Annotated in this window: 217 protein-coding genes, 1 tRNA gene and 1 pseudogene (1 of these 219 cut by a window edge); 101 read left to right on the plus strand and 118 right to left on the minus strand. The window is 69.0% G+C overall.

Annotation, left to right across the window (positions count from 1 at the left end; all coding sequences use genetic code 11):
• Positions 1-340: 340 nt before the first annotated feature.
• From AMK34_RS39650 to AMK34_RS39665, 4 genes are all read right to left on the minus strand, one after another.
• On the minus strand, positions 341-1,585 hold the full coding sequence (locus tag AMK34_RS39650) for a low temperature requirement protein A (RefSeq protein WP_073848992.1): 1,245 nt from the start codon (positions 1,583-1,585) through the stop codon (positions 341-343).
• A gap of 454 nt (positions 1,586-2,039) precedes the next feature.
• Positions 2,040-3,512 (minus strand): MFS transporter, encoded by a 1,473-nt coding sequence (locus tag AMK34_RS39655; RefSeq protein WP_038510095.1) that lies wholly within the window; start codon positions 3,510-3,512, stop codon positions 2,040-2,042.
• Entirely contained in the window at positions 3,512-7,096 is a 3,585-nt protein-coding gene (dnaE, locus tag AMK34_RS39660; RefSeq protein ID WP_038510093.1) for a DNA polymerase III subunit alpha, read from the minus strand. Before dnaE ends, AMK34_RS39655 begins: the two co-directional genes overlap by 1 nt.
• Before the next feature lie 203 nt (positions 7,097-7,299).
• Positions 7,300-8,382, minus strand: a complete 1,083-nt coding sequence (locus AMK34_RS39665) for a plasmid pRiA4b ORF-3 family protein (protein ID WP_241832967.1) — start codon at positions 8,380-8,382, stop codon at positions 7,300-7,302.
• 131 nt (positions 8,383-8,513) lie between these two features.
• Here AMK34_RS39665 and AMK34_RS39675 point away from each other — a divergent pair, with 131 nt between their 5' ends.
• The 7 genes from AMK34_RS39675 (at position 8,514) to AMK34_RS39700 (ending at position 15,457) form a co-directional block, all read left to right on the plus strand.
• On the plus strand, positions 8,514-8,915 hold the full coding sequence (locus AMK34_RS39675) for a nitroreductase/quinone reductase family protein (RefSeq protein ID WP_038510089.1): 402 nt from the start codon (positions 8,514-8,516) through the stop codon (positions 8,913-8,915).
• Positions 8,916-8,984: 69 nt separating this feature from the next.
• On the plus strand, positions 8,985-9,125 hold the full coding sequence (locus AMK34_RS43340) for a hypothetical protein (protein ID WP_167551709.1): 141 nt from the start codon (positions 8,985-8,987) through the stop codon (positions 9,123-9,125).
• Positions 9,126-9,223: 98 nt separating this feature from the next.
• Positions 9,224-9,895, plus strand: coding sequence for a FadR/GntR family transcriptional regulator (locus AMK34_RS39680; RefSeq protein ID WP_038510086.1), 672 nt, complete (start codon positions 9,224-9,226; stop codon positions 9,893-9,895).
• Between the two features lie 4 nt (positions 9,896-9,899).
• Positions 9,900-11,339, plus strand: a complete 1,440-nt coding sequence (locus AMK34_RS39685) for an amino acid permease (protein WP_073848995.1) — start codon at positions 9,900-9,902, stop codon at positions 11,337-11,339.
• On the plus strand, positions 11,336-12,289 hold the full coding sequence (locus AMK34_RS39690; RefSeq protein ID WP_073848996.1) for an asparaginase: 954 nt from the start codon (positions 11,336-11,338) through the stop codon (positions 12,287-12,289). The genes AMK34_RS39685 and AMK34_RS39690 overlap by 4 nt, the downstream gene beginning before the upstream one ends.
• Before the next feature lie 10 nt (positions 12,290-12,299).
• The gene (gene aspA, locus AMK34_RS39695) at positions 12,300-13,688 is read left to right on the plus strand and encodes an aspartate ammonia-lyase (protein ID WP_037342417.1); all 1,389 of its coding nucleotides are present in this window, start codon (positions 12,300-12,302) and stop codon (positions 13,686-13,688) included.
• A 146-nt stretch (positions 13,689-13,834) separates the two neighbouring features.
• Positions 13,835-15,457: a CocE/NonD family hydrolase gene (locus AMK34_RS39700; protein ID WP_073848997.1), complete on the plus strand. Its 1,623-nt coding sequence runs from the start codon at positions 13,835-13,837 to the stop codon at positions 15,455-15,457.
• A gap of 11 nt (positions 15,458-15,468) precedes the next feature.
• Here AMK34_RS39700 and AMK34_RS39705 read toward each other — a convergent pair whose 3' ends face one another.
• From AMK34_RS39705 to AMK34_RS39715, 3 genes are read right to left on the minus strand one after another with little or no spacing between them, the layout of a single operon-like run.
• Positions 15,469-15,927, minus strand: a complete 459-nt coding sequence (locus tag AMK34_RS39705) for a hypothetical protein (RefSeq protein ID WP_038510071.1) — start codon at positions 15,925-15,927, stop codon at positions 15,469-15,471.
• Positions 15,924-16,682 carry a metallophosphoesterase gene (locus AMK34_RS39710; RefSeq protein ID WP_038510068.1) on the minus strand — a complete coding sequence of 253 codons (759 nt, stop codon included), beginning with the start codon at positions 16,680-16,682 and terminating at the stop codon, positions 15,924-15,926. Before AMK34_RS39710 ends, AMK34_RS39705 begins: the two co-directional genes overlap by 4 nt.
• A 4-nt stretch (positions 16,683-16,686) precedes the next feature.
• Entirely contained in the window at positions 16,687-17,316 is a 630-nt protein-coding gene (locus AMK34_RS39715; protein ID WP_073848998.1) for a GntR family transcriptional regulator, read from the minus strand.
• 46 nt (positions 17,317-17,362) lie between these two features.
• On the opposite strand from AMK34_RS39715, the gene AMK34_RS39720 reads away from it, so the two are divergent.
• A complete protein-coding gene (locus AMK34_RS39720; RefSeq protein ID WP_073848999.1) occupies positions 17,363-18,541 on the plus strand; it encodes an aminotransferase class V-fold PLP-dependent enzyme in 1,179 nt (392 codons plus the stop codon).
• Here AMK34_RS39720 and AMK34_RS39725 read toward each other — a convergent pair.
• The gene (locus AMK34_RS39725; RefSeq protein WP_073849000.1) at positions 18,538-19,029 is read right to left on the minus strand and encodes a DUF1453 domain-containing protein; all 492 of its coding nucleotides are present in this window, start codon (positions 19,027-19,029) and stop codon (positions 18,538-18,540) included. The two genes, AMK34_RS39720 and AMK34_RS39725, sit on opposite strands and share 4 nt — an antisense overlap.
• Positions 19,030-19,092: 63 nt before the next feature.
• On the opposite strand from AMK34_RS39725, the gene AMK34_RS39730 reads away from it, so the two are divergent.
• Genes AMK34_RS39730 through AMK34_RS39740 form a run of 3 tightly spaced genes read left to right on the plus strand, consistent with a single transcriptional unit; the run spans position 19,093 to position 21,655 of the window.
• The gene (locus tag AMK34_RS39730) at positions 19,093-19,701 is read left to right on the plus strand and encodes a TetR/AcrR family transcriptional regulator (RefSeq protein ID WP_073849001.1); all 609 of its coding nucleotides are present in this window, start codon (positions 19,093-19,095) and stop codon (positions 19,699-19,701) included.
• Positions 19,698-21,194: an AMP-binding protein gene (locus tag AMK34_RS39735; RefSeq protein ID WP_073849002.1), complete on the plus strand. Its 1,497-nt coding sequence runs from the start codon at positions 19,698-19,700 to the stop codon at positions 21,192-21,194. The genes AMK34_RS39730 and AMK34_RS39735 overlap by 4 nt, the downstream gene beginning before the upstream one ends.
• A gap of 41 nt (positions 21,195-21,235) precedes the next feature.
• Complete coding sequence (locus AMK34_RS39740; RefSeq protein WP_073849172.1) at positions 21,236-21,655, plus strand: cupin domain-containing protein; 420 nt, start codon at positions 21,236-21,238, stop codon at positions 21,653-21,655.
• Here the strand turns inward: AMK34_RS39740 and AMK34_RS39745 are convergent.
• Positions 21,652-22,170, minus strand: coding sequence for a MarR family winged helix-turn-helix transcriptional regulator (locus AMK34_RS39745; RefSeq protein WP_073849003.1), 519 nt, complete (start codon positions 22,168-22,170; stop codon positions 21,652-21,654). The genes AMK34_RS39740 and AMK34_RS39745 overlap by 4 nt on opposite strands.
• A 14-nt stretch (positions 22,171-22,184) precedes the next feature.
• On the opposite strand from AMK34_RS39745, the gene AMK34_RS39750 reads away from it, so the two are divergent.
• Together AMK34_RS39750 and AMK34_RS39755 are read left to right on the plus strand one after the other, a co-directional pair.
• A complete protein-coding gene (locus AMK34_RS39750) occupies positions 22,185-22,688 on the plus strand; it encodes a carboxymuconolactone decarboxylase family protein (RefSeq protein ID WP_073849004.1) in 504 nt (167 codons plus the stop codon).
• A 352-nt stretch (positions 22,689-23,040) separates the two neighbouring features.
• Positions 23,041-23,787 (plus strand): SdrD B-like domain-containing protein, encoded by a 747-nt coding sequence (locus AMK34_RS39755; RefSeq protein ID WP_073849005.1) that lies wholly within the window; start codon positions 23,041-23,043, stop codon positions 23,785-23,787.
• A gap of 45 nt (positions 23,788-23,832) precedes the next feature.
• Here the strand turns inward: AMK34_RS39755 and AMK34_RS39760 are convergent.
• The 3 genes from AMK34_RS39760 to AMK34_RS39770 all read right to left on the minus strand — a co-directional run bounded on the left by AMK34_RS39760 (position 23,833) and on the right by AMK34_RS39770 (position 24,912).
• Positions 23,833-23,904 (minus strand) — tRNA-Val (locus AMK34_RS39760).
• 38 nt (positions 23,905-23,942) lie between these two features.
• Positions 23,943-24,404 carry a peroxiredoxin gene (locus AMK34_RS39765; RefSeq protein WP_016336116.1) on the minus strand — a complete coding sequence of 154 codons (462 nt, stop codon included), beginning with the start codon at positions 24,402-24,404 and terminating at the stop codon, positions 23,943-23,945.
• Between the two features lie 76 nt (positions 24,405-24,480).
• Positions 24,481-24,912, minus strand: coding sequence for a DUF3052 domain-containing protein (locus AMK34_RS39770; protein ID WP_016336117.1), 432 nt, complete (start codon positions 24,910-24,912; stop codon positions 24,481-24,483).
• 402 nt (positions 24,913-25,314) lie between these two features.
• Here AMK34_RS39770 and aceE point away from each other — a divergent pair, with 402 nt between their 5' ends.
• Entirely contained in the window at positions 25,315-28,110 is a 2,796-nt protein-coding gene (gene aceE / locus AMK34_RS39775) for a pyruvate dehydrogenase (acetyl-transferring), homodimeric type (protein WP_038510048.1), read from the plus strand.
• A gap of 116 nt (positions 28,111-28,226) precedes the next feature.
• Positions 28,227-29,438 (plus strand): alpha-hydroxy acid oxidase, encoded by a 1,212-nt coding sequence (locus AMK34_RS39780; RefSeq protein ID WP_073849006.1) that lies wholly within the window; start codon positions 28,227-28,229, stop codon positions 29,436-29,438.
• Here the strand turns inward: AMK34_RS39780 and AMK34_RS39785 are convergent.
• Positions 29,435-30,073, minus strand: a complete 639-nt coding sequence (locus tag AMK34_RS39785; RefSeq protein ID WP_073849007.1) for a nicotinamide mononucleotide transporter family protein — start codon at positions 30,071-30,073, stop codon at positions 29,435-29,437. The two genes, AMK34_RS39780 and AMK34_RS39785, sit on opposite strands and share 4 nt — an antisense overlap.
• Before the next feature lie 202 nt (positions 30,074-30,275).
• Positions 30,276-31,013 carry a mechanosensitive ion channel family protein gene (locus AMK34_RS39790; RefSeq protein ID WP_038522777.1) on the minus strand — a complete coding sequence of 246 codons (738 nt, stop codon included), beginning with the start codon at positions 31,011-31,013 and terminating at the stop codon, positions 30,276-30,278.
• Positions 31,014-31,345: 332 nt separating this feature from the next.
• Between AMK34_RS39790 and AMK34_RS39795 the strand changes: the two genes are divergently transcribed.
• The 5 genes from AMK34_RS39795 (at position 31,346) to AMK34_RS39815 (ending at position 36,584) form a co-directional block, all read left to right on the plus strand.
• The gene (locus AMK34_RS39795; RefSeq protein WP_073849008.1) at positions 31,346-32,560 is read left to right on the plus strand and encodes a PucR family transcriptional regulator; all 1,215 of its coding nucleotides are present in this window, start codon (positions 31,346-31,348) and stop codon (positions 32,558-32,560) included.
• 512 nt (positions 32,561-33,072) lie between these two features.
• Complete coding sequence (locus tag AMK34_RS39800) at positions 33,073-33,999, plus strand: ACP S-malonyltransferase (RefSeq protein ID WP_274534468.1); 927 nt, start codon at positions 33,073-33,075, stop codon at positions 33,997-33,999.
• Positions 33,996-34,979 (plus strand): beta-ketoacyl-ACP synthase III, encoded by a 984-nt coding sequence (locus AMK34_RS39805; protein ID WP_038510037.1) that lies wholly within the window; start codon positions 33,996-33,998, stop codon positions 34,977-34,979. Before AMK34_RS39800 ends, AMK34_RS39805 begins: the two co-directional genes overlap by 4 nt.
• Before the next feature lie 68 nt (positions 34,980-35,047).
• Entirely contained in the window at positions 35,048-35,293 is a 246-nt protein-coding gene (locus AMK34_RS39810) for an acyl carrier protein (RefSeq protein WP_004559006.1), read from the plus strand.
• Positions 35,294-35,333: 40 nt separating this feature from the next.
• Positions 35,334-36,584, plus strand: a complete 1,251-nt coding sequence (locus AMK34_RS39815) for a beta-ketoacyl-[acyl-carrier-protein] synthase family protein (RefSeq protein WP_038510035.1) — start codon at positions 35,334-35,336, stop codon at positions 36,582-36,584.
• Positions 36,585-36,651: 67 nt separating this feature from the next.
• Here the strand turns inward: AMK34_RS39815 and AMK34_RS39820 are convergent, their stop codons facing one another.
• The 4 genes from AMK34_RS39820 to AMK34_RS39835 all read right to left on the minus strand — a co-directional run bounded on the left by AMK34_RS39820 (position 36,652) and on the right by AMK34_RS39835 (position 42,001).
• A complete protein-coding gene (locus tag AMK34_RS39820) occupies positions 36,652-39,012 on the minus strand; it encodes a cation-translocating P-type ATPase (RefSeq protein WP_198941850.1) in 2,361 nt (786 codons plus the stop codon).
• Between the two features lie 64 nt (positions 39,013-39,076).
• Positions 39,077-39,670 carry a hypothetical protein gene (locus AMK34_RS39825; protein WP_038510033.1) on the minus strand — a complete coding sequence of 198 codons (594 nt, stop codon included), beginning with the start codon at positions 39,668-39,670 and terminating at the stop codon, positions 39,077-39,079.
• Positions 39,671-39,712: 42 nt separating this feature from the next.
• Positions 39,713-40,216, minus strand: coding sequence for a DUF3145 domain-containing protein (locus AMK34_RS39830; protein ID WP_143202765.1), 504 nt, complete (start codon positions 40,214-40,216; stop codon positions 39,713-39,715).
• A 312-nt stretch (positions 40,217-40,528) separates the two neighbouring features.
• Positions 40,529-42,001 (minus strand): S8 family peptidase, encoded by a 1,473-nt coding sequence (locus AMK34_RS39835; RefSeq protein WP_073849010.1) that lies wholly within the window; start codon positions 41,999-42,001, stop codon positions 40,529-40,531.
• A 193-nt stretch (positions 42,002-42,194) separates the two neighbouring features.
• Here AMK34_RS39835 and AMK34_RS39840 point away from each other — a divergent pair, with 193 nt between their 5' ends.
• Positions 42,195-43,646, plus strand: coding sequence for a hypothetical protein (locus AMK34_RS39840; RefSeq protein ID WP_073849175.1), 1,452 nt, complete (start codon positions 42,195-42,197; stop codon positions 43,644-43,646).
• On the opposite strand, the gene AMK34_RS39845 is transcribed toward AMK34_RS39840, so the two are convergent.
• Positions 43,643-45,016 (minus strand): dihydrolipoyl dehydrogenase family protein, encoded by a 1,374-nt coding sequence (locus tag AMK34_RS39845; protein ID WP_073849011.1) that lies wholly within the window; start codon positions 45,014-45,016, stop codon positions 43,643-43,645. The genes AMK34_RS39840 and AMK34_RS39845 overlap by 4 nt on opposite strands.
• Positions 45,017-45,172: 156 nt before the next feature.
• Between AMK34_RS39845 and AMK34_RS39850 the strand changes: the two genes are divergently transcribed.
• The gene (locus tag AMK34_RS39850) at positions 45,173-45,877 is read left to right on the plus strand and encodes an Lsr2 dimerization domain-containing protein (RefSeq protein WP_073849012.1); all 705 of its coding nucleotides are present in this window, start codon (positions 45,173-45,175) and stop codon (positions 45,875-45,877) included.
• 55 nt (positions 45,878-45,932) lie between these two features.
• On the opposite strand, the gene AMK34_RS39855 is transcribed toward AMK34_RS39850, so the two are convergent.
• From AMK34_RS39855 to AMK34_RS39875, 5 genes are all read right to left on the minus strand, one after another.
• Entirely contained in the window at positions 45,933-46,661 is a 729-nt protein-coding gene (locus tag AMK34_RS39855) for a lipoate--protein ligase family protein (protein ID WP_038510023.1), read from the minus strand.
• Entirely contained in the window at positions 46,658-48,043 is a 1,386-nt protein-coding gene (locus tag AMK34_RS39860) for an NAD(P)(+) transhydrogenase (Re/Si-specific) subunit beta (protein ID WP_073849013.1), read from the minus strand. The genes AMK34_RS39855 and AMK34_RS39860 overlap by 4 nt, the downstream gene beginning before the upstream one ends.
• Positions 48,040-48,339, minus strand: a complete 300-nt coding sequence (locus AMK34_RS39865; RefSeq protein WP_016336134.1) for an NAD(P) transhydrogenase subunit alpha — start codon at positions 48,337-48,339, stop codon at positions 48,040-48,042. Before AMK34_RS39865 ends, AMK34_RS39860 begins: the two co-directional genes overlap by 4 nt.
• The gene (locus AMK34_RS39870; protein ID WP_073849014.1) at positions 48,339-49,445 is read right to left on the minus strand and encodes a Re/Si-specific NAD(P)(+) transhydrogenase subunit alpha; all 1,107 of its coding nucleotides are present in this window, start codon (positions 49,443-49,445) and stop codon (positions 48,339-48,341) included. The genes AMK34_RS39865 and AMK34_RS39870 overlap by 1 nt, the downstream gene beginning before the upstream one ends.
• 180 nt (positions 49,446-49,625) lie before the next feature.
• Positions 49,626-50,282 (minus strand): TetR family transcriptional regulator, encoded by a 657-nt coding sequence (locus AMK34_RS39875; RefSeq protein ID WP_016336136.1) that lies wholly within the window; start codon positions 50,280-50,282, stop codon positions 49,626-49,628.
• A gap of 89 nt (positions 50,283-50,371) precedes the next feature.
• On the opposite strand from AMK34_RS39875, the gene AMK34_RS39880 reads away from it, so the two are divergent.
• The 5 genes from AMK34_RS39880 (at position 50,372) to AMK34_RS39900 (ending at position 55,350) form a co-directional block, all read left to right on the plus strand.
• Positions 50,372-51,463 (plus strand): ferredoxin reductase, encoded by a 1,092-nt coding sequence (locus tag AMK34_RS39880; protein ID WP_073849015.1) that lies wholly within the window; start codon positions 50,372-50,374, stop codon positions 51,461-51,463.
• Between the two features lie 13 nt (positions 51,464-51,476).
• Positions 51,477-52,592 (plus strand): fatty acid desaturase family protein, encoded by a 1,116-nt coding sequence (locus AMK34_RS39885; RefSeq protein WP_038510013.1) that lies wholly within the window; start codon positions 51,477-51,479, stop codon positions 52,590-52,592.
• 10 nt (positions 52,593-52,602) lie between these two features.
• The gene (locus AMK34_RS39890) at positions 52,603-52,806 is read left to right on the plus strand and encodes a hypothetical protein (RefSeq protein ID WP_038510010.1); all 204 of its coding nucleotides are present in this window, start codon (positions 52,603-52,605) and stop codon (positions 52,804-52,806) included.
• A gap of 628 nt (positions 52,807-53,434) precedes the next feature.
• Positions 53,435-54,697 carry a sensor histidine kinase gene (locus AMK34_RS39895; RefSeq protein ID WP_073849016.1) on the plus strand — a complete coding sequence of 421 codons (1,263 nt, stop codon included), beginning with the start codon at positions 53,435-53,437 and terminating at the stop codon, positions 54,695-54,697.
• Between the two features lie 8 nt (positions 54,698-54,705).
• Positions 54,706-55,350, plus strand: a complete 645-nt coding sequence (locus AMK34_RS39900; RefSeq protein WP_037342386.1) for a response regulator transcription factor — start codon at positions 54,706-54,708, stop codon at positions 55,348-55,350.
• Here the strand turns inward: AMK34_RS39900 and AMK34_RS39905 are convergent.
• Complete coding sequence (locus AMK34_RS39905) at positions 55,347-55,877, minus strand: GNAT family N-acetyltransferase (RefSeq protein WP_073849017.1); 531 nt, start codon at positions 55,875-55,877, stop codon at positions 55,347-55,349. The genes AMK34_RS39900 and AMK34_RS39905 overlap by 4 nt on opposite strands.
• A gap of 31 nt (positions 55,878-55,908) precedes the next feature.
• Between AMK34_RS39905 and AMK34_RS39910 the strand changes: the two genes are divergently transcribed.
• Genes AMK34_RS39910 through AMK34_RS39920 form a run of 3 tightly spaced genes read left to right on the plus strand, consistent with a single transcriptional unit; the run spans position 55,909 to position 57,708 of the window.
• The gene (locus AMK34_RS39910; protein WP_073849018.1) at positions 55,909-56,472 is read left to right on the plus strand and encodes a helix-turn-helix domain-containing protein; all 564 of its coding nucleotides are present in this window, start codon (positions 55,909-55,911) and stop codon (positions 56,470-56,472) included.
• Between the two features lie 10 nt (positions 56,473-56,482).
• A complete protein-coding gene (locus AMK34_RS39915) occupies positions 56,483-57,292 on the plus strand; it encodes a DUF3626 domain-containing protein (protein ID WP_198941851.1) in 810 nt (269 codons plus the stop codon).
• A 5-nt stretch (positions 57,293-57,297) separates the two neighbouring features.
• Positions 57,298-57,708, plus strand: coding sequence for a secondary thiamine-phosphate synthase enzyme YjbQ (locus tag AMK34_RS39920; protein ID WP_037342383.1), 411 nt, complete (start codon positions 57,298-57,300; stop codon positions 57,706-57,708).
• Here the strand turns inward: AMK34_RS39920 and AMK34_RS39925 are convergent.
• Positions 57,646-58,644, minus strand: a complete 999-nt coding sequence (locus AMK34_RS39925; protein WP_073849019.1) for a hypothetical protein — start codon at positions 58,642-58,644, stop codon at positions 57,646-57,648. The two genes, AMK34_RS39920 and AMK34_RS39925, sit on opposite strands and share 63 nt — an antisense overlap.
• 127 nt (positions 58,645-58,771) lie before the next feature.
• Here AMK34_RS39925 and AMK34_RS39930 point away from each other — a divergent pair, with 127 nt between their 5' ends.
• The 4 genes from AMK34_RS39930 to AMK34_RS39945 all read left to right on the plus strand — a co-directional run bounded on the left by AMK34_RS39930 (position 58,772) and on the right by AMK34_RS39945 (position 63,491).
• On the plus strand, positions 58,772-59,458 hold the full coding sequence (locus AMK34_RS39930; protein ID WP_083650143.1) for an HAD hydrolase-like protein: 687 nt from the start codon (positions 58,772-58,774) through the stop codon (positions 59,456-59,458).
• A 9-nt stretch (positions 59,459-59,467) separates the two neighbouring features.
• A complete protein-coding gene (locus AMK34_RS39935; protein WP_073849020.1) occupies positions 59,468-60,397 on the plus strand; it encodes a hypothetical protein in 930 nt (309 codons plus the stop codon).
• Complete coding sequence (locus AMK34_RS39940; RefSeq protein WP_073849021.1) at positions 60,394-61,245, plus strand: hypothetical protein; 852 nt, start codon at positions 60,394-60,396, stop codon at positions 61,243-61,245. The genes AMK34_RS39935 and AMK34_RS39940 overlap by 4 nt, the downstream gene beginning before the upstream one ends.
• A 71-nt stretch (positions 61,246-61,316) precedes the next feature.
• Entirely contained in the window at positions 61,317-63,491 is a 2,175-nt protein-coding gene (locus AMK34_RS39945) for a bifunctional lysylphosphatidylglycerol flippase/synthetase MprF (protein ID WP_143202766.1), read from the plus strand.
• Here the strand turns inward: AMK34_RS39945 and AMK34_RS39950 are convergent.
• Positions 63,428-64,354, minus strand: a complete 927-nt coding sequence (locus tag AMK34_RS39950) for a hypothetical protein (protein WP_073849022.1) — start codon at positions 64,352-64,354, stop codon at positions 63,428-63,430. The two genes, AMK34_RS39945 and AMK34_RS39950, sit on opposite strands and share 64 nt — an antisense overlap.
• The gene (locus AMK34_RS39955) at positions 64,354-66,102 is read right to left on the minus strand and encodes a proline--tRNA ligase (RefSeq protein ID WP_038509996.1); all 1,749 of its coding nucleotides are present in this window, start codon (positions 66,100-66,102) and stop codon (positions 64,354-64,356) included. Before AMK34_RS39955 ends, AMK34_RS39950 begins: the two co-directional genes overlap by 1 nt.
• Positions 66,103-66,228: 126 nt before the next feature.
• Here AMK34_RS39955 and AMK34_RS39960 point away from each other — a divergent pair, with 126 nt between their 5' ends.
• Together AMK34_RS39960 and AMK34_RS39965 are read left to right on the plus strand one after the other, a co-directional pair.
• Positions 66,229-66,585, plus strand: coding sequence for a VOC family protein (locus AMK34_RS39960; protein ID WP_038509994.1), 357 nt, complete (start codon positions 66,229-66,231; stop codon positions 66,583-66,585).
• A gap of 28 nt (positions 66,586-66,613) precedes the next feature.
• Positions 66,614-67,519 (plus strand): 2-hydroxyacid dehydrogenase, encoded by a 906-nt coding sequence (locus AMK34_RS39965; RefSeq protein WP_073849023.1) that lies wholly within the window; start codon positions 66,614-66,616, stop codon positions 67,517-67,519.
• Between the two features lie 544 nt (positions 67,520-68,063).
• On the opposite strand, the gene AMK34_RS39970 is transcribed toward AMK34_RS39965, so the two are convergent.
• Both AMK34_RS39970 and AMK34_RS39975 read right to left on the minus strand, forming a co-directional pair.
• The gene (locus tag AMK34_RS39970; RefSeq protein ID WP_038509987.1) at positions 68,064-68,999 is read right to left on the minus strand and encodes a hypothetical protein; all 936 of its coding nucleotides are present in this window, start codon (positions 68,997-68,999) and stop codon (positions 68,064-68,066) included.
• 73 nt (positions 69,000-69,072) lie between these two features.
• The gene (locus tag AMK34_RS39975; RefSeq protein ID WP_073849024.1) at positions 69,073-70,041 is read right to left on the minus strand and encodes a GNAT family N-acetyltransferase; all 969 of its coding nucleotides are present in this window, start codon (positions 70,039-70,041) and stop codon (positions 69,073-69,075) included.
• Positions 70,042-70,100: 59 nt separating this feature from the next.
• Here AMK34_RS39975 and yaaA point away from each other — a divergent pair, with 59 nt between their 5' ends.
• Positions 70,101-70,856, plus strand: a complete 756-nt coding sequence (gene yaaA, locus AMK34_RS39980) for a peroxide stress protein YaaA (protein ID WP_073849177.1) — start codon at positions 70,101-70,103, stop codon at positions 70,854-70,856.
• A gap of 87 nt (positions 70,857-70,943) precedes the next feature.
• Positions 70,944-72,395 (plus strand): trypsin-like serine protease, encoded by a 1,452-nt coding sequence (locus AMK34_RS39985; protein WP_073849025.1) that lies wholly within the window; start codon positions 70,944-70,946, stop codon positions 72,393-72,395.
• A gap of 60 nt (positions 72,396-72,455) precedes the next feature.
• Here AMK34_RS39985 and AMK34_RS39990 read toward each other — a convergent pair whose 3' ends face one another.
• From AMK34_RS39990 to AMK34_RS40000, 3 genes are all read right to left on the minus strand, one after another.
• Positions 72,456-73,979, minus strand: coding sequence for a phytoene desaturase family protein (locus AMK34_RS39990; RefSeq protein WP_073849026.1), 1,524 nt, complete (start codon positions 73,977-73,979; stop codon positions 72,456-72,458).
• A 72-nt stretch (positions 73,980-74,051) separates the two neighbouring features.
• Entirely contained in the window at positions 74,052-75,599 is a 1,548-nt protein-coding gene (locus AMK34_RS39995) for a S8 family serine peptidase (RefSeq protein ID WP_038509980.1), read from the minus strand.
• Positions 75,599-76,762 (minus strand): S8 family peptidase, encoded by a 1,164-nt coding sequence (locus AMK34_RS40000; RefSeq protein WP_038509979.1) that lies wholly within the window; start codon positions 76,760-76,762, stop codon positions 75,599-75,601. The genes AMK34_RS39995 and AMK34_RS40000 overlap by 1 nt, the downstream gene beginning before the upstream one ends.
• 270 nt (positions 76,763-77,032) lie before the next feature.
• On the opposite strand from AMK34_RS40000, the gene AMK34_RS40005 reads away from it, so the two are divergent.
• The 4 genes from AMK34_RS40005 (at position 77,033) to AMK34_RS40020 (ending at position 84,296) form a co-directional block, all read left to right on the plus strand.
• The gene (locus tag AMK34_RS40005; protein WP_073849027.1) at positions 77,033-79,897 is read left to right on the plus strand and encodes an ATP-binding protein; all 2,865 of its coding nucleotides are present in this window, start codon (positions 77,033-77,035) and stop codon (positions 79,895-79,897) included.
• Between the two features lie 282 nt (positions 79,898-80,179).
• On the plus strand, positions 80,180-81,121 hold the full coding sequence (locus AMK34_RS40010) for a serine protein kinase RIO (protein WP_037342368.1): 942 nt from the start codon (positions 80,180-80,182) through the stop codon (positions 81,119-81,121).
• Between the two features lie 345 nt (positions 81,122-81,466).
• A complete protein-coding gene (locus AMK34_RS40015) occupies positions 81,467-82,966 on the plus strand; it encodes a DEAD/DEAH box helicase (RefSeq protein WP_038509977.1) in 1,500 nt (499 codons plus the stop codon).
• A 142-nt stretch (positions 82,967-83,108) separates the two neighbouring features.
• Positions 83,109-84,296 (plus strand): 8-amino-7-oxononanoate synthase, encoded by a 1,188-nt coding sequence (locus tag AMK34_RS40020; protein WP_073849028.1) that lies wholly within the window; start codon positions 83,109-83,111, stop codon positions 84,294-84,296.
• Here the strand turns inward: AMK34_RS40020 and AMK34_RS40025 are convergent.
• The gene (locus AMK34_RS40025; RefSeq protein ID WP_073849029.1) at positions 84,262-84,744 is read right to left on the minus strand and encodes a GNAT family N-acetyltransferase; all 483 of its coding nucleotides are present in this window, start codon (positions 84,742-84,744) and stop codon (positions 84,262-84,264) included. The two genes, AMK34_RS40020 and AMK34_RS40025, sit on opposite strands and share 35 nt — an antisense overlap.
• Before the next feature lie 33 nt (positions 84,745-84,777).
• Positions 84,778-85,611: a S1 family peptidase gene (locus AMK34_RS40030; protein ID WP_038522754.1), complete on the minus strand. Its 834-nt coding sequence runs from the start codon at positions 85,609-85,611 to the stop codon at positions 84,778-84,780.
• A 353-nt stretch (positions 85,612-85,964) separates the two neighbouring features.
• Between AMK34_RS40030 and AMK34_RS44000 the strand changes: the two genes are divergently transcribed.
• From AMK34_RS44000 to AMK34_RS40040, 3 genes are all read left to right on the plus strand, one after another.
• Positions 85,965-86,234 carry a hypothetical protein gene (locus tag AMK34_RS44000; RefSeq protein WP_443111222.1) on the plus strand — a complete coding sequence of 90 codons (270 nt, stop codon included), beginning with the start codon at positions 85,965-85,967 and terminating at the stop codon, positions 86,232-86,234.
• 115 nt (positions 86,235-86,349) lie between these two features.
• Positions 86,350-86,463, plus strand: a complete 114-nt coding sequence (locus AMK34_RS44005) for a M15 family metallopeptidase (protein ID WP_443111223.1) — start codon at positions 86,350-86,352, stop codon at positions 86,461-86,463.
• 76 nt (positions 86,464-86,539) lie between these two features.
• Positions 86,540-87,934, plus strand: a complete 1,395-nt coding sequence (locus AMK34_RS40040; RefSeq protein WP_038509968.1) for a mycothione reductase — start codon at positions 86,540-86,542, stop codon at positions 87,932-87,934.
• A 77-nt stretch (positions 87,935-88,011) separates the two neighbouring features.
• Here AMK34_RS40040 and AMK34_RS40045 read toward each other — a convergent pair whose 3' ends face one another.
• The gene (locus AMK34_RS40045) at positions 88,012-88,524 is read right to left on the minus strand and encodes a hypothetical protein (protein ID WP_241832969.1); all 513 of its coding nucleotides are present in this window, start codon (positions 88,522-88,524) and stop codon (positions 88,012-88,014) included.
• 55 nt (positions 88,525-88,579) lie between these two features.
• Positions 88,580-89,827: a CynX/NimT family MFS transporter gene (locus AMK34_RS40050; protein ID WP_073849030.1), complete on the minus strand. Its 1,248-nt coding sequence runs from the start codon at positions 89,825-89,827 to the stop codon at positions 88,580-88,582.
• 48 nt (positions 89,828-89,875) lie between these two features.
• Between AMK34_RS40050 and AMK34_RS40055 the strand changes: the two genes are divergently transcribed.
• The gene (locus AMK34_RS40055; RefSeq protein ID WP_038509965.1) at positions 89,876-90,565 is read left to right on the plus strand and encodes a FadR/GntR family transcriptional regulator; all 690 of its coding nucleotides are present in this window, start codon (positions 89,876-89,878) and stop codon (positions 90,563-90,565) included.
• Positions 90,566-90,643: 78 nt separating this feature from the next.
• Here AMK34_RS40055 and map read toward each other — a convergent pair whose 3' ends face one another.
• The 6 genes from map to dxr all read right to left on the minus strand — a co-directional run bounded on the left by map (position 90,644) and on the right by dxr (position 98,110).
• Positions 90,644-91,501, minus strand: coding sequence for a type I methionyl aminopeptidase (gene map / locus AMK34_RS40060; protein WP_038509962.1), 858 nt, complete (start codon positions 91,499-91,501; stop codon positions 90,644-90,646).
• A gap of 23 nt (positions 91,502-91,524) precedes the next feature.
• Positions 91,525-93,330 carry a penicillin-binding transpeptidase domain-containing protein gene (locus tag AMK34_RS40065; RefSeq protein ID WP_073849031.1) on the minus strand — a complete coding sequence of 602 codons (1,806 nt, stop codon included), beginning with the start codon at positions 93,328-93,330 and terminating at the stop codon, positions 91,525-91,527.
• Positions 93,331-93,380: 50 nt separating this feature from the next.
• On the minus strand, positions 93,381-94,235 hold the full coding sequence (locus AMK34_RS40070; RefSeq protein WP_038509958.1) for a GNAT family N-acetyltransferase: 855 nt from the start codon (positions 94,233-94,235) through the stop codon (positions 93,381-93,383).
• A 154-nt stretch (positions 94,236-94,389) separates the two neighbouring features.
• Entirely contained in the window at positions 94,390-95,541 is a 1,152-nt protein-coding gene (gene ispG, locus AMK34_RS40075) for a flavodoxin-dependent (E)-4-hydroxy-3-methylbut-2-enyl-diphosphate synthase (RefSeq protein WP_073849032.1), read from the minus strand.
• Between the two features lie 118 nt (positions 95,542-95,659).
• The gene (locus AMK34_RS40080) at positions 95,660-96,901 is read right to left on the minus strand and encodes a M50 family metallopeptidase (protein WP_073849033.1); all 1,242 of its coding nucleotides are present in this window, start codon (positions 96,899-96,901) and stop codon (positions 95,660-95,662) included.
• A 3-nt stretch (positions 96,902-96,904) separates the two neighbouring features.
• The gene (dxr, locus tag AMK34_RS40085) at positions 96,905-98,110 is read right to left on the minus strand and encodes a 1-deoxy-D-xylulose-5-phosphate reductoisomerase (protein WP_038509954.1); all 1,206 of its coding nucleotides are present in this window, start codon (positions 98,108-98,110) and stop codon (positions 96,905-96,907) included.
• Between the two features lie 95 nt (positions 98,111-98,205).
• Here dxr and AMK34_RS40090 point away from each other — a divergent pair, with 95 nt between their 5' ends.
• The gene (locus tag AMK34_RS40090; RefSeq protein ID WP_037342353.1) at positions 98,206-98,475 is read left to right on the plus strand and encodes a DUF2631 domain-containing protein; all 270 of its coding nucleotides are present in this window, start codon (positions 98,206-98,208) and stop codon (positions 98,473-98,475) included.
• Positions 98,476-98,487: 12 nt separating this feature from the next.
• Here AMK34_RS40090 and AMK34_RS40095 read toward each other — a convergent pair whose 3' ends face one another.
• Positions 98,488-99,090, minus strand: coding sequence for a hypothetical protein (locus AMK34_RS40095; RefSeq protein ID WP_073849034.1), 603 nt, complete (start codon positions 99,088-99,090; stop codon positions 98,488-98,490).
• Between the two features lie 124 nt (positions 99,091-99,214).
• Between AMK34_RS40095 and AMK34_RS40100 the strand changes: the two genes are divergently transcribed.
• The gene (locus AMK34_RS40100) at positions 99,215-99,889 is read left to right on the plus strand and encodes a peptidylprolyl isomerase (RefSeq protein ID WP_073849035.1); all 675 of its coding nucleotides are present in this window, start codon (positions 99,215-99,217) and stop codon (positions 99,887-99,889) included.
• Positions 99,890-99,931: 42 nt separating this feature from the next.
• On the opposite strand, the gene AMK34_RS40105 is transcribed toward AMK34_RS40100, so the two are convergent.
• Together AMK34_RS40105 and AMK34_RS40110 are read right to left on the minus strand one after the other, a co-directional pair.
• Positions 99,932-100,225: a hypothetical protein gene (locus tag AMK34_RS40105; protein ID WP_051972397.1), complete on the minus strand. Its 294-nt coding sequence runs from the start codon at positions 100,223-100,225 to the stop codon at positions 99,932-99,934.
• The gene (locus AMK34_RS40110; RefSeq protein WP_143202767.1) at positions 100,222-100,506 is read right to left on the minus strand and encodes a hypothetical protein; all 285 of its coding nucleotides are present in this window, start codon (positions 100,504-100,506) and stop codon (positions 100,222-100,224) included. The genes AMK34_RS40105 and AMK34_RS40110 overlap by 4 nt, the downstream gene beginning before the upstream one ends.
• Positions 100,507-101,068: 562 nt before the next feature.
• Between AMK34_RS40110 and AMK34_RS40115 the strand changes: the two genes are divergently transcribed.
• From AMK34_RS40115 to pdxR, 3 genes are all read left to right on the plus strand, one after another.
• Positions 101,069-102,157: an acyltransferase family protein gene (locus tag AMK34_RS40115; protein ID WP_073849037.1), complete on the plus strand. Its 1,089-nt coding sequence runs from the start codon at positions 101,069-101,071 to the stop codon at positions 102,155-102,157.
• 143 nt (positions 102,158-102,300) lie between these two features.
• The gene (gene metH, locus AMK34_RS40120; RefSeq protein ID WP_073849038.1) at positions 102,301-105,909 is read left to right on the plus strand and encodes a methionine synthase; all 3,609 of its coding nucleotides are present in this window, start codon (positions 102,301-102,303) and stop codon (positions 105,907-105,909) included.
• Between the two features lie 12 nt (positions 105,910-105,921).
• Entirely contained in the window at positions 105,922-107,358 is a 1,437-nt protein-coding gene (pdxR, locus tag AMK34_RS40125) for a MocR-like pyridoxine biosynthesis transcription factor PdxR (RefSeq protein ID WP_038509940.1), read from the plus strand.
• 54 nt (positions 107,359-107,412) lie between these two features.
• Here the strand turns inward: pdxR and AMK34_RS40130 are convergent, their stop codons facing one another.
• Positions 107,413-108,141 carry an alpha/beta fold hydrolase gene (locus tag AMK34_RS40130; protein WP_038509937.1) on the minus strand — a complete coding sequence of 243 codons (729 nt, stop codon included), beginning with the start codon at positions 108,139-108,141 and terminating at the stop codon, positions 107,413-107,415.
• 48 nt (positions 108,142-108,189) lie between these two features.
• On the opposite strand from AMK34_RS40130, the gene AMK34_RS40135 reads away from it, so the two are divergent.
• Positions 108,190-109,440: a cytochrome P450 gene (locus AMK34_RS40135; protein WP_073849039.1), complete on the plus strand. Its 1,251-nt coding sequence runs from the start codon at positions 108,190-108,192 to the stop codon at positions 109,438-109,440.
• Between the two features lie 52 nt (positions 109,441-109,492).
• On the opposite strand, the gene AMK34_RS40140 is transcribed toward AMK34_RS40135, so the two are convergent.
• Entirely contained in the window at positions 109,493-110,950 is a 1,458-nt protein-coding gene (locus AMK34_RS40140) for an MFS transporter (protein ID WP_037342345.1), read from the minus strand.
• 86 nt (positions 110,951-111,036) lie between these two features.
• Between AMK34_RS40140 and AMK34_RS40145 the strand changes: the two genes are divergently transcribed.
• On the plus strand, positions 111,037-111,423 hold the full coding sequence (locus AMK34_RS40145; protein WP_073849040.1) for a MarR family winged helix-turn-helix transcriptional regulator: 387 nt from the start codon (positions 111,037-111,039) through the stop codon (positions 111,421-111,423).
• A 50-nt stretch (positions 111,424-111,473) separates the two neighbouring features.
• Here AMK34_RS40145 and AMK34_RS40150 read toward each other — a convergent pair whose 3' ends face one another.
• Positions 111,474-112,370: an LLM class flavin-dependent oxidoreductase gene (locus AMK34_RS40150; protein WP_073849179.1), complete on the minus strand. Its 897-nt coding sequence runs from the start codon at positions 112,368-112,370 to the stop codon at positions 111,474-111,476.
• 108 nt (positions 112,371-112,478) lie between these two features.
• Between AMK34_RS40150 and AMK34_RS40155 the strand changes: the two genes are divergently transcribed.
• The 5 genes from AMK34_RS40155 to AMK34_RS40175 all read left to right on the plus strand — a co-directional run bounded on the left by AMK34_RS40155 (position 112,479) and on the right by AMK34_RS40175 (position 116,216).
• The gene (locus AMK34_RS40155; protein ID WP_073849180.1) at positions 112,479-112,907 is read left to right on the plus strand and encodes a hypothetical protein; all 429 of its coding nucleotides are present in this window, start codon (positions 112,479-112,481) and stop codon (positions 112,905-112,907) included.
• On the plus strand, positions 112,901-113,116 hold the full coding sequence (locus AMK34_RS40160; RefSeq protein ID WP_037342341.1) for a helix-turn-helix transcriptional regulator: 216 nt from the start codon (positions 112,901-112,903) through the stop codon (positions 113,114-113,116). The genes AMK34_RS40155 and AMK34_RS40160 overlap by 7 nt, the downstream gene beginning before the upstream one ends.
• Positions 113,117-113,130: 14 nt before the next feature.
• Entirely contained in the window at positions 113,131-114,093 is a 963-nt protein-coding gene (locus AMK34_RS40165) for an NAD(P)-dependent alcohol dehydrogenase (RefSeq protein WP_073849041.1), read from the plus strand.
• Between the two features lie 83 nt (positions 114,094-114,176).
• The gene (locus tag AMK34_RS40170) at positions 114,177-115,712 is read left to right on the plus strand and encodes an alkaline phosphatase D family protein (RefSeq protein WP_073849042.1); all 1,536 of its coding nucleotides are present in this window, start codon (positions 114,177-114,179) and stop codon (positions 115,710-115,712) included.
• Positions 115,713-115,874: 162 nt separating this feature from the next.
• Positions 115,875-116,216, plus strand: a complete 342-nt coding sequence (locus AMK34_RS40175; protein ID WP_073849043.1) for a hypothetical protein — start codon at positions 115,875-115,877, stop codon at positions 116,214-116,216.
• 37 nt (positions 116,217-116,253) lie between these two features.
• Here AMK34_RS40175 and AMK34_RS40180 read toward each other — a convergent pair whose 3' ends face one another.
• Positions 116,254-117,117: an alpha/beta fold hydrolase gene (locus tag AMK34_RS40180; protein ID WP_073849044.1), complete on the minus strand. Its 864-nt coding sequence runs from the start codon at positions 117,115-117,117 to the stop codon at positions 116,254-116,256.
• Between the two features lie 29 nt (positions 117,118-117,146).
• On the minus strand, positions 117,147-117,971 hold the full coding sequence (locus AMK34_RS40185) for a GAF and ANTAR domain-containing protein (RefSeq protein WP_063777627.1): 825 nt from the start codon (positions 117,969-117,971) through the stop codon (positions 117,147-117,149).
• A 340-nt stretch (positions 117,972-118,311) separates the two neighbouring features.
• Here AMK34_RS40185 and AMK34_RS40190 point away from each other — a divergent pair, with 340 nt between their 5' ends.
• The gene (locus tag AMK34_RS40190; RefSeq protein ID WP_073849045.1) at positions 118,312-119,745 is read left to right on the plus strand and encodes a PP2C family protein-serine/threonine phosphatase; all 1,434 of its coding nucleotides are present in this window, start codon (positions 118,312-118,314) and stop codon (positions 119,743-119,745) included.
• A gap of 6 nt (positions 119,746-119,751) precedes the next feature.
• Here the strand turns inward: AMK34_RS40190 and AMK34_RS40195 are convergent, their stop codons facing one another.
• The 6 genes from AMK34_RS40195 to AMK34_RS40220 all read right to left on the minus strand — a co-directional run bounded on the left by AMK34_RS40195 (position 119,752) and on the right by AMK34_RS40220 (position 126,139).
• Positions 119,752-120,306 carry an isochorismatase family protein gene (locus tag AMK34_RS40195; protein ID WP_073849046.1) on the minus strand — a complete coding sequence of 185 codons (555 nt, stop codon included), beginning with the start codon at positions 120,304-120,306 and terminating at the stop codon, positions 119,752-119,754.
• A 67-nt stretch (positions 120,307-120,373) separates the two neighbouring features.
• Positions 120,374-121,201 (minus strand): poly(ethylene terephthalate) hydrolase family protein, encoded by an 828-nt coding sequence (locus tag AMK34_RS40200; protein ID WP_038522741.1) that lies wholly within the window; start codon positions 121,199-121,201, stop codon positions 120,374-120,376.
• A 138-nt stretch (positions 121,202-121,339) separates the two neighbouring features.
• Positions 121,340-121,891, minus strand: coding sequence for a hypothetical protein (locus tag AMK34_RS40205; protein WP_143202769.1), 552 nt, complete (start codon positions 121,889-121,891; stop codon positions 121,340-121,342).
• An 80-nt stretch (positions 121,892-121,971) separates the two neighbouring features.
• The gene (locus tag AMK34_RS40210; RefSeq protein ID WP_073849047.1) at positions 121,972-123,153 is read right to left on the minus strand and encodes a cysteine desulfurase-like protein; all 1,182 of its coding nucleotides are present in this window, start codon (positions 123,151-123,153) and stop codon (positions 121,972-121,974) included.
• An 80-nt stretch (positions 123,154-123,233) separates the two neighbouring features.
• Positions 123,234-125,219 carry a WD40/YVTN/BNR-like repeat-containing protein gene (locus AMK34_RS40215; RefSeq protein ID WP_073849048.1) on the minus strand — a complete coding sequence of 662 codons (1,986 nt, stop codon included), beginning with the start codon at positions 125,217-125,219 and terminating at the stop codon, positions 123,234-123,236.
• 116 nt (positions 125,220-125,335) lie between these two features.
• Positions 125,336-126,139: a sulfite exporter TauE/SafE family protein gene (locus AMK34_RS40220; protein WP_073849049.1), complete on the minus strand. Its 804-nt coding sequence runs from the start codon at positions 126,137-126,139 to the stop codon at positions 125,336-125,338.
• A gap of 91 nt (positions 126,140-126,230) precedes the next feature.
• Here AMK34_RS40220 and AMK34_RS40225 point away from each other — a divergent pair, with 91 nt between their 5' ends.
• A complete protein-coding gene (locus AMK34_RS40225) occupies positions 126,231-127,004 on the plus strand; it encodes an AraC family transcriptional regulator (RefSeq protein WP_038509915.1) in 774 nt (257 codons plus the stop codon).
• 143 nt (positions 127,005-127,147) lie between these two features.
• On the opposite strand, the gene AMK34_RS40230 is transcribed toward AMK34_RS40225, so the two are convergent.
• Entirely contained in the window at positions 127,148-127,963 is an 816-nt protein-coding gene (locus tag AMK34_RS40230; RefSeq protein WP_083650150.1) for a DUF1206 domain-containing protein, read from the minus strand.
• A gap of 92 nt (positions 127,964-128,055) precedes the next feature.
• Complete coding sequence (locus AMK34_RS40235) at positions 128,056-128,466, minus strand: hypothetical protein (protein WP_073849051.1); 411 nt, start codon at positions 128,464-128,466, stop codon at positions 128,056-128,058.
• A gap of 112 nt (positions 128,467-128,578) precedes the next feature.
• Between AMK34_RS40235 and AMK34_RS40240 the strand changes: the two genes are divergently transcribed.
• A complete protein-coding gene (locus AMK34_RS40240; RefSeq protein WP_073849052.1) occupies positions 128,579-129,154 on the plus strand; it encodes a dihydrofolate reductase family protein in 576 nt (191 codons plus the stop codon).
• Positions 129,155-129,186: 32 nt separating this feature from the next.
• Here AMK34_RS40240 and AMK34_RS40245 read toward each other — a convergent pair whose 3' ends face one another.
• Positions 129,187-129,480 (minus strand): hypothetical protein, encoded by a 294-nt coding sequence (locus AMK34_RS40245; protein ID WP_051972394.1) that lies wholly within the window; start codon positions 129,478-129,480, stop codon positions 129,187-129,189.
• A 32-nt stretch (positions 129,481-129,512) separates the two neighbouring features.
• On the minus strand, positions 129,513-130,619 hold the full coding sequence (gene rlmN / locus AMK34_RS40250; protein WP_038509905.1) for a 23S rRNA (adenine(2503)-C(2))-methyltransferase RlmN: 1,107 nt from the start codon (positions 130,617-130,619) through the stop codon (positions 129,513-129,515).
• 219 nt (positions 130,620-130,838) lie between these two features.
• Between rlmN and AMK34_RS43820 the strand changes: the two genes are divergently transcribed.
• The 5 genes from AMK34_RS43820 to AMK34_RS40270 all read left to right on the plus strand — a co-directional run bounded on the left by AMK34_RS43820 (position 130,839) and on the right by AMK34_RS40270 (position 135,594).
• Complete coding sequence (locus AMK34_RS43820) at positions 130,839-130,973, plus strand: hypothetical protein (RefSeq protein ID WP_257485210.1); 135 nt, start codon at positions 130,839-130,841, stop codon at positions 130,971-130,973.
• An 87-nt stretch (positions 130,974-131,060) separates the two neighbouring features.
• Positions 131,061-133,229: a YcaO-like family protein gene (locus tag AMK34_RS40255; RefSeq protein ID WP_073849053.1), complete on the plus strand. Its 2,169-nt coding sequence runs from the start codon at positions 131,061-131,063 to the stop codon at positions 133,227-133,229.
• Positions 133,229-134,437 (plus strand): MDR family MFS transporter, encoded by a 1,209-nt coding sequence (locus tag AMK34_RS40260; RefSeq protein WP_038509901.1) that lies wholly within the window; start codon positions 133,229-133,231, stop codon positions 134,435-134,437. Before AMK34_RS40255 ends, AMK34_RS40260 begins: the two co-directional genes overlap by 1 nt.
• Positions 134,427-134,894, plus strand: coding sequence for a GNAT family N-acetyltransferase (locus AMK34_RS40265; RefSeq protein ID WP_073849054.1), 468 nt, complete (start codon positions 134,427-134,429; stop codon positions 134,892-134,894). The genes AMK34_RS40260 and AMK34_RS40265 overlap by 11 nt, the downstream gene beginning before the upstream one ends.
• Before the next feature lie 88 nt (positions 134,895-134,982).
• Positions 134,983-135,594, plus strand: coding sequence for a PadR family transcriptional regulator (locus tag AMK34_RS40270; protein WP_038522736.1), 612 nt, complete (start codon positions 134,983-134,985; stop codon positions 135,592-135,594).
• On the opposite strand, the gene AMK34_RS40275 is transcribed toward AMK34_RS40270, so the two are convergent.
• Positions 135,540-136,379 (minus strand): class I SAM-dependent methyltransferase, encoded by an 840-nt coding sequence (locus AMK34_RS40275; RefSeq protein ID WP_073849055.1) that lies wholly within the window; start codon positions 136,377-136,379, stop codon positions 135,540-135,542. The two genes, AMK34_RS40270 and AMK34_RS40275, sit on opposite strands and share 55 nt — an antisense overlap.
• Positions 136,380-136,494: 115 nt before the next feature.
• Between AMK34_RS40275 and AMK34_RS40280 the strand changes: the two genes are divergently transcribed.
• Positions 136,495-137,340, plus strand: coding sequence for a VOC family protein (locus tag AMK34_RS40280; RefSeq protein ID WP_038509894.1), 846 nt, complete (start codon positions 136,495-136,497; stop codon positions 137,338-137,340).
• A 12-nt stretch (positions 137,341-137,352) separates the two neighbouring features.
• On the opposite strand, the gene AMK34_RS40285 is transcribed toward AMK34_RS40280, so the two are convergent.
• The 5 genes from AMK34_RS40285 to rpsB form a co-directional block, all read right to left on the minus strand.
• Positions 137,353-138,249, minus strand: a complete 897-nt coding sequence (locus tag AMK34_RS40285) for a phosphatidate cytidylyltransferase (protein ID WP_037342324.1) — start codon at positions 138,247-138,249, stop codon at positions 137,353-137,355.
• Positions 138,249-138,806: a ribosome recycling factor gene (gene frr, locus AMK34_RS40290; protein ID WP_038509892.1), complete on the minus strand. Its 558-nt coding sequence runs from the start codon at positions 138,804-138,806 to the stop codon at positions 138,249-138,251. The genes AMK34_RS40285 and frr overlap by 1 nt, the downstream gene beginning before the upstream one ends.
• Positions 138,807-138,857: 51 nt before the next feature.
• Positions 138,858-139,601, minus strand: coding sequence for a UMP kinase (gene pyrH, locus AMK34_RS40295; RefSeq protein WP_005154669.1), 744 nt, complete (start codon positions 139,599-139,601; stop codon positions 138,858-138,860).
• A gap of 93 nt (positions 139,602-139,694) precedes the next feature.
• Positions 139,695-140,519: a translation elongation factor Ts gene (gene tsf, locus AMK34_RS40300; RefSeq protein ID WP_038509890.1), complete on the minus strand. Its 825-nt coding sequence runs from the start codon at positions 140,517-140,519 to the stop codon at positions 139,695-139,697.
• A gap of 92 nt (positions 140,520-140,611) precedes the next feature.
• Positions 140,612-141,484, minus strand: a complete 873-nt coding sequence (gene rpsB / locus AMK34_RS40305; RefSeq protein WP_007032886.1) for a 30S ribosomal protein S2 — start codon at positions 141,482-141,484, stop codon at positions 140,612-140,614.
• Positions 141,485-141,866: 382 nt separating this feature from the next.
• On the opposite strand from rpsB, the gene AMK34_RS40310 reads away from it, so the two are divergent.
• Entirely contained in the window at positions 141,867-142,472 is a 606-nt protein-coding gene (locus AMK34_RS40310; protein ID WP_073849056.1) for a murein hydrolase activator EnvC family protein, read from the plus strand.
• 232 nt (positions 142,473-142,704) lie between these two features.
• On the opposite strand, the gene AMK34_RS40315 is transcribed toward AMK34_RS40310, so the two are convergent.
• The 18 genes from AMK34_RS40315 to AMK34_RS40400 form a co-directional block, all read right to left on the minus strand.
• Positions 142,705-143,640 carry a FliA/WhiG family RNA polymerase sigma factor gene (locus AMK34_RS40315; RefSeq protein ID WP_038509885.1) on the minus strand — a complete coding sequence of 312 codons (936 nt, stop codon included), beginning with the start codon at positions 143,638-143,640 and terminating at the stop codon, positions 142,705-142,707.
• 20 nt (positions 143,641-143,660) lie between these two features.
• The gene (locus tag AMK34_RS40320; RefSeq protein ID WP_073849182.1) at positions 143,661-144,656 is read right to left on the minus strand and encodes a tyrosine recombinase XerC; all 996 of its coding nucleotides are present in this window, start codon (positions 144,654-144,656) and stop codon (positions 143,661-143,663) included.
• 105 nt (positions 144,657-144,761) lie between these two features.
• Positions 144,762-145,901 (minus strand): DNA-processing protein DprA, encoded by a 1,140-nt coding sequence (gene dprA, locus AMK34_RS40325; RefSeq protein ID WP_073849057.1) that lies wholly within the window; start codon positions 145,899-145,901, stop codon positions 144,762-144,764.
• Positions 145,898-147,409, minus strand: a complete 1,512-nt coding sequence (locus AMK34_RS40330) for a YifB family Mg chelatase-like AAA ATPase (RefSeq protein ID WP_073849058.1) — start codon at positions 147,407-147,409, stop codon at positions 145,898-145,900. The genes dprA and AMK34_RS40330 overlap by 4 nt, the downstream gene beginning before the upstream one ends.
• Complete coding sequence (locus tag AMK34_RS40335; protein WP_038509877.1) at positions 147,410-147,796, minus strand: YraN family protein; 387 nt, start codon at positions 147,794-147,796, stop codon at positions 147,410-147,412.
• A 243-nt stretch (positions 147,797-148,039) separates the two neighbouring features.
• Positions 148,040-148,363, minus strand: a complete 324-nt coding sequence (locus AMK34_RS40340; RefSeq protein WP_003096226.1) for a DUF2469 domain-containing protein — start codon at positions 148,361-148,363, stop codon at positions 148,040-148,042.
• Positions 148,360-149,139 (minus strand): ribonuclease HII, encoded by a 780-nt coding sequence (locus AMK34_RS40345; protein WP_073849059.1) that lies wholly within the window; start codon positions 149,137-149,139, stop codon positions 148,360-148,362. Before AMK34_RS40345 ends, AMK34_RS40340 begins: the two co-directional genes overlap by 4 nt.
• Before the next feature lie 58 nt (positions 149,140-149,197).
• Positions 149,198-150,127: a signal peptidase I gene (gene lepB, locus AMK34_RS40350; protein ID WP_038509871.1), complete on the minus strand. Its 930-nt coding sequence runs from the start codon at positions 150,125-150,127 to the stop codon at positions 149,198-149,200.
• A gap of 31 nt (positions 150,128-150,158) precedes the next feature.
• Positions 150,159-150,527, minus strand: coding sequence for a 50S ribosomal protein L19 (rplS, locus tag AMK34_RS40355; RefSeq protein ID WP_005154717.1), 369 nt, complete (start codon positions 150,525-150,527; stop codon positions 150,159-150,161).
• Positions 150,528-150,687: 160 nt separating this feature from the next.
• The gene (gene trmD / locus AMK34_RS40360; RefSeq protein WP_038509867.1) at positions 150,688-151,452 is read right to left on the minus strand and encodes a tRNA (guanosine(37)-N1)-methyltransferase TrmD; all 765 of its coding nucleotides are present in this window, start codon (positions 151,450-151,452) and stop codon (positions 150,688-150,690) included.
• Positions 151,452-151,964, minus strand: coding sequence for a ribosome maturation factor RimM (rimM, locus tag AMK34_RS40365; protein ID WP_037342315.1), 513 nt, complete (start codon positions 151,962-151,964; stop codon positions 151,452-151,454). The genes trmD and rimM overlap by 1 nt, the downstream gene beginning before the upstream one ends.
• A gap of 16 nt (positions 151,965-151,980) precedes the next feature.
• Entirely contained in the window at positions 151,981-152,220 is a 240-nt protein-coding gene (locus tag AMK34_RS40370) for an RNA-binding protein (protein WP_003103110.1), read from the minus strand.
• Positions 152,217-152,663: a 30S ribosomal protein S16 gene (gene rpsP, locus AMK34_RS40375; RefSeq protein WP_005154724.1), complete on the minus strand. Its 447-nt coding sequence runs from the start codon at positions 152,661-152,663 to the stop codon at positions 152,217-152,219. The genes AMK34_RS40370 and rpsP overlap by 4 nt, the downstream gene beginning before the upstream one ends.
• A gap of 157 nt (positions 152,664-152,820) precedes the next feature.
• Positions 152,821-153,639, minus strand: coding sequence for a CPBP family intramembrane glutamic endopeptidase (locus AMK34_RS40380; RefSeq protein ID WP_073849060.1), 819 nt, complete (start codon positions 153,637-153,639; stop codon positions 152,821-152,823).
• Between the two features lie 57 nt (positions 153,640-153,696).
• Positions 153,697-154,446 carry a CPBP family intramembrane glutamic endopeptidase gene (locus tag AMK34_RS40385; protein ID WP_081975901.1) on the minus strand — a complete coding sequence of 250 codons (750 nt, stop codon included), beginning with the start codon at positions 154,444-154,446 and terminating at the stop codon, positions 153,697-153,699.
• Between the two features lie 45 nt (positions 154,447-154,491).
• Positions 154,492-155,565 carry an amidohydrolase family protein gene (locus tag AMK34_RS40390; protein WP_073849061.1) on the minus strand — a complete coding sequence of 358 codons (1,074 nt, stop codon included), beginning with the start codon at positions 155,563-155,565 and terminating at the stop codon, positions 154,492-154,494.
• Positions 155,566-155,568: 3 nt separating this feature from the next.
• Entirely contained in the window at positions 155,569-157,107 is a 1,539-nt protein-coding gene (ffh, locus tag AMK34_RS40395; protein ID WP_038509855.1) for a signal recognition particle protein, read from the minus strand.
• Positions 157,108-157,214: 107 nt separating this feature from the next.
• Complete coding sequence (locus AMK34_RS40400) at positions 157,215-158,096, minus strand: hypothetical protein (protein WP_241832970.1); 882 nt, start codon at positions 158,094-158,096, stop codon at positions 157,215-157,217.
• A gap of 211 nt (positions 158,097-158,307) precedes the next feature.
• Between AMK34_RS40400 and AMK34_RS40405 the strand changes: the two genes are divergently transcribed.
• Genes AMK34_RS40405 through AMK34_RS40420 form a run of 4 tightly spaced genes read left to right on the plus strand, consistent with a single transcriptional unit; the run spans position 158,308 to position 163,305 of the window.
• Positions 158,308-160,632: a HAMP domain-containing protein gene (locus tag AMK34_RS40405; protein ID WP_073849062.1), complete on the plus strand. Its 2,325-nt coding sequence runs from the start codon at positions 158,308-158,310 to the stop codon at positions 160,630-160,632.
• Positions 160,629-161,810, plus strand: coding sequence for a poly-gamma-glutamate synthase PgsB (pgsB, locus tag AMK34_RS40410; RefSeq protein WP_038509851.1), 1,182 nt, complete (start codon positions 160,629-160,631; stop codon positions 161,808-161,810). Before AMK34_RS40405 ends, pgsB begins: the two co-directional genes overlap by 4 nt.
• Complete coding sequence (locus tag AMK34_RS40415) at positions 161,810-162,292, plus strand: poly-gamma-glutamate biosynthesis protein PgsC/CapC (protein ID WP_038509849.1); 483 nt, start codon at positions 161,810-161,812, stop codon at positions 162,290-162,292. Before pgsB ends, AMK34_RS40415 begins: the two co-directional genes overlap by 1 nt.
• Positions 162,293-162,300: 8 nt before the next feature.
• Complete coding sequence (locus AMK34_RS40420; RefSeq protein WP_073849063.1) at positions 162,301-163,305, plus strand: NlpC/P60 family protein; 1,005 nt, start codon at positions 162,301-162,303, stop codon at positions 163,303-163,305.
• Positions 163,306-163,551: 246 nt separating this feature from the next.
• Here AMK34_RS40420 and ku read toward each other — a convergent pair whose 3' ends face one another.
• From ku to AMK34_RS40445, 5 genes are all read right to left on the minus strand, one after another.
• Positions 163,552-164,391 carry a non-homologous end joining protein Ku gene (ku, locus tag AMK34_RS40425; protein ID WP_073849064.1) on the minus strand — a complete coding sequence of 280 codons (840 nt, stop codon included), beginning with the start codon at positions 164,389-164,391 and terminating at the stop codon, positions 163,552-163,554.
• A 50-nt stretch (positions 164,392-164,441) separates the two neighbouring features.
• Positions 164,442-164,813 (minus strand): hypothetical protein, encoded by a 372-nt coding sequence (locus AMK34_RS40430; protein WP_038509843.1) that lies wholly within the window; start codon positions 164,811-164,813, stop codon positions 164,442-164,444.
• 86 nt (positions 164,814-164,899) lie between these two features.
• Positions 164,900-167,215, minus strand: a complete 2,316-nt coding sequence (locus AMK34_RS40435; RefSeq protein WP_073849065.1) for a [protein-PII] uridylyltransferase — start codon at positions 167,213-167,215, stop codon at positions 164,900-164,902.
• Between the two features lie 9 nt (positions 167,216-167,224).
• A complete protein-coding gene (locus tag AMK34_RS40440; protein ID WP_038509839.1) occupies positions 167,225-167,563 on the minus strand; it encodes a P-II family nitrogen regulator in 339 nt (112 codons plus the stop codon).
• Complete coding sequence (locus AMK34_RS40445; protein WP_051972393.1) at positions 167,560-168,954, minus strand: ammonium transporter; 1,395 nt, start codon at positions 168,952-168,954, stop codon at positions 167,560-167,562. The genes AMK34_RS40440 and AMK34_RS40445 overlap by 4 nt, the downstream gene beginning before the upstream one ends.
• Before the next feature lie 175 nt (positions 168,955-169,129).
• On the opposite strand from AMK34_RS40445, the gene AMK34_RS40450 reads away from it, so the two are divergent.
• Positions 169,130-169,990 (plus strand): putative RNA methyltransferase, encoded by an 861-nt coding sequence (locus tag AMK34_RS40450; RefSeq protein WP_073849066.1) that lies wholly within the window; start codon positions 169,130-169,132, stop codon positions 169,988-169,990.
• Positions 169,990-170,604 carry a (2Fe-2S)-binding protein gene (locus AMK34_RS40455; protein WP_073849067.1) on the plus strand — a complete coding sequence of 205 codons (615 nt, stop codon included), beginning with the start codon at positions 169,990-169,992 and terminating at the stop codon, positions 170,602-170,604. Before AMK34_RS40450 ends, AMK34_RS40455 begins: the two co-directional genes overlap by 1 nt.
• Positions 170,605-170,812: 208 nt before the next feature.
• On the opposite strand, the gene AMK34_RS40460 is transcribed toward AMK34_RS40455, so the two are convergent.
• Entirely contained in the window at positions 170,813-171,112 is a 300-nt protein-coding gene (locus AMK34_RS40460; RefSeq protein WP_228694901.1) for a helix-turn-helix domain-containing protein, read from the minus strand.
• A gap of 348 nt (positions 171,113-171,460) precedes the next feature.
• Between AMK34_RS40460 and AMK34_RS43075 the strand changes: the two genes are divergently transcribed.
• From AMK34_RS43075 to AMK34_RS43345, 8 genes are read left to right on the plus strand one after another with little or no spacing between them, the layout of a single operon-like run.
• Entirely contained in the window at positions 171,461-172,273 is an 813-nt protein-coding gene (locus tag AMK34_RS43075; RefSeq protein WP_073849069.1) for a hypothetical protein, read from the plus strand.
• Positions 172,257-173,600 (plus strand): hypothetical protein, encoded by a 1,344-nt coding sequence (locus AMK34_RS40470; protein ID WP_073849184.1) that lies wholly within the window; start codon positions 172,257-172,259, stop codon positions 173,598-173,600. The genes AMK34_RS43075 and AMK34_RS40470 overlap by 17 nt, the downstream gene beginning before the upstream one ends.
• Positions 173,597-174,061 carry a hypothetical protein gene (locus AMK34_RS40475; protein WP_038509828.1) on the plus strand — a complete coding sequence of 155 codons (465 nt, stop codon included), beginning with the start codon at positions 173,597-173,599 and terminating at the stop codon, positions 174,059-174,061. Before AMK34_RS40470 ends, AMK34_RS40475 begins: the two co-directional genes overlap by 4 nt.
• Complete coding sequence (locus tag AMK34_RS40480; protein WP_073849185.1) at positions 174,058-175,428, plus strand: hypothetical protein; 1,371 nt, start codon at positions 174,058-174,060, stop codon at positions 175,426-175,428. Before AMK34_RS40475 ends, AMK34_RS40480 begins: the two co-directional genes overlap by 4 nt.
• 24 nt (positions 175,429-175,452) lie before the next feature.
• Positions 175,453-176,634, plus strand: coding sequence for a hypothetical protein (locus tag AMK34_RS40485; RefSeq protein WP_073849070.1), 1,182 nt, complete (start codon positions 175,453-175,455; stop codon positions 176,632-176,634).
• A 54-nt stretch (positions 176,635-176,688) separates the two neighbouring features.
• The gene (locus AMK34_RS40490; protein ID WP_073849071.1) at positions 176,689-177,978 is read left to right on the plus strand and encodes an O-acetylhomoserine aminocarboxypropyltransferase/cysteine synthase family protein; all 1,290 of its coding nucleotides are present in this window, start codon (positions 176,689-176,691) and stop codon (positions 177,976-177,978) included.
• The gene (locus AMK34_RS40495) at positions 177,975-178,451 is read left to right on the plus strand and encodes a CoA-binding protein (protein ID WP_038509822.1); all 477 of its coding nucleotides are present in this window, start codon (positions 177,975-177,977) and stop codon (positions 178,449-178,451) included. The genes AMK34_RS40490 and AMK34_RS40495 overlap by 4 nt, the downstream gene beginning before the upstream one ends.
• Before the next feature lie 35 nt (positions 178,452-178,486).
• Positions 178,487-178,663 (plus strand): hypothetical protein, encoded by a 177-nt coding sequence (locus AMK34_RS43345; RefSeq protein WP_198941853.1) that lies wholly within the window; start codon positions 178,487-178,489, stop codon positions 178,661-178,663.
• Here AMK34_RS43345 and alc read toward each other — a convergent pair.
• Both alc and allB read right to left on the minus strand, forming a co-directional pair.
• Positions 178,654-179,670, minus strand: a complete 1,017-nt coding sequence (gene alc, locus AMK34_RS40500; RefSeq protein WP_073849072.1) for an allantoicase — start codon at positions 179,668-179,670, stop codon at positions 178,654-178,656. The two genes, AMK34_RS43345 and alc, sit on opposite strands and share 10 nt — an antisense overlap.
• A gap of 1 nt (position 179,671) precedes the next feature.
• Positions 179,672-181,000, minus strand: a complete 1,329-nt coding sequence (allB, locus tag AMK34_RS40505) for an allantoinase AllB (protein ID WP_073849073.1) — start codon at positions 180,998-181,000, stop codon at positions 179,672-179,674.
• A gap of 105 nt (positions 181,001-181,105) precedes the next feature.
• Here allB and AMK34_RS40510 point away from each other — a divergent pair, with 105 nt between their 5' ends.
• Genes AMK34_RS40510 through pucL form a run of 4 tightly spaced genes read left to right on the plus strand, consistent with a single transcriptional unit; the run spans position 181,106 to position 183,331 of the window.
• A complete protein-coding gene (locus tag AMK34_RS40510) occupies positions 181,106-181,582 on the plus strand; it encodes a helix-turn-helix domain-containing protein (protein ID WP_038509817.1) in 477 nt (158 codons plus the stop codon).
• A gap of 58 nt (positions 181,583-181,640) precedes the next feature.
• Positions 181,641-182,132 (plus strand): 2-oxo-4-hydroxy-4-carboxy-5-ureidoimidazoline decarboxylase, encoded by a 492-nt coding sequence (uraD, locus tag AMK34_RS40515; protein ID WP_073849074.1) that lies wholly within the window; start codon positions 181,641-181,643, stop codon positions 182,130-182,132.
• Positions 182,129-182,446, plus strand: a complete 318-nt coding sequence (gene uraH / locus AMK34_RS40520; RefSeq protein ID WP_073849075.1) for a hydroxyisourate hydrolase — start codon at positions 182,129-182,131, stop codon at positions 182,444-182,446. The genes uraD and uraH overlap by 4 nt, the downstream gene beginning before the upstream one ends.
• A 6-nt stretch (positions 182,447-182,452) precedes the next feature.
• A complete protein-coding gene (gene pucL, locus AMK34_RS40525) occupies positions 182,453-183,331 on the plus strand; it encodes a factor-independent urate hydroxylase (RefSeq protein ID WP_037342290.1) in 879 nt (292 codons plus the stop codon).
• Here the strand turns inward: pucL and AMK34_RS40530 are convergent.
• On the minus strand, positions 183,328-184,833 hold the full coding sequence (locus AMK34_RS40530; RefSeq protein ID WP_073849076.1) for an alpha/beta hydrolase: 1,506 nt from the start codon (positions 184,831-184,833) through the stop codon (positions 183,328-183,330). The two genes, pucL and AMK34_RS40530, sit on opposite strands and share 4 nt — an antisense overlap.
• Positions 184,834-184,981: 148 nt before the next feature.
• Between AMK34_RS40530 and AMK34_RS40535 the strand changes: the two genes are divergently transcribed.
• Together AMK34_RS40535 and AMK34_RS40540 are read left to right on the plus strand one after the other, a co-directional pair.
• The gene (locus tag AMK34_RS40535) at positions 184,982-185,557 is read left to right on the plus strand and encodes a TetR/AcrR family transcriptional regulator (RefSeq protein ID WP_443111224.1); all 576 of its coding nucleotides are present in this window, start codon (positions 184,982-184,984) and stop codon (positions 185,555-185,557) included.
• A gap of 102 nt (positions 185,558-185,659) precedes the next feature.
• Positions 185,660-186,349: a hypothetical protein gene (locus AMK34_RS40540; protein WP_073849077.1), complete on the plus strand. Its 690-nt coding sequence runs from the start codon at positions 185,660-185,662 to the stop codon at positions 186,347-186,349.
• Between the two features lie 59 nt (positions 186,350-186,408).
• Here AMK34_RS40540 and AMK34_RS40545 read toward each other — a convergent pair whose 3' ends face one another.
• The 7 genes from AMK34_RS40545 to AMK34_RS40575 form a co-directional block, all read right to left on the minus strand.
• Positions 186,409-186,780, minus strand: coding sequence for an allophanate hydrolase-related protein (locus tag AMK34_RS40545; RefSeq protein WP_073849078.1), 372 nt, complete (start codon positions 186,778-186,780; stop codon positions 186,409-186,411).
• Positions 186,771-188,213, minus strand: coding sequence for an NCS2 family permease (locus AMK34_RS40550; protein WP_016336262.1), 1,443 nt, complete (start codon positions 188,211-188,213; stop codon positions 186,771-186,773). The genes AMK34_RS40545 and AMK34_RS40550 overlap by 10 nt, the downstream gene beginning before the upstream one ends.
• A gap of 33 nt (positions 188,214-188,246) precedes the next feature.
• Positions 188,247-188,741 carry a nucleoside deaminase gene (locus AMK34_RS40555; RefSeq protein ID WP_083650148.1) on the minus strand — a complete coding sequence of 165 codons (495 nt, stop codon included), beginning with the start codon at positions 188,739-188,741 and terminating at the stop codon, positions 188,247-188,249.
• A gap of 209 nt (positions 188,742-188,950) precedes the next feature.
• A complete protein-coding gene (gene pucD / locus AMK34_RS40560; protein ID WP_073849079.1) occupies positions 188,951-191,230 on the minus strand; it encodes a xanthine dehydrogenase subunit D in 2,280 nt (759 codons plus the stop codon).
• Positions 191,227-192,576, minus strand: coding sequence for an 8-oxoguanine deaminase (locus tag AMK34_RS40565; RefSeq protein WP_073849080.1), 1,350 nt, complete (start codon positions 192,574-192,576; stop codon positions 191,227-191,229). The genes pucD and AMK34_RS40565 overlap by 4 nt, the downstream gene beginning before the upstream one ends.
• Positions 192,573-193,043 (minus strand): (2Fe-2S)-binding protein, encoded by a 471-nt coding sequence (locus tag AMK34_RS40570; protein ID WP_037342278.1) that lies wholly within the window; start codon positions 193,041-193,043, stop codon positions 192,573-192,575. The genes AMK34_RS40565 and AMK34_RS40570 overlap by 4 nt, the downstream gene beginning before the upstream one ends.
• On the minus strand, positions 193,034-193,903 hold the full coding sequence (locus AMK34_RS40575) for an FAD binding domain-containing protein (RefSeq protein ID WP_038509803.1): 870 nt from the start codon (positions 193,901-193,903) through the stop codon (positions 193,034-193,036). The genes AMK34_RS40570 and AMK34_RS40575 overlap by 10 nt, the downstream gene beginning before the upstream one ends.
• 136 nt (positions 193,904-194,039) lie before the next feature.
• Between AMK34_RS40575 and AMK34_RS40580 the strand changes: the two genes are divergently transcribed.
• From AMK34_RS40580 to AMK34_RS43680, 6 genes and pseudogenes are all read left to right on the plus strand, one after another.
• Positions 194,040-195,461 carry a PucR family transcriptional regulator gene (locus AMK34_RS40580; RefSeq protein WP_073849081.1) on the plus strand — a complete coding sequence of 474 codons (1,422 nt, stop codon included), beginning with the start codon at positions 194,040-194,042 and terminating at the stop codon, positions 195,459-195,461.
• A gap of 1 nt (position 195,462) precedes the next feature.
• Entirely contained in the window at positions 195,463-195,945 is a 483-nt protein-coding gene (locus AMK34_RS40585; RefSeq protein ID WP_073849082.1) for a MarR family winged helix-turn-helix transcriptional regulator, read from the plus strand.
• 36 nt (positions 195,946-195,981) lie between these two features.
• Entirely contained in the window at positions 195,982-196,587 is a 606-nt protein-coding gene (locus AMK34_RS40590; protein WP_038509797.1) for a DsbA family protein, read from the plus strand.
• A gap of 9 nt (positions 196,588-196,596) precedes the next feature.
• On the plus strand, positions 196,597-197,070 hold the full coding sequence (locus AMK34_RS40595; RefSeq protein WP_073849083.1) for a GNAT family N-acetyltransferase: 474 nt from the start codon (positions 196,597-196,599) through the stop codon (positions 197,068-197,070).
• Between the two features lie 148 nt (positions 197,071-197,218).
• Entirely contained in the window at positions 197,219-198,472 is a 1,254-nt protein-coding gene (locus tag AMK34_RS40600) for an HNH endonuclease signature motif containing protein (protein WP_073849084.1), read from the plus strand.
• Between the two features lie 502 nt (positions 198,473-198,974).
• Positions 198,975-199,194: pseudogene (locus AMK34_RS43680) on the plus strand (ABC transporter ATP-binding protein); the annotation flags it as partial.
• Here AMK34_RS43680 and AMK34_RS40605 read toward each other — a convergent pair.
• Positions 199,173-200,369 (minus strand): DUF6986 family protein, encoded by a 1,197-nt coding sequence (locus tag AMK34_RS40605; RefSeq protein ID WP_073849085.1) that lies wholly within the window; start codon positions 200,367-200,369, stop codon positions 199,173-199,175. The pseudogene AMK34_RS43680 and the gene AMK34_RS40605 overlap by 22 nt on opposite strands.
• A gap of 4 nt (positions 200,370-200,373) precedes the next feature.
• Positions 200,374-201,951 (minus strand): malate synthase A, encoded by a 1,578-nt coding sequence (gene aceB / locus AMK34_RS40610; protein ID WP_073849086.1) that lies wholly within the window; start codon positions 201,949-201,951, stop codon positions 200,374-200,376.
• A 103-nt stretch (positions 201,952-202,054) separates the two neighbouring features.
• Between aceB and AMK34_RS40615 the strand changes: the two genes are divergently transcribed.
• The gene (locus tag AMK34_RS40615; protein WP_038509785.1) at positions 202,055-202,831 is read left to right on the plus strand and encodes an IclR family transcriptional regulator; all 777 of its coding nucleotides are present in this window, start codon (positions 202,055-202,057) and stop codon (positions 202,829-202,831) included.
• Here the strand turns inward: AMK34_RS40615 and AMK34_RS40620 are convergent.
• Positions 202,821-203,552, minus strand: a complete 732-nt coding sequence (locus tag AMK34_RS40620) for a TetR/AcrR family transcriptional regulator (protein ID WP_038522715.1) — start codon at positions 203,550-203,552, stop codon at positions 202,821-202,823. The two genes, AMK34_RS40615 and AMK34_RS40620, sit on opposite strands and share 11 nt — an antisense overlap.
• Before the next feature lie 107 nt (positions 203,553-203,659).
• Here AMK34_RS40620 and AMK34_RS40625 point away from each other — a divergent pair, with 107 nt between their 5' ends.
• Positions 203,660-205,156 (plus strand): MFS transporter, encoded by a 1,497-nt coding sequence (locus AMK34_RS40625; protein WP_073849087.1) that lies wholly within the window; start codon positions 203,660-203,662, stop codon positions 205,154-205,156.
• Between the two features lie 63 nt (positions 205,157-205,219).
• Here the strand turns inward: AMK34_RS40625 and ftsY are convergent, their stop codons facing one another.
• Entirely contained in the window at positions 205,220-206,524 is a 1,305-nt protein-coding gene (ftsY, locus tag AMK34_RS40630) for a signal recognition particle-docking protein FtsY (protein ID WP_073849088.1), read from the minus strand.
• Between the two features lie 152 nt (positions 206,525-206,676).
• Here ftsY and AMK34_RS40635 point away from each other — a divergent pair, with 152 nt between their 5' ends.
• The 3 genes from AMK34_RS40635 (at position 206,677) to AMK34_RS40645 (ending at position 210,072) form a co-directional block, all read left to right on the plus strand.
• Positions 206,677-207,885 carry an anhydro-N-acetylmuramic acid kinase gene (locus AMK34_RS40635; protein WP_073849089.1) on the plus strand — a complete coding sequence of 403 codons (1,209 nt, stop codon included), beginning with the start codon at positions 206,677-206,679 and terminating at the stop codon, positions 207,883-207,885.
• Positions 207,886-207,894: 9 nt separating this feature from the next.
• Positions 207,895-209,478: a sodium:solute symporter gene (locus AMK34_RS40640; RefSeq protein ID WP_073849090.1), complete on the plus strand. Its 1,584-nt coding sequence runs from the start codon at positions 207,895-207,897 to the stop codon at positions 209,476-209,478.
• 90 nt (positions 209,479-209,568) lie between these two features.
• On the plus strand, positions 209,569-210,072 hold the full coding sequence (locus AMK34_RS40645; RefSeq protein ID WP_073849091.1) for a DUF3455 domain-containing protein: 504 nt from the start codon (positions 209,569-209,571) through the stop codon (positions 210,070-210,072).
• A gap of 3 nt (positions 210,073-210,075) precedes the next feature.
• On the opposite strand, the gene smc is transcribed toward AMK34_RS40645, so the two are convergent.
• The 9 genes from smc to kdpF all read right to left on the minus strand — a co-directional run bounded on the left by smc (position 210,076) and on the right by kdpF (position 222,771).
• Complete coding sequence (smc, locus tag AMK34_RS40650; protein ID WP_073849092.1) at positions 210,076-213,675, minus strand: chromosome segregation protein SMC; 3,600 nt, start codon at positions 213,673-213,675, stop codon at positions 210,076-210,078.
• Positions 213,676-213,763: 88 nt separating this feature from the next.
• On the minus strand, positions 213,764-214,051 hold the full coding sequence (locus AMK34_RS40655) for an acylphosphatase (RefSeq protein WP_073849093.1): 288 nt from the start codon (positions 214,049-214,051) through the stop codon (positions 213,764-213,766).
• 253 nt (positions 214,052-214,304) lie between these two features.
• Positions 214,305-214,862 (minus strand): hypothetical protein, encoded by a 558-nt coding sequence (locus AMK34_RS40660; protein ID WP_198941855.1) that lies wholly within the window; start codon positions 214,860-214,862, stop codon positions 214,305-214,307.
• 142 nt (positions 214,863-215,004) lie between these two features.
• Positions 215,005-215,706, minus strand: a complete 702-nt coding sequence (locus AMK34_RS40665) for a response regulator (protein ID WP_037342241.1) — start codon at positions 215,704-215,706, stop codon at positions 215,005-215,007.
• Positions 215,703-218,288 carry a sensor histidine kinase gene (locus AMK34_RS40670; protein WP_051972392.1) on the minus strand — a complete coding sequence of 862 codons (2,586 nt, stop codon included), beginning with the start codon at positions 218,286-218,288 and terminating at the stop codon, positions 215,703-215,705. Before AMK34_RS40670 ends, AMK34_RS40665 begins: the two co-directional genes overlap by 4 nt.
• Before the next feature lie 5 nt (positions 218,289-218,293).
• On the minus strand, positions 218,294-218,905 hold the full coding sequence (locus tag AMK34_RS40675; protein ID WP_073849094.1) for a potassium-transporting ATPase subunit C: 612 nt from the start codon (positions 218,903-218,905) through the stop codon (positions 218,294-218,296).
• A 4-nt stretch (positions 218,906-218,909) separates the two neighbouring features.
• Complete coding sequence (gene kdpB / locus AMK34_RS40680; protein ID WP_073849095.1) at positions 218,910-221,003, minus strand: potassium-transporting ATPase subunit KdpB; 2,094 nt, start codon at positions 221,001-221,003, stop codon at positions 218,910-218,912.
• Complete coding sequence (kdpA, locus tag AMK34_RS40685; protein ID WP_038509763.1) at positions 221,000-222,670, minus strand: potassium-transporting ATPase subunit KdpA; 1,671 nt, start codon at positions 222,668-222,670, stop codon at positions 221,000-221,002. The genes kdpB and kdpA overlap by 4 nt, the downstream gene beginning before the upstream one ends.
• Positions 222,670-222,771, minus strand: coding sequence for a K(+)-transporting ATPase subunit F (gene kdpF / locus AMK34_RS40690; protein WP_007031325.1), 102 nt, complete (start codon positions 222,769-222,771; stop codon positions 222,670-222,672). The genes kdpA and kdpF overlap by 1 nt, the downstream gene beginning before the upstream one ends.
• A 344-nt stretch (positions 222,772-223,115) precedes the next feature.
• On the opposite strand from kdpF, the gene asnB reads away from it, so the two are divergent.
• Positions 223,116-224,948, plus strand: a complete 1,833-nt coding sequence (gene asnB, locus AMK34_RS40695; RefSeq protein ID WP_073849096.1) for an asparagine synthase (glutamine-hydrolyzing) — start codon at positions 223,116-223,118, stop codon at positions 224,946-224,948.
• A gap of 20 nt (positions 224,949-224,968) precedes the next feature.
• Here asnB and AMK34_RS40700 read toward each other — a convergent pair whose 3' ends face one another.
• The 4 genes from AMK34_RS40700 to AMK34_RS40715 are packed head-to-tail and all read right to left on the minus strand — an operon-like array spanning position 224,969 to position 227,956.
• Positions 224,969-225,889 carry an ABC transporter permease subunit gene (locus tag AMK34_RS40700; RefSeq protein WP_073849097.1) on the minus strand — a complete coding sequence of 307 codons (921 nt, stop codon included), beginning with the start codon at positions 225,887-225,889 and terminating at the stop codon, positions 224,969-224,971.
• 13 nt (positions 225,890-225,902) lie between these two features.
• Positions 225,903-226,691, minus strand: a complete 789-nt coding sequence (locus tag AMK34_RS40705) for an ABC transporter permease (RefSeq protein ID WP_073849098.1) — start codon at positions 226,689-226,691, stop codon at positions 225,903-225,905.
• 9 nt (positions 226,692-226,700) lie between these two features.
• Complete coding sequence (locus AMK34_RS40710) at positions 226,701-227,564, minus strand: ABC transporter ATP-binding protein (RefSeq protein WP_037342231.1); 864 nt, start codon at positions 227,562-227,564, stop codon at positions 226,701-226,703.
• A complete protein-coding gene (locus tag AMK34_RS40715; RefSeq protein ID WP_016336295.1) occupies positions 227,561-227,956 on the minus strand; it encodes a GntR family transcriptional regulator in 396 nt (131 codons plus the stop codon). Before AMK34_RS40715 ends, AMK34_RS40710 begins: the two co-directional genes overlap by 4 nt.
• 416 nt (positions 227,957-228,372) lie before the next feature.
• Here AMK34_RS40715 and AMK34_RS40720 point away from each other — a divergent pair, with 416 nt between their 5' ends.
• Positions 228,373-230,686, plus strand: partial view of an AfsR/SARP family transcriptional regulator gene (locus AMK34_RS40720; RefSeq protein WP_073849099.1) — the 5' portion only. The gene runs 665 nt beyond the window's last position; the window shows 2,314 of its 2,979 coding nt (coding positions 1-2,314); the start codon lies at positions 228,373-228,375; its stop codon lies off the right edge, out of view.

Below are 230,686 nucleotides of genomic sequence, written 5' to 3' on the forward strand. Positions count from 1 at the left end.
TTTGATCGAGGCAATTTAATGCTCTCAAAGGAACCTCAAACGAGGTTCAAATATAAGCTCTACTGGCTTAGTTCACTAGCACACTGTTGAGTTCTCAAGCAACACACCCCGAATCGCACCACCATCACAGCGGCCTTATCCGAAGCAGTCATTTCTTGGCTTTTGTTCGGAGCACACCCTAGCACCTGCTCGAAACTGCCGTTTCAGCGGGGGTAGAGTTACCTCTCCGGTTCGGGACCACCCACTCTACCACCATCCGGTGGGAGCTTGGTTCGTGTTCCCGGCGGCCGCTCGGTTTCCCTGGCGACGAAGAGAACATTACACGGCCCGAAACCGGCGTTTACAGGGGGGTCCCTTTTTTCGCGCCGACGCTCTGACCTGCGTCGATCTGGTTCTCCCCCGGTACCGGCTCGCCGTGGGTCGCGACGACGGTCAGCACGACGAGGGCGGCGGCGAGCCCCGCGGTGATGTGGATGGGCGCCGGCGTGAAGGACGCGGCGAGTACGAGCACCGCGGTCACCGGGAAGCCGATCGCGATCGGACGGCATTCGTTGGTGGGTCCGATGTGCATGAGCCAGACACTCAACAGGTAGATCGCGACGGGCACGGTCGTCGCCATGGCGGCAGGCAGGGAGGCGACGTGCCCGGTGTGGGTGTCATAGTCGACCGCAACTTCGAGGCCGGCACCGAGCGCGGCCGCCGAGGCGAAGATCAGGTAGTGCCCGTAGCCCCAGCTCGCGACGGTGAACAGGCTCTTCGCCTTCTCCAGCCGGGCGTGGCCCGGCTGGTCGAAGTACAGCCACCACAACGAGAAGACCAGCACGAGCCCGGCGGCGGCGAGCGAGATCAGGCTGCCGGTGTGCTCGCCCTCGTCCAGCCCTTCCTTGACCGCGGTGGTCGCGCCGAGGATGGATTCACCCAGCACGATGATCGTGAACAGGCCGTAGCGCTCGGCGATGTGATGCGGGTGCCAGCCCGTCCAGCGCTTGCGTTCGGCGATCACCGGGACCGCGAGTTCCGCCAGCAGAAGCAGGAAGAACGACGGCAGCGCCAGCGACTCCGGGAGGCCGAGGCGGACGACCCACAAGATCTGGACGATCGTGATGCCGATGGCGTACCGCAGCGCGGCCGGGCGGCATTCCGGATCGGTCCGCGCGGCACGCAGCCACTGCACGACCATCGCGAGCCGCATCAAGACGTAGCCGGCGACGACGATCTTGAAGTCACCAACGAAGGCGGACGAGACACCGGCGGCGACGGTCAGTCCTCCTGCGATCTGCACCAGCGTCACCAGCCGGTACAGGACGTCGTCGGTGTCGAACGACGACGCGAACCAGCTGAAGTTCAGCCAGCCCCACCAGATCGCGAAGAACACCATCCCGAAGCTGAGCACCCCGTGCCCGATGTGGTTCTCGGCGATCGCGTGGTGCAGACCGGCGGCGGCCTGCGCGACGGCGACCACGAAACACAGGTCGAACAACAGCTCCAGCGGGGTCGCGACCCGGTGCCCTTCACCGGAATCGCGCATGGTCATCGGCCGGTACCAGACCCGCAGCCGATTCCGCCGAACAGAACTCTCCGCCATCGTGCTCCTCGCAATCTCGATCTGCGGAGATCTTCGCAGCCGGATGCGGATGACACACGCGGAGAAACGCGCGGTGGGTGGGTCCGGGCCGGGTGCACCTCCCCAGGCGACCCGGCACGGACCCACCCGCGCGAATGCCTCACCGCGACCCGGCTCGCCAGTGGTGCTGAGCCGGCCGCCGCCGAACGGTCCCCCGCGGACGCCGACGGCTGTCCACCGGCTCGTGACCGTAGGTGTCCATTCCTGAGAACTCCGGACTCACCACGATCGCTCCGGCCGATCGATCCATCCCCGATCGATCGACAGAAATACCACTGTCGGTAGCCGAGTCACAGCGGTGAAGGCTCCGTTAGGTGTACCCGGTTGCTCTGAGTAGCACCAGAGGATGACAGCCTCCGTCACTCGGATGGAGCATCCGATCTTGCCGAACGTAGTCGTCGGCCCGTGCGAAGACTCAACCGCGTTGACTGTCGGCGGCTGCCCGCTCGGCTTCCTCCCGCTCAGTGAGCGAGCGCCGCTTCCTGCGCGCACGGAGTTCGATCACGGCGAGTAAGAGCGCCGAACTCGTCAACGCGGCGGCGCACAGCATCGCCGCGGTCAGCGCCGACGGATAGCCGCCGTTCGCGCCGAGCACCGCGTGGAAGACCGAGGCCAGCACGACGGTGCCGATCGCGGTGCCGATCCGTTGCCCGGTCTGCAACGCTCCTCCGGCCACCCCGGCCATCGACGTCGGGACGCATTCCAGCGTGAGCGTGGTGTTGGGCGAGATGACCATGCCGCCACCGACACCGGCGACGAGCAACGGCAACGCGAACCACCAGCCGGCCGCGGCTCCGGGATCCTGACCGGCGAGGACGGCGACCGTGACCATCCCGGCGATGACCATGACCAGTCCCGCGACGGTGAGCTTGCGGCCCCACTTCGGCACCAGCCTGCCCGCGATCGCCGCCGATACGGCCGAGCCGAGGGCGAAGGAGGTGACGGCGAGCCCGGATTGCAGTGGCGTGTAGCCGAGTCCTTGCTGGAAGAAGATGGCGAAGACCAGCCACATCCCGGTGAATCCGCTGAAGTACAGCGCGCCGACGGCGGCCCCCGAGGCGTATCCCGGGGTGCTGGTGAACAGCCGGGTGTCGAGCAGCGGCGGGCGACCACGCCGCACCATCGAGCGTTCCCAGCGCACGAACGCGAAGCCGAAGACGACCGCGACGACGAACAGCCACCACAGGCCGCCGAGCCCGCCCTGTTCGGATTCGATCAACGGGAGCAGCACCCCGAGCACGGCGACACCCAGCAGCATGATGCCGACGAAGTCGATCTCACCCCGCAGGCTTCTCGCCGGGGCCTCGGCCTTCGGCAGCCATCTCAAGGCCAGCGCGAACGCCAGGATCCCGATCGGCACGTTCACGTAGAAGACCCAGCGCCAGCCTTCCGGGTCACCGAAGACGGCGAGGATCACGCCGCCGAGCACCGGCCCGACCGCGGTCGAGATCCCTACGGTGGCGCCGAACATGCCGAACGCACGGCCGCGTTCGGCGCCGCGGAACAGGTCCTGGATCATCCCGCTGTTCTGCGGCGTCATCATGCCCGAGGCGAAACCCTGCAGGAGCCGCGCGATGATCAGCGTCGTCTCGTTCGGCGCCGCGCCGGCGAACGTGCTGGTCAGCACGAACGCGGCGAGCGCGAACAGGAACATGCGGCGACGTCCGAGCGCGTCGCCGAGCCTGCCGCCGGACACCAGCACCAGCCCGAAGGCCAGCGCGTAACCCGAAACCACCCACTGGATCCCGCCGCTCGACGCGCCGAGGTCCTTCTGGATCGACGGCAGTGCCGTGTTGACGATGCTGACGTCGAGCAGCCCCATGAACCCGGCGGCGAGGGAGACGGCGAGCGCCTTCCAGCGCCGGGGATCGGGTTCGTAGGTGGTCATCAGGTGCTGGCGGCGATCCCGGGGATGCCCTTGAGCTCACCGATCAGCATCGACGTCACCTTGACCGGATAGTCGTAGAGCGCGAAGACCGTCTGGTTCTTGCCGACCAGCTTGAGGTGCACCGGGGTCTCGCCCTTGTGCGCCAGCAAGGTCTGCTTCAGTTCGCTGACCACCGACTGGTCGATCTTCTCCGCCGCGGCCAGCAGGACCAGCGGCAGATCGTCGTCGCCGTTGCCGACCTCGGACAGGTCGAGTGGGACGAGACCACCGCCGAAGATGGACATCTTGTCCTCGCGCCAGTTCACCCGGCCCTTGACCAGGACCGCGTTGTCCTCGATGAGGTCGGCGGAGAACATCGCGTAGGACTTCGGGAAATACAGCACCTCGAGCGAGGCGTCCATGTCCTCGATGGTGCAGATCGCCCAGGGCTCGCCCTTCTTGTTGACCCGGCGTTCCAGCGAGGTGATCAGCCCGGAGACGACCAGCTCACCTTCCTTCGGCGGGTCGGCGAGGATCGCGGCGATCGGCCTCGGCGCGTGTTTGCGCAGGATGCGTTCGGCGCCGTCCAGCGGATGCGCGGAGACGTACAGGCCGAGCATCTCCCGTTCGTAGGCCAGGAGCTGCTTGCGCGGGTACTCCTCCTCGCCGAACTTCAGATGCGCGAGCGGTGAAGAGGACGCCGCGGCTTCCGCGTCGTCGTCCCCGCCGAACCCGAAGAGGTCGAACTGGCCCATCGCCTCCTGGCGCTTGAGCGGGACCACGGCTTCGACCGCGTCCTCGTGGACCTGGATCATCGAAAGCCGCGTGTTGCCGAGCGAGTCGAACCCGCCCGCCTTGATCAGCGATTCGATGACCCGCTTGTTGCAGGCCACCAGCTCCGACTTGTCGAGGAAATCGGTGAAGGAGGAGTACTTCCCCTTCTCCTCGCGGGTCTTGATGATCGACTCGACGACGTTCGCGCCGACGTTGCGGACGGCACCCATGCCGAAGCGGATGTCCTCCCCGACGGCCGCGAACCTCAGCGCCGACTCGTTGACGTCCGGCGGGAGCACCTTGATCCCGAGGCGGCGGCACTCCGAGAGGTAGACCGCGGACTTGTCCTTGTTGTCACCCACCGAGGTGAGCAGCGCGGCCATGTACTCCGGCGTGAAGTTCGCCTTGAGGTACGCGGTCCAGTAGGAGATCAGGCCGTACGCGGCCGCGTGGCTCTTGTTGAACGCGTAACCGGCGAACGGGAGGATCGTGTCCCAGAGCGCCTTGATCGCCTCGGAGGAGAAGCCGCCGGGAACCAGCTCGCTCGACTTCATGCCCTCTTCGAAGCCGACGAACTCCTTCTCGAGGACCTCCGCCTTCTTCTTACCCATGGCGCGGCGGAGCACGTCCGCGCGGCCCATGGAGTACCCGGCCACCTTCTGGCCGATGTGCATGATCTGCTCCTGATAGACGATCAGGCCGTAGGTGTCGGCCAGGATCTCCTTCAGGGGCTCTTCGAGCTCGGGGTGGATCGGTTTGACCTTTTGCCGCGCGTTCTTGCGGTCGGCGTAGTCGTTGTGCGCGTTCATGCCCATCGGGCCGGGGCGGTACAGCGCGCCCACCGCCACGATGTCGTCGAACACCGTCGGCTGCATCCGGCGGAGCAGGTCACGCATCGGCCCGCCGTCCAGCTGGAACACGCCGAGCGTGTCACCGCGGGAGAGCAGCTTGTACGTCTCCGGGTCTTCGACGCCGAGGGTGTCGAGGTCGATGTCGATCCCGCGGTTGGTCTTGATGTTGTCGATCGCGTCACCGATGACGGTGAGGTTCCGCAGGCCGAGGAAGTCCATCTTCAGCAGGCCGATGGCCTCGCACGACGGGTAGTCCCAGCCGGTGATGATCGAACCGTCGTCACGCTGCCACAGCGGGATGGCGTCGGTCAGCGGGTCGCACGACATGATGACCGCACAGGCGTGGACGCCGGCGTTGCGGATCAGGCCTTCGAGGCCGCGGGCGGTCTCGAAGATCGTCTTGCACTCTTCGTCGGTCTCGACGAGGGCACGGACCTCGGCCGCTTCGCCGTAGCGCTCGTGCTTCGAGTCGACGATGCCCGAGAGCGGGATGTCCTTCGCCATGATCGGCGGCGGGAGCGCCTTCGAGATCCGGTCCGCGATCGCGTACCCCGGCTGGCCGAAGTGGACGCGGGCGGAGTCCTTGATGGCCGCCTTGGTCTTAATGGTGCCGAAGGTGATGACCTGCGCGACCTTGTCGACGCCGTACTTCTCGGTGGCGTAGCGGATCATCTCGCCGCGACGGCGGTCGTCGAAGTCGATGTCGATATCGGGCATCGAGACACGCTCGGGGTTCAGGAACCGCTCGAACAGCAGCTTCTGCGGGATCGGGTCCAGGTTGGTGATACCGAGGACGTACGCGACCAGCGAACCGGCGGCGGAACCACGGCCGGGGCCGACGCGGATGCCGACCTTGCGGGCGTAGTTGATGAGGTCGGCGACGATGAGGAAGTAGGCGGGGAAGCCCTTCCCGATGATGACGTCGAGCTCGATCTCGATGCGCTCGTTGTAGTACGGGTCCGGCACGCCGTCCGGGTACCGCCACTTGAGGCCGCGCGCGACCTCTTCCCGCAGCCAGGTGCCCTGGTCGTAGCCCTCGGGGACCTCGAAGAACGGCAGGCGGTCCTTGTGCGTGTACACGTCCTTGTAGGACTCGACGCGCTCGGCGATCAGCAGCGTCGAGTCGGCGGCGCCGGGGACCTCCTTGTCCCAGTACTCCCGCATGTCGGCGGCCGACTTCAGGTAGTAGCCGTCACCGTCGAACTTGAAGCGGTTCGGGTCGTTCAGCGTCTTGCCCGCCTGCACGCACAGCAGCGCGGAGTGGGTGTCGGCCTGGTCCTTGGTGACGTAGTGCGAGTCGTTGGTGGCCAGCGGTTTGAGGTCGAGCAGCTTCCCGACCTCGAGCAGGCCTTCACGGACCGACCGCTCGATCGGCAGCCCGTGGTCCATCAGCTCGAGGAAGAAGTTGTCGGCGCCGAAGATGTCCTTGTAGTCCGACGCCGCCTGGATCGCCTCGGTGCGCTGCCCCAGCCGGAGCCGCGTCTGCACCTCGCCCGAGGGGCAGCCGGTGGTCGCGATGATGCCGTGGTGGTTCTCCGCGATCAACTCACGGTCCATCCGGGGCTTGCGGTAGTAGCCCTGCATGCTCGCCAGGGAGGAGAGCTTGAACAGGTTGCGCAGGCCGGTGGAATTCTCGGCGAGCATCGTCATGTGGGTGTAGGCACCACCACCGGAGACGTCACCGCCCTCACCGAACTCGTCGGCGCCGCGCTGGTTCGACTGGCCCCAGAAGACCGGCTTCTTGTGGAAGCGGCTCTCCGGCGCGATGTAGGCCTCGATGCCGATGATCGGCTTGAGGTCGTGTTTGACCGCCTGCTGGTAGAACTCGTCCGCGCCGTACATGTTGCCGTGGTCGGTCATGCCGACCGCGGGCATGCCCAGGCGCGCCGCCTCCTTGAACAAGGGGGCGATCTTCGCCGCACCGTCGAGCATCGAGTACTCGGTGTGCACATGCAGGTGGACGAAGGAATCGTTCGACACCAGCGAAAACCTCCCCTAGGCAGACGGATCCCTGGCTGCTTGACGCGGGCCGGTCCTCCCACCTTATGCGCCGAGGTTCTACGGCGCCCTACGGGGTTGGACGGCCTTCGCGCGCTGCCGAGTCTGCTCGTTCGGCGAGATCAAATCCAGCTGCCTCGCCGGAGCGATCACCACTCGAATGGGCGCGAAGCCTGCCTCGCCGGTCAGCTCAGCCGGGCCAGCCGTTGGTTGACCACCTCCCTGTCGAACCACTCCGGATCGAACCCGGCACCGAGTTCCTCGATCAGTTCCTCGTTGTCTTCGTCGTACGGATCGCGCAACGCCTCCAGCAACATTTCGTAACTCCCCTGGTCCTCGCATTCCGGCGGAGGCGCGGCGCGTTCGCCGCCGAGGCAGCTCGGCGCGTCGGGGAGACCGACCAGCCGCTCGACGCGGATCCAGTGCCTCCAGCTCTCCGCCTCGTACACGAGCCGGTGGCCTGGCGAAGTGACGACCTGGCCGAGTGTCACTTCGTCGTCGAAACGATCGCCATCACAGCTCTGCGCGTCGACGCTGAAGCCTCCGTACGGGGTCTCGAACCGGTGATACTCCCGTTCGTCACGGTCGAACGCGGCCGCGAGGATCCGGTGCAGTCCGGCGAGGGCGACGTCGGAGCGGACTTCGACCCTTCGCCAGATCGCGTCGTCCAGCTCGGCCAGGCCGACCGCCAGCCACAGCCCCGTGGCCGGCCCGGGCGAGGGCAGGACGAGCGGCAGCGGATCGGCCGACGGTATGCGCGGCAGCGGATCGTAGCCGGGAAGGCCGAGCCACCGGCGCAGCTGGGCCGCCCGCTCGGGCAGATCGGGCCTCGGACCTCGCCCCACCTTCAAGAGGTCGGGGATCCTCTCCCGAATCCAGGCGACGCTGTCCGCTTTGACGTTCAGCGCCGCTTCGACCTGGCTTCGGAACTCCTCGGGGGTCAGCGGTGCCTCGACCACCTCGAAGCCGTTGCGGAGCACCGCCAGGGCGTCCTCGGGGACGGGATGGAGCTCGATCACGTCGACCTCGCGACCGTTCACCACCACTTCGACGCCCACCGTGCGTTTGCCCGCGGTCAGTGTGGCGGCCAGGACCACCAGGTCCTGATCCGCCTGGCCTTGGACGACACAGCCGGACAGCTCGATCGGCCCGTGGAGCAGCTTCGGCCAGCGCTCCACCCTGGACACGTCCAGGGGCGCACGCGTCGGATGGGAGCGCTGGTGCTTCGGTCGTTTGGCGGGCTTGCGGCCGCGGCTGACGGGGGACACGGGACGAGTATCGCCATCGGCACCGACAGTTTCGGGGTCGTGAGCTGCGCCGATCGGAAAATGCTTGCCGACCTGGGCGTGGATGTGCAGACTGACCAGCCGCCAAGATCAACCGAACGCCCGGAGAGTTGATGATCGACCTGCAGGCCATGAACGAGCGCGTGATCGCGGAGTTCCGCGCGAACGGCCGCCACGGCGACGGTCTCCCGACCTTGCTGCTCACCACCACCGGTGCCCGCACCGGGCGACGGCACGTGACGCCGATGCTGTTCCTGGCCGACGACGACCGCTACATCGTCTTCGCCGCCAACGGGGGCGCGCCCGGGCATCCGGACTGGTACCGCAACCTGGTCTCGGAGCCGTCCGTCGACGTCGAGGCGGATGGAGAGGCCTTCGCCGCTCACGCGATCGAGGTCACCGGAGCGGCGCGGGACCGTCTGTTCGCGAAGCAGGCGAAGGCGTTCCCGAGGCTGGCCGAGCACCAGTCGAAGACCACGCGGCCGTTCCCGGTGATCGCGCTCAGCCGCGTATGACGTCCAGTGGGTCGTGAGTGGCGTTTCGGGTTCTAACCCGAAACGCCACTCACGACCAACGTGACCCCTGTGACGCTGGCCACCTCAACGCTGGAATCCGGTGTCACCACGGAACTCCGCGTCTACGAAGGTGCCCAGCACGGCTTCCCATTCTCGGGCGGATACACCCTCGACGAGGACCTCGCAGGCTGGATCGAGGCGCTCGGCTGATCGCTTGACAAAGCGTTGGACCGACCGCACGATCTCGTCTCATGAACCTGTCTGACAGCCAGACAGCCGGACACGGTGGTCCACGACGCGTCAGCGCGATGGAGGCCGTTCTGGCCCATCTCCGCGGCGCCATCGAGCGTGGCGAGTACCCCGTCGGCCAGAAACTGCCGTCGGAATCCGCGCTCGGCAAGGAGTTCGAAGTCAGCCGCTCGGTCGTCCGCGAAGCCTTGCGGGGACTGCAGGCACTGGGCCTCACCGTGTCCAAAACGGGCAAAGGGACCTTCGTGACCGCCACCGGGCCGGTCGAGAACCCCACCTTCGGGACCTACTCGGCCCGCGACCTGTTCGAGGTCCGGCGGCACGTGGAGATCCCCGTCGCCGGATACGCGGCCGTGCGCCGCAGCACCGACGACCTGGACCTGCTCGGCCACCTCGTCGAGCGCATGGATCTCGAAACCGACAACACCGCGTGGGTGGCGCTGGACTCTCTCTTCCACATCACCATCGCGCAGGCCTCCGGCAATCCGGTGTTCGGCAAGGTCATCGAAGAGATCCGGGACGCACTGGCTCGCCAGTCGTCCTTTCTCAACCAATTGGGGGACCGTCGGACCCGCTCGAACACCGAGCACCGTGAGATCGTCACCGCCATCGCCTCCGGATCCGAAGCGGACGCCGTCGCGGCGATGACCTCCCATCTCGAACACGTCGAGAACGCGCTGACCACCATCGTGCGGCCGAGCCTCACGACGCACCAGAACAAGGACGACTGACACCGTGACCGAACAGACCCTCAGCGCGGACGGCAAAGCCGCGCCGGTGCCGGCCGATGCCGGTGACGCCGGCTACGACAAGGCGCTGAAACCCCGCCACGTCAACATGATCGCGATCGGCGGCGCCATCGGCACCGGCCTGTTCCTCGGCGCGGGCGGACGGCTCGCGCAGGCGGGCCCGGCCCTCGCGATCGTGTACGCGGTCTGCGGCCTTTTCGCGTTCTTCGTGGTGCGCTCGCTCGGCGAGCTCATCCTGTACCGCCCCTCCTCCGGCGCCTTCGTCTCCTACGCCCGGGAATTCATGGGTGAGAAAGGCGCTTTCGTCGCGGGCTGGATGCACTTCCTGAACTGGTCGACGACCGGGATCGCGGATATCACCGCGATCGCGCTGTACGCGCATTTCTGGTCGTTCTTCACCCCGATCCCGCAATGGGTGCTGGCGCTGATCGCGCTCGCGGTGGTGCTGGCGCTGAACATGGTTTCGGTGAAACTGTTCGGCGAGATGGAGTTCTGGTTCGCCATCATCAAGGTCGCCGCGCTGGTGACGTTCATGGGCATCGGGATCTTCCTGCTGGTCACGCAGCAGCCGATCGACGGCAACACGCCGGGCTTCTCGCTGATCTCCGACCACGGCGGGATCTTCCCGGCCGGGGTGCTGCCGATGGTGCTGATCGTCCAGGGTGTCGTGTTCGCCTACGCCTCGGTCGAGCTGGTCGGCGTCGCCGCCGGCGAGACGGAGAACCCGCGCAAGATCATGCCGAAGGCGATCAACTCGATCATGTGGCGGATCGGGATCTTCTACGTCGGCTCGGTGATCCTGCTGGCGATGCTGATGCCGTGGGACGCCTACTCGAAGCAGGAAAGCCCGTTCGTCACCGTGCTCTCGCACATCGGCGTGCCGCAGGCCGGCAACGTGATGAACCTGGTGGTGCTGACCGCGGCGTTGTCCAGCCTGAACTCGGGCCTCTACTCCACAGGCCGCATCCTCCGGTCGATGTCGCTGGCGGGCTCCGCGCCGAAGTTCACCGGCGTGATGAACAAGAACCACGTGCCCTACGGCGGGATCCTGCTCACGTCGGCGGTCTGCGTGGTCGGTGTCGGCCTGAACGCCGTCGTGCCGAGCCAGGCCTTCGAGATCGTGCTGAACTTCGCCGCCGTCGGCATCCTCGGCACCTGGGCGATCATCGTGCTCTCGCATCTGCTGTTCGTCCGCAAGGCCAAGCTCGGCGAGGTCGAGCGGCCGTCGTACCGGCTGCCGCTCTCGCCCTACACCGAGATCGCGACGCTGATCTTCCTCGCCGCGGTCATCGTGCTGATGGGCTTCGACGAGGTCGGCCGCATCACCCTGTACTGCCTGCCGATCATCGGGCTCGCGCTGGTGGCGGGCTGGTTCGGGGTCCGCAAGCGGATCAACATGGACGTCTTCGAAAAGACGAAGCTGTGACCCCCGAGATCCGCGTGCCCGCGCACGAACCGCTGGTGCACCTCCTCCGCGACGGCATGGTCGAGGGGGTGCACCACGGTTCGGCCGTGGTGCTCGCGCCCGACGGCCGCGTGCTGTTCTCCGCGGGCGACGTCGAGGCGGCGTTCTATCCGCGTTCGGCGGCGAAACCCTTGCAGGCCACGGCGATGGCGCGGCTCGGCGTCGAGCTGAGCCCCGCCGGGTTCGCCGTCGGCGCGGCCAGCCACTCCGGTGAGGAGATCCATCTCGCGGAGGTGCTCAGGACCCTCGACGGCGCCGGGCTCACTGCGGAAGACCTTCGGACGCCGGAAGACCTGCCGTTCGACCCGGTCGAGCGCGACGCTTGGGTCGCTTCGGGACGGAGCGCGTCGAGGCTGGCGCACAACTGTTCCGGCAAACACGCGGCGATGCTCGCCACCTGCCGACGGCACGGATGGTCCACAAAGGACTATCTGGACGCCGCGCATCCGCTGCAGCGCGCGATCGCGGAATGCGTCGAGGAGCTGACCGGGCAGCGGATCCCGAAGGTCGCCGTCGACGGCTGCGGCGCTCCCCTGTTCGCGGTGTCGCTGCGTGGGCTCGCCCGCGCGGTGGGCAAGATCGCCGCGGCGTCGCCGGGAACCCCGGAAGGCCTTGTCGCCGAAGGGATCCGGAAGCATCCGGAACTGGTCGCCGGCACGCGTCGCGACGTCACCGCGCTCATGCGCGCGGTCCCCGGCCTGATCGCCAAGGACGGTTTCGAAGCCGTCCAGGTCGCCGCGCTCCCGGACGGGACGGCGATCGCGATCAAGATCGCCGACGGCGGGGACCGCGCCCGCCGTCCGGTGCTCGCCGCCGCGCTCGCGTTGTGCGGCGTCGATCCGAACGTGCTGGAGCCCACCCCCGGACTGCGCGTGACCGGCGCGCTGGCCGAACTCGACCTCGCCGCCTGAGGAGCCTTCGATGCACCGCGTGGAACACGATCTGCTGGGGGACAAGGAAGTCCCCGCCGACGCCTACTGGGGCGTGCACACCGCACGGGCCAGGGAGAACTTCCCCATCACCGGCACCGCGATCTCCGCGTACCCGCATCTGATCGAGGCGCTCGCCTCGGTCAAGGAGGCCGCCGCCCACGCCAACGCCGACCTGGGGCTTCTGGAGCCGGACGTCGCCGACGCGATCCGCCGGGCATGCCGTGAGATCCGCGAAGGCGCGCTGCACGACCAGTTCGTCGTCGACGTCATCCAGGGCGGCGCGGGCACTTCGACGAACATGAACGCCAACGAGGTGATCGCGAACCGCGCGCTCGAACTGCTCGGGCACGAGAAGGGCGATTACGCCCGCGTGCACCCGAACGAGCACGTGAACCTCGGGCAGTCGACCAACGACGCGTACCCGACCGCGGTCAACGTCGCGACGATCATCGCCGTGCGCGAGTTGGCCGAGGCGATGATCGTGCTGGAACAGGCTTTCGCGGCCAAGGCCGTCGAGTTCCACGATCTGCTGAAGATGGGCCGCACGCAGTTGCAGGACGCCGTCCCGATGACACTGGGGCAGGAATTCGGCACCTACGCGGTCATGCTCGGCGAAGACCGGCTGCGGCTCACCGAGGCGGTGACGCTGCTGCACGAGATCAACCTCGGCGCGACCGCGATCGGCACCGGGCTCAACGCCGCGCCCGGGTACGCCGAAGCCGCCGTCGCGCACCTTCGCGAGATCACCGGCCTGCCCGTCGTGTCCGCCGCGGACCTCATCGAGGCGACGCAGGACTGCGGCGCGTTCGTGCACCTTTCGGGCGTGCTCAAGCGGATCGCGGTGAAACTTTCGAAGAGCTGCAACGATCTTCGGCTGCTCTCCTCCGGACCGCGGGCGGGGCTCAACGAGATCAACCTGCCGCCGGTGCAGGCGGGGTCGTCGATCATGCCCGGCAAGATCAACCCGGTCATCCCCGAGGTGGTCAACCAGGTCGCGTTCGAGGTCATCGGCAACGACGTCGCGGTCACGATGGCGGCCGAGGCCGGGCAGTTGCAGCTCAACGCGTTCGAGCCGCTGATCCTGCACTCGCTCTCGGAGAGCATCACGCATCTGCGGTCGGCCTGCCTGGTGCTGGCGGAACGCTGTGTCTCCGGGATCACCGCGAACGCCGGCGTGATGCGGGGCTACGTCGAGAACTCCATCGGACTGGTGACCGCGTTGAACCCGAGCATCGGGTACGCGGCCGCGACCGAGATCGCCAAGGAGGCCCTGGAGACCGGGCGTGGCGTGGCGGAACTCGTCGTCGAGAAGGGCCTTCTGCCCGCCGAGGAACTGGCGAAACTGCTGAAGCCGGAGACGCTCGCCCGGCTTTCCTGAGACCAGCGGGGCGGTACCGGGCGGTCCGCCCCGCGCCAGTGTCATGAAAGTGGCTTTCAGGACATTTTTCGTCCTGAAAGCCACTTTCCTGACATGCGGGTACGGTCGTAAGCGGAAGGTGATCCTCCGCACGAAAGGCGGCCCGCGTGCTCGACCGACTTCTCGACCGGTACCTCGGCCTCCCACCCGCCGAGGGCCCCGCCCCATCGGTGACGAAGGCGATCCCCGTCCCGATGCCCGACGGCGTCCGCCTGCTGGCGGATCGCTACGCCGTTCCGGGCGACGAGCCCCGGCCGGTCGTGCTGATCCGCACGCCGTACGGCCGCAAGGGCGTGATGGGCAAGATCTTCGGCGAGACGTTCGCCCGGCACGGGCTGCAGGTGGTCCTCCAGAGCACTCGCGGGACGTTCGGCTCGGGCGGCGAATTCCGGCCGTTCCACTTGGAGAAGGAAGACGGCCTCGCCACCGTCGCCTGGCTGCGTGACCAGCCGTGGTGCGACGGCCGGGTCGCGATGGCAGGCGCGAGCTACCTCGGCCATACGCAATGGGCCGTCGCGCCGTACCTCGACGAGCCACTCGAAGCCCTTTGCCTCGGTGTCACCGCGTCGGAATTCGTCTCGACCTTCTATCCCGGCGGGATCCTCGCGGTCGACAACATGGTGTCGTGGTCGGCGCTGATCGGACGGCAGGAAGGCCGGTTCGCCGGTCTGCCGAATCCCTGGCAGACGAAGAAGACCCGCCGGGCCATGGCACATCTGCCGGTTTCCGGCGCGGACGTCGCGGCCATCGGCGAGCAGGTGCGGTTCCTGCAGGACGTCTCCCGGCACGCCGAACCCGGCGACGATTTCTGGGCGCCGTCGGACCACAGCGCCGAGGTCGCCGCCCTGCGGACACCGGTGAGCATGGTGACCGGCTGGTACGACCTGTTCATCTCCGCCCAGCTACGCGACTTCAAGGAGCTCGCCGCGGCCGGACGCGAACCGCGGATCACCATCGGACCGTGGGCGCACGGTGAGCCCGCCAGCCTGAAAACCCTGATCACCGACCAGATCGGCTTCCTCTCCGCGCATCTCCTCGGCGATCGCGCGCCGCTGAGGCAGTCGCCCGTGCGCCTGTATCTCCAGGGCTCCGGACGCTGGCTGGACTTCGAAAGCTGGCCGCCGGAATCCGACGCCACCCCGTACTTCCTGCGCCCTGGCGGGCTTTCCGTCGCCGACCCCGTCGAGTCGAAGCCCGGCACGTTCACTTTCGATCCGGCCGATCCCACGCCGACCGTCGGCGGCCCGTTGCTGTCGGGCGTGCAGAAACAACAGGACAACAGGGAAGTCGAAGAGCGGCGGGACGTGCTCCTCTTCACCGGTGACGTGCTGGAGCGCGATCTCGACGTCATCGGCGAAATCTCCGCACTGGTGCACGTCCGGACCGACCTCGGGCACGGCGACGTGTTCGTCCGGCTGTGCGATGTGGACCGTCGCGGTGTCTCCCGCAATGTCACCGACGGCGTCCTCCGCCTGCGCCCCGGCGGTCCGGGGTCCGATGTGGACGGTGTGGTCGCGGCCGAGATCCTGCTCGACCCGACGGCCTACCGGTTCCGGCGCGGCCACCGGCTGCGGGTGCAGGTCGCGGGCGGAGCGTTCCCTCGCTTCGCCCGCAACCACGGCACCGACGAACCGGTGTTCAGCGCGGTGGACGGGAAACCCGCGCGGTTCGAGATCTTCCACGACCCCGCGCACCCGTCCCGGATCACGCTCCCGGTGTTCGCCGGATAGGCCGGAGCGCCTCAGCCACCGGCGAGCTTCTTGATCTCGTAGTCGGGCACGTTCACACCCACGGCGAGGCTCGGGCTCCAATCGATACCGAGCTCTTCGGCGGCACGCTGCGCCTTGATCGCGCCCTTCCGGCCTTCGTAAGTCGACCACGGGTTGAACTTCACGAAGGCCGGCTTCGGATCGGAGGCTTTCCACACCGAGACGAGCACGGTTCTGAGCACCTCGCCCGTGACCACGTACCCGAACGGAACCTCGGCATCGACGATGACACCGGCCGTCAAGCCGTCCTGGTTCTCGCCCACCTCGACCTGGAGGAACTCGGGACGCGCGGCCCGCACCGCGTCGGCGACAGGCCCGACACCGGTCATGGTGGCCGTGGGGGCGGGAGCCTGTTTTTTCTCGGGAATGAACAGTGCGCATCCGCTCAGCAGCAGCGCCAGGGCGGTCACCATCGTGAGCCGTCGGATCACGGCACGACCCGCTGGTGCGTGGTCAGCCTGCCGTCGTCGTGCAGCACGTGGAACAGCAGCGACGGAGGCAGGTCGTAGTCGATGGGACCGCCCTCGCTCCAGTGCCGGAGACCGTTCTCCTCCCACGGGAACAGGATGCTCGACCCGACTGAGGGCGCCGACCGCAGCGGCACGCCGGCGAACGTCGTCGACGCCGCGGTGTGGACGTGCCCGCAGAGCAGGGCGACCACGCGCGGGTGGCGGGAGAGCACTTCCGCCAGCTTGTCCTCGCCGTACTGGCGCATCGCGTCCACCAGCGGCAGGCCGAGCGGGACCGGCGGGTGGTGGAAGGCGATGAAGGCGGGGCCGTCTCCGTCGGCGAGGACGCTGTCCAGCCAGGCCATGGTCTCGTCGTCGAACTGCCCGTCCGGTTTGCCCGGGATACTCGAATCGGCCATGACGAACGTGACGTCGCCGACGGTGTGCGCCACGTTGACCGGGGATTCGTCCGGCGCCTGCCCGAGCAGCCCTTCCCGGAACGGGCCGCGTTTGTCGTGGTTGCCGGGGCAGGTGAACAGCGGAGTCTCGGTCTTGAAGAGTTCGGCCGCGCGCCGGTACTCCTCGACGGTGCCGTGGTCGGAGATGTCACCGGTCACGAGGATCGCGTCGACCGGTGTCGCCAGGCCCTCCAGGTACCGCATGACCCGCGCCGTCCGTTCGTCGGCGCGGTCGCCGCCATCGAGATGGTTGTCGCTCAGATGTGCCGTCACGAACATCGTGTCACCCCATGTCTTCCAGATATGCCAACGTTTTCACCCAGTTCCGCCCGAGCAGCCCGACGGCCGCCTCGACGTCCGCGGCGCGGATCGCCTCGGCGATCCGGTGGTGCTCATCGATACTCTCCCTCGAACGCTCGACGCCACCGAAATAGCGCGCGTCGTAGCGTTTCAGCAGCGGCTTCGTCTGCTCCAGCAACCGCAGCAGATGCGGATTCGTGCACCGCGAGACGAGCAGCGCGTGCCATCGATCATCCAAAGTGGACAGATCTCTCTGCCGCCCGAGCTCCTCGGCCATCTCGTCGGCGATCCGGTCCAGGCCGCCGGTGAGCCCGGCGAGGTCCTGCGGCGAACTCCAGCGCAACGCGAGCGATTCCAGCTCCGCGACGAGCGGGTACAGCTGCCGGGCCTCGTCCGGATCGAACGGCGGCACGAGGAAACCCCGGTTCGGCGCCGAGACGAGCAGACCGCGATCGGCCAGCCCGATCAACGCTTCGCGCAACGGGGTGCGGCTGACGCCCAGCTCGCGGGCGAGGTGCACCTCGTTGATGCGGCTGTCCGCGGCGATCCGGCCGTCAAGCACGCGAGCGGTGATCTCCTCCGCGAGGTCGCGGCGGAGCAGGTTCCTCGTCATCGTTGCAGTATTGCATGCACTTCGGCCGTACTGTATTCAGTTAGGCATGACGGACTTCGATGTGAACCGCGCTCGCACCGAAACCCCTGGTTGTGCGGAGGTGGTCCATCTCAACAACGCCGGATCGTCGCTGCCGCCCGCGCGGGTGACCGACACCGTCGTCGACTATCTGCGCGAAGAGGCCCTGATCGGTGGATACGAGCAGGCCGCGGCGACCGTGGAGCGGATGAACGGCGTCTACGCGTCGGCCGCCCGGCTCGTCGGCGCCGACCCCGACGACATCGCCCTGACCGACAACGCGACCCGCTCCTGGCAAGCGATCTTCTACGCGCTGCCGTTCGCCGCCGGAGACCGGATCCTGACGGCGAAATCCGAGTACGCGAGCAACGTCATCTCCTTCCTGCAGATCGCGAAGCGCACCGGCGCCGTCGTCGAGGTGGTCGACAACGACGAGTCCGGGCAACTGGACGTCGAGGACCTCAAGCGCCGCATCGACGGCGATGTCAAGCTGATCGCCGTCTCGCATGTGCCGACCCAGGGCGGGCTGGTGAACCCGGCCGAGGAGATCGGCGCGGTGGCCAGGGCGGCCGGGATCCCGTTCCTGCTGGACGCGTGCCAGAGCGCCGGCCAGATCGACCTCGACGTCGCGCGCCTGAACTGCGACGCGCTCAGCGTGACCGGCCGCAAGTACCTGCGCGGCCCGCGCGGCACCGGATTCCTCTACGCGCACCCGCGACTGCGTGAACGCGTCGAGCCCGCGATGCTCGATCTTCACTCGGCGGCGTGGACGACGCCCGAAAGCTACGAAGTCGATCCGACGGCGAAGATGTTCGAGGTCTGGGAACGCGATCACGCCGCCCTGCACGGTCTCGGCGCGGCGATCGACTACGCCCTCGAATGGGGCATGCCCGCCATCGAAGCCCGCGTCGCCGCGCTCGCGGCCAAACTGCGTGACGCGCTCCGCGAGATCCCCGGCGTCCGTGTCCACGACCAGGGTGTGCGGCAGTGCGGGATCGTCACGTTCAGCGTGGCGAAAACGCCGTCGCAGGACGTGAAACAGCGCCTGGCCGCGGCGAAGATCAACGTCAGCGTCACCGAGGCGACGTCCGCCCAGTTCGACTTCGCCGAGCGCGGACTGCCGCCGCTGGTCCGGTCTTCGGTGCATTACTTCAACACCGAAGACGACATCGCGCTCCTCGTCGGCGAAGTCGGGAAACTGGCCTAACGACGGGAAAGCAGCGAATCGGACGGCGGGGCGTACGGCAGCCCCGTCGTCTTCGCGCGCTTGGCGATCACCAGCGCCTCCCCCAGCAGGCTGACGCCGATCGACAGCGTCACCGGCCGGGCGTCGGGATGTGCCCCAGCCGTGGTGGCCAGGAACCCGATCCCGAAGTTCACCAGCAGCGAGAGCACCCAGACGCCGAACGTCCAGCCGGTGTAGCGCAGCCACAGCACGCCGTCGCGCTCGAACAGTTTCGTGGTGGTGGCACGCACCGCGCCGAGACCGCACCCGACCGCGGATCCCAGCGTGAGCCAGAGTCCGTCGGTGAAGGTGAAGATCTCCAGTTTGACCAAGCCGTAGACACCGATCCCGAGCAGGATCACCGGCGCCCCGAACACCTCCCGGGCCACCAGCGGCTCGCCGCGCAGCCTGCGCACGATGAGCACGATCACCGCGGCGACCACCAACGCGATCAGCAACCAGGTCCGCATGAACTCCCCCTTTGTAGCATGACTGTGCCAAATAAAATAGCAAGGTCGTGCTATAAAGACAACGTGCCCAAGATCGTCGACCCGGAAGCCCGCCGCCTGGAGATAGCCGAAGCCGTCTTCCGGGTGATCCAGCGGGACGGCCTCGCGCAGGCGTCGCTCAGGAGCGTGGCCGAGGAGGCCGGTCTCGCGATCGGTTCGGTGCGGCACTACTTCAGCGGCCACGACGAGCTGATCGTGTTCGCCATGCGCGCGCTCGGCGACCGGCTGGAGGCGCGGCTGGCGGGACACATCCCCGTTCTGCTCGACCCCGCGACACCACGTTCACGGCGACAGGAAGCCACCGAGGCGTTCCTCGGCGAACTTCTTCCGCTCACCGAACAGACCCGCGCCGAAGCCGACGTCTGGCTGGCGTTCTCGGCCGCCGCGAAGAACCGGCCAGACCTCGCGGAGGAGGCCAAGCGCATGTACGAGGGAGTCCGGTTCCTCGTCCGTCGGGTGCTCGAGGGCGCGAACGAAGCGGGCGGTCTGCTCGCCGACGTCGACCTGAACGTCGAGACCGAGCGGCTCGCCGCGCTGCTGGACGGGCTCGCGGTGTCGGCGGGCCGGACTTCACCGGAGCTGATGCGCGCGGTGCTCCGGCGGCACCTCGAAACCCTGCGGCGCCCGGGATGAGCACTTTCTACGAAGTCGCCGCCCAGGCCCCTGACCGCGTCGCGGTGATCGACGTCGACGGCCGCGAGACCACCTTCGGCGAGCTTTCGGCGCGGGCGAATCAGCTGACCCACGCCTTGCGGGCACTCGGCCTCCGTGAGGGCGACGGCGTCGTCGCGATCATCCACAATGGACTCACCTACTACGAGCTCCTGCTCGCGACCCTGCAGGCGGGGATGTATTTCACGCCGGTCAACCACCGGTCCTCACCCGCCGAGATCGCCTACATCGCGGCCGACAGCGGCGCCAAGGTCGCCGTCGCGGACGCGGACATCGCGGCGACGTGCACCGCGGAACTGTCCGGCCTGCACCGGTTTTCGCGCGGCGAGACACCCGGCTGGGCCGAGTACGCGGCTTGGGGAACGGACCTGCCCACGACCACGCCGGAGCGGCGGACCGCCGGCCAGACGATGCTCTACACGTCCGGGACCACGGGGCGCCCCAAAGGCGTCCGGCGCGCCCTTTCCGGGCAACCGCCCGCACTGCACCCGATCCACGTGCACACCCTCGAACGCCTGGACATCCGGCCGGGGCACGGCGTGCACCTCGTCGCCTGCCCGCTCTACCACGCGGCGCCCGGGATGTTCTCGACCGCGGCCCTGCACCTCGGGCACACGCTCGTCCTGATGGACCGGTTCGACGCCGCGGAAACGCTGCGGCTCACCGAAAAGCACCGCGTGACGAGTACGCATCTGGTGCCCACGATGTTCCACCGCCTGCTGCGGTTGCCCGAAGACGTGCGTGCGCGCCACGACCTGTCGAGCCTGACGTCGGTGATCCACGGCGCCGCGCCGTGCCCCCGGGAGGTCAAGGAGCGGATGCTCGCCTGGCTCGGACCGGTCGTCCACGAGTACTACGGCGCCTCCGAGGGGCTGATCACGGCGGTGCACGCGCGCGAATGGCTCGCCGCACCGGGCACCGTCGGCAAGCCGCTGGACGGAGTGCGGGTCGAGGTTCTCGACGACGACGGCCGCGAGCTCCCCGCGGGCGAAGCCGGGATGCTCTACTTCAGTTCCGCGCACACGAAATTCGACTATCACGGCGATCCGGGCAAGACGGCCGCCGCGCGATCCGGGGAGTTCGTGACCGTCGGGGACGTCGGCTATCTCGACGCCGAGGGGCGGGTGTTCCTGTGCGACCGGCGGACGGATCTCATCCTTTCCGGTGGCGTGAACATCTATCCGGCCGAGATCGAAGCGCGGCTGCTGAGCCATCCCGACGTCGCCGACGTCGCGGTGATCGGCGAGCCTGATCCCGAATGGGGCCAACGCGTCGTCGCCGTCGTGCAGCCGACCGATGGCGCCACCGGGGATCCCGCGCTGGCGAAAAGACTCGAAGAGCACTGCCGGGCCGAGCTCGCCGGGTTCAAAACGCCGCGCCGGTTCGACTTCCGGGACCGGCTGCCGCGGACGGAGAGCGGCAAGATGCTGCGGCGGACACTTCGGGCGGAATGAACGACCCTTTCGGGCAGTGCCGATCGCGGTACCGTTCGCTCATGCGCCTGCGGTCCGTGACCACGCTGCTCGCCTCCCTCGTCCTCGCGCTCGCCGTCCCCGCGACGGCCAGGGCGACTCCCGGATCCGGGGTGACCGGGACGATCTTCCAGCAGCGGACGGTCGGGAACACCGACTACGTGCTGCGCGAGGTCGTCATCCAACCCGGTGGCTACACCGGCTGGCACTATCACGACGGAAAGCTGTACGCGTACGTGAAAGCAGGCACGCTGACGCACAACTCGGCCGACTGCGGGCTCGACGGCCTGTACCGGAAGGGCGCAGTCTTCACCGAGCCGAGCGACACCGTCCACATCGGACGGAATCTCGGGACGACACCGGTCGTACTGGAGGTGCTCTACGTGCTGCCACACGGGAGCCCGCTCTCGCAGGACGCGCCGAATCCGGGTTGTCCGTTCTAGGGTCCGAACCAGCCGGCGACGTCGAGGCGGAAGCCGTCCGACGGCACCATCGTGCGAAGGTCGGCTTCGAGCGCGCGGACCCTGTCGATGCCCAACGTGTCCGCCCACTCCTTGCGCAACTCGTCGAAGATCGCCGCCGACCGGCCGAGTGAGTCGAACCCGCGGCTGGTGAGCCGCACGACCTTGCGCCGCGCGTCGGCCGGGTCGTCGACGCGTGCGACGTAGCCGAGCTGCTCCAGCCTGTCGACGGTCTTGCCCGCCGCCTGTTTGCTGACCCCGAGCCGCCTCCCGATCTCGCTCGCCGTCGCGCCTTCGCGGCCGATCGCCTGCATGGCGAAGCCGTACGCCGGCCGGGCGTGGGGATGTCCCTGCTCGGCGAGTTCGGCGTGCAGCCGGTCGATGATCGAGCGGAAGCCCGCGAACAGCAGGAGCGGCAGCTCGAAGCCGGGAGTTTCGAGAACCCGCTTGCCAGATTCGACAACCTGGTTTACCTTTTCGTCAACCACGTTGACCATCTTAAGGGGAAGACTTGTTCACCGATCACACCGTCGAAACCGCACCCGAAGCCTCGCGTCGCGCCATGGAGGCGACCATCCGGAAGTTCGGGCACCTCCCCACCGCCGTCGCCCGGCAGGCGTCGTCACCCGAACTGCTCGACGGATTCCTGAAACTCAGCGCGAGCTTCGAGCGGACCACGCTCGACCCGCTCGCGCGGGAAACGGTCGTGATGACCGTGGCGACCCGCAACGGCTGCGAGGTCTGCGTCGAGATCCACACCGGCAAGCTGAAGGGACATCACGCGGACGACGACGTCATCGCGGCGCTTCGCTCGCAGCAGCCCGTTCCCGACGAGCGGCTGGAAGGCATCCGGCAGTTCACGGTGGCGGTGCTCGAAACCGCGGGCGCCGTCGACGACGAGACCCTGCGGACCTTCTTCGGGCACGGATACACCGAACGGAACGCCCTCGAAGTCGTCATGGGCATCGGCGCCTACACGATGTCGACGCTGGCGAACCGGCTCATCCGGGCCTAGTCGCTCACCGTGATCGCCCCTCGCGGCCCGGATCACTCCAATGGCCGCCGATCTTGATGTATCTGGGCAGTCCCGACCGTCTCCTGTCTTGTGCAGCCGAAAGTTCGCCACCCGCGGCGCGGCGCACCGGCGGTCTGGCCTGCCGAGGGGGCAGACCAGACCGCCGAAAACCGAAGACGTTCCACAGGTGTTGGGGGTGCGTGAAGGCCTCCTTCCCTCGGCTGAGCCGAGTGAAGGAGGCCTTCACGTGTCTGGGACCATTCGACAGCGCTCGAATTGTCGGCGCCCTTCGCTAGCCTCAGGACACTGGACCGCGCCCCGATCGCCGTCCACTGAACTGGGGAGCTCGAAGATGCGAAAAAAGCTGTACGCCCTACTGCTCGCCGCGCTGAGTGTCGCGGCCGTCCTGGTCGCGACCGGGACGGCCGCGGCCAACGAACCGGCCGGAAGGATCACAGGATTCATCTGGTGGGACCGGAACGGCAACGGCAATTGGCTGGACTCGGGCGAACCGCGGAGAGAAGGCGCGAAGATCGTCGCCCACCACGAGGGCACGAACGTTGACTTCGTCACCTTCACCGACGCGAACGGCGAGTATGACCTGAAGAATCTGCCACTGGGCACCTACCAGGTACACGCGGTGGACGACGGCTACTACACGACCACCGGCTGGAACACCCGCGAACGCACGCTCACCGACGACCGTCCCGGCTCGGAGGTGTTCGGTCACAAGGGCACCCGGCTGCAAGGGCGCGCTTGGACCGACATCGACGGTGACGGAATCCGCGAGGCCGAAGACCCGCTCCGCGAGGCCACCTTCACCTTGAGAGGACAAACCGACCACGAAGGCCCGATCTCGCGTACCGCGACGACCGTGAACGGCGAGTACTACTTCGAAGATCTGCCTTCGGGCACCTTCACGATGGAGACCCCCGGCATCAGCGGACTCACGGCCACCCGATACCAGGCGGGTGACTACTGGTCGAACTGGTACCGGAACAACGACTTCACCGGCACCGACCTGCTGAAGACCGAACCGTTCACGATGTACGCCGCCGGCTACGAACCGAACATCGACGCCGGTTTCACGACACCCTGACCACCGCCCGCATGCCTCGCCCCTGGGGCGGGGCATGCGTTTCGGTGGGCGCAGTAGGGATCGAACCTACGACCGCTCGGGTGTAAACCGAGTGCTCTCCCGCTGAGCTATGCGCCCGGGAGGTGGCACCCGCGCACGGGTGCCACCGTGAAGACTCAGGCCAGCGAGGCCACGGCCTTCTTCCACGCCTGCTGGTCGCGCGCCTCGCCGGGCTGGTTGACCTCGGCGAACCGCACGACGCCGTCCTTGTCGATCAGGAAGGTGCCGCGGGTGGCCAGGCCGGCCGCCTCGTTGAAGACGCCGTAGGCCTTCGCGACCTCGCCGTGCGGCCAGAAGTCCGAAAGCAGCGGGAACTGGTAGCCCTCCTGCTCGGCCCACGCCTTGAGCGAGAACGGGGTGTCCACGGACACGCCGATCACCTGGACGCCCTGGCCGTCGTAGTCCGCGAACTCGTCGCGGAGCTGGCACAGCTCGCCGGTGCAGATGCCACTGAACGCGAACGGGTAGAACACGAGCAGGACCGGCTTGTCACCCTTGAAGGACGACAGCGTCACGGACTGCTTGTTGTAGTCGTTGAGCGTGAAGTCCGGGGCTTGCGATCCGACCTCGACGGCCATACCGGCGGTTTCCTCTCAAGAGCGAACAGGGGCCTGCGACGACAACCCTATCGTGTCGATCGCGCGGCTCCCGAAGTCACCGCTTGGTCTTGGACGACTTCGGCGAAACCAGCCGGGTGCCCGCCCACTTGGGGCCGGCACTGATGTTGGCCGTCTGGGCCAGTCCGACCTGCGGCACCGCCTCGGCGATGTCACTCGGCTCGACATGCCCTGGCTGGCCCGTCTTCGGGGTCAGCACCCAGATCACACCGTTCTCGTTCAGGGGAGTCCGGACCTCGATCAGCGTGTCACCGAGATCACCGTCGTCTTCGCGCCACCACAGCAGCACCACGTCGATGACCTCGTCGGCGTCCTCGTCGAGGATGTCGCCGCCGATCTGTTCCTCGATCGCCGCACGAAGGTCGTCGTCGACGTCCTCGTCCCAGCCGATCTCCTGGACCACCATGTCCGGCTTGATCCCGAGCCTTTCGGCGACGCTGCTCTGATCAGCGTCTCCCGCGGCGACCACTGCTGTCACTCCTCCAACTACGACGGAGCGTGGTGTCGCGTCGGCCTGATCGGCCGGGCGGGCACCACACTCGGGTACACGATGCCCGTTAGCGAACACTGGTGAAGCGTTCCGCGCAACCGTCCACACCGGATCTTGAACAACTCGTGTCGCGGCGTACGGACATTCAGCCCACTCTCACGGGGTCAATTCGGGCGCGCCTGGGCACCTCCGAACGGCCTGCTTTAGGGTGGGAGAGAAAACGCGCGCGCGAGTACAGGCGCGTGCGAGGCGTGTCGCAATCGGGTCCGCGAACGTTACCGATCAGTAGCGGTGACGCGAACGGAACCGGAGGACGACGATGGACGGCGAACACGCCCGCGTACGAGCACAACCAGCTACCACCTTTCGCAAGGAGACCCCTTGGCCCCGCAGAACGACGGCGCCTCCGGCAAGGAGACCCCGGCACGCGTCCGCGTCATCCGTGACGGATTGGCGGCGCACCTGCCCGACATCGACCCGGAGGAGACCGCCGAATGGCTGGACTCCTTCGACGAGGCGCTGGCCAGGGGTGGTCAGCAGCGCGCCCGGTACCTGATGCTGCGCATCCTCGAGCGGGCCAGGGAACGCCACGTCGGCGTCCCGGCGCTGACGTCGACGGACTACGTCAACACCATCCCCACCGAGAACGAACCCTGGTTCCCCGGTGACGAGGAGATCGAGCGCCGGTACCGCGCCTACATCCGGTGGAACGCCGCGATCATGGTGCACCGCGCGCAGCGTCCCGGCGTCGGCGTCGGCGGGCACATCTCGACCTACGGCTCCTCCGCCGCGCTGTACGAAGTGGGCTTCAACCACTTCTTCCGCGGCAAGGACCACTCGGGCGGCGGCGACCAGATCTTCATCCAGGGCCACGCCTCCCCCGGCATCTATGCCCGCGCGTTCCTCGAGGGCAGGCTGACCGAGAACCAGCTGGACGGCTTCCGCCAGGAGTTCTCGCACGCCGGCGAGGGCGGCGGCCTGCCGTCGTACCCGCACCCGCGGCTGATGCCGGAGTTCTGGGAGAACCCGACCGTGTCCATGGGCCTCGGCCCGATGAACGCGATCTACCAGGCGCGATTCAACCGCTACCTGCGCGACCGCGGCATCAAGGACACCAGCGACCAGCACGTCTGGGCGTTCCTCGGCGACGGCGAGATGGACGAGCCGGAATCGCGCGGCCTCATCCACGTGGCCGCGAGCGAGGGCCTCGACAACCTGACCTTCGTGATCAACTGCAACCTGCAGCGGCTCGACGGCCCGGTGCGCGGCAACGGCAAGATCATCCAGGAGCTGGAGTCGTACTTCCGCGGCGCCGGCTGGAACGTCATCAAGGTCATCTGGGGCCGCGAGTGGGACTCGCTGCTGCACGCGGACCGTGACGGCGCGCTGGTCAACCTGATGAACACCACGCCGGACGGCGATTTCCAGACCTACAAGGCCAACGACGGCGCGTTCGTCCGCGAGCACTTCTTCGGCCGCGACCCGCGGACCAAGGAACTGGTCAAGGACCTCACCGACGCCGACGTCTGGAACCTCAAGCGCGGCGGGCACGACTACCGCAAGGTCTACGCGGCCTACAAGTCGTCGCTGGAGCACCACGGCCAGCCGACGGTGATCCTGGCCCACACCATCAAGGGTTACGGCCTCGGGCCGTCCTTCGAGGGCCGCAACGCCACGCACCAGATGAAGAAGCTCACCCTCGACGACCTCAAGCTGTTCCGGGACGCCCAGCGCATCCCGATCAGCGACGAGGAGCTCGAGCGCGACCCGAAGCTGCCGCCGTACTACCACCCGGGCAAGGAATCGGCCGAGATCGAGTACATGATCGGCCGCCGTCGCGCGCTCGGCGGGTTCCTGCCGGAACGCCGCCCGAAGGCCTCGAAGGCCCTCGTGCTGCCCGGCGACAAGGTCTACGAAGGCATCCGCAAGGGCTCGGGCAAGCAGGAGGTCGCCACCACGATGGCGTTCGTCCGGCTCGTCCGCGAGCTGGCGAAGGACTCCGAGATCGGCAAGCGGATCGTCCCGATCATCCCGGACGAGGCGCGCACCTTCGGTCTCGACTCGATGTTCCCGACGGCCAAGATCTACAACCCGCACGGCCAGACGTACACGTCGGTCGACGCGAGCCTGATGCTGGCCTACAAGGAGTCCGAAAAGGGCGTCATCCTGCACGAGGGCATCAACGAGGCGGGCTCGACCGCGTCGTTCACCGCCGTCGGCACCTCGTACGCCACGCACGGCGAGCCGATGATCCCGATCTACATCTTCTACTCGATGTTCGGGTTCCAGCGGACCGGTGACGGCCTCTACGCGGCGGCCGACCAGATGGCCCGCGGGTTCGTGCTCGGCGCCACCGCCGGCCGCACCACGCTGACCGGTGAGGGCCTCCAGCACGCCGACGGGCACTCGCTGCTGCTGGCGGCGACCAACCCGGCCGTCGTGGCCTACGACGCGGCGTGGTCGTTCGAGATCGCCCACATCGTGCGGGACGGTCTTCGCCGGATGTACGGCGAGACCGGGCCGGACGGCAACGGCGAGAACATCTTCTACTACATGACGATCTACAACGAGCCCTACCAGCAGCCCGCCGAGCCCGAGAACCTCGACGTCGACGGCCTGCTCAAGGGTCTCTACAAGTACGCGGACGCCCCGTCGGGCGACGGCCCGGAGGCGCAGATCCTGGTCTCCGGCGTCACCATGCCGGACGCGCTGCGGGCGCAGCAGATGCTGGCCGAGGAGTGGGGCGTACGCGCGGCCGTGTGGTCGGCGACGTCGTGGACCGAGCTGCGGCGCGAGGCCGTCGAGGTCGACCACGACAACCTGCTCCACCCGGGCGACTCCCCGCGTGTGCCGTACATCACGCAGAAGCTGTCCGGTGCGAACGGGCCGGTCGTCGCGGTGTCGGACTGGATGCGGGCCGTGCCGGACCTCATCCGCCCCTGGGTGCCGACCGACATGCTGACGCTGGGCACCGACGGGTTCGGGTTCTCCGACACCCGTCCCGCCGCCCGGCGGAAGTTCCTGGTCGACGCCCAGTCGATCGTGGTCGGCACGCTGAGCGCGCTGGCCAAGCGCGGCGAGATCGACCGGTCGAAGGCGGCGGAGGCGGCACGCAAGTACCGTCTCGACGACGTCGCCGCCGCGGGTCCGCAGTTGTCGGACTCCGGTAGCGCCTGACGCTGAGATGAAGGGACCTTTCCTTGCAAATTTCGCAAGGAAAGGTCCCTTCATTGCGTCCGGCGGCGGAGGAGCTAGGGTGAGACATCGGATGTTTGCGGAAAGGGTGAGCGAGTGTGACCAAGCGTCGACTGCCGAAGCCGAGTGAGCTGAAGCAGATCCTGCGGCCGAAGCCGATCGTGCTCAACCCGACCGAGCGGCGGCTGGCGGGCGCGCACACGATCGCCGATCTGCGGATGCTCGCCCGCAAGCGGACGCCCAGGGCGGCGTTCGACTACACCGACGGCGCCGCGGAGCTGGAAGACAGCCTCCGCCGCGCCCGGCAGGCCTTCCGCAGCGTGGAATTCCACCCGAACGTCCTGCGCGGCGTGTCCGATGTGGACACGGGCAAGGAGATCCTCGGCAAGCGTTCGGAGCTGCCGTTCGCGTTCGCGCCGACCGGGTTCACGCGGATGATGAACCACGAGGGCGAGTCCGCGGTGGCCCGCGTCGCGCAGCGCAACGGCATCCCGATGGGGCTGTCGACGATGGCGACGACGTCCATCGAAGACCTCGCCGCGGCCGCCCCGGAGGCCCGCAAGTGGTTCCAGCTCTACGTCTGGCGCGACCACAAGGCGGGCGAAGATCTGATGAATCGCGCCTGGGCCGCCGGCTTCGACACGCTCATGCTGACGGTCGACACGCCGGTCGCGGGCGCGCGGCTGCGCGACGTCCGCAACGGGCTGACCATCCCGCCCGCGCTCACCCTCAAGACGTTCGTCGACGGCGCGATGCATCCGGCGTGGTGGTTCAACCTGCTGACCACCGAGCCGCTGACCTTCGCGTCGCTGAGCCAGTTCGACGGCACGGTCGCCGAGCTGCTCAACCAGCTCTTCGACCCGACCCTGAACTTCGACGACCTCGACTGGGTCCGCCAGACCTGGCCGGGCAAGCTCGTGGTCAAGGGGATCCAGAACGTCGACGACGCGCGTGACGTGGTCAGGCACGGCGCCGACGCGGTACTGCTGTCCAACCACGGCGGCCGCCAGCTCGACCGCGCGCCGACGCCGATCGAACTGCTGCCCGCGGTGCTCGACGAGATCCAGGGCGACGCCGAGGTGTGGGTCGACACCGGCATCCTGTCCGGCGGCGACATCGTGGCCGCCATCGCGCGCGGCGCGGACGCGGTGCTCATCGGGCGCGCGTTCCTCTACGGCCTGATGGCCGGCGGCGAGCGCGGGGTTCAGCGGTGCGTGGACATCCTGCGCGCCGAGATGACCCGGACGATGCAGCTGCTGGGTGTCCGCACCCTCGCCGACCTGAAGCCCTCACACGCCACCATGCGCTAGACCGCGGCCGAGACCCCGGACGGCGCGGCGCTGACCTGCTTCGCCGTCCGGTTCCAGCTCCACCAGCCGTGCACGACCAGCCCGGCGAACACGATGTACACCGCCGCCGAGAAGTACAGGCCCGACGAGAGCTGCAGCGGTACGCCGATCGCGTCGACGACCAGCCACACCAGCCAGAACTCGACGAGACCCGCGCCCTGGGCGGCGAAGGCCACCAGCGTGCCGACGAAGATCGCGGCGTCCGGCCAAGGCGCCCATGAAGCGTCCAGCGCGTCGAGGACCAGCGCCATCACGGTGGTGCCGATCGCGAAGGCGCCGGCCATCGCCAGACGCTCGCCGAGACGGCCCTTGCGAACGACGACGCCGTAGACCGGGTCGCTGCGGCGGGACCAGGCCCACCAGCCGTAGATCGAGATGGCGAGGATCGCGATCTGCCTGGTCGCGAGCCCGCCGAGATGCGCGGAGACGTAGACCGAGAACAACAGCACGGTGGCGCCGACCTGGACCGGCCACGTCCACAACGTGCGGCGTTGCGCCAGGAAGACCACGGCGAGCGCGAAGATCTGCCCCGCCAGCTCGGCGAAGGAGATCCATTGTCCGAGCACCGTGACACCGTTGTGCAGCAGGAAGTCCACGTCCGCACCCCTCTCCGTCTACCGCTCCAACATGCTCCGTTCCGGCCCCATTCCCCAGTGAGTGTGAGGTGCGGAACAGGCGGGCGGCTCGAGCGGCGCTGAGGAGACGCGAAAGGGCCCTTCACCGCGTGTTCCGCGGCGATGGGCCCTTCGACTCCACGCGGGCCCGGTGCCTTCCTCGATCACCGGGCCCGCGGGATGCTCAGGAATCTACGCGACCGATGCCCACGGGCGAAGTCGGCGGCTCCGAACGGACCTCCTGCTTGGCGTCACCGGCCTCCAGCTGCCCCTGCAGATTGGCCAGCCAGCCCTGCCAGCGGTCCTGCGCCGGCTTGATCAGGCCGCCGCCGAAGCCGACGACGATCACGCCGCCGATGGTGGCGAGCACGGTGATCAGGACCGGTCCGGTGATCGCGGTCGCGATGTTCACCTGGCCGAGCGCGGCGATGATGCCGAACGCCATGATCATCCAGTACGCGATGGTGCCGAGCAGCCGTCCCGCGGGCCGGGTCGACAGGGCTCCGGTCACCAGGTCGCGGACGACCTTCGCCACGGCGGCCGCGACGATCACCAGCACCAGCGCCACCAGGATCCGCGGCAGGAACGCGATGATGTCGTTGAGCAGCGCGCTGACCGGATTGCTCTCACCGAATACGCCGAACGCGAGCTGCAGCGCGATCAGGAGAATGAAGTAGTACACGAGTTTGACGAGGATCCCGCCCGCGTCGACATTCGCCTGTTTGAGCGTTCCGGTGAGCCCGGTCTTCTCGATGAGCTTGCCGAAACCGATCTTCGACAGAACCAGCCCCAATGCCTTCGACACGGCTTTCGCGATCAACCAGCCGATCAGCAGGATGATCAGGAAACCGATCAATTTCGGCACGAAGGTGGCGACAAGGTTCCATGCTTGTCCCAGACCGTCTTTCAGCTGCTCGCCCACGGCGAACTCCCTCCTCTGCGCATCCGCGCCCAACACCGGTGCGGCTTGCGAGGGATCGTTGATCACGAGCACCGCACCGGCAACTCGGCGACCCACGATCGAGTGAGTGAGCTAGCGGGAAAAGATCGACAAGTCCCATACTTGTCCTACCGGTGGGGACCGGGGAGACGAGGCCGTCCGGCGCAGCGAAAAACGCGAGCGCCGGGCGGCCTCGAGTTTTATGCGGAGACCTTTCGCAATTTCGTCTCCCATTACCGTCCACTTCGGACTCCATGGGCGAACCGCCGCAGGATGAAGGCCACCTTTGCCCGCCGGACTAGGATCGCCTGACCATGGCTGATGCGACTTCCGGGCGGCGTGTCCCCAAGCACCACGGGCTGTCCGCCAAGACCCTCCGGCGGCTCGAGCACGCCTCAGGCCGGCTCGCGAGCGCGAGCGTGGCGGTGATGGAAGAGCGGTTGAGCTGGTTCGCCCGCCTCCCCGCCGATCAGCGCGCGAGCGTCCTGCTGATCACCCAGGCGGGTGCCGCCGGTTTCGTCGACTGGCTCCGCGACGCCAAGGAGGCGCTCTCCCTCACCACCGAGGCCTTCCGCGAAGCACCCGCCGAACTGTCCCGCTGGGTGAGCCTGCGGCAGGCGGTCGGCATGGTGCGGCTGGCGATCGAGGTGTTCGAAGAGCAACTGCCGGAATTCGCCGCGAACGAGGCCGAACGCGCCGCTCTGATCGAGGGGATCCTGCGCTACGGCAGGGAGATCGCGTTCGCCGCCGCCAACTCCTACGCGGCCGCCGCCGAGGCGCGCGGCGCTTGGGACGCGCGGCTGGAGGCGCTGGTCGTCGACGGCATCGTCCGCGGCGACGCCGAGGAGGCGGTGCTCTCCCGGGCCGCCGCGCTCGGCTGGGATCCGGCCGCGCCCGCCACCGCGCTGGTCGGCACCCCGACGTCGGACGATCCGCCCGCCGTCGTGTTCGAGGTCCGCAGCCGCGCCGCCAGGGTCGGGCGCCCCGTGCTGCTTTCGGTGCAGGGATCCCGGCTGGTCGTGGTGGTCGCCGGTCCCACCGACGGCAGCGTCAAGGACCGCGAGATCCTCGCCAAGCTGTCGGTCGCCTTCGCCGACGGCCCGGTCGTCGCCGGGCCGACGGTGCCCACCCTCGCCGAAGCGCACCACAGCGCGACCGAAGCGCTCTCCGGCCTGCGTGCCGTCGTCGGCTGGCCCGGCGCGCCCCGGCCCGCGAGATCGATCGACCTGTTGCCCGAACGCGCGTTGTCCGGCGATCCCGAGGCCGAACGCCTGCTCGTGGAGCAGATCGCGCGACCGCTCGAAGAAGCGGGCCCGGCCTTGCTGCGGACGGTGGAGACCTACCTCGACAGCGGCGGGGTCCTGGAGACCTGCGCGCGGACGCTGTTCGTGCATCCGAACACCGTCCGGTACCGGCTGCGGAAGGCGGCGGAACTGACCGGCCGCCACGCTGCCGAATCGCGGGACGCCTGGGTGCTGAAGGTGGCGCTGACCGTCGGGCGGCTGGCCCGCGCCCGCGGCCTCTGGTGACGGCCGTCGTGATCGGGCACCGCACACGCGTGATCGGACACGGAATTCGCGTGATCAGAGACGGAACTCGCGTGATCGGACACCGCACACGTGAGTTCCGCCTCCAATCACGTGAGATCGGCTCCCGATCACGCGAATGACGGCCTTCGGGCTCAAAGCCAGCCTCGTCTCAGGCACCGCGGTCGGGCCGCGTGACCAGAGGGACGACACACGTGACTGGACGGACGGCGCGGGTGACTGCGTGGACGACACATGGTGGGGCCCCGACCGCGAGCGTGCCGTCCGTCTGATCACACGTGCCGTCGCTCGGTCACCGTGGCCCGAGCGTCGAACCGGTTGGTAACTCTGCGCAGTGACGGACTTCATAGGGAAAGCTGGTTGAACCCGACAAGGCTTTTGGGTTAAGCGCGGAGATCAGGAAGACGCTTTTGGAGGGTTCCGACAATTACGTCGGCCGGACTTGGTGAGCGTCGGCATCACGACCATGGTGGCCGAGAGTGTTCTCTAGTGGGGTGACAGTTGCAGTCCTCGCCCCCGGTCAGGGTTCCCAAGCCCCAGGCATGCTCTCCCCTTGGCTCGAGCTCGACGGCGCCCGCGCGCGCGTCGAAGCCTGGTCCGAGAGGGCCGGTCTCGACCTCGTCCGCCTCGGCACCGAAGCGGACGCCGAAGAGATCCAGGACACCGCGATCACGCAGCCGCTGATCGTGGCGCTGTCACTGCTGGCCTTCGAACACCTTCAGCGTGAGGCTCCCGTCGCCGCGGACGCGCCGGTCGCGGGTCACTCCGTCGGCGAGCTGGCGGCCGCCGCCATCGCCGGCGTGCTCAGCCCCGAAGACGCCGTCGCGCTGGCCGCCGTCCGCGGCGCCGAGATGGCGAAGGCGTGCGCGCTGGAGCCCACGAGCATGGCCGCGGTCATGCTCGGCGACCCGGAGCAGGTCGTCGCGTGGCTCGAGGGCCACGGCCTCGCCGCGGCGAACCGCAACGGCGCGGGCCAGATCGTCGCCTCCGGCGCCGCCGACGCGATCGAGAAGATCGTGGCCGAGCCGATGGAGGGCACCAAGGTCCGCGCGCTCAAGGTCGCGGGCGCGTTCCACACCTCCTACATGGCACCCGCGCGTGAAGCGCTGGCCGCCCACGCTGCGAAGATCACCCCGGCGGACCCGACGCGTCCGCTGCTGTCGAACGCCGACGGCCAGGTCGTCACCAGCGGGGCCGAGTACCTCGACCGGCTGGTCAAGCAGGTCACGAGCCCGGTTCGCTGGGATCTGACCATGGACGGTCTGGTCACCGCGGGTGTCACCTCGACGCTCGAACTTCCGCCGGCGGGCACGCTGACCGGGCTGGTCAAGCGGCAGCTCAAGGGAACCGTGACCACCACGATCGCTCTGAAGACGCCGGCCGAGCTGGCGAAGCTTCAGGGGCAGGAGGACGCTTCGTGACCGACCGATCCACTTTGCGGCAGGCGCCGGGCGCCGCCGGGACCCGCATCCTCGGTGTCGGGAGCTTCCAGCCCGAGAAGATCGTGACCAACGACGATCTCTCGAAGATCATGGACACCAACGACCAGTGGATCCGCGAGCGGGTCGGCATCATCGAGCGCCGGTTCGCCGAGAAGGACGAGTCGCTGGTCGACATGGCGGTCAAGGCGGGCACCGCCGCGCTGGCGGACGCCGGTGTGGACCCGTCCGAAGTGGACACGGTCATCCTGCCGAACTGCACGATGCCCACCCAGATCCCGAACGCCGCCGCACAGGTGGCCGACCGGATCGGCATCACGCATCCGGCCGCGTTCGACCTCAACGCCGCGTGCGCCGGATTCTGTTACGGCATCGGCGTCGCTTCGGATCTCATCCGGGCGGGCAGCGCGAAGAAGGCGCTCGTCATCGGTGCCGAGAAGCTGACCGACCACATCGACCCGGTCGACCGCGCGAACGCGATCATCTTCGCCGACGGCGCCGGTGCGGCGGTGGTCGGCGCGGCCGACACCGCGCAGATCGGCCCGGTCGCCTGGGGCAGCGCGGGCGAGCACGTCGACCTGATCTACATGCGCGACAACAAGTGGATCTACCAGGAGGGCCAGTCGGTCTTCCGCTGGGCGACCACGCAGATCGCGCCGATCGCCTTGCAGGCGCTGGAACTGGCCGGGCTCGAACCGTCCGATGTGGACGTCCTGATCCCGCACCAGGCCAACCTGCGCATCGTCGAAGCCATCGCGAAGAAGCTGCGCGCCAAGGGCGCTCGCGAGGACATGGTCGTCGCCGACGACATCAGGTACTCGGGCAACACCTCGTCCGCGTCGATTCCGCTTGCGCTGGACCACATGCGCAAGGCAGGCACCGTGAAACAGGGCGACGTCGTGCTCGCCGTGGGCTTCGGGGCCGGACTCTCCTACGCGGGCCAGGCCTTCGTCTGCCCGTGATGAATACTTCCCCTGCGGGCACCGTGTCCGCAGGGCAGCCGAAAGCATCACCGAGAAGGGAACAACCAGTGGCAGACAACGCAGAGATCCTCGCCGGCCTCGCCGAGATCGTCGAAGAGGTCGCCGGTGTGGCGCAGGACGACGTGACCGCCGAGAAGTCCTTCGTGGACGACCTCGACATCGACTCGCTGTCCATGGTGGAGATCGCTGTCCAGGCCGAGGACAAGTTCGGCGTCAAGATCCCGGACGACGAGCTGGCGAACCTGAAGACCGTTGGCGACGCGGTGAACTACGTGTCGGCCAACTCCAAGTAAGTCCGACTTCTTGATTGGCGCCGACCTTGGGGAGACTCCAATGAGCAACAACGACGTCGTGATCACCGGGATGGGCGCGACCACGCCACTCGGCGGGGACGTCGCGTCCACGTGGGACGGCCTGCTCGCCGGGGCGAGCGGGATCCGCCGCATCGAAGCCGACTGGGTCGACGAACTCGAGCTGCCGGTGAAGATCGGCGCCATGCTCGCCGTCGACCCGTCCGAGGTCCTGCCGCGGGTTCAGGCCCGGCGGCTGGACCGCTGTGAGCAGGTGGCGCTCATCGCCGCCCGCCAGGCTTGGGCGGACGCGGGCTTCGAGCAGCCGACCGACGAGCATCAGGATGTGGAACCCGAGCGCCTCGGGGTGACCATCGGTACCGGTGTCGGCGGTCCGGTCACCCTGATCTCCCAGAACGACCTTCTGCACAAGCAGGGACTCCGCAAGGTCTCCCCGCTGACCGTGCCGATGCTGATGCCGAACGGCCCCGCCGCTCACGTCGGGATCGACCTGAAGGCACGTGCCGGTGTGCACTCGCCCGCTTCGGCCTGCGCGTCGGGCGCGGAAGGCATCGCCGCCGGCTACGAGATGATCCGCTCGGGCCGGGCAGACGTCGTGGTGGCCGGTGGTGCCGAATCGTGCATCCACCCGATCACCCTCGCCGGTTTCGCCCAGGCGCGGACGGTGTCCACCCGCAACGACGACCCGGCGAAGGCGTCCAGGCCGTTCGACGTGAACCGTGACGGTTTCGTCCTCGGCGAGGGCTCCGGTGTCGTGATCCTGGAGCGGGCGGACCGGGCCAAGGCCCGCAACGCGCGGATCTACGCTCGGCTGAGCGGGTACGGGATCACCTCGGACGCCTACCACATCACGGGCAACCACCCGGAGGGCGTCGGCCAGATCGCCGCCATGCGGCAGGCGATGACGATGGCCGGGGTCTCCCCGGCCGACGTCGGCCACGTCAACGCGCACGCGACCTCGACGGTCGTCGGCGACGTCGGCGAGGCCGCGGCGATCCGCAACGCCGTCGGCGAGCACGTCGTGGTGACCGCTCCCAAGGGCGCGCTCGGCCACCTGGTCGGCGGCGCGGGCGCGGTCGAGGGCATCGCCACGATCCTGGCGATCTACCACGGGCTCATCCCGGCGACACTGAACCTCGAGGACCTGGACCCGAAGGTGCAGCTCGACGTCGTCTCCGGTGAGGCTCGCAAGATGGAGCTGGGCGCGGCGATCAGCAACTCGTTCGGCTTCGGCGGGCACAACACGGCGCTGTTGTTCACCCCGGCGGCCTGATTTCAGTACGTGAAGGCCCCCTTCACTGCGCTAGACGCAGTGAAGGGGGCCTTCACGTACTTCTGGGTCAGGCTTCCTGGCGCTTGACCAGATGCCGCCCTGCCCACCAGGCGATCTCCACCAGCACGATCCCCACCCCGGCACAGGCGAAGGCCGACAGCGTGTACGCGCTCACGCTCGGGTCCAGCGCGAAGAACTTCTGCGTGAACGGGATCAGGAACAGCGCGAGGGTCAGCACGACCATCCCGCCGATCAGCAGGATCTTCCACCACCGGTACGGCCGCGCGACGATCCCGAGCACCCACAGCGCGATCGTGATGAGCGTGATCAGCGCCGTCGTCCCCGCCTGGATCTTGTCCAGTTCGGACTGACCGGATCCCTTGTACACCAGCAGATAACTCACGAAGGTCGCGGTGGCGATGACCAGCCCGGCGGGCACGGCCATCCGCATCACCCGGCCGACGAAACCGGTGCGGGCGCGTTCGTTGTTCGGCGCCAGCGAGAGCACGAAGGCGGGCAGGCCGATCGTGAACCACGCGGTGATCGTGATGTGCCTCGGCAGGAACGGGAACGGCACCTGCGCGATGCCGACCATCAGCGCCAGCAGTACCGAGTAGACCGTCTTGGTGAGGAACAGGTTCGAGACGCGCTCGATGTTGCCGATCACCCGCCGCCCCTCGGCGACGACATGCGGCAGGGTGGCGAACTTATCGTCCAGCAGCACGATCTGCGCCACCGCGCGGGTGGCCGGGCTGCCGGCACCCATCGCGACGCCGATGTCCGCGTCCTTCAGCGCGAGGACGTCGTTCACGCCGTCGCCGGTCATCGCGACGGTGTGCCCCTTCGACTGCAGCGCACCGACCATCGCGCGTTTCTGCAGCGGCGTCACGCGGCCGAAGACGGCGCGATCCTCCACCGTGTCGGCCAGCTTTTCGGCGTCCTCCGGCAGCTTTCGCGCGTCGACGGGCTTGTCCGCGCCCGGCAGGTCCAGGGTGCCCGCGACGGCGCCCACCGAGATGGCGTTGTCGCCGGAGATGACCTTGACCGCGACGTCCTGATGCGCGAAGAAGTCCAAAGTGTCCTTCGCGTCGGGGCGGACCTTCTGTTCCAGCACCACGAGCGCGACCGGTTCGATGTCGCCGGGGCCCTCGGCCGCGTCGACGGCCCGTTCGGCACGGCCCAGCAGGAGAACACGCAGACCGCGCGAGCCGATCTTCTCGGCTTCCGCCCGGTGCTCGCCCTCGGGCAGCAGGACGTCGGCCGCGCCGAGCACCCAGTCGCCGTCGCCGCCGAACGACGCGCCACTCCACTTGCGCGCCGAGGAGAACGGCATCGTCGTGGAAACGCGCCAGCCCGGATCGGTCCGGTACGCCTCGGCGATCGCCTGCAGGCTCGCGTTCGGGCGAGGGTCGGCGGCGGCGAGCGCGGCCAGCGCGTCGTCCACCGGATGGCCCGGCGTGATCTCGCGGACCTCGGAAAGCCGCATCGCGTTCTCGGTCAGCGTGCCGGTCTTGTCCGCGCACACCACGTCGACCCGGGCGAGACCTTCGATGGCCGGTAGTTCCTGCACCAGGCATTGGCGCTTGCCCAGCCGGATGACGCCGACCGCCAGCGCGACGCTGGTCATCAGCACCAGACCCTCGGGCACCATCGGCACGAGCGCCGCGACCATGCCGCGCAGCGCGTCCGGCCACGCCTGGTCGCCCGCGAGCTGGTTGTAGATGGTCAGCGCGCCCGCCGGGATCAGCAGGTACGTGATGAACTTGAGGATCTTGTCGATGCCTTGGCGCAGCTCCGACTTCACCAGGGTGAACTTGCTGGCCTCCGCGGCCAGTTTCGCCGCGTAGGACTCGTCGCCGATGATGTCCGCGCGGTAGGTGCCGCTGCCCGCGACGACGAAGCTGCCGGAGAGCACCTTGTCACCGGGCTGCTTGACCACCGGATCGGATTCACCGGTCAGCAGCGACTCGTCGACCTCCAGCGCGTCGGCTGTCAGCGCCGGGCCGTCGACGACGATCTTGTCGCCGGGCCCCAGTTCGACGAGGTCCCCGAGCACGACGTCTTCCGGGGCGATTTCGGCGCTCTGGCCGTCACGACGGACGGTCGGCTTCGCCTGTCCGACGATCGCGAGCCGTTCCAGGGTCCGTTTCGCCCGGAGCTCCTGGATGATGCCGACCGCGCTGTTGACGATGATCAGTCCGCCGAACAGCCCGTCGATGAAATACCCCGTCGACAGGATGAGCACGAACAGCACACCGTAGATCGCGTTGATCCGGGTGAAGACGTTCGCACGGATGATCTCGCCGGTGGTCCGGCTGGTCTTCGTCGAGACCGTGTTGGTCTGGCCCGCGGCCACCCGCTGGGCGACCTCTTCGCCGGTGAGCCCCCTCGAGGCGTCGGTCAGCAGGGCCGGCTGATCTATTGCCATGCCGCGACTCTATTCCGCCCGGCCCACGCCCGCGTCAGCCTCGGGGACCATGTCGCCCCTTACTTCAGCATCTTTCGTGTTCGGGGTTGGTGCCGCCGTCGGTCGTGTCGACGCGCCACGACCCGCTCTCCAGCCGCAGCGGCAGCACCAGCCGCCACCGGATGCATCCCTCGGGCAGGTACACCGGCGCGTCTTCGACGTCCTGCGTGCTGGTGAACGCGACGAGCACCCGGAGCGTGCTCGGCGCGCCCGGCTCGATGCGATAGACGAGGATGCTGCCATCCTTAGTGGACTGGAAGTCCTTCTTCCACTCCGCCGAGGTCTTGCTCTTGGCCCGGTCACGGCTGACCACCGAAGTCCACTTCGGATAGTCACGCTCGTTGATGGAATCGAAATACCCCTGCAGCACCTGGCGGACGCTCTGGTACTGCGGATGCGCGAAGACGTCGGGGGTCACTTCGACGACGGGGGAACCGGGCTGTTGCTCCGGGGCGACCGACGTCGGCGACTCGCTGACGACCGGCTGGGTGGGCTCGGCCTCCGGGCGCGTGTAGAGATCGCGTGCCAGCAACCCGACGCCGACGGTCAAGGAGATCACGACCACGAGGACGGGGATCAGCCACCGCTGGCGAGAGAGGGGGCGAGGCTGGGCGGTCACCCTGAAAGGTTAGCCGCCCGCCTCTTCCGTCTTCACCGGCGTCTACCCGACTTGGTGCAGCCAGGTGACCGGGGCACCGTCACCGGCGTGCCGGTACGGTTCGAGCGCTTCGTCCCAATTGGCGGCGAGGAGCTCGTCGAGCCTGTGCGCCAGCGATTCGCCGGAGCGGACCTTGCTCACCAAGGCGCGCAACTGGTCCTCGCCCACGACGATGTCGCCGTTGGCACTGGTCCTGCCGTGCCACAGGCCGAGGCCCGGAGCGAAACAGAACCTCTCCCCGTCGACCCCCGCACTGGGCTCTTCGGTGACTTCGAACCGGATCATCGGCCACGCCTTGAGCGCGGACGCCAGCTTTCCGCCGGTGCCCGAAGGCGCACGCCAACCACATTCGGCGCGGAGCTGTCCTGGACTGGCGGGCTGCGCCGTCCACTTCAACTCGACTCGGGCACCCAGGGTGCCCGAAATGGCCCACTCGACGTGCGGACACACCGCAGACGGCGACGAGTGGACGTACACCACGCCACGGGTGTTGCCACGGGTGCTCACTGCTGACCTCCGCTACTCGACGAGGGGCGTCTTCCCCTACGACCTCGCGAGCTGCGCTGGTCAGGTGGCTCGTGCCGCCTCCCGGTACGCGTGAGCACATTGTGCACCCCAACTGTGCTGTTTGGCCACATGAACACCACAAGTCGCACCTGATTGGGACGCGAGACTCCTGCGAAGGCCCCCTTCTTTCGGCTGAGCCGAGGAAAAGATCCCTTCACGCGGGTTAACCCGGGGACGGCAATTGTGCCCCCATGCCGTGAAGGCCTCCTTCCCTACTTTGAGGGTAGGGAAGGAGGCCTTCACGGACTTGGCTCAGCCTTGGGCGCCGAGGGACTTCGCCGCGGCGAAGGTGTCGACGAGACCCGTGCCCTTGTCGAAGCTCGACGTGTACGGCCCGGCCGCGACGTACGGCGAACCGTTGGCGAACTTGTACGCGGTGCCCTTGATCGCGGCCTCGATGTCGGCGGGGCTCGCGTTCGGCGCGACCTGGAACAGCTGCGCGACGATCCCGGTGATCTGCGGCGCCGCCATCGAGGTCCCGCTGATCACGTTGTAGGTGGCGAGATCCAGGAGCCCCGGGCCGTTCTTGGGCTGCAGGCCCTGCGTGCAGATCGGCTGCGTCGGCCGGCACGACGAGAGGATGTTCTCCCCCGGCGCGGAAACGTCGGGCCAGCTCGCCTGGCTGCTCTTGAGACCACGCGAGGAGAAGTCGGAGACCGTGCCGTCACGGGTTTCGGTCCCCTGATCGTTGAACGACGCCACCGAAAGCACGCCCGGCGTCTGGTCCTGCCCCGGCGGGTTGGAGAGGTTCGCCGAACCGTCGCCGCCGTCGTTCCCGTTCGCCCACACCGTGACGACGCCTTCCGCGGCGAGCGCGCGCTGCAGCTTCACCGTCGCCGAGTTCGGGTCGAAGGCGCCACCGCCGCTGGGACCGTAGGAGTTGTTGGTCACCTTGATCGGCGGGCACACCGAAGCCGCGACGCCCGCACCGCACGGCGCCTTGTGGTTCTCCAGCACCCAGTTCAGCGCGGCGTCCGTGCCCAGGACGAGCAGCGCGGCCCCGGTCGAGACCGAGACGATCTTCGAGCCCGGTGCCGAGCCGCCGACCTTGGTGCCGTCGGTCAGCGTCAGCCGGTTGCCGGCGGCGATGCCGGTGACGTGCGTGCCGTGGCCGCCCAGGGAGAGGGTGTCGGTGTCGACGGAGGTCGGGACGTCGACGATGCAGTTCGTCGCCGTGCCGTCGAGGCAGAGGCTCTTGAGGCTGCGCACCACCCGCGTCTTGCCGTCGGCACCCTTGAACGCCGGATGCGTCGGGTCGACCCCGGTGTCGATGATCGCGACGGAGACGCCCTTGCCGTCCACGGGAGCGCCACCGGCGTCCTTGAGCTGAGTCTGCGTCTGCAGGCTCCGCGTCGCCGTGGTGCCTGCGCTGCCGTGCGCCTTGAGTTTCTCGTTGCCTTCGACGTAGGTGACCCCGGCGGCCTTGCGCACCGCGCGCACCTGGTCGGCGGTGCCCCGGACGGCGACAACACCGATCTTCGGAAACGAGGTGATCTTCGTAAGTCCGGCCGAGCGGGCGGCGCGTTCGGCGGTGGCGACGTCGTCGGCGTGCACGAGCGCGGTCACCCCCGCGGTGCCGGTGACGGCCGAAAGGAGGCGGGCGAGTCCGGGGGCGACGGGTGCCGACGGTCCCGCGGCCTGCGCGGGGACCATCCCCGCGGCCGGGACGGCGAGCAGGGCGACGACGAGCGCGGCGCGTCGACGCCAGGGTCGAGATACGGCCATTGCGTTTCTCCTGGTGACAGGGGGCAAGGAACTGTCACCTACCAACGAGTACCACCCGGACGGGTGACGGTGCTCACGCGCATTACAACTTTTCGGAGCAACGTCACGGCGCCTACCTGGGACGTGTCGTGCCGTTAGTCCGGATGGAGGCGCTAGTTTGTGCAGCGAGACCGACGAGATGGGGAGGGGTTCGGTGCGACTCGTTCGCCTCGCTCAACAGCCGTCCCGGGTGGCCGAGGACGTCCGCGCCGCGCTGGCTTCACTCGGCCGGGGCAGCAACGTCGTCGGCGGGGTCGCCCTGATCGGCGCCAGCCCGGTCGAGGGACGGCCCGTCGAGGCCGTCGTGGTCATGCCGAAGGGCGTCCTCATCGTCATCGGTGTCGACCTGCCGGACCCGGCACTGAAACTCGAAGCCCCGCTCGGCGGACCGTGGAAGGCCGACGGCTGGCCGCTGGTCCACGGCGACACCTCGATCAACCCGGCCACGGACGCGCTCTCGCTGTCCGCCGCGTGCACGCACAAGATCGCGGACGTCGCCCCCGGCGCCGGGCCGATCGGCACGATCATCGCCGTCGGCCCCTACGTGGAGACGGTCGACCAGCCGGCCGCGGATCTCGCCGGTTCGGTCCGCGTCCTCTATCCGACGGCGACGACGATGCTCGCCGCGACGGTGTCCCTGGCCACCGCACCCCGGCCCCGCTCGGTCCAGCAGGCGCGGGAACTGATCGCCGCCCTCGCCCCGGACGCGCCGCCGATGCCCGAGGAGATGTTGCTCGAGGAGGGTTTCAGCGCCTACTCCGACGACGAGCCGACGGTGATCCGCGAGAACCCGCTCGTCGCGATCGCGCCGACGGTTCCGGTCCAGCATCCGGGGAAGGGGAAGAGACCGGCGAAACCCGCCGCGCCGCCCGTTCCTCCCGCCAAGCCCGCTCCGCCCGTTCGGCAGGCCGCTCCCGAGAAGCCGGTTCCCCCGGCCCGGCAGACCCCGCCGCCGGCGGCGGCCGCTGCTCCCGCACCTGCCGAGCCCGCCCCGAAGTCGCCGCGGCAGTCCAAGACGGTGAAATGGCTTCCGGTCGCCGCGATCGGCCTGCTCATCGTGTTGCTGGTCGCGGCCATCAGCGTGGCTTCCGGCGGCGACGACACCGCGTCCACCCAGACTCCCCCGCCAACCCCGGCGACCAGTCCCCCACCGCCGAGCAGCAGCGCGGTGGAGAACATCCAGTTCACTTCGCGGGCGTCGGCCGCGGACCAGAAATGCGCGTCCCACGCGTACGGCGACGTCCAGTCGAGTCTTCAGCAGACGAGTTGCTCGACGGTGAGAAGGGCCAGCTTCGCCAGTTCCATCGACGGCCGTGCCGCGGCGGTGACGATCGCCGTCGTGGAATTCCCGAACACGGAACAGGCGAACGCGTTCAAGGCCATCGCCGACAATCCGGGCGGCGGCGGCATCCTCGATCTCGCCACCGAGACCAACCAATGGCAGGGCGAAGTGCCGGTGTTCGAAGGTGCCGCCTACCAGAGCAGCCTGGACGGGAAATCGGTCCGGTTGATCCAGGTGGTGTGGCTGCCGGGACCGTCCACTCCGGACGATCCCGGCCTCGTGCGCGGCGCGAAGGCCGCGCTCGAACTGCCTGTGAACGGTTAGAGGCCGTACGCCTCCAGCAGGCGCAACCACACTTCACTGATCGTGGGGAACGACGGGACCGCGTGCCACAGCCTCGGCAGCGGGACCTCCCCGACGATCGCGATCGTCGCCGAATGCAGGAGTTCGGCGACGTCCTGCCCGACGAAGGTCGCGCCGACCAGGACGTCGCGTTCGGTGTCGACGACGAGGCGCGCCTTGCCCGCGTAACGGTCCGCGTGCAGTGACGATCCCGCCACCGCGATGTCGACGTCGACGACGCGATGCGGTTTGCCCTCCTCGGGTCCGGCGAGCCCGACCGACGCGACCTCCGGGTCGGTGAAGACGACCTGCGGGATGGCGTGGTGATCGGCCGTGGCGCTGTGCGCGCTCCACGCGGCGGAATCGACGGGCTTGCCCGCCGCCTGCGCGGCCACCGAGTCACCCGCGGCCCTGGCCGCGTACTTGCCCTGATGGGTCAGCGGCGCCCGGCCGGTGACGTCCCCGACGGCGAACAGCCAGTCACCGTCCACAGCGGACACACGGCCGTTGTCGTCGGTCGTGAGCGGCGCGCCCGCTTCGAGCCCGAGCGTCTCCACGCCGAGCCCGTCGGTCGCCGGGCGGCGGCCGGTGGCGACGAGCAGTTCGTCGACGACCAACCGGTCGCCACCCTTCAACGCCAGTTCCTTACCACCGTCCACAGCGGACACGGAGTCGAGACCGGAGCCGGTGTGCACGGTGACGCCGGCTTCGCGGAGCCCCGCGATGACGGCGTCGCCCGCGAATTCCGGCAGCCGCGGCAAGGGACGCGCCCCCGAGATGATCAAGTGGACTTCGGCGCCGAGCGTGGCGAAGGCCTGCGCCATTTCGACTCCGACGACACCGCCGCCCAATACGCCGAGGCGGCGCGGGACCGCTTCGGCCGAGGTCGCCTCACGCGAACCCCACGGCGAAATCGTGTCCAGCCCGGGGATCGACGGTGTCCGCGGGACACTGCCCGTGGCGACGATCACGGCGTGCCGCGCGGTCAGCTCGTCACCTCCGTCGACCGTGACCTTCCGCTCACCGGTGATCCGGCCGTGCCCGCGGATCGGGACGATCCCGACGCCTTCGGCCCACTTGACCTGTCCGGTGTCGTCTCCCTTGCCGGTGAACCAGTCCCGTCGCGCGAACACCGCGGCCGGGTCGACCGCGTCGCCCACCGGGACACCGGGGACCCGTTTGGCGGCGGCGAGGAGGTTCCCCGGCCGCAGCAGCGCCTTGCTCGGAATGCAGGCCCAGTAAGAACATTCGCCGCCGAAGCGTTCGTGTTCGACGAGCGCGACCTGAAGGCCGCCTCGTGCCGCCCGTTCGGCGGCGACCTCGCCGACCGGGCCGCCTCCGATCACGATCACGTCAAAAGTCTGTGCTGACATGCATTCAGCGCACACCACCGCGCAGCTTCGCGCAACCTGCCGCTATCCTCGTGTCGCTGCGTGAGTCATCAGCCGCGGGTTCAGGTTTCACCGTGCCGGTTACGCAGTAGAACGATCGAGCGCGGGAGGTTTTTCATGGCCAGGAACACTGCTGTGCATTTGCTGGATGATCTGACCGGCGAGGCGGCCGAGGAAACGGTCGCTTTCGGTTTGGACGGAATCGCTTACGACATCGACCTTTCGGCCGACAACGCCACCGCACTCCGGGAAATCCTGCGTGCCTATGTGGAGAACGGCCGCCGGATCGGCGGACGCAAACTGCGGCCGCGGGTCGTGCAGCGCCCCAAGGGCGCGCGCGTGTCGAAGTCGACCCCGAAGACCGCGGCCACCGCGGCGAAGGCCGAGGCGAAGACGGCCGCGAAGCCGGGCCGCAAGCCCGCCGCCAAGGGTGTCGCCGGCCGCAAGCCCGCCGCCGCCAAGAAGGCCGCCGCCCCCAAGGCGGAAACGAAGGCTCCCGCCAAGACCACGGCGAAAGCCACCGCGGCCAAGGCGAAGACGACTCGCGGCGCGGCGGCGAAGACCACGGCGGCCAAGGCTCCGGCCGGCCGCGCGAAGGCCGCGGCCGCGGCGAAGACCCCGGCCAAGACGGCGGCGAAGGCCACCGCCAAGACGACGGCCACGAAGGCCGCTCCGAAGGCCGCCGCAGCGAAGACGACCGCCGCCAAGGCGGCACCTAAGGCCGCGGCCAAGGCTCCGGCGAAGAAGGCCGCCGAGCCGAAGAAGACCACGCGCGCCGCCCGCAAGGTGCCCGCCGTCACTTTCTCGGCCACCGAAAAGTAATTCATCGAAAAAGACCCTTTCGCGATATTCGCGAAAGGGCCTTTTTTGTTTCAGTTCATTTACGCTGAGCGCCCTCGGCATGCCATTCCGGGTAGTGGTACCGCGTGTGCTGGAGCGAGCGGTGCCACTCCAGCTCCTCGTCCGAGGGCTTCCGGGTGGCGAGTTCACCCAGTTGCGCGGCCGCCGCCACGCGGACGGCGGCCGTGACGTCGGCAACACCTTTCCGCAGGCCGTGCTCGGCGAGCGACGCGACGCGGCTCCGGTGGGAGTCGAGCGGACGGGGATCCGCAGGTGCCGAGGTGAGGTACCGGCCGACCCGTTCGGCGGCGGTCGAAACGAGCAGGGTGGAATGCGCGAGCAAGCCCGTTCGCGTCCGGAAGACGGCGAAACCGCACAGCTTCGCGTCACCGACGAACAGACCTCGATCACCGAGCCGCGACGGCAGCCCGAGTTCGGCCACCGTCGCGGTCATCAGTTCCCCGAGTGCTTCGAGCGGTCTGTGCGACGGTCCCGGCAGGACCAACGTGATGTTGAGATTGCCGGGATCGTGGAACACGGTGCCGCCACCGCTGGCCCGGCGCAGCACCGGGACGCCGTCGCTCGCGCAGACATCGGCCTTGACCTCGCGTTCGATCTTCTGCCCCCGCCCCACGACCACACAGTCGGTGTTGCGCCAGATCCACAGGACCGGCGCCTCCGGTGCGGCACGCAGGAGGGCTTCGTCGAACGCGAGGTTGTCGGCCGGGTCGTCGAACGAGGCGACGACTTCCGAAGGACCGATCACAGTGCTTTGAGTTCCTCCACGATCTCGCCCACCGACGATTTGGCGTCGCCGAAGAGCATGCTTGTCTTCGCATCGTAGAAGAGCTCGTTGTCGATGCCGGCGAAGCCCGAGCTCATCCCGCGTTTGAGCACGATCACCGACCGGCTGTGGTTCACCTTGAGGATCGGCATCCCGTAGATGGGCGAGCCCGGATCGGTCTCCGCGGCCGGGTTCGTGACGTCGTTCGCGCCGATCACCAGCGCGACGTCGGTCTGGGCGAACTCGGAGTTGATCTCGTCCATTTCCTTGAGCTGCTCGTACGGGACGTCGGCCTCGGCGAGGAGCACGTTCATGTGCCCCGGCATCCGGCCCGCCACCGGATGGATGGCGTACGCGACCGTGATCCCCTTGGCCTCCAGCAGTTTCGCCATCTCGCGGACGACGTGCTGCGCCTGCGCGACGGCCATGCCGTACCCGGGCACGACCACGACCTTGTTGGCGTACGCCATCTGGATCGCGGTGTCGGACGCGCTCGTGCTGCGGACCGGCCGGACCTCGCCGGAGCCGCCGCTCGCGACCGCCGTGCCGCCGCCGAACCCGCCGGCGACGATGGCCGGGATCGACCGGTTCATCGCCTTCGCCATCAGGTTCGTCAGGATGGAACCCGAGGCGCCGACGATCATGCCCGCCACGATCAGCGCGGTGTTGTCGAGCGCGAGCCCCATGGCCGCCGCCGACAAACCGGTGAGCGCGTTCAGCAACGAGATGACGACCGGCATGTCCGCGCCGCCGATCGGCAGCACGACCACCACACCGAGGACGCCCGCCGCGACCAGCAGGCCGATCATCAGCAGTTCGGCGTCGCCGCCGCTCGCGATGACGACCGCGAGCACGATCGCGGCGATCAGCACCAGCGCGTTCACCGGCTGCTGCAGTTTGCCCAGGGTGATCGGCCGGCCGGAGATGAGTTCCTGCAGTTTCCCGAACGCGATGTTCGAGCCCCAGAAGGACACCGATCCGACGATCGCGGCGAACAACGACGCGATCGCGACGTACGCCGGCTCGTGCGCGTAACCCTCGGTGGTGCGGAACTCGACCCACGCGATGAGCGCGACCGCCCCGCCGCCGACGCCGTTGAACAGCGCCACCATCTGCGGCATCGCGGTCATCTTCACCTTGCGCGCGGACGGCACGCCGACGACGACACCGATCGCCACGCCGAGCGCGATGAGCAGCCAGTTGCTCATGCCCGGCGTCAGCAGCGTCGCGATCACCGCGATGCCCATGCCGACGGCGGCGATCCAGTTGCCGCGCACCGCGGTGCGCGGACCGGTCAGCCCCATGAGGCCGTAGATGAACAGTGCGAAGGAAATGATGTAGAGGACGGCGATGAAGGTCGTCACTTGTCACCACCGTCTTCCGGCTTCTTCGCCTTGAACATCGAAAGCATCCGGTCGGTGACGAGGAAGCCGCCGACCACGTTGATCGTGCCGAAGGCGATCGCGATCACCAGCAGGACCTTGTTCAGCACGCCGTCCACCCCGAGGCCGAGCACGATCAGCCCGCCGAGCAGGACGATGCCGTGGATGGCATTGGTCCCCGACATGAGCGGGGTGTGCAGCGTGTTGGGCACCTTGGAAATGACCGTGAAGCCCACGAATCCGGCGAGTACGAGGATCGCCAAACTGCCGACGAGCATCACTCGCCTCCTTCTTCTTTTCCGGCGACACAGGCCCCGGCGACGATCTCGTCGGAGAAGTCGAGCGCGAGCTTGCCTTCTTTGTCGACGAGCAGTTCCAGCAACTCGGTGACGTTGCGCGCGTAGAGCTCGCTGGAATGCGCGGGCATCTCCGCGGCGAGGTTGAGCGGCGAGCAGATGGTGACGTCGTGCTCGACGACCTCCTCACCCGGTTTCGTCAGCTCGCAGTTACCGCCGGACTCGCCCGCGAGGTCGACCACGACCCCACCGGCGGGCATCCCCTTCACCGCGTCGGCGGTGACGAGGATCGGCGCCTTGCGGCCGGGGACGAGCGCGGTGGTGATCACGGCGTCGAACTTCGTGATCGCCTCGGTGAGCCTGCGTTGCTGCTCGGCTTTTTCCTCGTCGGTCAGCTCGCGGGCGTACCCGCCTTCGCCGACCGCCTCGATGCCGAGGTCGAGGAATTTCGCGCCGAGCGACTTCACCTGCTCGCCGACCTCGGGCCGGACGTCGTACCCGGTGGTCTGCGCGCCGAGCCGTTTCGCCGTCGCCAAGGCCTGCAGCCCCGCGACACCGGCGCCGAGCACGAGCACCTTGGCCGGGGGCACCGTTCCGGCGGCGGTGGTGAGCATCGGGAAGAAGCGGGTGAGCTTCTCCGCGGCGAGGAGGACGGCGCGATAGCCCGCGACGCTGCTCTGCGACGACAACGCGTCCATCGCCTGTGCGCGGGAGATCCGCGGGATCGCCTCGACGGCGAAGGCGCGGACGCCCGCCGCTTCGAGCGCGGCGATCCCCTCGGGATCACCCCTCGGATTCAGGAAGCCGATGAGGATGGTGCCCTGTTTGAGCTTCGCGACTTCGGCCGCGCTCGGAGGCGCCACCTTCACCACGATGTCGGCATCCCACGGATCGCCGATCACCGCGCCCGCCTGCTCGAAGGTCTCGTCGGCGAGCAGCGCGCCGGCGCCCGCGCCGGGCTCGACCACCACCCGCAGTCCGCGTCCTGAGACGCGCTCGATGAGTTTCGGTACCAGCGCGATGCGGCGTTCACCTTGTCCGGTTTCCCGGACCACGCCGACCGTGAGCTGCTCGTTCTCTGCCGCCACAGGCGACCTCCTCGCTGGAGAGGACCACACGAACCCGCACTGTTTACCACGTCCGGCCGACAACTTTCCTGGCTGAACGTATCCGGACGGCATCTTTCCGTGACATCACTCATCACGATCGATCCAGCCATCGATCCAGGTGCGCGACGTCATATGCGCGCTATGGCAACGGTTTCCGCATCACGGAACGCTGCGCCAGTTCGGTACGCCCAGGAAGATCAGCCGCAGCCGCCGTTCGGCCGTGCGCACGATCTCGTCGTCACGCGAAGGTGTTTCGAGCAGCTCCAGCACCGTCGTGAGCATGGTCGTCACGATCAGGTCGGCGAGGAGGTGCAGATCTTCGGTGCTCCAGTCGCGGAGGAAGTCGAAACGCGCGAGGTCGACGGCGAGTTCGCTGACGAAGAGCTTGAGTTCGAAGCCGATCGCCTGCCGGACCGGGCCGGTGCCGCCGTAGCGCTCCCTGGTCAGGAAGTGGAAATGGTCCTCGTGCGCCCGTACGTGCTCACGCAGGATGCGCACCGACGAGCGGATCATGTCGTTGTACGCCGACGGCCTCGTGCGCGCGGAGCGGATCATCGTGCGCAAGGTGCGCATCGACTCCTCGACCAGCGCCACGCCGAGTTCGTCCATCGACGCGAAATGGCGGTAGAACGCCGTCGGCACGATCCCGGCCTGTTTCGCGACCTCCCGCAGGCTGAGCCCGGAGAACCCGCGTTCCGCGACCAGGTCGAGCGCCGCGTCCAGCAGTGCCTGCCGGGTGCGCTGCTTGCGTTCCTGCCGGGAAACGGGCTCGGTTGTCACGACGGACAGCGTAATCGCCTCCGCGCTATCACCCACGTCACATCGCCCTCCTCTCGCGTTGACAAGCGGGATCTTCACCACTTCACTATTCAGTGTACAAGCGTTCACTGAATTTGGGAGAAGTGATGACGGCACTGGTACCGCGCAGGGCCAGGCGGCTGGCCTCGCTGGCCGAGGCCCTGCTCACGCCCCACGGCATGGACCGCTACCTCGAACTCGTCGACCCGATGCTGGTCCGCCGCGAGATCCGCGGCCTGGTCACCGGCGTCCGGCGGCAGACACCCGACACGGTCACGCTGACCATCCGGCCGAGCCGGGCCTGGCGCGGTCACCTCGCCGGCCAGTACGTGCGGGTGACCGTCGAGATCGACGGCGTCCGCCGCACCCGCTGCTACTCACCCGCCGGTTCGGAGCACGACGGGACACTGGAACTGACCATCAAGGCCGACCCACAGGGCCTGGTCTCGCGACACCTGAACCGCACGGTCACCCTCGGTTCGGTGCTCGGACTGTCCACTGCGGACGGTGAGTTCACCCTTCCTTCGCCGAGGCCGCGGCGGATCCTGCTGCTGAGCGGCGGAAGCGGGATCACGCCCGTCCTGTCGATGCTGCGCACGCTGGCGGACGAGAAGTACGAGGGCGATCTCGTCTTCCTGCACTACTCCAACGGCGCCGAAGACGCCCTCTACCGCACCGAACTCGCCGACCTCGCCCGCCGCCTGCCCGGCCTGCGGGTGGTACACGCGTTCACTCATGCGAAGAACGGCGGCGACCTGCACGGCTTCTTCTCGAAGGAGCACCTCGCGGAGGCCGCTCCGTGGTACCCCGACGCCGAAACCTTCCTGTGCGGTCCGAAGCCGTTGATGGACTCGGTCCGCGAGGTCTTCGAGGCCGACGGCATCGGTGCACATCTGCACACCGAAGAGTTCACCCCGCCCGCGCTCACCTTCGACACCGAGAACGCCGAAGGACAGGTGCGCTTCGCGCGCAGCGGCCGCGAGGTCGCCAACTCCGGGAAACCGTTGCTGGAGCAGGCCGAAGAAGCGGGACTGAGCCCGGAACACGGCTGCCGCATGGGCATCTGCTTCTCGTGCACGCAGATCAAGACCTCCGGTTGCGTGCGCAACGCCAAGACCGGCGAGACCTCCAGCGAAGAGAACGAAGAGATCCAGCTCTGCATCTCCGTCCCGGTCGGGGACGTCGAGATCAACGCTTAGAAAGGAGCAGGCCATGACCGGCTTGCAGGACAAGCTGACCCCTCAGCAGGTCGAGGACTTCGGCCGCGAACTGGACGAGATCCGGCAGCGGATCGTCGCCGACCTCGGCCAGGTGGACGTCGACTACATCCACAACGTCATCAAGACCCAGCGCGCCCTCGAGGTCGCCGGCCGCGGGCTGCTGTTCGCCGGCTTCTTCCCGCCCGCCTGGGTCGCCGGCGTCGCCGCGCTTTCGGTGGCGAAGATCCTCGACAACATGGAGATCGGCCACAACGTCATGCACGGCCAGTACGACTGGACGCGCGACCCGGCGCTGAGCTCCCAGCAGTTCGAGTGGGACACCGTCGCGCCTTCGGAGAACTGGCGCCATTCCCACAACTACATCCACCACACCTACACCAACATCCTCGACAAGGACCGCGACATCGGTTACGGCATCCTGCGGATGGACCCGGCGCAGAAGTGGAACCCGTACTACCTGGGCAACCCGGTGTACGCGACGCTGCTCGCGCTGTTCTTCCAGTGGGGTGTCATGCTGCACGACCTCGAGGTCGACCGGGTCGCCAAGGGTGAACGCACCTGGGCCGAGAACAAGCCGGTGCTGCGGAAGATCGTGCGCAAGGCCGGGCGTCAGGTCGGCAAGGACTACGTGCTCTTCCCGCTGCTGACCGGTCCGCTCGCGCCGCTGACCTTCCTCGGCAACGCCACCGCGAACCTGACGCGCAACCTGTGGGCGTTCTCGATCATCTTCTGCGGGCACTTCCCCGCCGACGTCGAGAGCTTCACCGAGGAGGAGACCGAGAACGAGTCGCGTGGCCAGTGGTACCTGCGGCAGATCCTCGGCTCGGCGAACATCACCGGCGGCAAGCTGTTCCACGTCATGACCGGGAACCTCTCGCACCAGATCGAGCACCACCTGTTCCCGGACATCCCGGCGCGCCGCTACCCCGAGATCGCGGGCGAAGTGCGGGCGATCTGCGAGAAGTACGGCCTGCCGTACAACACCGGTCCCCTGCACAAGCAGCTGTTCTCGGTGGCCAAGAAGATCGTGAAATTGGCCCTTCCGTGGAACGGTGAGCCCCGCACCCCGGCTACCGTGGAGAGCGACAAGACCCTCCGAGCGGCTTAAGGTGTCTGACATGGTCGGTCAGTTCGAAAGCACCAAGGACGTGGTCCAAGAGGTCACCGAGTCCGCGGCCACCCACATCGGCAACATCGCGACGATCATCACCGGCGCGATCCGGGACATCGCCCGCGAGACCGGCGACTGGCTGACGGACGTCATCGAGATGCGCGAGGCGTCCCAGCGGGCGCAGGCGGACGAGAGCCGCGATTCGGACTAGCCCCAAGGGCGTCTTCAGTACCGCGCGGTCCGTGAAGGACCCCTTGGTGAACCCGTATTCGCTGACCCGCTGGCGTGGCCGGAGCCGAGTGTGGAGGATTCGGGACGTTGTGCGTCCTGAATCCTCCACGGTCGACCCCGTCGGTGAGGGAGGCGGGGCAGTGAAGCTGATGCCGGCTGTCGTCTTGGCCGAGCGGGGAAGATTCCGGCCGTCCAACGTCCAGGATCTTCCCCACTCGATCGTCCGCCCCGGGGCGTGACCGGCACGATCAAGGTTCACGACCAGGACGGCCACCGCGACGATGAAGGAATCGGGACACTCAACGTCCCAATTCCTTCATCGTCATCCCTCGACGACAACCGGACTCTCGCTCCCACGCAGATCGGACGTAAGTACACAAATGAAGGCCTCCTTGAGGGACTCTGGGTCCCTCAAGGAGTCCTTCACGGCTGCTCCGAAAGCCCCAACCAGCCACGACTTCCCGAGTACATGAAGGCCCCCTTCCTTGCGCCTGGCGCAAGGAAGGGGGCCTTCATGTACTCGGGTGGCAAGGGGCTCCGGTATCGAGCCCCGAAGACTAGGGAAACCTGGATGGCCACGTGGCGGATGGCCACGGCAAGCTGAAGCCGTGATCACCCGCCTCGCCCTGCCTGGACGCGTCCTCGGCGCACAGCTGAGCCGCGCGTACTGGGGCGAGCTGGCCTGGGTGATCATCGGCGCGCCGCTGACGCTGGCGTTCGCGGTGCTCGTGGTTCTCGGGCTGATCCTCGGGGCGGGCCTGAGCCTGCTGACCATCGGGGTCCCGGTGCTCATCGGCGTCCTGGCGGGCGCGAGACTGATCGGGATCGCCCACATCGGCCTGGCACGTGCCCTGCTCGGGACGACGGTCACCCCGCCCGCCCGGCCCGAGCTGCGGCCAGGCCTCTGGAACGCCGTCAAAGGCAGGCTCGGGGATCCGCTCGGCTGGCGGTCGATCGCCTATCTGGTGATCCGGCTGCCGTTGTCGTTGATCGAGTTCTTCCTGGTCGCGACCCTGTTCGTGTACGCGGTGAGCACGCTGAGCTATCCGCTCTTCTGGTTCACCCTGCACGGCGAGGCGATGCCGACGTTCGACCTGCGCGTCGACACGTGGCCCCTCACGCTGCCGCTCGCCGCCACCGGACTGGCCGTCCTGCTGGCGATGCCGTGGGTGGTCCGCGGTCTCACCGAATTCGACCGGCTGCTGGTGCGCGGCGTCCTCGGCGCCGAGGACCTGTCGAAGCGGGTGCGCGACCTCGAACGCAGCCGCGCGACCGCGGTCGACGACGCGACCCGGCGGCTGCGCCGGATCGAACGGGACCTGCACGACGGCGCGCAAGCACAGCTGGTCGCGCTGGCGATGAAGCTCGGCATCGCGAAGGACGAACTGGCGGGCGACGGCGACATCGAGCAGGTCACCGCCCTGGTCACCGCCGCGCACGCCAACGCGAAACAGGCGCTCGTCGAACTTCGCGACCTCGCCCGCGGCATCCATCCCGCCGCGCTCGACGCCGGACTCGACGTCGCGCTGTCCACTTTGGCCGCGGGCTCGGGCATCGACGCGCGGATCACCGTGGACCTGCCGAGCAGGCCGTCCCCGTCGATCGAGACCATCGCCTACTTCACCGTCGCGGAACTGCTGACGAATGCCGCCAAACACACTTCCTCCGCGATCGAGGTCGACGTGGGTATCGTCGGCGACGACCTGCGGCTCGTGGTGCGCGACGGCGGTGCAGGCGGGGCCCGGCCGGTACGCGGCGGAGGGCTCGCCGGGATCGCCGAGCGGCTCGCGACGGTGGACGGCGGGCTCGACATCGACAGCCCTCCTGGAGGGCCTACGGTGATCAGCGCGGAAATACCATTACGGAAATAGGGGGCGGCGTGCGCGTCGTGATCGCGGAGGATTCGGCCATCCTCCGGGCGGGGCTCGTCGAACTGCTGAACCTTCGGGGGCACGAGGTCGTCGCGGCCGTCGCCGACGGCGACAGCCTGTGCGCGGCGGTACGCGAACATCGGCCGGACGTGTCCATTGTGGATATCCGGATGCCGCCGACGCACACGGACGAGGGACTGCGCGCGTCCATCGCGTTGCGCGCGGAACTGCCGGGGTGCGCGATCCTGCTGTTCTCGCAGTACGTCGAGACGCAGTACGCGACGGAGCTCCTCGCCGACCGCGCGGGCGGCGTCGGCTATCTGCTGAAGGACCGCGTCGCGGAGGTGTCGGACTTCCTGGACGCGCTTCGCCGGGTGGCCGAGGGCGAGACGGTGCTCGACCCGGAAGTGGTCAGCCAGCTGTTCACTGCCACCCGGAAGACGGACGCGCTCGCGGGACTGACGCCGCGGGAGCGTGAGGTGCTGGGCCTGATGGCCGAGGGCCGGTCGAACTCGGCCATCGCGGCGGCGTTGTTCCTCTCGGCGGGCTCGGTGGAGAAGTACGTGTCGAGCATCTTCGGGAAGCTGGCGCTGCCCCAGTCCGAAGGGGACAACCGGCGGGTCCTCGCCGTGCTGCGGTACCTGGAGTCCTAGGACGGCTCCGCCGGAACCCCGTCCAGCTCAGGCAGGCACAGCTGCACCCAGGCGACATCCCGCCAAGCCCCGTGTTTGTACCCGATCCGCCGGTACGTCCCCACCGGCTCGAAGCCCAGCGCGCGGTGCAGCCCGGCGCTCGCGTCGTTCGGCAGCACCATTCCCGCGCAGAAGTTCCGGAAACCGCGCGACGCCAGCTCGTCCAGCAGCGCCTGATAGAGCGCGCGCCCGCCGCCGGTCCTCCGGCGGCCCAGCTCCAGATAGATACTGACCTCGCAAGACCAGCGATACGACGGCCGGCCGCTGAAGGCGCCTCCGTAGGCGTAGCCGACGACGCGACCTTCATCGTCTTCGAGCACGAGCCAGGCGTGTGCTCGCTGCGCCTTGGCGATACGTTCGGCCATCTCGTCCGGTTTGGGCGGCTCGGTTTCGAACGAGATCACCGTGTCGGTGACATACGGCGCGTAGATCTCCGCGCACGCCGTCGCGTCGGCTTCCGTCGCTTCCCTGATCACCATGGTGACCATAGTAACCGAGGCTGCCACTATAGTGAGCAGCATGTCGGATCCCTTGTCCGCGTCGCTCGCCGCGACGCTCCAGGCCGCGAGGCTCGATCAGAACCTTTCGGCCAACGCCCTCGCCGAGTCGTCGGGCGTGTCCAGGGCGATGATCGGCAAGATCGAACGGGGCGAGGCGCAGCCGACGGCGGTCCTGCTCGGCAGGCTTTCCGCCGCGCTCGGCATGACGTTGTCCGAGCTGATCGCGCGCGCCGAGCACGGTGACCGGCGGCTCGTGCGCGCCGCCGACCAGCCGACCTGGACCGACCCCGACACCGGGTACGTGCGCCGGGCGGTCTCGCCTTCACTCGGCGGGCCGCTGGAGCTGGTCGAGGTCGTGCTGCCCGCGGGCGCCGAAGTCGCCTTCCCCGCCCACACCTACATGCTGACCCATCACCAGATCTGGGTGCTCGACGGGCATCTGCGGTTCCGCGAGGGCGACGTCGAGCACGAACTCGACGCGGGCGATTGCCTGCAGCTCGGCACTCCGCAGCCCTGCGCCTATGTCAATCCGACCGGGGAACCGGTCCGATATCTGGTCGCGCTCGCCCGGCGGCACGCCTGATACTCGGACGATGCAGTCCCGGGCCCTCGCCTACGTCGCGGCGAAAGCATGCGGCGGGCACGAGGCCGGTTTGCCGGTGACACTGCACTTCCACCCCGATAGATCCACAGTGGACGGACGCCCGCTGCTCGAAGCGATGGCCGAAGACGGGTTCTACCGCAACCAGTTCGAAACGGGGACGAGCAACGGAGGGCTGACCGCGCGGCCCGGCGGAGACCGCTGGCGCTGGGAAAGCCGGATGTTCGGCGGCGCCTACGACGACGCGCCCGCGGCCGAACGCCCGAAGTACGGCGCATTGAACTTCCGTCGGCGCCCGGCCGGCGGCGCACCGAGATTCGGCTCCGCCCACTTCCGCATGGCCGCGCACACCCTCGGCAGGACGACGTTCTGCTATCCGGACAGCGTGCTGAATCCGGCGGATTTCGGCTGCGGCACCAGGGTTTCCGCACTGATCGAGCTGGCGGCCCGTGACGACGCCGACCTTCTCGACGACTACATCGAGGCGCACGTCCACGGTCCCGTCGACCTCGCGAAGGACGTCGAGGCCCTGGTTCTCGACCCGAGCCACCGCGGCACCGACGTCGAAAAGGCCGCTTCACGGCTCGGCTGCCCGGTCGAATGGCATCCGGGTTTCCGCCTGTCCACCGAAGAACTCCAACGGCATCCGGCGTACCGCGGCGCCGAATTCGTCGAACTCGGCCTGGCACTGGCCGAAGACGGCCACCTCGATCCGCGCGTCCTCGGCGAAGCCCGGCACCTCGACCCGCAAGCCCTCAAACGCGTCTGGCACTACGTCGCGCGCTTCGGGGCACTACCGTGAAGAGCATGTACTCCACGGAGATCGAGGTGCGCACCGGCAGCGTGGCCGTGGTGCACGACCTGACCAAGGACGCCGAGGCCTTCCTGCGCGACGCGGACGCCGAGGACGGGATCCTGCACGTCTTCGTCCCGCACGCGACGTCCGGGCTGGCGATCCTCGAGACCGGCGCCGGCAGCGACGAAGACCTGCTTACGGCGCTCGACGAGCTGCTCCCCCGCGACGGCCGCTGGCGGCACCAGCACGGCAGTCCCGGTCACGGCCGTGACCACGTCCTGCCCGCGCTGCTGCCGCCGTTCGCGACGATCCCCGTGATCGGCGGGGTGATGACGCTGGGCACCTGGCAGTCGGTCTGCCTAGTGGACACCAACCTCGACAACCCGGTCCGGCGCGTCCGCTTCAGCCTTCTGGAGGGCTGACCGGCCCGGCCACAGCGCGAGCACCAGTCCCACCACGAGCAGTCCGGCGAGCACCCACACCCCGGTCGCGACGTCCGGCGCGCCGGGCACGCCCTGCAGGAGGCTCCGGAGCCCTTCCGCCGAGAACCGGAACGGCGTCCACGACCACAGCACCGCGCGATACGCGGGGTTCAGCAGTTCCGGCACCTGACCCGCGACGGCGGGCGCGACCAGGTACAGCGGGCCGAGGATCGCCATCGCCCGCACGCCCAGCAGCCTCAGCAGTCCGGTCTGCAGGGCGGCGAATCCGGTGGCTGCCAGGAAAAGGAAGCCGAGGACGTCCCAGCCGAGCGGGAGCGCGGAGTCCCACAGTTTCAGGAAACCGGCCAGCACGGCGGTGACCAGCACACCCGCCGAAACGATCTGGGTGAGGCGCGCGGCGGCTCCCGCGTCCCGGCCGATCCGCCGTCCGGCCAGGACCAGCACGGCGCCCGCGATCAGGCAGCCGACCCACGCCAGCGCGCTCAGCGCGAGCGGGGCGACCCGGCCCGCCGCGCTCGCCGGATGCAGTGTTTCGACCTTCGGCGTCCCGCCGAGCGCCTGCGCGGCGCCCGTCAGCGCCTGCTGCGCGATCTGCGTCCCGGACGGGTTCACCGCCCCGGAGAGCACGACCGTCGACGGAAGTTCGAGAACGCCGTAGACCTCCTTGTCCGTCAGCAGTTTCCGGCCTTCCTCGGGTGAGGTCACCCGCCACGAGACCTGCCCTCCGCCATGGGAGGCGATCCCGTTCGCGGCCGCTTGGAGCGGTCCCGGAGGCGCTGCCACGGCGAGAGGCAGACCGTCGGGCGCGACGGTCGCCTGCGCGCCGAAGGTGAGGAAGCCGAGTACGGCGGCGACCAGCGCACCGGCCACCGCGGCTAGTAAGGCGAAGGCCCCGGCGGGGCGACGGTTCGACATGACCGTCCTCCATTTATTCGTCACTTGTTGAATTAGCTGCCAAGGTAAGCCTCGGCCGCCGAGAAGTCAACAGACGTTGAATAAGCTCACCGGTACCGTCGATCGCGTGACTACTCCGCATCGGCTCGTGCTGTGGGACATCGACCAGACCCTCGTGGACCTGCGCGGCGTGGGCGCCGCCTGGTACACGACCGCGCTCGCCGAGGTCGCCGGCGTCGAACTGCGGGCCTTGCCGAATTTCGGCGGCCGCACCGAACGCGCCATCAGCGCGGACATCCTGACGTCGCACGGCGTCGAGCCCACCGAGGAGAACGTGCGCAAGCTGTGGCTCGCGCTGATCGCGGTCTCCGAAAGCCACGCCCCGACCCTGTCTTCGAGCGGCAGGGCGCTCCCCGGCGCCAAAGAGGCGCTGAACGCCTTCGCCACGCACGGCGGCATCGTCCAGACACTGGTCACCGGGAATCTGCCGGAGATCTCGGTGCACAAGCTGACCGCGTTCGAGCTGCACGAGCACGTCGACTTCGAGATCGGCGGCTACGGCTCGCTCTCGGCGCACCGGCCCGATCTGGTGCCCGCCGCCGTCGGCCACGCTTCGGCGAAACACGGCACCGAGTTCGCGCCCGAGTCGGTCGTCGTCATCGGCGACACCCCGGACGACGTCCGTGCCGCGCTCGACAACGGCGCCGTCGCGGTGGCCGTGGCGACCGGGCAGTTCAGCGCGGAGGAACTGGCCGACGCGGGCGCGCACACCGTGCTCGGCGACCTGTCCGACCTGGTAGCGGTACGTGCGGCCGTGCTCGGGGGCGCCAACTAAGCTCGGTCCATGGCATACCCAGGCGGCGGCAACGGCTGGCCGGAGCAGCAACCGCAGCAGCCCTATCAGCAGTACCCCCCGCAGCAGGGATACCCGCAGGATCCCCAGCAGCAGTACCAGAGTTACCAGCAACAGGGCTTCCAGCAGTTCCCGCAGCAGTCGTACCAGGGTTTCGCGCCGGAGCCGCCGAAGGGCGGCAAGAAGGGCCTATGGATCGGCCTCGGCGCGCTCGTGCTGGTCATCGCCGTCGGTGCCACGCTCTTCTTCGTCCTGCGCGACGGCGACGAGCCGCAGCCCCAGGCGGCACCGCCGTCCTCCTCCGCGCCCGCGCCGCCGCCGTCGTCCTCGGCGACGAAACCGCCGTCTTCGAGCAGCGGTGCCCCGAAGGACAACAAAGTGCCCTCGACGACGCCCGGCTGGCAGGGGATCCTGTCGGTCAAGGACAAAGCCGCCTACGACCTGCCCGCGTCGGGCTGGGAGACCGAGCCGGGCCAGATCGTCGGCTACAACGAGGGCGAATTCAAGATGGTCATCCACGAGGCGTCGACGTACAAACTCGGCGCCTGCCCGGAGGTCCGCGGTTCGAACCGCGGTGTCGTCGGCTTCGCCACCGCGGACCAGATCCCGGTCGAGAACGCCGCCCGTGGCGCCGTCCGGCTCTGGACCCAGGCCGCCACCGGCAAGCCCGACGTCCCGCTGCCCGACATCACGCAGGTATCGATCGCGGGCGGCTCGATCCAGGCGGTCAGCTCGACCGGGACGTTCACCCCGGCCGAAACCGAGGAATGCCGCGCCCCGAGCGTGAAGGTCACCTCGGCCGCGTTCAAATCCGGCGACCAGACCATCTGCTTCGTCATGGCCATGGACCAGGGCACCCCGGACGCGCTGACCGAGGCGGACGCCCAGAAGATCCTCGCGAGTCTGAGGCCTCAGCAATGACCGGCCCCGGTGGGCGCATCGACGAACCTCGGCAGTGGTTCGTCGATCCGCTCACCGGGCAACCGCTCGAAACCGAAGCCGAACGGACGAGGCCGCTCCCGGTCGTCCGGGACACCGTCCCCTCGCGCCGTCGCCCGCGCCTCAGGCCGACGCTGGGGATCCTGGGGCTGATCCTCGTCCTCGCCGTCGGCACGACGGCCACCTATCAGGCCAAGACCGCGCCCCCGCCGCCATCCGCCCACGATCTCGTCCTGCCCGATCCGGTGCCCGCCACCCGCATCGAGCCCGTGATCGCGGGCTGGCAGCCGGTGCTGTCCGACGATCACCCGCTCGTCTACGACGTCCCGCCGGACTGGAAACTCGAAGAGCCCGACGTCGCCATCGGCTACGAGACCCCGTCCGGTGACCTCGTCACCCTGCAGGGTGTCGCGCGCTACCGGCGCGCTTTCTGCCCCGGCTCCGATCTCTCGGCCCGCGCGATGGCGGGGTTCACCACGATCGACGAGGGCGAGGTCGGCGGACTCGCCCAGGCGGCCGAGGAAACGACGATCCGCTGGGCCGAAGCGGCGTACGGACACGGCCCGAAGACGGAGATCGGCAAGGCCGGGCCGGTGCCCGTCCTGGACGGCGGGACCACCGCCACCGCCGTGACCACCACCGTCGTCCCCGCCCCGGACGGACCGTGCCCGGCGCCCTCCGTCGCGATCACCGCGATCGCCCTCCCGCTGCGCGCACTGCCCGGATCCGGCCGCTACCACGTCCTTCTGGTACTGGCGGACCAGGAGATCCCCGGTGCGATAGCCAGCGGTGTCGTCCTCAAGATGGGTGAGAGCATCCGTCGCGAGTAGCACTCCCCTAAGGGAAATATGGGTCCCGTGCCGGATGTGTCCGGGCACCTCCCGCCCTTAATTTGAGTTCCATGCCAAAAGGGGGAAGCGGGACGGCCGCGCCGGGCCGGACGCACAAGATCGCCACGGTGCTGAGGCACCGGCTGCCTTTCACCAGCCTCGTCACGCTGACCATGCTCGCGCTCGCCTTGGCCACGGGCGCGCTCTGGTCGGCCGCCGAGGACCGCGCGGTGTATCCGTACATCGCGTATGGGCTGCCGTCGCTCGAAGCAGGCCGGTGGTGGACCTTGTTCACCGGACCGCTGTTCGCGGTCGTCCCGCTGTACTACCTGCCGATGGTGCTCAGCTTCGCGTTGTTCGCCGGATTCGCCGAATGGCGCCTCGGCACGCGCCGGGCGATGGCCGTCGCCATCGGCGGCCAGTTCGTCAGCGTGCTGGTCGCGGTCCAGTTCCTGGCGCTGAGCCGCAATTCCGGCTGGGAATGGGCGGAACGCGTCGCGGGCAGTCTCGACGTCGGATTCTCCGGCGGCGCGCTCGCCGCGGTCGCGGTCGCCAGCGCCACCCTGCGCCCGCCGTGGCGGCTGCGCCTGCGCGCCGGGCTCTGCGTCTACGCCGGGGTCGCGATCATCTTCGTCGGCACACTCGCCGATCTCGTGCACTTCTTCGCCCTCGTCCTCGCGCTGCCGTTCGGGCGGAAGTTCGTCGGTGCCAAGGAATCCTCGCGCGAACGGCGACCGAGCCTGCGCGAGTGGCGGTTCTACGTGATGGCCGGCCTGCTGGTCCTGACGGTCGCCGAACTGGTGATGTCCTTCGTACCGGGCAACGGTCCCTTCGGTTCGTCCGAAGAGCTTTCGCTGTCCACCTGGGAAGTCGTCGTCCTGTGCCTGATCGTGGTGCCGATCATGAACGGCCTGCGCAAGGGCAGCCAGGTCGCCTGGTGGTGCGCGATGGTCCTGACCTCGTTCGTCATCCTGCAGGTGATGGTCTACGGCGGGGTGCTCACGCTCGCGGAGATCTTCGGCGAGGACGCCGACCTGATGGATCCGCCGCTGTTCTTCGTGGACAACCTGCTGTGGACGGTCGAATTCGCGCTGCTGGTCTCCTCGCGCGGCGCTTTCCGCGTGCCGTCGCGGCGGAAGCGCCGCCGTCTCGGCCGGATGGGCAACCCCGCGCTGGCCCGCACCCTGCTCAGCCGTCACGGCGGAAGCACGCTTTCGTGGATGACGACCTGGCCGCAGAACTCGTACTTCGTGGCCGCGGACGGCAAGTCCTACCTCGCCTACCGGCGCCACGCCGGAGTGGCCATCGCCCTCGGCGACCCGATCGCCCCGGACGGCGCCGCCGACCGGACGATCGCCGAGTTCATCACGATGTGCGAGAACACCGGCCTCGTACCGTGCCTCTTCTCCGCCACCGGCGACACCATCGCCAAAACCGGGGAACTCGGCTGGAAGCAGGTCCAGGTCGCCGAGGACACCCTGATCGAACTGGACACGCTGGAATTCCGCGGCAAACGCTGGCAGGACGTGCGGACCGCGCTCAACCGCGCCAAGAAGGACGGCATCGAGTTCCGGCTCGTCCGGCTCGCCGACCAGCCGCGCGCGGTGATCTCGCAGGTCCGCGCGATCTCCGAGGAGTGGATCGGCGACAAGGGCATGCCGGAAATGGGCTTCACCCTCGGCGGTGTCGACGAGGCGATGGATCCCGAGACCCGCGTGGGGCTCGCGGTGGACGCCGACGGCGTGGTCCACGGCGTGACGTCGTGGCTGCCGGTGTACACCGGCGCGGGCGCGATCGGCGGCTGGACTCTCGACGTCATGCGCAAACGCGCCGACGGGTTCCGTCCGTCGATGGAGTTCCTGATCGCGTCGTCTTGCCTGGCCTTCCGCGAAGAAGGCGCGAAGTTCGTTTCGCTGTCCGGCGCTCCCCTGGCGAGCTCCGGCGAACCCGCGCACGCCGTCGAGCGGGTGCTCGACGCGCTCGGCACGATGATGGAGCCGTTCTACGGTTTCCGTTCGCTGCACGCGTTCAAGGCGAAGTTCCAGCCGCGTCACGTGCCGCTGTACCTCGCCTTCCGCGACGAGGCGGATCTGCCGCGGATCGGGATCGCGCTCGGCCGGGCCTACCTGCCGAACACCGGGCTGCTGCGGCTGGCGAAGCTCGCGCGGTCGGGTAAGAAGCCTCAGCGCAGTGTGGAAGGCGGCGGCGTGATGGTCTTGCGGTCGGCTTCCGGGACACCGCGGTAGGTCTTGAGGATCTTCAGGATCAGCTCGCGATCCGCTCCGCCCGGCGCGTCCTGGCCCGAATAGACGGCCAGGGCCGCCGAGGCTTCGCCCAGCTGGGGCGCGATCACGCCGACCAAGGCGCGATGCGCGCCGCACGCTCCCGGCGGGGTGACGACCTCCGCGAGGACGATGCTCGCGGGGACCTTCTTGCCGGTACCGAGCGTGAACTCGGTGGTCTGGGGCGGTTCCGCGGTGATCTTGGCCGTCAGCGGGCCGTTTTCGGGGTTGTAGGCGCTGACGGCGAGGTCGTCGACCGCCTTCTTCGCCGCGGCGGCGGAGTCGGCGAGCTTGATGTTCGCCACCCCGCTGCCGCCGAGCCTGCTTCGCTTCTCTTGCGGGCAATAGCCTTCCCCGACGAAGGCGCTGGCGACCATGGTGATGCCCGGGACCTGGGTGCCCTTCTCCCAGCCGTGGATCGTGCCGGGTTTCGGCGTCCAGTTCGGCGGGACGTCGTAGGCGTAGACGCCGTCCTTGCCGGCCACCGACTGCCAGCCTTCGGTCACCGGCGGCGCGACGACCCGAGGCGAAGGCGTGTAGACGATCGGTGCCCGGGGCGTGGGCGCGCTGCTCTCCGACGACCTGTCACCGTTGTTCGCGAGCGCGGCGACCGCGATGACGCCGAGCGTCGCGAAGAAGCCGTACATGGCCCTTCGCCCGCTCCGCGACATCGGCTGCTTCGCGGGCTTCTCCGGCTCCGGCTCAGGGGCCGGGCTCTCGGGAGCGGGCGTGTAGCCGGACGAGTCCGAGGGCTGATAGCCCCCGAACCCGTCCAGCGCCGCGTTGTCCTCGTAGCCCGGGGAATCCCCGCGCTTCTTGCCGAACATTACGAACGGACGAGCTTGACCAAGTGCTCGACGACCGCGTCGACGGCGATCTCCTCGCGGTCGCCGGTGCGGCGGTCCTTGACCTCGACGACACCGTTCGCCAGGCCACGCCCGACGACGAGGATCGTCGGCACACCGACGAGTTCGGCGTCCGCGAACTTCACGCCCGGCGTGGCCTTGCGGTCGTCGAGGACGACCTCGATCCCGGCGGCGTCCAGTTCGGCGGCGAGCTTCTCGGCACCCGCGGCGACCGTCTCGTCCTTGCCCGCGATGACGACGTGCACGTCGAACGGCGACACCTCGCGCGGCCAGACGATGCCGAGGTCGTCGTGGTTCTGCTCGGCGAGCACGCCGACCAGCCGCGAGACGCCGACGCCGTACGAACCCATGGTGATGCGGATGGGCTTGGAGTCCGGGCCCAGCGCGTCGAGTTCGAACGCGTCCGCGTACTTGCGGCCCAGCTGGAAGATGTGCCCGATCTCGATACCGCGCGCGGCGACCAGGGTGCCCTTGCCGTCGGGCGACGCGTCGCCCTCGCGGACCTCGGCGGCCTCGATCGTGCCGTCACCGGTGAAGTCGCGGCCCGCGACCAGGTCGACCACGTGGTGATCGCGCTCGTCGGCGCCGGTGACCCAGGCGGTGCCGTCGACGACGCGCGGGTCGAGAAGGTAGCGGACTCCGTTGTCCTTCAACGCCTTCGGGCCGATGTAGCCCTTGACGAGGAAGGGGTTCTTCGCGAAGTCGGCCTCTTCGAGCAGCTCGAACTCGGCGGGTTCGAGCGACGCTTCGAGGCGCTTCGTGTCGACCTCGCGGTCGCCGGGGAGGCCGATGGCCAGCAGCTCCCACTCCTTCGCGCCCGGCTGGCGGGTCTTCACCAGGACGTTCTTGAGCGTGTCCGCGGCGGTGAAGGTGCGGCCGAGGTCGGCGTTGTTCAAAAACGCGACCAGGGACTCGATGGTCGGGGTGTCCGGCGTGTGGTGGACCTTCGCCTCGGGCAGGCCCTCGATCGGCTTCGCCTCGGGAGCGGGCGTGGTGACCGCTTCGACGTTGGCCGCGTAACCCGATTCGGTGCTGCGGACGTAGGTGTCCTCACCCGTCTCGGCGACGGCGAGGAACTCCTCGGAGGCCGAGCCGCCCATCGCGCCGGAGGTCGCCTTCACGACGACGTACTCGATGCCGAGGCGGTCGAACAGCTTGGTGTAGGCCTGGCGGTGCAGCTCGTACGACTTGCTCAGACCCTCGTCGTCGAGGTCGAAGGAGTAGGAGTCCTTCATGACGAACTCGCGGCCGCGCAGGATTCCGGCGCGAGGGCGTGCCTCGTCGCGGTACTTCGTCTGGATTTGGTACAGGACGACCGGGTAGTCCTTGTACGAGTTGTATTCACCCTTCACGGTGAGCGCGAAGAGCTCTTCGTGCGTCGGGCCGAGGAGGTAGTCCGCGCCCTTGCGGTCCTTGAGGCGGAACAGGGCGTCGCCGTACTCGGTCCAACGGCCGGTGGCCTCGTAAGGCTCCTTCGGCAGCAGCGCGGGGAACTGGATCTCCTGCGCGCCGATCGCGTTCATCTCGTCGCGGACGACGTTCTCGATCCGGCGCAGCACCCGCAGGCCCAGCGGCAGCCAGGAATAGCCACCCGGGGCCACCCGGCGGACGTAGCCGGCGCGTACCAGGAGCCGGTGGCTCGGTACCTCGGCGTCCGCCGGATCCTCACGCAGGGTGCGAAGGAACAACGACGACATCCTGGTGATCACTTCTGGGCTCCTCGCTGGAATTACGTGCTTAGACGTTCTGCGCAGCGTAGTCACCCCGCCCCGGGCCGGTTCAACCGGTTATCGCGGGTGCCCGGTTTTGTCGGTGGGCGCCGCTAGCGTGCCGCCATGGGTATCGAACTGGGCATGATCACGATCGACTGCGCGGATCCGCGCGGGCTCGCGGCGTTCTGGACGAAGGCGCTGGAGGTCGAGGTGGATCAGGACCACGGCGGCGAGTTCCTGATCCTGCACGCCAAGAAGGAGAACGGGCCGGTGTTCGCCTTCCAGCGCGTGCCGGAGGAGCGGGTGGGCAAGAACCGGGTCCACGTGGACTTCGGGACCGAAGACATGGAGAAGGAGGTGGAGCGTCTGATCGGACTGGGCGCGAAGAAGCTGGACGAGCACGAGATGCCGGGTTTCGCCTGGACGGTGCTGGCCGATCCCGTCGGCAACGAATTCTGCGTCGCGACCCACGAGGGCTGACGGAGGTCACGGTGGTCAGAATGGCGGTATGACGGAGCGAGCCATCCTGCCCTGGTCCGACATCGAGCTGCCCGAAGGGCTGAGCGCGCGGCTCTACGACGGCGTGGGCCCTCTGCCGGACTCGGGCCTCGATGACGTCGAGGTCTACGTGCTGCCGTACGACACCGGCACCGAGCCGATGAAGCTGATCGACCGGCTTCCTTCGCTGAAGCTCGTGCAGTCGTTGTCGGCCGGGGTGGAGAAGCTGATCCCGCTGGTGCCGGCGGGAGTGAAGCTGGCCAATGGCCGCGGCCTGCACGACCTCAGCGTGGCCGAGCACGCGCTGGCGCTGATCCACGCTTCGCAGCGGGATCTGCCGCGGTGGTTCGCGCAGCAGGCGACGGCGTCGTGGGAGCGCGAGCACACGCGCTCCCTGGCCGACAGCCGGGTGCTGCTGGTCGGGTACGGCTCGATCGGCCAGGCCATCGAGCGGCAGCTGGTCGCGGCCGAGGCGATCGTGACCAGGGTGGCGAGCACCGCCCGGCCCGCGGAGCGGGTGCACGGCGTCGGCGAACTGTCCGAACTGCTTCCGTCCGCCGACATCGTGGTCCTGATCCTGCCCGAGACGCCCGCGACCATGGGCCTGTTCGGCGCGGCGGAGCTCGCCGCGCTGCCGGACGACGCCCTGGTGGTGAACGTCGGCCGTGGCTCGGCGATCGACACCGGCGCGCTCACGGCCGAGACCGTCTCCGGGCGGTTGCGCGCCGCGCTGGACGTCGTCGATCCGGAACCGCTGCCCGCCGGGCATCCGCTGTGGAGTTCGCCGGGCGTGATCATCACTCCGCATATCGCGGGCGGGTCGGCGTCGTTCTACCCGCGCGCGAAACGGCTGGTCGCCGAGCAGTTGCGCCGGTACGTCGCCGGGGAAGAGCCGCTGAACCTCGTGAGGGGCTAGTTCCGCCCCGCGGTGCCGCCGCCGCGACCGAGGCGTTGCGAAAGCCACTTTCGCAACGTTGAAGGTTGCGAAAGTGGCTTTCGCAACGTGATCGGTGCCCCGATGCCTCGCCAAATCTGGAGTGGTTAGGCGGACAGAGCGCCACCAACAAGACGCGAAGGGGCCTTTCACCGCATCGGACGCAGCGAAAGCTCCCTTCAGCCCAGCTGACGACCACGCCACCTTCGCCACCTCTCGTGAGTGTTAAGGATGGTTAGAGCGGGTCGGTATTTGTTCATCCACTCCTGAGGAGGGCGAATGTCGAGGGTCGCGCGGGTCTCGGCGTTCCCATGTGCCGACGATGGAGGAATCGGGACGTTGAGTGTCCCAAATCCTCCGTTGATCAAGGTCATGCCGAGCGGGGAAGATTCCGGACACTGGACGTCCCCGATCCTCCCCACTCGCCGACGTCGGCTCCGCCACGGCAGCAGGAGGGCGTCAAGCCCGGATGGGTGAGCAAATACAGGTTCACCAGAACCGTCCTCACCACTCACGAGCCGGGCGGCTACTGCCAGTGGGTCCGGTAAGCGAGCCACTCCCGCATCGCCCCCGCGAGGCGGCGTTGCGCCGCGCGCACCCCCGTCGTCGCGGGCGGTTCCGGTAACCGGCAAGCGCGTTCGGCGTGCCCGGCCAGTGCGACGCCGAAAGCGGTGACCGCCCAGACCGGGACGCCGGCCAGCACGGGGCGGCGCCGGAGCAGCCGGTCGACGTCGGCGGGTTCGTGCCCGGCGTCGAGCAGGTACGGCACGAGCGCGACCAGATCGAGCCAGCCCGCGCCCCTCGCCGGGTAGCGCCAGTTGGTGACGAGCACCCGGCCCGGCCCGGTCCGTACCAGGTATTCGGGCTGGATGTCGTTGTGCAGCAACGTGTCCCCGGCCGACCAGGGATGCCACGACGTCTCCAGCTGGACGAGCCGGTCGAGGTTGCGGACGGCCCACGCGTCGAGGTCGTCGGGGCGCTCCTTCGCGAGTTCGTGCCAGCCGCGCAGGAGCGGGCCGAGATCGTCGAGCGCGTCCGGCACGTCGGGCAGCGGGCACGGCGTGAGCGTGCGCCCGAGCGCGCCGAAGGTGGCCAGCACCGCCGAGAGGTCCGGCGATCCCGGGCGCAGGTTCGGCCTGGTGCCGTCGAAGTCGGCGAACGCGAGCACCAGCCATTCACCGTCCACAAAGGACAATAGCTTCGGCGTGGGCGCCTCCGGGGGAAGCCGTCGCGCGATGGCGGCCTCCGTCCGGTAGCCGCCCGCGCGCGGGCTGCCCGCCGGGATCGCCTTCAGGAAGACCCAGCGATGACCGCGTTCGAGTTCGAGCCGCGCCGAGACACCGCCGTCGAATTCCGGGGTCTGCCACAACGAACGACGGACCATCGACCCGAGCTCGCGCTCGACGGCGTCACGCGTCGCCGAGGGGAGGTCGTGCCAGCCGAGGCGTGCGGAAACCGGCAACGCCCTACCACCCCCAGCGATCTCTCCGAGAAGATCGACTGTACCGAAATCCACCCTTTCGGGTGACAACCGGTCAGGTCGGAACAGGTTTCACATACCCGGCCCAGCGCTGGAACTCGCTGAACCCGACACGCTCGTAAACCCCGAGAGCACGGTGACTGTTGTCCTGGTCGACGTTGAGCGAAGCCCGCTGGAAACCCTTGGCCTTGGCCTGGACGAGCGTGTGCCCGAGCAGCGCGCCCGCGATCCCTCGCCCGCGAAGGCTCGCGTCGGTCGCGACGTGGCTGACGTACAGCTCCTTCACCCCTGTGGCGGCCTCGTCGGAGGCGAAGAACGCGCTCAGCACCATCGCGACCACCCTGTCCCGCTCCGGGCTCAGCAGCAGGAACGACAGGTCCGGCTGGAAGTCCTTCGCGCCGACCACCAGATGCCGCCACGCTTCCGGCGACTGCTCGGTGCTCCCCCAGTGATCCGCGAAGGTCTCGTTGCGGGACCGCAGCGTGAGGGCCTCGTACTTCTCCTCGTACGCGACGAGCGGGAACTCTTCCGGCAGCGGCTTCGCCGGCGGGATCGAGCCGAGATCGGCCCGCATGTCGACGAACCAGCGGACGTGCCCGAACCCGGCGCCCACGAGTACCTCGGAGAGCCAGCGTTGCTTGGTGTTGGCCGCGCCGTGCAGTTCCAGCGGCACGTCCGGATGGGACTTCGCGTGGAGCTTCTTGCCCGCTTCCTCGAACCACCCGGTGAGGTGCGCGGCGATCGCTTCGTCGCGATAAGCGGGATGGACGAGCGTCTCGACCCGCATCATGTGCACCGGATCCGCCGCGTCACGCTTGCGGAGCAGACCGTAGGCGACCAGCGTGTCGCCGTCCCAAGCGCTCGTGGACGCGGTCGGCAGGTCGACGGTCGGCGTACCGATCTCTTCGGCGAGATCCTCCGCGCTGTAGTGCTCCTCGATCGGCTCGACACGCTCCGCCTCGGCGAAGGTCTCGGCCAGTCGCGGCATGTCGTCCATGGTCAGCGGGCGCCAGGTCAGGCTCATGCGGACGAGGCTAAGCCCGCGCCTCGGGGTGACGCACTCCATTTAGTTACGCTTCCGTGGTGCTCGTGCTGCTCCCCCCTTCCGAAACCAAGGCCACCGGTGGCACCGGCGGCCCGCTGGACCTCGGCGCGCTGTCGTTCCCGGACCTGAACCCGGCCCGCGCGAAGCTGGCCGACGCGCTGGTCGAACTGGCGGACGACGTCCCGGCCAGTGTCGCCGCGCTCGGCATCACGCCGCGGCAGACCGACGAGGTCGCCCGCAACGCGGAGCTGTGGACCTCGCCCACGATGCCCGGGCTGCGCCGCTACACCGGGGTCCTCTACGACGCGCTCGACGTGAAGTCCTTCACCAAGGCGACGCTGGCGAAGGCCGAGAAGCGCCTCGCGGTGGCTTCGGCATTGTTCGGGGTGGTCGCGGCGACCGACCCGATCCCCGCGTACCGGCTTTCCGGCGGCAACGCGCTCCCGGCGCTGGGGACCGTCCGCAGCGTGTGGAAGCCGGTGCTCGAACCGGTGCTCCAGGGCATCGAGGGTCTCGTCGTCGACCTGCGTTCCGGCCCCTACTCGGCGCTGGCGAAGCTCCGCCCGGACGCGGTGACCGTCCGCGTCGTGACCGAGGACGCGAAGGGCAACCGGACCACGGTGAGTCACTTCAACAAGGCGTACAAGGGACGACTGGCCGCGGAGCTGGTGAAGTCCCGGAGCGAACCGTCCACTGTGGAGCAGTTGATGCGAGTGCTGTCGAAGGCGGGCCTCGACGTCGAACGCACCGGTGACCACAGTATCGAGCTGTTGACCGGCGACGGGCCGCATTAGTTCCGTACCCCTACGGGCTTCTTCCTCGGTTGTTCCACCAGGCGCGGATGCGGAAAGTGATTTCCAGCCACCTGGAAAGGAACCACCGTGAACAGAAGAAAACGGCTACTGGGGATCGCCACGGCCACCCTCGGCTGCCTCTCGGTCCTCCTGCCCGCGCCGGCGGCCGCCGCGGACCTGCCCGCGGTCACCCCGACGGACCAAGCGGTCGTCCCCTCCGGACCGCATACGAACTCCATCGGCGGCACGCCGGCCTCGGTCACGGACTATCCGTTCATCATCGCGGGCCTGCGCGAAGGCGGGACGCGACCGCAGGGGCAGACCTGCACCGGGTCGGTCGTCGCGCCGCGCAAGATCCTGATCGCCGCGCACTGCAAGGACGCGGCCGGTGAGAAGTCCTTCCTCTACGGGCTCGACGACCTGAACGCCGGTGGCGGAACGCGGATCGGCGTCGTCAGTTATGAAAAGCACCCGAAGTACGTCAACTTCGACCAGGGTTACGACGTCGCGGTGGTCACCACGGACGCCGACATCCCGGTGCCCGGCGGCCAGTACGCGAAGGTCGCGACGTCGGCCGACACGGACTTGAACAAGCCGGGCAAGTCCGGTCTGGGTCTCGGCTACGGCAAGAAGGACTTCAACGACGACACCCGCAACGTCGAACTGCACAAGTTCACCCTGCCGATCGTGCAGGGCAGCAACTGCAACGGTGTCGGTGCCGGCTTCAAGGAAGCCACGATGATCTGCAGCGGCTACAGCGACGGCCACGTCACCATCCTGCCGGGCGACAGCGGTGGGCCGCTCGTGGTGGACGGCAAGATCGTCGGCGTCGCTTCGTGGAGCCGCAGCGACTTCAAGTGGTACAGCGTCTACGGCAGGCTCAACAACGACATGGGCGACTGGGTCAAGCAGCAGATCGGTGAGCCGCAGAACCCGGAGACGTTCTCGCTCGGGGTGACGCCGTCCTCGCTCAAGGTCGAGCCGGGCAAGTACGTTTCGGCCACGGTGACCAGCAAGCCGGGCAAGAACGGCGCGGAGAAGGTCGATCTCAGCGCTTCGGGGCTGCCGCAAGGCGCGACGGCGACGTTCCAGCCCTCGTCCATCACCTCGGGTGAGTCGGCGAAGGTGAGTATCGAAGTTCCCGCCGGGACGGCCGAAAAGGATTACGCGGTCACGATCTCGGGCAAGGGCACCACCGACACCGCGACCACGAACCTGACACTGACCGTCGGCGCAGGCGGACCGCAGCCCGGCGACCTCAAGGTGGGCTTGAGCCCGGCCAGCGGGACGGCGCAACCCGGTTTCTTCAGCAACGTCACGGTTTCCGCCACCGGCGGCACGGGCACGATCACGCTGTCGGCGTCCGGGCAAGGACTGCCGTTCGCCCCGTTCTTCAACCCGAAGACGATCTCGAGCGGCGGCAGTTCGACCATGCAGGTGGTCGCACCCTTCCAACGCGGCACGTATCCGGTGACCGTCACCGCGACGGACTCGGCGGGCAAGAGCGCCACCGCCACGTACACCCTCACCGTCCAGTAGCGAGTGTCATGAAAGGGTCGTTCAGGACATATTTCGTCCTGAACGACCCTTTCATGACGTTCAGGATCGGGCCAGCACCGCCATGGCCGCGTTGTGCCCGGGGATACCCGAGACCCCGCCGCCCCGCACGGCCCCGGCGCCGCACACCAGCACCCGCTCATGCGCGGTCTCCACACCCCAGCGACCCACCTGATCGGCATCCGCGGCATAAGGCCACGAAAGATCCCGATGGAAGATGTGTCCCGCGGGCAGCCCCAGTTCGGCTTCGAGATCCAGCGGCGTCTTCGCCTCGACGCACAACCGGCCGCCCGGCGCGCGCAGCACACAGTCCTCGATGGGCTCGGCCAGCACACTGTCCAAAGAGGACAAGGTCGCTCGCAAAGCCTCGTCGCGTGCGGCATCGTTGCGGCCCTCGAACAGCCGGGCGGGCATGTGCAGCCCGAACAACGTCAGCGTCTGCACCCCGGCGGCCTGTTCCGCCGGGCCGAGAATCGACGGGTCGGTCAGCGAATGGCAGTAGATCTCGCACGGCGGCAGCGACGGGATACGGCCCGCGGCGGCCTCGGCGTAGGCCGCCGCCAGCTGCTCGTAGCCCTCGTTGACATGGAACGTCCCGCCGAACGCCTCTCGCGGATCGACACTCGAATCGCGCAGCCGCGGCAGCCGTGAGAGCACCATGTTCACCTTGAGCTGCGCGCCTTCCGGCGCCTCCGGCGACTCCTCCCCCAGCAGCCGCGCGAGCGTCCGCGGCGCGACGTTCGCCAGTACGTGGCCGCCACGCACCACGAACTCGTCGTCACCGAGCCGATAGCGCACTGAGCCACCCGGGTCGATCGACAGCACCTCGGCGCCGGTCACCAGCCGAGCCCCGGCGGAAGACGCGGCCGACGCGAGCGCCCCGGTCACCGCGCCCATCCCGCCCACCGGCACGTCCCAGTCGCCGGTCTCGTTGCCGATCACGTGGTAGAGCAGACAGAGGTTCTGCCGGAAATCACCGGCCCCGGCGAAAGTGCCGATCAGCGCGTCGGTCAGGACGACGCCGCGGACGGTGTCGTCGCCGAACATCCCGGTGAGCGTTTCCGAGATCGGCCGTTCGAACAGCGCGTACCACGCCCCCGGCTCGATCCCCGAGCGCAGCTCCTCCCTGGAGACCAGTGGCTCGGTCAGGGTGGGGAAAGTCCGTTTCGCGACCTGGGACGTCATCGCGTGGAACCGTTGCCACGCCTCGAAGTCCTTTGTGGACCCGGTGAGCGCGGAGAACGACGCCGAAGTCCGGCCGTCGTCGCCCGTGTCGACAAGGAGACCGCCGTCGCCGACCGGCGTGTACGACGACATCCGCCGGCGGCGGAGATCGAGTCCGAGCCCGAGTTCCGCGATGATCTTGCGGGGCAGCAGGCTCACCAGATACGAGTACCGCGACAGCCGGACGTCGACGCCGGGGAACGCCCGGAAGGAGACCGCCGCCCCGCCGACCTCGTCGCGCCGTTCCAGCACCAGCACCGAGCGGCCGGCCCTGGCAAGATAGGCCGCCGCCACCAGGCCGTTGTGCCCGCCGCCGACGATCACGGCATCGTAGGACTCCATCCAAGACCTCCCAGCGAAAACGACAATGCGCCGCGGCCATCGTGACCGCGGCGCACCGCCGTTCGCAAGGACTCAGAAGGTGATGGAGAAGCCTTCGATCGTCCCGCTGTCGAACCGGTAGACGTCACGGACCCGCAGCTTCCAGGTCCCGTTCGCCGGTTCGGACGAGGCGTTCACCGTGTACGACGTGTGCACGCCGCTCGCCTCGCCGATCCCTCCCGCCTGCTTGAGGCCGAACACCGCACCGCTCGGCCCGATCAGGTCTATCGCCAGGTCACCGGTGTAGGTGTGCGCGATGTCGACCTTGACCGGCAGCGTCGCCGACGCCTTGCCGTCGCAGCCTTCCTGCGTCACCGAACTGGTCACCGCGTCACCCGCGTCCGGAATGGACACCGGTGTCGTGTTGGATTTGGCCCCGCATGTCGGGGTGGGGCCACCGCCGCCGATGAACGACACGTTCAGCAGCTTGTTGACCGTGCCGGACGGCAGTCCCTTGAGCACGCCGTCGGAGGCGTTGTTCACCAGCGCGTCCCGCGTCTGCTGCGCGGTGGCACCGGAATTCGCGGCGAGGTACAGCGCCGCCGCCCCGGCCACGTGCGGCGTGGCCATCGACGTCCCGCTCATGTTCGCCGAACCACCGTTGGACGTGGACAGCGACGTGATGTTGCTGCCAGGGGCGAAGATGTCCACGCACGAACTGTGGTTGGAGAACGAGGACTTGTTGTCACTGCTGTCCGAGGCGCCGACCGTGATCGCCTCGGGGATGCGGGCGGGGCTGACGTTGCAGGCGTTCTGGTTCTCGTTGCCCGCCGCCACCACGTAGACGAAGCCCGCCGCGATGGACTTCTTGATGACGTCGTCGCCGAGCCCGACCTGGTCCATCCGCAGGCTCAGGTTCGCCACCGCCGGTTTGGTGCCGTTCGAGGTCAGCCATTCGGCCGCGTCGACGATGGCCGAGTCCGGGCCGTTGCCCGAACAGTCGTTGCCCAGCACCTTCAGCCCGACCAGCTTGACCTTCTTGGCCACGCCGTAGGTCTTGCTGCCGATGGTGCCCGCGGTGTGACTGCCGTGCCCGTTGCAGTCCTTTCCGTTGCCGCCCACGAAATCCTTGCCGATGGACGCGCGCCCCTCGTACTCCGGGTTCTCCGGGTTGATCCCGGTGTCGAGGTCGTACGCGGTGACGCCCTCGCCCGTGTTCGGGTAGGTGAAACTCTTGTCCAGCGGCAGGTTCTTCTGGTCGACACGGTCGAGGCCCCAGGTCGGGTTGGTCTGCGTGCCGACGGCACGCGCGGTGCCGTCCTGGTAGACCGCCTTGACCGCCGGATCGGCCGCGAGCCGCCGGGCCTGCTGTTCGGACATGCCCTTGACGGAGAACCCGCGGAGCACGTTCTTGTACGCCGACCGGACCTCGCCGCCGTAGCGGCCGGTCAGCGCGGCCGAGGACTGCTCGACCGCCATGGTGCCGACCTCGTGGAGCACGACGATGTACTGGTCGCCGTAGTGCTGATTCGCCTGCACGACAACGCCTTCCGCCGGAGCGGCGACGGCGTTGCCCGCGGCGAGCGCGGCCAGCGCGGTGGCCGCGACGGCCACCACACCGGCCCGCACGCCGCGGCGCATCAGAGACCCGCCACGTTCAGCAGCTTGTTGGTCGAACCGGAGCCCGGGCTCGTCACGACGCCGTTGGTGGCGGCGTTCGCGAGACCGGAGGCCACGGCGGCGGGGGTCGCCGACGGGTTCGACGTCAGGTAGATCGCGGCCGCGCCGGCGACGTGCGGCGTCGCCATCGAGGTACCGCTCATCTGCTGGGTGCCGCCACCGTTGCGCAGGGAGGTGATGCTGGTGCCCGGCGCGAAGATGTCGGTGCAGCTGCCGTAGTTCGAGAACGAGGACCGGCGGTCGTCGCTCTGGGTGGCGTTGACGGTGATGGCCTCACGCACCCGGGCCGGGCTGGTGGAGCAGGCGTCCGTGTTGGAATTCCCGGAGGCCACGGTGTTCGTGATGCCCGCCGCGACCGCGCGGCGCACGGCGGAGTCCACGCCGGAGTCGGCCGGGCCACCGAGGCTCATCGTGAGCACCGACGGGCCCTTCGCGTTCTTCACGACCCAGTCGATCCCGGAGATGATCTGCGAGTACTGGCCGCTGCCCTGGCAGTTCAGCACGCGGACCGAGACGATCTTGGCACCCTTGGCCACGCCGTAGGTGGCGCTGCCGACCGTACCGGCGACGTGCGTGCCGTGTCCCTGGCAGTCGCGGGCGTCGCTGTCGTTGTCGATGAAGTCGTACCCGCTGGTCGCGCGGCCGCCGAATTCGGACTGGCGGTAGTCGACCCCGGTGTCGAGGACGTAGACCGTCGCCCCGGAACCGGTGTTCGGGTAGGTGTACTTCTTGTCCAGCGGCAGGTTCTTCTGGTCGATCCGGTCCAGGCCCCAGGTCGGGTTGGTCTGGGTGCCGAGCAGGTGCGCGACCGCGTCCTGCTGGACGAAGTCGACGTTCGGGTCGGCGGCGAGGCGTTTGGCCTGTGCCTCGGTCATCTTCGCCGAGAAGCCGTTCAGCGCGGCGGTGTAGGTCGCCTTCACCTGGCCGCCGTATTTGGCCGCGAGGCCGGCGTCGCCGCTCTTGAGCGAGACGATGTACCCGTCCGTGACGGCCCCCGGCACACCGGCACCGCGGATCTGTCCCTCGGCGGCCGTGGCCGGTCCGGCGAAGGCCACCGTGGCCGCCGCACAGGCCCCGGCCAGCACCGCACCCGCGATCCGGTGACGTCGAAGTTCTCCACGCATTTCCTGAGCTCCGTTCACTCGAACAGGTGGTTCGCGCCGGCGGAGGTCCAGGCCGGCGCCGTGACGTGCAGTCACGCTGGAATCACTTTCGGGTGGCGGGACCTGCGCGAACAAGCGAGGCAATGGTCCGTAGGACTACGTATCTAATGGCGAAATCCCCCGTCCCTACGAAAGTCGGGTGACCGCCCGAGCGGGTTCCGTGATCATCGAAACCGCGCTTAAGCTGCGTTCACTCGAACGGTGTGGTTCGTGAAGCGGGGGTGACCCGGCATGGTGATCGGTGGCTGCCGACGCAGGACGAGTTCGCCGGTACTCGTCGGCCGTGAGGCGGAATTACGCGAGCTCCTCGACGGCGCGTTGCGCTCGCCGTCGGTGATCATGCTCGAAGGCGAAGCGGGGGTGGGCAAGACCCGGCTCGCCACCGAACTGCTGGCCTGCGCCGAACTGGCCGGACGGCCGGTGCTCACCGCGACCTGCCAGCCGCTGCGCGAGCCTTTCCCGTACGGCGTGATCTTCGACGCGCTGAAGGACGTCCGCCCGGCGCGTGAGCTCAGCCCGGTGACCGGTGTCCTCGCGCCTTACCTGCCCGAGCTCGCGGCATTCCTGCCTCAGCCGCCGCCGCGGCCGTCCGATCCGAGGACCGAACGCCATCAGCTCTTCCGCGCCGTCCGGGAACTGCTCGGCTCGCTGGGCCCGCACGTCCTGCTCATCGAAGACCTCCACTGGGCGGACGACGGTTCCCGCCGCCTGCTGCGGTTCCTGATGACCGAACCACCCGCGGGCCTGACGCTCCTGCTCACATACCGGCGCGAGGAGACTCCCGGCGGCATCCCGCTCGGCAGCGCCTACCGGCCCGCCCCCGGCACCGCGCACGCGCTCGTCACCCTCCGGCCGTTGGACCGCGACGGCGTCCAGGCGCTGGTTTCGGCCCTGCTCGGCGAAGCGAACGTCTCCGCCGAGTTCGCCGCGCGGCTGCACGAGCGGACCGCGGGGATCCCGTTCGTCGTCGAGGAGATCGTGCACGCGATCGGCGGCGTCGAAGGCGCGGTGCACGCCGACGGCGCGACCGCGCGACGTCTGCTCGACACCGTCGAAGTCCCGGCGCTGCTGCGGGAAGCGACGGTCGAACGCCTCATGGCGCTGCCGCCCGCCGCCCGGCGGATCGCCGAGGCCGCCGCCGTCCTCGGCACACCGTCCACTTCGGACCTGCTGGCCGCCGTGGCCGCGCTCACCCCCGAACGCGCCCGCCGCGCGCTGGTCCTCGCGCTCGAACGCAACGTCCTCGTCGAGTCCGGAGAAGGCAGGTACGGCTTCCGGCACGCGTTCGCCCGGCAAGCCGCGTATCTCACCATCCCCGGTCCCGATCGCCAGGAACTGCACCGGCGGGCCGCGCGCCTGCTGCGCGACCGCCTCCCGCAGTCCTTGGTGCGGCTGGCCGAACACTGCCGGAAGGCGGGCGACCGGGCCGGTGCCCTGAAGTACGGCGAAGCCGCCGCGGATCAGGCGTCGACGGTCGGCGATCTCGCCACCGCGACCGATCTGCTCCGCACCCTGCTCGACGAACCCGGTCTTCAACCGTCCGATGTGGACAGACTCGCGGTCAAGTTCAGCTCGGTGGCGTGCAACGGACTCGCGCAGACCGAAGTCGTCCCGGCGCTGGAGCGGCTGCTCACCGACGGCAGGCTGTCCGGGCGCTTGAGCGGCGAGGTCCGGCTGGGGCTCGGGCTCCTGCTGGTGCGCCAGGCGGGCGGACTGGAGGCGGCGCGGACCGAGATCGAGATCGCCGTCAACGACCTCTCCGACCGGCCCGATCTGGCGGGCCGCGGGATGGGCGTCCTCGCCCAGCCGTGGGTCGGCGCGACCCCGCTGCGGGAGCACCGGCGCTGGATGGACCGGGTGGACGAGCTCATCGACCGGGCGACCGACCGGCGATTGAAGATCATCCTGCTGGCCAACAACGCGGCGTCACGGCTGCACATCGGGGACACACGCGGCTGGGACATGCTGGACCGGGCGCCCACCACCGTCGGTTCCGCCGACGAACAACGGCATCTGGCGCGGCTGCACTGCAACAGCGCCGACGCCTGCGCCTGGACCGGCCACCACCGGCGGGCCAGGAGCCTGCTGCGCAGCGGGATGCAGCTCGCCGCCGACTGCGGTGCGCCGTACGTCGTCAGCACCGCCCGCGCGACGGCCGTCCACACCGACTGGCTCACCGGCAACTGGGACGGCCTCGCCGAACGGGCGGGCGCGCTGATCGACGAGTACCGCGACCTCCTGCCGGTGACCAGCGAACTGTGCCTGGTGCTGGGCCTGCTCGCCGCCGCGCGCGGCGAATGGGACGAGGCCGCGGCCCGGTTCGCCGGTACCGCGGCGGATCAGCCCGAGAACGCGTTCACCCCGGTCGCGATCGCCGCGCACGCCGGGATGTCGGGCATGCTGCTCGCGCAGGACCTCGGCGAAGCCGCCGTGACGCAGGCCGAGAAGGGACTGGAACTCTTGCGCGCCAAGGGTGTCTGGGCCTGGGGCGCCGATCTGGTCATGGCCGCCGTCGACGCGTATTGCGCCACGGGGCGGGACACCGAGGCGCAAGCGCTGACGGACGAGTTCGAACGCGAGGTCGGCGACCTCGACGCACCGTCGACCCGGGCCGCGCTCGCCGCGAACCGCGGGCTCGTCGCGGCGTCCCGGGGCGACCACGCGGAGGCGATCGAGGCCTTCGAGCAGGCGCGGACCCGCTTCGAGGCGCTCCCCGCGCCCTATCACGCGGCGCTGATCGCCGAACGGGCCGCGCGCTGCCGCCTGGCCCGCAACGAGGACGTCGCCGAGACGTTCGCGGCGCTCGCCGAGACCTTCGACCACCTCGGCGCCACGCGTGACGCCGCGCGCTGCCGCCACGCCTTCCGGTCCACCGGCGCCGTCGCTCCCTCTCGGCGCGGCCGCCGGGGTTACGGCGACGAGCTGTCGCCACGGGAGCGCGATGTCGCCCGCCTGCTGGCCGCCGGGCACACCAACCGGGAGATCGCCGAGGTGCTGTTCCTGTCCCGGCGCACGGTGGAACAGCACGTCGCGAGCGTGCTGCGGAAGCTGAAGGTGCGGTCGCGGAGTGAGCTGGCGGGGCTGCGGTCGGCGTAGCGATCAGCAAGTACATGAAGGCCCCCTTCCTTGCGTCTGGCGCACGGAAGGGGGCCTTCATGTACTTGGCCGCGACCGGAAATTAAATCGGTTGCGCACGGCCGCGGGGGTCGGGGATGATCGTCCGCGATCCGGCAGGGAGCCGGTGGATGCGACAGGGAGGTGCCTCGTGCTGATGACTGTCCGGGGCCCTGGCCGCCCCCATCCACTCGCCCCTCGCGGCTGAGCGCGGAGCCACGACGCTCGCCCGGTGGGGCATCCCTGATCTAGGAGAACCCACCAGTGCGCAAGCACGATCTCGAAGAGTCTTACGAACAACGTCCTCGCCGTACCCGTCGTGCCCGTTTCGACGACGAACCCGAACCCACCCGAGGCGGACGGCTCACCGAAGCCGAACGCGTCCGCCTCGCCCGGTTGCGGGAGGACGCCTACACCGAGACCGCCATCCCCGACGGCGCCGACCGCTGGAGCACCTGGGGAGAAGCGGAGCAAGGACCGCTGCCGCGCCCGGACTGGGTGATCACCGAACTGGCGGCGGTCGACACCGAGCTCGGCATCCTCAAAACCGGCAAGGAGGCGGACGTCCACCTCGTCCGGCGCAACCTGCCCGGCACCGAGGGCACCGTGCTAGCCGCCAAGCGGTACCGCAGCGGCGAGCACCGGCTGTTCCATCGTGACGCCGGCTACCTCGAAGGCAGGCGGATGCGGCGTTCGCGGGAGATGCGGGCGATGGAGTCGCGCAGCAGCTTCGGCCGCAACCTCATCGCCGAACAGTGGGCCGTCGCCGAGTTCGGCGCGCTGAGCAGGCTCTGGTCGGTCGGCGCGCCCGTGCCGTACCCGGTGCAGCGCGACGGCACCGAACTGCTGCTGGAATTCCTCGGCGAGGGCGAGACGGCCGCGCCGCGGCTGGCACAGGTCCGGCCGGAGCCCGACCAGTTGCGGGAACTGTGGTTCCAGACCTCGGCGATGCTGGAACTGCTGGCGTCGCAGGGGCTCGCGCACGGTGACCTCTCGGCGTACAACCTGCTCGTGCACCGCGAACGGATCATGGTGATCGACCTGCCCCAGGTGGTCGACATCGTGGCCAATCCCGGCGGGCTGGAGTTCCTCGCGCGGGACGTGCGCAACATCGCGACCTGGTTCCACTCGCGGGGGCTGCCGGAGCGGCTCACGGCGGTGCCGGAGCTGATCGAGGAGCTGCAGGAGATCGCGGGCCTCCGCTGACCGTCCACAGTGTCTCGAAGGGGTCTTTCCCGGCACGATCACGCCGGGAAAGACCCCACCGTGGAGACCCTGCCCACAATCGCTCCCTCCAGTTGGGAGGCCGGATAACGGTCCGGTACAGTAGTGACAGACCGCAACCGGCGGCGTGGATGAGTTGGTGTCCGTCGCCTCCAAAGCCAACCGAATGGCTCGCGGTATCCGTATCAATCCATTGGCGCGCGGTGTCACGCAGACGCGGTGTGCCGGGTTCGTCCCTGTGAACGCCCATCTGTGCACACCATCTTGCCCTGCCTGCGTGCGGGCAGCCCGGGCCTCCTTGCGACGTGCCACGTCCGAGAGGCATTTGTGACAGTCACGTTCAACTCCGGCCACGTCTCACCGTCGGCGCGTCAGCACCGCAAGCCGCGCACCCGCCCCGCGGGTGACGCGATGCTGCGTGAAGACGCCGTCGAGACGGTCAAGGCGAAGACCTGGGCGGAACTCGGCCTTCCCGACCCGCTGCTGCGGGCGCTGGCCGACGCCGGTATCACCACCCCGTTCCCGATCCAGTCGGCGACCATCCCCGACGCGCTCGCCGGTCGCGACGTGCTCGGCCGCGCCCAGACCGGTTCCGGCAAGACCCTGGCCTTCGGCCTCGCGATGCTGACCCGGCTCAACGGCGGCCGTGCCCGTCCGAAGCACCCCCGCGCGCTGATCCTGGTCCCGACCCGCGAGCTGGCCATGCAGGTCGCCGACTCGCTGACCCCGCTGGCCAAGGCCCTCGGCCTGTGGTGCCGCACCGCCGTCGGCGGCATGGCCTTCACCCGCCAGGCCGACGCGCTCTCCCGCGGCGTCGACCTGCTGATCGCCACCCCCGGCCGGCTGTCGGACCACGTCCGCCAGGGCACCGCGTCGCTGTCCGACGTCAACTTCGTCGCGCTCGACGAGGCCGACCAGATGGCCGACATGGGCTTCATGCCGCAGGTCCGCGAGATCCTGGACCTGACCCCGGCCCGCGGCCAGCGCCTGCTGTTCTCGGCCACCCTCGACGGTGACGTCGACCGGCTGGTCCGCGCGTACCTGACCGACCCGGTCACGCACTCGGTCGCCCCGTCGACCGCGAGCGTCACCACCATGGACCACCACGTGTTCCAGGTGTCGCACCAGGACAAGCAGGACATCATCACCGAGATCGGCGCCCGTGAGGGCCGCACGATCATGTTCGTCCGCACCAAGCACCACGTGGACCGCCTGACCGAGCGCCTGCGCGAGAAGGGCGTCCACGCGGCCGCCCTGCACGGTGGCAAGACCCAGGGCCAGCGCAACCGCGTCCTCGCGGACTTCAAGGAGGGCTACGCGCCCGTCCTCGTCGCCACGGACGTCGCCGCGCGCGGTATCCACGTCGACGACATCTCGCTGGTGCTGCACGTCGACCCGGCCGCCGACCACAAGGACTACCTGCACCGCGCCGGCCGCACCGCGCGCGCCGGGGCGTCCGGTGTCGTGGTCACGCTGGTCACCCACGACCAGCGCCGCATGGTGCGCCGGATGACCGACCGCGCCGGCGTCCGCGCCGAGCAGACCACGGTCCGCCCGGGCGACGCCGAGCTCGCCCGCATCACCGGTGCGCAGCAGCCCAGCGGCGAGCCGGTCGTCGAGCGTCGTCGTGAGTCCCCGCGTCGCGGCGGTGGCCGCGGCTACGGTGGCGGCGACCGCGGCTACCAGGGTTCGCGCGAGGGTCACGGTCACCGCGAAGGCGGCCGTCCCGGTGGCTTCCGCGGCCGCCCGCGTCGTGGTGAGGGCGGTGGCGGCAACGGCCGTCCGCAGCGTCCGGGCGGACGCCCGCGTCGCAGCTACGACAGCTGACGTGACTGAAGCCGGTCCTTCCGGCGGCTAGTGCCATGAAAGGTCCTTTCCTTGCAAAATTTGCGAGGAAAGGACCTTTCATTGCGTTCGGAGTGGGGACCACCACGTCCATCGGGAAACGGCGGATGGGAGACTGCGGGACGTGACTTCTCCCGGCCCCGCCTCCCAGAACCTCCCGCCCGACCAGGTCTTCGACTGGCTCGACGTGGAGGCTGAGAAGCGGGCCGAGGCCGGGCTGGTGCGCAAGCTGCGCATCCGGCAGGCGCAGGAGCCGGAGCTCGACCTCGCCGGAAACGACTACCTCGGGCTCGCCAGGGACAAGCGCGTCGCCGGCGCGGCGGCCGCGGCCGCGTTGCGGTGGGGCGCGGGGGCGACCGGCTCCCGTCTCGTCTCCGGCACCACCGAGGTCCACGCCGAACTCGAGCACGAACTCGCCCGCTTCTGCGGCACGCAGGCCGCGCTGGTCTTCTCGTCCGGTTTCACCGCGAACCTCGGCGCCGTCACGGCCCTGTCCGGCGCGGATTCCGCGATCGTCACGGACAAGTACATCCACGCCTCGCTGATCGAGGGCTGCCGCCTGTCCCGGTCGGACATCGCCGCCGTCGCGCACAGCGACCCGAACGCCTTCAAGCACGCGCTGGCGACCCGCCGCAAACCGCGCGCCCTCGTCGTCACCGATTCCGTGTTCTCCGTCGACGGTGACATCGCCCCGTTGGAGCAGCTCGCCGGTGTCTGCCGGGAGCACGGCGCGTCGCTGCTCGTCGACGACGCGCACGGTTTCGGCGTCCTCGGCGAGGGCGGCCGCGGCGCCGTCCACGCGGCGGGGCTCTCCGGCGCGCCGGACGTCGTCACTACGATCACGCTGTCGAAATCCCTTGGGGCACAAGGCGGAGCGGTGCTCGGGCCGCGTCGCGTGATCAAACATCTCGTGGACACCGCGCGCAGTTTCATCTTCGACACCGGGCTCGCGCCCGCCAGTGCCGCCGCCGCGCTGGCCGCCCTCACCGCGCTGAAGGCCGAGCCGGAGCTGGCCACCAAGGTCACCGAAGCCGCGGGAAACCTTGCGATGCAACTGAAATCGGCGGGTTTCTGGGTCGGTCTCCCGGACGCCGCGGTGATCTCGGTGCAGGCGCCGTCGCCGGAGGCCGCCGTCGCGTGGGCGGCCGCCTGCGCGGATCAGGGCGTGCGCGTCGGCTGCTTCCGGCCGCCGTCCGTACCCGACGGCATCTCCCGCCTGCGCCTGACCGCGCGGGCCGACCTCACCGAGGCCGACGTGGACCGCGCGGTCGGGGTGATCACTGCTGCGGCGCCTCCCGGCGCCACATCGTGAGGTGCGGGATCCCGTCTTCCATGAACTCCTCGCCCTCCACCACGAAGCCGTACTTGGCGTAGAACTTCGTCGCGTACGTCTGCGCGTCGAGGACGCACGGCGCGTCCCCGATCCCCGCGAGGGCGGTCTCCATCAGCCGTCCCGCGAGCCCTTTGCCGCGTGAGCGGACGGCCGTGCACACCCGGCCGATACGGAAGGTGCCGCCGGCGTCCTGCAACACCCGCAGGTACGAGTCGACGGCGACGGAACCGCCGACCCAGAGGTGCCGCGTGCCGGGCAGGAGGTCGCGTCCGTCGATCTCGTGATAGGCGCAGTCCTGCTCGACGACGAACACGTCCACGCGCAGGCGGAGGATGCCGTGCAGCTGCGCGGCGGTGATCTCGTCACCGGCGACGGACAGCGGGAACGACGAGGTCTCGATGATCGGGGTGTCGGTGCTCACGCCCACTTGTTAGCACATCGGACGTGAAGAAGGCACCGATCAGCCGATCAGGCCCCGGTTCTTCTGCTGGGAGATCTCGTTCGCGAAATGGGAGACGCGGGTGTAGACACCGGGTTTGCCCGCCTTCGCGCACCCTTCGCCAAACGACACGATGCCGATCAGCGTGTCCCCCACCATGAGCGGTCCGCCCGAATCGCCCTGGCAGGCGTCGACGCCGCCCTCGTCGTAGCCGGCGCACACCATGTCGCTCGGGTCGTAGCCCGAGTACGCGGTGCGGCAGGTCTTGTCGCTGACCACGGGGACGACCGCGCTGCGCAGGTAGTCCGACCGCGCGCCGCCGTCGGCGACCCGGCCCCAGCCGAGGACCGTCGCCTTCGTGCCTTCCTGGTACAGGTCGGCGTTGCCGTTGTCCGCGACCTTCGCGGGCCGGTACGGCAGCTGACCGCTGACCGTCATCACCGCGATGTCGTCGCCCTTGCCGGGATCGCCGCTGTAGTCGGGGCTGACCCAGATCCGCGAGACCCGCAGCTCGACGCCGTCGCGCGAACGCTTGTCCTCGCGACCCGCCACCACGCGGACGTCGGCGCGTTTGACCGCGACCGCGCAGTGCGCCGCCGTCGCGACCGTCGTGGAACTGACGATCACCGCGCCGCAGTACTGGTTGCCGCCGCGATCGGCCAAGTAGACCGCGTACGGATACTGCGAGACCGAAGCCTTGCCACCGCCCACGATCCGCGGCTGGGCGGCCTGATCCGGGCCGCTCACCGCGCTGTCGTCCGCCGACGCGCTGTTGACCGCGACCGGCACCATCACCGCCGTCGCGAGGACCGCTCCGACCGCGAGCAGCAGCGTGCGACGTGACTTCTTGGGCATGTTCTTTCCCTTCACCGGGGCGTACGTACGGTCAAACCCTGGGAAGTCATTCGACTCCAGCGCGTACACGAGCGATCGCGAATACCCTAATCGGAGAAAGCCCGATGCGGTGTCACTGAAACGGGTGGAACTGTGCTCACCGAACGCATCTGTCACCCTGGACGTCGTGCGGGCTACGGCGACGGTTCTGGCGGCTACGGCCCTTCTGCTTTCTTCGTGTTCGAGCCCCGCGCCGCCCGGCCCCGTTCCCGCCCGCCCCGCGGAAACCTCTTCGGCGGCAACGACTCCGGCCGCGTCGGTCCCGCCGCCCGCACCGGTCTGGCAGGTCGGCGCGAAGCCGCTTCCCTTGCGCCGTGACGGTTTCGGGCAGATCCTTCGCGGGCACGGTGAATCCCGTTCCCGCAGGGGTTCTCGCGCGCAGCACGTGGCAGCCGGCCTGCCCGGTCACGGCGGGTGAATTGCGCTATCTCACGTTGTCGTTCTGGGGTTTCGACGGCCGCGCGCACACCGGGGAAATGCTCGTGAACGCGTCGGTCGCGAACGCCGTCGTCACCGTGTTCGGGCGGTTGTTCGCCGCGAAGTTCCCGATCGAGGCAGTAGACGATCAAAAGAGGGGCGCGTGACCGCTCCCGCCGAACTCACCGCTCCCCGACGGGTGACGGGAACAACACCAAGGGCGACCTCGTCCTGCCCGAACTCGCGTCGGCGTACCTCGACCGGGGAAACCGGCGGCCGGGAATGATCACCGCAGGAGATCCGACGGTGGCCGCCTTCGCCGCGATCGGCTGGACGTGGGGCGGCTCCTGGACGACGCCGACGGACCGGATGCACTTCAGCTCCACCGGCCGCTGAACCGGGAACAACCGGCCGCCGTGACAAGTTGGCTAGAGTCGGAACCATCCCCGCTCCCGCCGCAAAGGAAGACAGCGTGCCCCACTACGACCTGGTGATCGTCGGTACCGGATCGGGCAACTCGATCCTCGACCCGCGCTTCGCGGACTGGAACACGGCGATCGTGGAGAAGGGCACGTTCGGCGGCACCTGCCTGAACGTGGGCTGCATCCCGACGAAGATGTTCGTACACGCCGCCAACGTCGCGGCCACCCCCGCCACGTCGTCGAAGTTCGGCGTCGACGAGGAGCTGACCGGCGTCCGCTGGCGCGACGTGCGCGACCGGATCTTCGGCCGGATCGACCCGATCGCCGCCGGCGGCCGGGAGTACCGCGTCCAGCACGAGGACAACAAGAACGTCACCGTGTACGAGGGCGAAGGCCGCTTCACCGGGCACAAGGAACTTCGGGTGAGCTACTCCGACGGCCGCCCGGCCGAGACGATCACCGCCGACAAGTTCGTGCTCGCCGCCGGTGGGCGGCCGGTGATCCCGGACATCCCCGGCCTCGCCGAGACCGGCTACCACACCTCCGACACGGTGATGCGGCTCGACGAGCTGCCGTCGAGCATCGTGATCCTCGGCGGCGGCTACATCGCGGCCGAGTTCGCGCACGTCTTCGCCTCGTTCGGAGTGGACGTGACCGTGGTCAACCGCTCCGGCGCGCTGCTGCGGTCCGAGGACGACGACGTCAGCGCCCGGTTCACCGAGCTGGCCGCGCAGCGGTTCGACGTCCGGCTCGACCGGAAGACCGTGCGAGCACGCAAGACCGCGTCGGGGGTCGCACTGGACCTCGAAGGCCCGGAGGGCGCCGAAACCGTCGAGGCCGACGTGCTGCTGGTCGCGACCGGACGCACGCCGAACTCCGACCTCCTGGACGTCGCCGCCACCGGCGTGACCACGGGCGAGCGCGGGCACGTCGTGGTCGACGAGTACCAGCAGACCGTGGTCGACGGGATCTACGCGCTCGGCGACATCTCGTCGGTCTTCGAGCTGAAGCACGTCGCGAACCACGAGCAGCGCGTGGTGCAGCACAACCTGTTGCACCCGGACGAGCGGATCGAAGCCGACCACCGGTTCGTCCCGCACGCGGTGTTCACCTCGCCACAGGTCGCCTCCGTCGGGCTGACCGAACGCGAGGCGCGCGAGCGTGGCGTGTCGTACGTGACGTCGCATCAGGACTACGCCGGCATCGCCTACGGCTGGGCGATGGAGGACACCACCGGCTTCGCGAAGCTGCTCGCCGACCCGGCCACCGGGCAGCTGCTCGGCGCGCACATCATCGGCCCGCAGGCGTCTTCGGTGATCCAGCCGCTGATCCAGGCGATGAGCTTCGGGCTGGACGCGAAGAGCATGGCGCGCGGGCAGTACTGGATCCACCCGGCGATGCCGGAACTGGTCGAGAACGCACTGCTGAACCTGCCCCTGGACTGACCCCCGCCGCATTTAGTCCTCTGAATGCGCTCCCCGGACGCCCGGGTGAGGCGCATTCAGAGGACTAAACGCGCCGGTCAGACGACGCGGTCGCAGGCGCGGGCCCCGTTCCGTGCCGCCAGCTCGCCGACCGCGTTCCCCGTGATGTCCGAGACGGCCATCAGGGCGGGCGAGCGGGCTCCCTCCCCCGAGAACCGCTCACCCGCCTCGACGTACCGGCGGGTCGCCGCCAAGAACTCCTCCCGCGCCGATGCCGCCCCTCCTGGCACCGTGCGGACCCTCGTCGCCCCCTTGAGGACGTCCTTGGCGTCGTCCACCTTCACCGCGACGTAGTGCTGCCACTTGCGCAGCTCCGTCGCGGCCTCCCCCTCCGGATCCGGCCAGTAGCGCTGGATATCGGCGCCACTGTCCTTCCACACCTGCACGCACACCCGGTCGACGGCGCGGTAGAACTCGTGCGGCGAGAGCACCGCGGGCGCCCGCTCCGGCACCACGGCGACGCACACCGCGGCGAAACACGCCAGAGCCGAGCCGTACGCCAGTCCCTCCACCACGCCGACCCCCAGGACCGAGTTTTTGAACAGGTTCAACTCGCTCAGGTTATGGCTCCGCCCCGGGACGGGTCAAGAAGTTTTTTGAACGCGTTCAGACGAAGCGGCGACGACCGGCGAAGGCACCGAAGGTCATCTGAGCGGCGAAGACCACGAGCATCATGATCCAGGGGACGGTCCAGCCGTGGGTGAGGTCGTGAAGCAGCCCGAAGAGGAACGGCCCGACGGCCGCCATCAGGTAGCCGATGCCCTGCGCCATCCCCGACAGCCGCGCGGTGTCCTCGCCGGTGCGAGCCCGCAGCGCGATCACCGTCAGCGCGAGCGAGAAGACGCTCATCCCGAGCCCGATGAGGAGGCACCAGAGCAGCGGCGAAGCGGCGGGCGCGACCATCATGCCGACCATGCCGACGAAGCCGGGAACGCCCAGCCCGACGATCCACGGGCTCTGGCTCTTGTGCCGGGCCGCCATCGGCGCCACCACGAGACTGATCGGGACGGCGATGAGCGAGATCAACCCGAGCAGCAGCCCGGAATCACCCTTGCTCACCCCCGCGTCGATCATCACCTCCGGCAGCCAGCCCATCACGACGTAGGCCAAAAAGGCCTGAGTGCCGAAGAAAAGCGTGACCATCCACGCAAGGGGGCTACGCAGGAGCGATCGCCCGCTACCCTGCTTGCCTGCCTCGGCAACGGGCGCACGTCCCGCACCGCGGGCTGCGAGAATCCAGACGAGGAGTGCGAGCACCGCCAAGACCGACCAGGCGCCGAGACCTTGGCGCCAGCCGCCGAACGCGTTCTCCAAGGGAGGGGTGAGCGCGGACCCCAGGGCGCCCCCGCCCTGCAGAGCGGCGGTGTACACGCCGGTCATCATGCCGACACGTGCCGGGAAGGAGTCCTTGATGACGACCGGGATCAGTACGTTCGCCAAGGCGATTCCCGCCGTGGCGACCAGGGTTCCCCCGAGCACGACGTACGGTCCGTCGATCACGCGCAGCACCAGGCCGACGGCCAGCACCGAAAGCGCGGACGCGATGGCCGCGCCGATGCCGAACCGGCGGGCCAGCAGCGGCGCGGCGAGTCCGGCGGCGGCGAAACAGAGGCCGGGGAGCGTGGTGAGCACGCCGGCCCAGGTCGCCGTGGCGCCGAGGTCGTCGCGCATTTCGCCGAGCATGGGGCCGATACTGGTGATCGCGGGCCGCAGATTGAGGGCCACCAGGATCACCGCGACACCGAGCAGAACGCCGCCGGTGATCACTCCCGGCCGCCACTCCGTTTCGATCGAGCCTTCGAGTTCAAGGCTTTCGTCGAACGGGGCCACGGATTCTCGAGAGTCGACACGCACGTCGGCTAGTATCACATACATAGGATGATTGGATGAAGGGACAACGCTGTGCCATTGGCCACCACGCGCCGTGCCGGCCTGGTCGATCAGGTCATCGAGCAGCTGCGTGACGCCGTCACGCAGGGAGAATGGCCCATCGGTCAGCGGATTCCGACGGAACCTGAGCTGGCCGGGCAACTCGGCGTCGGACGCAACACCGTCCGCGAGGCCGTTCGCGCGCTCGCGCACACGGGGCTGCTCGAGGTCCGCCAGGGCGACGGAACCTACGTGCGGGCGACGAGCGAGGTCTCGGGCGCCATCCGGCGGCTCTGCGGTTCCGAACTGCGCGAGGTGCTGCAGGTGCGGCGCATCCTCGAGGTCGAAGGCGCCCGGCTCGCGGCCGTGTCGCGGACCGAGGAGGAGGTCGTCGAGCTGCGGTCCCTGCTCGAACGCCGCAACGCCGAGCTGCGCGACGGCCATTGGGAGGACTTCGCCCGCCTCGACGCGGAATTCCACTTCGCGGTCGTCCAAAGTGGACATAACACCCTGCTGACCGAGATGTACCGCGGGCTCACCGAGGTGATCACGGCCAGCGTGGCCGCCACGTCGAACGTGACGCCGGGGCGCGAGTATCTGCCGGAGATAGGGCATGAAGGCCTCGCCGAGGCCATCGCCGACCGCGACGCCGACCGTGCCGCCAGCGAGGCGTGCGGTTTCCTGGACGAACTCCTGGCCAGGGTGGAGCAGGACGAGAGCTGAAGGGGACTTTCCCCGCATAGGACGCAGCGAAGGGGCCCTTCACCGCATCGCATGCGGTGAAGGGCCCCTTCAGCCCGCCTACGGCAGGGTCAAGATCTCCGCGCCGTCCTCGGTCACCACGAGGGTGTGCTCGAACTGGGCCGTCCACTTCTTGTCCTTGGTGGTGACGGTCCAGTCGTCGGCCCAGATGTCGTAGTCGATGGTGCCGAGGGTGATCATCGGCTCGATCGTGAAGGTCATGCCCTGCTCGATGACCGTCTCGACGGACGGCTCCTCGTAGTGCAGGACGGTCGGCGCGGTGTGGAACGCCGGCCCGACACCGTGGCCGGTGAAGTCGCGCACGACCCCGTAGCCGAACCGCTTCGCGTACGCCTCGATGACACGGCCGATGACGTTGAGCTGCCTGCCGGGGCGGACGGCCTTGATGGCGCGCATGGTCGCCTCGCGCGTGCGCTCGACCAGCAGCCGCGCCTCCTCCGAGACGTCGCCCGCCAGGAACGTCGCGTTGGTGTCGCCGTGGACGCCGCCGATGAACGCGGTGACGTCGATGTTGCAGATGTCGCCGTCCTCGATCACCGTCGAATCCGGGATGCCGTGGCAGATCACCTCGTTGAGCGAGGTGCAGCACGACTTCGGGAACGCGCGGTAGCCGAGTGTCGACGGGTACGCGTGGTTGTCCAGCAGGAACTCGTGGATCACCTTGTCGATGTCGTCGGTGGTCGCACCGGGCTTGACGGCCTTGCCGCCCTCCTCCAGCGCCTGCGCCGCGATCCGGCTCGCGACCCGCATCGCCTCGATCACCTCGGGCGTGCGGACCCCGTTGCCCGTGTCGCGTTTCGGCGCCGGCCGGTCGACGTACTCGGGACGGGCGATGCTGGCGGGGACGACTCGCCTCGGCGTCTGGACGCCGGGCTTCAAGGGGGAGCGAACGGACATGGGTCCAGCCTACGACCTGGCGGCTAACCGAGCCCCGTCAGGAAGCGCTGCGCGGCCTCGACCGCGGGCCTGGACGTCCCCGCGTCGGTCGTCAGCACCGCGAAGGCCAGGTCCCCGGTGTAGCCGACGAACCAGCCGTGCGCGTGCGTGCCGTCGCCGAACTGCGCCGTCCCGGTCTTGCCCCGGACGTCCGGCAGCGGCTTGAGCAATGTCGCCGTGCCGTCGGTGACGACCTCGCGCATCATCCCGCGCAGCGCGTCGAGCACCTCCGGCTTGATCGGTTTGCCGAGCCCGGACGATGTGGTGGCCATCCCCCGCACCAGCGTCGGAACCGGGACCTTCCCCGACTGGACCGTCGCGGTGGCGACCGCCAGCCCGAACGGGCTCGCCACGACGGTCCCCTGGCCGAACCCGTTCTCCGCCCGCTGCGCGACGGTGTTCGCCGGCGGTGACGAACCGGTGATCGTCGTCAGGCCGGGGATCACGAAGTCGGCGCCGACGCCGAGGTCGCGCGCGGCGTCGGTCAGCGCGGCGGGAGGCAGATCGGTCGAGAGCTTCGCGAACGTCGTGTTGCAGGACTTGGCGAACGCGGTGGAGAGCGGGACGACACCGAGGGCGAACTTGCCCTCGTTCGGCACCGTCCGGTTCTCGAAGGTGGCCGTGCCCGGGCAATCCACCGGGCTGTCCGCCCGCACCGAGCCCGCGGACAGCGCCGCGACGGCGGTGGCCATCTTGAACGTGGAGCCCGGCGGGAAGCGGCCGGTGAGCGCGATCGCGCCCTGCGGATCGGCCGGGGCGTTCTGCGCCACCGCCAGCAGTTCGCCGGTCGACGGCTGGATCGCGACGAGCGCGGCCGCCGTCGGGACCGGGGCGAGCGCCCGTTCCGCCGAACCCTGCGCCTTCACGCTGAGCGTGCTGACGACCGCGGGGGCCGGTTTGGGGTGTTCGGAGTGCAGGTCGACGATCTCGCCGCCGCCCGTGTCGAGGGTGACGACGCGCCAGCCCGCCGAGCCCTCCACCTGATCCTCGACGAGCGACCGGACCGCGGGCAGCACCTGCTTGCCGAAGTTCTTGTCGTCCGGCAGCAGCCTTTCCTGTTGGCTGAACCGGACCCCGGGCAGGTCGTAGATCTCGGGCTTCACCTCTTGGTAGCTGTTCGCCCGCAGGCTCACCACCGGATAGCCGGAGCCGGGTTTGAGCGTCTTCACGCCGTCGCGGATCGACTGCCCGGTCACCGACGCCTCGAACCGGTTGAGCGCCGCGCCGAGTTTGTCGGTGACGGCCACCAGGTCGCCCGCCTTCGCCGGGTCGAGCACGACGCTGACGACTGTCTGCGGGCGCAGCAACGGCGTCCCGTCGCGGTCCAGCACGGGCGCGAGAGCCGGCGGATCGGCCTTCAGCGCGATGCTCTGCTGCGCGGCCAGCTGCGGGTGCAGGACGGTCGGCAGCCAGCGCACCTTCCAGCCGTCCTGGGTGGAATGGAGCTGCGCGTCGGCCTTGTACGTCCAGACCCGGCCGCGCGGGAGGTTCCAGGTGAGCCGATAGGTCGCCGTCGCGTTGTCCGCGCCGGACGAGTGCCGGACCTCGTCGGCCGCGACCTTGATCGACTCGGGGGAAAGCGCCTTCCGCGTCATGTCCACCGAGGACCGCGCGGCGTCCGGCGAATCGGTGAAGAAGGCCGCGGCGGCGACGTCACCGGAGGCGAGCCCGTCGAGGAAACCCGTGATCGCGTCTTCCGGCCCGGAATCGGCGAAGAGCCCGCACCCGGCGGCCGAGAGGCCCACCACCCCCGCGAGCACGACGACGGCGACACGACGACCTGCTTGCATGCCCCGGATCCTGCCAGTCCGGGCACTGTCCACCCTGGCGCAACGCCGATCTAGAACAGAACCGTCGCGTACTGCCCGACCTGCTGGAAGCCGATCTTGCGGTAGGCGGCGAGCGCGGGACTGTTGTAGGCGTTGACGTACAGGCTGGCCGTGCGGCCCATCCCGCGGACGAGCCTGGTCACCACGGACGCCGTCCCGGCGGTGCCGAGACCGCCGCCGCGGCGTTCCGGATGCACCCAGACCCCCTGGATCTGGCCGACCGTGGAAGACATCGCGCCGATCTCGGCCTTGAAGACGACCTCGCCGTCTTCGAAGCGCGCGAACGCGCGGCCGCCGGCGATCAGCTCCGCGACGCGGGCGCGATATCCGGCGCCACCGTCACCGTTGCGGGGGTCGACGCCGACCTCCTCGACGAACATGGCGATCGCGGCCGGGAGGTACCGGTCGAGTTCCTCCGGGCGCACCGCGCGGACCAGCGGATCGGCGGCGACGGACGGGATCCCGTCGAGCGCCATCAACGGCTGGTCGTGCCGGACTTCCCTGGCGGGGCCCCATTCCGGCTCGAGTTCGTCCCACAGCCCCAGTACCTGCTCGGCCGGGCCGACGAGCGACGAGCAGCTCCGCTGACGGCGCAGAGCACGATCGGCGAAGGAACGCAGAGCGGAGGCGTTGCCGCGCAACGGGATCAGATTCGGCCCGGAGAAGCACAGCCCTTGGAGCCTGCCCGCGCGCACCGGACGGGAATCCGCGGCCCAGAGCTCGCCACCGAGCCGCCAGGGGTCGAGACCCGCGGTCTCCACCCTGGCACTGACCATGCAGCTGCCGACCGGGTCTGTGGCGAGCGCGGCACGGACCGCGGGATAGTCCCGATCATCGAGCAGCCGTGCACCTGCAAGCCGCAACACCACTCCAGGGTGCCAGATGAGCGGCGTAAACGGAACGCGAGCTTCACGACACGCTGAGAGAACTTCGGCAGGTCGGGGCCGCCAAGTGCTAGGAACGGTCCTTTCCTCGCAAATTTTGCGAGGAAAGGACCGTTCCTAGCGTGGTCTCGACCAGTCAGCCGACGGTGACGGTGGGCTCTCCCTCACCGATCGTCTGGCCCGACTCCTCGGCGATGCGCATGGCCTCTTCGATCAGCGTCTCGACGATCGCGTGCTCCGGCACGGTCTTGATGACCTCGCCCTTCACGAAGATCTGGCCCTTGCCGTTACCCGACGCGACACCGAGGTCGGCCTCGCGCGCTTCGCCGGGACCGTTGACGACGCAGCCCATGACCGCGACGCGCAGCGGGACCTCCATGCCCTCCAGGCCGGCGGTGACCTGCTCGGCGAGCGTGTAGACGTCCACCTGCGCACGGCCGCACGAGGGGCACGAGACGATCTCGAGCTTGCGCTCCTTGAGGTTCAGCGACTGCAGGATCTGGATCCCGACCTTGACCTCTTCCACCGGCGGCGCCGACAGCGACACGCGGATCGTGTCGCCGATTCCCTGCCGCAGCAGCGCCCCGAACGCGACGGCCGATTTGATGGTGCCCTGGAACGCCGGGCCCGCCTCGGTCACCCCGAGGTGCAGCGGGTAGTCGCACTGCTCGGCGAGGATCTCGTACGCGCGCACCATGACCACCGGGTCGTTGTGCTTCACGGAGATCTTCACGTCGTAGAAGTCGTGCTCGGCGAACAGCGACGCTTCCCACAGCGCCGACTCGGCCAGCGCCTCAGGGGTCGCCTTGCCGTACTTGTCCATGATCCGCTTGTCCAGCGAACCCGCGTTGACGCCGATCCGGATCGGGGTGCCGTGATCCTTCGCGGCCTTCGCGATCTCCTTGACCTGATCGTCGAACTTGCGGATGTTGCCCGGGTTCACCCGGACCGCCGCACAGCCCGCCTCGATCGCGGCGAAGACGTACTTCGGCTGGAAGTGGATGTCGGCGATCACCGGGATCTGCGACTTCTTCGCGATCGCGGGCAGCGCTTCGGCGTCGTCCGCCGACGGGCACGCGACGCGCACGATGTCACAGCCCGCAGCGGTGAGCTCGGCGATCTGCTGCAGCGTCGCGTTGACGTCGGAAGTGAGCGTGGTGGTCATCGACTGCACCGAAATCGGGTGCTCGCTGCCGACGCCCACCGGCCCGACCTGCAGCTGTCGGGTCTTGCGACGCTCGGAGAGGACGGGAGGAGGAAGCGCTGGCATACCAAGAGCGACAGTCACGCCGTCAAGCGTACCTACCCCGATCGGCGGACATCCACGACGTCAGCCGTCACGGTGAGCAGCATTACCTGGGCAGCCCAATGATGCTGACAGCGCGCTCCGTCGCCGTCCTCCCGCGTCACTGAAACAGCTTGACCGGGTTCACGATGTCGGCGGTGACGGTGAGCAGAGTCACCGCGCCGCCGATGAAGACGAGCACCATCGTGACCGCGGACAGCTTCGTGTAGTCGACCGGTCCGCCCGCCGCCTTGCCGCGCAGTTTCCGGATCCAGTCGCGGACCCGCTCGTACCAGACGACCGCGATATGCCCGCCGTCGAGCGGGAGCAGCGGCAGCAGGTTGAACACGCCGATGAAGAAGTTCAGGCTCGCCAGCAGGAGCACGAAGATCTCCCACAGGCCACGCTCGGCCGCCTCGCCACCGATCCGGCTGGCGCCGACGACGCTGACCGGGGTGTTCGGGTCGCGCTCGCCGCCGAAGATGGAATCCACCACCGCGGGGATCCGCGACGGGAACTCGATCAGCCGCTTGGCGGTCTCGGAGAACATCGTGCCGGTGAAGCTGAGCGTCCCGCCGATGGCGTCGACCGGGCCGTAGGTGAGCAGCGGCGGCGCGGTGTTCTGGATCGGCGAGGCGCCGATCATGCCGACGTCCTTGACCGTGGTGTTGTTGGAACCGTCGGCGACCAGCCGCTGCACGCGCGGCACGTCGACGGTCAGGTTCAGCCGCTGTCCGTTCCGCTCGACCACGAACGGCGTCGGGCCGCTGGCGACCTGGACGGCCGCGAGCATCTCGCGCCAGGTCTTGATCGGCTTGCCCGCGACGGAGACGACCTTGTCGCCCGCCTGGAGACCGGCGGTCTTCGCGGGGGTCGGGGCGTTGGGCGGGCAGGTGGTGTCGTTCAACTGCTCCACCGTGGTGGCCGTGCGGGCGCAGGACGTGGCGCTGATCACGGCTTCGGTGGGAGCGGCCTGCGCGGCCGGGTTCGGCAGGCCCATGGTGACGGCCATCAGGTAGAGGATGACGAAACCGAGGATGAAGTGCATCGCCGAGCCCGCCGACATGACGACGGTGCGCTTCCAGGTCTTGAAGCGCCACATCGCGCGCTTCGACTCATCCGGGGTGACCTCGTCGAGCGCGGTCATGCCCGCGATGTCGCAGAACCCGCCGAGCGGGATCCACTTGAGGCCGTACTCGGTCTCACCGCGGCGGAAGGAGAAGACCGTCGGCCCGAAGCCGACGAAGTAGCGCCGGACCTTCATGCCGAAGGCTTTGGCCGCCCACATGTGACCGGCCTCGTGCAGTGCGACGGACAGGCAGATGCCCAGCGCGAACAGCACGATCCCGAGAATGAAGACCACGCGCTACTTCCCCTTACCGATCAGCGCACCGGCACGCGCGCGAGCCCAGCGCTCGGCAGCTAGTACGTCATCCACGTCGCGAGGTTCGCGACGCCATTCGTCGGCGGCTTCCACCACCTGGGCAATAGTGTCCACAATCGAGGTGAAGCCGGTGTTCTGTGCCAGGAAAGCGGCCACCAGCTCCTCGTTCGCCGCGTTGTACACCGCCGGGACGCAGCCGCCGACGGTTCCGGCGTGCCTCGCCAGCTCGACAGCGGGAAAAGCCTCGTTGTCCAGGGGCTCGAAGGTCCAGCTCGCGGGCTTGTCCCAGACGCACGCGGCCGCGGCGCCGGGCACGCGATCCGGCCAGTGCAGCGCCAGCGCGATCGGCAGCCGCATGTCGGGCGGGCTGGCCTGGGCGATCGTCGAACCGTCCACGAAGGTCACCATCGAGTGGATGATCGACTGCGGGTGGACGACCACGTCGATGCGGTCGGTCTCGATGTCGAACAAGAGCTTCGCCTCGATCAGCTCCAGGCCCTTGTTGACCAAAGTGGACGAGTTGATCGTGATGAGCGGGCCCATCGACCAGGTCGGATGCGCCATCGCCTGCTCGACCGTGACGTCGGCCAGCTCCTCGCGCTTGCGCCCGCGGAACGGACCGCCCGAGGCGGTGAGCACCAGCCGGGCGACCTCGGACTCGCGACCGGCGCGCAGGGCCTGCGCGATCGCGGAGTGCTCGGAATCCACCGGGACGAGCTGGCCGGGCTTGGCCGCGGCCAGCACGAGCGGCCCGCCCGCGATCAGCGACTCCTTGTTGGCCAGCGCGAGCGTGGCGCCGGTGGCGAGCGCGCGCAGGGTCGGCGGGAGGCCCTGGGAACCGGGGAGCGCGTTGAGCACGACGTCTACGGGGGTGGCGTCGATCATCTCGACGACCGCGTCGGCCCCGGCGAAGATGCGCGGGAGTTTGAAGTCGCCGCTGGAGTAGCCGCGCTTCTGCGCCTCGGCGTACAGCGCGAGCTGCAGGTCTTCGACGGCCGTCGGCCTGCTGATGGCGACGGCGTCGACCTGGTGCGCCAGGGCCTGGGCGGCCAGCGCGGCGGGGTCGGAGCCGCCCGCGGCGATCCCGGCGACCCGGAACAGCTCCGGGTTGCGGGCCGCGACGTCGAGGGCCTGGGCGCCGACCGATCCGGTCGAACCGAGCACGAGCACACTTCGCGAGGTAGTCATCGGGGCTCATTGTCGCTTGGGGCCCGTCGGGCGCGTGCAGCCAGGTGTGGGATCATTCGCGGGCAAGCGAACCATCGGGTTTTGAGGAGTTGATCGTGGCGAGCAAAGCGGTCGAAAAGCGCGGCCGGGTGGGCGTCGACACCGTCGACCCGCGCGACGAGCCGTCGGCCGAGTGGGGCTGGCACGGTTCCTTCCCGAAGGCGACGCGGATCGCGGGCTGGCTGAGCGCGATCATCCTGCTGGTGATGCTGTACGGCAACCACCACGGCTGGACCGAGAACCTGTGGCTGATCGGCCTGTCGCTGCTGATGATGTTCGGGCTGGTGCTCGACATCCGCAAGCAGCGCACGGCCTGGCGCAAGTAGCTCCTTCACGGCTCAATGGCCCCTGTCCACCTTCGTGGGCCGGGGCCATTCGCCGTTCTGGGCCCACAGCTCGTTGACAATCTTGACCGCGTCGGCCGCCTCGACCCCGTAGCGATGCCGGTACTTCGCCGCCGGCCGCTGGACCGCCGCGGCGACGTCCCCGATGGCGACGTTGTTCCACGAGTCGTTCGGGAAGAACTGCCGCATCACGGCGAGGAACCGGCCGGTCGCCCACACCGGGTCGGTCCGCTGTTCGAAGGATCCCCAGCTCGCGCGCTGCTGGAAGAGCCCGACCGAGTCACCGAGGCCGCCGTCGAGGTTGGCGATACTCGACTCGACGATCACCGTGGCGATCGCGATGGCCGCGGCGCGATCGTTGAGCCCCGATCTCTGCACGGTCTCGACGATCACTCTGGCGCACGAGGTGTTGTACGGGTTCATGTAGCCGCGCATCTTGGTGGCGAGCTGCTGGTTGAGGCTTTGGGCGGAGTCGGTGTCGTCGGCGGACGTGCCCGCCTGGGCGCACGGCAGGGCGATGTGTTCGACCTGGTCGGGCCGGATCTCGGTGGGCGGGAGCAGGACGAGGGAAAGGGCGAGGTACGCGGCGGTGAACATGCGGCTCCGTTGGTCGTGAGTGGCGATTCGTGTTCTAACCCGAATCGCCACTCACGACCACCCGGACGGCACCCCCGCGTGAACGGCTACCCGACGACCATCCTTTTGGGTTAGGTTCCCCCTCATGAAGCTGCGCTGGGGTGTCACCGCTGTCGTTTCCGCTCTCGCCGCCGTGTTCCTGCCCGGCGTCGCCACCGCCGCGCCCGCCTCGGCGTCCCTGCCGATCGTGCGCTGCGAGTTCACGCCGACGCCGGAAAACCCCGCGGCCCGCCCGGTCCTGCGGCCGCTCCCCTTCGCCCTGACCCGCGGCACCGTCGACGTCACCTTCCGCTTCAACTACGGCCCGGTGACCGTGCGCCTGAACCGCGCCGGCGCCGCCCCGTGCGCCGTCCACAATCTGGCGAGCCTGGCCCTGCAGCGCTTCTACGACCGCAGCCAGTGCTGGCGCCTGACGAACTCCTCGCGCCTCGGCGTCCTGCAGTGCGGCGACATCTACGAAGCCGAAAAGGGCGGGCCGGGCTACAAGTTCCCCGACGAGGTCGACGGCACCGAGACCTACGAACGCGGCACCATCGCCATGGGCAACCAGGGCCCCGGCACCAACGGCAGCGAGTTCTTCATCGTGCACTCGTTCGCGAACATCCCGAAGAACTACTCGGTGATGGGCAAGGTCGTGCGGGGCATGGAGGTGCTGGACCGGATCGTGGCGAACGGGATCATCCCGACTGATCCGAACGGTCCTGCCGATGGACTGCCCGCGAAGCCGGTGAAGATCCAGAAGGCGACCGTCGGTTTCTGATCAAGGGTAGGGATCTCACCTCGCAGAATTCGGCGAGCACGCTCAGGGCTGATGCCGGACGAAGTCGGGAATTCCGTCGGCCGACGCCGGATCCTTGATCGGGTACAGCGTCATCCCTTCCGGAGCGCGGGCACGCGAGATCTGAATGCCGTGCAGACACGCATTGCACCAGAGATGGACCGTGGCGAGACGACTCTCCGGATAGCCGAGATACCTGACTTCCAACCGGTTCTTCTCGCAACGCGGACACGGATGGTGATCGATCCGGTCCGAACCTCCGTCAATGACGGAAATCAGCGTCGAAATCCAGCTGGTTCGCCGGGAATTCCGTTTCACTGCGGACAGCCTCGGAGTTCCCGGGCTCCTTCGAGCCCATCCACGCCCGCCAGTTCGATCTTCGCGCTGTGCGGCGAGTCCAGCAGCCCGACCGGCCGTTCGTAACGCAGGATCATGACGATGCGCAGATCGACCTTCGTCGACGTGCCATCCTCGAAGACCGCGGTGGAGAGAAAGTCGCCGACCGAGACCTGCTCACCGAGACACCGGACAACGCATACGGTCTTCCCCCGAGGCCCTTGCTCGATACTTTCGACACCGAGCCTGATCACTGCTGCCATGACCATCCGTACTTTCGGGTGCTGCTGCCGTGGAACCACCATACGGAGTGGTTGTCGGCCGAGCGCAGCTCGATCGAACGCATCACTACCTTTCTCCGACGTCACAGGCGAACGAGTCGAAGTCGTCCCTGTTGATCGACTTCGTAGGCCCCGTCGAGGAAAGGTCCGCCCCGCAATCGGTGGACAGGTCCACAGACCGCGCGCAAGGCGAACATCGACCCTCCTCTATCCGATCCGAAAACGACAATCCGCCCTTCGACGACCCCGGCGAGTCGCGTGGGCAGAGCACCGAGCAGTCCCGCGACCACATGTCTCGCCGGATGCACGAAACCATCGTTGCCAATATCCGGCAACGACACTTGATCATTAAGGCGGTGATCCGCTTTCAAGAAAAGAGGTCACCATTGATGATGGTCGACCGTTGCCAAATAACGAAACACGCTGTAGCAGTCTTTACTACGCACAGAAAACACACAGCCCCCTCGCAGGAACCAGCATTTCACCCTTTAGAGTGACGCATCCGCATCGGGCCCGACTACCGGTGACGTTCCTGGGGGCAAGCATGATGACGCACGAGCAGTACCTGTCCACGAAGAGATTCCCGGCCCTCGACGGGCTGCGCGCGATCGCCGCGCTCCTCGTGGTGGTGTTCCACTACGGAGGACCGTCGTGGGCCATGGCCAACGGCTGGATCGGCGTCCATCTCTTCTTCGTTCTTTCCGGTTTCTTGATCACCACGCTCGCACTGCGTGAAGAAGACCGAAACGGCAGGATCTCGCTCGCGAACTTCTATATCCGTCGCGCGTTTCGCATTCTTCCCGTGTATTTCGCGGTTCTGGGCATCATCGTGGTGTTCACCTATCTGCGCGGTCAGTACACGTCCAGCGGTCTTTCGGGAGCGATGCCGTACTTCCTGACGTTCACCAACGAATTCGCCCACAACGCACCTTTCGGTCAGTCGTGGACGCTGGGTGTCGAGCAGAAGTTCTACCTCGTCTGGCCGTTCCTCGCCTTCGGCATCGCGGCGCTGAGCTTCCCGAAGCGGCTGGGCCTGGCAATCGGCCTGGTCGCGCTCATGATCGCCCTGATCCCGGTGATGCCCTACGCCGGCGCTTACTCGCCGATCATCATCGGTTGCGCGCTCGCCATCGGCCTCCACTACCGCAAGGGCTTCGCGGTCCTCCGCGTCTTCACCCATCCCATCGCCTGCTTCGTCCTGCTCGCGACGCTCGTCGTCCTCCAGATCCACATCACCGACATCGAAGCCTTCTTCCAAGACGGCGGCACGATCGGTGGCACCACGTACGCGGTGTTGGTCGCGCTGTTCGTCACGTCGCTGATCCCGCGCGGCCCGATCGCCTGGCTCTTCTCCACCCCTCCGATGCGGTTCATCGGCGAGCGGTCGTACTCCGTCTACCTCCTGCAAGGGGTGGCGGCGACCGTGGTCGCGCTGTCGATTCCCCAGCTGGGCACCCACCGGACCCTGACCGCGCTCGCCGTGACCGTCGTCGCCCTCGTCATCTCCGACGTCCTTTACCGCTGGGTCGAGGTGCCGATGATCGACGTCGGCCGCAAACTGGTCGCCCGGCGCAGGCCCGCGCCGCCCCGTCCCACGATCCGGGAAGCCGAACCCGCCCTGGCCAGCGGCTGAGCAATTCAGGCGAAGCGCCCTTGTGCGGGTCCGGTACTCTGGTCGCCAAGGTCGAGAGGCGCTGCAACGGACCGCGGGGTCCGCCACGCTCGGCCCCGGACTTCACCGCAAGGGCGCCTCCCACGACATGGGAGGAGCGCTGGATGGAAACGACCGCCCTGCGAAAGCTGCTGAACGAGCGCATCGTGGTGCTCGACGGCGCGTGGGGGTCGATGCTCCAGAACGCCGGCCTCAAGCCCGAGGACTACCGCACCGAGCGGTTCCAGGATCACCCTCGTGACATCACCGGCGACCCCGACCTGCTGAACATCACCCGGCCGGACATCGTCCTCGACATCCACCGCCAGTATCTGGACGCCGGCGCGGACATCACGACGACGAACACGTTCACCGCCACCACCATCGGCCAGGCGGATTACGGGCTCGAGCATCTCGCGTACGAGATGAACCTCCGCGGCGCCCAGATCGCGCGCGAAGCGGCGGACGCGGCTGGCGGGAAGTTCGTCGCCGGGTCGGTCGGACCGCTGAACGTCACGTTGTCGCTGTCCCCCAAGGTCGAGGACCCGGCCTTCCGCGCGGTGACCTTCGACGAGGTGTACGCCGCGTACGCCGACCAGATCAAGGCGCTCGCCGAGGGCGGCGTCGACCTGCTGCTCATCGAGACGATCTTCGACACCCTCAACTGCAAGGCCGCGATCGCCGCGGCCCGTGACGTCGCACCGCATCTACCGCTGTGGATCTCGGTGACGATCGTCGACCTGAGCGGCCGGACGCTGTCCGGGCAGACGGTCGAGGCCTTCTGGAGCTCCATCGAGCACGCGGATCCGCTGCTCGTCGGCGTCAACTGTTCGCTGGGCGCCGAGGAGATGCGCCCGCACATCGCCGAACTGTCCCGCCTCGCGGGCACGTACACGGCCTGTCACCCCAACGCCGGCCTGCCGAACGCGTTCGGCGGGTACGACCAGACACCCGAGGAGACCGGCGGGCTGCTCGGCGACTTCGCCACGGCCGGGATGGTCAACGTCGTCGGCGGCTGCTGCGGCACGACCCCCGCGCACATCAAGGAGATCGCCGACGCCGTCCGGGGGATGACGCCGCGGACCGTCCCGGATCCGAAGGCGCACACCCGGTTCAGCGGGCTCGAGCCGTTCGAGATCGGCAAGGACACCGGGTTCGTCATGATCGGCGAGCGGACCAACGTCACCGGATCCGCCAAGTTCCGCAAGCTGATCGAGGCCGACGACCACCAGGCCGCCGTCGACGTCGCGCTGGAGCAGGTCCGCGGCGGGGCGAACCTGCTGGACGTCAACATGGACGCCGACCTGCTCGACAGCGAAAAGGCGATGACCACGTTCCTGAACCTCATCGCCACCGAACCCGAGGTCGCCCGGCTGCCGATCATGATCGACAGCTCGCGCTGGACGGTCCTCGAAGCCGGGCTGAAATGCGTGCAGGGCAAGGGAGTCGTCAACTCCATCAGCCTCAAGGAGGGCGAGGAGCAGTTCCTCCAGCAGGCCCGCCGCATCCGTGACTACGGCGCCGGCGTGGTCGTGATGGCCTTCGACGAGCAGGGCCAGGCCGACACCGCCGACCGCAAGGTCGAGATCTGCGCCCGCGCCTTCGACCTGCTCACCCAGCAGGCCGGTTTCGTCGCCGAGGACATCATCTTCGACCCGAACGTGCTCGCGGTCGCCACCGGTATCTCCGAGCACAACGGATACGCCAAGGCGTTCATCGACGCGCTGCCGCGGATCAAGGAACGCTGTCCCGGCGTGCACATCAGCGGCGGTATCTCGAACCTCTCGTTCTCCTTCCGCGGCAACAACGTCGTGCGCGAGGCGATGCACTCGGCCTTCCTGCTGCACGCCGTGCGCGCGGGGCTGGACATGGGCATCGTCAACGCCGGGCAGCTCGCGGTCTACGAGGACATCCCCAAGGATCTGCTGGAACTGGTCGAGGACGTGCTCTTAGACCGCCGCGAGGACGCCACCGACAGGCTGGTCACGTTCGCGGAAACGGTCAACGGCAAGGGAACCAAGCGTACGGTCGACCTCTCCTGGCGTGAGAACACGGTCGAGGCGCGCCTCAGCCACGCGCTGGTGCACGGCATCGTCGACTACATCGAAGAGGACACCGAGGAAGCGCGGCAGAAGCTGCCGAGGCCGCTCGAGGTCATCGAAGGCCCTCTGATGGACGGCATGAAGATCGTCGGCGACCTGTTCGGATCCGGGAAGATGTTCCTGCCGCAGGTGGTCAAGAGCGCGCGCGTGATGAAGCGGTCGGTGGCCTACCTCGAACCGTTCATGGAGGCCGAGAAGGAGAAGGCTCGCCTCGAAGGCCGCGTCGAAACCCGCCAGGGCAACGGAAAGGTCGTCCTGGCGACGGTCAAGGGCGACGTGCACGACATCGGCAAGAACATCGTCGGCGTCGTCCTCGGCTGCAACAACTACGAGGTGATCGACCTCGGTGTGATGGTCCCGGCTTCGGTCATCCTCGACACGGCCGTCTCCGAGGGCGCCGACGCCATCGGGCTTTCCGGCCTGATCACGCCGTCGCTGGACGAAATGGTCAACGTCGCCGCCGAAATGGAGCGGCGCGGGCTGAAACTGCCGTTGCTGATCGGCGGTGCGACCACGTCGCGCCAGCACACTGCGGTCCGCATCGCGCCGGCGTACGAACACACGACCGTGCACGTCCTCGACGCCTCCCGCGTCGTCGGCGTCGTCGGCGACCTTCTCGACGCGGATCGCGCCGAAATCCTCGACAAGAAGAACCGCGAGGATCAGGAAGAGCTGCGCGTGCAGCACGCGAACAAGCAGCGCACGCCGTTGCTGACGGTCGAGCAGGCCAGGGCCAACCCGGAGAAGGTCTCCTTCGACGACATCCCGACGCCCGCGTTCACCGGCGTCCGGTACGTCTCGCCGTCGCTCACCGAGCTGCGCGAGATGATCGACTGGACCTTCCTGTTCCTGGCCTGGGAGCTGAAGGGCAAGTACCCGGCGATCCTGGACAACCCGGTGGCGCGCGAGCTGTTCGACGACGCGAACACCCTGCTGGACCAGATCATCGCGGAGGAGCGGTTCCAGGCCAAGGGCGCGTACGCGTTCTGGCCGGCGCACTCCGAGGGCGACGACATCATCCTCGAGTCGGGCCTCAAGTTCCCGATGCTGCGCCAGCAGACCAAGAAACCGCTGGAGCGGCCGAACCGCTGCCTGTCCGACTACATCGCCCCGGCGGGCGCGGGCGATCACCTCGGCGGGTTCGCGGTCACCATCCTCGGCGCCGAGGAGTTCGCGGCCGAGTTCGAGGCGAAGCAGGACGACTATCGCGCCATCATGGTGAAGGCGCTCGCGGACCGGCTCGCCGAGGCGTTCGCCGAGCACCTGCACCTCCAGGCGCGGCGGGACTGGTTCGAACCGGACGCCGATCCGAAGCTGGAAGACCTGCACGCCGAGAAGTTCCGCGGCATCCGCCCGGCGCTGGGCTACCCGGCGAGCCCGGACCACAGCGAGAAGCAGGAGCTGTTCGACCTGCTCGACGCGGGCAGTTTCGGCATGGCCTTGACGGAGTCGTTCGCGATGACGCCGGCGGCGAGCGTCAGCGGGCTGATCTTCGCCCACCCCGCTTCGCGGTACTTCACCGTCGGGCGGCTGGGCAAGGACCAGGTCGAGGACTACGCGGTCCGCCGCGGCCTCGAACTGTCCACTGTGGAACAATGGCTCCGCCCGAACCTCGCCTACGATCCCGAATGACACAATGACCGCGTGACTGCCGAGGGCTCGGACTTCCTGCAGCTGGACATCGGGGACGCACCGCCGGGGCGCCGTTCGGACTGGCTGGCGTCGCGGTTGCGGCACGCCATCTCCGACGGCCGCCTGCCGGTCGGCAGCAGGCTGCCCGCGACCAGGGCGCTGGCCGCGGACCTGCGGGTCTCCCGCGGCGTGGTCACCGAGGCCTACCAACGGCTGGTCGAAGACGGCCACGTCGCCGGACGCGGCCGCGCGGGCACAGTGGTCGTCGCGGCACCGGCGAGGACGAAAGAGCAGACGGCACCCGGTCCCCCGGCCGCGGGCACGATCTTCCAGCCCGCTCCCGGGATCGGCGTCTTCGACTCGCTGCGGTCGACCCCGGCGCGGATCGACCTGTCCCCCGGCGTGCCGGATCTGACGGCGTTCCCGCGAACCGCCTGGTTACGCGCGGAACGCACCGTGCTCAACGACCTCTCGGCGGCGGCCTTCGGCTACGGCGACCCGCGGGGCGCACCCGCGTTGCGGCTGGCCATCGCGCACTGGATCGCCCGCACCCGGGGCATCACCGCCGACGCCGACGACGTGCTGATCGTCGCCGGTGTCGCGCAGGGTCTCGGCTTGCTGGCTCAGGTGCTGCGCGACAACGGGATGTCCGAGATCGCCATCGAGGATCCGAGTTCGCTGGGCGCGCGGCAGCATCTGCACGACCGGCGGCTGGCGACACCGCCGATCCGGGTCGACGAAGACGGGATCGACGTCGACGAGCTCGTCCGCAGCGGCGCGCCCGCCGTACTGCTCACGCCCGCGCACCAGTTCCCGACCGGTGTCGTGCTCGGCGGGGAGCGCCGTCGCGAACTCATGCGCTGGGCCGCGGACGGCGGGCTGATCATCGAGGACGACTACGACGCCGAGCACCGCTACGACCGCCCGCCGGTCCCCGCGCTGCGCTCGATGCTCGCCGAGCAGGTCTGTTACGCGGGCAGCGTGTCGAAGTGGCTCGCGCCCGCGCTCCGGGTCGGTTGGATGCTGGTGCCGCCGCGATACCGGGACGAGGTGGTCGCGGCCAAACGGTTCGCCGACCTCGGCAACGCCGTCCTCCCGCAGCTGGTGCTGGCGCATCTGATGGAATCCGGCGAGATGGAACGGCAGCTGCGGTTCGTGCGCAAGCGGCATCGCCGCCGCCGGGACGCGATGATCGACGCGCTCCGGACGCATCTCCCGGACGCCGTGGTGCACGGCGCAGCCGCCGGGCTGCATCTGACGATCACCTTCGACGGCGAGTTCTCCGATCTCGACTTCGCCGCCTCCGCGCTGGAGCAAGGGGTGAAGGTGCAGCCGCTGTCGTGGCACTGTCAGCGGCCGATGAATCCCGGCCTCGTCCTCGGTTACGGGGCGAGCCCGGCGAGCGACATCGCCGAGGGCATCGCGACCCTCGGCCGCCTTCGACGCTAGCCACCCCCGCGTTTCGTCCTCTGAATGCGGTGGTTCGACGGCGAACTACCGCATTCAGAGGACGAATTGCCCGAGGAAGGCCAGGAGCACGGCCGGGTCTTCGACGTGGGCGTTGTGGCCCAGCCCGGGAAGTTCGACGGAAGCCTCGCTGAGCGCGCGAAGCTGTTCGGGCCGGCTCATGGGGTCGTGCTCGCCGGCGGCGAGGGCGACCGGGCAGCGCGCCGCGCCGAGCAGTCCGGGCATGTCGGGAGCGCCGACGGCGAACGCGCGGGGATCCAGGGCCAACCGCCAGCCGCCTTCGGTTTCGACGATGCCGTCGGGGTCCGCTTCGGCGAGGCCGGTCAAGCCGGCGATCTTGAGGAACGCTCGTTCGGCGTCCTCGCGGGCCGGGAACACCCTGGGCGGTTTCGCCGCCATGTCGGCGGCCTTCGCGAGGTCGGACTCGCTCCAGTCGACCTTGACGCCCACCGCGAGCAACCCGTCGACCTGGAGCCCGAACCACCCGCTGGCCAGCGCGAGCCCGACCACTCCGCCCAGGGAGTGGCCGATCACCAGCAGCGGACCACGTTCCGGGAGCACTTCGGCGACCGCCGCGGCCAACCCGCCGAACGAGTAGTGCGCCGAGTGCGGTGAGGCCCCGTGCCCTGGCAGGTCGGGCGCCAGCCAGCGGTAGCCGGGTTGCAGCATCAGGCCGTCCCAGACCGCGCCCGTCGCGCCGAGGCCGTGCAACAGGAGCACGGCGGGGCCTTCGGTTCCGGCGGTGCGCATCTTCAGCTTGTCCACCGGACGGATCTTTCCTCAGTCCCCGGTGCGCGGGCTAGTGTCGACGCCGTGATCACCGATCCGGACGTGTACACGCGGGGCGTGCCGTACGAGCACCTCGCGGCGCTGCGCCGGGAGTCGCCGGTCGTGCGCGTGGACGATTTCTGGGCCGTGCTGCGGCATTCGGACGTCAAGCACGTGCTGAAGAACCCGAAGCAGTTCTCGTCGCACCTCGGTGGGACACAGATCCGGGATCCGGCGACCGAGCAGGATCTCGGTTACGTCCGGCGGATGATGCTCAACATGGACCCGCCCGAGCACGCCCGGCTGCGTGGCCTGCTCACGAAGGCGTTCACGCCGCGCGCGGTCGGCAGGCTGACCGAGCGGATCCAGGGCTGGGCCAGGGAGCTGATCGCCGGGGTCCGGGACGACGGTGAGTGCGACTTCGCCGCCCTCGCCGCCGATCTCCCGTTGCTGACGCTCGCCGAGGTCTTCGGGATCCCCGAACAGGACCGGCGGCTGATGTACGACTGGAGCAATCGCGTGATCGGCTACCAGGACGCCGATTACGCGGTGAGCGCGACGGTCGACGCGGGCGACGTCACCGATCTCGCGCGGGCGGCGCTGGCGGTGCGGCCGGTTCCGGGACCGGACGGCGCGATGCCCGATCCGCGCACGCGGGCCGGGATGCCGGATCTCTACGCGTACGCCACCGCGCTCGGCGAGTACAAACGCCGGCATCCCGGCGAAGACGTGATGAGCAATCTGATGGGGCACGTGGAAGACGGCGGCCGGGTGTCCATCGCGGAGTTCGAGAACCTGTTCTGGCTGTTTTCCGTGGCAGGCAACGAAACACTGCGCAACGGCATCCCCGGTGGGATGCTGTCGTTGCTGTCGCATCCGGATCAGTACCGGCGGCTGCTGGCCGACCGTTCGCTGCTTCCCGGTGCGGTGGAAGAGATGTTGCGTTTCTGGACGCCGGTCATGCACTTCCGCCGGACCGCGACCGAGGACGTCGTTCTGTCCGATGTGGACATCCGCGCGGGCGAGAAGGTGGTCGTCTGGTTCTCCGCCGCGAATCGCGACGAGGCCGTCTTCGCGGACCCGGATCGCTTCGACATCGGCCGCACTCCCAACGATCACCTGACCTTCGGGCACGGTCCGCATTTCTGCCTCGGCGCCCAGCTGGCGCGGGTGCAGCTGCGCGCGATGTTCGAAGCGGTCCTGGATCTGCTCGGCGAGGCCGAACTCGCCGGTGAACCGGTGCGGTTGCGGTCGAACTTCCAGAACGGGCTGAAATCCTTGCCGATCCGCTGGTAGCGAAGGGCCCCTTCCCGCCCCCGAGCGCGGGAAGGGGCACCTCACCCCCTGATCATTCGGCCGCGGCGTACTCCGGCTCGGCGATGGCGGAGCGGGCTTCGGCCTTGCGCAGGCCGACGACTCCGGACAGCGCCACCAGGACACTGATCACGGCGATGCCGGTGACGACGGTCAGCGCGGGCGCCAGACCGTTCAGCAGCGCCGCCGGGCCGGTGGCCCCGCCGGAGTTGCCGGTCAGGACCGCGGTCACCACGGCGAGCCCGATCGCGCCGCCGACCTGGATCGACGTGTTCAGCAGTCCGCCGGCGAGCCCCTGCTCGTCGTCGGAGATGCCGTTGGTCGCCTGGATGTTCAGCGACGAGAACGCCAGCATGAAGCCGATGCCCAGCAGGATCATGCTCGGCAGCACCGAGCCGGCGTAGCTGGAACTCTCGTCGATCCGCAGGAACAGCGCGTACCCGATGACATGGGCGACGACACCGGCGAGGATCGTGCGCGGCGTGCCGAGCCGGTCGATCAGCGGCTCGATCCGAGGCGAACCGAAGGCCACGATCAGCGCGGCGGGCAGGAATCCGAGCGCGGTCTGCAGCGCGGACCAGTGCAGCACGTTCTGCAGGTACAGCATGACCACGAACTGGAAACCGATGTAGGCGCCGAAGAACGTCGCGCCACCGAGGTTGGCGCGGGCCAGCGGACCCGAACGCAGGATGCCGAGCCGGAGCAGCGGGTGCTTGCTGCGCTTCTCGATGAACACGAAGGTGGCGAGCAGGGCGAGCGCGAGGGCGAACGAGATCAGCGTCCGAGGCGCGGCCCAGCCGATCTCCGGCGCTTCGACCACGGCGAAGACCAGCAGGAGCGAACCGGCGGCACCGGTGATCGCGCCGGGGAAGTCGTAGCCGCCGCCCGTCTGCGGCTCGTAGGACGGGATCAGCTTGATCGCGGCGACCAGCGCGGCGATCGCGATCGGCACCGGCAGCAGGAACGTCCAGCGCCAGCCCACCTCGGTGAGCAGACCGGAGAAGACGAGGCCCGCGGAGTAACCGCTGGCACCGAACACGGCGAAGATGCTGATCGCCCGGTTGCGGGCGGGACCTTCGTGGAAGGTCGTGGTGATGATGGACAACGCGGCCGGTGCGGTGAACGCGGCGGCCAGACCCTTGATGAAGCGGGTGGCGATCAGCAGCGCGCCGTCGTCGACGAGACCGCCGAGCAGGGAAGCGAGCGCGAAGACCGCGACGGCGACGAGGAAGACCCGGCGCCTGCCGAGCAGGTCGGCGGTGCGGCCGCCGAGGAGTAGCAGGCCGCCGTAGCCGAGCACGTAGGCGCTGATGATCCACTGCAGGGCGCCGGTGGAGAGGCCGATGTCGGCCTGGATGGACGGGAGGGCGACGGCGACCATCGACACGTCGAGCGCGTCGAGGCCGACGACAACGGACACAGTGAGCAGGACACCCCAGAGGCGCGCGTCCCACCTTGTCGAGCTGGTGGACAGCTGCACGGAAGAACTCATGATCCGTACAGTACATGCACACGCATCTAATGCAAGTGCATTTAATGACTTTGCATAAAATTCATGTGCATGCTATCTTGGGCCGCGTGAGCGACGTCGCCGAAGAAGACCTGCTGCGGGAGTGGCACGACCTGTCCGCCCGGCATGCGGCGGTCTTCGGTCGGCTCGAGTGCCGGCTGCAGGAGCGCCACGGGCTCGGCGTCACCGAGTTCGAAGCCCTCGAACGGCTGGTCACCTGCGTGGTCGGCAAGTGCCGCGCGGCCGACCTGACCGAGGTCGTGCACCTGAGCCAGAGCGCCACCTCACGGCTCGTCGCCCGTCTCGAGCGTGAGGGCCTCGTCCAGCGCGCGCTCTGCGAATCCGACCGGCGCGGGATCTTCGTCGTCGTGACCGACGAGGGCCGTCGCCGCTACGAAGAGGCGAAGCCGACACACCGGGCGACCCTCGAAGAGACCCTCACCATCGACGCCTGACGCCGGAGGGCCTCCGCCCCTTTGGCTTGTCCCTCACGAGGCGATCGTGGTCAGCCCCGCGCCAGCTCCTCGCGAACCGCGGGGACGACTTCGTTCCCCCAGCGCCCGAGCGCGCTGTCGGTGGAGGTTCCGTCCGCGACCGGGAAGTAGATGAACCCCGCCGCGCCGTGGTCGCGCACCGCCGAGACCAGTTCCCCGGCCCATTGCTCCGGTGAACCACCGATCCAGCGCCCGTCGTCGTCACGCGGGGACGCCAGCGGGTTTTCCGTTATGCGGCCGGGGAAGTTGTAGATGGTCGCGATCTCGCCGGGGTCCCGGCCCGCGTCGACGGCCGCCTGGTCGATCACCGGACGGGATTCGGCGAACCGGGGGCTGAGCCAGTCCGCGGCGTGCCCCGGGATCCAGCCGTCGGCCAGTTTCCCGGTCACCGCGAGGGATTTGGGCCCGACCGCGCCCGTCCAGACCGGCGGCGCGGCTGCGGCGGCAGGCACCAAGCCGTCGACGGAGTAGAACTCCCCCTCGAACGTCACCGGTGCCCCGCCTCCGGAAAGCGCCTTGACCAGGGTGATCGCCTCGCTCATCGCCCGGACCGCCTCGGCGGGCGTCTGGTGCTCCACCCCGAGCTTGGCGATCTCCCGCCAGAGCCCGCCCGCACCGATCCCGAGCGCGACGCGACCGCCCGAGAGCACCGAAAGCGACGTGATCGTCCTCGCCAGCATCGGCGCGGGACGGCTCGGCAGGTTGGTGACGTTGACGGCGGCCGTCACGCGCGACGTCCTGCCGAGGATCACACCCAGCGCCGCGTAGGCGTCCAGCCGGTCGGCGAAGTACGGGTGATCGGACAAGCTGACCAGGTCGAGTCCCGCGCGGTCGGCCTGTTCGGTGTGCCGCAGAAGGTCGTCCACTTCGCCGACGCCGGTCTCGAGGCCGAATCCGAACAGTGCCATCACCACTCCTTGAGTTCGTAGTACGCACTATTTGTATCACGAACTAGTTCTCGGTGTCGAAGTAAAGAATGTTTGACATGATGTCCAGAACTCTTTACTTTGGATTTCGTGGCACTGGAAGAGAAACGCGCGTGGATCACCGCGGTGGTCACGATGTGCGCCTACGTGGCGTATCTGATCGTCGTCCTCAGCCGAGCGGGCTCCGGCCCGCTCGTCGACGTCCCCTACGTGGCGACGTTGCTGTGGACGATCGGGGCGGCCATCGCGGCCACGATCGTGCTGAACATCGCCGTGACGATCGCCGCGCCGCGTGACGACGACCGCAAAGACCAGCGAGACCGCGAGATCGGCCGGTTCAGTGACCACATAGGACAGTCGTTCGTCGTGATCGGCGGTGTCGCGGCGCTCGTCATGGCGATGGCGGAACTGGACCACTTCTGGATCGCCAACACCGTCTACCTCGCCTTCGTGTGCTCGTCCCTGCTCGGCTCGCTCGCGAAGATCGCCGCATACCGCGAGGGATTCCAGGCGTGGTGAAACCGACCAAGGTCACGAACTCCATCCGCGCCCTGCGGTTCGCCAAGGGCGAGATGACCCAGGCCGAACTCGCGAACCGGATCGGCGTGACGCGCCAGACGGTCATCGCGATCGAGCAAGGCCGCTACTCGCCGTCGCTGGAGATGGCGTTCCAGATCGCCCGGGCGTTCGGCGTCGGGCTCGACGATGTTTTCCAGTACCCAGACTAGGAAAAGAGGCCGCCATGAAGGCGATCGTCCAGAACGAGTACGGCACCACCGACGTCCTGCAGCCCGCCGACCTGCCCGAACCCGAAGCAGGACCCGACGGTGTGGTCGTGCGAGTCCGGGCGGCGGGGGTCGATCCCGGCGTCTGGCACCTCATGGAGGGTTCGCCGTATCTGGTGCGGCTGATGGGTTTCGGGGTGCGGAGACCGAAGGCCCGCGTTCGCGGGATGGACTTCGCCGGTGTCGTGCACGCCGTCGGCGGCAATGTGACACGATTCCGGCCCGGCGACGAGGTTTTCGGTACCTGTCAAGGATCTTTCGCCGAGTACGCATTGACCACAGTGGACAGTATCGCCCGGAAACCGGAGCGGCTCGGCTTCGACGAAGCGGCCGCCGTCCCCATCTCGGCCTTCACCGCGCTCCAGGCGCTCCGGGACAGGGGCCGGGTCGCGCCCAGGCAGAAGGTCCTGATCATCGGTGCGGGCGGCGGCGTGGGCACCTTCGCGGTGCAGATCGCCAAGGCGTTCGGCGCCGAGGTCGACGGCGTATGCGGCACGGGCAAGGTCGACCTGGTGCGTTCGCTCGGCGCGGCCCGGGTCTTCGACTACACCCGTGAGGACTTCGGCGGCGGCTACGACCTCATCATCGACACCGCCGGCAACCGGTCGCTGACCTCGCTGCGGAAGTCCCTTACCCCGCGCGGCACTCTCGTCCTCGTCGGCGGGGAGACCGAAGGGAAATGGATCGGCGCGGTGGGCCGCACTCTGCGGGCGCTGGTGCTCGGGCCGTTCGTGAAGCAGAAGCTCCGCGGCCTGATTTCCACGGAGAACCAGGACGATCTGCAGACGCTGCGCGCGCTCATCGAGGCGGGGAAGGTCACGCCGGTGATCGACCGCGCCTATTCGCTGGCCGAGGCGCCCGAAGCCGTCCGCTACGTGCGGGACGGGCATACGAGCGGCAAGGTCGTCATCACCGTCTGATGTTCTCCCCCGCGTCGGTCTCCGGCCATCTCGACGGTGTTCGGTATCGGTGAGCGATCCGCCGAGCGCCGAGGAGACCACCGATGTCCGTCAACCGCCGGGACCTGTTGCGAGGCGCCGCCACCGCCGGGGCGCTGGGGCTGGCCTGGCCGTTGAGTTCGCGGATGACGGTCGCGCAGGCCGAGGAGGCCGCCGTCGCGCTGGGCGCGACCTGGGACGAGGCGCCGTTCACGCTCGGCGTCGCGTCCGGCGACCCGGTCCCGTACGGCGTCGCGCTCTGGACCAGGCTCGCGCCGAAACCGATGGAGTTCGAGCAGCCGCTCGACGACACCGTCGAGGTCGGCTGGGAGGTGGCCACCGACCGCGGCTTCCGCCGTCGCGTGGCGCGTGGGACGGCGGCCGCAACCGCCGGGGCCGGACACAGCGTGCACGTGCCGGTGTCCGGGCTGGAGCCGGGCTCGCAGTACTACTACCGCTTCCATGCGCTCGGCAAGGTCAGCCGGATCGGCCGCACCCGCACCGCGCCGGTCGGGCCGGTCCGGCGGGTGCGGTTCGCCTCGGCGAACTGCCAGGCGTTCCACGACGGGTTCTACGCGGCGCACGCCGGGATCGCGCGGGAGGAGCTGGACTTCGTCGTCCACCTCGGCGACTACGTCTACGAGCACGGTCAGGTCGGCGGCAACCCGCTGCGCGACCACGAAGGTCCCGAGGTGCTGACCCTGCCTGCGTACCGGCGGCGCCACGCGCTCTACAAGTCCGACCCCTCGTTGCGGGACGCCCACGCGGCCCACCCCTGGTTCATCACCTGGGACGATCACGAGGTCGTCAACGACTACAGCGGCACCACCCCGTCGTTGCGGGCGCGACGCTCGGCGGCGTATCAGGCCTGGTTCGAGCATATGCCGGTGCGCCCGGACCACCCCTCGACGCCGAGGATCCACCGTCAGCGCCGCTGGGGCGACCTCCTCGACCTGTCCATTTTGGACCTGCGACAGTACCGCTCGGCGCAGAACCTGCCCGACGGCACGATCCTCGGCGCGGACCAGAAGGCGTGGCTCAAGGACCAGGTGACCGGGGCCGGCGAGGCCTGGCACTGCTGGGTGAACTCGATCATGCTGAGCCAGCTGGCGAAGCCCGGCGGCGGCTACATGTTCACGGACCAGTGGGACGGCTTCCTCGCCGAACGCAAGGAGGTGCTGACCCACGTGGCACAGAGCGGCCTCGAAGACCTCGTGGTGATCACCGGCGACTGGCATTCCGCGTTCGTCGACGACATCCGCCCGGACTTCGCGGATCCCACCACCCCCGTGATCGGCACGGAGTTCACCGCGCACTCGGTCACCTCCGGCGCCTACTCCCCCGAGTGGAACGCCACGAACGGACCGAAGATGGGCGCGGCCAACCCGCACCTCAAGTACTTCGAGGGCGACCGGTACGGCTACGACGTCTACGAGGTCACCCCGCGCCGCTGGAGCACGCACATGCGGGTGATCGGCGACCGGCGCGACCCGCGTTCCCCGGTGAGCACCCTGACGACGTTCCACGTCGACCGCGGCCGGGCCGGGTCCTATGAGGACCGGTCCACCAGCACGTCTCCGGCACAGTACCGGCGGCGCTAGGCCAAAAGGGGAGCCGGGAACTCAGAAGAGGGGCGGCGACGCCCTTTCGGAGCAGCGCGGTTCACCGCACGCGTTCTCGTTTCACCTGCCCGATGAATTCACGACAATTCTTCCGTGCGGCTAATCTGGCCTTTCCACTGGGAACCAGACGCGGGAGAAACAATGAAGAAGAAAATCGCCGCTTTAGTCATGGCCGCCTTTTCGGCGGCCGGATTCCTGGCCGCCTCGCCGGCCGCCGCGGCGACCGAAGGCCAGTTCCCGCCCTACGGATGCGACAGCAGTCGCTACGGAATCCTCTTCGGCGAGGGCATTTCGATGACCTGCTTCTCGCTGCCGAGACACTCGGAAACGTACCGGGTGGTCGCCCACTGCGCGTCCGGATCCTCCTTTTGGTACACCGTCGGCCATTGGGTGCCGATCGGTTTCGGCCCGTCGACCGCGGAATGTCACGGCGCACTGCTTTCGAGCGCCTACGTGGCCGGATATCACGTAGACGACTTCTAATATCCGAATGCAACGATGTTGATCTTGGCGGCGCCTTTCAGCGTCCGCTCCCGGCTGGTCCCCACCGGCCCACTTCCGCGGTGAGCCACCGATGCAGGGAAAACGCCAGTTCGACCGGCGCGTCGTACTGGATCAGATGCCCGGCATCGGGAATGACGTCCAGAAGGGCACCGGGAATCGCGTCGGTGAGCTGTTCCGCGCGATCCACCGGTATCCACGTGTCGTCCGCGCCCCAGATCACCTTCACCGGCAACTCGAGTTCTGGATAGCGGTCCTGGATCTCATCGGTGAACCGGACGTCCGCCTCGGCGATCTGCCGGTAGAAGGCGCGTTGCCCCTCCTCGTCCAGCCAAGGCCCGGTCAGGGTGGCCAGTTGCGCGCCGGTGAGACCTCGATGGGAGGCCGTCCCGATGTAGGACTCGAGCGCACCCTTGTGCACCGTCGGGGGCTGCGCCTGGAAGACCTCGGCGTTCTCGGCGACGAGCCGGAAGAACTCCGAACCCCATGGCCGCAGCGCGACGACGTCCACCAGCGCGAGCGAGGCGTACTCCGCACCGTGCAACAGCTTCGCGCGCAGCGAAACGGCTCCGCCGTAGTCGTGGGCGATCACGTGCGGGGCGGCCGGCCCCCAATACGTGAGCAGGTCGGCGAAAAGCTCGCCCTGCGTGCCGAGATCGACGGCGTGGCCGGGATCCTTCGACGAACGACCGTATCCGGGCATGTCCCAGACGTGGACGGCGAACTCCTCGCTGAGCGCTCGCGCGAAAGGCGCCCACAGTTGCGCCGACCACGGTGTCCCGTGGCACAGCACCACCGGGGCGCCTTCGCCGAGGCGTTCCCACGCCACCGAACGGCCACGCCACTCGAACGTCCGCGACAACTCCAGCTCGCCGAATCCCATGATCGCGATGGTAGTGGCGGCCGTCCCGCTCAGTCGGGCAATTGCAGTTCCGTATGCCGCTTGGACAGCATCTCCGCCAGTTCCCGGAGTTTGACGTTCATGTTCTGCGACGTATGCCGCAGCACCTCGAACGCCTCCGCGGCGTCGATCCCGCGCCGTGCCATGAGGATGCCCTTGGCCTGCCCGATCGCGTCCCTGCTGTCGAGCGCCTGCTGGAGCTGCTCCTCCTGGAGCTGCCCGCGCGTGACCGCGTGCGTCGTCGCCAAAGCCAGCGACGCGTGCGTCGCCAGTAGCAGCAGCACGTCGCGGTCGGCCCTGGCGATGCCGTGCGGACGGCGCGAGTAGACGTTCAACGCGCCGGACACCTGCGAACTCGACGCTTCCGGCAGCAAGGCCGTCGACACCAGCGAGTGGAACCCGAGCGCCGCGGCGGCAGGGCCGAAACGCGGCCACCGGGCGTCTTCCGCGAGGTTGTCGCTGAAGGCCGCCGCCGGTCCCGAAACCCGCGCCGCTTCGACACAGGCACCCTCGCCGTACTGATACTGCAGCTGGTCCAGTTCGCCGGCGATCTCGTCGGTCCCCATCGGCGTGTGGAACCCGCCGTCGGGATCGAGGAGGGTGACGCTGACCAGATCCGCACCGGGCACCAGATCACGCGTCGCGAAGACCACCCGTTCGAGTACCGCCGCGATCGAACCGGAATCCAGCAACGCCCTGGTCAGGGAGACGAACTGGTTGACCAGTGGCCCGGCGAGGAGCCGGGCGCCGTTTTCAGAGGTCACCGGCAGTTCGCCGTCGCCGACATCCTCGACGAATCGGTTCTTGTCCCGCTGCCAGTCGATTTCATCGTCCAAAGCCCGCCTCTCCCACTTCTGCACATCGGCGTGATGCACCACGGGAGCCACCGGCGGGAACCGGCGCCGAGCGCGCACCATCAACCGCCGCAACCAACCCGGTTACCGGCGGATCGGCGCTAACTTCTCAACGCTCAGAACCGCTTTCGGAAGCCGACCTTAGCCGAATGCGATCACCCCGCCTACCGCGACCCACGTTCGGCCCGTCGTGGATCGTCTCTTCCTGGCACGCGGTCGGCGAACCGATCGGCCACCTGGCGTAACGCGACGTCCTCTCCGCCATGTTTCAGCCGGCGCCGTGGTTGGTACCCAGGCGGCGTATCGCCGAGAACCCCGGGGGGTGGTCACTCTGTCCTCGCTCCAGGCCGAGGAGCAGCGACGGATCGTCGCTGCCTGCTTCGCGCGCACCGGGCTCACGATGGAGCAGCTGTGGTTGAGGTACTTCGCGCTCGGCGGTGACGTCAGCGAAGTCGAACTGGAGGCGTTCCTGCAGGGACTGTTCCCCCTGCCCCGGATCCAACGGGACATGGTGGCCCACGCGGTCAACGAGCGCCTCGACGAGATCTCCGGCGCGAGACGGGCGCCGTACAGCCGCGAGCCCAGTGAGGACACCCGCCCCCGCGGTCCACTGGCCGCGCTGGTGGGGCTTCTCGACGGCGCCCACCGGGTCGCCCCGGAGCGGCTGCCCGAGGTCATCGCGGCGGCAGGGCGCGCGCTGGACCTGCGGATAGCCGTCTACCTCGCCGACTACGACCAGCACCGGCTCATCCCGTTTCCCGAGCAGTCGCCCGGTCGGGTACCGCAGGCGATCGAAACCAGCGTCGCCGGTCAGGCGTATCGGCAGGCGGACACCGTGCTGGCCGAAGACTCCGCCGGGCCGCGCTTGTGGGCCACGCTGCTGGACGGCGACGAGCGCGTCGGCGTGCTCGAGGTCGAAGCCGGCCCGAACACCGACCTCAACGACCCCTCGTTACGCACTCAATGCCATTGGCTCGCGTCGCTGTCCGGCCACCTCATCGCCGCCGCGATGCGCTACGGCGACGGCCTCGACATGACTCGCCGACGACGGAGGCGCGATCCCACCGCCGAACTGCTCTGGCAGCACCTGCCCCCGTTGACGGCGGCGACGCGCGACGTCGTGGTGGCAGGCGGAGTCGAGCCCGCCTACGACGTTCGCGGCGTCACGTTCGACTACGCCCTTTCCGCAACGACGGCATGGCTGGCGATCTTCGACGCGGACCGCGACACCGAGTCCTCAGGCCTGGTGGTGTCGGCGGCACTCGCGGCCTACCGGTCCGCCCGCCGCGAGGGCCAGGGCCTGCATGGCCAGGAGAGCGCTGTCGACAAAGCGCTTTCGACGCAGTTCGGTGCCGGCGGGTCAGTTCGCGGGACCCTGGCCGAAGTGGACCTCGCCCACGGGGACGTGCGCCACCTCGAAGCGGGCGGGGAAGCACCGCTCGTGTTCGGCAGCGGACACGAACAGTCCACAGTGGACAGTGCGCCGCGATCGCCGTTCGGTGCCGGGACGCCAGGCCGGGTCTCGACCACCCGACTCCAGCCTGGAGATCTCCTCGTCCTGCACACCGAAGGCCTCTCGGAGGCGCGTTCCGCCGACGGCGCACGGTTCTCTCTCGCCGGGAGCCTGGACGCCAACGCCGGACACGTACCGCCCGAGATCGCCCGTCGCGTGCTGCAGGCGGCGAAGTCCCACTGCCACAACACTTTCGCCGGTGACGCCGGTCTGCTACTCGCTCACTGGCCGGGAACGCCGTGAAGCCGCTCAGCCACTGAAATCGACGTCTTCGCTCATCACCGTCCCTCCCTTTCGGCCCGGCGCGGCCTGATACCGCCAGTACAGGTTCGTGTGCGCGATGACCAGTTCCGGCGCGATTCCGCCCCACTCGGTCTTGTCCACGGTCGTGTGCGCGTCGCCGACCAGCGTCGCGTCGTACCCGCGGACGATGGCGCCGTGCAGCGTCGAACGGATGCAGGCGTCGGTCTCGGCCCCGACGACCACGAGCCGTCCGACACCGCGTTCGGCCAGCACCCTCTCCAGGTCGGTGTCCTCGAACGAGTCACCGTAGGACTTTTCGACGACCGGCTCGGCTTCCTCCTGGTTCAGTTCGCCGACGATGCGCCATTCTTCGCTTCCTCGCACGAGCCCGTCGTCGGAGTGCTGCACCCAGACGACCGGGACGCCTTCCCGCCGTGCCCTGCCGACGAGCCCGCCGATCTTCGCGACCACGGCGTCGCGCTCGTAGCCCTCGTCGACGACGGCGTTCTGGACGTCGACGACGAGGAGCGCGGTGTTCGGCCGGTTGTCGAGAGTGGTCATGACGGGTATCCCTCCAGGTCAGGCTGCTGAGGCAGACCCTAGCCCCGGCCACCGACAAGAACGGCGATCAAGCTCCCGGAACGGCCAGCGCCTTCGTGTTGCGCTGGACAGCGGACCACGCGCCGTCCCGGCACAATCCGCAGGACGGGCCGAAGAACTCCGCGCGGGCCCGCTCGTCACCGGAAAGCCAGAACCGGAACCACGCCGTGATGGCGCCGCGGAACCCGCCTCCGTCGCCGACGGGCGTGAAGTGGGTCGCGCCGCGGAGTTCGCCGTAGATCGCGGGGACCTGGTCCGCGAGGCGGTAGCGCGGGATGACCAGCAGCCCGGGGATGACGATGGTGTCGAACTGGCCGCCGAGGAAGAACGAAGGACCCTTGAGTGCCGTGGCGGAGCCCTGCGGCCCCGGTTCGATCGGGATCGTGGTGGTGACGCGCGCGTCGGCGCCGGCGGCGATCGCTCCGCCGCCGCCCTGGGAATGGCCGGTGGCGCCGATGTGCGCGGTGTCGATCTTCCCCTCATAGCGGCTGCCGGGACGGGAGTTCTCGGCGATCAAGGTCGTGGCACCGGCCAGCATCTCCTGCCCCGAACCGGCGTTCGGGGTGTCGGCCGCCGCGACGACGAAACCGTGGGAGGCCAGATGCCGCAGCAGGCCGTCATAGGTCTTCGGGTTCGCGCCGGTCCCGTTGCCCCACAGGATGACCGGATGCCTCTCCAGCCGCGAAGGCCGGTACACGGTGTGCGCGCTGTCGAGGGCTTCGACGGTCACCGCGTAGGGGCCTGGTTCGCTCCACCGGGTGTCGATACCGGTCGCGGCCGTCGCGGCGGGTGCGAGGCCGACGGTGGCGAGCGCGACCATCCCGGCGATCAGTGTCCGTGCGCGAAGTCTCCCCATGATGGCCACCCGTCCCGTTCCGCCAGGACCCCGTTGCCCACGGCGTTCCTCTCAGGGTGTCGGCCCGGTCACCGTACGTCCATGGGGCCGATCACAAGATCGGGCGGACGAGTCTTGTGATCGGCCCCAAAGCGAGGGTCAGCCGATGAGCTGCCACAGGTAGCTCGGACTCTTCACCGGTGCGACGGCGTTCTTCTTCCAGAGGTACTTCACCTTGCAGGGTGGGACGATGCGGTACTTCTGCACGGTGAAGGAACGGCCTTCCTTGTACTGCTGCAGCCGCAACGTCTTCCCCGCGGGCACGGTCGCGGCGTAGGACCAGGAATCGGCCTTCGAGTAGCTCGCGCCGACGCTCACCGCCAGCGAGACACTCGCCTTCGCGAAGATGACGCCCGCCTCGGCGCTGGTCGTGCCGGTGATGGACGCGTTGACCGACGAGGTCGTCGTCTTGTTGTAGGTGATCGTGCCCGGCCCGCGCAGGTAGTCACTGCGCAGGTTCGTCTTCATCCAGGCCTTGGCGCCGTTCGAGATCGTGTAGTCGGGCGGATCGTTGACCTCGGGACAGGGCTGGATCGCGAGCGACGAGGGCCCCGCCCCGAGTGCCGCGGGCGCCACGCACAGGGCGCAACCGAGAAGAACAGAAGCGGTCATCGACCGGAAACGCATCGCGAACCTCCCGTTGTCGATCATGACCGAACGGTAATACGGCTCCTGGTGACGGCGTGGAAATCCAACCTGTTCGAGTTACGCCCGACTGTCCACTGTGGTCTTCACCCGAACGTCGAAAGCCCGTCCAGCAACCTGTCGACGTCGTCGATGCTGGTGTACGGTGCCAGCCCGACCCGGAGCGCCGGATCCTCCAGCTTCAAGGCCGCGAAGACTTCGTGGGCGTAGAAGGATCCCGCCGGCGCGACGACGTTCCTTTCGGCGAGATGCCGTTGCGCCTCGCGCTCCCGGCCACCGAGGCCCATCAGCACGGTCGGGGTCCGGTCCGCCGCCTTGCAGTGGACGGTGACGGCGTCGCCCAGCCCCTCCTCCAGCCTGGCGCGCAACGTGCTTTCGTGCTCGTGCAACGAGTTCATCGAATTCGCGAGCCGTTCTCGCCGTGATCCGCCCGCTCCGGGGTCCAGCGCGGCGAGGAAGTCCACCGCCGCCGTGGCACCCGCGAGCATTTCGTAGGGCAGCGTGCCGAATTCGAACCGCTCGGGCACGCTGTCGGGCGACGGCACGAGCTTGTCCGGCTCGACGGTTTCGAGCAGGGCGGGCGACGCGCCGAGCACGCCGCAGTGCGGGCCCAGGAACTTGTACGGCGAGCAGACGAAGAAATCCGCTCCGAGCGCGGGCACGTCCACCAGTTCGTGGGCGGCGTAGTGCACTCCGTCCACGAACACCAGCGCCCCGGCGTCGTGGGCGAGATCGGCGATCCGGCGGATCTGCGGCTTGGTGCCGAGGACGTTCGAGGCTGCCGTGACCGCGACCAGCCTCGTCCGTTCGGTGAGGACGAGGGAATCGAGGTCGAGTTCCGTGGTTTCCGGGTCGATGTCGAGCCAACGGACGGTCATTCCGGCGCGCTCAGCGGCCTGGACCCACGGCCGGACGTTGGCGTCGTGATCGAGACGGCTGACGACGATCTCGTCGCCCTCGCGCCAGCTTTTGGCCAGGTGCCGGGAAAAGTCGTACGTCAGCTGGGTGGCGCTGCGGCCGTGGACGACGCCTTCGGCAGGCACACCGAGGAAGTCCGCGTAGGCGTCGCGGAAGCCCGAGACGGCGTTCTCCGCGTTGAGTTCGGACGGACTGACCTTGCCCCGGTTCGACAACGGACCGGTCAGCGTCCCGGCGATGGCGTCGGCGACGGGCCGGGGTGTCTGGGTACCCGCGGGTCCGTCGAAAAAGGCGGTTCCGTCGGCGAGGGAGGGGAAGTGGAGCCGGAGGGCGGCGACATCGATGGCCATGTCCCCGACTCTGACATCCGGCGAGGCACGCGTAAACGCTTCGTGGCCGGAACTTCCTCCGGCCACGAAGCGTCTCGGACTCAGTACAGCGTCAACCGGTACGCGCCGGACTGCGCGGTCCCGGCGAACAGATACCGGCCGTCCGCGCTGACCGCCAGGGAGAGCACCCTGGAATCGGGCAGCGCGCCGGGCACGGGCGACCAGGTGCGGCCGAAGTCCGTGCTGCGCAGCACGCCGCCGCCGGTCGCGTTGCTCGCGAACCACACCCGGAAGTCGAACGGATGCGGCAGGATCCGGCTGATCTCACGGGGGTCCTCGCCGTCGAAGACCCGGCGGAACGTCTTGCCGCCGTCTTCACTCAGATGGATGCCCGCGCCGCCGATGAGCACGCGGCCGCCACCCCATCGGCTGATCGAGATCGCACTGACCGGCTGGCTGGTCACGTGGGTCCAGGTCTTGCCGCCGTCGTCCGACCGGGACAGGCCGTCGGAGTCCCCGCCCCAGACCCGGTCCGGGTTCCACGGATCACCGGCGAACGCGATGAAGCCGTTGTCGGTCGCGAGCTTCTCCCAGGTCTTCCCGGCATCGTTGCTGCGGTAGAGCACGTAGCCGCTGGGAGCGAAGGCCGAGACGAGCACCCGGTTCGGGTCGGCCGGGTGGGCGAAGATCGCCCGGGGGAGGCCTTCCTTCGCCTTCGCCGCGAATTCCCAGGTCCGCCCGCCGTCGCCACTGCGGAGCACGTCGAGCGAGAAACCGTTCCGGGTGACCTGCCAGACGACGTCCGGTCGGCTCGGCGAGACGGACAGACGCGCGTCCTCGTGCAGCCGGTCGGCCGGGTGCGACTGCCAGACCCGGTCCGCCGCGGCCACCTTGCCGCGCGGGAGCGGCGTGTTGTAGATCTCCTGCACACCCGCCGCGACGACGCTCTCGCGCAGCAGGTTCCCGGTGGTCACGAGGTCGCGGATGGATTCGCCAGGGACACCGATCTGCTGATAGCCCCGCTTGCCCTCGTCCGCGTACACGCCTCGATAGAGCGAGGAGATCAGCGTCGTGGCGGGTTTGCCCGGTCCGGCGGGGAGGTCGATCATGTCGCTGACGCCTTCGCCCGCCGCGGGCACCGGTTTGCGGGACCAGGTGCGGCCGAAGTCCGCGCTGACGTCTATGTCGTTATACGTCGACACGTACAGCCGTCCACCGAGGAAACGCGGTTCGCGCAGGGTCTGCTCGCCGGGATCGCGGCGCAGTACCGTCCAGGTCTTGCCGCCGTCGGTGGAGCCGTGCAGTTCGGGGCCGACCGTGACCACGAAGCGCTTGCCGTCCGAGGCGACCTGGTTGATCTCGCCGTTGGCCCGGTAGACGAGTTCGGCCTGCGGCTCCTTGCCGCTGACCCCTCGGACCACCCAGAGGGCGTACTCGGGGAGGACCGTCGTGAGGTAGGCGTCGTCGCCGACCATCGTGAGCTTGAGCGCGCCGACCGGCGAGGCGTTGCCCTCACGCGGCCAGGTCCTCGGCACGTCGTTCCAGTGCTCGCCACCATCGGTGCTGACGCTCAGCGAATCCATGTTCTGCACCACGACCACCCGGCCGGTCGGGTCCGTGGCCATGCCGAACGCACCGTCGGGGTACCACTCGCGCAGGGTTTCCCAGGTCTGGCCGCGGTCGGTGGTCCGCACCAGCATGCCGCGCCATTCGCCGAGGAAGCCCGCCGGTTTGTTGCCCACCGCGAGCATCCGGTCCGGGTTCGCCGGATCGACGAAGAATCCCTGGATGGAGGTGTCCTGCGGCAGTCCGCGGCGCACACTCCAGGAAGCGCCGCGATCGCCGGAGAGCCACAGAGCGGGCGGGCTCGGCTGCATCATCGCGAGGCCGGCCGGCGAAACGGCGAGCATCCCGCCGACGCTGTTCGGGCCGACCGGTTCCCAGCCGCCGCGCGGCTTCCCGGTCGCGTTGACGTCCGTGGGCGGTGCCTGGGGTTCGGCGGTGGCCACCGACGTCGCCCCGGTGGTGCCGAGAACCGTCAGCAGCCCGAGAACGAACATGCGTTTGGTGATCGATCTCAGTTTCATGCGGGAGATCTTGGCGCAAGATCCGGAAAAGAGATAGAGGATTCGTCGGATCTTTGCCTGGCGATAACCCCTTCCCATCTTCGATAAGCCTTGTCAAGACTTGACTTACCGAAAACTCATCGGATGACTATGGCGATCAGCGCGGCGGCGAGCAGGGCGAGGTACGCGATCGCGTGCGCACGGTCCGGGATCCGGCCGACCACCCGGCGCGTCACGGCGATGGTCGGGAGCGATCCGCACAGCAGCGCGCCCGCGGCCACGAGGTCGACGTAGCCGACGTGAGCGCCGCCCGAGGACGTGCCCGTCGCCGCGAAGGCGTAGACGGCTGTGCCGATCACCGCCACGGGCAGGCTCAGCGGGTTCGCGAGCGCGGTCGCGTCGGCCATCGGCAGTCCCTTGCGCCGCATGAGCGGCACGGTGAGGACGCTGCCCCCGACGCCGAGAAAGCTCGCCACGGCACCGATCCCGGTCCCGCCCGCGATGGTGGTGACCCCGCCGAGAGCACGCGGTCCGTCGTCCTCCCGTCTGCTCACGAAACCTTTCCGGGCGACGCTGTCGGCGATGGTCAGCGCGAGGTAGGCGACGAAGAGCCAGCGCAGGACACCCTCGTCGGCCACGGTGGCGGTGAAGGAGCCGAGCACGGCGCCCAAACCGATGAAGGCGATGAGCGGCCACAGATAGTCGCGGCGGAGCCGGCCCGTCCGCAGCTGGGCGAGGGTCGCGCTCCCGGCGTTGACCACCATCACGGCGGTCGACGTGGCCACCGCCACGTGCATCGCGTCCTGTGCGTGCTCCGGATCCGCGAGCGCGAAGGCGTAGACGACGGGCACGGTGATGAACCCGCCGCCGAATCCGAAAAGGACGGTGGTGACGCCGCTCAGGCAACCGAACCCGAGGAGCACCGAGATCTCGATCAGCACTCCCTCGACGGTAGGCCCCGGCGGCACGGCGGGCATTCGAAAGGTCGCCAGTTTCTTTCGCGGATCGGACACCCGGCGTAGCCTCGGTGAGGTGCGTGACATCCCCATCGACGAGGTCGACCATCTCGACCGCGCGGTGGTGGCGATCCGCACCGATTACCCACCGGGGCACCGGATCCTCCCGCATCGGCACCGGCGGGCGCAGTTCCTCTACAGCGCGACCGGGTCGATGCGGGTCGAAACGGCCGACGGCACGTGGACCATCCCGACCCGGCGCGCGGTACTCGTCCCGCCGGAGACCGTCCATCAGGTGTTCACGACGACCGTGAGCACCCGGAGCCTGTACATCGAGCCGAAGGCGGTGCCGTGGTTCCCGCGCCGCTGCCAGGTCGTCGAAGTGTCCGCGCTGCTCCGGGAACTCCTGAACGAGGCCGTCGGCGTGCCGGAGCTGTACACCGCTCGCGGACGAGACGCCGCGGTCATCGGCCTGACCCTGCACGAGATCCGCCGGTCCGCGCCGGTCCGGCTCGACCTCCCGCTGCCGAAGCACGAACGTCTGCGAGCCCAGTGTGAGTCCTTTTTGGACGCTCCGGACATCCACGATCCCGCGAGCGAGTGGGCGAACCGGCTGCACGTGAGCGAACGGACGCTGAACCGGCTCTTCACCGCGGAGACCGGGATGGGTTTCGCCCGCTGGCGGCAACGGGCCTGCGTCCTGCATTCCCTGTCACTGCTGTCGGACGGCCTGCCCATCGCCGCGATCGCCGCCTCGCTCGGCTACGAGAGCCCCGCCGCGTTCTCGACGATGTTCACTCGGCTTCTCGGCACTTCACCGAGGGACTATCGCGCCGCGTCCGCGCTCTGAACCCGGTGTCTCGCCCAGGCGAACAAAGGAGTTCGTCGCATCAGTAAGAACGTACTCGTCACCGGCACCGCACGAGGGAAACCGCCGCCGCCTTGGGTTCCCTGGCGGAATCTTCGCCGGATTCCGACTACGCCTGACGGCGCTCATCCACGCTGTGCTCGTGCCGCCCCGACGCAGTACACACCGAAGGCCGCGACCCCGACCGCCACCACGATGAGGAGCACGGTGCCGAACGGCTGGGCGGCCAAGGTCCGCAGGGCGGCGTCGAGCCCGCCGGAACGGGACGGGTCATGCGTCAACGCCGCGTACCCGACCAGTACGGAGACCACTCCGAACACGACACCCCTTGCCACGTAACCGATCCTGCCCAGACGCTCCACCCATCGCCGCGTCCCCGACGGGAGCTTCGCGAGGTCGAGGTCCTGATCGAAGGTCCGGCGTATCCCCTTCACCGCCGAGCCCACCGCGACGCCGAACACGATGACGGCCACCACGGTCACCAGGAACGGGCCGGCGGGCAATCCGAGCAGCCAGGCGGTGAACTCCTGCTGCTTCTGGTCGCCGCTGCCCTGTTCCCCCGCCCCCAAGGCGACCTTGGCCGCGTACACGCCGAGCGAAATCCCCACCAGGCAGCGCACTCCGGACGTCACCCGCTTGACGGTGCGAGTGCGCTGCTTGTCGATCCACGTGTAGCCGACGGCGGCCAGCAACCCCTGCCACAGGCCGTAGGCCACCAGTCCCACCGCCAATACCCACAACAGCACCCCGCCCGCCGGGGTCGAACCGACCTCGGTGATCGCGCCGCGTCCGTCGGCCTCCTGTCCGCCACCGCCGACGGCGACACGCGCCGCCAGGTACCCGATGAGCAGATACACCAGCCCGTAGCAGCCCATGCCGATCCGTCCGAGCACCTGGACGGCCTTGTTGTGGCGCACCTGTCTCGCCTTGGTCGTGGACATCCGGTCCACCTCCTCAGAGTCTCCATCGAGTGTCGCCGCCGAGGGTGAAGACCGCCGCGTGACTGGTCCGTCCGGCCCAGCGCGAAGGAGGCTTAAGCGGACAGCCAGTCGTCGGTGTCACGATGCCTGCCGAGACCGACGGCGTCGAACTCGTCGAAGTGGTCGCCCTTGAGCACGCCCAGCCGTCGAAGCGCCTGGGAGATCGGGCTGCCGTCGGCCGGGTCGGGTTCGTCTTCGTCGACCTGCAGCGGGCCGAGAACGGTCTCGCCGCCTTCCCACACCTGAGCGAACTGCGTCCCGGCGCCACCGAAGTACTCGGCCTCGACGTACGCCACGGCCCCGTGCTCGGAGCACTCGGCGAGCGGCCCGGTGTCGAATCGCGTCTCGGCCACCGGCATCAGCGACAGGTCCTGCCCGAGCGGCACGAGCCTCGCACCTTCGAGCGAATCGAGCACTCGGCGCCGTGCGGACTCGGTGACGATGACGGCTCGCAGGCAATACATGCCCGCATCCTGCCAGTTCGCCGTCCCGCGAAGATTTTTCCGCCGACGATGTCTATCCGCGCCGCCCGCGTTCGTAGCCAGGGTGAGAGACGAACTCACCCGAAGGAGCATCATGACCGCGACCTACACGTTCGACGTCTTTTCCAGCCTCGACGGCTACGGCGCCCACACCGGCGATTGGGGCGGTTACTGGGGCAAGCAAGGCCCCGAATTCCTCGAACACCGTCTGGCCCTGTACTCCGAGAAGCAGCGGATGGTCTTCGGCGCCTCCACGTTCCGGACGAACATGGAGATGCTCAACGCGGAGATCCCGGACGTCGAGGCGCTGGATCCGTGGGTCTCCCGGCTGAAGCACCTGCCGGCGACGGTCGTCTCGACGACCCTGCGGGAGCCGCTCGCCTGGCCGGACGCGACCGTCGTGAGCGGGGACGCGGTCGACGTCGTCGCCCGGCTCAAGGAGGAGTCCGAAGTGCCGCTGCGCTCGCACGGCAGCCTGTCGATGAACCGGGCGCTGATGGCCGCCGGCCTGGTCGATCGCGTGCAGGTGACGGTTTTCCCGGTGATCACCGGGAAAACCGGGGCGGACGCGATCTTCCGCGGTGCGGCCGACTTCGACCTCGAACTGCTCGAGAGCCGGACGTTCGACGGGCGTGTCCAGGAGCTCGTCTACCGGCCGGCTCCGCACTGACCATCCACAAAGGACGGTCGCGTCGATCCCGCCTACGCGGTGATCGACGCGGCCGGTGCCCCGAGCCAGGGCGCCAGCAGGGCTTCGAGGTCGGCGTCCGACAGCGCGTACGGTCCGCCGTGGAACTCGTGCCACCGCGAAGCGTCCCGCGCCGCCGTGTACTCCACCTCGAACGCCCGCATCAGGACGTACATGAAGGTCACCGAGCTGAACCGCTCACCGAGCAACGTCCTGGCCTCGCGCGCGACACCGGTCGCGCCATGGCCGAGTACGTCCGCGAGCTTCAGCTCCTCCGCAGCCGGGTCCAACAGGCTGGGGGCATACATCACGACAAAATCTCCATCACTGAAAGGAAAACTCAGTTCTCGGCGGCGAGCTGACCGCACGCCGCCGCGATCTCCTGACCACGCGTGTCACGCACCGTGCACGCCACACCGCCCGCGTTCACCAGCCGGACGAACTCCCGCTCCACCGGCTTCGGCGAGGCGTCCCACTTGCTTCCCGGCGTCGGGTTCAGCGGGATCACGTTCACGTGCACCAACTGGCCCAGGTGCTGACGAAGCCGCTTCGCCAGCAGTTCAGCACGCCAAGGCTGGTCGTTGACGTCCCGGATCAGCGCGTACTCGATCGACACGCGGCGGCCGGAAGTGTCCGCGTAGTACCGGGCCGCGGACAGGACCTCGTCCACCGACCAGCGCTCGTTCACCGGCACCAGTGTGTCCCGCAGTTCGTCGTCCGGCGTGTGCAGCGAAACCGCCAGGCGCACCTGCATCTTCTCGTCCGCCAGCTTCCGGATCGCCGGCGCGAGACCCACCGTCGACACGGTCACCGAACGCTGACCGATCCCGAGGCCCTCCGGCGAGGGATCGGTGATCCGCCGGACCGCCGCCACCACCCGCTTGTAGTTCGCGAGCGGCTCGCCCATGCCCATGAAGACGATGTTCGACAGGCGGCCGGGACCGCCGGGCATCTGTCCGTCGCGCATCACGGCGGCGGCGGAGCGGACCTGGTCGACGATCTCCGCGGTCGACAGGTTCCGGTCGAGGCCGCCCTGCCCGGTCGCGCAGAAGGGGCACGCCATGCCGCACCCCGCCTGGCTCGAGATGCACAGGGTCGCGCGGTCCGGGTAGCGCATCAGCACGCTCTCCAGCAGCGTCCCGTCGTGCGCGCGCCACAAGGTCTTGCGGGTGGTCCCGTCGTCGCAGGCGAGCGCCTTGATCTCGGTGAGCAGTGTCGGCATCAGATCGCCGACGAGCTTCTCCCGCGACGCGGCCGGGATGTCGGTCATCTCCTCCGGGTTCACCGTGAGCCGCGAGAAGTAGTGGTTCGAAAGCTGTTTCGCGCGGAACGGCTTCTCACCCAGCTCGGCGACGGCCGCGGCCCGCTCGGCGGCGGTGAGATCGGCGAGGTGGCGCGGCGGGAGGCCGCGCTTGGGCGCGTCGAAGACGAGAGGGAGGGCAGTCATAGCTCATTCAGTGTCCCACGTCCACCTGCGACGCACCTCGGCCGCCCTGGATCGCTGTTCCCCAGGTCACGTGAGCCGTGCCCGGACCGACCCATGCGTCGTTCACGCCGGATCGTGCGGATCGCACGTCAGGAGACGTCCGGAGGTCACGTCCGGCGCCAGACTTGTTCATGTCACGCCACGGAGCGTGACGACCCCGAGTGAACTACAGGAGGAACCATGATCTCGACCTTCGAGCGCCCCGCCGCCGTCGTCGTCCACAACCGCGCCGTGGTCCACAACCGCGCGGTCGTCCACAACCGCGCCGTCGTGCACAACCGCGCGGTCGTGCACAACCGTTCCGCCGCCAAGTAACCGGCCGACCAGCCGCCCGCGCCGCCGCGATCCCGGCCACGGGGATCGCGGCGGCGAGGCGGGAGTCCAGGAAACGATGGGGTTGCCATGGGGTCCGAAGAGGTCAGACCGCGGCTCGACGGGATCGAGATCACCGATCTCGAACCAGAGCTCTGCTTTCTCGTCACGCCCAACGGGGGACAGTTCTACATCGCCGCGCCCACCGGGGAATTCCGCGCCTGGGCGAGCCGTTGCGACGGCACCCGGACCCGCTCCGAGCTGCTGGACGGCATGGATCCGGACTACGCGGAAATGATGGACATCCTCGAAGCGGACGGCTGCCTCCGTCCCGACCGGGGCACCGAGGCCGACGACGTCACCACCACCGCGATCGTTCTCACCGGCTCGCCCGTGCTCATCGAGCCGCTGGCGGAGATCCTCGAGGCGGTCGGGTACGCGAGCGTCGAAACGGTCCCTTACTTCCATGACCTGTCCGAAATGGACCTGAACAACACGGTCGTGGTCTCCGCCTTCGATCACCCCGCCTACACCGAATTGATCGCGCTGGACGCGTTGTGCGCCGGAAGCGGGGTGCGCTGGCTTCCGTTGCGCCGCGAACGCGGCCGGGTGATCGCCGGACCCGCGATCGCGCCCGGCGGCATCGATTTCGCCGACGTCGTCGCGCGGCGCCGCTCCGCCGCGCAAGACCCGCGTGTCGTCGAGGCGTTCCTTTCCGCCCCCTCCGACTCCACCCCGCTTCGGCCCGGTGACGCCCGCTGGGCGCTGACCACCCTCGCCGTCCATCTCGGACGCTGGCTCTCCGGCGGGCGAACCGCCATGACCACCGGCGAGATCGAACTCAACCCGGCGGACCTGACCGAGATCCGCCGCCCGATCCTCCCCGTCCCCGACCGGGCCCGGACCGTTCCCACCGTGACCGATCCCGAGCTGCTGGTGGACGATCAGACCGGGATCGTGACCGGCGTCGGCGAAATCCCGCCCACTCCGGGAATGCCCGCCCGGCTGCGGGTCTGCGCGGTCGACGTCGCGGACATGCGCCGGGTGACGAACTGGCCCAACGACCGCCAGGCCTTCGGCACGTCGTGGTACGACTTCGACCTCGCACGGCAGTCGGCCATCGGCGAAGCGGTCGAGCGGTACTGCGGAAGCTGGCTCGCTCCGGAGCGCGAAGTGTGCTTCGGCAGCTACAACCAGTTCCTCCGCTACGGCGTCCCCGCGGTCGACCCTCGACGGCTGAACCTCTATTCGGCTTCGCAGTACCGGTCGCCGGGTTTCCCGTTCGCGCCGCTCACCCGGGACACGGAGTGTTCGTGGGTGGAAGGCTTCTCCCACACCACCGGCGAACCCGTGTGGGTTCCGGCTTTCCTGTTCTCGAACGAACGCCGGCCCGGGGAAGCGCATTTCGCCGACCCTCTGATCGCCGGCCTCGCGAGCGGGACCACCGAGGAGCACGCCGTCACGTCCGGCCTCGAAGAGGTTCTCGAGCGCGACACGACCATGCTCTGGTGGGCCAACACACCACGACTCGGCCGTCTCTCGATCCCGGACGAGATCCGGTCGCTCATCGCCGACGCCACCGACGACTACGAGGTCGCGCTCATCCACCTGGACAACGAGTTCGACGTCCCGGTGATCGCCGCGGCGGTGTTCGACCGGGTGAAGCGCTGGCTGTCGATCGGCTTCGCGGCCCGGCCGGACGCGCTGGAGGCCGCCAAGAAGGCGCTCGCCGAAGGCTTCACGCTCCAGCACACCTGCCACGCACTCGACGACGAACGCGAGTTGTCCGGTATGCGCCGGGACCTGCCGCATCTGGGCAACCTCAAACCGCACCGGGCCGATCGGCGCTACCTGGACTCGTATCGCCACGATTTCGCCGACGTCGCGGATCTCCTTTGCCAGCAACAGATCTACCTCGACCCACGGGCCGCGAAGCGAGTGAAGCCCTGGGTCATGGACCTGCCGAGCCGCGACTGGGCCGACCTTCCCGCCCTCGGCGAGCGGCGGCTCAAGGCCTACCAAGCCCGCGTCGAAGGCCGGGGGTTCGAGGTGATCAGCGTCGACCTGACGACCTGTGACGTCGCGGCCGCCGGATTCCACGCCGCGCATACGCTCGTGCCGGGCCTCGTTTCGAACTTCCCCGCCGGCTCGCCGTTGTGGGGGAACGGAAGGATCGCCGACGCGGCCGTGGAACTCGGCTGGCGGGACGAACCTCTCGCCGAGCACGAACTCAACGTCTTCCCGCTTCCCCACGCGTGATGGCCACCGCGGACCTGCTCGGTCTCCCCAGCACCCGCGGGCGGTTCCCGCTCATCGCGGCGCAAAGCGTCGACGCGCTCGGGACCGGTCTGTTCCTCCCGTTCGCCGTCGTGTACTTCCACGCGGCCAAGGGCCTGTCGCTGACGGCCGTCGGAGCGGCGCTGTCGATCGCGGCGCTGATCGCGTTGCCGTCGGGGCCGCTCGCGGGACGGCTGATCGACCGGTTCGGACCAGGCCGGATGGTGATCACCGCCAACCTGATCCGGGCGGTGACCTTCACCGGCTACGTCTTCGCCGACGAGGCATGGCATCTGGTCGTCCTGGCCGCGGTGACCTTCTGGGGCGAGGGCATGTTCTGGCCGTCGACCGGCGCGCTGGTGGCGCAGGTGGCCGACGACGGCCAGCGCGCCCGCTGGTATGCGATGGAACGCGCGCTGCGCAACGTCGGCATCGGGCTCGGCGGGCTCCTCGGCGCGGCGATGGTCGCGTGGGGCGGCACCGCCGGCTACACGGCGATCGTGCTGGTGAACGCCGCCAGTTTCGTCGTCGCCGCGGTTCTGGTCGCGTCGTGGCGCGCCCCGGCGGGCACCCCGCGCGAGACCGAACCAGAGGCCGCTCCCGCCGGCGGCTACCGGAAGGTGTTCGCCGACCGGATCTTTCGCGGCGTTCTCGTGACCGTCTTCGTCTTCGCGTTGTGCGACCTGGCGTTGACCGTCCTGCTGAGCGCCTACGTCCTCGACGGCCTGAAACTGCCGGCTTGGCAGCCCGGGGTCCTGTTCACGGTCAACACGGTGCTGATCGTGCTCGCGCAGACCGTGGTGTCACGCCGGGTCGAGCGGCGAAGCATGCCACGCACACTCCGGCTCTCGGCCGCGGTCTGGGCGATCTCGTTCGCCCTGTTCGCGCTGGTACCCACCGGAGAGTCCACGGCGGCGTTCCTCGTGCTCGCCCTCGCGATGATCGTCTTCACCTGCGCCGAACTGCTCCAGGCGCCGACCAGCAGCGCGCTGACCGTCGCGATCGCCCCGGCGCGGCTGCGCGGCCGCTATCTCGGCCTCGAAGAACTCGTGTGGAGCGCGGCGCGGGTGATCGCCCCGGCGATGTTCACCTGGTTGCTGTCGCACGGTCCGGCTCTGCCGTGGCTGGTGCTGATCGGCTTCTGTGGCGTGGCGATCGTGGTGCTGGGCAGACTGAACCGTGCGCTCTGAACTGGACGACGTCTACTGCCGCGTCTATCGCGAACCGCCTTACCTCGAAGGCGAGGACGACGTCGCCCGGTTCGGCGTGCTGTTCGCCGAACACGCCGCGCTCCCCGGGTTCGCCATGACGACGGTGCGCGAAGCCGGAACGATCGGCGGCTTCGCCTACGGGGTCCGGCGAGAAGCCGGCTGGTGGCCTGGCCGTGCGACGGCTCCGGCTCCCTCGTGGCTCGACGGCGAGGAGCTGTTCTACGTATACGAACTGGCGCTCGTCCCCGAGCTCCGTGGCCGCGGACTGGGCCGCGCTCTACTCGACGACCTGCTGAAAGAGCGACCGGAACGGTTCGCCGTACTCGCCTCACGCGTCGAGGCGCCGGCGCGGCGGCTCTATCACCGTTGGGGATGGCGGAAGGTCGGCGCGTTCGACTCCGGCGGCATCGACCTGCTCGCACTCGCCCTCTCCTGAGACCCAGATCACCGAAGACGGGTTGCCGTACGACTGTTTCCGATATATCGTGAACGAGTCGGAACATTACGAAGAGAGGATTCACATCATGCGACGACGACCTTTCCCTCCAGAACACGGCCGACCCGCCTTCGGGCCCTGGGCTCGCGGCGGCTTCGGCGACTTCCCCCCGGGCCCGGGTGGGCCGGGCCACCGGCACCGGCACGGCCGTCGCGGCGGCCCCGGTGGACGGCGCGGCAAACGCGGTGACGTCCGCGCCGCGATCCTGGCGCTGCTTTCCGAGCAGCCGAGGCACGGCTACGAGATCATCCGTGAGATCGGCGAACGCAGCGGCGGCTTCTGGAAGCCGAGCCCCGGCTCGGTCTACCCGACCCTGCAGATGCTGGCCGACGAAGGCCTGGTGATCAGCAAGGACGAGAACGGCAAGAAGCTGTTCGAGCTCACCGAATCCGGCCGCGCCGCGGCCGAGCAGCAGGACGCCGTCCCGCCGTGGGAGCAGATCGCCCACGACGTCGACCCGGTCGAGGTGAACCTGCGCAAGGCGGGCGCGACCCTGGCCGCGGCGGTCGCGCAGGTCATGCACGCCGGCAGCGAAAGCCAGCAGGCCCGCACCGTCGACGTCCTCAACGAGGCACGCCGGACGATCTACGGCATCCTCGGCGAGGCCGAGGACACCGCCCCGGACGAGGACACGGAGTGATCCGGCACGACGAGGCCGGTGGGCTTGGCGCGCGTATGCACGCGATAGCCCACCGGCAGCGTCACCTGCTTCTCCCCTGCACCTGACGAAACCTCGTTGAGCCGCCGGACCTCCGCGATCGCCTTCGCCGCGACCGGAGCGCTGAACTCGATCTTCAGCACCGCTTCCATCGCGGCGGCGTCTTCGAACAGCCACCGCGTCATCACCTTGCGGCAGTCGAATCCCTGACGCGCGAAGAACTTCTCGACCCCGGGCGGGTCGTAGTGCGGCAGATCCAGCCGCATCCAGCGGCCGTAGGGCTCACTCGTCACGTCGAGATCCACGATCATCATCAGCCCACCCGGGCGCAGCACCCGCTCCGCTTCGCGAAGACCGGGTTCGCAACCGGGGCCGAAGAAGTACGCGGTGCGGGCGTGGACGACGTCGAAAGCCGCGTCCGGCAAGGGAAGCCGCTGCGCACGCCCCTGCCGCACCTCGACGTTCGCCAGCCGCTCCACGCGGTTCCGCGCGTCACGGACGAGCGGCTCATGGGGTTCGACGCCGACCACCGACCGCGCCGTCGCGGCGAACCGCGGCAGGTGGAAACCGTCACCACAGCCGATGTCGAGGACGTCCGCCCCGGACCAATCGCGGGCCCCGGTGAGCACGCGCCAGATCTCGTCGTCGACGTCCTGCGCGCGGTTTTCGACCTCGTAGGCCTTTTGGTAATACCAGATGTTCGGACTCGGCAGCACCTCCTCGCCGCCGCGGCGGGAGGAGGAGAGAGCTCGGGGAAACCAGCGCACGGAAGCTCCAACGAAGGGACACCGGGCCGGGTTCCGGAGTATCCGGGCCGAAATCTTTGACGGAAACAATGCGGTCAGCGACTAGACTTTACTCCCACCGGTAAGGGAGAACCGCATGTCGCTTGGCTCGGCCGCCCACACTTCCGTCATACCTTCGGGAATCCCGTGCTGGATCGAGCTCGCGTGCAGAGACGAAGCGGCCGCACAAGCCTTCTACAGCGGGCTTTTCGACTGGGAGTTCACCGTCCAGCGTGATCCGGCGACGCCGACCGGCCGGTATTCGATCGCGACGCTGAACGGCGTCCCGACCGGTGGTCTGTACCGCGCGGGCGCGGACGGACCGTCCGGCTGGAGCGTCCACATCTCGGTGTCCCAGGCGGCCGCCGCCGCCGAATGGGTGGACAGTCTCGGTGGCCGGGTCACACTCGGACCGATGGCGATCCCCCATCGCGGCAGCATCGTGCACGCCATCGACGCGTGCGGCGCGCACGTCGTCTTCTGGGAGCCTCCCGCCACCTGGGAGTTCGCGACCGGGGTGCCGAACACCTTCAGCGGCGCGGATCTCAACACCCACGACGGCGCGGCGGCGGATCACTTCTACTGCCGCCTCTTCGACTACACCAGCCACCAGATCGGCGACGGCGCGTCGCTCGACTACGCCGAATGGCTCATCGAGCACGAACCGGTGCTGTACCGGTACGTCATGGGCTCGGAATACCGGCCGGACACTCCCCCGCACTGGATGGTCTACCTCGCCCTCGACCCGGCTCGCGGCGCGGACGCCGCGGCCGGACAGGCGTTGATGCTCGGCGGTGCCGTCGTGGTCCAGCCCTACGACACCCCGTACGGCCGGATGGCGATCCTCGCCGACCCGGACGGTTCGGTCTTCGCCGTGATCGACCACTCCCGGGCCGTCGAGGGCTGGGGTACCGCCGAAGTCGACGATCCCTACGACGACTGAGCCGGGCAGAGGCTAGACGGGGACGAACGCCGAGAGCAGCAACCAGGAGACGACGGCCGAAGGAAGCAAGGAGTCGAGCCGGTCCATCAAGCCGCCGTGTCCCGGCAGCATGTTCCCCATGTCCTTGACGCCGAGGTCGCGTTTGATCAGCGACTCGACGAGATCGCCCAGCGTCGCCGTGCAGACGATCGCCGCGCCGAACAGCACACCCTGCCAGGCGTGGCCGTCGAGCAGGAGGCTCAGGGTCAGCGCGCCGGCGACGACACCGGCCACGAGGGAACCGGCGAAACCTTCCCAGGTCTTCTTCGGGCTGATCGTGGGCGCCATCGGGTGTTTGCCGCCCAGCACACCGGCGATGTAGCCACCGGTGTCCGAAGCGACGACGCCGATCATGAACGCCAGCACCCGGCCCACGCCGTCCTCCGGCGGGACGAGCATGGCGGCGAAGGCACCGAAAAGCGGGATGTACGCGGCGGCGAAGACCGACGCGCTGATGTCGCGCAGATACCCGTCCGCGCCGCCGGGCAACCGCCACAGCAGGCAGACGAGCACCGTCAGCACGAACGCCGTCAGCGCGCCTTCGCGGCCATACGGCCAGGCCAGCCAGATCATCGCCTGACCGCCGACGAGCACCGGGACCAGCGCGATCCGGATGCCCGCCGCGCGCTTCAATGCCCCGGCCAGCTCGATCGTGCCGACCGCGATGGCGATCGCGATGATGCCGATGAACAGAAAGCGCACGGTGAGCAGGGACGTGACGATCGCCGCGCCCAGCAGCAGCCCCACCCCGATCGCGGCGGGCAGGTTACGGCCGGCGCGGGAAACCTTTTGCGCCGGTTCCGGCTTCTCCGCCGGAACCGGTTCCGGGTTCTCCACCCGATCCTCGCGTTCCTCGCTCACCTGGCTCATCAGACCTCGAGTAGCTCGGCTTCCTTGTGTTTCACCAGCTCGTCCACCTTGTGGGTGTAGGTGTCGGTGAGGTTCTGGAGTTCCTTCTCGGCGTGGACGACCTCGTCCTCGCCCGCCTCGCCGTCCTTCTTGATCCGGTCGAGTTCTTCCTTGGCCTTGCGGCGGACGCTGCGGATCGAGACGCGGGCGTCCTCACCCTTGGACTTGGCGACCTTCACCATCTCCTTGCGGCGCTCTTCGGTGAGCTGCGGGATGACGATGCGGATCACGTTGCCGTCATTGCTCGGGTTGACGCCGAGGTCCGACTCGCGGATCGCCTTCTCGATGGCGTTGAGCGAGGTCTGGTCGTAAGGCTTGATCAACGCCATCCGGGCTTCGGGGATGTTGACGCCCGCAAGCTGGTTCAGCGGGGTCGGCGCGCCGTAGTAATCGACGACAACGCGCGAGAACATCCCGGGGTGGGCCCGGCCGGTGCGTACCGACGACAGGTCCTCCTTGGCGACGGACACCGCTTTTTCCATCTTCTCCTCGGCGTCGAGGAGGGTCTCGTCGATCACGGCAACTCCCGTTGTTGTGTATGCGTACCGATTACGGAGATCAGAGCAGGACTACGCGGGCACCCCGTCGGCGGGGGTGTCGACCAGGGTGCCGATCCTTTCACCGCTGACCGCACGGGCGATGTTCCCCTCGGTGAGGAGATTGAACACGATGATCGGCATGTTGTTGTCCATGCACAGGCTGAACGCGGTGGCGTCGGCGACCTTGAGGTCCCGTTCCAGCACCTCGCGGTGGCTGATCTCGTGGAACATCTCGGCGGTCGGGTCGCTCTTCGGGTCCGCGGTGTAGACGCCGTCGACGGCCTTCGCCATCAAGACGGCCTCGCAGCCGAGTTCGAGCGCGCGCTGCGCGGCGGCGGTGTCCGTCGAGAAGTACGGCATGCCGACCCCGGCGCCGAAGATGACGACGCGGCCCTTCTCCAGGTGACGCTCGGCGCGGCGCGGGATGTACGGCTCGGCGACCTGCCCCATGGTGATGGCGGTCTGCACCCGGGTGGGCAGGCCCTCCTTCTCCAGGAAGTCCTGCAACGCCAGGCAGTTCATGACGGTGCCGAGCATCGCCATGTAGTCCGCGCGGTCGCGGTCCATACCGCGCTGCGACAGTTCCGCGCCGCGGAAGTAGTTGCCACCGCCGATCACGACGGCGATCTGCACGCCCGTCCGCGCGACGTCGGCGATCTGCTGGGCGACCGAGTGCACCACATCGGGATCGACCCCGATGGAACCGCCGCCGAACATCTCGCCGCCCAGTTTCAGCAGCACCCGCCGGTATCCGCCTTCGACCCGGACACCCATGTCGCCCTCCCTAATGCTCTGAAACCCGACTGTGCCCCGTCCCCGATGGACGGAGACGGGGCACAGTGGTGGTTCTTGTGTTCCGCGCCTGGATCAGGCCTGGCCGACCTCGAACCGGGCGAACCGGCTCACGGCCACGCCGGCCTCGTCGAGCAGGGCCTTGACGGTCTTCTTGTTGTCCTTGACCGACGGCTGCTCGAGCAGGACGTTGTCCTTGTAGTAGGCGTTGACCTTGCCCTCGATGATCTTGGGCATGGCCTGCTCCGGCTTGCCCTCTTCGCGGGCGGTCGCCTCGGCGACGCGACGCTCGTTCTCGACGATCTCGGCCGGGACCTCTTCGCGGGTGAGGTACTTCGCCTTGAGCGCGGCGACCTGCATGGCAGCGCCACGAGCGGCCTCGGCGGCGGCTTCGCCCTCACCGGTGTACTCGATGAGCACGCCGACGGCGGGCGGGAGGTCCGCACCGCGACGGTGCAGGTACGTGGTGGTGGTGCCCTCGTAGGCGGCGACACGGCGCAGCTCGAGCTTCTCACCGATACGGGCGGCCAGCTCCTGGACCTGCTCCTCGACGGTCTTGCCGTCGAGCGAGGCGGCCTTCAGCTTCTCGACGTCGCTGGTCTTCTCGGCCTTCGCGACCTCGACGATCTTCGCGGCGAGGGCCTGGAAGTCCTCGTTCTTCGCGACGAAGTCGGTCTCGGAGTCGAGCTCGATCAGCACGCCGCCGTCACCGGCGACGAGGCCCTCGGCGGTGGCGCGCTCGGCGCGCTTGCCGACGTCCTTGGCGCCCTTGATGCGCAGGAACTCGACGGCCTTGTCGAAGTCGCCGTCGTTCTCCTCCAGCGCCTTCTTGCAGTTCATCATGCCGGAGCCGGTCAGCTCCCGGAGACGCTTCACGTCTGCGGCGGTGTAGTTCGCCATCGTGGGTGTGTCCGTCCTTTTTCAGGTACGAGAAAGTCTTTTGGGGAATTCACTCGTGGGGCCGCCCGGAGGCGGCCCCACGAGCGGGTGGATCAGGAGGAGGCGGTGGCCTGCTCGGCCGGGGCCTCGGTCGGCGCGTCGGTCGCGGCGGCGGCTTCCTTGGCGTCCGCGGCGGCGGTCTCGGAGCCGGCGAGCAGCTCCTTCTCCCACTCGGCCAGCGGCTCGTCCGTGGCGACGCCCGCCTCGGGCTTGGCGTCGGCGGAGGAACCGTTGCGGCTGGAGCGGGCCATCAGACCGGCGGCGGCGGCCTCGGCCACGACCTTGGTCAGCAGCGCGGCCGAACGGATCGCGTCGTCGTTACCCGGGATCGGGTAGTCGACCTCGTCCGGGTCGCAGTTGGTGTCCAGGATCGCGACGACCGGGATGTTCAGCTTGCGAGCCTCGCCGACGGCGATGTGCTCCTTCTTCGTGTCGACGATCCACACGATGCTCGGCACCTTGGCCATGTCGCGGATACCGCCGAGGGTCTTCTCGAGCTTGTCCTTCTCACGGGTGAGCGTGAGGATTTCGCGCTTGGTCAGGCCGGCGAAACCACCGGTCTGCTCCTGCGACTCGAGCTCCTTCAGGCGGAGGAGACGCTTGTGCACCGTCTGGAAGTTGGTCAGCATGCCGCCGAGCCAGCGCTGGTTCACGTAGGGCATGCCCACGCGCGAGGCCTCGGAGGCGATGGCTTCCTGAGCCTGCTTCTTCGTGCCGACGAACATGATGGTGCCGCCGTGCGCGACGGTTTCCTTGATGAACTCGTACGCACGGTCGATGTACGTCAGCGTCTGCTGCAGGTCGATGATGTAGATGCCGTTGCGCTCGGTGAAGATGTAGCGCTTCATCTTCGGGTTCCACCGACGGGTCTGGTGCCCGAAGTGCACGCCGCTGTCGAGCAGCTGCTTCATGGTGACGACGGCCATTGCCGGAATCAACCTCTTCTGTGTCGTGCGCGCCCGGCTCCGCCGGAACGCGCTTGCTCGGTTCGTCGCTCTCGGCCGGGTGGCCGATCGCCCTGGTGCCGATGCTCGGGCCCGGACCCTGTGGCGAAGTGACCTCAGGGACCGCCGGGCCGTGTGCCCCCGCCTGTCCTGACCCTCCGTGAGGAGATCGGCCATCGGGAGCGCGCACGTGCACGCGAAGTCAGTCCGCTGCCGCGGACCGCGCAAAAGAGTCTACTCCCTGTCGCCACCGGGTACCGCACCGGCAGCCCCTGATGAGAGGGGTTGTCCACAACCGCCTCGGTTATCCACAGATTCCCCCGGCGCGCCCCGCACGCCACGCCGGTCCCCCAGCCTGGAACACATGACCATGACGACCTGTTCCCGCCCTGTCACCAGGCACTCCTTCGCCCTCGACCGCGCCGGCGGGAGGCACCGCCGCCCCGGGCGTCCTCGGCGGCTTCCGCGCCTCGCGATCCTCGCGACCCTGCTCGCGATCTTCGCGTCGGCGGCGATGCCGGGAACGGCCAGAGGCGCCCCCTCCCCGCAAGGGCGACTCTCGTGGCCGCTCTCGCCGGTACCGAGCGTCACCAGGTACTTCGAGCCGCCCTCGACTCCGTACGGGCCCGGCCATCGGGGCATCGACCTCGCCTCGGCACCGGGCACGAACGTGCTCGCGGCCGCCGAAGGAGTGGTGATGTTCGCCGGGCAGGTGGCGGGCCGCGGCGTGGTGTCGATCGACCACGACGGAGGGCTGCGCACCACCTACCAACCACTCGCCCTGACGGTCACCGCGGGTGATCAGGTCTACCGGGGGCAGGTGCTCGGGACGCTCGCGGCGGGCCATCCCGGCTGCCCGGAGCCGGCGTGCCTGCATTTCGGCGTCCGGCGGGGCGAGGAGTACGTCGATCCGCTCGCGTTGATCGGCGAGCCGTCGGAGATCCGGCTCAAACCATGGGAAGGAGATTGAGTGACCGTTACGGAACGGGCTCGGGGCAGCCGGGCCGCCTCCGTCGCCGCGGCGTCTCGGGTGCGGGAGTGCGATGGCCGTCCTCCGCGGTGCCGCCACGTGCTCCTTCTCCGCACAATGCGGTGATTCGCGTGTCCTGGCGGCGGACACACGTGATTGGACGGCGAACACGCGTGATTGGGGGGCGAACACGCGTGATTGGAGGCGGGGCTCGCCGTGGCGCGTGGGGGGCTTAGGCCTGCTCGACCAGTTTGGCGCGCAGCCGCATGACGGCGCGGGTGTGCAGCTGGCTGACCCGTGACTCGGTGACGCCGAGGACCTTGCCGATCTCGGCGAGCGTCAGGCTCTCGAAGTAGTAGAGACCGACCACGATCCGGTCGCGTTCGGTGAGCTGCGCGATCGCCTGCGCCAGCTGGCGGCGGTTGTCCTGGTCGACCAGGACGGCCACCGGGTCGACGGCGCCGTCGTCGGGCAGGGTGTCGACCAGCGAGCCGCTGTCCTTGCCCGCGGCGACGAGGTCTTCCAGTGCGATGACGCTGGTCAGCTGCATCTGCCCGTAGAACTCGCGCAGATCGTCGACGCTGATTTCGAGCTCGGCCGCGAGTTCGGCGTCGGTCGGTGTGCGGTTGAGCCGGGCGCCGAGGCGTTCCAGGGCGCGCTCGGCCTCGCGGGCCTTGCTGCGGACCGCCCTCGGGACCCAGTCCTGGGAGCGGAGATCGTCGAGGATCGCGCCGCGGATGCGCTGCATGGCGTAGGTCTCGAACCGCAGGCCCCTGGCGGGTTCGAACTTCTCGATCGCGTCGACCAGGCCGAAGATCCCGGACTGGATCAGGTCACCGACGTCGACGTGGGTCGGCAGCCCGGTGCCGACCCGGCCGGCGACGTACTTGACGAGCGGGGCGTAGTGCAGCACGAGCCGGTCGCGCACGACCTGGTCCGGCGACTCGGTGAACTCCCGCCACAACGCCTGGATCCCGGCGTCCACCTCGTAGCCGGTCCGTGCTTCGGGTGCGACGGCAGGACCGTCCCCGCCGGGACGATGTTTCCCGGCGGCTTCGGTGACATGTGGGTCGGCGGTCATCGGACCGCCGTTCTCAGCATGCGACTCAGCGTGGTCTCCGTGCTCGTGCGGATGCGCGTGCGCCGCCGGTCCGGGCCGCCGGGTCACCTGCCGAGTTCTCCCCGGCATCATCGGGCCCGGGGGTGCGCGCGGTCGTGGATCGCCTTCAGCCGATCGACGGTCACATGAGTGTAGAGCTGCGTTGTAGCCAGCGTAGCGTGACCAAGCAGTTCCTGAACGCTTCGAAGATCAGCGCCGCCTTCGAGCAGATGGGTGGCCGCGGAATGCCTCAGGCCGTGCGGCCCCATGTCGTTCGCGCCCGGCACCGAACCGACGGCGTCGTGGACGATCCGCCGGGCCGCCCGCGGGTCGAGCCTGCCGCCCCGCGCCCCCAGGAAGAGCGCCGCTTTCCCCGGCTCCTTCGTTTCGACGGCGAGCTTTCCTCTGCCCTCGTCCAGCCATGCCCGCAAGGCCGTTTCGGCGGGGACGCCGAACGGCACGACACGTTCCTTGCCACCCTTGCCCAGTACGAGCACGACCCGGCGGGAGAAGTCGACGTCGCCCACATCCAGCCCGCACAGTTCCGAGACGCGTACGCCGGTCGCGTAGAGCAGTTCCACGATGGCACTGTCCCTCAAAGCCACCGGGTCGCGCTGTTCGGCACCGGCGGCTGAGAAGCGCATGACGTCACTCGCCTGCTCCGCGCGGAGGACCCCGGGAAGCTTGCGGTGCGCGCGGGGCGCCACCAGGCGTCCGCCCGGATCCGACGCGAGGGCCCCGCCTCGGTGGGCCCAGGCGGTGAAGGTGCGGGCCGCCGCCGCACGCCTCGCCAGCGTCGTCCGGCTGGCCCCTTCTTCGCGTTGCCGGGCGAGCCAGCCGCGCAGTGTGCCGATGTCGAGATCCTCGAACCGGCCGCCGTTCCCGTCGACGAATCCCAGCAGCGACACCACGTCGCCGAGGTAGGCACGCACGGTGTGCGCGGAGAGCCCTCGTTCCAGGGAAAGGTGCCGCTCGTAGTCGTCGATCAGCTTCCGGACAGGCTCCGGCAGCGCGGCACGGGCGGCGCGCAGATCGGGTCTGCGGGCGCGTTTCCCCGTGCCGTGGGGACCTTCGGTCGACGGCATGCCGATCACGCTGCGCGATGTACGGCGGATGGTCAAGTATCGCCGCACCCTGTTGCGGTGTCCGTGGTCGGATCGTGCCGGGATGGCGTCTCAGGTGTAGGCCAGTCAGGTCTTGGCGGCTCGTTTTCGCCACCCTGTGTCACTCCTTTCCGCGAAGCCGTCGAGTTCCAGTTCGGGAAGCAGTGAGCGGACGCGCTCGACCGGGATGCCCGACTCGGCCGCGAGTCTTTCCTCGGGTCTCGCCGACCGCGTGGACAGGGCGTCGTGCACGCGCAGTGCCTCCGGACCGAGCCGATCGGTGCGGCGGCGCGGTTTCGACGGTTCCGCCCCCTCCGCCCCGAACCGTCCGGCGGTCTCGAGGATCTCGTCGACCGAGGTCACCAGCGTGGCCTCGCCTTCACGGATCAGCGCGTGGCAGCCGGCGGACATCCCCGACGAGACCGGGCCCGGCATGGCCATCACGACCTTGCCCAGGGCCCCGGCCGTACTCGCGGTGTTCCGCGCGCCGCTGCGCCTTCCCGCCTCGACCACGACGGTCCCTTCGGTGAGCGCCGCGATGAGCCTGTTCCGGACGAGGAACCGATGCCTCGCGGGCGTGGTCCCCGGCGGGTACTCGCTGACCACCGCGCCGACCTTTCCGATGTTGCGCAACAAGGTCGCGTGCTGCGCCGGGTACTCGACGTCGGCTCCGCAGCCGAGCACGGCGACCGTCGTCCCGTCCGCGCTCAACGCGCCCCGGTGGGCGGCGCCGTCGATGCCGTACGCCGCTCCCGAGAACACCGGGATCCCCCGGCTCGCGAGGTGATAGCCCACTTCGGCCGCGTTGTGCTCGCCGTATCCGGTCGCCGCGCGGGCGCCGACGATCGCGATCGCCTGGTCGACCGCTTCGCCGAGCTTGACCGGGCCGCGGACCCACAACGCCAGCGGAGGTGCCATTCCGGAAACGCCCCTGCCCTGCGCCACGGCCAGCGAAAGCAAGGGCCAGGCAGGCCATTCGTCGTCTTCGGGGATGACGAGCCTGGTCTCGTCGGCCGCGGCGCGCTCCAGATCCCGCTCGGCGTAGTCGTGCGCTCGCCGGGCGGCCGTCTCGTCGCGCACCTTCGGCGGACAGTCGGCGCGACGCACCCGTTCCGCGGCGACGACAGGGCCGAATTCGCCCACGAAACCGGCCAAAGCGAGTGCCGGGGGCTCGGCCACACGCAGGAGGTACGACCGGGCGAGGCGTTCGGCTTCGAGTTCACTCATCCGGATGACCTCTCCCGGAAGTTCAGCGCCGCCGCGACCTCGTCCGCCTCCGGCTTGTCGGCCCCCTTCAAATCGGCGAGCGTCCAAGCGATGCGAAGGCAACGGTCGGCACCGCGCGCGGTGATCGCGCCCCGCTCCAACGCGCGGTCCAGCAGCGCCGTGACCTGCGACGGCAGAGCGAACTCACGGCGCAGCGCGGGACCGGGCACTTCCGAGTTCGTGAGCCAGCCTTGCTCCGCCCAACGCTTCCCGGCACGCTCGCGCGCCTCCAGCACCCGCTCCCGGACGGCCGCCGACGCCTCGGGCGGCTCGCTCAGATGCGCGCTGAGCGCGGACAGCGGGCGCAGCCGAACCCGCAGATCCACCCGATCGAGTAATGGCCCGGACAGGCGGCCCAAGTAGCGCCTTCGCACGGTCGCCGAGCATGTGCAGTCGGCGTCCTTCGCCGGAGCGCAAGGGCAGGGGTTGGTCGCCAAGACCAACTGGAAACGCGCCGGGTACCGCACGGCGCCCTTGACCCTCGCGATCCGCACTTCGCCCTCTTCGAGCACCGTGCGCAGCGACTCCAGCCGCTCCGGGCCGAACTCGCACACCTCGTCGAGGAACAGGATTCCCCGGTGCGCGCGGCTGATCGCGCCGGGCACGGCCAGGCCGCTTCCGCCGCCGATCAGGGCGGGCACGCTGATCGAATGATGCGGCGCGACGAACGGCGGCACGGTGACGAGCGGTTCGGCGCGGGAGAGCGAACCGTCGATCGAATGCACCGCTGTCACCTGCAGCGACTCTTCGGCGGTCAGTCGCGGAAGCAGGCCGGGAAGGCGTTTCGCGAGCATCGTCTTGCCCACCCCTGGCGGGCCGGTCATGAGCAGGTGATGCCCACCGGCCGCGGCCACCTCAAGCGCCCATCGCGCTTCCGGCTGCCCTACGACGTCGGCGAGGTCGGGCACCTGTGGCGGCGCCTGGACGACGGACGGTTCAGGGAGGGTGAGCTCCCCTTCGCCTTTGAGCCAGTCCACGAAGTCGCTCAACCGCGCTACTCCACCGACCTCCAGCCCGTCCACCAGAGCGGCTTCGAACAGCGACTCGGCGGGGACGACGGCCCGTCTGTACCCGGCGTCGCGCGCCGCCAGCAGTCCCGGCAGGACCCCGCGGACTGCCCGTACCCGGCCGTCGAGGGCGAGCTCACCGAGCAGCACGGTGTTCAGCAGTTTCGTCGCGGGGACCGCGCCGGTGGCGGCCATGACCGCCGCCGCGATCCCCAGGTCGTAGCCGGATCCCACCTTCGGGAGATTCGCCGGCGACAGGCCGAGGATCACCCTCTCGTCCGGCCAGGTCCGCCCGGAATTGCGCACGGCGGAACGGACCCTGTCCTTGGCCTCTTTCAGCCCGGTGTCGGGCAGGCCGACCATCGTCACCTTCGGCGATCCGCCGCCGATGTCGGCCTCGATCTCGATCATTCTGCCCTCGACGCCGAGAAGCGCGATCGACCAGGCCTTCGCCAGCGCCATTCAGAACGCCGCCTTGATATGCCGCACCCTAGGCGGGGCGTCGGGCGAGGCGACGATCGCGATGATGTCGTAGCGGACCGGGGCCCAGCGGAGCATGAACTTGCGCTGCCATTGGTAAGCGAGACGGCGGATGCGATCCGCCTTGTCCGGGGTCACCGCCTCGGCCGGGGTGCCGAAACCCAGCCCCGTCCTCGTCTTCACCTCGCAGAAGACGAGGCGTTTCCTGTCGGTCGCGATGAGATCCAGTTCGCCGTCACGACAACGCCAGTTGCGGCTCAGGACGACATAGCCCCTCTTCTCCAGATGCCGGACCGCGAGGTCCTCTCCCCAGCGGCCCAGTTCGATCCGTGGTGCCCCGGCGGGCGGCTGTTCGGCCGTGCTCGTCATCTCGATCCCCCTCAGCGATCGTCACGGTGCGTGTGCGATCAACGCTGCCAGGGTGAGGGGGTGGGGGACAGACCCGATTTCGGCGCCTGTGGACAACCGGGGTGTTGTGGATGGTTCGGCCGCCATGGGAGTTTGCCGGGTGGAATCGTCGGTGGGCTGTGCTAGGTGGCCCCGGGTAGATACGTGAAGGCCCCCTTCACGGCGTCCAGCGCCGTGAAGGGGGCCTTCACGTACTTAGGGGGCTCAGCCTGAGAACGGTCCGTCTTCCGGCAGCCGGAGATCCGGTTTGTCGAGTTCCTCGACGTTGACGTCCTTGAACGTGATGACCCGGACGTGCTTGACGAACCGGGCGGGCCGGTACATGTCCCAGACCCACGCGTCGGACATGCGGACCTCGAAGTACACCTCGCCGCCGCCGTCGCGCACCTGCACGTCGACGGCGTTGGCCAGATAGAACCGCCGCTCGGTCTCCACCACGTACGAGAACTGGCCGACTATGTCGCGATACTCGCGGTAAAGCGAGAGCTCCATCTCGGTCTCGTACTTCTCGAGATCCTCTGCGCTCATGAAATCCGCGCCCCTCCTCGCGATTTTGCTGCTGTTCCAGCGGCGGAGCGTTCATTGTTACCCACGTACGGGCCGAGGGCACGTATCGGCACGCTCGGGTTTTCCAGTGCCGCGACGGTCAGCACGACCGGGTGAGGCGGCCGCACCCGGTGCGCGGCGGCCGCGGTGGCCACGTTGGCGTACGACCAGCGATGGACCGGACTCGGACCGTGAGCGTCCAGCGCGGCGCCGTGGTCGGTGGTGCTGTACCCCTTGTGCACGTCGAAACCGTAGTGCGGGTGGACGTCGTGCAGGTCGCTCATGATCCGGTCCCTGGTGACCTTCGCCAGCACGGAAGCCGCCGCCACGCACGCGACGGCCTTGTCGCCTTTGATCACCGGGACACTCGGAGCGGGCAGCCCGGACACACGGAATCCGTCGGTCAGGACGTAGCCGGGCGTGTTCCGCAGCGCCGAGACGGCTCGCCGCATGCCTTCGAGGTTCATGACGTGGATGCCGAACAGGTCGACCTCGGCCGCCGGGATGACGATGACCGAGTAGTCGACGGCACGCTGAACGACCCGGTCGTACACCCGGTCACGGGCCTTGGCCGTGAGCACCTTCGAGTCGGTGAGCTCGGGCAGGCGGGCGGCGTCGCCGGGACGCAGGACGCAGGCGGCCACGACGAGCGGGCCGGCGCAAGCACCGCGCCCTGCCTCGTCGACTCCGGCGACGGGCCCGAGGCCCCGCCGGTCCAGCGCACCCTGCAAACCCCAGAAGAGGTCGCCACGCACCACTGCCCGCGGCGGCCGAAGCGGCTCGGCCGGCGTGAGCGGTACAGGAACTCTCAAGGCCTTACCGCCTCCGGTCGACCGCCTTGCGCACTCCGGCCGACATCCGCCTGCCGAGGAAGAGCACGGGCCACGCCGCGGCGATACCGACTCCCAAGGGGAGCCCCTGCTGCCAGGCCGGGGCGCCGAGCGCCAGCGGCTGAGCGTTCGCCTGCGGGTTGTGGTCCGAAACGCCACCCCAGCGGCCGGGCGGGAGCACGATGACCCGTGCCTTGCCGATGATGTTGTCCACTGGGACGGCACCGTTGACCCCACCGCCACCCTGGATACGGGAGTCGCTGGAGTTGTTGCGGTTGTCGCCCATCACCCAGACGTAGCCGGCGGGCACCTTGACCGGCTCGAACGTCCGCTCGGTGGGGGCCATGCCCTCTTCCCAGTGAACGTACGGCTCGTCGAGTGCCTTGCCGTCGACGACGACGCGGTTGTTGTCGCAGCATTGGACCGTCTGGCCGCCGACCGCGATGATCCGCTTGACGAAGTCGCGCTCGTCCGGCGGCGCGAACCCGATCAGGGAACCCAGCGTGCGGAATCCGGTGACGAAGATGTTGCTGGACTCCGGCGTGTCGATCTCGCCGACCCAGGCGGGCGGGCCCTTGAAGACCACCACGTCGCCAGGGCCGGGATCGGTGAAGTCGTACGTGATCCGGTCGACCAGGATCCGGTCGCCCGTGCATCCCGAGCAGCCGTGCAAAGTGGTCTCCATCGATCCCGAGGGGATCATGTAGACCTTGGCGAGGAACTGCTGGATCAAGATCGTCAGCACGAGCGCGACGACGATCAGGATCGGCAGTTCCTTCCAGAACGACCGCTTCTTGTTGACCTTGCCGAATTTCTTGGAACCGGATCGGCCCCGGCGGGAGGCCCGCGTGGGGCGCTCCTCTTCGGGGCGATCGGGCTCGTCTTCGGAGGTGTTCTGGGACACGGGTTCGACCACGACGCCAGGTTACCTGTAACCGAGTGGCTACCTACTTGGCGGAGGTCGTCTCGCGGTTTTCGCGGCGTTCCTTGATCTTGGCGGCCTTGCCGCGCAGCTCGCGGAGGTAGTACAGCTTCGCCCGGCGGACGTCGCCGCGCTTGAAGACCTCGACCTCGGCGATGTTCGGCGAGTGCACCGGGAAGGTGCGCTCCACGCCGATGCCGAACGACACCTTGCGGACCGTGAAGGTCTCGCGGATGCCGCCGCCCTGGCGACGCAGCACGACGCCCTGGAAGATCTGGTTGCGCTCGCGGTTGCCCTCGATGACGCGGACGTGAACCTTGAGCGTGTCGCCCGGTCGGAAGTCCGGGATGTCGGAACGCAGTGACTGCGCGTCCAGCGCGTCCAGGGTGTTCATCGGTGGTCCGTCCTCGTCTTCGTATGGCTTACGTGCAGCTTGGGCGCGCAGTGTCGGGCACTGCGACCTACCCGGGGGCTGATGGCGTTCCGGTGTACGGCGCCGGCTGCGAAGCCGCGCGTCCACTCACGCCAACCTGTCAAGTATTGCAGACCAGGACTCAGGTGCTCGACCCGGCCTGGTCGCTGCCCTCGTCCAACCGGTCGAGGACCTTGAGATCGTGCTTGTCGAGACTACCTTCCGGCAGCAGGCCGATCAGTTCGGGCCTGCGCCGGACGGTGCGTTCCAGCGCCTGGTCGCGGCGCCAGCGGTCGATCAGCGCGTGGTTTCCCGAGCGCAGTACGTCGGGTACGGCCAGGTCGCGCCAAACCTCCGGCCGGGTGTAGCTGGGGCCTTCGAGCAGCCCGTCGGAGAACGAGTCCTCCTCGGCGGAGCGGGAGTTGCCGAGCACCCCGGGCAGCAGCCGGACGACGGCCTCGACCATCACCAGCACCGCCGCCTCGCCGCCGACCAGCACGTAGTCGCCGATGGAGACCTCGTCGACGGGCATCCGCCGCGCGGCGTCGTCGATCACCCGCTGGTCGATGCCCTCGTAGCGGCCGCAGGCGAACACCAGGTGTTCCTCGGCGGCGTACTGGTGGGCCATGGCCTGGGTGAAGGGCCGTCCGGCGGGGGTCGGGACCACGAGGCGGGTGTTCTCGCCGCAGACCTCGTCCAGGGCGGGGCCCCAGATCTGCGGTTTCATCACCATGCCGGGCCCGCCGCCGTACGGGGCGTCGTCGACGGCGCGGTGGACGTCGTGCGTCCAGTTCCGCAGGTCGTGGACGCCGACCTCGATGAGGCCGCGGTCGATCGCGCGCCCGAGCAGCGCGGCGCGGAGCGGATCGAGGTATTCGGGGAAGATCGTGACGACGTCGAGGCGCATCAGGCGTCCAGTAGGCCTTCCGGCGGGTCGAGGACCACGCGGCCGCCCGCGACGTCGACGGCCGGGACGATCGCCTTCACGAACGGCACCAGCACCTCACGTCCGTCGTGCTCGATCGACAGCAGTTCGCCGGCGGGCGAATGCACGATTTCGAGCACCTTGCCGACGACGGTGCCGTCGGCGAGTTCGGCCCGCAGGCCTTCGAGTTCGTGGTCGTAGAACTCGTCGGGGTCTTCGGTCGGCGGCAGCGTCGAGGTGTCGGCGATCAGCAGCGCGCCGCGGAGGGTCTCCGCGACGTCCCTGGTCAGCACCTCTTCGAAACGCACCAGCAGCCGCCCGCTGTGTTCGCGGGCGGCTGCGATGGTGAGGTCTCTGCTGCTGCCGTCACGCAGCTTCGTCGTGACGGCCGAACCGACCGCGAACCGCTGTTCCGGCGAGTCCGTGCGCACGTCCACCGCGAGTTCCCCGCGGATTCCGTGCGCCTTGGCGATACGGCCGACTACGACGTCCATCCCGTTCAGTCCTTGGTCAGCGATCGGTGTCGACGACGTCCACGCGGACGCCGCGGCCACCGATGCCGCCCATGACGGTGCGCAGGGCGGTCGCGGTACGACCGCCCCGGCCGATCACCTTGCCGAGATCGTCGGGGTGCACGTGCACCTCGAGCGTGCGGCCACGGCGAGTGGTCAGCAGCTCGACCCGGACCTCGTCCGGGTTGTCGACGATCCCGCGCACCAGGTGCTCGAGGGAGTCAGCGAGGAAGCTCACGCCTCGGCCTTGTCACCCTCGGCGGCTTCGGCCTTGTCGGCTTCGGCCTTCTTCGGGGCGGACTTCTTCTTCGGCGTGGTGGCTTCGGCGGAGGCCGAGTCACCGGCGGCCGCGAGCGCGGCGTTGAACAGGTCCTGCTTCGACGGCTTCGGCTCGGCGACCTTCAGGGTGCCCTCGGCGCCCGGGAGGCCCTTGAACTTCTGCCAGTCACCGGTGATCTCGAGGATGCGCTGGACCGGCTCGGTCGGCTGGGCGCCGACGGACAGCCAGTGCTGGGCCCGCTCGGTGTCGACCTCGATGAAGCTCGGCTCTTCCTTGGGGTGGTACTTGCCGATCGTCTCGATGGCCTTGCCATCACGGCGGGTGCGCGCGTCGGCGACGATGATGCGGTAGTACGGCGCACGGATCTTGCCGAGACGCTGCAGCTTGATCTTGACGGCCACGGGTGTGGGTACTCCTCAGTTCTCTCTGATGCATGTGGAAGGCGCACGCCAGCCGAGTGGGGACACGGCTGCGCACACCCGAAGGGTGAGCTCGGGCGCGGTGAGAGGGTCCGGCCAAAGCAGGCAAGCGTACATTCTGCCAGACGCCGACCGGCCGTCAGAACGCGGCTATCCCGAGCGACGCGAGCAGGATGGTCACGGCCGGGAGGAAGTTGTTCACCTGATGGGCGACCACGCTGCCGAGCAGCCGCCCGGTGAACACCCTGGCCAGCCCGATCGGGATCGCGATCACCAGCAGCAACGTGGTGCGCAGCGGTTCGAGGTGGCTCGCCGCGAAAACCGCCGTGGAGACGAGGAACGCCGCGATCCTCCCCCAGCGTTCGGTGCGCCAGGTCAACCGCTCCACCGCGCCCCAGAGCAGGCCGCGGTAGATGATCTCCTCGCAGATCGGCCCGACCAGCCACAGGTAGATGAACATGACGACGGCGGCCGAGACCGACATCCGCCGGTCCTCGACGAGCGCGCTGATCGCCGAGGTCGCGTTCTCGTTGCCCACGACCTGCGTCCAGGCCCAGGCGGCGAGCGAGGTGAACCCGAGCCCGAGCACCCCAAGTTTGAGGCCGACCTTGACGTCGGCCCAGCTCCAGCCGATCCGCAGGTCGGTGAACGGGCCGTTGCCCCGCAGCCGGGTGATCAGCAGCGCCACGCCCGCCGCGATCATCGTCGGCAGCATGGTGCCGAGCAGCACCATGCGCATCGGCAGGGGCTGACCGGGCTGGACGTCGCCGAGCAGGACGCTGATGAACGCCGCCGACGCCAGCAGGACGGCCTCCACCAGCAGGAAGGCCCCGAATCCCCAGCGATGCGGCGGTGGCGTGTCGGGCGCGGCCACCTCACCTCCGGCACTGACTTCTTCTGGGAGCTCATCCGGCGGCGCGGCCTCGGGGATCGGCTCCCTGGGCTGAGATACGGTCACGCCGATCCTCCGGTGATCGTTCGGTTACTCAAAGACTCTAACCGCCTGGACCGGCGATCACCTCGCCGCGAAGAGCAATACAGCCGGTGGGAGGTTGTTGGCCGCGTGCGCGATCACGGATGCGCTCACCCGGCCCGACAGATAACGGGCCAGACCGATGGCGATGCCCTGGCCGAACAACGCGATCGTGCGCGCGGCCTCCCCGTGCAACTGGGCGAACACCAGCGCGGTGACCAGCAGGATCACCCAGGAAGGCAGGCGATGGAAGCCCATGGCGTTCCACAGCGTGCCGCGGAAGAGCAGTTCTTCGGTGACGGGAGCGGCGAGGACGACGATGACCGCGGCCAGCACCAGCCAGATCGTGTCGCCTTCGGTGGTTCCCGACAGTTCGGTGATCGGTCCGGGCGAGACGTCGGAGAAGGTCCTGTCGTCGCTGTCGGTCCCGTAGACGGCCAGCAGGAGCAGATTGAGGAGGTAGCCGGCGGCGAGCGCGGCGGCTCCGCAGGCGAGCCCGATCCGGACGTCGCGCCACGTGGGTTTGAGCCCGAAGTCCGTGCGAAGCCCCTGTCCCCAGACGTGTGAACCGACCACAGGGCCGAGTCCGAGGACGAGGGTCGGCAGGAACGCGAGGATCAGCAGCGGGCCGACGTCACGGAGTTCGAGCGGGTCGTAGCCGCCGAAGCGGCCCGACATCAGGAAGCTCATGACGAGCGTGACGAGGTGGTATCCGGCGATGCCCGCGAAGAACGCTACGAAACCCCAGTGCGCTCCGAGCACCAGACGCTCGCGAGCCTGCCCGTCGTCCACCACGCCTCCACGCTAAGTGCCGCTTCCGTAACGGACGGAGTCGGGTCAGGCGTAGATCTTGCCACGCAGCACGATATGGCTCGGATGGCGGAGCACCGCGAGATCCTCGCGCGGATCGGACGGGTAAACGAGCAGGTCGGCCGAAGCGCCGTCGACGATTCCCGGTACGCCGAGCCAGTCGCGAGCCGCCCACGAAGCCGAAGCCAGCGCCTGCTCCGCGGACATGCCCGCCTTGTGCAAGGCCTCGATCTCGTCGACGAGCCTGCCGTGCTCGACCATGCCGCCCGCGTCGCTTCCCGCGTACACCCGGACGCCCGCCTCGATCGCCGTCGAGACCATCTCCCCCACGCCGGCGTGCAGCGCCCGCATGTGGTCCGCGTACACCGGGTACTTGCCCGCCTTGTCCGCGATGCCGGGGAAGTTCTCGATGTTGATCAGGGTCGGCACGAGCGCGATGCCGCGTTCGGCGAGGACGCCCAGCTGGTCCGCCGAGAGCTCCGTGCCGTGTTCGAGGCAGTCGATCCCCGCGCCGATGAGGCCGGGCAACGCGGCTTGGCCGAACACGTGCGCCGTGACCTTGGCGCCCTCGGCGTGCGCGACGGCGATGGCCTCGGCGAGCACGTCGTCGGGCCAGAGCGGCGCGAGATCGCCGATGCCCCGGTCGATCCAGTCGCCGACGAGTTTGACCCAGCCGTCGCCGTCACGGGCCTGTTCGGCGACCGCCTTCGGCAGCTCGGAAGGGTCTTCGAGTTCGATACCGAGCCCGGGGATGTAGCGCTTGCGCAGGGCGAGATGCCGTCCGGCGCGGATGATCCGCGGCAGATCGGCCCGTTCCTGCAACGGCCGGACGTCGATCGGCAGCCCGCAGTCGCGGATCAGCAGCGTCCCGGCGTCGCGATCGGTGATCGCCTGCTCGGTGGCCTCTTCGAGGGTGGTCGCGCCACCGACCCCGATACCGGGATGGCAATGCGCGTCGACCAGTCCGGGAACGAGAAAGCCTTCCCGGACAACGGTTTCCGCCCCGGCCACCGGTTCGGTGGTGATCCGGCCGCCGGTGACCCACAGCTCACGGTGCTCGCCGTCCGGCAGGACGACCCCCGCCAGGTGCAGCGCCTCCACGGGCTACTTGTCCTTCGGCAGCTTGAACTTCTTCGGGTCGAACCCGGGTACGTCGTTCATGCCGCCGAGCTGCGAAAGGTCGGGCATCCCGCCACCGGGCATCCCGCCGCCCGGGGGCAGCATCGGCATACCGCCGGGGAAGCCGCCGCGGACCTTGGGCTGCGTCGGGCCGCGCCCCTTGCCCTTCTTCCCCTTCTTGCCCTTGCGGTTCTTGCTGCCGCCGCCTCCGCCGCCGAAGCCGAAGCGGCCCGCCATCTGCGCCATCATCTTGCGCGCTTCGAAGAACCGGTTGACCAGGTCGTTGACGTCGCGGACGGCGACACCGGACCCCTTCGAGATCCGCACGCGACGCGAGGCGTTGATGATCTTCGGGTCGGCCCGCTCGGCGGGGGTCATCCCGCGGATGATCGCCTGCAGCTTGTCGAGCTGCTTGTCGTCGACCTGGGCGAGCTGGTCCTTCATCTGACCGGCGCCGGGCAGCATGCCGAGCAGGTTGCCGATCGGGCCCATCTTGCGGACCGCGAGCATCTGCTCGAGGAAGTCTTCGAGGGTGAGCTGGCCGCTGCCGAGCTTGGCCGCGGTCTGCTCGGCCTTCTCCTGGTCGAAGTGCTGCTCGGCCTGCTCGATGAGGCTGAGCACGTCACCCATGCCGAGGATCCGGCTGGCCATCCGGTCCGGGTGGAAGAGGTCGAAGTCTTCGAGCTTCTCACCGTTGGAGGCGAACAGGATCGGCTGGCCGGTGACCTGGCGGACCGACAGCGCGGCACCACCGCGGGCGTCACCGTCGAGCTTGGTGAGCACGACGCCGGTGAAGCCGACGCCGTCGCGGAAGGCTTCGGCCGTGGTGACCGCGTCCTGACCGATCATCGCGTCGACGACGAACAGCGTCTCGTCCGGAGAAACGGCGTCGCGGATGTCCGCGGCCTGCTTCATCAGCTCTTCGTCGACACCGAGACGGCCGGCGGTGTCGACCAGGACGATGTCGTGCTGGGCGCGCTTGGCCTCGTCGATGGCGCGGCGGGCGACGTCGACCGGGTCGCCGACGCCGTTGCCGGGCTCGGGCGCGAAGACCGCGACCCCGGCCCGCTCGCCGACGACCTGCAGCTGCGTGACGGCGTTGGGACGCTGGAGGTCACACGCGACCAGCATCGGCGCGTGGCCCTGTTTCTTCAGCCACATCGCGAGCTTGCCCGCGAGCGTCGTCTTACCAGCACCCTGCAGACCCGCGAGCATGATGACCGTCGGCGGGTTCTTCGCGAACGTGAGCCGCCTGGTCTCGCCGCCGAGGATGGTGACGAGTTCCTCGTTGACGATCTTGATGACCTGCTGCGCCGGGTTCAGCGCGCCGTGCACCTCGGCGCCCTTGGCGCGCTCCTTGATCCGGGCGATGAAGTCCTTGACCACAGACAGCGCGACATCCGCCTCGAGCAGCGCGATCCGGATCTCGCGCGCGGTGGCGTCGATGTCGGCGTCGGAGAGCCTGCCCTTGCGAGACAGGGTCTGCAGGGCGGACGTGAGCCGATCGGAGAGGGTGTCGAACACGGGTGTGCACGCTCCAGCTGGGTCGTTGTGGCTCGCCGGTACGAACCGGCGGCTTCCCAGGGTAGTCGGTGTCCGAGGCAGGCGTTGACACGGTTGCGAAGACCCGTTCAGGCTTTGCGAAGGTCGGCTTCGACCAAAGCCCGGATGACGTTCGCGGTGCCGGCTTCCCGGACGGTGCGGCTCATCTCGACATGCAGGAAGACCGTGCCGTCCTTCGCCGCCGCCTTGCCCTGGACGTTCTTCGTTCCTTCCAGTGCCCCGCACGACGACGCCCAGGCCCGGCAGACGTCGAGACCGGCGGCTTCGAGCCGATCCGCGGCGCGGTGGGCGGGCGGGCCGGCGACGGTCGCGCCGGACGAGAGCACGATGTCGTCGTCGGGCAGGTTCTGGTCGTCGAAGCCGTGCAGCTGGATCTGCGGCAGCCCCCGTCCGGCGAGGGTGGTGGCGACCACGTGGAACACGGAATCCACCTCGTGCGCGACGTCCGCGCGGCCGTCGTCCGCCTTGCGGTGCGCGCCCGCGATCAGCAGCACCGCGCCCGGCACCTGGCGGAAGTAGTCGAGACCGAACGACTCGGTCCGCAGATCCGACGCGGGATGCGGGACCTCGACGGCCAGCGACGGCGGGGCCGACCGGTCGATCAGGTACATACCCCAGGATCGCTCGGTACCGGATTCGTTCACCGCGACCGTGTAAGGCCGCCCGGTCTGCCGGTCCGTCCCGTCGCGTACCGCGAATCCGAGCTTCCCGAGGCTCGCCGTTCCCTCGGGAGAGGCGTCCAGCAACGCGGCGAAACCGGCCGCGGCCGTCCGGCGTTCACCCGCCCCGGGTGACCGGTAGTCCTGCTCAGCGGAAAGCGACGACGTGAATCCGGCGAGCAGTGAACTCAGGTCGGCCTCCGGGTCGAGAGGGGGTCGCTGTGACTCGTCGTCACCGAGGACCAGCACGAGGGTCAGCACCAAGGCCAGAGCCAGAGCGACACTGGTCACGCTGAGCAACATTCGAGTTCGGCCGATCACCACCCGGACTCTACTGACTGACCCGAATGAGTACCGCCAGGTGCATTTTGCCGACACTCGGCGGAGTTGTAACGTCCTCACTAACACTTTTGATACCTCGGTGTGACCTGATCGGGAACACGTTTCGCTACTGGCCGACGTGCGCCGCGAACCAGCCGATTACCGAAAGACACGAGGGCCAGTGAAGCGGCAGAAGGACCAGCCCGACCCCGCGGCGCGCCTGCGCGACCAGATCCCGGAGGCGGGTTTCCCCCGAGGTGTGGGGGTGGCGTCCGCCACCACCTTCGTCCTCCTTGTGATGATCGCGGCCTTCACCGCCGTCTACCTGTCGACGGCCGGACCGCTCTCACTGCTCCGCGCCGACTCGGGCGGGCAGCTCCCGGACGAGGTCACCGCGGGGCGGCAACGCGCGACCGCCGCCCTCGCCCAATCGTTGGCCACGTCGGCCACCTCGGCGGCGGGGGACCTCCGCGTCGCCACCGATTCCGGCGTCTTCGACAGCGGCGGCGACGACGCCGTGCTCGCCCGCCTCGGCAAGACCTACCCGGACTGGCGTGGAATCGCCGTCTTCGATCCCGCCGCGAAACGGGTCGTGGCCACCCACGGCGAGCCGGTCGCGGTCGAAAACCTCCGTGGCGTCGACGTCACGAACCTCACCGTCCGCCCGATCGCCCGGCCCGGCGACAGCCCGCTCGTCCTCACCGCCCTGCCGCTCACCGGCGACCGCGCAGGCAGGCTCCTCGTCGTCTCGACGCCGCTGCGCGGTCTTTCGGCGGAACTCGACAAGGGCCCCGTGCGGCAGATCCGGCTGGTCACCCCGGACGGCGTGCCGCTCTTCTCGTCCGGGAACGAAGTGCCCGCGACCGACCGCGTCGCACAGGATCTGCTCGCCCGCGCCTCCACGGCCGCCGCGGCCGGGGAATCGGGGGTGCTCAGTGGCACCGCGACGGATTCGGGCGAGCGGCTCGCACCGGTCGTGTCCTACGCCCCGATCACCTCGGACGGCACCGCGGGCAGCCTGGGGCTGGCGGTCGTCACGCTCAGCCGGTTCCCGATCGAACCGGCGCCGGCGCGGTGGCCGGGTCTGCTGCCGGCGGCCGCGCTGCTGGTCCTCGCCGTCGCCGGGTTCGTGCTGTTGCGGAGCGCCGTCGTCAAGCCGATCCTCCGTCTGCGCGCCGACGCCCTCGCGGTCGCGGCAGGCTCGCTCGACGAACCGGTGCGGCAATCGAGGATCCGCGAGGTGAACCGGCTGACCCGCGCGGTCGAACGGTACCGGTCGAAACTGGCCAGGCGCAGACCCCGCGACAAGGTGAAGCCGGTGGTCTCCGCGCAGGTGATCGTCGCCGTCGTCACGCTCGCGCTGCTCGGCTGGTCGGTCGCCGTCGCCGCGACCTTGGGCCGCCAGCACGCCACGGTCTCCCCCGCCGTGCTCGGCGAGTACGGCGGCCGCGTCACGCATTCGGCGGAGACCCTGCGCCGCAGCCTCGCCCAGGGGCTCGGCGACCTGCGCTCCGTCGCCCGGCTCGGTTCGGCGGAACGGCCGGACCGGCTGAACGGCATGCTCGAACGGCTCGCCGAGGACGAAAACCGGTTCCGGAGCGTCTACGTCACCGACGAAGAAGGCAACGTAGTTCACCAAGCAGGGCGCGAATCGCTGCGCGATCCCGGGAAGCTGCCCGACGGCTCGGGTATCCACCAGCACAACACCAGCGGCCGGGTGCCCGTGGTGTACGCCTTCGCTCGTCTGCCGGACTCCGGCAAGGTCGTGGTCGGCGAGTACGACATCCCGAGGATGGCGTCGGTGCTCGGCTCGGCGGGTGGTCGCGTACGCGTCGTCGACGAAGGCAAGCGCACCATCGCCGACACCCAGGGCTATCTGGCCTTCTCCGAACTCACCGACTCCGTGCTGGTCAAGAACGTCGCCACCGCGCAGTCCGGCGAGGACGCCCGCGAAAGCACCGATTCGTCGTTGGTGGTCGCGAGCCGCCTCGCCGACGACGGCAGCGTCGCCGACCTGAACTGGGTCGTCGTCGCCGACCAGCCGGTCTCCTCACTCGGTGTCGCGGACAACACCGTCCGGTCGGGGGCCAGGGTCGCCGCGCTCCTCACGGCGGTCGTCGCCCTGATGCTGTTCGCCTGGCATCTGCTGGTCGTCGTCCGGCCATTGCGGCGGGTGGCCGAATCCGCCGTGCCCATCGCGAAGGGCGTCGGGATGGGCGCCGTGGTCTATCCCCAGCGCCAGGACGAGATCGGCACCATCGCCTCCTGCGTCGAGATCTGCCGCCAGGCGCTGACCGATGGCAAGACGCGGCTCGGCGAGGTCCGGCGGCCTGCCGGAGCGGCGACCGACGAAACCAAACTGCTCCAGCGGATCGAGGACGAGCCGGTCCGCGGTCACCCCCGGCCGGTCCGGCGGCGCGAACCGCAGCCGCTGAAACCCCGCCCGCAGCCGCGGCGGCACCAGGGAAACCGGCGGCCCGAGCCGGCGGAACAGGGCCGCAAATGACCTTCCTCTACTTCGTGCTTCTCGTGGCGTCGTCGGCGATGCTCGCCGCGGGTATCGCCGAACAGCGCCGCCACTACCGGAACCTGCACAGCATCCCGACCCGGGTGCTGGTCAACGGCATCCGCGGGAAATCGTCGATCACCCGCCTCTGCGCGGGCGCGCTGCGCGGCGGCGGTCTCGTGACGACCGCGAAGACGACCGGCACGGCGGCCAGGTTCATCCATCCCGACGGCAGCGAGGAGCCGGTCTACCGCAAGTTCGGCATCGCCAACGTCGTCGAGCAGATCGGCATCGTCCGCCGTGCCGCCGCGTACCGGCCGGACGCGCTGGTGATCGAGTGCATGGCGGTGATGCCGGATCTCCAGGAGATCAACCAGAGCAAGCTGATCCGGTCCACCATCGGCGTGCTGTGCAACGTCCGGGAGGACCATCTCGCCGAAATGGGCCCGACGCTGGACGACGTGGCGCGGTCACTGAGCCGGTCGATGCCGGTCGGCGGGATCTGCCTCACCGCGGAGAAGGACCGTCTCGCGATCCTCCAGGAGGAGGCCGACAAGCGGGACTGCCGTCTGATCGCCGTCGATCCGGAAAGCGTCACCGACGAGGAGATGCGCGGATTCGGCTGGATCACGTTCAAGGAGAACGTGGCGATCGCGCTGGCCGTCGCCGATCTGCTCAAGGTCAACCGGCGGCTCGCGCTCGAAGGGATGTGGGCCGCCCCGCCCGACCCCGGAGTGCTCCAGGTCCACCGCTATCGCGCCGGGCGGCGCCAGGTGCGCTTCGCGAACGTCTTCGCCGCGAACGATCCCGAATCGACCCTGATGAACATCGATCAGCTTCGCGCGCAGGGGGCGATCGCCGACCCGCTGCACGTGATCATCAACTGCCGCCCCGACCGCGTCGAACGCAACGGGCAGATGGGCGCGCTGATCCCGCGGGTCGCGCCGGAACGGGTGGTGCTGATCGGCGAGCCGACGCGCAGTGCCCGGATCGCGATCCCCGGCGAATGGCAGGACCGCGTCGTCGACCTCGGCGGCTCACGGCCTCCCGAGGAACTGCTGCGCAAGATCATCGGTGGCGTCGACCGGCAAGCGTCGCTGATCGCCATCGGCAACATCCACGGTCAGGGCGAACTGCTCATCGACGAACTCGCGAAACTGGAAACGATCGCCTCCTGATGCTCACCACTTCACTCTCCCCCGAGGTCGCCACCATCGGGCTCGCCATCGGGCTGCTGCTGTCGCTGGTCTGTTACCTGACCACGAACCTGTCCCCCGGCGGCATGATCACCCCTGGCTGGATCGCCTTGACCATCGTCGAGGACTTCCGGCGGGCGGCGATCATCGTGCTGATGACCGCGCTGACCTACGTGGGCACCAAGATCCTGCAGCGGGTGGTGATCCTCTACGGCAAGCGCCTGTTCGCCGCGGTGGTCCTGCTGGGGGTCGTCCTGCAGACCACCCTGCTGCTCGTCCTGCAGGCCGACTTCCCGCTGCTGTTCGTGCACCAGACGCTGGGCTTCGTGGTCCCCGGCCTGGTGGCCTACCAGCTGGTGCGGCAACCGCCGGCGGCGACCGTCCTCGCCACCGGGGGCGTGAGCCTCGCCAGTTACGCGATCCTGATCAGCGGGGTGCTGGTCGGGCTGGTTCCCACGTTGTGAGGACGTCGATGCGCAAAGCGATCCGGATCGGGGTGCTGGTCGCGGTGATCGGCGTGTCCGGGACGGCCGCGGTGTACGTCGCGAAGGAGGAGCCGCGGGACATCACCGCGGTGTCGGCGTCCGCGCCTCCCGGCGGCGACGCGGCGATCGGCGGGTACACCTACGAACGGCTCGAGAACCCCGCCCGGACGGTCGTCCGGGATTCCCTCGGCACCCAGCTGGCGTCCTTCACCGACGGGTCGCGCTCGGTGCTGCTGTCCGGCAAGAGCCGGACCTTCGCCGAACCGAAGTTCACCACGGTCACCGTCACGTCGTCGGCGTGGATCCGGTTCGCGCCCGAGCCGTGGAAAGCGGGTGCCGAGCGTGAGGGGTGGTTCCGCGACTGGTTGCCCAAGGCCCTCGGCGACACGTCACCGGATCTGCTGGCCATAGCCCTGCAGTACTCCGAAGGCGCCCCGCCCCAGACAACCAAGAAGCTTCGCGTAGCCGGTGACGCGTCCTTCGGGCCCGACAGTGCCGAAGGGCGGCTTGAAAAGTCCGACTTCTACGACTATCTCGGCGTCGACTGGGATTTCCCCGACAAACACGAAAAGGCGGAGCGCGCCCGGTTCGGTTCCCTCGACTGCTCGGGCTTCGTACGGATGGTCTACGGCTACCGCGCGGGTTACCCGCTGCTCGGAACCAACACGAAAGGGCCAGGTCTGCCGCGGCGCGCCTGGGCGATGTCGGAGCTCGGGCCGGGCACGACGTTGATCGAGGACGCCAGGGGGCAGGCCACGGACTACGCGGCCCTCCAGCCCGGCGATCTGCTGTTCTTCAACCTGGAGCCGGCGTTCGGGCCCCGGGTTTCGCATACCGGCATCTATCTCGGACTCGACAGTGACGGCAGGCGGCGGGTGCTGTCCAGCCGGAAGGTCGCCAACGGGCCGACCTTCGGCGACGCCGGTGGCACCTCGCTGATCGACGGCGAAGGCACCTACGCGAAGGCGTTCCGCGCGGCCAAGCGGCTCTAGCGCGCAAACAGGGCTCCGGGACCGATCGCCCCTCGCAGACCGGTACCGGAGCCCCTACGGAAGGCTCGCCTCCCCGCGAGCCGACCGTAAGCACACTTGGCGAGCTTCGCGGGACTTGGATTCGCCGGACCCCCAGTACCAGGCGATTCGCTGCCCGCGCTCTCTCCGCGCGATGGCATAACCTTGCCCGGTCACCCTGGGGTCACGGCAGCGTGAAGACCCTCAACTCCCCCTGAGTAGATCTACTCAACTGGTCTTGGCCGACGACGAAGCGCGCTTCGCCCGCGTCCGCGCCTGGCGTGCCTTGTCCGCCGCTTCGTTGGCCCTCTCGACCGGGCCCTGCTGCAAGGCGGCCAGCAGCCGCGTCACACCTTCGGCCTGTTCGGCCGCGGTCGGCTGGAGGACGTCGTCGCCGTCCAGTTTGGCTTGGATGAGCCCTTCGAGCGCCTCACGGTAGCGATCGGTGTACCGGCCGGGCTCGAAATCCCGCGTGAGGTCTTCGATCAGCGAGACCGCGTTCCGCAGTTCCCCGCGCCGCAGATCGACGTCTTCGTGCAGAAACGGGAAGTCCGGCCGCCGGATCTCGTCGGGCCACAGCATCGTCTCGAGCAGGATCACCTGGTCCCGCACCCGCAGCGCGCCCAGCGTCTCGCGTTGCCGCAACGTCACCTTGACGATGGCGATCCGCCCGGACTGCTGCAGCGCCTCGCTCAACAGCACGTACGGCTTCGTGCCCGCCGGCTCCGGTTCCAGGTAGTAGCTGCGCGCGAAGTACATCGGGTCGACCTGGTCGGCCGGGGTGAAGCCGACGACGTCCATCGACTGGGTGGTCGGCGCGAGCAGCGACGCGAAATCACCGGCGGTCAGCAGCACGACGTCGCCGTTAGGGACGGGGTACCCCTTCGCGATCTCGGCCGCGGGCACTTCGGCGCCGTCGACCTCGCAGACCCACTTCACCCGCACCCGGCCGCCGTCCGGCTCGTGCACCTGGTGGAGGGGGATGTTGTGCTCCTCGGTCGCGCTGTACGCCTTCACCGGAATGGCGTAGGTCCCGAATCCGATCGTGCCTTTCCACACCGCGCGCATGGCCCACCTCCGCCTGGTCAGCGTATCCACGCGCCGAAGCGGCGGGACAGCTACAAACGGGTGTCAGGGGCTACTGAATCGCTCACACATTCGAATGACGGACGCGATTCGGCGAGCGCCTCGGCCGAACAGTCGACAGCGGTGGCCGCCGCACGGAGCACTTCGGCGACCACCTCGACGTCGACCATCGGGGCGGTGGCCAGCGCGCCTTCGCCGCCCCCTTCGACCCGGCCCGCCATACCTTCGAGCGCGATGGCCAGCGCCTGCTGGCCGGCGACGAGGTGCCGGACCACTTTGAGCAGCTCGGGCACGGTCGCGGCGGGACCGGACGCGGTGAGCGAGACGGCGAGGTCGTCCGCGCACGCGCGGAGATGGGAGGCGACGACGGTCGGCGGCAGCGTGACACGTTGTGGACCGGGCACGCGCTCACCCCCTCCGGCTCCTTCAGGTCCCGACCGCGCACATCCTGCCACCGCCACCTTCCGTGACCCGCACGACACCCCGAACGTCAGGAAGCTGCCGCCAGCAGCGCCGCTTCGACCTTCGACCGCCACGCCTGGTCGACCCGGCCATTCCGCGGCGCGACGGCGAACGAGTCGACGACGGCACCACCGAGCGTGGCCACCTTCGCCCACCGCACCTCGGCCTCGCACCGGCGCAACGCGCCCGCGACCCGGTACAGCAGCCCGATCCGGTTCGCGGCCCGCAGTTCGACGACGACCGTGTCGCGCCCGCTGGTCTCGTCGTCGAACCAGATCACCTTCGCCCCGGCCGACGGCGTCTCTCCGCCGCCGTAGTCCCGTTCCTTCGCCGCGAGCCGCTGGGTGAGCGGCAAGGTCCCCGCCACCGCCCGCGCGAACTGCTCCCGGAGCAGCGTGACGTCGGGCAGCGAGCCGAATTTCGGTGACGCCGTGAAGACTCCCGCCCGTCCCCCGTCGTGCCCGCGCAGCACCGCCGCGTGGACTTCGAGCGAGTTCAGCGCGAGCACCCCGGCCGCGGGAGCCAGCAGTTCCGCGCGAGCGGGGACCGCGAGCACCACCGTCACCACCTTGCCGGCGGCGGTGATGCGCACCTCGCCGCGGCCGGACGCGACGGCTTCGGCGACGAGCTCCCGTTGTTCGGCGCCCATCGGCTCCGGCGGTACGAAACCCTTGCCATGCAACGCTTCTTCGCAACCGGACACCAGTTCGGCGAGCAGGCGCGCCTTCCAGTCCGTCCACACGCCCGGCCCGGTGGCCAGCGAATCGGCCGTCGTCAGGGCGTGCAGCAGTTCCAGGAGGACGAGGTTCTCGTCGAGTGTCTTCGTCACCCGCTGGATCGTGGCGGGATCGCTGATGTCCCGCCGCGTCGCGGTATGCGGGAGCAACAGGTGATGCCGCACCATCGCCGACACCAGTGCCGAATCGGCAGTCGACAACCCGAGCCGGGCCGCCACCTGCGCGCTGATCTTCGCGCCGAGTTCGGAATGGTCCGCGTCGCGGCCCTTGCCGATGTCGTGCAGCAACGCGCCGATCAGCAGCAGATCCGGCCGTGAAACGGTGGTCGTCAGTTTCGACGCCTCGACCGCGGCCCGCACGAGATGCCGGTCGACGGTCCACGAATGCACCGGCGACCTCGGCGGGAGGTCCCGCACCGCACCCCATTCGGGGAACAGCCGGGCCCAAAGGCCCGTGCGGTCCAGCGCCTCCACGGCGTCGACGAGTCCCTCGCCCGCGCCGAGCAGTTCCACCAGCGCCTTGAGGGCGTCGGCGGGCCACGGCGCACGCAATTCGGGCGCGGTGTCGGCGAGCGCCCGCAGGGTCCCGTGCGCGATGGGCTTGCGGATCCGGGCCGACGCGGCGGCGACCCGCAGCAGCAGGGCCGGATCCTTGGCGGGCAGAGCGTCCCGCGCCAGCGCGACCTCGTTACCGTGCAGGACGACACCCTCGTCGAGCGGCGTCCGCACCGGACGGCGGCCGAACCGCGCCTTCGGTGGCTCCACAGTGGACCGGAGCGCCACGTCGACCGCGTACGCGATCGTCCGCCCGGCGCCGGAAAGCTTGCGCGCCAACGTGAACCGATCGCCGAAGCCGAGTTCGCCCGCGACCGTCTCGGCTTCCGGCGCGCTGAGGATGTCCCGCTCCCGGCGCAGTTCCCTGCGCAGTTCCGTCCGGACGTCGAGCAGCAGGCTCTTGGCCGCCAGCAGTTCCTCGCCGGGCCTCGCCGTCAGCTGTGCCGCCGCCAGGGCTTCGAGGACGGCGAAATCGCGAAGCCCGCCTCGGCCGTGCTTGAGATCCGGCTCGGCGGACTGTGCGATCTCGCCGCTTCGGGCCCAGCGCTGACGGACCGCGTCCGACAGGTCGTCCATTCGTTTCCGGGCGGTCCTCCGCCACTGGTCCCGTGCCGCGGCCGCCAGCCTGGCGGTGATCTCCGCGTCCCCGGAGATGTGGCGGATGTCGAGCAGCCCCATCGCGGTCCGCAGATCCTCCGACGCCACCTTCAGCGCCTCACCCGGTGTGCGGACCGAGTGATCGAGGCCGATCTTGGCGTCCCACAACGGGTACCAGATCGCGTCCGCGATCTCGCCGACCCGCGAGTTCCCGTTGTGCAGCAACAACAGATCGAGGTCGGAGAAGGGCACCAGCTCACTGCGCCCCAGGCCGCCGACGGCGGCCAGCGCGACACCGGGTTCAGCGGTGTCGACGCCGGCCGCCGAAGCGCCCTTGCCCAACCAGAATTCGTAGAGGTCGACGCACGCCGCGCGCAACGCGGCCGCGCCCAACCTCCCGTGCCTGCCCTCGAGCAAACGCTCGGTGGCCTTGACCAGCTCACCCCCGTCGGCCATCGTGGGTGCCTATAGGGCGTCCGAGCCGCGCTCGCCGGTGCGTACCCGGATGACCGTCTCCACCGGCGTCACCCAGATCTTCCCGTCACCGATCTTGCCGGTGTGGGCGGCCGTGGTGATCGCGTCGAGGACCTTCTCGACGTTGGAATCGTCGGTGACGACCTCGACCCGCAGCTTCGCCACGAAGTCCACGGAGTACTCGGCACCCCGGTAGACCTCGGTGTGGCCCTTCTGCCTGCCGTAGCCCTGTACCTCACTGACCGTCATGCCGAGCACGCCCAGCTGCTCCAGCGAGGAGCGGACGTCGTCGAGCGTGAACGGCTTGACGATCGCGGTGATCAGCTTCATGCCTTGCTCTCCTCGAGTTTCGTGGCCGCTGTTCCGGTGGACGTCTTGACCGGGATGGAGCTCGGCTGGCCGAGGCCACCGCCCGAACCGGTGAAGTCGTACGCGCTCTCCGCGTGCTGGGCCTCATCGATACCACTGACCTCGTCCTCCGCGCTGACGCGGAAGCCGCCGAGCTTCTTGATCACCCAGCCGATGACGAAGGTCAGCACGAACGAGTAGCCGAGGACCACGGCCGCCGCGAGCGCCTGCTTGCCCAGCTGACCGAGGCCGCCACCGTAGAAGAGGCCGTCGACGCCGAGCGAGTTGACGCTGGTGGTGCCGAAGAAGCCGATGAGCAGCGTGCCGACGAGACCACCCACGAGGTGGACGCCGACGACGTCGAGGGAGTCGTCGAAACCGAAGCGGAATTTGAGGCTGATCGCCAGGGCGCACAGGGCACCGGCGATGAGACCGATGGCGATGGCACCCAGCGGGCTGACGAAACCCGCCGCCGGGGTGATCGCGACGAGACCCGCGACGGCACCGGAAGCGGCGCCGAGGGTGGTCGGCTTGCCGACCTTGATCTGCTCGATGATCAGCCAGCCGAGCACGGCGGCCGCGGTCGCGACGGTGGTGTTGGTGAACGCGACGGCGGCGAGGTCGTTGGCGGCCAGGGCCGAACCGGCGTTGAAGCCGTACCAGCCGAACCACAGCAGCGCGGCGCCCAGGAGCACGAACGGCACGTTGTGCGGACGTCCGGTGCCCTTCGGCCAGCCCTTGCGCTTGCCGAGCACGATCGCGAGCGCGAGACCCGCCGCACCGGCGTTGATGTGGACCGCGGTACCGCCGGCGAAGTCGAGCGCCTTGAGCTGGTTGGCGATCCAGCCGCCGACGGAATCGGCGCTGATGAAGCCGTTGAACGAGAACACCCAGTGCGCGACCGGGAAGTACACGATGGTCACCCACACCGCGACGAACAGCGTCCAGCCCCAGAACTTGGCGCGGTCGGCGATGGCACCGGAGATCAGCGCGGGCGTGATGATCGCGAACATCAGCTGGAACATCACGAAGGCGAACAGCGGCAGCGCGTCCGCGCCGGGCCAGGCGACCTCAGGCGTGGTGCTGGTCGCGGCGGTCGCGAATCCGGCGAGCTTGCCGGAGATGGTCGAGAGACCCGCGAAGTCGAAGTTCCCGAGCAACCCGCCGCCCACGTCGTTGCCGAAGGCCATCGTGAAGCCGTACAGCGTCCAAAGGACACCGACTACGGCGAGCGCGATGAAGTTCATCATCAACATGTTCAGAACGCTCTTCGCGCGGACCATGCCGCCGTAGAAGAACGCCAATCCCGGTGTCATGAGCATGACCAGCGCGGCGCTGATCAACACCCATGCGGTGTCTCCTGCGTTCAGCACAATCTTCCTCCCGTGCCTGGGGTGTACTGCGCAGGAATCTTTGGACCGGGGTGTTTCCTCGGGCGGCGATTCAGGTTTCACCCGCGTGAACTGTCGGTGCGGCGTTGTTACGGCCAGGTTTCCAGTGACCTGGTGCGTTCTGTCCGGTTGCGAAACCTCGTGGTCGAATAGGGACATGAACGCGCGTGTATCCGGCCATGACCCTCTGCCACCGGCGATCGTCCGGTCGTTGCGGTGTTCGGTCTGCGGTGACCCGGTCGGGGTAACCGAGCGCACGGTGCGTTGCGATCGGGGCCACTCGTTCGACGTGGCGAAGCAGGGTTACGTCAACCTTCTGCATGCGCGCATCCCGGCGGGCACCGCGGACACGGCGCCGATGGTCGCGGCCCGTGCCGACCTCCTCTCGTCGGGCGTTTACCTGCCGCTCGCCGACGCCCTCGCGAAGGTGGCTTCGGAACACATCGAGGACGGGATGGTCATCGACGCCGGCGCGGGCACGGGCTACTACCTCGCGCACGTGCTCGACGCCGTCCCCGCCGCGTACGGGCTGGCGCTCGACGTCTCCGCCGTCGCCTTGCGCCGGGCCGCTCGCGCGCACACGCGCGCGGGCGCGGCCGTGTGGAATCTCTGGGAGCCGTGGCCTGTGGCGGACTCGAGCGCGTCGCTGATCCTCAACGTCTTCGCGCCGCGCAACGCCCCGCAGTTCCACCGCGTCCTGACCGAGGACGGGCTGCTGGTCGTCGCGACGCCGAACCCCGGTCACCTCCGGGAACTGGGCGACCTGGTGATCTCCGTCGACGGCAGCAAGGACGCGCGGCTGGAGGACACCCTCGGCGAACGCTTCACCCGGGTGGACCGGCACGACGTCACCCAGCAGGTGGCGTTGGAGCCCGACCGGATCCGTCAGGTGGTGGAGATGGGCCCGAGCGCCCATCATCTCCACCGCGACGGCAGGCGTGAACGCCTCGACGCGATCACCGGATCGGTGGACGTCACCACTTCGTTCAGTGTCACGCTGTACCGGCCGGTGTCCTGATGGAGGCACCCGCGACACTGCTCGCCGACGCCGCCTGGGTCAGCGCCCGCATCGGCGGCGCCGCGAAGCTCTACGGCTGCTCACGGCCCGAAGTGCTCGGCACGATCTGGTGGTACTCGCTCTCCTCCGTCCTCGTCGCTCCTTCGGTGGAATCCCTCGTCCGCGGCGAACTCCTGGACCCGTCACTCGACGCCGTCACGATCGACCTCGTCCCGGACGGCCGTTTCACCGGAGCCAGGTCTTCCCGGCCCCTCGACGGCGGCCTGGCCGAACTCGGTGCCGCGTTCGCCGGAACGCTGAGCACCGCGATCGGCACGATTTCGGCTGTCACCAAGGCGAATCCGCGTGCGCTGGGCGCGATCGCGACGGATTCCATCGGCAACCGCCTGCTGTGGACCGGCGACACCGAACGGGCGATCGCGCTGGCAGCACCACTCATTGCCGCGATCGGGCTCGGGCTGCCGGAGCCGCGGTTCTCCCGGGTCGGGCGGAACACCGTGGTGCGCCGTGCTTCCTGTTGCCTGATCTACGAAGCCGGCAATCCGAAGTGCACCAGTTGCCCCCGGCAGACCCCTGCGGAACGGGACCGGCGACTGCGCGCCGCACTCGGTTAGTACGCGGTTTCTTTACGGGACAAGGCGAATGTCCGTGAGCAAAGACGTGACTCGCGTGATCGGGGACGTGACTCGCGTGACTGAATGCCGCACTCGCGAGTTCCGCCTCTGAGCACGCGAGTTCCGCCTTCGATCACGTGAGTGCGGCCGATCGGTTCAGGCTCGGCGACGCGGTTCTGTGGCCAATGGGACGCGTGGGAATCCCGCCTCATCCGGCGGCGAGATTCTCACCGGTCAACGCGGCCACCATCGCCGCCCGCGAGCCGACCCCCAGTTTGGTGAAGATCCGTCGCATATGCGCGGAAACCGTGTTCAGGCTGATTTCCAGTACGCCGGCGATCTGCTTGTTCGTATAGCCGCGACCGACCATGCGCGCCACCTCGTGCTCGCGCGGGCTGAGCAGGTCGTGCGGTTCCGGCGCCACCGGAACGAGCAGGCATCTGACGCCGTGTTCGGTGACGTCGAGCAGCGGTTTCCGCTGTACGGCGCCCCCGTCGTTCAGTTCCATGACACGTCTGACGAGTGATCTCGCCAGCTTTCGTACGGCTTCGTCCTCCGTGACGACCGTCGCCCGCTGCTGCGCGACGTCGTGTAGCGATGGAGCAGGAAATCCCATCACCGGGCTCGTGGACATAGACCGGCCTCCCCCCTCTAGGTCTCCCTCCTTCTCTAGCAAACCCCTCCGACAGGAAAAGCGCATCGTCGGTTTGTGTGACAAGTACGAACTAGTCGATTCATGTCACGCAAGAACGTGTGACTACCGGTGCCCCCGGGTGCGCGGGCAGTGTCGGGTGAGTGCTCACCGACGCACCGCGCCGGCGATCGCGGATTTTCACCGGAGCAGAGGAGAACGGTTATGAGCCGTGGCTATGCGGCAGTGGACGGCGAGCTGGAAGACGAGCTGAGCCGTGAACTCGAGGCCGAGTTCGAAAACGAACTCGAGGACGAACTGGAAGGCGAATTCGAGGACGAGGACGAGTTCGAAGACGAGCTCGGCGGCCTGGCCCGGGAGCTCGAAGACGAGCTGGAGGACGAGGTCTACGGCGAGTACGAGGACGAAGACGAATTCGAGTCCGAGTTCGAGGCCGTCGTCCGCGAACTCGAGGACGAGTTCGAACTGGAATCCGAGGACGAGGACTTCACGCATCCGGCGCGCCGGGTCTATCCCGACGCCGAGATGATGGCGCAACTGGCCTTCCAGGCCGAGAACGCCGAGACCGAGGACGAGGCGGAGGCCTTCCTCGGCGCGCTCGCGCCGCTGGCGTTCCAGGCGGCGAAATGGGCGGCGCCGAAGATCATCAAGCACGGTCCGCAGCTGATCCGCGGCGCGGTCAACCTCGGGCGCAAGCTGTGGCGGAACCCGGCGACCCGCCGCGCCGTCCGGCACATCCCGAAGATCATCGGCCGCACCGCACGCGACGTCGGGCGCCGGTACGCCGACGGCCGTCCGATCAACGCCCGGTACATCACGCGCAGGCTGGTCGGCCACACCGTGAACAGCGCGCAGAACGCGCCCGCGAACCGCCGGAACCAGCAGCAGCGCCGCCGCGGCCGTCCCCAGCAGCGCCGCCGCCGTCCCGCCGCCCGCGGCGGGCGCCGGACGCAGTCCCGGGGCCGGGCGGGCGCCGCCCGTCGTGGCAAGGCGCGCGGCCGTGCGCGCCGCCGCTGAGGCACCGCCCGCGGCATCCGGTGAATCGGCCTCGTCCACCGGGTTCCGGCGGGCGAGGCCGTCCGGGGACGACGATCTGACGGCTTGGGTGCTGTCCCAGGCCACCAACGTGGAACGGCATCTGGAGGCGCTGCGGCCGTTCCGCTGGTCGGAGTTCGGTGACCCGGCCACCGGCCCGAGCCGGGCGCATCTCGCGGCGGTCAACCGGACGATGGCGACCTTGCGGAAGCCGTTGTACTCCGCGACCCGTGCGGTTCGCCGTGCCGCGGACGAGGCGGTGGAACGGCCGGAACGCGCCGAACTCGCCCGGCTGCTGCGGGCGAAATCCCGGGCACAGCGCTGGGTCAAGACCACCGAAGGGGTCTGGGACTTCTACCTGGATCTGTTCAACCAGCGGCAAGGCGCGTTCGCCCCGTGGCTGGTGGCGTGCGACCGGGTGGCGCTCGACTGCTATCAGTACGCCTACCTCGGGATCGGGCGCTGGCGGTCGATCCCGACCCCGCCACCGTTCTGCTACCTGCGCACCGGATCCGGCCCGGCCACCTCGCGCCGCGGGATTCCCCTGCGACGGCTGGGGAACCGGCTCAATCCCTTTCCGCTGATCCAGCTTCCGTACCACCGGCTGGTGAACCCGTGGACGCTCGGCGCGGTCCTGCACGAGGTGAGTCACAACCTGCAGAACGACCTCGGCATCGCCAGGGCGATCCCGCTGCAGGTGGCGGCGAGGCTCGTCGAAGCGGGGGTGCCGAGGGAGGTGACCGGCATCTGGGTCAGGTGGAACCGGGAGACGTTCGCCGATCTGTCCGCGCTGCTGCTGGGTGGCCCGGCGGTCGTCGGTTCGCTGTTCGACGTCATCGGGCGCACCGAACTCGAAACGACGGGATTCACCCCGCGCGCGGTGCACCCGGTGCCGTATCTCCGCGCGAAGATCTCGGTGGAGCTGTTGCGCCGCATGGGTTTCACCCGGCACGCGGAGTCGTACGCGGCGATGTGGCACAAGCTGTACCCGCGGGCGAAGCTGGTGAACGCGCCACCGGCGCTGCTGAGGACGGCGGAGAAGGCGATCCCCGTGGTGGTGGACGCGATGTGCTTCACGTCGTTCCCCTCGCTGGGCCACCGTCCTCTGGCGAAGGTTCTGCGGTTCGAAGCCAAAGAACAAGCGATGATCGAAGAAGCCGCCGGCAGGCTGGCCGACGGGGTCTCCCCCGGCGTGGTGCCGGAACGGTTCCTGATCGGCGCGGTCCGGTTCGCGCTCGACGAACGGATGGCCCCGCCGAAACGGCTTTTCGGCTTCTTCATGGAAGAGCTCGGCAGGAGGGCGAGATGACGCTCGACACCGAATTCTCCCGGCTGGGCAAGGAAGTGAACCAGGTGGCCGCGTGCTGGCGGGCCTTGGAGATCAGCGTCGCCGAAGACCGGCCCGCCGGCGTCGGGCTGGCCGCGGCGGATCATCTCGCCGAGGTCGTCCTCGACGGCACCGGAGAGGTCGAGGCGGCCACGCGCGCGACACAGGGGCCGGTGAGCGCGGAGTCGTTGCACACCACGGCGTCGTCGCTGCTGAACCTGCGGCGGCGCGTGGACGGGCAGTGCCGTTCGCATCACGCGGTCTCCGGACTGCTGCGCGCGGTGCACGGACGGGAACAGGAATGGCGGGGCTGGGCGAAGAGCTTCCACGCCGGGGTGGACCAGTGCGCCGCCGCCTTGTCCTCGGCGGAGGACGTGATGGTGCGGTGCTGGCGTGAAGCAGTGGAACTGGCCGAATTCAAGGGATGTGGGGCGACCCGATGACGATCAACGACGACCGCGGCGCGACGTTGCCGCGCGCACAGGACATCGACAGCGCGTATCCGCTGTCGACCGGGCAGTACCCACCGCAGGCGGCGGCCCCCGGCAAACTCGCCGAACAGACGATCAGCGACATGCTCGGCTGGAAGTGGCGCGAAGGCGACACCAAAGGATTCGTGGCCGCGCTGACCGGCAGTTTCGAACTGAACGAGGTCCAAGGCCGCACCGAGGCGAGATGGACTCCGCGCGGATACGCGATCCAGGCCGACCTCGGCGCCGTCACCGGCGGCCAGGCCTCGCTCGCGGCGAGGGCCAGGAGCGCGGTGAAGGATTCGCTGGCGCTGCTCGATTCGCTCCGTCCACTGAGGACGGACGCGGATCCCGAGAACGCGGAGGGTTTCCGCGCGCTCGTCCGGCACGACCTCGAACAGATCCGGCAGGAGCTGGAGAGCCCGCTGATCCGCGTGGCGCGGGTCGATCAGCTCTTCCTGCTGCTGCTCGGCAACGGCGGCCTCGCGGTCGGCGCCGGGGACCGTACACAAGGACACCTCGGCCAGCTGCGGGACGAGTTCGGCCTGGTCTCGGGCAAGGTCAACACGATCGAAGAGGAACGGATCCAGACCTCCTTCATCACGCTGACGGATTGGGTGGTCTCGTTGTTCAGGGGCTGGCAGGACGCACGCGACAAGATCGACCCGTTCTCGCAACCGGCCGGCGGCCAGCCGTTCTTCGGTCCCGCCGTGGTCGCTCTTTCCCGGCTGCTGTCCGCGACCGCGTCGCAGGTCGACGAGGTGGTCGCGATGCTGCGGTCGGTGTTCGTCCAGCAGGAAGACCTCGAAGTGCTCCGCGTCCCCGATCCACAGGGCGGGACCATGTCGCTCGGCGGGCTGCTTCGCTGGATCCGCGAGTTCGCCACCTTCGAGGGCGGCAAGCTGATCGAGTCGGCGGGCAAGGAAGGCGTCGGCACGTCGTTCCTGCAGATCGCGAAACGGCTGCAGCGGATCGTGGCGAACCTTCCCCGGCAGAGCACCGGCGGTCCCAACGGCGACGTGCCGGGCAACTTCCGCGCGTCGCTTCCCCCGGGTTTCTTCAGCTCCCGTGTGCAGCGCGCCATCGACGAACTCGACGACCATCTCCAGGAGGTCGTCCGGATCGCCGAGCCGATCGGGCGGGACGGCTCGCCGTCGTCGTCCGACCCGAATCCGCCCGCGCCGCCCACCCCGCAGCTCACGCCGCCGCCCGGCCGGACGCCGGCGGTGCCCTCGGTCGCCGAACTCCGCGAGGGGCACGGCGCCGGAGAAGGCCAGACACCACCCGAGGCGGAGGAACCGCCGAAACCCCGGACCACGCGCAAGCGGCCCGGGCAGTAGCCGGACCCGTACGGGAGGAAGACGATGGGCACGGAAAAGGAATACCGGGAACTCTTCGACCGGGTCGCGGCCTTGCGCGGCCAGGTCGCCGGGAAGCTCGCGAACGAACTGGGCAGCGATCCGAAACTCGGCGACGCGGTCCTCAAACAGCTGGACGACATGCTCACCGCCGTCGAGGCGGAACAGCGGGGCAAGCCGGGCCCGGCGGACGGCGGGATCGCGCAGCTCGTCGGGCTCGGCGACGGTTCGGCCGCGGACCTCGGCGCGACGGCGATGCCACCGGGTGTCGACGCCTACGACGAGACCGTCGCCTCGGAACGGGTCATCGCGGTCGGCGATCTGTACTACCTGTACCAGCACGAACGGATCGGCGTGTTCCGCGTGGTGCAGAAACTGCAGGAGCTGTTCCAGGGCGGCGCCATCCGGCTTTCGGACGGCCCCGGCGCGTTCGGGCTGTACCGGTTCGACCGGCGGGACGTCCTGCGCTACACCAGGCGGGATCGCGTCAGCGCGTACCGGCGCGTCCTCGGCTACGGCAAAGGGCTCGGCTCGGCGAACTCGCGGCCGAACACCGATTTCCACCAGCTGTTCACCCAGTTCAGCAACCAGGTCGCCTTGTTCTGGCGGGACAAGCGGATCTCCGACGTCGTCCGCGAACGCGCGTACGACCCGAGTTTCGGCAGTGTGGCGGTCGTCCGGCGCAGCGGTCTCGACCTGCGGAACAACCTGAAGTTCACCTCGTACGGTCACCTGAACGTCCTGCGGGTCGAAGTCATGCAACTGCTGACCGAGGCGTTCAAGATCCTCGGTTCGGAGGACGTGCTGGACCTGTTCGGCGCGGCCAACGCGTGGGACACCGTGGACGAGGTGCTGATCCGCTACTTCGACCAGCGGCTGGTGTCCTCGCCGCGCCAGCGGATGGCGGTCACCGGACGTCAGGTGCTGCGCTGGCTCGCGGCGCCGCACATCCTCGAGACCACCCGGTCGGAATTCGAGGCGCTGCTGCTCGAAATCGCGGAGCCCGCCGAGGAGTGGCTGACCTCGGCCCAGTCCCTGCGGCTGGCCGACCGGACGAACTCGCGAGAGGTCCTGCCGATCGATCGGCAGCGGCCCGCCGGGGTCGCGGTCTCCCGTGAACCGCGTCCGGTCACCCCGCGCCGGAACGGTCACCGTCCCGGCACCGTGATCACCCTGGACCGCAAGTAGCCACGTGCTGGGAACGATGGTCACGGAGTGGGACGCGAGGTAGCGTCGGGCGCGATGAGTGAACGCACCTGGGGCTTCCGCACCCGCGCCCTGCACGCGGGCGGGACGCCCGATCCGGCGACCGGCGCCCGCGCCGTGCCCATCTACCAGACCACGAGCTTCGTCTTCGAGGACGCGGCCGACGCGGCGAACCTGTTCGCGCTGCAGAAGTACGGCAACATCTACAGCCGCATCGGCAACCCGACGGTCGCGGCCTTCGAGGAACGCTTGGCCAGCCTCGAAGGCGCGATCGGCGGGGTCGCGACCAGTAGTGGCCAGGCGGCGGAGTTCCTGACGTTCTCCGCCCTCGCCGAGGCGGGCGACCACATCGTCTCGGCGGGCGGGCTCTACGGCGGCACGGTCACGCAACTCACCGGGACGCTGCGCCGCTTCGGGATCGAGACGACCTTCGTCAGCGGAGACCGCATCGAGGACTACGCGGCCGCCATCACCGACCGGACGAAGCTGATCTTCACGGAGGTCATCGGCAATCCCGGCGGCGGGATCGCCGACATCGCCGGGCTGGCCGAACTCGCGCACGCACACGACATCCCGCTGGTCGTCGACGCCACCTTGGCGACGCCGTACCTGTGCCGCCCGATCGAGCACGGCGCGGACATCGTGCTGCATTCGGCGACGAAGTTCCTCGGCGGGCACGGGACCACCCTGGGCGGGGTGGTCGTCGAGTCCGGGAAGTTCGACTGGGGCAACGGGAAGTTCCCGCGGATGACCGAGACCGTCGAGAGCTACGGCGGCCTGAAGTACTGGGAGAACTTCGGCGAGTACGCCTTCTGCACCCGGCTTCGCGCCGAGCAGTTGCGCGACATCGGCGCCGTCCTCTCGCCGCACTCGGCCTTCCTCCTGCTGCAAGGGGTCGAGACGCTGCCGCAGCGGATGGACGCCCACGTCGCCAACGCGCGAGCCGTCGCGGAGTACCTCGCGACCGACAGCCGGGTGGCGTGGGTGAACTACGCGGGCCTGCCGGATCACCCGCACCACGACCGCGCGAAGAAGTACCTGCCCGCCGGGCCTGGCGCCGTGTTCTCCTTCGGCGTCGACGGCGGCCGCACGGCCGGGGAGACGTTCGTGAACTCGGTCGAGCTGCTGTCGCATCTGGCGAACGTCGGGGACGCGCGGACGCTGGTCATCCATCCGGCGTCCACCACCCACCAGCAGCTCTCCGAAGATCAGCTGCGTTCGGCCGGGGTGGGTGCGGACCTGATCCGCCTGTCGGTCGGGCTGGAGGACGTCGACGACATCCTGTGGGATCTCGATCAGGCGCTCGGCAAGGCGGTGGCGGGATGACCTACGACGCCGGCGCGGTCGAGCGGCGCCGCATCCTCTCGCGGACGAGGTCGGTGACCATCGTCGGCGCTTCGAACAATCCCGCGCGGCCGAGCTACTTCGTCGCGACGTACCTGCTGTCCTCCAGCAAGTACGAGGTCAACTTCGTGAACCCGAGGCTGGACGAACTCCTCGGACGGCCGGTGTACCCGTCACTGGCCGACGTGCCCGGCGAGACCGACCTGGTCAGTGTGTTCCGCAAGCACGACGACCTCCCCGGCGTGGCCGAGGAGGTCGTCGAGGCCGGAGCGCGCACGCTCTGGCTTCAGCTGGGCCTGTGGCACGAGCCCGTCGCCGACCTCGCCAAGGAGGCGGGGCTGGACGTGGTGATGAACCGCTGCGTGAAGATCGAGCACGCCCGGTTCGCCGGTGGGCTCCACCTCGCCGGGTTCAACACCGGCGTGATCAGCTCACGTCGCCAGTCCGCCCCCTGACCAGGGCCCGCCCGGGCCCGTGAGAGGGTGGCGGCATGGCCAAACCGACGCCGCTGCAGCTCAGGAACATCGTCATGGCACTGCTCATGGCGGGTGCCCTGGTGTGGAACCTGTCCATCGGCGGCGCTTGGTGGCTCACCGCGATCTTCTCGGTCGGTATCGTCCTTTCGCTGTTCTCCGCGTACCTGAACCGGCCCGGTGCTCAGCCCTGAGCCGCCTCGAAACGCGACGCGACGTCGGCGCGGCCACGCTCCGAAAGCGCGCCGAAGAGACGTAGGCGCGCCATCCCGCCGTCGGGATAGATGTCGAGACGGACTTCGGTCACCTCGGGGCCCTCGGCGAGGGCGAACCGGTGCCGCGTGTCCGGCTGCAACCGCGTCTTGGGCAGCAGCTCGACCCATTCGCCGTCGCCGTCCCGGCCGCTCAGCGCGGCCCAGCCCGGTGCGTTGCCCTTGAGGTTGCTGTTGTCGAACTCGGCGAACCGGACGACGCCCGCGCCGGCGAGGCGCACCGTGACCCAGTCGTTCCCGTCGTCCCGGCGCCGCGCGGTCTCCCAGCCCTCGGCCTGATGCGCGGCGAGTCCCGGCGAGAAGAGGTTGTTGGGCGAGGAATAGAACATGTTGCTGCACCCGGTGACCACCGCGCCGTTCTCCAGCGCGGCGAGGTCGAGCGCGCCGAGGTCGAGCAGACGCGGATCCGGGATCGGCGTGCCGTGCACCCGCAGCCGGGCCACGCCGCCGTCCGGATGCATGGTCAGCCGGACGTGCGTGTAGCGCTTGCTCCCGCCGATCTCGAAGAAGTTCTCCGTGTGTCCCGCCGCCGCGCCGCGTTTCACCAGCATGTCCCAGTCCGCTTCGGCGACTTCGGCCGCGCTGGGATAGCCGCCGACGGCGCACGCTTCGACCGAGACGAACGGCGGGTAGTTGCCCTTGAAGAACGCGGTGTCCACGATGACGCCGGTGATCGCGCCCGCCAGGCCCAGCCGGATCACCGCCTGGTCGTCGCCGGGCTCGCGGTGCCGCCGGGTCTCCCAGCCGTCGTAGACCTGCCCCTTGGGGCCGAAGGTCTCCGTCTGATGCGCGGGCACCCAGGGATTGACCAGGTTCTCCTTCTCGGCGAACAACTCGTCCGTCGCCCACATCACGGTCCCGCCGAACTTGCGCGAAGCCAGATCGGGCAGGGCTGTCCACTCAGGACGGTCGTTCACGGCATCCTCCATCTCAGCAATCACCCCGGGTCAGCAGAACGCCTGCCGGGTCTTCACCGGTGATCTCCTCGCCCCGCAACCACGTGCTCCGGACGACACCGGCCAGCGGCCGTCCGTGGTAGGCGCTGACCGGGTTGCGGTGCTTCAATTTCGCGACGTCGACGACGAAAGCCTCGTCGGGTGCGAACACACTGAAGTCGGCGTCGTAGCCCGGTGCGAGGTGCCCCTTGCGGCGCATCCCCGCCTGCGCGGCCGGATGTTCGGCCATCCAACGGACGACGTCGGTGAGCGCGAACCCCCGCTGCCGCGCCTGGGTCCAGACGGCGGGCAGGCCGAGCTGCAGGCCGGCGATCCCGCCCCAGGCGAGCCCGAAATCGCCGCTGTCGAAGCGTTTCAGCTCCGGCGTGCACGGCGAATGGTCGGTCACCACGCAGTCGATGACACCGTCCGCGAGGCCCTTCCACAGCAGTTCGCGGTTCCCGGCCTCGCGGATCGGCGGGCAGCATTTGAACTGCGTGGCGCCGTCGCCGATCTCCTCCGCGGTGAAACTCAGGTAGTGCGGGCAGGTCTCGGCGGTCAGCCGGACGCCGTCGCGCCGCGCGCTCTCGACCATCGGCAGCGCGTCCGAGGACGACAGGTGCAGGATGTGCGCGCGGACGCCCGTCTTCCTCGCCAGCTCGATCACCTGCGCGATCGCCACGTTCTCCGCGCCACGCGGCCGCGAGTGCAGGAAGTCTTCGTATTTCTCGCCGTGCGGGTCGGGCGCGTGATCGATCGCGTCGGAGTCCTCCGCGTGCACGATGATCATGCCGTCGAAGGTCCGCAGTTCGGTCATCGCCTCTTCGAGCCCGCGCGCGTCCAGCGGCGGGAACTCGTCGACGCCGGAATGCAGCAGGAAGGACTTGAAGCCGAAGACGCCCGCCTCGTGCAGACCGCGCAGCTCCGCGAGATTGCCGGGGATCGCGCCGCCCCAGAACCCGACGTCGACGTGCACGCGCCCCTCGGCGGTCTTGCGCTTCACCTCCAGCGACGCGACGTCGACCGTCGGCGGCAGGCTGTTCAGCGGCATGTCCACGATCGTGGTGACCCCGCCCGCCGCGGCCGCGCGGGTCGCCGAGGCGAAACCCTCCCATTCGGTGCGGCCCGGGTCGTTGACGTGCACGTGGGTATCGACGAGCCCGGGCAGCAGCACGACGTCATCGCCGAGTTCGAGTACCCGATCGCCGTCCAGATCGGCTCCGGCGGGCTCCACCGCGACGATGCGGCCGCCATCGACACCGATGGTCGCGGGTACCTCTCCGGCGGCCGTCACGGCTCGGGCGGCTTTGATCACCAAGTCCATCAAAAAGCCTCCAACTTCCACTCAGTGGAATCGAGGTTTCGCACTCCGACATTAACTCCGGCCACCCTGCTCGTCAACGAGCCCAAGCGGCGCTACCTTCGCTTGGTGCAGTTAGAAGCCGAGTTCACCAGCGAACCGTTCCACGGCGAGGGTCCGCCACCCGAACACGCCGTCAAAGCCCGCGACACCGCGGAAGGCGCGGGCCTGTCCGCCGACTTCGGCCCGCTCGGCACCCTCGTCCGCGGCGACGCCGACACCCTCCTCGACGCGCTTCCCGCCATCGCCAGGGCAGCACTGGACGGCGGCGCCACGCGCGTCACCCTCCAGCTCCGCCAGGTCGGCGATGACACTGCCGAACCCGCCGTCGAACTGCACAGCGCCCTCGCCCGCCTCATCGGCGACGTCGAACGCGAACTCGGCGGGAAACTCGACACCCTCGACCGCGCCGCCAAGCAGCGCGCGGTGCGGCTGCTCAAGGAACGCGGCGCGTTCGGCCTCCGCAAGTCGGTGTCGACCGTCGCGGAGGCACTGGGGGTCACGAGGTTCACGGTCTACAACTACCTCAACCGAGACCAAGACTGAAGAGCCGTTTCAACAAAATGTTGACGGCGACGGAATCGTCGCCGTACCGTCAGTTCCCGTGCCGCTCACCATTCGAGAGTTCAACGAGGCTCCCGCACAGGACGTCCGGCCGGCGCTGACCGCCTGCCTCGACGTCCCGCGCTGGGTGGAAACCCTGCTGGCCAGGCGCCCGTACGCCGACCTCGCCGCGCTGCTCGCCGCGTCCGAGGCGCTCACCCCGTTGCGCCCCGAAGAGGTCCGGCGCGCCATGGCGGCCCATCCCCGGATCGGGGAGAAAGCGGGCGGCAAGAGCACTGAAGCGGGCTGGTCGCGCTCCGAACAGTCCGGAGTGGACGGTGACGCGGCGCGCGAGTTCGCCGCGGCCAACGCCGAATACGAAGCGACGTTCGGGCACGTCTTCCTGGTCTGCGCGAGCGGCCGGAGCGGCGCCGAACTGCTGGAAAACCTCCGTTCGAGGCTTTCGAACGACCCTGAGAAGGAACTCGAAGTGGCCGGTCAAGAGCTGGCCAAGATCGCCGCGTTGCGGCTGGAGAAGGCGGTGACGGCATGAGCCTCGTGACCACGCACATCCTCGACACCGCCGCGGGACGACCCGCCGCGGACGTCGGCGTCCGGCTCGAAACCGGCGCGGGCGATCCCGTCGCCGAAGGCCGGACCGACGCCGACGGCCGGATCCGCGACCTCGGCCCGGACAGCCTCGAACCCGGGGTGTACCGGCTGGTCTTCGACACCGGCGCCTACCTCGGCCCGGACTCCTTCTTCCCCGAAGTCACCTTGACCTTCCGCATCGCTGACGGGACCGAGCACCACCACGTGCCGTTGCTGCTGAGCCCGTTCGCCTATTCCACCTATCGAGGGAGCTGATCGCCCGTGGCCATCACCCTGGGCCCCAACCAGTACGGCAAGGCCGAAGTCCGGCTCGTCACCGTTCAGCGCGAAGGCACCGTCCACCACCTCAAGGACCTCACCGTTTCGACGTCGCTTCGCGGCGACCTCGCGGCGACGCACCTCACCGGCGACAACGCCGACGTCGTAGCGACCGACACCCAGAAGAACACCGTCTACGCCTTCGCCAAGGAAGCCCCGGTCGGCGAGATCGAGGACTTCGCGCTGCGGCTCGGACGCCATTTCGTCGGCTCGTTCGAGCACATCACCGGCGCCCGGATCCTGATCGACGAACACGGCTGGAACCGCATCTCCGGCCACGATCACGCGTTCTCCCAGGCGGGCAGCGAAAAGCGGACGACCGCCGTGACCGTCCAGGGTGACCAGGCCTGGGTCGTGTCCGGTTTGGACGATCTCGTGGTGCTCAAGTCGACCGGTTCGGAGTTCCACGGCTTCCCGCGCGACGAGTACACGACGCTGGCCGAGACGAACGACCGGATCCTCGCCACCGCCGTCACCGCGCGCTGGCGCTACCAGGGCGACGGGATCGACTGGGCCACGAGCCACGCGGAGGTCCGGCGGATCCTGCTGGAGACCTTCGCGGACAAGCACAGCCTCTCCCTGCAGCAGACGCTGTACGCCATGGGAGAGGCTGTGCTCAAGGAACGCGAAGAGGTCGCCGAAGTCCGGCTCTCACTGCCGAACAAGCACCACTTCCTGGTGGACCTGTCACCCTTCGGGCTGAAGAACGACAACGAGGTCTTCTACGCCGCCGACCGCCCGTACGGCCTGATCGAGGGTGTCGTCCTCCGCGACGACGCCGAGGACGCGGGCCTGGCCTGGCACACCCTCGCCGCCTTCTAAGGCACCGGCAGCGGCATACCGGGGACGCTCTGGTCGGCGGGGACGACCCCGTCGACCAGGTAGGCGTCCACGATCTCGTCCACCTTGGGGTTCCCGTCCGCGTAGAGCCCGTGGTCGCCCTCACCGGTCACGGTCAGCATGCGCGAGTTCGCGAACCCCGCGTGCGCCTTCCTGGCTCCCTCGATCGCCGTGGCCGGGTCGTGCTCGGAATGCACGATCAGCACCGGCGGGACCCCCTTGCCGTCCATTTTCGGCAGCGGACGCGGCTCCTTGTCCCAGAACAGGCAGACCGACGCGTTCAACGTGCCGCCACCCGCCAGGAGCAGACCGCGGTCCAGATTCCGCTGCGAAGCGCGGATCAGCGACTCGCGGGTGCCGGTGAAACGCCCTTCCCCGCAGAGGGTGTTCCAGAACGTGGCGTCCTGCGCGTCGGGGTGGTCACCCGCGGCCTCGACGGCGGCCTTGGCCTCAGCCTTCGCCTGCGGGTTCTCCATCGCGTCCCGGACCTTGACCAGCAGTTCGGCCAGCGCCGGGAAGGTCGCCTTCTTGTAGAGCATGTAGATGATGGCGGTGTCGAGTTCCATCGGCCCGTTCCCGTCCATCGGGTTGCGGGACAAGGCGTAGCGGACCCGCTCGTAGGTCTGCCGGACCTCTTCGCCGTTGGTGCCGAAGTGGTACTTGGCGTCGTACCGCGCCATCCACGGCAGGAAGTCCTGCCGCCAGCGCCGTTCGAAACCGACCGGCTGCCGGTCGAACGTCTTCTGCCAGTCCGTGGTGAACTCCGTCGAGGAGTCCAGTACGAATCGCCCGGTCCGCTGCGGGAATTGCTGCGCGTAGTGCGCTCCCAGCCAGGTGCCGCCCGAGTAGCCGACCCAGTTGATCTTCTCCCGGCCGAGCAGCGTCCGGAGCAGGTCGAAGTCCCTGATCGTCTGGTGGGTGGTGATCAGCGGGCCGAGTTCGCCGCCGGCGCTCTGACAGGACCTGGCCACGTGTTCGGCGTTGGCCAGGATCTGGTTCAGATTGCGCGGGTCACGGTCGCGCGGATCCAGCTGCCGGATGAGGTCGGCCGCGCCCCGGCAGGTGACGTTGGTGCTCTTACCGGCCCCCCGCACGTCGATCCCGATGATGTCCTGGTGTTCGCGCAGTTTCTCCTGCCCGCGGAAGGTCACCGGGAACCAGCGCCCGGGACCGCCCGGCCCACCCGGATTGGTGAGCACCGAGGCGGTCGACGGCCCGGTGGACCTCAGCCTGCTGACCGCGATGGTCAGGTCCTGCCGCTCGTCCGCGCGATCCCAGTCGCGGGGAGTGCGGAACGTCGCGCATTCGAGCCCGCCGATATCGGTGCCCGGCGGCAACGTGACCAGTTCCTCCGCCGCGCAGGGATGCCAATCCAGTTTCTGGCCGGTGTAGTGCGCCGGGACGCCCGCCGAAGCCGTGCCGGCTCCGGCGAGCAACCCGCCCACGATCACCGGGAGCAACCCGACGGCCAAGAGCCGTTTCATGTTCTTCCCCCTTCTTCCTTGGATTCCCAACGGCTCCAGACGCTAGGGCCGGGCACACCACGCGAACATCGACCGCAGGTAGCGCCGGAAGGTGAACCAAGGTCGAAGGGACCACCGGAACTAGATAGAACGCTCTATCATGGAGAGCGTGACTGGAACGCGGGAACGCATCGTGAACGCCGGCGCCGAGCTGCTCCGGCGCAACGGGTACACCGGCACCGGGGTGAAGCAGATCGTCGAGGCGGCGAACGCGCCCTTCGGCTCGCTGTACCACTTCTTCCCCGGCGGCAAGGAACAGCTCGGCGAGGAGGTCATCCGCACTTCGGGGATGATGTACCTCGCGCTGTTCGAGATCTTCTTCGCCGACGAGCCGGACCTGATCCACGGTATCGAGGCCTGCTTCGCCAGCGCCGCCGAGACGCTGAAGGCGACCGACTACGCCGACGCGTGCCCCATCGCCACCGTCGCGCTCGAGGTGGCCAGCACCAACGAAAAGCTGCGGATCGCGACGGCCGACGTGTTCACCGCGTGGATCGAGACCGGGGCCGAGAAGCTCGGCAAGTACGGCCTCGGGCCGGAGTCCGCTCGGCGGCTCACGATCGCTTTGGTGAACAGCCTCGAAGGGGCGTTCGTGTTGAGCCGTTCGCTGCGTAACACCGAAGCGCTGGAGGTCGCGGGGGCGTCGTCCGTGGCCTTCGCGCGCACGCTGCTCCCTGATGCGTGAAGCACCGACGGCGGGCTTCTGAACACAGGGATTTCCCCGCAACGGACAACGGCTTCCGGCCGACCTAGCCGTCGCCAACACCGGAATCCGTTTGGGGAGCCCATGATCATCAGGAAGCTCGTGATCGGCACCATCGCCGCGGCCGCGCTGCTCACCGCGGGCGCGATACCCGCGACCGCCGCCGAGGTGCAGCCGTCCACCCTCACCGCGACCACCAGCAGCACGAAGATCGACGCCGGGAAGACCGTCACGATCTCCGGGAAGCTCACCAAGGCCGACGCCACGCCGATCGCGGGCGCCGAGGTGGGCATCTCGTTCTGCTTCAACGGCTTCTGCGGTGAGGCGCAGGCCAAGCCGGTCACCGACGCCACCGGTGCCTACAGCGCCACGTTGACCCCGATCCGCACCGGCAACTATCACGCCGATTTCTTCTCCACCGACCCGTCGATCGCGAACTCGCGCGCCGACACCCCGAAGATCGTCGTGCTCCACCCGGTGGCGATCACGTCGTTCGCGGCGGGCCGCGGTGCGGACAAGGCCGTGACCGCGTCCGGCACGATCGAGTTCCCCGGCCGGTACACGGCGAACCCGATCCCGGTCGAGCTCCAGTACTTCTCGTTCAGCACCTACCGCTGGACCACGGCGGCGACGGTCGACGCCACCTGGAACGGCACGACCTGGGCCTTCGCGGGTTCGGCCGAACACCGTAAGCCCGGCGTATGGCGGGCCTTCTACGCGGGCTCGCCCGAGATGTTCCACTCCGCGGCGAGCGATCTCGTCTTCGTGCTCTGACGTTCCGTGAAGGCCTCCTTGAGGGACCCTGGGTCCCTCAAGGAGGCCTTCACGGACCACTAGCGGGAAGCGAGGTAGGCGCGCCAATCGCCGACGGAGGAGATGTCGGTCAGTTCGAGTGCGTCCACATAGGACGAACGCAGGACGGTGGCAAGACAGGCCGCGCCGTCCTCTAATTCGATGACGCCCAGCTCCAATTCCGGCGGTTCGGCCGGGACCAGGTGATCCCGCAGCACCGTGAGCGGCAGGTCGTAGACCTCGCCCACGACGGAAGCGGAGCCGCCCTCGTGCATCGCCGGGAACCGGTCGCCCACGGAGAAGTAGTGGTACTTGGGCGCGGAACGGGCCACGCAGCACAACGGCGCGCCCTGCAGCTGTTCGTGCAGCGGCCCGCCACGCATCCCGCCGCCGTTGAGGAACATCAGAACCACGACATGATCCCTTCGATCCCGAAGTACACCCCGAACACCGCGGCCAGGATCCCGAGGATCCAGCCGATCTCGCGGATCTTGCCCTTGCAGATCTTGATCAGCACGTACGCGACCAGCCCGGCGCCGATCCCGTTGGTGATCGAGTAGGTGAACGGGATCAGCGCGATCGTCAGGAACACCGGGATCGCGAAATCCAGGTCCCGCCAAGGGATCCGCGCGCATTGCGCCATCATCATCCCGCCGATGACCACCAGTGCGGGCGCCGCGGCCTGCGCCGGGACGATGGCCGCGATCGGCGTCAGGAACAGGGTCGCGGTGAACAACCCGCCGGTGACGATGCTCGCCAGCCCGGTCCTCGCGCCTTCGCCGACGCCTGCCGCCGATTCGAGGAACACGGTGTTCGGCGCCGATCCGGTGACACCGCCCGCCAGCGCGCCCGCGCCGTCGACCAGCAGGATCCGGCCCATCCCTTCGACCTTGCCGTTCTTGACCAGGCCCGCCTCCTCCGAGACCGACGTGATCGTGCCCATCGCGTCGAAGAAGCCGGAAAGCACCAGCGTGAACAGGAAGACCGCCGCGGTCACCGCGCCCGCCGAGCCGAATCCGCCGAAGAGATCGATGTCGCCCAGGAGGCTGAAGTCGGGATGCGCCACGACCTGGTCGGGCACCTTGGGTTCGACCAGGCCCCAGCCTTCGACGTGGAAGACGCTGTTGACCAGCACGGCGAGCCCGGTCGCGACCGCGATGCTGATCAGCACCGCGCCCGGCACCCCGCGGCTCACGAGCACGATCATCAGCAGCAGCCCGAGACAGAAGATCGCGATCGGCCAGCCTTCGAGGTGACCGGCGATCCCCATCCGCACCGGCACCGTCGACTGCGCGGAATCCGGTGTCCTGGTCACGAATCCGGCGCTGACCAGGCCGACCAGCGCGATGTAGAGCCCGATGCCGACGGTGATCGCGACCTTGAGCGCCATCGGGATCGCGTTGATGATCCGTTCCCGGACCCCGGAAACGGCCATCAGCACGATGCAGAAGCCTTCGAGGACGACGAGCCCGAAGGCCTGCGCCCACGTCATCGCGGGCGCCATCTGGAAGGCGACGACACCGTTCACGCCGAGGCCCGCCGCGAGCGCCAGCGGCGCGTTGCCGACCAGTCCCATCAGGATCGTGGTGACGCCGGCCGCCAGCGCGGTCGCGGTGGTGATCGCCTCGGTGGTCAGCTTCGCGCCGGTGATGTCGGCCGACGCGCCGAGGATGAGCGGGTTGAGCAACACGATGTAACACATCGCGACGAACGTGGTGATCCCGCCGCGCACCTCGCGGCCGATCGTGCTGCCGCGATGGGAGATCTTGAACCAGCGGTCGAGCCCGGACAGCCGCCTCGGCTCGGACGAGGGCAGGTGGGGACGCTCAGTACCTAATTGGGTCATGCCTACTCCACAACGTTGTGGGGCGGGAAGAGACTAGTAAGCCTTCTTGTCGGGTTTCGACAGCCAGGCCTGGAAAGGCGCGAAGGAGTCCGGAAGGGACAGTTGGCCGACGGGTAGTGACCAGGTCTCGCGCGGGCGGGAAAAGAGGTCGTAGAACTCGCGATCGTCGAAGCCCGCCTCGGCCGCGTCGTGGCGGTCCGCAGCGTAGACGACCTTGCCGACACGCGCCCAGAGCGCGGCGGAAAGGCAGAGCGGGCAAGGCTCGCAGGAGGTCACGAGGACGCAGCCGTCGAGTTTGTAGTCGCCGATCGCCTGGCAGGCCGCGCGGATCGCGACCACCTCGGCGTGCGCCGTCGGGTCCAGCGTCGGGGTCACCTGGTTGGTCCCGGTGGCCAGCACCGAACCGTCGCGGACGATCATCGCGCCGAACGGGCCGCCGCCGTTTCCGACGTTCGCGGTGGCCAGCTGGACGGCCTCGGCGAGCCATTTCTGCTCGTCGGACTCCGAAATGGACAGACGGGTACCCACGGATGTGCTCCTAGCTCGAAAAAGTACGGATTGTCAGGTGCCGGTCGGCGGAGCTGAAGGTAGATCCGAAAACCGACCAACGCGTGAACCCGCCCCGGCCGAAGGCCCCGCTATCGCGGTGGCAGGGCGCCTTGTCCGCCATCGTGAGGCTAATGACCAGGCGGCGCCCTGCCGACGTCGATCGCGGACGCGGGTTCACCAACAGCCAATCAGGTGCCGGTGAGGTGTTCGGGACGCACCGGGACACGGGGCAGCGCGAGCCCGGTGGCCGCGCGGATGGCCGCGACGATCGCCGGGGTGGACGAGATCGTCGGCGGTTCGCCGACCCCGCGCAGACCATACGGGGCGTTGGGGTCGGGCCGTTCCAGGACGTCTATGTCCATCGGCGGCATGTCCAGCACGGTCGGGATCAGGTAGTCGGTGAACGACGGGTTGCGGATCTTCCCGCCGTCGGTCTGGATCTCCTCCATCACCGCGAGCCCGAGCCCCTGCGCGGAACCGCCCTGGATCTGGCCGAGCACCGCCTGCGGGTTCAGCGCCTTGCCGACGTCCTGCGCGCAGTCGAGCGCGACGACCTTGATCAGGCCGAGTTCGGTGTCGACGTCCACGACCGCGCGGTGTGCCGCGAAGCCGTATTGGACGTGCGCGTTCCCTTGCCCTGTCTCGGGATCGATGGGCGCCGTCGGACGGTGCCGCCATTCGACGGTCTCGTCGAAGACCTCGTCGCCGAGGACGTCGGCGAGGTCGGCGAGCACACTGCCGTCGGCCGAGACGACCTTGTTCGCGACGACGTTCAGCTTCCCGTCCGCGGCGAGTTTGCCGGCCAAGTGCTTGTGCAGCCCGGAACGCACCGCGACGGAAGCGGCCTGTACGGCGCCGCCGGTGACGTAACTCTGCCGCGAGGCAGACGTCGAACCGCCGTTGCCGATGTTGGTGTCCATCGGCAGGATCGTCACCTGCTCGATGCCGAGTTCGGTCCGCACGATCTGCTGCATGATCGTCACCAGGCCCTGGCCGACCTCACAGGCCGCGGTGTGCACGGTCGCCGCGGGTTCGCCGCCGACGAGCTGCAGCCGCACGCGGGCCGTCGAGTAGTCGTCGAAACCCTCGGAGAAGCAGATGTTCTTGATGCCGACCGCGTATCCGACACCCCGGACGACACCTTCGCCGTGCGTGGTGTTGGAGACGCCGCCGGGCATCCTGCGCAGGTCCAGTTCTTCGTGTGCGACGGGCAACGGCTTGGCGCGCAGGCGTTCCAGCAGTTCGGCGACCGGGGCGGCCGAGTCGACGATCTGGCCGGTGGGCATGACACTGCCTTCGGCCATCGCGTTGCGGATCCGGATGTCGACCGGGTCGATGCCGCACGCCTCGGCGAGCTTGTCCATTTGGGACTCGTACGCGAAACCCGCCTGCACCGCACCGAAACCGCGCATCGCACCACACGGCGGATTGTTGGTGTACACACCCCAGCAATCGACCGACGCACTGTCCACATTGTACGGACCGACACCGAGCGTGGCCGCGTTCGCCACCACCGCGCCGGTGGACGACGCGTACGCGCCACCGTCCAGGTACAGCTTCGCCTTCACGTAGACGAGCCGGCCGTCCTTGTCCGCGCCGTGCTCGTAGTACATCTTCGCCGGGTGGCGGTGTACGTGGCCGTAGAACGATTCCTCGCGGTTGTAGACCATCTTGACCGGCTTGCCGGTGTGCAGCGCCAGCAAACACGCGTGGACCTGGATCGAGAGGTCTTCACGGCCGCCGAACGCCCCGCCGACCCCGCCGAGCGTCAGCCTGACCTTGTCCTTGGGCAGGCCCAGCGCGGCGACGATCTGCTGCTGGTCGACATGGAGCCATTGCGTGGCGACGTACAGATCGACACCGCCTTCGGTGTCCGGGATCGCCATACCCGACTCCGGCCCGAGGAAGGCCTGGTCCTGCATGCCGACCTCGTAGACGCCGGACACCACGACGTCGGCCTTCACCGACTGGTCGCCGTGGCGGATCTTGGCGTACCGCACGACGTTCCCGCCGGGGTGCAGCTCGGCGCCCTCACCGGCGGCGGCCTTCTCGGAATCCGTCACCGGTTCCAGGACCTCGTACGAGACCTTGATCCGTTTCATCGCGCGGCGCGCGGTCTCGGGATGGTCCGCGGCGACGAGCGCGACCGGCTCGCCCTGGTAGCGCACGACGTCGACGGCGAGCACCGGCTGGTCCGCGTGCTCCAGGCCGTACTTGTTCACGCCGGGCACGTCTTCGTGCGTCAACACCGCGTATACCCCTTGCACCGCAAGGGCTTCGGTGATGTCGACACTGGTGATCCGCGCATACGGATGCGGGCTGCGCAGCGTCGCACCCCACAACATGTCCTCGTGCCACAGGTCCGAGGAGTAGGCGAACTCGCCGCGCACCTTGACCGTGCCGTCGGGCCGCCGTGGGCTCGACCCGACGCCGTTCTCAGTCTGCTTGGAGACTTCAGTGGTGGTCATACCGTCTCCCTCAGCCGGGCACTGGCCACGGCCAGCTCACGGGCGATCTCGTCTTCGGATTCCTCGCGCAGCGCGCCGCCGTCGACGACGGTCGCGCCGCCGACGAACAGCCGCTCGACCGGCGGGGTGGTGCCGAGCACCAAGGCGGCGACCGGGTCGGTGATCCCGGCGTAGTTCAGGCCGTTCAGGTTCCAGACCGCGAGGTCGGCGAGCTTGCCGACCTCGATCGAGCCCAGGTCCTTCTGCCTGCCAAGGCAGCGCGCACCGCCCATCGTGCCCATCCACAGCGCCTCGCGCGTGGTCAGCCCGCGCGGTCCACCGCGCTGTCGAGCCTGCAACAGCGCTTGATGCAGTTCCTCGCCGAGGCCGCCGGATTCGTTGGACGCAGCGCCGTCGGCGCCGAGCCCGACCGGCACCCCTGCGTCGAGCAGCTGCCGTACCGGGGCGATCCCGGCGCCGATCCGCCCGTTGGACGTCGGGCAATGCGCCGCGCCGGTGCCGGTGGCGCCCATCCGCCGGATCGCCTCCGGGGCGAGGTGGATCGAATGCGCGAGCCAGACGTCGTCGGCGAGCCAGCCGAGTTTGTCGGCGTATTCGGCCGGGGTGCAGCCGACTTCGGCGAGGCACTGCTTCTCCTCGTCGACCGTCTCGGCGAGGTGCGTGTGGAGCCGGACTCCCTTGCGACGCGCCAATTCCGCAGCCCCGGTCATCAGCCGCTCGCTCACCGAGAACGGTGAACAAGGACCGGCCGCGATCTGCAGATGCGCGCCGGCGGAGTCGTCGTGGAACCGGTCGATCGCGGCCTCGGTGCCGAGCAGCGCGGCCTCGGTCTCTTCGACGAGGTTGTCCGGTGGCAGTCCGCCCTGGGACTCGCCGCGGTCCATCGAGCCGCGTACGACATGCAGCCGTACGCCGACGCGGATCCTGGCGGCGGCGAGGGCTTCGACCTGGTCGCCGCCGTCACGCGGGAAGACGTAGTGGTGGTCGGCGACCGTGGTGCAGCCGGTGGTCGCGAGCCGGGTGAGCCCGGCCGTGGCCGCCGCGTGCGTGATCTCGGCGTCGAGCCTGCCCCAGATCGGGTACAGCGCGACCAGCCATTCGAAGAGCGTGTGGTCGGCGGCGAGACCGCGCGTGGCCCACTGGTAGAGGTGGTGGTGGGTGTTGATCAGGCCGGGTGTGACCAGGCAGCCGGAGCCGTCGACGCGTTCGTCGTACTCGCCGTCGGGCGCCTTGCCCGCACCGACCGCCGCGATGCGGTCGTTCTCGATGACGACGTGGCCCGAGGCGTGCTCGGTGCCCGCGCCGTCGACGGTGGCGATCGCGGCGTTCTCGATGACGATCTTCACGCGGTCTCTCCCCTGGTCGCGGCCAACCGGACGGCGTCGAGGATCTTCTCGTATCCGGTACACCGGCAGAGGTTCCCCGCCAGCGCCTCGCGAATCTCCTCGTCGGCGGGGTTTTCGACCCGGTTGAGCAGATCGTGCGCGGCCACCACGAGGCCGGGGGTGCAGAAGCCGCATTGGACGGCGCCCGCGTCCACAAAGGACTGCTGGACCCGGTCGAGCTTGTCGCCCTCGGCGAGCCCCTCGACCGTGCGGACCTCGCGGCCCTCGACCTGACCGGCCGCGACCAGGCACGAACACACCGGGACGTCGTCGAGGTACACCGTGCAGGAACCGCATTCGCCCTGTTCACAGGCGTTCTTGGAGCCCGGGAGGCCGAGCCGCTCGCGGAGCACGTACAGCAGGCTTTCGCCCTCCCAGACGTCGTCGGCCTGGCGGGACTCGCCGTTGATCGTCACGTTCACGCGCACTCGCGTTCACCCTTCTGGAAGTCGTTCCACGCCCAGGTCAGCGTCCGCCGCGCCAGGACGGACAACGCGTGCTTGCGGTAGTCGGCGCTGCCGCGGACGTCGTCGATCGGCGACGCCGCCTCCGCCACCAGCTCGCCGAACCGGCGTTTGACGGAATCGGTGAGCGACGCCTTGGTGGACCAGGGAAGTTCGGTGCCGAGGTACTCCTCCGCCGCGGTCGCGCGACGCGGGGTCGGCGCCGCCGAGCCGACCGCCGCGCGGATCTCGCGGGTGTCGAGATGCAGCGCCAGCGCGAACGAGCAGACCGCGATGACCATCGCGTTACGCGTGCCGACCTTCGCGAACTGCTGCGGCCCGACCTCGGCGGGCAGGTGCACCGCGGTGATCAGCTCGTCGGGTTCGAGGGCGTTGCGCTTGACGCCGAGATAGAACTCCTCGGCCGGGATGAGCCGGGTCCCGCGCACCGACGCGGCCTCGACCTCGGCGCCGAGCACGAGCAGCACGGGATGCGTGTCCCCGGCGGGCGAAGCGGCGCCGAGGTTGCCGCCGACGGTGCCGCGGTTGCGGATCTGGGGCGAGCCGACGGTGCGGGAAGCCATCGCCAGCGCGGGCAGAACTTCACCCAGCTCAGCGATCACCCGGACGTAGGGCACCGAGGCGCCGAGGCGGATCTTGCCGTCGGTCTCGGTCCACTCGGCGAGTTCGGTGACGCGGTTGAGGTCGAGCAGCGCGCCGGGGCGGCGGTGGTCGAAGTTGAGCTCCACCATGACGTCCGTACCGCCCGCGATGGGCACCGCGTCGGGTCGCTCGGCCTTGACGGCGAGCGCCTCGGTCAGCGAGCTGGGGCGCAGGAAATCCACTCTCGGGCTCCTCGGTTCGGCGGCGATCTGTGACGGCTGACTCAGTAGACGCCCTGCGCCCGTATGGCGGCAACGGTGCCGAAGCATGAAATCTCCCCTGCACACGCCGGTCGTTTTGTGCTTTCCTACAAACCTGATGACGACCGTGAAAACTCTGCTGGCGCTGCCGGGGCTGCGCTTGCGCGTACGCGCCGGGACGGCTCTGCTCGACCGCCCGGTGTCCCGGATCTACGTCACGGAACTACCCGATCCCGGGCGGTACGTGTCGGCGGGCGAACTCGTCCTGAGCGGGTTGCTGTGGTGGCGCGGGCCGGGTGATTCCGAAGCCTTCGTCGCCGCGCTGGCGAAGGCCGGGGCGGCGGCGCTCGCGGCGTCCGGCGCGGATTCCGACGGCATTCCCGACGATCTCGTCGAAGCCTGTACGCGACACGGGATCCCGTTGCTGGAGGTGCCGGCGGACCTGTCGTTCTCGGTCGTCACCGAACGCGTCGTCCTGGCGTTGGCCGCGGCTGCGGAAGGTGCTCGCAAACGTTTGCTTTCAGCGGCGACGGAAGACGCGTCGGTGGAGACGCTGCTGGAGCGGGCGCGCGCCGAGATCGGTCTCCCCTGCTGGGTGGAACCCACCGGCACGGGGTCGGATCTGGTGCGGCGGTTCGTCGCCGCGGGCGGCCGTTCCCTGGAGGCGGACGACGTCTCGGTCCGGCCGGTCGGCGGCAGGCACGCGCTGCCGTGGCTGCTCGCGATCGGCGGCGCGCTGACCGCCGCCCAGGCGGAGATCGCCGAAGAGCTCGCCGGGCTGATCGGGCTCGCGCGCACGCGGGCGGACGAGGTGCGCGCCGTCACCGACAGGGTGCTCGAACCGTTGCTCGCCGCGCTCGACGAAGGAGGCGATCCGCATGCGGCGCTGACCGCGACCGGACTGCGCGGCGATCTGCGGTTCGTCGTCGCGCGCACCGAAGGATCCGAAGCGGCACGCGGCATCCTGACGGAACTCCTGCCATCGGGCGCACTGGTCGGCCCCGCCGGTGAAACCACGTGGGCGGTGGCCGAGGACGACGGCGAGTGGCCGGAAGAGTGGCCCGCCACGGTGACCGCCACACTGTCCACAGTGGAGTCGTTGCTGCCCTGTCGCCGGGTGCTGATCGGGATCAGCGACCGTTCCCCGGTCTCCGTGCTGCGGGGCGCGAAGGAGGTCGCGCGCTACGCGCTGGCCGTGGCGGCGGAACGGCCCGGCACGATCGAGGTCGTCCCCGGCGGCGAGATCGGCATGCACCGGTTGCTGCTGGCGGGTACCCCCGACGACCTGCGGGCGGCGTTGCGGCGCCGAGTGCTAGGCCCGTTGCTGAGCTACGACGCCGAACAGGGCACCGATCTGGTGCACACCCTGCGTGTCTTCCTCGAATGCTCCGGTTCGCCGACGCGGGCCGCGCGGGCGCTGCACGTCCACGTCAACACGTTGCGGTACCGGATCGGGCGCGCGAGCGAACTGCTCGGCACCGATCTGACCGAGTTCACCGAACAGCTCGACGTCTATTTGGCCTTGTCGGCAGGGAGCTGAAATGGGCATCACCACGGCGAAAGAAGCCGCCTACGACCCGCGCGTGCTCGCCTTCGGCCGGATGATGGGCGCGGCGAACCGGCTCGAGTACCTGCTCGGCCGCGCACTGGAGGCCGAGTGCGGGATCTCGCACCTGATGTTCGAAGTCCTCCTGATCGTCGGCAGGTCGGGCGCGGCCGGGATGAGCATGCGCGCGATCGCGCAGGAGCAGGTGCTGACCACCGGCGGCGCGACGCGGCTGGTCGACCGGATGACCACGCTCGGCCTGGTCGTGCGGTCCTCGGATCCCCAGGACCGCCGCGTACAACTCGTCCGGCTGACCACGCAAGGCGAGGAAACGACCGTGCGGGCCGCGCGGGTGCATGTCGAGAACATCCAGCGGCTCTTCCTCGACCCACTGCCCGCCGACCACCGCGACCGGTTCGCCCAGGACCTGCGGACGCTGAGCCACTCGGCACGTGACGCACTCCCCAAGCTCCGTTAGGAATACCTGACGAGTCAGATATCGTTGAGTCCCGACATGAAGCTCATCTATGTCTTCGACGCGTACTGCGGCTGGTCGTACGGGTTCGCCCGCACCATGGCCGACGTCGCGCACCGGCATCCGGATCTGCCGGTCGAAGTGGTTTCCGGCGGTCTGTTCCTCGGCGGGCGCCGGGTGCCGATCCGGCAGTTCGGCTACGTCCAGGGAGCCAACGCCGAGATCACCCGCCGCACCGGCGCGCCGTTCGGGGAAAGCTACGAACGGCTGATCGCGGACGGCGAGTTCGTCATGGACTCCGAGGCCGCCGCCTGCGGGATGGCGGCGCTGCGCGAGGTCGCGCCGGACCGCGCGGTGCGGCTCGCGGCCCTGCTGCAGGAGGCGTTCTATCTCGACGGCCTGAGCCTTTCCGAGGTCTCGACCTATCGCGTGGTCGCGCAGCGAGCGGGCCTGGACGCGGACGCCGTCGAAGCCGCGCTGGACCGCGTTTCCGCGGCGGACGACTTCCGGCGGGCGCGGGAACTGGGCGTCACCGGCTATCCGACCCTGCTGGCCGACTTGCCCGGGGAACGGATCGTGACCCTGGTCGCCGGGAACGCGAGCGCGGACGAAGTGGAGCGGCGGATCGGCGCGCTGGTTTCCTAGACTTCGCGCATGACCCTTCGACCGGCTACATCCGCGGACGCCGACGCCGTCGCGAAGATCTGGTACCACGGCTGGCAGGACGGCCATCTCGGCAACGTGCCCGACGCACTTGTCCGGCTCCGCACCCGCGATTCTTTCTGGACCCGGGCAGCGGAACGCGTCGCCGATACGACCGTCGCCGTGCTGGGCGACGCGGTGGCGGGTTTCGTGATGGTCGTCGGCGATGAGGTCGAGCAGGTCTACGTTTCCTCGGACCATCGCGGGAGTGGAGTTGCGGGGGCGCTGCTCGCCGAAGCCGAACGGCTGGTGCGCGCGGGTGGGCATTCTCGCGCTTGGCTCGCGGTGGCGCCGGGGAATGCGCGGGCTCGACGGTTTTACGAACGGTGCGGGTGGGTCGATGAGGGCGAGTTCGACAATCGGGTGGCCGGGCCGGATGGAGTGGTTTCGGTTCCTTGCCTGCGATACGTGAAGCCTGTTTCTTGATTTCCGCATTTAGTTGACTAACTGCGGAACGTGCTCTCTCCGCGTGGTCTCCGCACCTGACGGCATCACCCTTCAGTGTTGTTCGCGCATTTTGATTGTCGCTTAAAATTACGAACACGTGTTCGATTTAAGGGTGTATTATGAAGGGGTGTCCGAGACCTTCCTTCCCGAGTTGCCGCAGGAGCTGTGGCGCGCCGGCAAGCTGGAGCTTGCCCATGGCGTGCAGCACGCTTTGCAGGTGATCCGGATCGCGACCGCCTGTCTGGGGCAGTTTCTGGCGGAGATCGAGTCTCGGGGCGCCAAAGACTTGTACGGGCATGGCAGTACGGCGAGCTGGCTCGCCGAGATCGCGGGGCTGTCACGCGGTGAGGCGGGTCCGATCGTGAAGCGGGCGATCGCCCTGAACCCCACCCGCGCTCTGGATGGCACCGAAGTTCCGTCGGTCGCGCCCGCCACCGCCGCGGTCGCCGCTCAGGGGTTGGTCGGGGATGAGCGGATCGATCAGATCCTGGAGATCCTGAAAAACCTCCCCGCCGACATTTCGGCTGAGGATCGGGCCGATGCGGAGCAGATCCTCGCCAACCTTGCCCCGACTGCCGGTCCCCGCCAGCTCGCCAAGGCTGAGGCGAACCTGCAGGGCTTGCTGAATCCCGACGGCAAGGAACCCAAAGATCCTGAGCCGAAGGAGCCACGCCGCGAGATCACCCTGGAGCGCCGCAAGGACGGCTTCTGGAAGCTCACCGGTCTGCTCGATGACGAGACCGGGGCCCGGACCGCGGCCGCGTTGGAAGCGCACGCGCAGCCACGGCCGGTGGACGAGTTCGGCCAGGCGGATCTGCGGATGAAGTGCGAACGCATGGGAGACGCCTGGGCCGAACTCCTCGATCTCGCGATCGCCTGCCCGGACCAGCCCGGCACCAGCGGCTACCGGACCCTCGTCCACGTCACCGTCGGACTTGAGGAACTCAAATCGGGTCTCGGGACCGCCTGTCTCGACTTTGCGGGGACGATGACCGCACGGGAAGCCCGGCTCGCGGCCTGTGATTGCCTGATGGTGCCGGTGGTCATGGGTTCCTCGGGTGAGCCGTTGGATATGGGGCGGCTGAGACGGTTCGTCACTCCAGGGCAGAGACGCGCGTTGAACATCCGCGACGGCGGTTGCGCCTTCCCCGGGTGTCATCGGAAGCCCAAGAATTGCCACGCCAATCACATTCATCACTGGGCGGACGGCGGGCCGACGGATCTTCGGAATCTCGTGTTGCTCTGCGGTTTCCATCATCGGTTGATTCACCACGGTGACTGGGAAGTACGGATGACCGCTGATGGTTTACCGGAATTCATCCCACCCCAATACCGGGATCCGCTCCGAAAACCTCGGCGCAACACCCTGCATTACGTCTGAACCCCGAAGGGCCCGTCGGCCACGCCGGCGACGGGCCCTTCGTCATGCCCGCCGGGCTCCACCGATATCCGGTCGTTCACCAGCCCCGATCACGCACGACTGTGTGGATTTCGGGTCATCCAACGCACCAAAATCCACACAGTCCATCACCACCGAGTAGAGATCCTCAGGGCACGGCCTCGGCGACGAAGCCCTCCCCGCCAAAGGGTCTAAGCCGACTCCAGATAAGCCAAAGCCCACGCGCCCGAACATCCCAGCTCAGTCCATCGGACCAGAACCGGCCACTGGCGGCCCGTGCACACAGGATCCGATGATGGTCCGGCTCATCATCCGGATCGCCACCTCCCGATCCGCCCGGCGGATCTCCTCGTGACAAGGCTGAGCCGTCTCCACGAAATCGCGCTGGATCGCAACTGATCCTTCACGGCGTACAGCAGTTGGTTCTTGCCGAAAACCGGCGATAAATCGCGCCCACCGACATTCCCGCCTGCTCGGCGACCGCCACGAGAACATCCTGATCCGCGGCATGAGCCGCAAGAACATGGAGAAACGGGTCGACGACATCGCCGAGTTCACCGCGCTGGGCGACTACTTGCACCTGCCCTTGCGCACTGCTGCGCGAACTGTGCACCACCGCCCTCTGGATGGACGAAGGCCGGATCCGCGCCCGCGGCTCACTGGACGAGATTCTCGCCCGCTATCACGCGGTCCTTCGCGCGTAAGCGTCCAACTCCGCCCGTGAAAACGAAAGCTCCCCCGCATCCACGGCCCCGCAATCCAACCCCCGCAACAAGAAGCTCGCCAGAGCCTGCGCGGTCGCCGGTTCGTCCAACACTCCACGCCCGGTCTGGTCCGCATAATCCCGCAGCCGGCCCAGCGCAGCCGGGAAACCTTCGCGGAAGAACGCGTACGTGGCGGCGAACCTGGTCGGCAGCTGATGCGGATGCAGGTCCCAGCCCTGATAGAAACCCCGCTCCAGCGAGCGCCGCACCAAGCGCAGATGTTCGCGCCAGGCCGGGAGGATCGCGTCACCGACGGGCAGCTTGTTCGTCGAGCCGTCCGAAAGCCGGACGCCGGTGCCCGCGGCCGAAACCTGCATGAGCTGCTTGGCGAAATCGGCGGCCGGGTGTTCCATGCTCTGGTACTCGGCGCTGATCCCGAGCCCGGCGCTGTAGTCGTAGGTGCCGTAGTGCAGGCCGGAACAGCGGCCGCGCGCGGCTTCGATGATCCGTGGGACCGCCACCGTTCCATCGATGTCCACAATGGACTGCGCGGTCTCGATCTGGACCTCGAACCGCAAGACTCCCTCTGCCAGGCCGTACGCGGATTCGAGACGCTCCATCACGTCTGCCGCCACCTCGACCTGTTCGACGGCGGTCACCTTCGGCAGCGTGACGACGAAACCGTCCGGCAGCGGTCCGCTTTCCAGCAATCCGGCCAGGAAGAGATCGAGCGTGCGGATACCACGGCGGCGGGTCGCGGCTTCGAAGCTCTTGAACCGGATGCCGACGAACGGCGTGCCGCCCGTGACGGCGAGGGTCCGCCCCGCGGCGAGCGCGATGGCGTCCTCTTCCTCGTCGCCGGGCCTGCCGAGGCCGTCCTCGAAGTCGATCCGCAGGTCTTCGATCGGCTCGGTCAGCAGTTTGGTCCGGACCCGGTCGGCGATGTCCGCGTCCAGACCCAGCTGGTCCGCGTGTTCACCGAAGACCCGCAGGGCCCGCTTGCCCCAATCCGCCACGAGCCGCGTCTTGTACTGCGACGCGGGCACGTACACGGTGTGCACGGGCTGGCGGCCGGGCGGCTCGCCGGGGTACTTGGCCGTGACGCGCGCGTCCGCCTCGGCGAGGCGCGCGTCAGCGGCGGTGTAGACGTCCTCGGTGAGCCGCCCGTTCCCCATTTGTCTACTTGATCCGTTCGTAGGCGGGCAGGGTCAGGAAGTCCGGGAACTCGTCGGCGAGCGCGACCTGCTCGAACAGCTCGACGGCGGGCTCCAGCAGTTCCGGTTTGATCTCGGCCGCGAGTTCGCCGCGGACCTCGGCCAGCACGCCGCGCACCAGTTCGGCGGTGACCTTGTCGCCGGTGTCGAGCTGCGTGCCGTTGCGCACCCACTGCCACACCTGCGAACGCGAGATCTCCGCGGTGGCCGCGTCCTCCATCAGGTTGTGGATGGCCGCCGCGCCGTTCCCGCTCAGCCAGGAGGCGATGTAGCGGATGCCGACGTCGACGGCGGCACGCAGACCGGCCGCCGTGGCGCCACCCGGCGTCGAAGCCGCGTCGAGCAGCTGGTCTGCGGTGACGGCCACCTCGTCGCGGGTGCGGTCGAGCTGGTTCGGCTTGTCGCCGAGGACCTTGTCGAACTCCTCGCGGCAGATGTCCACCATGCCGGGGTGCGCGACCCAGGAACCGTCGAAGCCGTCTCCCGCCTCGCGGCTCTTGTCAGCGCGGACCTTGTCGAGCGCCGCGGCGGTGACTTCCGGGTCCTTGCGGTTCGGGATGAACGCGGCCATCCCGCCGATCGCGAACGCTCCGCGCTTGTGGCAGGTACGCACCAGCAGTTCGGTATACGCGCGCATGAACGGCGCGGTCATGGTGACCGAGTTGCGGTCCGGCAGGACGAACTTCTCGCCCGCGTCACGGAAGTACTTGATGACGCTGAACAGGTAGTCCCAGCGGCCGGCGTTGAGGCCGGAGGCGTGCTCGCGCAGTTCGTAGAGGATCTCCTCCATCTCGAACGCGGCCGGGATGGTCTCGATCAGCACGGTCGCGCGGACGGTGCCGTGCTCGATGCCGAGCGTCTTCTCCGCGTGGGTGAAGACGTCGTTCCAGAGCCGCGCTTCGAGGTGGCTCTCCATCTTCGGCAGGTAGAAGTACGGGCCCTTGCCGCGGTTGAGCAGTTCCTGCGCGTTGTGGAAGAAGTGCAGGCCGAAGTCGACCAGCGCGCCGACGGCCTGGCGTCCGCCGAAGGAAAGGCCGCGCTCGTCGAGGTGCCAGCCGCGCGGACGGACGACGATGGTCGCGTGCTCGACGTCGTCCTTCAGCGCGTAGCTCTTGCCGCCGCTCTCCAGCGTGATGGTCTCGCGGACCGCGTCGTACAGGTTGACCTGGCCGGAGACGACGTTCGCCCAGTGCGGCGTGTTGGCGTCTTCGAGGTCGGCGAGCCAGACCTTGGCGCCGGAGTTCAGCGCGTTGATGGTCATCTTGCGGTCGGTCGGACCGGTGATCTCGACGCGGCGGTCGCGCAGGGCGGGCGGGGCCTCGGCCACCTTCCAGTCGCCCTCGCGGATCTCCTTGGTCTCGGGCAGGAAGTCCAGTTTGCCGGTGGTCCTGGCCTCCTCGCGGCGCTTGCTCCTGGCCTGCAGCAGCTCGTCGCGGCGGGCGGCGAAGGCCTCGTGCAGGCCGGCGAGGAAGGCGAGCGCCTCCGGCGTGAGGATTTCGTCCCCGCGCTCGACCGGATCGCCGAGCACCTGAGCTTCAGACATGAGTAACACCCCGAGTTCGGATAAATAACGTCCCTACGGTTTTACATGACGGACTATAGTTTCTGCATAGCGGAACATCAACGCCGACGTAAGGAGTACCACGGTGGCAGCGGAGAAGAACGGGCGCGATGGCGGCGTCCAGTCACTTCAACGGGCCTTCGAGCTCCTCGAGCATCTCGCGGACACGGGCGGGGAGGCCAGTCTTTCGGAGCTGGCGACCCTGTCCGGGCTGCCGATGCCGACCATCCACCGGCTGATCAGGACCCTGGTGGATCTGGGCTACGTCCGGCAGAACACCAACCGCCGGTACGCCCTGGGCGCCCGGCTCATCCGGCTGGGTGAGAACGCCAGCATGCAGTTCGGCTCGTGGGCCCGTCCGCTGCTCGCGGAACTGGTCGACGAGGTGGGCGAGACCGCGAACCTCGCCGTCTTGGAGCGGGACGAGGTCGTGTACGTCGCCCAGGTGCCGTCAAAGCACTCGATGCGGATGTTCACCGAGGTCGGGCGGCGGCTCCTGCCGCACGGCACCGGCGTGGGCAAGGCGATGCTCGCGCATCTGCCGTCCGAAGACGTCACGGCGCTGCTCGCCCGGACGGGGATGCCCTCCTACACCGAGCACACCTTCACCGACCAGGACGCGCTCCTGCTGGAGCTGGCGAAGATCGCCCAACAGGGTTACGCGCTCGACGAAGCGGAGCAGGAACTGGGCGTCCGTTGCGTGGCCGTCGCGGTCCCGGGCGCGCCGGTGCCGGCGGCGGTCTCGGTGTCCGGGCCTTCGGGGCGGCTCACGATGGAGGCCGTCGAGCGGATCGCGCCCGTCGTCCAGCGGATCGCGACCTCGCTCGGCTCGACCCTCTCGAAGGACGGCGTCACCGTTTGAGCCTGGTCTCCAAACCGTCGAGCATCCTGTCCAGCCCGTAGCGGAACTTCTCGTCGCGAAGCCGGACAGGATCGGCTTCGTCCTCTCCCCTGGCCAGCATTTCCCGCTGGTGCGGGTGTTCGCGCGCGGCCTCCTCGACGGCGGGACGCAGACGTTCCGCCCACTCGCGCTCACCCTGGCCACTCTTGGCGACAGTGGTGAGCCACGCGGCCTCCGTCGTCCCCATGCCGATGACGTAGGAGATGACCGCGCTGATCGCCTGGTTCGCCTCGTCGCCGGGGAAGCCCGCGCTCACGAAGACACCCAGCAGCCGCTCGTTGAGCCGCATGACGTTCGGCCCGAGGTACGACAGGCCGACCGAACCGAGCAGTGACGCCACCCACGGGTGCCGCAGGATCATCGCGCGGACACTTTCCGCCCCCACGACGGCCGCTTCACGCCACCGCGCCGGATCATCGCCGTCCGGCACGGTGATCTCGCCGTAGACCTCGTCGACGACCAGTTCGATCAGTTCGTCGCGGTTGGCCACGTGCCGGTACAGCGAGGTCGCGCCCGCGTTCAGCGCGGTGCCCAGCCTGCGCATGCTCAGCGCGTCGACACCTTCGACGTCCAGGAGCCGGACGGCCTCGGCCACGATCTGCGCCTGACTCAACGCGGGCTGATCCCGTTTCCGGCGAGGGCGGGTCCACACCGACTGGATCGGCTGTTCATCGACTGACATGCCACCCACTTTAGCGCACGAAGTACCCCCTTGCGTACGGCGTTTCGTTCTGCGTACAGTGTGCGCATCAGCCGAACAACGTACGCAACACTTCTGGGGGTTTCCCGATGAACGTGCCCGTCCGCGATCCACGCCGCTGGTGGATCCTGATCGTCCTTTGCTTGAGCACGCTCGTGCTGGTCGTCGACAACATGGTGCTGACCGTCGCCGTGCCGCCGCTGGCCGAAGACCTCGGCGCGAGCGCCCAGGACACGCAATGGATCCTGGACTCCTACATCCTGGTGTTCGCCGGTCTGCTGCTCACGTCGGGAAGCCTCGGCGACCGGTTCGGGCGCCGGAAGGTGATGATCATCGGCCTCCTCCTGTTCGGGGTGGCCTCACTCGTCGCGGCGTTCGCCACGAACCCGCTCGAACTGATCGCGTCCCGCGCGGTGATGGGTGTCGGCGGCGCGCTGATCATGCCGAGCACCCTGTCGATCCTGATCACCGTCTTCGACGACGAGGAGCGCCGCAAGGCGATGGCGGCGTGGAGCGCGGTCGCGATGATCGGCCTGATCGGCGGCCCGGTGCTGGGCGGCGTGCTGATCGCGTGGTTCTGGTGGGGCGCGGTGTTCCTGATCAACGTGCCGATCGTCGTCATCGCGGTGATCGCCGCGCTCACGCTGATGCCCGAATCCCAGGGCCCGTGGCAGAAGCCGGACCCGCTCGGCGCCGTCCTTTCCGCGGCGGGCATGGTCTCGCTGGTCTGGACGATCATCGAGCTGCCCAAGCACGGCCTCGCCGAAGCCGGAACCCTGATCCCGCTGGCGGTCGCGATCGTGTGCCTGACCGGCTTCGTGCTCTGGGAGCGGCACACGCCGTCGCCGATGGTCCCGCTGAAGCTGTTCCGCAAGCGCAACTTCAGCGGCGGCAGCCTGTCGCTCACGCTGGTGCAGATCGGCAACGGCGGTCTGCTGCTGCTCCTGACCCAGTACCTGCAGTTCGTGCTCGGCTACACCCCGACCGAGGCGGGTCTCGCGTTCATCCCGATGGCCGTCGCGTCGCTGCTGTTCAACACCCTCGGCGCCACGCTGGGCCAGAAGATCGGCAACCGGGCACTGACCACGGTCGGCATGATCGTGATGGCGGGCGGCTTCGGCCTGCTCGCGACGATGTCGGCGAACGAGGGCTTCCTGTTGCCCGCGGCCGCGCTGTTCCTGCTCGGCGCGGGCGGCGGGGTGGCGATGCCGTCGGCGATCGCGGCGCTGATGGGCGAGGTCCCGGAGGAGCAGGCCGGCGTCGGCTCCGCGCTCAACGACACCATCCAGCAGCTGGGCGCCGCGCTCGGCATCGCGATCCTGGGCAGCATCGTGTCGAGCCTGTTCACCTCGCACATGCCCGGCGACGCCCCGGCGCAAGCGCGGCTTTCGATCGGCGACGCCTTCGCGATCGGTAACGACGGTCTCATCGCCGCGGCCCGTGAGTCGTTCACTTCGGCGATGTCGACGACGTTCCTGGTGAGCGCGGTCGGCGTGCTGGCGGCGGCGGTGGTCGCGTTCCTGGTGATGCGCGACAAGAAGACCGCGCCGGTTTCCCCGGACGAGAACGTCCCTGTCACGGCCTGACGCGCGCTATGAAAGGTCCTTTCCTTGCAAATTTTGCAAGGAAAGGACCTTTCATAGCATCCGCTAGCTGCTGAGCAGGGCCTCGACGAACGCGCCCGGCTCGAACGGCGCCAGATCGTCCGGCCCCTCACCAAGGCCGACCAGCTTCACCGGCACCCCGAGTTCACGCTGCACCTGGAAGACGATGCCGCCCTTCGCGGTGCCGTCCAGTTTGGTCAGCACGATGCCGGTGACGTCGATGACCTCCGAGAACACGCGGGCCTGCATCAGCCCGTTCTGCCCGGTGGTGGCGTCGAGCACCAGCAGCACCTCGTCGACCTTGGCCTGCTTCTCGACGACTCGCTTGACCTTGCCCAGCTCGTCCATCAGGCCGGTCTTGGTGTGCAGGCGGCCGGCGGTGTCGACCAGGACCGCGTCCACACCCGCCTCGGTGCCGCGTTTGACGGCGTCGAAGGCGACCGCCGCCGGGTCCGCGCCTTCCTTGCCGCGTACGACCTCGGCGCCCACGCGCTCGGCCCAAGTCTGGAGCTGGTCCGCCGCGGCGGCGCGGAAGGTGTCGGCCGCGCCGAGCACCACGGTGCTCCCCTGCGCGACGAGCACGCGGGCGAGTTTGCCGGTCGTGGTGGTCTTGCCGGTGCCGTTGACCCCGGCGACCAGCACGACGGCGGGCTGCTTCTTCCCGTCGACGGTGTGCGGCAGCGCGCGGACGGCTCGCACCGCGTCGGTCGACAGGGCGGCGGTCAGCACCTCCTGCAAGACCGTGCGCGCCTCCTCCGAGGTCCGCACGGCGCGGCGCTTCAGCTCGTCACGAAGACGTTCGACGATCTCGGTGGTCGTCGCGGCACCCAGGTCCGCCGTGAGCAGCGTGTCCTCGACGTCCTGCCACGAGTCCTCGTCCAGGTCGCCGGCGCCCAGCAGGCCGAGCAGGCTCTGCCCGAACACCGAACGGGATTTGCCCAGCCTGCCGCGCAGCCGCTCCAGGCGTCCGGTGGCCGGCGCGATCTCTTCGGCGGGAGCGGGCTCGGGGGCCACTTCCTCGGCGGGTTCGGGAAGTTCGACGTCGCGCACCGTGCGCTGCGCGGAATCCCGGGGCACCGCCGCGTCGTCCCCGACGGCGGGCTGGCCGTCGGTCTCGGGACGGTCCTCGACCGGGTGCTCCGGCTCTTCGGTCTTCTCGCCACCAGGCGCGAGCGCGATCCCGCCTGTCGCGGTATAACCGCCGCCCTTCGGCTTCTCGACGACGTCGGCAGCCTTGGACTCGTCCAGGCTGATCCGGCGGCGGCGCGCGATGAGCAGCCCGGCCACCAGAACGGCGACCAGGACCACGACGGCAACGACAACGATCCAGAACCAGGGGGTACTCGACACGGCGCCATCCTCGCATCCGCACCCCGCCGCGCTCAGACGCCCCACGGGAAGGAAGCCGATCTTGTCAAGCACCCACTGGATAGGACTCATTTCGGACAAGAAGAAACGGTCTTGCTTGCGCGGTCTCTGGAACGAGGGCTAGACCACTTCGAATGACGGTTCTCTCCGGCACTGGGGTCCGGGTCATCGGGCTCATCTCCGGCACCTCGATCGACGGGATCGACGTGGCGGCCGCCGAACTGCGCGCCGACGGGGACACGGTGGTGCTCTCGCCGCTCGGCCAGCTCGAAGTCCCTTATCCCGAAACGCTCCGCGATGCCTTGCTCGCCGCCCTCCCGCCGAATCCCTGCGACGCCGAGCAGCTCACGAAACTCGACACCCTGGTGGGCCAGGCCTTCGCCGAGGCGGCCGCGCGCGGCGTCGAGGAACTGGCCGGCGGCGAAGCGGACGTCGTCGCCTCGCTGGGTCAGACGGTGTTCCACTGGGTCGAGGACGGTACCGCGCGCGGCACGTTGCAACTGGGGAATCCAGCGTGGATCGCCGAACGCACCGGACTGCCGGTGGTGGCCGATCTGCGCGTCCGGGACGTCGCCGCCGGCGGGCACGGCGCACCGCTCGCCAGCACGATGGACGCGTTGTGGCTCCGGGAAATGGCCGCGCTCGGCCCGGTCGCCGCGCTGAACATCGGCGGGATCGCGAACATCACCGTGGTCCCCGCCGACGGTGCTGTTCTGGCCTACGACACCGGCCCCGGCAACGCCTTGATGGACATCGCCGCGCACCGCGCCACCGGCCGTCGTGCCGACATCGACGGCGCGCTCGCCCTGCGCGGCACCGTCCGGCCCGACCTGCTGGCGAAGCTCCTGCTCGACCCGTATTACGCGGCGGCGCCACCGAAATCCACCGGCAAGGAGCTGTTCCACGGCGCGTACCTCGACGCGGCACTGGACGGGCTCCCGCCGGTCGGCGCGGAAGATCTCCTGGCGACGCTGACCGAACTGACCGCGGTGACGATCGCCGCGGAATGCCGTCGCCACGACATCGCCACGCTGATCGTCTCCGGCGGCGGCGCTGACAACCCTGCGCTGATGGCCGCGCTCACCAGGAACCTGCCCGGTACGGCGCTGAAGACCAGCGACGACCACGGGCTGCCGCGCGCGGGCAAAGAGGCATACCTGACCATTCTGCTCGGCTGGCTGACGTGGTCCGGCGTCCCGGGGAACCTCCCGTCGGCGACCGGCGCCCGCGGCCACCGGTTGCTCGGCAGCATCACCCCGGGCGCGGGCCCCCTGCGGCTCCCCGCCCCGCATACCTCAACCGTGACCCGGCTACGGGTAGCGGCGAAGACCGGCGAGCGATAGGAGATATGGATGCGCGCACTTGACCTCGCGATCATCGGGCTTTTCCTGGTCGGCATGCCCCTGCTGGGCGTCTGGATCGGCGGCAAACAGAAATCGGGCTCCGACTACTTCGTCGGTGAAGGCAAGATCTCCTGGTGGGTGGCCTGCCTTTCGGTGGTCTCCGCGGAGACGTCCACCCTCACCGTGCTCTCCGTGCCGACGGTGGCCTACATCGCCACCCCCGGCGACGGCGGGATGACCTACCTCGCACTGGCCATCGGCTACATCGCGGGCCGGATCGTGGTGTCGATGGTGCTGTTGCCGCGTTACGTGGCGGGCAACCTGGTCACCGCGTACGCCTTCCTCGGCAAGCGTTTCGGCAGCGGGCTGCAGGGCACCGCGTCGGTGACCTTCCTGCTCACCCGCACGCTGGCCGACGGCATCCGGCTGTTCGCCACCGCGATCCCGATCAAGGTGGTGATGGCGGCCTACGGCCTGAACGTCTCGTACTGGACCATCGTGGTCGGGCTCGGCATCGCGATGGTGCTCTACAGCTTCTTCGGCGGTGTCCGCGCGGTCGTCTGGGTCGACGCGATCCAGATGCTCTGGTACATCCTCGGCGCGGTCGTGGTGATCTGGGCGATCTCCAGCAGGCTGCCGGACGGCTGGTTCGGCAAGGCCGTGGACGCGAACAAGTTCCAGATCTTCGACTTCTCCTCGAACATGCTCACCGGGCAGTACGCGTTCTTCACCGCCCTGATCGGCGGCGCGGTGCTTTCGATGGCCTCGCACGGCTCCGACCAGCTGATCGTGCAGCGCCTGCAGTCCACCAACGATCTGCGTGCCGCGCGGAAGGCGTTGGTCGCCAGCGGTTTCGTGGTGTTCCTGCAGTTCGCGCTGTTCCTGTTCATCGGCGTGCTGCTGTGGGCGCTCTACAACGGACTCGCCCCGACGAAGCCGAAGCCGGAAGGCCTCGGGCTGGCCAACAAGGACGAACTGTTCGCGAACTTCATCGTGAACGACCTGCCGAGCGGTCTGTCCGGGTTCGTGATCGCCGGGATCCTCGCCGCCGCACTGAGTTCGTCGCTCGGCGCGCTGGCGTCGTCGACGGTGACCGACGTCTACGAACGGGTGATCGGCCGGGAACTCCCGGAAGCCGACCGGCTGCGGCACGGCCGGATCTGGACGATCGTCTGGGCGGGCGCGCTGATCCTGTGCGCGGGTTTCTTCGCCTCCTCCAACAAGACCTCGGCCGATCCGATCGTCGTGCAGGCGCTCGGCATCACCGGGTACACCTACGGCGCGCTGCTCGGCGCGTTCCTGCTGGGGCTGTTGTTCAAGCGGGCGAGGCAGGCGGACGCGATCGTCGCGTTCGTGTCGACGGTGATCGTGATGGCGTTCATCATCCTGGGCGTCAAGTTCAACAAACCGGACGGCAGCCTGATCGGCGTCGACTTCGGCAAGGCGTCGGGGAACACGGTGGCGCTGGCGTGGCCTTGGTACACGCTGTGCGGTGTGGTGATCACGCTCGTCGTGGGCGGGCTGCTTTCGCTGCGGCACGGGAGCGTGGACCCGCTGGCCGAACCGGACGTGAAGGAGCCGTCGCAAGTGTGACCTGAGTCACACTTCTGAACCGTCTCTCCCTTTCCTCCGTGTCGGCTTCGGGACCCGCCCGAAGACGGCGGGCGAGGAGAGGGAGAGACGATGAAACGAGCAACCGTGGCCATCGCCGTCGGCGCATTGCTGATCGGCGGCGGCACGACCGCGTACGCCGCGACGAGCACCGGCGTGCCGGACGCGATCAAAGTGCCGGAGGGGAACAAGCGCATCGCCACCTATCGAGGTGAAGGCGTCCAGATCTACGGCTGCACCAACGGGACGTGGACGCTGATCCAGCCCGCCGCGACCCTGAGCCACCGCGGGCGGACGATCGCGCTGCACAGCAAGGGTCCGGTATGGACGTCCACTGTGGACGGAAGCACGGTCGGGGCCGCGGCCGTTCCCGGCGCGTCCAACCCGAGACCGAACGCGGTGCCGGAACTGCTGCTGAAGGCGAACCTGAACAGCGGTGACGGGATCTTCGGCAAGGTCACCTACGTCCAGCGGCTCGACACCCGCGGTGGACTCGCTCCGGCGGGCACCTGCGCGAGTGGCACGCAGACGGCCGTCCGGTACTCGGCCGACTACGCCTTCTGGGTCGCGAAGTAACCGCTAGGCGGTGACCGGCTCCTCTTCGGAGGTCCGGAGCCGCTGCGAGATCACCTTGGTGATGCCGTCGCCCTGCATCGAAACGCCGTACAGGGCGTCGGCGATCTCCATGGTCGGCTTCTGGTGGGTGATGATGATCAGCTGCGAGGAATCCCGCAGCTGCTCCAGTAGCCCGATCAGCCGTCGCATGTTGGTGTCGTCGAGCGCGGCCTCGACCTCGTCCATGACGTAGAAGGGCGAAGGCCGGGCGCGGAAGATCGCCACCAGCATGCCGACGGCGACGAGCGACTTCTCGCCACCGGAAAGCAGCGAGAGCCGCTTGACCTTCTTGCCCGGCGGGCGCGCTTCGACGTCGACGCCGGTGGAGAGCAGGTCGTTGGGCTGCGTGAGCACCATGCGCCCCTCGCCACCCGGGAACAGCACGCCGAACACGGTCTCGAACTCGCGCGCGACATCCTCGTACGCCGACGCGAAGACCTCGAGGATCTTTTCGTCGACCTGTTTGATGACGGCTTCGAGGTCCTTGCGGGTGTCCTTGAGGTCTTCGAGCTGGGTCGAGAGGAACTTGTAGCGTTCCTCCAGCGCCGCGAATTCCTCCAGCGCCAGCGGGTTGACCTTGCCCAGCAGGCTCAGGTCCTTCTCCGCGCGCTTCGCCCGGCGGGCCTGGGTGTCGCGGTCGAACGGCATGGGCGGCGGCGGGGTGACGTCCTCGCCGCGTTCCTTGGCGGCCTCGTACTCGGCCATCTCCCCCGCGCTCGGCGGCACGGGGACGTCCGGACCGTACTCGGAGACGAGGTCCTCGAGGCCGATGCCGAAGTCTTCGGCGATCTTGGTTTCGAGCTGTTCGAGGCGCAGCCGCTGCTCGGCACGCAGCACCTCGTCACGGTGGACGGCGTCGGTGAGCTTCTCCAGTTCGCCGGTCAGCTCACGGACCTTGCTGCGGACCTGGGTCAACGCGGTCTCCCGCGACTGCCGCTGCGCCTGCGCCTCGTCCCGCTCGTGGGCGGCGCGCTGCACGGAGACCTCGATGCGCTCCAACGCGATCTCGCCGCCGTTGACCACCGCGTTGGCGATCTCGGCGCCGCGTTTCCGCGCGGCCCTGGACTTTTCGGCCCGTTCGCGGGCCTGCCGCTCGGCGTGCGCGGCCCGGCGGAGCGATTCGGCCTTGCCCTGGATGCTCCGCGCGCGCTCCTCGGCGGTGCGCAGCGCGAGCCGGGACTCCATCTCCTCCTGGCGGACCGTGCCGAGGTCTTCGGCGGCCTGGTCGCGCTCGGCGGTGTCCGGATCCTCGTCGACTTCCTGTTCGGCGACGGCGGCCAGCCGCTCTTCCAGTTCGGCGAGCTGCCGCAGCGCCTCTTCGCGGCTCTGCTCGACCTTGGCACGCTGGTTGCTCAGCCGGTCCATCTCGGCCTGCGCGGCACGCGCGGCCTGCTGCATCCGGTTCAGCCGCTCGGAGGAGCGGGCCTTGCGGACCTTCGCGTCGCCGAGCGCTTCCTTGGCCCTGCCGACCTCTTCGCGCCGGGCGGCCTGCCCGGCGCGGGCGCCTTCGAGCTCCGCGGCGGTGCGTTCCAGCGCGCGCTCGGCGGCGTTCAGCCGGTCGCCCGCCTCGTCGACGGCGGCCTGCACCTCGATGACGCTTTCGCTGCGAGCCGAACCACCGACCGCCCAGCGCGCGCCGAAGACATCGCCCTCGGGCGTGACCGTGCTGACCTCGGGGTACACCTCGACGAGTCGGCGCGCGGTCTCCAGACCGTCCACAATGGCCACCCGGTCGAGCGCGTGCTCGACGGCGGAACGCAACGCGGGCGGCGCCGTGACCACTTCACGCGCCCAGCGCGCGCCCTCGGGCAGCGACGGCCAGCCACTGGTGTCCACAGTGGATTCCAGCCCGCCGAGCAGAATGCCCGCGCGACCGGAATCGTTGTCCTTCAAGAACTTCAGCGCGGCGAGCGCGTCGGCGCCGCCGTTGACCGCGACCGCGTCGGCGACCGGGCCGAGCGCCGCGGCCAGCGCGACCTCGTGTCCGGCTTCGACGGTGAGCAGCGCGGCGACCGAGCCGAGCAGGCCCGGCAGTTCGTGCTGTGCGCCGAGCAGCGCGCCGGCGCCGTCCTTGCGCCGCAAGCCCATCGACAGCGCCTCGACGCGTGCCTTCTCCGACGCGATCTCGCGTTCGGCGGCACGCTCGGCCTTGACCAGCTCTTCGACGCGGGCCTTGGCGGCGTTGTTGGCCTCCACCGCGCGATCGTGGTGGGCCTGCAGGCCGAGGTCGTCGGACTCCTCGACACCGCCTTCGGCCTTGGCCTCTTCGAGTTCCTCGACGGCGATCTCCGCGCGCTCGGCGGCCTCTTCGAGCGACACGGTGAGCCGGTCGATCTCGTCGGAGGTCGCGCCGTTCTTGCTGCGCAGCGCCTCGACCTGCCCGGTGAGCTTCGCGAGCCCTTCCCGGCGGTCGGCGATCGCGCGGACGGCGGCCATATGCGCGCGCTCGGCGGCCTGGACGAGGTGTTCGAGCTGCTCGCGCCGCTGGACGGTCTCCGAAAGCACCAGGCGCGCCTCGGCGACGGCCTCGTTGAGCTCCTGCTCCCGCTCCGCGACCTGCTCGGCCTCGGCGAGCAGCTCGTCGGGGTCGCGGCCGGTGCTCGCCTGCTGCACGTCGGACGACAGATGCCGCTGACGCTCCAGCGCGAGCCGCACGGTTCCGCGCAGCCGCTCCGTCAAGGCGGAAAGCTTGTACCAGGTCTCCTGGGCGGCGGCCAGCTTCGGCGCGTCCTCGGCGAGCGACGCTTCGAGCTCGGCCTCCTCCGCGGCGACGATCTCCAGCGCCTGCTCGACCTCGGCGCGACGCTGGCGGGCGACGCGTTCGTCGGCCTCTTCCTTGGCGATACCCTCGCGCTGGGTGACGAGGTCGTGGGCGAACAGCCTCAGCCGGGCGTCACGCAGTTCGGACTGCACCCACTGCGCCTTGCGGGCGATCTCGGCCTGCTTGCCCAGCGGTTTGAGCTGACGGCGCAGCTCGGTGGTGAGGTCGCCGAGGCGGTCGAGGTTGCCCTGCATGTTCGCGAGCTTGCGCAGGGTCTGCTCCTTGCGCTTGCGGTGCTTGAGGACACCGGCGGCCTCTTCGATGAAGGCGCGGCGTTCCTCGGGCTTGGATTCGAGGATCGCCGAAAGCTGACCCTGCCCGACGATGACGTGCATCTCGCGGCCGATACCGGAGTCCGACAGCAGTTCCTGCACGTCCATCAGACGGCAGCGGTCGCCGTTGATCTCGTATTCGCTCGCGCCGTCACGGAACATCCGGCGGGTGATGGAGACCTCGGAGTACTCGATCGGCAGCGCGCCGTCGGCGTTGTCGATCGTCAGGGTGACCTCGGCGCGCCCGAGCGGGGCACGGCCGGCGGTCCCGGCGAAGATGACGTCCTCCATCTTGCCGCCGCGAAGGTCCTTCGCGCCCTGGGTGCCCATGACCCAGCGAAGCGCGTCGAGGACGTTCGACTTGCCGGACCCGTTCGGTCCGACGACGCAGGTGATGCCCGGCTCGAAACGCAACGTCGTCGCCGAGGCGAAGGACTTGAAGCCCTTGAGCGTCAGGCTCTTCAGGTGCACGTCGTGCTGACCCCTCTGGCTGCGGGAACCGGTCGTTCAATCGGCCCAGGCTACCTGTGTGCTCACGGTGATCGTGGGACGCGGGGCCTCAGCGCTCCACGAACCCGCGGAGCCCGCCCTTCGCGGGCGACCAGCGTTCGACGACGTGGTCCACACTTCCGGGTGATTCCCCGGAGCGCAAAACAGCCAAAAGCCGCTCACAGTGTTCACGAACACCCTCCGCTACCACCTCGACACGCCCGTCGGCCAGATTGCCTGCGCTGCCGACCAACCCCAGCTCAAGTGCCCTGCTGCGGGTCCACCAGCGGAAACCGACACCCTGCACCCGCCCGTGCACCCACGCGGTCAACCTGATGTGCGTTACTTCTTCACTCACGACCCCTATCGTGCACCATGTGGATGAACGCGGAGGGTGAACACAACGCTCGCTGTAGTTCGCAGACGGTGAAGCGGCGGTGATAATCTCCGCGCCGGGTCCCCACTTCGGGCTACCTCGCCCGGGTAGCCGAACTCCCCGAAGCCCCCCATCCGAGGAGCCAGCACATGCCCCGTCCCGACGGGTCTGATTCGAGCGCACGCGTGTCCGTGGCACCCCCGCGCGGCGCCACCGGCAAGCTCAACCGCGCAGGCTACGCCGTACTCGGCGTCAGCGGCCTCGTGGTGGCGACGGCCTTCGCCGCGATCGCCGAACTCGCGGGTCCCGGCGTCTCCGCCACCGCGGGCGGCACCGGTATCCCCGGCGGCGGACAGGGCGTCGCCCCCGCCGGCGTCCAGCTGGTGCCGGGCAACGCCGTCCCCGGCGGCCCGATGACCGTCAGCGGCTCGCCGACCCCCGGCGCCCCGTCCAGCTCGACGGCGCCGCCGACCACGGTGACGTCGGTCGGTCCGGACGGCAAGGAGACGACGAGCGTCGTCGCCCCGCCGCCGCCCGCGACGACTCCTGGCGGAGGTGAGCCGACGCGTACGGTGCTGCCGCCGTCGTCGACCAAACCGAGCTCGTCGAAGCCGACGACGACTCCGCCGAGCACTCCGCCGGAAACCTCGACGGGGAGCCCGACGACCACTACCACCACAGGTGGCGGCTCCAGCACCAGCGGCGCCCCCAGCGAGTCGACTCCCGGCCGGTCCAGCACCTCCGGCACCGACACCTCGACGAGCAGCGCCCAGTAGGCCTCACCGCGTGCCATGAAAGGACCTTTCCTTGCAAATTTCGCAAGGAAAGGTCCTTTCATAGCGTTCGGGGGTCACGTCCGCGTGTCATGAAAGGGTCGTTCAGGACGAAAAACGTCCTGAACGACCCTTTCATGACATCCGGGGACCACGACGGGGTCACATCTCGAAGCGGTACCCCATCCCCGGTTCCGTCAGCAGGTGCCGCGGCCGCGAGGGTTCCGGCTCCAGCTTCCGCCGCAACTGCGCCAGATACACCCGCAGGTAGTGCGACTCCGTCTCGTACGTCGGCCCCCACACCTCGTGCAGCAGCTGCTTCTGCGCCACGAGACGGCCCCGGTTGCGCACCAGCAGTTCCAGCACACCCCACTCGGTCTTGGTGAGATGCACCTCCTTGCCGTCCCTGCGCACCTTCTTCGCCGCGAGGTCGATCCTGAAGGATCCCGTGTCCACCACGGCGTCCGCACCGTCCACACTGGACGTGGCCGACCGGCGGACGGCGGCGCGGAGCCGCGCGAGCAGTTCGTCCATGCCGAAGGGTTTGGTGACGTAGTCGTCGGCGCCGGCGTCGAGGGCCTGCACCTTGTCGGCCGAGTCGCCGCGCGCGGACAGCACGATGATCGGCACCGTCGTCCAGCCGCGGAGCCCGGCGATGACCTCGGTGCCGTCGAGATCGGGCAGACCGAGGTCGAGCACGACGACGTCGGGTTTGGTCTCGGCGACGGCCTTCAGCGCGGCCGTCCCGTCGTGCGCGGTGATCACCTTGTAGCCGCGGGCGGACAGGTTGATCCGCAGGGCTCGCACGATCTGCGGTTCGTCGTCGACGACCAGCACGGTCGCCGACGCGTTGTCTGCGCTCATCGCACTCGCTCCTCCTCTTCGTTCTCGAGGCCCTCGTCGTCGAAAGCGAGGAGGCTCTTTTCCGGATCCTGACCAACATATGCGGGCAGCGAGATGACGACGGTGAGCCCGCCGCCGGGCGTGTCCTCCGCCCGGATCCGCCCGCCCATCGCCTCGGTGAATCCCTTGGCGACCGACAGCCCCAGTCCCACGCCGGGCACGCTGTCCCGGTCTCCCCCGAGCCGTTGGAACGGCGCGAAAGCCGAATCCGCGGTGCCCTTCTTGAGCCCGCGCCCGTGGTCGACGATACGCAGTTCGACGTGTTCGGAATGCGTGCTGGCCCGCGCCGAGACCGGCTCGCCGGACGCGCCGTGGCGCAGGGCGTTGTCGATCACGTTCGCCACCACCCGTTCCAGCAGGCCGGGATCGGCGCACACCGACGGAAGCCGCGAGTCGATCGCGACCACGACCGAATCCGAGTTGTCCACATTGGACAACGCGTGCGAGACGACCTCGTCGTAGCCCACGGGGCGCAGATGCGGGCGTACGGCACCGGTCGCCAGCCGCGACGAGTCGAGCAGGTTGTCGATCAGCCCGGCGAGCCGGTCCGCCGATTCCTCGATCGCTTCGAGCAGCTCGTCGGTGTCCTCTTCGGACAGTGAGATGTCGGTCGCGCGCAGGCTCCCGATGGACGCCTTGATGGACGTCAGCGGCGTCCGGAGATCGTGTCCCACGGCCGAAAGCAACGCCGTGCGCAGTTCGGTCGCCTCGGCCTTGCGTTCGGCCCGGATGGCCGCCTTCGCCGTCCGCTGCTGCCGCAGGGCCAGCAACGCCTGCCCTGCCACGGCTTCCAGCACTCCCCGGTCCGACGCGGGCAGCGCGCGGCCCCGCAGCGTCAGGTGGACGTCGGCGGTGACGGCGATATCGGCGTCGGCCTGATCCGGGTCCGCGCAGGGATCCGTGCCGGCGTTCGCCACCCGTTTCCACTTCCCGTCCCGTTTTTCCAGCAGGGTCACCGAAGTCATCCCGAAGTTCTCGCGGACCTTCTCCAGCAGCCGCTCGATCGGGTTGGTGTGGGTGAGCACGGTCCGCGCGTACGACGCCAGCAGCGCCGCCTCGGTCCGCGCCCGCGCGGCCTGCGTCGCGCGCCGGGCCGCGGTGTCGACGACCGCCGCGACGAGGATCGCCACGAGCACCATCGCGACCAGCGTGATCACGTTGCGCGGTTCGTGGACGGTCAGCGTGTACAGCGGCGGGGTGAAGAAGAAGTTCAGCAGCCCGGCCGAGACCACCGCCGCGAGCAGCGCGGGCCCGAGCCCGCCCGCGAGCGCGACCAGCACCGTCGCGAGGACGTAGTCGACCACGTCGGTGGAGAAGTCGAGGTGATCCCGCAGCAGGACACCGACCAGTGTCGCCAACGCGGGCAGCACCAGCGAGAGCGCCCAACCGGTCAGCCGCCGCGAAGCCGTGAGCGGGCTGCGGTTGAACCGGGCGCGCAGCCGTCCGCCCGCTTGGGCGTGCGTGACCATGTGGACGTCGATCGGGCCGGAGCGCTGGACCACGGCCGCGCCGATGCCTTCGTCGAACAGCCGCGCCACGCGTGACCGGCGTGAGGTCCCGACGACGAGCTGTGTGGCGTTCACCCCTTGCGCGAAGTCGAGCAGCGCGGTCGGCACGTCGTCGCCGACGACGGTGTGGAAGGTCGCGCCGACCTCTTCGGCGAGTTTCCGGTACTTGCCGACCGCCGTCGGCCCCATCCCGGCGAGCCCGTCGCCGCGCAGGATGTGCAGCACCTGCAGTTCGGCGCCCGCGCGGTTCGCGATGCGGCTCGCACGGCGGATCAGCGTCTCGCTCTCCGGGCCGCCGGTGATGGACACGACCACCCGTTCGCGGGCTTCCCACGTGTCGGTGATCTTCTGCTCGGCCCGGTACCGCTGCAGCGCGACGTCGACCTGGTCGGCGACCCACAGCAGCGCGAGCTCCCGCAGCGCGGTGAGGTTGCCGGGCCGGAAGTAGTTGCCCAGCGCCGCGTCGATCCGCTCGGCCGGGTACACGTTGCCGTGCGCCAGTCGCCGCCGGAGCGCTTCGGGGGTGATGTCGACCAGCTCCAGCTGCTCGGCCCGCCGCACGACCTCGTCGGGCACCGTCTCCTGCTGGGTGACGCCGGTGATCCGCTCGACGACGTCGTTGAGGCTCTGCAGATGCTGCACGTTGACCGTGGAGAGGACGTCGATCCCGGCGGCGAGCAGTTCGTCGATGTCCTGCCAGCGCTTCTCGTTGCGCGAACCCGGCACGTTGGTGTGCGCGAGTTCGTCGACCACCGCGACCTCGGGGGCGCGGGCGAGCAGGGCGTCGAGATCCATCTCCTCGAACTCGCGGTCCCGGTGCGCGGACCGGCGGCGTGGCACCGTCTCCAGGCCTTCGACGAGCTCCGCGGTCTTCTTCCGGCCGTGTGTCTCGACCAGGCCGATGACCACGTCGGTGCCCCGGTCGAGGCGGCGTCGCGCCTCGCCGAGCATCGCGTAGGTCTTGCCGACGCCCGGGGCCGCGCCGAGGTAGATCCTCAGCTCACCCCGGCGCGGCTTGGTCGTGTTCTCGTCCACGTCTGTCAGTGTGCTCCTCCGGCCGCGTCGCGCACGGCCAAGTTGACCTTCAGCACATTGACGCCCGGCACACCGATCCCGGCGCCGCTCGTGTTCTCCGCGACGAGCTGCCGGACCTTCTCCTCGGACAGGCCCGTGTTCCTGGCCACTCGCGGGATCTGGAGGTCGGCGTAGGCGACGCTGATCGCCGGATCCATCCCCGATCCCGACGCCGTCACCGCGTCGGGCGGCACCTGCGACTCCTGGACGCCTTCGCGGGCGGCGATGAGCTTCTTGCGTTCGCCGATCGCGGCGACCAGGTCCTCGTTGTACGGGCCCTTGTTCGACGGGCCGGACGACGACGGGTCTCCGGGACCGAGGACGTCCTTCGAGCCCGCGGACGGGCGGTTGTGGAACCACGGATCCTTGGCGGGGTCCGCCGCGACCGGGTCGACGCCGATCAGCGACGAACCGACGGCTTGCCCGTTCTGGGTGATGATCGAGCCCTCGGCGTTGCCTTCGAGGCCGGGGATGCGGGAGACCGCCCACACTCCGAGCGGGTAGACGACACCCAACAGGACGGTGAAGACGAGCAGGACCCGCAGCCCGGCGAGGGTCTGTTTGAACAACGGTTTCACGAGGTCACCCGATTCCAGGGATGAGACGGACGAGCAGATCGATCAGCCAGATCCCGAGGAACGGGCTGACGATGCCGCCGAGGCCGTAGACCAGCAGGTTCCGGCGCAGCAGCGCCGAGGCCGAGGACGGTTTGTACCGGACGCCGCGCAGGGCGAGCGGGATCAGCCCGACGATGATCAGGGCGTTGAAGATGACCGCCGACAGGATCGCCGACTTCGGCGTCGCGAGCTGCATGACGTTGAGCGCGCCGAGCTGGGCGAAGATGCCGGTGAACATCGCGGGGAGGATCGCGAAGTACTTCGCGAGGTCGTTGGCGACGCTGAAGGTGGTCAGTGCGCCGCGGGTGATCAGCAACTGCTTGCCGATCTCCACGATCTCGATCAGTTTCGTCGGATCGGAGTCGAGGTCCACCATGTTCCCCGCCTCCTTGGCGGCGGAGGTCCCGGTGTTCATCGCGACGCCGACGTCGGACTGCGCGAGCGCGGGGGCGTCGTTGGTGCCGTCGCCGGTCATCGCGACCAGCCGCCCGCCTTCCTGCTCCTTCTTGATCAGCGCCATCTTGTCTTCGGGTTTGGCCTCGGCGAGGTAGTCGTCGACGCCCGCGTCCCGCGCGATGGCCTTGGCGGTGAGCGGGTTGTCCCCGGTGATCATGACGGTCTTGATCCCCATCGAACGGAGCTGGACGAACCGCTCCTTCATCCCGGGTTTGACCACATCGGACAGCCGGATCACGCCGCGCACGAACGCTTTCGCGCCGTCGTACTCCGCGACCACCAGCGGGGTCCCGCCCTGCTGGCTGATCTCGTCGACGACGCTTTCGGTCTCGTCCGGCATGTCGCCGCCGCGTTCGCGGACCCACTCGCGCACCGCGGCGGTGGCCCCCTTGCGGACCTGCCGTCCGCCGATGTCGATACCGCTCATCCGGGTCTGCGCGGTGAACTCGACGAAGTCCGCGAGCTTCTCGTCGGCGGACGCGGTCTCCGCGAGCCCGTGCTCCCTCGCGACGAGTTCGACGATGCTGCGGCCCTCCGGCGTGCCGTCGGCGAGGCTGGAGAGCCGGGCCGCCTTGGCGATGGCGTCCACAGTGGACTCGCCGACCGGGATCAGCTCGGTGGCCTTGCGGTTGCCGAAGGTGATCGTGCCGGTCTTGTCCAGCAGCAGTGTCGAAACGTCGCCCGCGGCCTCCACCGCGCGACCGCTGGTGGCGAGGACGTTGCGCTGCACCAGCCGGTCCATGCCCGCGATGCCGATCGCGGACAGCAGCGCGCCGATCGTCGTCGGGATCAGGCAGACCAGCAACGCGGTCAGCACGATCACCGACTGCTGGCTGCCCGAGTAGCCCGCCATCGGCTGCAGCGCCACGACGGCGAGCAGGAAGATGATCGTGAGCGTCGAGAGCAGGATCGTCAGCGCGATCTCGTTCGGCGTCTTCTGCCGGGAAGCGCCCTCCACCAAGGCGATCATGCGGTCCACAAAGGACTCGCCGGGTTTGGTGGTGATCTTCACGACGACGCGGTCGGAAAGCACCGTGGTGCCGCCGGTGACCGCGCACCGGTCGCCGCCGGATTCGCGGATGACCGGGGCCGACTCGCCGGTGATGGCCGATTCGTCGACGGTCGCGATGCCCTCGACGACGTCGCCGTCACCCGGGATGACCTGACCGGCCTCGACGACCACCAGGTCACCGACACGCAGGTCGGCACCGGGCACGGTCTCCTCGTCGCCGTCCTCGGTGAGACGGCGCGCGACGGTCTCCTTCTTGCTGCGACGTAGGGTTTCCGCCTGCGCCTTGCCCCGGCCCTCCGCGACGGCCTCGGCGAGATTCGCGAACAGGACGGTGAACCACAGCCAGATCGTGATGAGGATGGTGAACACGCTCGGGTCGGTGATCGCGAAGATCGTGGTCAGCGCCGAGCCGATCCACACCACGAACATGACCGGGTTGCCGAGCTGGTGCTTGGGGTTGAGCTTGCGCAGCGCCTCCGGGAGCGAGGTCAGCAGCTGGCGGGGACTGAAGATCCCCGCGCCGACCCGGCCGGTGTTCTCCACGTGGTGCTGGGTTGTTTCTTCGGGTGTGCGTTCTTGGGTGACGGTCATGCGAGTGCCTCTGCGATGGGCCCGAGCGCGAGCGCCGGGATGAAGGTGAGGGCCGCGACGAGCACGATCGTGCCCGCGAGCATCGTGCCGAAGAGCGGCCCGGTGGTGGGCAGCGTGCCGGCGGTCTCCGGAACCTTCCGTTGGGAGGCAAGGGATCCGGCCAGGCACAGCACGGCCAGGATCGGGATGAACCGGCCGAGCAGCATCGCCACCGACAGCGAGGACTGGAACCAGTCGTTCGTCACGGTGAGCCCGCCGAACGCGCTGCCGTTGTTGTTGCCCGCCGAGGCGTAGGCGTAGAGGACTTCGGAAAGGCCGTGCGCGCCCGAGTTCGTCATGGCGGCCGGGGTGTCGGCCAGCATCAGCGCGACACCGGAGCCGAGCAGGACCACGGTCGGCATCGCCAGCATGGAGACGGCCGCGCAGGTGACCTCGCGTTTGCCGAGTTTCTTCCCCAGGTACTCCGGCGTCCGGCCGACCATCAGCCCGGCGAGGAACATCGCGATCACGGCCATCACGAGGATGCCGTACAGACCGGTGCCCACCCCGCCCGGCGAGATCTCGCCCAGCAGCATGTTGAGCAGCGCGCCTCCGCCGCCGAGCCCGCTGTAGCTGTCGTGCGCGCCGTTGACCGCGCCGGTCGACGTGCCGGTGGTGGCGTTGGCGAACAGCGAACTCAGGCCGATGCCGAACCGCTGTTCCTTGCCCTCCAGGTTCGCCCCGGCGGCCAGCGACGCGGGTCCGCTCGCGTTGGCTTCGGACAGCCAGGTGACCGCGAGCATCGCGGTGAACAGCCCGGCCATCACCGAAAGCAGGACGTAGCCCTGCCGCGTGTTGCCGACGAGTTTGCCGAAGGTGCGGGTCAGCGAGACCGGGATGACCAGGATCAGGAAGATCTCGATCAGGTTGGTCCAGGCGTTCGGGTTCTCGAACGGGTGCGCGGAGTTGGCGTTGAAGATGCCGCCGCCGTTGGTGCCGAGTTCCTTGATGGCCTCCTGGCTCGCGGCGGGCGCGAGCGCGATCTTGCTCGTGCTGCCGTCCGGATTGAGGACGTCGACGCCGCTCTTGAGGCTCTGCACGACGCCGAGCGCGATCAGCGCGATCGCCGCCACGAACGCGATCGGCAGCAGGATCCGGATCGTGCCGCGCGTCAGGTCCACCCAGAAGTTGCCGAGGCGGTCGGTCTTCGAGCGGACGAAGCCGCGGACGACCGCGATGGCGACCGAAAGGCCGACGGCGGCGGACAGGAAGTTCTGCACGGTCAGGCCGGCCATCTGCACGAAGTGACCCATGGTCGCTTCGGGGCTGTAGGACTGCCAGTTCGTGTTCGTCACGAAGCTGACGGCGGTGTTGAAGGCGACCGCCGGCGAGACCGGTTCCTTGCCGAGGCTCCACGGCAGGATCGCTTGGAGCCGCTGAAGCAGGTACAGGAAGACGACGGAGACGAACGAGAAGCCGATCACGGCGGACGCGTAGGTCTTCCAGTGCTGTTCCGATCCGGGGTTCACCCGGAACAGGCGGTACAGGCCGCGTTCGGCCTTGGTGTGCTTCTCGACAGAAGACACAGTGAAGACGCGCGCCATGTAATCGCCCAGTGGCCGGTAGACCACGGCGAGCGCGACGAGGAGGAGGCCGGCCTGCAGGAGGCCGGCCATCGTGTCTGACATCAGAATTTCTCCGGCCTGACCAGTGCGATGAACAAATAGACGATCAGCCCCAGCGCCAGCAGTCCGCCGACGACGTTGGCCACGGCTCCCGTGCCGGTCACAGCTTTTCCAGACCGCGAAGGGTCAGGGCGAGAACCACGAATACGCCGATCAGGAGCACGGCGTAGAGCAAGTCGGCCACTAGGCACCTCTCAGGACAGGTCACCCCATCGGCGACCAGGACCTCGCAACACTGCGCCAGGTCAGGGCGCTTCCGGCGACGGACTGACGGCCTCTTGATGCCCCGATCGGGTGCCTTTACGACTTCTTGATGCCCGGTGACGTGCCCCACAGACCGTGACGCACTGCGGACGGAGCGTGCAATTCGGGCAGACAAGCGGCGCGAACCGTGTTACACCAGTGTTACGGATAGTTGTATGTGCTAACTAATCACCAGGAGGTAGCGATGTGCGGAATCGCAGGGTGGGTCTCCTATGACACGGATCTGACACAACGTCGCGAGGTCGTCGACGCGATGACCGAGACGATGGCGTGCCGCGGACCGGACGACTCGGGCACCTGGGTCCGGCCGAACGTGGCGCTGGGACACCGGCGGCTGGCGATCATCGACCTGCCGGGCGGCAGGCAGCCGATGGCCGAGGCCGGGCTGGCCGCGATGGTCTACAGCGGTGAGGCGTACAACTTCACCGAGCTGCGCGAGGAACTTCTCAAGCGGGGCCACAAGTTCGAGACCGACAGCGACACCGAGGTCGTGCTCCACGGCTATCTGGAGTGGGGCGACGAGGTCGTCGACCACCTCAACGGCATGTACGCCTTCGCGATCTGGGACGAGCGCGAAGAGAAGCTCGTGATGATCCGCGACCGCATGGGCATCAAGCCGTTCTACTACTACCCGACCCCGGGCGGCGTCCTCTTCGGTTCCGAGCCGAAGGCGATCCTCGCGAATCCCTTGGCGCGCAAGGTGGTCGACACCGACGGTCTGCGCGAACTGATGTCCATGACCAAAACCCCGGGCTGGTCGCTGTGGAAGGGCATGCACGAGGTCGGTCCGGGCACGATCGTCACGGTCGACCGCTCCGGTATCCGTACGCGGACGTACTGGAAGCTCGACGCGAAGCAGCACACGGACGATCAGGAGACCACGGTCGAGCGAGTTCGCGAGCTGATGACCGACATCGTGCACCGTCAGCTGATCGCCGACGTGCCCCGCTGCGTCCTGCTCTCGGGCGGGCTCGACTCCAGCGCCGTCACCGGTCTCGCCGCCGCGCGGCTGGCCGAACAGGGCGAGCGGTTGCGCACGTTCTCCGTCGATTTCCAGGGCCAGGAGGAGAACTTCAAACCGGACGAGGTGCGCGACACCCCGGACTCGCCCTTCATCCGCGACGTCGCGCAGCTGGTCGGCTCCGACCACAAGGACGTCGTGCTGAACCCGGCCGAGCTCAGTGACCCGGAGGTGCGCCGCAAGGTGCTGACCGCGCGGGACATCCCGGCCGGGCTCGGCGACATGGACACGTCGCTGTACCTGCTGTTCAAGGCGATCCGCGCGGAGTCGACGGTGGCGCTGTCCGGCGAATCCGCCGACGAGGTCTTCGGCGGATACCGCTGGTTCCACGACGAGGCCGCGGTGAACTCGGGGACGTTCCCCTGGCTCGCCTTCCGGATGGGGCTCACCAGTGAGCGCGGCGCCCTCCTGCGCGGTGAGGTCCAGAAGAAGCTGGACCTGCCCGGCTACATCGCCGACCAGTACGCCACCGCCGTCGCGCAGGTCGAGCACCTCGACGGCGAAAGTGAGCAGGACCGCAAGATGCGCACGGTCTGCACCCTGCACCTGAGCCGGTTCGTGCGGATGCTGCTGGACCGCAAGGACCGGGCGTCGATGGCGGTCGGGCTCGAAGTGCGCGTGCCGTTCTGCGACCACCGCCTCGTCGAGTACGTCTACAACACGCCTTGGTCGCTGAAGACGTTCGACGGCAGGGAGAAGAGCCTGCTGCGGCACGCGACCGAACACGTGCTCCCCGCCTCGGTGCGGGACCGGGTCAAGAGCCCGTATCCGTCCACTCAGGACCCCGGCTACGCGGCGGCGTTGCAGCAGCAGGCCAAGGAGGCCCTGACCGAACGGGACAACCCGGTGTTCGAGCTGGTCGACCGCGACTGGCTGCACCGGGTGTCCGAAGTGGACCCGGCGACGATGTCCTCGGCCCAGCGCTCGGGGATCGACCGGGCGCTGGACCTCTACCACTGGTTCGACCTGTACCGGCCCGAACTGCAGCTGGACTGAGGTCTCGGTCCGCCGCCGTCTCAGCGACGGCGGCGGACCGTGCCCCCTGCCGCGACACCCCCGAGCACCGCGGTCGCGGCGAGCAGGATGCCCGCCTCGGTCCACTGGAACCGCCAGAACCGGCCGGCGGGCTGGTAGACGGTGAAGTCCCGGTAGCCCGCCGCCTCGACACAGGCGTTCATCCCCTTGCCGCGAGGACATTCGGGCACCTCGTCGAGCAGGCGCAGCTCCCGGCCGTCCGGCGCGACCCGGCCCGCCCGCACGATCAATCCGTCCTTTGTGGAGGGATCGACGCCGACCGTCCGGACCGGCTCGGCGTAGTGCGGCCGCAAGAGCATCAGGGTGATCGAGGCCGCGACGAACACCGCGGCCGTGATCGCGATGGCGGGCAAGGTCTTGCGCACCAGCACCCCCGCCGCGGTACCGAGGACGAACGCGAACAACCACCACGCGGCGGGCGCGACGCCGACGGCACCGAAGTACGACGTCTCGTTGAGGGTCTCCGCCTTGCCGGGGAAGATTTCCAGCCACCGGCCGAACATCTGTCCCGAAGCGAGCCCGGCGAGCGCCGCGGCCACCGCGAGGACGCCGAGCTTGGCGGCCAGCCAGCGGCCGCGGCTCACCGACTGCGTCCAGACGAGCTGATACGTGCCCCGTTCGTATTCCCTGGCGAGCAGCGGCGCGCCCCAGAAGACACCCGCCAGCAACGGGACGAACGGCAGGATCACGATCAGCGGGTAGATCTTCTGGTAGAGGTCTTCCAGTCCCGCGTCGTACTCGCGGCAGGGCACGCCGCCGCCGTAGCAGTACGAAGCGATCTTGCCGCTCGCGGAGCCGAGCGCGGCTTGTCCGGACAGGAGCAGGATCCCGCCGATCACGGCGAGGAACCCGAGGGTGACGAGCAGCTGGGTGCGGTGCTGCCGCCAGGTGAGCCAAAGCAACGAGAGCGCCTTTCTAGGAGCGGCGACGGACGGCGAAGGTCGCGGCGACGGCGAGCAGCAGCGAGAACCCCGTCAGGATCGCGGCTTCGGTCCATTGGAAACGCCAGTACCAGTCGTGCGGCAGGATCTTGAGCGCGGTGATCTCCCCGGCGGCGTCCCTGATCATCTCCACGACCCGGCCGACGGGCTCCTTGCCGAGCGGGACGAGTTCGGGTTCCGCGTAACCGTCACGGACGTTGCTCAGGCCGATCATCAGGCCGACGGCCACCGCGATGGTGACGGCGATGGCGGGCAGGGTCTTGCGGATGAGCGCGCCCGCGGCGGTGCCGAGCACGAACCCGAAGAGCCACCACGCGCCGGGTGCGACGCCGGTCATCGTGAACAGGACCGGGTTGTCGAAGCGGCTGGTGAAGGCGACGTCGCCGCGATCGGTCGGGAAGGCCTCCACCCAGCGCTGCATCATCGCGCCGAACGCGAGCCCGCCGAGAGTGGCGAGGACGGCGAGGAACCCGAGCTTCACGCCGAGCCAGCGGAACCGCGAGATCGACTGGGTCCAGGCGAGTTTCGTCGTGCCGCGCTCGTATTCGGCCGCCACCAGCGGGGCGCCCCAGAAGACACCGATCGCCACCGGGACGACCTGGAGCCAGGAGAGATAGGTGTACAGATCCTTGAAGAGTTTCGCCGGATCCGGGCTGTCCGCGGCGGCGTTCCCGTTGACCAGCAACAGGATCCCGACGGCGACGAGCAGACCGGCCGTGATCAGCAGCTGCATCCGGTGCTGGCGGTAGGTGAGCCAGAACATCGTTCTCCCTTAAGCCGAAGCCAGTGTCGGGCGAGGCAGGCTCGCGGATTCGGGCCGCCGCAGGTACGCGAGCACCAGTTCTTCGAGGTTCGCCGGCCGTTCGCTCCACTGTGGACCGAGCGGAACCGGCTCGGTGCGGGCGAACACGGTCGCCTGCCTCCCGGCGCGGGCTTCGTCGACGACCGTGACCCGCTTGGCCAGCGCGTCGGCCTCCTCCACCGGTCCGGTGAGCGTGCGGTGCCCGGCGACGAGTTCGTCGATGTCGCCGCTGACCTGGACGCGGCCACCGTTGAGGACGATCAGCCAGTCGCACGTGTTCTCCAGATCGGAGACGACGTGGGACGAGAGCAGCACGGTCATTCCGGTTTCGGCGACCGCCTCCATCAGCCCGCGCATGACCTCGTGACGGGCCAGCGGATCGAGGTTCGCGAGCGGCTCGTCGAGTACCAGCAGGTCCGGGCGTTTCGCGAGCGCGAGGGTGAGCGCGACCTGCGCTCGCTGCCCGCCGGACAGCTTGCCGACCTTGTGGTTCAAGGCGAGCCCGAGCGAATCGATGCGCTTAAGCGCGAACTCGTCGTCCCAGCCCGGGTTGAGGCGCCTGCCGAACTTGAGCATCTCGGCGATGCTGAAGCCCGGGTACAACGGCTTGTCCTGCGCGAGGAAGGCGGCGGTTCCTTGGATCGAGACCGAGCCGAGGGTCGCGTCGAGCAGCCCGACGGCCAGGTGGAGGAAGGTCGTCTTGCCGGCGCCGTTGGGCCCGACCAGTGCGACGACCCGTCCTTTCGGGACGGAGAGGGAGCAGTCGCGCAGCGCCCACTTGCGGCGATAGCGCTTGGCGAGGCCGGTCGCCTCGAGGACGGGTTTCTCAGTCACGCGGTCCGCTCCCCTCGAAAGCCGTCGACCACCACGGAGGTGAACAGTGCCTCGACGTCTTCCTGATCCAGCCCCGATTCCCGCGCGTCGCGGACCCAAGCCCCCAGGCTTTTCCGCAACCGCGTGCGCTCCGCGAACGAAGCGCCTCCGAGCGTCTTCTGAACGAAGGTGCCGAGGCCCGGCTTCCCTTCGACGAGCCCTTCGCGCTCCAGCTCGCGATAGGCCTTGAGGACGGTGTTGGGGTTGATCGCCAGCTCGGCGACCACCTCCTTCGCCGTCGGCAGCCGGTCCCCCGGCTCCAGCAATCCCAGGCGCAGGGCGTTCTTGACCTGCTGGACGAGCTGGACGTACGTCGCGACGCCCGAGCCCTTGTCCAGGTGGAAGGTGACCACTGGCAACACCCTTTCACTAATTAAGTAGTGAAAGGGTGCAGGCAGACGTCCGCGCCTGTCAAGTGATCACGGGGAAAAGACGTGAAGGCCCCCTTGAGGGACTCTGGATCCCTCAAGGGGGCCTTCACGGAAAACCCCAGCCCCAGTCAAGAAGAAGTGCCAGTTCGACGACACGGGGGAAGACGTCGAGCTGGCACTACCCCCAACCCCCACCGCCGTCAGATGGCGGTGCCTGTGCAAGTTGAAGGTGCCCACCGTCGTACCGGAACCGAATGGGGGGTCCTGCCCGTCTGGTTGGTTGGGCACGGTTCCGGCGACGGGTCCTCGGTGGACACCTGGCAAGGATCACGCCGTCCGGATGCAGGGCGCTTGCACTACGCTTGCAGGCTCTGACGAGGGTGAGCGGAGGTGGCCGGGTGGAGTTCCGCGTCCTCGGCGCCGTCGAGGCGTGGGCCGGTGGCGTTCCGGTCGATCTCGGCTCGCCCAAACAACGGCTCGTGCTGGCGGTCCTGCTGCTGGAGGCGGGCAAGCCGGTGCCACGCGACCGGATCATCGACCTGCTCTGGCCCGAAGAACCGCCCGCCAGTGCGCGGAACACCGTGCAAGCACTGGTGTCGAGGCTGCGTGCGGTGTTCCGCGGCGCGGGCGGGCCGGAGATCGTCTCCGAGGGGACCCGGTACCTGCTCAAGGTCGACGCGCGCCAGGTCGACCTGCACCGCTTCACCGAGCTGACGGCGCAAGCCCGCGACGCCGACGACGAGACGGCCGTGGAACTCCTGGACGAGGCCCTCGGCCTGTGGCGCGGCGACGCGTTGTCCGACGTGGTGAGCGGCGAGGTCGCCCAACGGCTCCGCGGTGGCGTGCACGAGGCACGCTGGACGGCGCTGGAGGATCGGGCCGAGGCGCAGCTGCGGCTCGGGCGCGGCAGGCAGGTCCTCGCCGAGCTGACCGAACTGGTGGCCGCGCATCCCCTGCGGCAGCGGTTCGTCGGGCAGCTCATGCTCGCGCTGCACCGCGAAGGCCGCACCGACGACGCCCTCGAAGCCTTCCGCGCCTTGCGGGACCGGCTCGGCTCCGAGCTGGGGCTCGACCCGTCCCCGGAGCTGCGGCGACTGGAAACCGCCATCCTCGGCGCCGATCCCGCGCTGGAACCGGCGACCAGGCCCGAGCCGGTCCGCCCCGCCCAGCTGCCGCACGACGTCCGCGGGTTCGCCGGGCGCGCGACCGAACTGGAGCGGCTCGACGAGGCGACCCGGCACGCGGGCGAGGGCACCGACATCTGGGTCATCAGCGGGACCGCCGGGGTCGGCAAGACCGCGCTCGCGATCCGGTGGGCCCACCACGTCCGCGACGCTTTCCCCGACGGCCAGCTCTATCTCGACCTGCGCGGTTTCGATCCCGACCACGAACCGCTCACTCCGGCCGTCGCGCTCACCCAGCTCCTGCAGGCGCTCGGCACCGCGCCCAAGGCGATCCCGCCGGACATCGACACGCGGGCCGCGTTGCTCCGCTCCCTCCTCGCCGACCGGCGGGTGCTCCTGGTGCTGGACAACGTGCGCGACAGCGGACAGGTGCTGCCGCTGCTGCCGCCGTCGGGCACCGTCCTGGTCACCAGCCGGCAACGGCTCGGCGACCTCATCGCCCGCACCGGCGCCAGAGCGCTCCCGCTGTCCGTGCTGCCCGCCGAGGACGCGCGGCATCTGCTGGAAGCCGTGCTCGGCAGCGAAACCGTCGCCGCCGAGGAAGGCGCGGCCGCGGAACTGGCCCGGCTGTGCGGGCATCTCCCACTCGCCCTTCGGATCGCGGCGGCCAACCTCGGCGCGAGCGGCGAGCCCGAGATCGCCGAACTCGCCCGCGAACTGGCCAGCGGCGATCCGCTGGCGGAACTGACCGTCGACGGCGCCGAGGAAAGTGCCGTGACCACGGCATTCGGCGTCTCCTACCGGGCGCTTCCCGAGGAGCATCGCGAGCTGTTCCGCCGTCTCGCGCTCGTCCCTGGACAGACGTTCACCGCCCCCGCCGCCCAGGCGCTGACCGGCGTTCCGCATTCGAAGGCGAACCAGCAGCTCAAGGCGCTGGCGGCCGCGCACCTGGTCGAGCGCTACACGCCGGGTCGCTACCGGTTCCACGATCTTCTCCGCAGTTTCGCGGCGGGCCGCACGCTGTCGGAGGACACGAAGGCCGAACGGGAGGCCGCGGAGAGGCGGCTCTTCGAGAGCTACCTGACCACGGCCGACGCCGCGGGCCGCGCCCTCATCCCGCATTTCCTGCGCCTGCCGCGTGAAGAACCGGCGGACGCGCCCTTCGCCGACACCGACGAGGCGCTGGCGTGGCTCGACGCCGAGTGGCCGAACCTCGCCGCCGCCGTCGAGCACAGCGCCGAACACGGCCCGGCCGAGTTCTCGTGGCATCTCGCCGACGCGCTCCGCGCCTTCTTCCACCAGCGCGGTCATCACGCGGAATGGATCGACACGGCCTCGACGGCGCTCAAGGCCGCCCGCCGCAGCGAAGCCGGGCAGGCACAAGCCGCGATGCACCTGAGCATCGCGCTCGCCTGCGTCAACAGCGGCCGCTACGACGAAGCGCGCGAGCACCTCACCAGCGCTCTGCGCGGCGACCTCCTCGACGGCTGGGACGCCGGCCGCGCGGCCGTGCTCAACAACCTGAGCGCGGTGCACCAGCGGCTCGGCGACCCGCAGGAGGCCATCCGCTGTGGGCTGGAATCCCTGC

This window comes from Amycolatopsis sp. CB00013 (assembly GCF_001905755.1).
Classification (GTDB): domain Bacteria; phylum Actinomycetota; class Actinomycetes; order Mycobacteriales; family Pseudonocardiaceae; genus Amycolatopsis; species Amycolatopsis japonica.

Coding starts and splice junctions, on each gene's coding strand:
- AMK34_RS40270 (WP_038522736.1), top strand. CDS start 134,983: ATGCGACGACGACCTTTCCCTCCAGAACACGGCCGACCCGCCTTCGGG.
- pyrH (WP_005154669.1), bottom strand. CDS start 139,601: ATGGGTGTCCGGGTCGAAGGCGGATACCGGCGGGTGCTGCTGAAACTG.
- AMK34_RS40455 (WP_073849067.1), top strand. CDS start 169,990: ATGGAGGCACCCGCGACACTGCTCGCCGACGCCGCCTGGGTCAGCGCC.
- AMK34_RS39995 (WP_038509980.1), bottom strand. CDS start 75,599: ATGCGCCGCGGCGTGCGGGCCGGTGTGGTGGCCGTCGCGGCCACCGCG.
- trmD (WP_038509867.1), bottom strand. CDS start 151,452: ATGCGCCTCGACGTCGTCACGATCTTCCCCGAATACCTCGATCCGCTC.
- AMK34_RS39740 (WP_073849172.1), top strand. CDS start 21,236: ATGCGCCTGCGGTCCGTGACCACGCTGCTCGCCTCCCTCGTCCTCGCG.
- AMK34_RS43075 (WP_073849069.1), top strand. CDS start 171,461: ATGAGCCGTGGCTATGCGGCAGTGGACGGCGAGCTGGAAGACGAGCTG.
- asnB (WP_073849096.1), top strand. CDS start 223,116: ATGTGCGGAATCGCAGGGTGGGTCTCCTATGACACGGATCTGACACAA.
- AMK34_RS40255 (WP_073849053.1), top strand. CDS start 131,061: ATGGGGTCCGAAGAGGTCAGACCGCGGCTCGACGGGATCGAGATCACC.
- AMK34_RS40530 (WP_073849076.1), bottom strand. CDS start 184,833: ATGAAACGGCTCTTGGCCGTCGGGTTGCTCCCGGTGATCGTGGGCGGG.
- AMK34_RS40435 (WP_073849065.1), bottom strand. CDS start 167,215: ATGGCCGACGGGGGTGAGCTGGTCAAGGCCACCGAGCGTTTGCTCGAG.
- AMK34_RS39990 (WP_073849026.1), bottom strand. CDS start 73,979: ATGGAGTCCTACGATGCCGTGATCGTCGGCGGCGGGCACAACGGCCTG.
- AMK34_RS39885 (WP_038510013.1), top strand. CDS start 51,477: ATGACCGGCTTGCAGGACAAGCTGACCCCTCAGCAGGTCGAGGACTTC.
- dprA (WP_073849057.1), bottom strand. CDS start 145,901: ATGAGTGAACTCGAAGCCGAACGCCTCGCCCGGTCGTACCTCCTGCGT.
- AMK34_RS39880 (WP_073849015.1), top strand. CDS start 50,372: ATGACGGCACTGGTACCGCGCAGGGCCAGGCGGCTGGCCTCGCTGGCC.
- AMK34_RS39795 (WP_073849008.1), top strand. CDS start 31,346: ATGGCTGATGCGACTTCCGGGCGGCGTGTCCCCAAGCACCACGGGCTG.
- AMK34_RS39650 (WP_073848992.1), bottom strand. CDS start 1,585: ATGGCGGAGAGTTCTGTTCGGCGGAATCGGCTGCGGGTCTGGTACCGG.
- AMK34_RS40175 (WP_073849043.1), top strand. CDS start 115,875: ATGAAGAAGAAAATCGCCGCTTTAGTCATGGCCGCCTTTTCGGCGGCC.
- AMK34_RS40495 (WP_038509822.1), top strand. CDS start 177,975: ATGACCTACGACGCCGGCGCGGTCGAGCGGCGCCGCATCCTCTCGCGG.
- AMK34_RS40605 (WP_073849085.1), bottom strand. CDS start 200,369: ATGGGGAACGGGCGGCTCACCGAGGACGTCTACACCGCCGCTGACGCG.
- AMK34_RS40240 (WP_073849052.1), top strand. CDS start 128,579: ATGACCGCGACCTACACGTTCGACGTCTTTTCCAGCCTCGACGGCTAC.
- AMK34_RS39715 (WP_073848998.1), bottom strand. CDS start 17,316: ATGACGAGGAACCTGCTCCGCCGCGACCTCGCGGAGGAGATCACCGCT.
- AMK34_RS40065 (WP_073849031.1), bottom strand. CDS start 93,330: ATGCAAGCAGGTCGTCGTGTCGCCGTCGTCGTGCTCGCGGGGGTGGTG.
- AMK34_RS39765 (WP_016336116.1), bottom strand. CDS start 24,404: ATGGCCGTCGAGGTCGGATCGCAAGCCCCGGACTTCACGCTCAACGAC.
- AMK34_RS40230 (WP_083650150.1), bottom strand. CDS start 127,963: ATGTCCACGACCAAGGCGAGACAGGTGCGCCACAACAAGGCCGTCCAG.
- AMK34_RS40540 (WP_073849077.1), top strand. CDS start 185,660: ATGATCATCAGGAAGCTCGTGATCGGCACCATCGCCGCGGCCGCGCTG.
- AMK34_RS39755 (WP_073849005.1), top strand. CDS start 23,041: ATGCGAAAAAAGCTGTACGCCCTACTGCTCGCCGCGCTGAGTGTCGCG.
- AMK34_RS39935 (WP_073849020.1), top strand. CDS start 59,468: ATGGCATACCCAGGCGGCGGCAACGGCTGGCCGGAGCAGCAACCGCAG.
- aceB (WP_073849086.1), bottom strand. CDS start 201,951: ATGTCTGAAGCTCAGGTGCTCGGCGATCCGGTCGAGCGCGGGGACGAA.
- AMK34_RS40110 (WP_143202767.1), bottom strand. CDS start 100,506: ATGGCAGCAGTGATCAGGCTCGGTGTCGAAAGTATCGAGCAAGGGCCT.
- pgsB (WP_038509851.1), top strand. CDS start 160,629: ATGACCTTCCTCTACTTCGTGCTTCTCGTGGCGTCGTCGGCGATGCTC.
- AMK34_RS40235 (WP_073849051.1), bottom strand. CDS start 128,466: ATGTATTGCCTGCGAGCCGTCATCGTCACCGAGTCCGCACGGCGCCGA.
- map (WP_038509962.1), bottom strand. CDS start 91,501: ATGTCCGTTCGCTCCCCCTTGAAGCCCGGCGTCCAGACGCCGAGGCGA.
- aspA (WP_037342417.1), top strand. CDS start 12,300: ATGCACCGCGTGGAACACGATCTGCTGGGGGACAAGGAAGTCCCCGCC.
- AMK34_RS39655 (WP_038510095.1), bottom strand. CDS start 3,512: ATGACCACCTACGAACCCGATCCCCGGCGCTGGAAGGCGCTCGCCGTC.
- dxr (WP_038509954.1), bottom strand. CDS start 98,110: ATGACTACCTCGCGAAGTGTGCTCGTGCTCGGTTCGACCGGATCGGTC.
- AMK34_RS40205 (WP_143202769.1), bottom strand. CDS start 121,891: ATGATCGACAACGGGAGGTTCGCGATGCGTTTCCGGTCGATGACCGCT.
- AMK34_RS40140 (WP_037342345.1), bottom strand. CDS start 110,950: ATGAGTTCTTCCGTGCAGCTGTCCACCAGCTCGACAAGGTGGGACGCG.
- AMK34_RS40705 (WP_073849098.1), bottom strand. CDS start 226,691: ATGTTCTGGCTCACCTACCGCCAGCACCGGATGCAGCTGCTGATCACG.
- AMK34_RS39675 (WP_038510089.1), top strand. CDS start 8,514: ATGATCGACCTGCAGGCCATGAACGAGCGCGTGATCGCGGAGTTCCGC.
- AMK34_RS39890 (WP_038510010.1), top strand. CDS start 52,603: ATGGTCGGTCAGTTCGAAAGCACCAAGGACGTGGTCCAAGAGGTCACC.
- AMK34_RS44005 (WP_443111223.1), top strand. CDS start 86,350: ATGATCACCGCAGGAGATCCGACGGTGGCCGCCTTCGCCGCGATCGGC.
- AMK34_RS40200 (WP_038522741.1), bottom strand. CDS start 121,201: ATGGGGAGACTTCGCGCACGGACACTGATCGCCGGGATGGTCGCGCTC.
- AMK34_RS39850 (WP_073849012.1), top strand. CDS start 45,173: ATGGCCAGGAACACTGCTGTGCATTTGCTGGATGATCTGACCGGCGAG.
- AMK34_RS40635 (WP_073849089.1), top strand. CDS start 206,677: ATGACGGTTCTCTCCGGCACTGGGGTCCGGGTCATCGGGCTCATCTCC.
- AMK34_RS39720 (WP_073848999.1), top strand. CDS start 17,363: ATGACGGACTTCGATGTGAACCGCGCTCGCACCGAAACCCCTGGTTGT.
- AMK34_RS39945 (WP_143202766.1), top strand. CDS start 61,317: ATGCCAAAAGGGGGAAGCGGGACGGCCGCGCCGGGCCGGACGCACAAG.
- AMK34_RS39745 (WP_073849003.1), bottom strand. CDS start 22,170: ATGGTCAACGTGGTTGACGAAAAGGTAAACCAGGTTGTCGAATCTGGC.
- AMK34_RS40005 (WP_073849027.1), top strand. CDS start 77,033: ATGGTGATCGGTGGCTGCCGACGCAGGACGAGTTCGCCGGTACTCGTC.
- AMK34_RS40475 (WP_038509828.1), top strand. CDS start 173,597: ATGACGCTCGACACCGAATTCTCCCGGCTGGGCAAGGAAGTGAACCAG.
- AMK34_RS40030 (WP_038522754.1), bottom strand. CDS start 85,611: ATGCCCAAGAAGTCACGTCGCACGCTGCTGCTCGCGGTCGGAGCGGTC.
- AMK34_RS39865 (WP_016336134.1), bottom strand. CDS start 48,339: ATGCTCGTCGGCAGTTTGGCGATCCTCGTACTCGCCGGATTCGTGGGC.
- rpsB (WP_007032886.1), bottom strand. CDS start 141,484: ATGGCCGTCGTCACCATGAAGCAGCTGCTCGACAGCGGCGTGCACTTC.
- kdpA (WP_038509763.1), bottom strand. CDS start 222,670: ATGTCAGACACGATGGCCGGCCTCCTGCAGGCCGGCCTCCTCCTCGTC.
- AMK34_RS40115 (WP_073849037.1), top strand. CDS start 101,069: ATGATGACGCACGAGCAGTACCTGTCCACGAAGAGATTCCCGGCCCTC.
- AMK34_RS39710 (WP_038510068.1), bottom strand. CDS start 16,682: ATGTTCGTGACGGCACATCTGAGCGACAACCATCTCGATGGCGGCGAC.
- AMK34_RS40180 (WP_073849044.1), bottom strand. CDS start 117,117: ATGGGATTCGGCGAGCTGGAGTTGTCGCGGACGTTCGAGTGGCGTGGC.
- AMK34_RS40595 (WP_073849083.1), top strand. CDS start 196,597: ATGACCCTTCGACCGGCTACATCCGCGGACGCCGACGCCGTCGCGAAG.
- AMK34_RS39975 (WP_073849024.1), bottom strand. CDS start 70,041: ATGAGCCTGACCTGGCGCCCGCTGACCATGGACGACATGCCGCGACTG.
- AMK34_RS39965 (WP_073849023.1), top strand. CDS start 66,614: ATGACGGAGCGAGCCATCCTGCCCTGGTCCGACATCGAGCTGCCCGAA.
- AMK34_RS40450 (WP_073849066.1), top strand. CDS start 169,130: ATGAACGCGCGTGTATCCGGCCATGACCCTCTGCCACCGGCGATCGTC.
- AMK34_RS40340 (WP_003096226.1), bottom strand. CDS start 148,363: ATGAGCGCAGAGGATCTCGAGAAGTACGAGACCGAGATGGAGCTCTCG.
- AMK34_RS40645 (WP_073849091.1), top strand. CDS start 209,569: ATGAAACGAGCAACCGTGGCCATCGCCGTCGGCGCATTGCTGATCGGC.
- AMK34_RS40100 (WP_073849035.1), top strand. CDS start 99,215: ATGAAGCTGCGCTGGGGTGTCACCGCTGTCGTTTCCGCTCTCGCCGCC.
- AMK34_RS40310 (WP_073849056.1), top strand. CDS start 141,867: ATGACCATGACGACCTGTTCCCGCCCTGTCACCAGGCACTCCTTCGCC.
- AMK34_RS39735 (WP_073849002.1), top strand. CDS start 19,698: ATGAGCACTTTCTACGAAGTCGCCGCCCAGGCCCCTGACCGCGTCGCG.
- AMK34_RS40480 (WP_073849185.1), top strand. CDS start 174,058: ATGACGATCAACGACGACCGCGGCGCGACGTTGCCGCGCGCACAGGAC.
- tsf (WP_038509890.1), bottom strand. CDS start 140,519: ATGGCGAACTACACCGCCGCAGACGTGAAGCGTCTCCGGGAGCTGACC.
- AMK34_RS40330 (WP_073849058.1), bottom strand. CDS start 147,409: ATGGCGCTGGCGAAGGCCTGGTCGATCGCGCTTCTCGGCGTCGAGGGC.
- AMK34_RS40260 (WP_038509901.1), top strand. CDS start 133,229: ATGGCCACCGCGGACCTGCTCGGTCTCCCCAGCACCCGCGGGCGGTTC.
- AMK34_RS39915 (WP_198941851.1), top strand. CDS start 56,483: ATGCAGTCCCGGGCCCTCGCCTACGTCGCGGCGAAAGCATGCGGCGGG.
- allB (WP_073849073.1), bottom strand. CDS start 181,000: ATGGACTTGGTGATCAAAGCCGCCCGAGCCGTGACGGCCGCCGGAGAG.
- AMK34_RS39940 (WP_073849021.1), top strand. CDS start 60,394: ATGACCGGCCCCGGTGGGCGCATCGACGAACCTCGGCAGTGGTTCGTC.
- AMK34_RS40170 (WP_073849042.1), top strand. CDS start 114,177: ATGTCCGTCAACCGCCGGGACCTGTTGCGAGGCGCCGCCACCGCCGGG.
- AMK34_RS39920 (WP_037342383.1), top strand. CDS start 57,298: ATGTACTCCACGGAGATCGAGGTGCGCACCGGCAGCGTGGCCGTGGTG.
- AMK34_RS39725 (WP_073849000.1), bottom strand. CDS start 19,029: ATGCGGACCTGGTTGCTGATCGCGTTGGTGGTCGCCGCGGTGATCGTG.
- AMK34_RS40165 (WP_073849041.1), top strand. CDS start 113,131: ATGAAGGCGATCGTCCAGAACGAGTACGGCACCACCGACGTCCTGCAG.
- AMK34_RS39680 (WP_038510086.1), top strand. CDS start 9,224: ATGGAGGCCGTTCTGGCCCATCTCCGCGGCGCCATCGAGCGTGGCGAG.
- AMK34_RS40415 (WP_038509849.1), top strand. CDS start 161,810: ATGCTCACCACTTCACTCTCCCCCGAGGTCGCCACCATCGGGCTCGCC.
- AMK34_RS40320 (WP_073849182.1), bottom strand. CDS start 144,656: ATGCCGTCGACCGAAGGTCCCCACGGCACGGGGAAACGCGCCCGCAGA.
- AMK34_RS39835 (WP_073849010.1), bottom strand. CDS start 42,001: ATGGCCGTATCTCGACCCTGGCGTCGACGCGCCGCGCTCGTCGTCGCC.
- AMK34_RS40460 (WP_228694901.1), bottom strand. CDS start 171,112: ATGGAACTGAACGACGGGGGCGCCGTACAGCGGAAACCGCTGCTCGAC.
- ku (WP_073849064.1), bottom strand. CDS start 164,391: ATGCGCGCGGTGTGGAAAGGCACGATCGGATTCGGGACCTACGCCATT.
- AMK34_RS39925 (WP_073849019.1), bottom strand. CDS start 58,644: ATGTCGAACCGTCGCCCCGCCGGGGCCTTCGCCTTACTAGCCGCGGTG.
- AMK34_RS40245 (WP_051972394.1), bottom strand. CDS start 129,480: ATGTATGCCCCCAGCCTGTTGGACCCGGCTGCGGAGGAGCTGAAGCTC.
- AMK34_RS40585 (WP_073849082.1), top strand. CDS start 195,463: ATGGGCATCACCACGGCGAAAGAAGCCGCCTACGACCCGCGCGTGCTC.
- AMK34_RS40590 (WP_038509797.1), top strand. CDS start 195,982: ATGAAGCTCATCTATGTCTTCGACGCGTACTGCGGCTGGTCGTACGGG.
- AMK34_RS40490 (WP_073849071.1), top strand. CDS start 176,689: ATGAGTGAACGCACCTGGGGCTTCCGCACCCGCGCCCTGCACGCGGGC.
- AMK34_RS39815 (WP_038510035.1), top strand. CDS start 35,334: ATGAGCAACAACGACGTCGTGATCACCGGGATGGGCGCGACCACGCCA.
- AMK34_RS40485 (WP_073849070.1), top strand. CDS start 175,453: ATGGGCACGGAAAAGGAATACCGGGAACTCTTCGACCGGGTCGCGGCC.
- uraH (WP_073849075.1), top strand. CDS start 182,129: ATGAGCCTCGTGACCACGCACATCCTCGACACCGCCGCGGGACGACCC.
- rlmN (WP_038509905.1), bottom strand. CDS start 130,619: ATGACTGCCCTCCCTCTCGTCTTCGACGCGCCCAAGCGCGGCCTCCCG.
- AMK34_RS40335 (WP_038509877.1), bottom strand. CDS start 147,796: ATGACGAGCACGGCCGAACAGCCGCCCGCCGGGGCACCACGGATCGAA.
- AMK34_RS40420 (WP_073849063.1), top strand. CDS start 162,301: ATGCGCAAAGCGATCCGGATCGGGGTGCTGGTCGCGGTGATCGGCGTG.
- AMK34_RS40660 (WP_198941855.1), bottom strand. CDS start 214,862: ATGGCACGCGGTGAGGCCTACTGGGCGCTGCTCGTCGAGGTGTCGGTG.
- AMK34_RS40000 (WP_038509979.1), bottom strand. CDS start 76,762: ATGCGTGGAGAACTTCGACGTCACCGGATCGCGGGTGCGGTGCTGGCC.
- AMK34_RS40195 (WP_073849046.1), bottom strand. CDS start 120,306: ATGACCACTCTCGACAACCGGCCGAACACCGCGCTCCTCGTCGTCGAC.
- AMK34_RS40625 (WP_073849087.1), top strand. CDS start 203,660: ATGAACGTGCCCGTCCGCGATCCACGCCGCTGGTGGATCCTGATCGTC.
- metH (WP_073849038.1), top strand. CDS start 102,301: ATGGAAACGACCGCCCTGCGAAAGCTGCTGAACGAGCGCATCGTGGTG.
- AMK34_RS40215 (WP_073849048.1), bottom strand. CDS start 125,219: ATGAAACTGAGATCGATCACCAAACGCATGTTCGTTCTCGGGCTGCTG.
- AMK34_RS40150 (WP_073849179.1), bottom strand. CDS start 112,370: ATGGCACTGTTCGGATTCGGCCTCGAGACCGGCGTCGGCGAAGTGGAC.
- AMK34_RS43820 (WP_257485210.1), top strand. CDS start 130,839: ATGATCTCGACCTTCGAGCGCCCCGCCGCCGTCGTCGTCCACAACCGC.
- AMK34_RS39820 (WP_198941850.1), bottom strand. CDS start 39,012: ATGGCAATAGATCAGCCGGCCCTGCTGACCGACGCCTCGAGGGGGCTC.
- AMK34_RS40550 (WP_016336262.1), bottom strand. CDS start 188,213: ATGACCCAATTAGGTACTGAGCGTCCCCACCTGCCCTCGTCCGAGCCG.
- rplS (WP_005154717.1), bottom strand. CDS start 150,527: ATGAACACCCTGGACGCGCTGGACGCGCAGTCACTGCGTTCCGACATC.
- AMK34_RS40640 (WP_073849090.1), top strand. CDS start 207,895: ATGCGCGCACTTGACCTCGCGATCATCGGGCTTTTCCTGGTCGGCATG.
- AMK34_RS40665 (WP_037342241.1), bottom strand. CDS start 215,706: ATGAGCGCAGACAACGCGTCGGCGACCGTGCTGGTCGTCGACGACGAA.
- AMK34_RS40440 (WP_038509839.1), bottom strand. CDS start 167,563: ATGAAGCTGATCACCGCGATCGTCAAGCCGTTCACGCTCGACGACGTC.
- AMK34_RS40580 (WP_073849081.1), top strand. CDS start 194,040: ATGACGACCGTGAAAACTCTGCTGGCGCTGCCGGGGCTGCGCTTGCGC.
- AMK34_RS39960 (WP_038509994.1), top strand. CDS start 66,229: ATGGGTATCGAACTGGGCATGATCACGATCGACTGCGCGGATCCGCGC.
- AMK34_RS40285 (WP_037342324.1), bottom strand. CDS start 138,249: ATGAGCCAGGTGAGCGAGGAACGCGAGGATCGGGTGGAGAACCCGGAA.
- AMK34_RS40620 (WP_038522715.1), bottom strand. CDS start 203,552: ATGTCAGTCGATGAACAGCCGATCCAGTCGGTGTGGACCCGCCCTCGC.
- AMK34_RS40210 (WP_073849047.1), bottom strand. CDS start 123,153: ATGGCCATCGATGTCGCCGCCCTCCGGCTCCACTTCCCCTCCCTCGCC.
- alc (WP_073849072.1), bottom strand. CDS start 179,670: ATGGAGGATGCCGTGAACGACCGTCCTGAGTGGACAGCCCTGCCCGAT.
- AMK34_RS43345 (WP_198941853.1), top strand. CDS start 178,487: ATGGCCAAACCGACGCCGCTGCAGCTCAGGAACATCGTCATGGCACTG.
- AMK34_RS40095 (WP_073849034.1), bottom strand. CDS start 99,090: ATGTTCACCGCCGCGTACCTCGCCCTTTCCCTCGTCCTGCTCCCGCCC.
- AMK34_RS40280 (WP_038509894.1), top strand. CDS start 136,495: ATGTCGCTTGGCTCGGCCGCCCACACTTCCGTCATACCTTCGGGAATC.
- pucD (WP_073849079.1), bottom strand. CDS start 191,230: ATGACCACCACTGAAGTCTCCAAGCAGACTGAGAACGGCGTCGGGTCG.
- AMK34_RS39910 (WP_073849018.1), top strand. CDS start 55,909: ATGTCGGATCCCTTGTCCGCGTCGCTCGCCGCGACGCTCCAGGCCGCG.
- AMK34_RS39950 (WP_073849022.1), bottom strand. CDS start 64,354: ATGTTCGGCAAGAAGCGCGGGGATTCCCCGGGCTACGAGGACAACGCG.
- AMK34_RS39905 (WP_073849017.1), bottom strand. CDS start 55,877: ATGGTCACCATGGTGATCAGGGAAGCGACGGAAGCCGACGCGACGGCG.
- kdpB (WP_073849095.1), bottom strand. CDS start 221,003: ATGACCGTCACCCAAGAACGCACACCCGAAGAAACAACCCAGCACCAC.
- rimM (WP_037342315.1), bottom strand. CDS start 151,964: ATGGACGTCGTAGTCGGCCGTATCGCCAAGGCGCACGGAATCCGCGGG.